Source organism: Pseudidiomarina gelatinasegens, assembly GCF_004025325.1.
Taxonomy (GTDB): domain Bacteria; phylum Pseudomonadota; class Gammaproteobacteria; order Enterobacterales; family Alteromonadaceae; genus Pseudidiomarina; species Pseudidiomarina gelatinasegens.
The window spans coordinates 1-230686 of the sequence record NZ_RSFE01000001.1 but is presented as its reverse complement, the minus strand read 5'-3'; the positions used below and the strand labels follow the sequence as shown (position 1 = coordinate 230686).

Here is a 230686-nt window from a genome sequence, read left to right as displayed (position 1 = left end):
AACCGAGCCGAAGGCTTACAGCAGTTAATTGCCATATATAAAGAACATGGGGTGTTGTTATATCAGGTATCTGGAAACTTCGGTTCACAGATATTTCGCATTGCCTATCGCCCTAACCAACCTGAGCCAAACATTATTAATGCCTTCGCGAAGATCGGGCGTGATGACAGCGTCTGCTACAGTTCACTGGACGCCAACTAAACTTTAGAGGTGCTTATGACTGCACTTGAGCAACACATTCATGAAAAAATAACCCGGCATTTTGCACCCGCGCATCTTGAAGTCATTAATGAGAGCCACTTGCATGGTACGCCAAGTGATGATTCCCACTTTAAGGTTGTGTTGGTATGCAAAGATTTTGACGGCATGCGTTTGTTACAGCGACACCGCGCGGTGAACAAAGTACTTGCGGACGAACTGGCAGGGCCGGTTCATGCGCTCGCACTGCATGTGTATAGCGTGCAGGAATGGCAGCAACTGCATGCAGTACCTGAGTCACCGCAGTGCCGTGGTGGCAGTAAACTGGAATCGTAACAGCTCAGATCACTTGAGCGCGTGTGGTCGGTTACACTAGCCGGCATTTGTATCGATACGAATTTAAAAAAAACAGGACATAACACTATGGTAATTCATCCAAAAATTCGCGGCTTCATCTGTACCAATGCTCATCCAGTAGGTTGCGCGGCTCATGTACAACAGCAAATTGACTATGTGAAGCAACAGCCGGCTCTTAATGATGTACCGAAACGCGTGTTGGTGATTGGTAGTTCAACAGGTTATGGCTTAGCCTCTCGTATTAACGCGGCCTTTGGTGCGGGCGCAAAGACTCTGGGCGTATGTTTCGAAAAAGAGCCAACTGAGAAGAAAACCGGTACTGCGGGCTGGTACAATACCGCAGCGTTTCATAAGGCAGCTGCCAAAGAAGGGCTATACGCACATACGATTAATGGCGATGCTTTTTCGAACGAAATTAAAGACCAAGTGATTGAAAAAATAAAAGAAGATTTTGGTCAGGTTGATTTAGTTATTTACAGCTTAGCGTCACCTAAACGCAAAGACCCTGTAACCGGCGACCTTTACAGCTCAACGCTGAAGCCAATTGGTCAAGCGTACACCACGAAAACCTACAATACCGACAAAGACGAAGTGTCTGAAATTACCCTAGAGCCTGCTAATGACGATGAAATTCAGCAGACCATTAAAGTTATGGGCGGCGAAGATTGGGAATTGTGGATGGCTGCATTGCATGACGCAGGTGTATTGGCAGACAACGCAAAAACCACAGCGTATACCTACATTGGTAAAAAGTTAACCTGGCCAATCTATGGGCAAGCAACCATTGGTAAAGCCAAGGAAGATCTTGATCGCGCGGCCGCAGAAATGCGTACCCGTTATGCAGGCATTAACCTGGAAGCTTATGTGTCATCACTAAAAGCTTTGGTAACACAAGCGAGCTCCGCGATTCCTGTTATGCCACTTTATATTTCTCTGATATACGGCGTGATGAAGGAAGAAGGCACCCACGAGGGCTGCATTGAGCAAACCTACCGCTTGCTAAAAGATGCGCTATATAGCGAAAACCCGAAGCTTGACGAAGCAGGGCGCTTGTTTATGAACGACTGGGAAACCAACGAAAAAACGCAAGCAAAAGTGGAAGCCTTGTGGCATCAAGTGACGCAAGATAATTTCCACCAATTAGCGGACTACGCCGGTTATCACAGTGACTTCTTGAAATTGTTCGGGTTTGGCATTGAAGGCGTTGATTATGATGCCGATGTGGATCCAGTAGTCACCTGGTAACAACAGCAAACGCGCAATTAGATATTAGCTATCTGATATTAGAAAAGGACAAAACAAAAGGCGAGAAGATATTAGATGTTAGTGAAGGTCAATGCCTACTAATATCTAATATCGAATAGCTAATATCGGTTTTGTTTTGGCATGTAAAAGTGCTAAAATGCGCGCCCTAGGTGAAAATGGACAGAATTTGGTCAGTGCAGGCAGGCTGGGTCGTACCAAACTGCGTGTGCTGGAGTGAGATTAATCTTCCCTAACGAGTAGTGCAAACGCGTATGATTACGATCAAGAAAGGGCTGGATATCCCAATTTCGGGTACCCCCCAGCAAACTATCGAGGATGGCCAAGCCATCACCACCGTTGCCGTACTGGGTGAAGAGTATGTGGGAATGCGTCCAACCATGCATGTCAAGGTTGAAGACCGCGTTAAAAAAGGCCAGGTACTTTTCGAAGACAAGAAAAACCCAGGGGTTAAATTTACCGCTCCAGCTGCCGGCGTTGTTAAAGACGTACTGCGTGGCGCAAAGCGTGTTTTGCAAGCTGTTGTCATTGAAATTGACGGCGATGAGCAAGAAACCTTTGCCAAGTACGACAGTAGCGAACTGGCAAGCCTTGATCGCGCTAAAGTGGTTGAGCAACTAAATAATTCGGGTCAATGGGTTGCCTTGCGTACCCGCCCGTTTAGTCGTTCGCCTAAGCTAGATGCCGAGCCTACTGCAATTTTCGTGAACGCAATGGATACCAATCCATTAGCGGCGAACCCATCAGTTATTATCAACGAACACAAACAAGCATTTATCGACGGTTTAAAAGTTCTTAGTAACTTGACCCAAGGCAAAGTTTTTGTTGTTAAGGCTGCTGATGCAGAAGTTGATACCGACGATGCGAAAGTTCAACTCGAGAGTTTTGCAGGGCCGCACCCTGCAGGCTTAGTTGGTACACATATCCATTTCTTACACCCTGTGTCTGCGGCGAAGCCGGTATGGCACATTGGTTACCAAGAAGTAATCGCCTACGGCAAATTGTTCACTACCGGTGAACTATTTACTGACCGCGTTGTGGCCTTGGGTGGCCCAAGCACTAAAAAGCCGCGTTTGTTGCGCACCCGCATGGGCGCAAATTTGCGTGAGCTGACCAAAGGCGAGTTGTCGCAAGGCAAGAATCGCATTATTTCTGGCTCAGTACTCAATGGTCACAAAGTTGATGATGCACACCAATGGCTTGGTCGTTTCCACGATCAAGTGAGTGTATTGGCTGAAGGCGACCAAAAAGAACTGTTTGGCTGGATTAAGCCAGGTGCAGAACAGCACTCAGTGACGCGCGCATACTTGGGGCATTTAATTCCTAAAAAGTTGTTCGCAATGACTACCACCACAAACGGTTCAGACCGTTCTATGGTTCCAATCGGCAACTATGAGCGCGTGATGCCGCTTGATATTTTGCCAACGATTTTGCTACGTGACCTGCTCTCTGGTGATACCGAGCAAGCTCAGAAACTGGGCTGTTTGGAACTGGACGAAGAGGATTTAGCACTGTGTTCTTACGTTTGCCCGGGCAAATATGAGTACGGTCCAGTGTTACGTAACATGTTGACCGAAATTGAGAAAGAGGGCTGATCATGGGCTTAAAAAATTTCCTCGAGAAGATTGAGCCAAACTTCGAAAAAGGCGGCAAGTACGAAAAGTGGTACGCCTTATACGAAGCCGCAGCTACAATTTTCTACACGCCAGGCAAAGTGACGAAGGGCATTACCCACGTAAAAGATAGCGTTGACTTGAAACGCATCATGATTTTAGTGTGGATGATGACTTTCCCAGCAATGTTCTGGGGTATGTACAACGTAGGTAACCAAGCCGCTATGGCATTGGCGAACGGCTACGAGTTAGCTGACATTTGGCAGGTGGGCTTGTTCCAGTTGCTTGGTGGTGATTTCGCTGGCGCGGGCTGGGGTACCAAAATGTTTTACGGTGCCTGTTTCTTCGTTCCTGTTTATGCAACCACATTTATTGTGGGCGGCTTTTGGGAAGTAATATTCGCCTCGGTGCGTAAGCATGAAATCAACGAAGGCTTCTTCGTTACTTCTGTACTGTTTGCCTTAACCTTGCCTGCCACCATGCCACTATGGCAAGTTGCGCTAGGTATCACCTTCGGTGTGGTGATTGGTAAAGAAGTGTTCGGCGGTACTGGACGCAACTTCTTGAACCCTGCGCTTACCGGTCGAGCTTTCTTGTACTTTGCCTTCCCAGCTGCAATTTCCGGTGAGCAAGTATGGACAGCCGTTGATGGCTTCTCAGGTGCAACCTTGCTTGGCCAGGCTGCTTCAGGTGTCGATTATTTCGCTGACATGGATCTCTGGTGGAACGCTTTCTTAGGTAACATCCAAGGTTCAATGGGTGAAGTTTCAACCCTGATGATTCTTATTGGCGGTTTAGCACTTATTTATTTCAGAATTGCATCATGGCGTATTGTGTCAGGTGTGTTCGTGGGTATGGCTGCGTTGGCGTTCTTGTTCAATGCTATCGGTAGCGATACCAATCCAATGTTTGCAATGCCATGGTACTGGCACTTGGTTGTTGGTGGTTTTGCCTTCGGTATGATGTTCATGGCAACCGACCCAGTATCTGCATCATTCACCAACAAAGGTAAGTTCGCTTACGGTTTCTTAATCGGTGCAATGACAGTTCTTATCCGTGTGGTAAACCCTGCGTACCCAGAGGGGATTATGTTAGCGATTCTGTTCGCGAACGTATTCGCGCCGCTGTTTGACCACTTTGTTGTTCAATCAAACATTAAACGGAGAATGGCACGCAATGGCTAATAAAAACGAATCACTTGGGAAAACGCTATTTGTCGTTGTCGCGCTCTGTTTAGTGTGCGCGATAATCGTGGCGGGTTCAGCAGTTGGTTTAAAACCACTGCAACAGAAAAACGCAGCGTTAGATATGCAACGTAACGTTTTGGATGCTGCAGGTTTGTTAACTCCTGAAACTGACGTCATCGGATTGTTTGAAGAACGTGTTGAAACACGTTTATTCAACTTGAATACGCTTGAAGAAGTGGAGTCGGTTGACGGTAAAAACCCAACAGAATATGACCCAATTGCTTCTGCTAAGAAAGCTGGTCTAGGTACTAAGCTGGATAAAAAAGTAGATGTGGCTGGTATTGGCTCACGTGAAGACGTTGCTAAAGTTTACTTTATCAACGATGCACAAGGTGAGTTAGAAACTGTTGTGGTTTACATTCGTGGTTACGGTTTGTGGGGTACTATGTATGGCTTTATGGCTGTAGCACCGGACATGAACACGGTGAAAGGTATCAACTACTACGAACACACTGAAACTCCGGGCCTTGGCGGCGAAATCCAGAATCCAAACTGGGCTGCAAGCTGGGAAGGCAAAGAAATTTATGAAAGCGACAGCGTGGCGTTGGAAGTTACAAAGAATGTGACTGACAAAGACCATCAAGTGGACGCGCTTTCGGGTGCGACGCTAACGAGTAATGGTGTTGAGAACACCATGCAGTTCTGGTTCAGCGATAACGCTTACGGCCCGCTGTTTGATAAAATTCGTAAAGGGGAGCTGAACTAATGGCTAGTGCAAAAGAAGTTAAAGAGGTTCTGTTTGGACCGATTTTTGCCAACAACCCAATCGCTTTGCAAATTCTAGGTATTTGTTCTGCATTGGCGGTTACCTCAAAAATGGAAAACACCTTGGTTATGTGTATCGCACTGACCTTTGTTACGGCGTTTTCAAACTTGTTTATCTCAATTATTCGTAATCACATTCCTTCGAGTGTGCGAATCATTGTGCAAATGACCATTATTGCCAGTTTGGTTATCGTGGTTGATCAGATTTTACGTGCTTATGCATACGGCATCGCAAAAGAACTCTCGGTATTTGTTGGTTTGATTATCACCAACTGTATCGTTATGGGACGCGCCGAAGCTTATGCCATGAAGAGCACGCCAGGTTTGTCGTTCTTAGACGGTATTGGTAACGGTTTAGGCTACTCAGTGGTGCTATTAACTGTTGGATTTATTCGTGAATTGTTTGGCTCGGGCAGCCTGTTTGGCTATCAGATCATGCAACTGGCTTCTGAAGGGGGTTGGTATCAGCCAATCGGCTTGTTGGTTCTACCACCAAGTGCGTTCTTCATTATCGGTGGCTTTATCTGGGTACTGCGTACCTTCCGTACCGAACAAGTAGAACCGAAGGATTAAGGGGCAGACCATGGAAGCTTATATCAGTTTATTTATTAAGGCGATTTTCGTTGAGAACTTAGCGTTATCGTTTTTCCTTGGTATGTGTACCTTCTTGGCGGTGTCTAAGAAAGTAACTACTGCCTTTGGCTTGGGCGTTGCGGTTATCGTGGTACTGGGTATCTCGGTTCCAGTAAACAACTTGGTTTATCACAACATTCTGGCGCCTGGCGCGTTGGATTGGGCTGGCTTTCCTGATGCCGACCTGAGCTTCTTGCGTTTCTTAACCTTCATCGGCGTTATCGCTGCGTTGGTTCAGATTCTAGAGATGGCATTGGATAAATACGTTCCTGCGTTATATAACGCATTGGGTATTTTCTTGCCGTTGATTACGGTTAACTGCGCAATCTTTGGTGGCGTTTCGTTCATGGTTGAGCGTGACTACACCTTCGGCGAAAGTGTGGTTTACGGTATCGGTAGCGGTATTGGCTGGGCTCTCGCGATTGTTGCATTAGCAGCAGTACGCGAAAAACTGAAATATGCAGACGTACCAGACGGCTTACGCGGTTTGGGCATTACATTTATTTCGGTTGGTCTAATTGGTTTGGGCTTTATGTCATTCTCTGGCGTATCCCTTTAAGAAGCACCGGTAACGATAGCAACGGATTAACGAGAGGTACAAGTCGATGCAAGGGCAAGATTTGACATTAATAGCGCTCGGCGTAGGCATGTTTACCTTGATTGTACTGATTTTGGTGGCGGTAATTATGATCGCTAAATCAAAATTGGTCCCTCAGGGTGATGTCGAGATTTTAATTAACGATGATGAAGACAAGAAAATTACTACCCAGCCAGGTACTAAGTTGCTTGGTGCATTAGCAAATGCGGGTATTTTCGTATCATCAGCGTGTGGTGGTGGTGGCTCATGTGGCCAGTGCCGCGTGGTTATCAAAGAAGGTGGTGGTGAGATTCTGCCAACTGAACGTGACCATATTAACCGTAAAGAAGCTCGTGAAGGCTGCCGTTTATCCTGTCAGGTGAACGTGAAGCAAGACATGAAAATCGAACTTCCTGAAGAAGTTTTCGGTATTCGTAAGTGGGATTGTACCGTTAAGTCAAACCACAACGTTGCAACCTTCATTAAAGAGTTTGTGGTGCAGTTGCCTGAGGGCGAAGATGTGCCATTCCGTGCCGGTGGTTATATTCAAATTGAATGCCCACCTCACCATGTGAAATTCAAAGATTTTGATATTGAAGAGAAATTCCGTGGCGACTGGGAACACTTTGGCTTCTTTAACTTAGAGTCAAAAGTTAACGAAGAAGTGATTCGTGCGTATTCAATGGCCAACTACCCAGACGAAAAAGGCATTATCATGCTGAACGTGCGTATTGCTACGCCACCTCCGCGTGATATGAGCTTGCCACCTGGGCAAATGTCATCGTATATCTTTAGCCTGAAACCAGGCGATAAAGTGACAATTTCTGGTCCGTTCGGTGAATTCTTTGCTAAAGAGACCAAAGCAGAAATGGTCTTCGTTGGCGGTGGTGCAGGTATGGCGCCAATGCGTTCACACATTTTCGACCAACTGCGTCGTTTGAATACTGATCGTAAGATGACGTTCTGGTATGGTGCGCGTTCGAAGAAAGAAATGTTCTATGTAGAAGATTTCGATATGTTGGCGCGTGAAAATGATAACTTTGAATGGAACGTTGCGTTGTCTGATCCACAACCAGAAGACAATTGGGAAGGCTATACCGGCTTTATCCATAACGTTTTATACGAAAACTATCTGAAAGATCACGAAGCTCCAGAAGATTGTGAGTTCTATATGTGTGGTCCGCCGATGATGAACGCAGCCGTTATCAAACTGTTGAAAGACTTAGGCGTTGAAGATGAAAACATCTTATTGGATGACTTTGGTGGCTAACCTCGGTGGCTAACCTAAACGTTTCACTTATTCTACGCGTGTGGCTAGCCCTATTTGGGCTGGCCTTTTTCGTTTCGTGCACGCATGTACCGCAGCAAATATCCGTTTCTGGCGAAACCATGGGTACCACGTACCATATTCGTTATGTGACGGCGAACCCCAATCATTCGCCAGAGCGTGTTAAAGAACGCGTTGATGGTGTGTTGCAGCAAATCAATAGTCAGATGTCGACCTATGACCCGAGTTCAGAACTTTCGGTGTTTAACAGCCGCCAAACCACTGAACCAGTCGTGGTGTCGCGGTCGTTAGAGACGGTTGTTCGCCGAGCACTGGAAATTGGTGCTGAAACCGATGGGTTGCTGGATGTTACGGTTGGGCCGTTGGTGAATTTGTGGGGTTTTGGTCCGCTCGGGCGGCCAGAAACTGTGCCGACAGAAGCTGAACTCAACGCTGTTCGTGATCAAGTTGGTTACCATTATTTATCGGTCAAAAACCACCAATTGACCAAAGCTGTACCGGATTTGTATGTTGACCTGTCAACTATCGCGAAGGGGTATGGCGTCGATCGCGTGGCTTTATTGCTTGAACAAATGGAGATTCAAAACTATTTGGTCGAGATTGGCGGCGAGATGCGCATGAAGGGCAGCAAGCCTGGTGAGCAGCCTTGGCGCATTGCCATTGAGCAACCAGTGTCACTTGAACGTGCGGTGCAACGGGTGATAGAGCCAGGCAATAACGCGGTCGCAACGTCGGGTGATTATCGCAACTATTTTGAAGAAGATGGTGTGCGTTACTCGCATATTATTGATCCGCGAAGTGGCTATCCAATTCAGCACAATCTGGTATCTGTTACTGTCATTACGGAAACCTGCATGGATGCCGATGCCTATGCTACCGCCTTAACAGTTATGGGGCCGGAGCAGGCACTGGAATTCGCCAATCGAAAAGGTTTGGCAGTATTGCTGGTTACCCGTGAAAACGAAGAATTTAAAGAGTACACTAGTACTGCATTCAAACGATTTGAGCAGTAGCTCAGGAGGTCCACATGGGCGTTTTTTTTGCTGTATTCGTCATCATGTTGGTGGTGGTATTGGCCATGTCGGTGGGCTTTATAGCCCAGCGCAAATCGATTTCAGGTAGCTGTGGTGGTATTTCATCGTTAGGTATGGAAAAAGCATGTGATTGCGATGACCCATGCGATGATAAAAAAGCGCGTATGGCTGAAGAAGCCCGCGCGGCCAAAGAAAAACAGTGGCAGGAAAATCGCATCGACCAATAACAAGGAGTTGATTCAATGGTAACGCCGGTACAAATTCGCCCGAAAGCGGCTGAAATTTATCTTGATTGTAACGCAACCACACCGGTGTTGCCGCAAATCGCTCAGGCCGTCGAACATGTCATGGAACATGTCTTCGGTAACCCCTCAAGCAGCCACATTGCTGGCTTACAAGCGCGCTATATTCTTGATAATACCCGTCGCCTTGGGCGACAGGTGATTGGCGCGCGCGCAGGGCGCCTATTTTTTACCAGTGGTGCCACCGAAGGCATTCAAACCGCGGTATTGTCGGCCTTAATTGCGGCGCGAGATAACACCAATAGCGGTGCGCGCCGTTGGTTGTTGTATGGTGCAACAGAACACAAAGCGGTGCCGCAAGCGCTTGAGCACTGGAATAAGTTACTGCAACTTAATGCGGAGTTGAAAGCCATTCCGGTTGATAAGAATGGCTTGCTTGATCACCAGTTTATTGCTGAGCATGTTGGCGCTGCCCACATGATTTGCACCATGGCGGTAAACAATGAAACCGGCGTTAAGCAAGACCTCGTTGCACTAGAGAAGGTTATCCGTACGCACAATGAATCGGTGCCGTGGATGGTTGATTGTGTGCAGGCATTAGGTAAGCAACATCTACAGATTTCTGAAACCACCATTGATTATGCGCCATTTAGTGGGCACAAGCTGTATGGACCGAAAGGCATCGGCTTTATTTATGTGCGCGACGCGGCGCCATTTACCCCATTAATCATCGGCGGCGGGCAGGAACAAGGTCAGCGGTCCGGTACCGAGAACTTGCCAGGCATTGCTGCTTTGCATGCGCTGTTTGAGTTGTTGTTAGATAAGCAGCAACGTGTATTTCAAACTGAAGAAACATTGGAAGCCTACCGCGCCCAGTTGTTAGCGGCCTTGCGTAGTGTGTTTCCTACCTTACAGTTAAATCATGACTTCAAGCATTCGGTACCTACTACGCTGAACTTTTCCGTTCGCGGTGTGCCGTCGCGCGACATTATGGACGTGTTTGATGCGGCTAATATTCGAGTCAGCTCTGGCTCTGCATGCAGTTCAGGTGTTACCCAAAGCTTTGTGCTTGATGCGATGGGGTTAGAGAAATGGCGTTCAAGCTCAGCCATTCGCTTGTCATTTGGCCCCGCCACACAAGCAGCAACGATTGATGCTGCTTGTGAACGCATTCGTGATGCGGCTAAAGCTTTGCGTCAGTCATGCTTGCTGGTTTCTGATATCAACGAAGATATAGACAGTGATTTAGATGGCGTGGTGCAATTGCGTTTTGATACCCACTGTTGCTATTTGTTGATTGATAAAGCGGCTAAGGAAATGGCGGTCATCGACCCTGTTCCGGAACTCGCTGAACGCATTGAGCGATTAGTTGCGTGTCAAAATTATAAAGTGCGGGCTGTGCTGTCGACGCAACCGCATCAACCTGATAGCCCAGCCGCGATGTTAGCGCAATTATTATGCGCAAGTGGTTGTAGCGCTGCGCGCGACGCGGTGGGTTGGCCCGAGCAGCACGTTGGTGGCTGTGATGCTCCTGCTGAGTGCGAGACACCGGTGTTTGGCTGTTTGCCGGTTGGTAAGCGCCGACTTTATCGTGTTGGCACACGGTTGCCAGTTTATCTGTTGAGTTCACCGTTGGCGGCAGAGCATCCGTCTCCGCATGTCGATTTTGCCTTTATCGGTGAGCATCAAGACGCCAAACTGCTTAAGTCTTTGGTTCATGACCAAACGTTATTACTTGCTAGCCGCGATGACTCGTTCCGCGTGGTACAGCGGCTTTGTGAAGTTGCCGATGAATGCGTGGCTTGTCAGTTGGTTGATGTGCCTTTAGAGCAGCAACAAGAATGGCTAAAACAGCCAGAGACTTTAGTTGTCGACGTGCGCGAGCAGCAAGAGCATCAAGTTCGCGAGCTGTCGGTGGATGCTGAAGTTATCAATGTACCGCTGACACGCTTGGTGCAATTTATTTACACCCACCGAGACAAGTTTGCTCAGCGGCCTATCGTTTGTGTGTGCCGCTCTGGTCACCGCAGTGCGGTAGCGGCACAAGTGTTAGCCCGCCACGGATTTTGCAAAGTGAGTCATTTAACTGGCGGAACTGCTTTACTCATCGAAGCTGATGCGCGCGACGTACCCTTCCTTGCCAACTAAATAGCAGCGATTTTGAATGCAGGCGCTGTTCCACACGTTGGCGTCGCTCAATGACTGCCAGCGTTGTTCGGACGCGTGAAAATAAGCCGCGCCAGCGGGGTTGGATACAATCATGTCTTGGTTAGCACGCACGGTTAGACTATAAAGTGCACCTTCCAGTGGCGGCTCAGCCAAGGGCGTAAAGGTATCGTCTTTGTATTCCACCAAGCGGGGGCGTGCAGCGGCGTTGCTTAAATCACCGCCAGCTAACAATACGTGGGTTTCACTGAATGGCCAAACACTAGCAATACCAGCTCCTGGACCTGCAGGAAGCGGCGTATCAATGGCCTTGAAACGAATGCCAAAATTACGTTTTACTAACAGCCGTGCGGTATGCCCGTTGGCAGTACCAATAGCCCAAACTTTATTGTTATAGCGTACACAGCCGCCGCTCGCAGCCAAACCACCTTCATCGGGTAGGGGCTGGCTGTCGACCACATTACTGGCAGAAAGCCAGTTGCGACCGTCCGCACTGCGCACCATTTCCCATCTGCTTTCTTTACTGTCACCGTAAACCCACGCTTCGTTAGAACTGGCTGTTGCAATGCAGTTTAGAAATTGATTGCTACCGGCGCGAAAACGCAGTTGCCAGTCACGGCCGCCGTTTGAGGTGTAATAAATTCGGGAGTCACCATTTTCGCCAATGCTGAGTGCATATGCATGGTTGGCATCGAGTGCTTCAATATCACGAAACTGGAGCGTTGCTGAGGCGGGTTGTGAAAAGTCCCACGTTTCGCCAGCGTCAAGGCTGCGCGCTATGGTGGCGTTGGAGCCGCTCAACCACACTACATTCGTGGTTGGCGCACTCACGCCTATCCAGTGCACATCGGTTTTTGTTTCAAGTGCCGCAACGTTTATTGTTGCGGCCATCGCCATGGTTACAGCTAGCATAGAGTTCGTTGCCTTTAGCCCGAGTTGTAGTATGTATCGTGGCGCGTTCAGCGCCGAAACACAAGCTAACTGTCGCGTTTAATCGGCAATCGCTGTAAACGTAGCGCGTTCAGTACCACCGATACAGAGCTTAAGGCCATCGCACCACCAGCCAACCAAGGTGCTAAGAGCCCCGCCGCAGCAACAGGGATGCCTAAGGTGTTATACGCAAATGCCCAAAATAAGTTCTGGCGGATGTTACGAACCGTTTTCTCGCTGACGTAAAGTGCATCAACTAAACTGCGTAAATCAGCTCGCATAAGCGCGATATCCGCAGTTTCGAGTGCAACATCAGTACCTGTACCCATAGCGATACCGACGTCGGCAGAGGCGAGTGCTGGGGCATCGTTAATACCATCACCGACCATGGCAACCAATTCGCCTTGTGCTTGTAATTTCTTCACATGCTCAGCTTTGAGTTCCGGCAGTACCTCAGCAAATATATGCTCAATGCCGACTTGTTTGGCGATGGCATCGGCGGTGCGCTGATTGTCCCCGGTGATCATGACAACTTTGAGGCCGCGTTGCTTTAATGCACTAACGGCTTCTTTAGCATGCTCGCGCACGGTGTCGGCAACAGCAACAATGCCGACAGCTTGTTGATTCCAACTGATCAACATGGCAGTTTTGCCTTGTTGTTCCAATGCTTCTTTACGTTCTTGCCATGTATCGCAGGTAATATCGTTGTCCTGCATCAGTCGGCTGTTACCCAAACGAATCGTATGCTGACTGTTATTGAGTGTGATTTTTGCGGACACACCGCGCCCTTCATGGGCATGAAAGTTGCTAATGCTTAGCTGTTTGGTTGTTTCGTCTATGCCGCTGACAATCGCTTGCGCTAACGGGTGCTCCGACTGTTGCTCAAGCGCTTTGATAGCAGCTTTTAAGTCACTTTCGCTAAGTTCTTCAGTGTCTTTTAGATCAAGCTCCAGATCAGTGAGCTTGGGTTTGCCTTCGGTAATGGTTCCGGTTTTATCAAGCACTATGGTTGTCACATTGTGCGTAATTTCGAGCACATCGCTTTGCTTAAATAGCACGCCCATTTGCGCTGCCCGTCCAGAGCCCGCCATAATCGAGGTTGGGGTGGCTAAACCGAGTGCACAGGGGCAAGCAATGACTAATACCGCCACCGTTGCTTCGAGCGCTGAACCATAATCGCCAGGCTCGAGCCAGAACGCCCAAACCAAAAATGTAACCAAAGCTATACCCAATACAACGGGCACGAAAATAGCGGATACGCGATCGGCAAGACGTTGAATAGGGGCCTTGGAGTTTTGCGCTTGCTCAACAACTTTGATGATTTGTGCTAGCGCCGAGTCTTTACCCAAGCGCGTGACTTGAGCTTTAATGAAACCGTTTTTATTTACCGTGCCACCAGTTAGGTTATCGCCTTCATGTTTATCTACCGGCACGCTTTCGCCTGTCAGCATGGATTCGTCGACTGCACTTTCGCCGGATATCACTTTACTGTCGGCAGGAACCTGCTGACCGGGCTTAATATGCACCAAGTCGTCAACTTTAAGTGATGCTACATCAACGTTCTCAGTGGTGCCGTCAACAAGCTCCCGAATGGCTTGTTTGGGTTGCAGATTTAGCAGTTGTTTAATGGCCGCAGAAGAACGGCCTTTAGCCCGCGCTTCAAACCACTTACCGAGTAGGATGAGCGTGATCAGTACCGCGCTGGTTTCAAAGTAGAGGCCTTGATGGGCAACCTCAGCGCCGCCAGTTGTGGCAAGGTACACACTGTAGAAGTAAGCCGCCGAGGTGCCCAGCGCAACCAACACATCCATATTGGCCGCACCGCCGCGCAAGGCGGTGTAGCTGCCTTTATAAAACTGCCAACCGATAATAAATTGCACGGGTGTTGCGAGGGCCATTTGCACCCACGGGTTCATGACCCACTCGGGCACATAAATGCCCTGGGTCCAGCTGAAATGGCCGACCATGCTATACAGCAAAGGTGCCGATAAAATAGCTGCGGCAATGAATTTAATAAACTGAATGCGCTGTGCTTGCTCGCGCTGGTCAGGTTCATCAGCACTGCCTTTGTCATGGTCAATAACGCTGGCGTCATACCCTGCGTCCTTCACTGCTTGAACCAACGCATCAGGTGCTAGGTTTTCACCTTCAACCGCAGCGACCTCATTGGCGAAGTTAACATTCACAGAGGTGACGCCTGTGACCGTATTCAGTGCTTTTTCAATTGATTTAGCACAGCCGGCACAACTCATGCCCGCTAGCTGTAATTGATACTGTTGCGTAGCCATAGAAATCTCCTCAGCGTTTCAATAAACGCTCAATGGTGGTGTCTAGTTCATCCAGCACACTGTCATCACCTGCATTGAGCCGATGTTTGACACAGCTGTGCATGTGTTGGGTGAGTAGCTTGCGAGAAACTCCAGTCAGAGCAGCTTGCACCGAAGCTATCTGATTTAAAATGTCGTCGCAGTACGTGTCGGTTTCGACCATCCGTTGCAGACCTCGCACCTGGCCTTCTATTCGGGCAAGTCGTTGTTTTAAATTTTGTTTTAACTTATCAGGGTGCGGCGTAACAGTGTGCTTCATCATTAAAACCTCGGTTATATGATGAATAAAGTATAGGGGGCTACCCTATAAAGATCAAGGGCGTTAATCGTTATTCGTACGTTCGCTACGCTCACTATTCGTCCGTGCTGCGCACTGTTCGAAAAGCGAAGCGCACGAGCAGCGCAGCGTACGAACAGCGAAGCGCACGAATAACGCTTTCAGGTTTTACTGTGCGTTTAGGGATTGATTATTCACGCCGATGCTATCGTCCGCCATCAAATACACATACAACGGCATTAAATCCGCTGGGGTCTTTAGTTTGTTGGGATCTTCGGCTGGGTAGGCTTTTGAACGCATGGTGGTGCGAGTGGCGCCTGGGTTAATCACATTCACGCGCAAATTGGTGCCATCGTACTCGTCGGCCATAACTTGTGCTAAACCTTCGGTTGCAAATTTGCTGACGGCGTAAGGGCCCCAAAAGGCTTTGCCTTGGCGGCCGACACCTGAAGACGTGAACACGATGCTTGCGTGCGGTGCTTTCTTCAAAGCTGGCATTAACGCTTGAGTCATCATGAATTGTGCGGTGACGTTTACTTGCATGATGTCGTTCCACGAGTCGTGGTCAATGTGCTCAAACGGTGACAACACCCCCAACAAGCTTGCATTCTGTAGCAGGCCGTCGAGGTGTCCAAACTGTTCAACAATAGTGGCAGCCATGCCTTGGTAGTGAGATTTTGTCGCACCTTTCATGTCAAGTGGAACAATTGCTGGCTCAGGGCCACCTGCGGCAACGATCTCATCGTAAACCGCTTCAAGCTTCTTCACTGTGCGACCGAGTAGAATTACAGTGGCGCCGCAATGGGCAAAGGTTTTAGCTGCTTCACGACCGATTCCGTCGCCAGCGCCGGTCACTAAAATCGTTTTACCGGCAAGTGAATCGGGTTTTATCGCGTAATCTTTTGGGGCATTTTCTTGGGTATTCTTTTGGGTATTATGCATTGCGTTCATTTTATGCTTACACTCTAGTTAACTGAACGTTTAAATTAATATGTGGATTCGGTAAGTGTACTGGTTTTTGCTATTATTCTCAGCAGGTGCAGATAAATTATTGAGAAATACTTTCAAGTTACGCTCAGACAGTGTATAAAATTTTGTTAATTAAAACGTCTTGTCGTACCAGTTTAAAAAGGCGATGATAGGCGAAACGAACAATAGCATCCTGCAGGTGCTCAATACATAACAACACGAACAAGGATTGGGGAAGCCTCATGAAAAAACTCTTGCTTGTAACAGCGATCGGTAGCGCACTCAGCTTAGTCGGCTGTGGTAGCGGCGAAGATGCGCCAGAATCGGTGAAAGCCGAATATCAAGTAGCAGCAACACGCGTTGTATTTGACCCGTCAAACGGTCAGGTACCCGTGCCGAGCAATATTTTGTTAGGTGGTACTGTAGACGGTACCCTTAATATTCCTGTGGCCGACCCAACTGACGGTGGAAACCCGCAGGTTGCGATTAACGGCTTAGACGGTTGGGGCACGCACTCAACGTTAACATTCAGCTTTTCATTGCCAACAGATGAAAACGGTGACCAGGTTACTGTAAGCGCAGCGTCGCTTGAAGCTCCCGGTTCAATCCGTGTATTTGAAACCATCATGGGTGGCAGTGACGTGAGCGCCTCTTGTGCCGCAGCGCCAAGCCCAGCAGTAACCTGTGCGGTAGCCGCTGAGCTGGTTCATGGTCAAGACTTTATCGTGAAAGCTACCGGCCCTGCAGGTGTTGCAGTGGTGCCGTTGAAGCCATTTAAAGCGAAAACGGGTTACTTGGCTGTGTTGACCGATAACATTCAAGATTCACTTGGTCGTACGGTAAAAGCATCGCAAACTTATGGTTTGATGAAACGTCCCGTTAGCACTGATCCAGTTTCTGCTGATCCATCTGCGCAAAGCTTGCAAGGCTTAATCAACAGCCACGAAGCGGCATTGGCTGCGCATGGTGTAGATACTGATACCGTAACTTACGCGTCAAGCTTCACCACGCAATCAACGGCTGATGCGTTCTACATGGTAAAAACCATGATGGCTGCACAGTTCTCTGCAACTGCGCAAGCAGGTACGCCGTCACCGTCATTGGGTGTGGCGCCGTTAGGTTACAACGCAGCGCAAGCTTTGGTTCAGGCGGGTGCATTACCAAATGACCCATCGAATCCAGCATATCAGCTGTCTAGCACCGCTCAGGTTTACGGTGGCCAGGTTACATTGCCTTATTTCTCGCCGTTGCCAACCGCTGAAAGCCCAACTGCACCTTTAGAAGGTCGTTGGATGGCGAAATGTGACAGCGGTGTATCTGTACTTGGTGCAATTCAAGCCGGTGCCATTGATCCAACCAACACACCGTCAATTGACCCAACGTGGTTAAGCGGTGGCGCAGCAACATTTATCCCAGCTTGGGTGCAAGCATGTTTACAAGCGAGCACACCAGAAGCTGTTGCAGCAATGGACTTCCCAGGCGTTGATGAAGAACGTCACGTGACTAAATTCAACCCAGTACCTGCGGTACAAGCTAACGTCACCATAGATGCTGTGGTTACAGTGCCTGATTTGGCAACTGTGAATGCAGTGCGTGGCGGTATGGGTATGGATCCAATCACCATGCCAGCTGACGGTTGGCCAATTGCGATTTTCCAACACGGTATTACCGCATATAAAGAAACGTCACTGTCGTTAGCCGGTATGATGGCATTGAATGGTGTTGCGACTGTTGCTATTGACCATCCGTTGCACGGTGACCGTGGCTTCGGTGCTATCAATGCAACCTCAGGTAAAGGCCCAGCAACCGCTTACATGAATCTAGGTAGCTTGTTGACGACCCGTGACAACTTACGTCAGTCGGTATCAGATTTGCTTGGTTTGCGCTTAAGCTTGAATGCAACTAACGCTCCAATTGATGCAGACCGCGTTTACTTTGCGGGTCACTCGCTGGGTGCGATTGCTGGTACTGCATTTAGCTCAGTAGCAAATACGCCAATGACTGGGCCATTAGAAGCCGCTTCTGCGCTGTTCTCAGTTCAGGGTAGCTCGTTCATGGCACCAGGTGGCAGCATTGCCAACTTCTTGTTGGCGTCAAATAGCTTTGGCCCGGTTATTAAGAGCCAATTGCTGTATGCACAAAGCGCTGATTTTGCAGCGGCTGTTAACGCAGCTGCAGAAGCTGAAGGTGTCGCACCAACAGACCCTGAATTCCAAGGCTTGTTGATTTCAGTTTATGACCAGTTCTGGGCAAGCCTAAGTGGCGCCGAGCAAGCTGCAATTACTTCGGTATTTGAGCAGTTCGCTTTCGCAGCTCAAACCGTGGTGGACTCAGCTGACCCAATCAACTACGCGTCAAGCTTAGTTGCGACGGAAACGCCTGTGCACTTAATTGAAGTTGTTGGCGATGGCGCTGAGAACTTACCTGATCAGGTTATTCCGAATGCTGTGGCGAATAAGCCACTGGCAGGTACAGAGCCATTGATTACGGCATTAGGGTTAGAAGCAGTAACTGAAACCTTAGTGACTGTAGATGGTACGCCGGTTTCTGGTGCAGTGCGCTTCACGGCGGGTAGCCACGGTTCAATTGTTGACCCATCGGCTTCACCTGAGGCAACGCAAGAAATGCAGACGCAAACTGCGGTTTGGTTCAGCACAGATAACACGGTTATTCCTGTTCAAAACCCAGATGTTGTGCAACCATAAACAACAGCGAAGAATGAATAAAAAGGCCGCTTCGTCGGCCTTTTTTTATGGAGAAAAACGATGTGGGAAATAGCACAAGATTTAATGGTTTTCGTACTGAAGGCAGCAGTTATTGTGTTCGCCGTGATGCTCATTGTCGGTGTTATCGCACAGGCAGCGCAGCGTCAAAAAGGCCGTAAGGGCGAACTGGTTGTTGACCGTTTATCGGATGACTTACGTGATGGTGTGCATCGCTTAAAGCTTGAGTTGTTGGATAAGAAACACCGTAAGAAAATACAAAAAGAATTAAAGCGTAAGCAAAAAGAGCAAAAGGGCGCAAGCGCACGAAAGCGTATATTCGTGATCGATTTCAAAGGCAGCATGGATGCGCACGAAGTGGATTCGTTGCGCCGCGAAGTGAATGCCGTGGTGGCTGTCGCTGAGCCGGGCGAGCAAGTTATGGTGCGCTTAGAGAGCCCAGGTGGAGTCGTGCATGGTTATGGACTTGGGGCGGCTCAATTGCAGCGTTTACGGGATGCAGACTTAGAACTGATTGTGAGTGTCGACAAAGTTGCGGCCAGTGGCGGGTACATGATGGCTGCGGTCGCCAACCACATACAGGCAGCACCCTTTGCAATTATTGGTTCTATTGGCGTGCTGGCTCAGTTACCGAATTTTCATCGTTGGCTAAAGAAGCATGATGTTGATTTCGAGCAAGTTACGGCTGGCGAGTACAAGCGCACGTTAACGATGTTTGGTGAAAATACCGAAGAAGGGCGCCACAAATTTAAACAAGACCTTGAGAATATACATGAACAATTTAAGGCGCATATTCGTAAGTTTCGTCCAGAGTTAGATTTTGACAAAGTAGCAACTGGCGAATACTGGACTGCACAAGAAGCATTAACTTACGGCTTGGTTGACTCTCTGACAACCAGCGATGCTTGGTTATTAGAGCGTCGCGAAAGCCATGATATGTTTTTGGTGCGTTATGTGGTTAAAAAGAATATCGGTGAACGTGTTGGGCGTAACGTTGCGGCGGTACTCTATGCTGTTAAGAACTTTATCAGTAAAAATTAATCCAACATATTAATCCTACATAAAGGACAGATGAAGCCGGCATTACGCAGTAGAGGTGCACCATGAGCGATGATTTTGAATTGTTTCGTAGTGAGATGACCGGTGTAACACCGTTGGCGGGGCAGGACGTTGCGGATATTCGCACTGCCTTCGCGCCCACGCTGGCGCAACAAGAGCGCCGCAAGGCTGCCGAACAGCAGCTTGAAGAAGATATAAACTTTCTTTCCACGGAGTATGTCGATCTTGTCGAGCCGAGTGAGCTGCTTGCGTTTAAGCGAGATGGCGTTCAGCACGGCGTGTACAAACGGCTACGCCTTGGCCAATACCCGTTGGATGCAAGCTTGAATTTACATAACCATAGTTTGCGCCAAGCACGTGTTGCACTGTTCGAGTTTATTCAAGACTGTCACGCGAGTGGTGTGCGTTCGGCGTTGATTATTCATGGCCAAGGTAAGCACTCAAAGCCGCATCCAGCATTGATTAAAAGCTATGTGAACAAGTGGTTGCGTGAACTGGAGCCAGTTATGGCTTTTCATAGCGCGCAACGCCATCATGGTGGCAGCGGTGCCTTGTATCTGATGCTGCGTAAGAACGCCAACCAGAAACAGTTAAATCGTGAACGGCATCAACGTCGTTAATGGAGTGTGTATGGCACGTTCAAAGCTAAGTTTTATTATCATCAGTTTGGCGTTAGCGTTAACAAGTGTGCCCGCCAGCGCTGAACAGACCTTATCTGAGCGTCTTGGCGATATTTTACAAGAACGTGCCGATAGCCATCTCGGGGCTGATTTTGCCTACCGAAAATTGGAATTGATTACGCTACTTGGTGAGCTGCGTGCCGAAGATATTCGTTTAACGACCCGCGTGGAGGCGCTTGATGAAGGCCTCAATCAAGTTCTGCGAGCTGATCAGGTGTTGGTGAAGGGGGAGTGGCTTACGCCCCAGAAAAATAGTCTGGCGGTCGACTCAGTGGTTGCTCGTGATGCCCAGTTAACCGTTGCTTACTATGGCAAGGGCCAATCGAACCTGCATGCACTTTATGAAGCTGCAATGCGTCAGCAAGTGCTGCAGCGCGCTTCAAATTCGATTATGTGGCAAATAAAGCAGTCGCGTTTAGAAAACGTGGTGCTGAACCTATTTGACCAAGGTCAGCCTATACTCAGTGTACGTTTGGCGTTACTTAAACTTCCCCCTGCCCACGCCGATGATACCGCCGATACCTATATCGCTAAGTTGCTGTGGCCGGTATTAGAGCAGGTATTGGAGCAAGCAATGGCAGGCAATTCAGATGCAGTAGTGGATTATAGCCGGTTAACGCAGTTCATTTGGCGAGAAATTCGCTAAAAGAGCCGTTATTCGTTATTCGTTATTCGTTATTCGTTCGCTTCGCTGTTCGTCCGTGCTTCGCACTCTTCGAAGAGCGAAGCGTTCGAACAGTGAGCGAAGCGAACGTACGAATAACGATTAACGCTCTTGCCGTTAAAGGTTTCTTTCTTTCAAATCGGCTTTAGCGTCATTGAACACATCTTCATCCAATGCACCTTCGCTTTTTGCGACTACAACCGACACCATTGCGTCACCGGTTACATTCACTGCAGTGCGTGTCATATCAAGCAAGCGATCAACACCGATAATTAAACCAATGCCTTCAACGGGCAAGCCAACCTGACCAAGTACCATTGCCAGCATTATCATACCAACACCAGGTACACCTGCGGTGCCGACCGAAGCTAAGGTTGCGGTGAGTACCACCATCAGATAGTCAGCAATGGATAAATCGACCAGATAGACCTGTGCGATAAACACGGTTGCGACGCCTTGCATGATTGCCGTGCCGTCCATGTTGATGGTTGCGCCAAGCGGCACGGTGAATGAACCGACGCTATTGTGCACACCTAAACGTTTGGTTACGGTTTCAAGGGTAACCGGCATGGTGGCGTTTGAACTGGCAGTACTAAAACCAAAGATTTGAACTTCGCGCATTTTGCGTAAGAAAATCCTTGGGTTCATGCCTGACAAACCTTTCAGAATTACCGGGTAAGTGATGAGTGCATGGGCAATCAGCACAAATAATACCAACAAGAAGTACTTGCCGAGACTGAAGATGGTCTCAAACGAGGTTTCCGCGAACAGTTTCGCCATTAAGGCAAACACGCCATATGGGGCGATGTTCATCAGAATGATAACTAACTTCATGATGACTTCGTTAAAGTCATCAAATAGGGTTTTCACTCGGTCGCCCGCTTTACCCACTAATGCCATCGAGATACCAAACAACAGCGCAAACACAATGATTTGCAGCATATTGCCGTTGGCAAACGCATTGAATGGGTTGGTTGGGAATAAATCAATAATTACCTGAGCCAGCGACGGTGCTTGCGTCGGCTCGTAGGTTGCGTCCGTGGCGAGCTCAAGGCCCGTGCCCGGTTGTACCAGCACAGCCATAGCTATCGCAAAGGTTATGGCAATGGCGGTGGTGATGAGATACAAACCAACGGCTTTACCACCAAGGCGGCCTAATTTGCTTGGGTCGCTGAGTGAGCAAGTGCCTACCACCAAGGATACAAATACCAATGGCACCACTAACATTTGCAGTGAGGCGATAAATATTTGTCCAACAACGTAGAAAATACCCTTGGTCAAGTAGCCTTCGACAATGGTGCTGTCTGGGAATAGCGCTTTGAGTAAAATGCCGAGAACAATACCGGCAACCATCCCGATCACAATACGGCTCGTAAGGCTGAGCTTCTTTTTATTTTCTGACATACAAATTCCTTTCAATCACAGCGTGGCAATGTTGACGTGTGCGTAAACTATTAAAAACCGCTCAAGCCTATCAGATTTCTTATTTAAACAGTAGCACTGTGCGCTTGACTGTCATTGAATTGCCATGAAACTGCCAATCAACTGTCACGTTGACTATCTAAGCTGAAACGAATGCATGTTAGAGAGAGATTGGCGATGATAGAAGTAGAGCAATTACTCAATAGAAATTTACCTGCTCTAAACAACCATCAGCTATTGCATAAATCAGCATTGTGGATGCTACGGGGCTTATTGTGCGAGCGCGAAATTAAGCGTTTTGCCGAAGCTTACCCTAACCTACAAGGCGTAGAGTTTGTTGAGCATGTGCTCGATTTCTTTAATTTTAGTTTTACTGCGCGTGATAGTGAGCTTGATAACATCCCTACTGAGGGGCGTCTAATTATCGTCGCCAACCATCCCATCGGCTCGTTAGATGGCTTAGCGTTACTAAAATTGGTGAATAGCGTTCGCAGTGATGTAAAAATTCTTGCCAATGACGTACTGCAGGCAATTGAGCCATTGCACGAGCTACTGATTCCAGTTCCAGTATTTAAATCGCGTACTGCAGGCGTGCGCAGTGAACCCTTGAAACGGCTCTACCAGCACTTAGAAGCGGAAGGTGCTTTAGTCGTGTTTCCTGCCGGTGAAGTATCGCGCTTACGGCCTCAAGGCGTTCGTGATCACCATTGGAATACAGGCTTTTTAAAAATGGCGTTACGCGCGCAGGCGCCAATACTGCCAATCCATGTGAAAGCGCACAATTCTGCTTGGTTTTATGGCGCATCGATGCTTTACAAACCTCTGGCAACATTGCTGTTGGTGCAAGAAATGTTTCGCCAGCAATGCGGACATATTGATTTCCGTATTGGCGAGTTGGTGCCGTTAAAATCATTCAATGGTGAACAGCTTACTTTGCCGCAGCGCGCAAAACTGTTTCGTCGTCATGTTTATCGTCTTGGTCAAAACAAAAAAGGCGTACTCAAAACTCAGCGGCCGGTAGCGCGTGCTGAACCGCGACAGGTATTAAAGAAAGCTGTTGAGGCATGCGAACGGCTCGGCAAAACACAAGATGCCCTCGTACAGTTTTTTGGCGACCACTTTCCTGATCCTGATAATTTAGCGCAATCACGTACGCCTTTTATGCCAAATAGCCGGCCGTTACCAGATATCAGTGACGATTACAGCGACGACTTGCTTCATTTGAAGCATTTTCTGGCACATCAGGGCGCTGCAATTCCCACGCTATTTAAACAGTATGCTGATTTATGCGAGAAAGGTGGGGTGCGGTTTTTAGGGTTCAATGTTGATGCAGACTTTGCTAATGCCGTTGATGGTTTAGTTATGGTTGATGTTCACCGATTAAAGGCGCATAAGCGTCAGCGTTATCTCGGTGATTAGGTTGTAGTGTTCAACCTGCGCCAATAAAAAACCCAGCTCGTGAGCTGGGTTTTTTTGAACATATTGCAGTTACATATACTCAGGCCCGAAACCGTTGGTCCAAATAATTGCTGAGGTTACCATCAGTACGACCATCATGATTAGCCCCGCAGTAACTACTGAAGACGAATACATGAAGCCACGCTCTTCAGGGATATGCATCAGAATAGGAACACCTGAATAGAGCAGGTAGACCGAATAAGCCACCCCAGCCAAAAAGACCATAGTGACAAACCATAATTCTGGGTACAATGCCGCGACACCAGACATGATTGCAGGTGTTGCTGTATAGGCCGCTAGTTCAAGCGATTGCGTAAAGGTTGGGTCAGCCCCAAAGGTTTTTGCCATCCAGTGAATCAGGTAAGCTAATGCGAAGGTTGCGATAATAATACCGGCGTACATAGCTATTGCCATTGTCATCGCGCTGGATTGAGTTAGGAATGTAGCTTCACGAGCGCCGATACTCCAGCCTAAGTGTGCAGACGCGTAATATGCTGCCGCACAGGGTAACAGTGCAATAATCAGGATGTGACTAAGTGCAAAAGTCATACTTTCGTGACGTTGGTCGATGGATTTCCATTCATCGACCGGGTGAGCGTAGAGCCCCCAAATATGATTTAGAATCATGACATTCCTCAACTTCGGTTATTGTTCTGATTTTTTTATAGTTTCAATGACGTTTTTTTGCACGTCTTACAGTCAATATTGGTCGGATTTTCAGCAGAGTCAAGCAATTTTGCTGAGAATAACCATAAATTATTTGTGTGATTAAATTTTAATCAAGTTTACCGGTGAGAGAGTCAACAGTGGATGCACTATTAACCCCAATTCGCAATTTTTTACAGTGTGAAACGCCTACAGCGTGGCTAGATGACGCAGTTAAACCTGAAAATTTGCCGAATTTGCTGATTGATCACCTGGTGTGTGAGTTAAAGGCGGCACAATCGGCAATGTTATTGATTCGCCGTTATGCAGTAGATGAGGCAAGTGGCGACGCGTTGCTAGCTTGGTTGCAGCCCTATGAAGATTTTGCATATCGCAAACGCGGGGATTGGCGTGAGTTGGCCGACCACGAACGCCTCACTAAAGCGATGCTCCCGAAAAGTGACACCCCGTATAGCCAAGTATTAATTGATAAAATGGTAATGCTGATAAAAGAGGAGCTGCACCATTTTTATCAAGTACTGGAGATTATGGATGCACTCGGTATTACCTATGACAATATATCTTCAAGCCGTTATGCACGAGGCATGTTGCGTCATGTTCGTACCCATGAGCCGGCGACATTAATGGATAAGTTAATTTGTGGGGCTTACATTGAAGCGCGTTCGTGTGAACGCTTCGCTGCTCTGGCGCCACATGTTGACCCTGCGTTGGGAAAATTTTATAACAGCTTGCTGCGCTCAGAAGCTCGGCATTTTGAGGACTATCTTGAATTGGCAGAGCAAATCTCAGGGCAACCGATTGCTGCGCGCGTTGCGTTCTTTGGCGACATTGAAGCACAACTTATTCAGCAACCTGATACCGAGTTACGGTTTCATAGCGGGCCTGTACCAGCACGGATATAACGCGGTGAGCTAGTAATTGTCGTTGTTTAATGGGGTGGTGATCAGTTGGCTTTCGACTGCAGTGACTTTCAAAAAGCTACCTTGTGTGTACCAGTCACCTAACACGATGCGTTCGGCCATTTCACCATTAGGTAAACGGTGGTGATGCACTTTGGGCCGATGTGTATGGCCATGAATCATACGCTGCACATCATAATTGACGAAGGCTTCGCGCACGGCGTGTTCATTGGCATCCATAATGTGTAACTGGGCCTCACTGAGAGGTTTTTGGGTTTTGCTAGAGGCACGCAATTTGGCTGCGATGCGCATACGTAGTTTCAGCGGTAATGCTAATAGAAACTTCTGTATCCAGCGGTGGCGAATTACCTTACGGAAGCGTTGGTAGCTAACATCCTCAGTGCATAAGGTATCACCATGCAAAATAAGCGTCTGCTGACCATATAAATTGATGATGCTGGGTTCTGGCAGTACCTGAACGCCAGTCGTTTCACTGAAGCGACGGCCAATTAAAAAATCACGATTGCCAGCAATAAAATACACTGGCACACCGGAATTTGTCAGCTGCCGCAGCGCCGCTTGCACTGTGGCAGCAAAATCACTGGTGTCATCATCCCCAATCCAGGCATCAAACAAGTCGCCTAAAATATACAAGGCTTCTGAGTGACTGGCTTGTTCTTGCAAAAAACGCTGGAACAGCGCGGTCATATCAGGCCGCGCTGGGCTTAAATGCAGGTCAGAGATGAACCAAGTGGTCATGGTTTACTCGCTAATGCTGGCGCTCTTAATAACCACATCGTCAACTGGCACGTCTTGATGGAATCCAGCATGCGATGTACGTACGGCTTCAATAGCTGTTACAACGTCCATACCTTCTACAACCTCGGCAAAAACACAGTAGCCCCAGCCACCCATACTTTCATTCTTGAAGTTTAGGAATTCGTTGTCAGCTACATTAATAAAAAATTGTGATGTTGCTGAATGTGGGTCTTGTGTACGGGCCATTGCAACTGTGCCCCGGGTGTTCTTCAAACCATTGTTCGCTTCGTTATCAACCGGTGCTTTTGTTGGCTTTTGGACCATTTCGGTATTAAAGCCGCCGCCTTGAACCATAAAGCCGCGAATTACACGGTGAAACAGCGTATTCTCGTAAAAGCCTTCGCGTACGTAAGAGAGGAAATTCTCAACGGTTTTCGGGGCTTTGTCAGCGAATAATTCAAGCGTGATATCGCCATGATTTGTATGTAGGGTAACCTGCATCGATTGTGCTCCACGTTTTACAGATATAAACAGATATAATTTGCGCAGTAGTTTAGCATTGTTTGTGACCTAGGCGCACCTTGCGTTATCATGTCAGTCTTAATTTTATTGTAGTCATGCAGTGAGACAGGAGCAGCCGTGCATGTTGAAAGTTTTTAATACGTTAACCCGCCAAAAAGAGGCGTTTACGCCAATCACGCCAGGTGAAGTGAAGTTGTACGTTTGCGGGGTAACCATTTATGACTACTGTCACATTGGTCATGCACGCACCTATGTCGCTTTCGATGTAGTGGTTCGTTACCTACGTGCGCGTGGATACGCGGTCAAGTATGTACGGAATATCACGGACGTTGACGATAAAATCATTCGTCGTGCTGCTGAAAACAATGAATCAATTGCGGCTGTCACAGAGCGCTTTACGCAGGCTATGCATGAAGATTTTGATGCGCTGAACTTGGTTCGTCCTGACGTTGAGCCTACAGTGACGGGTCACATGGGTGACATCATTGCCATGATTGAAACCTTGATTGCCAATGGCAATGCCTACGTAGCCAATGATGGCGATGTGTTATTCGATGTCAGCACCTTTGATGCCTATGGCAAATTAAGTCGCCAAAACCTCGAACAATTGCAGTCGGGCGCGCGGGTTGATGTTGCGGACAATAAGCAAGATCCACTCGACTTTGTATTGTGGAAACAAGCAAAAGCGGGAGAGCCGAGTTGGCCTTCGCCGTGGGGTGATGGGCGGCCGGGCTGGCATATTGAGTGTTCAGCGATGAACAAACGCCATTTAGGTGAAAATTTTGATATTCATGGTGGTGGTTCAGATTTGATTTTTCCACACCATGAAAACGAGGTGGCGCAAAGCTGTTGTGCGAACCACAGTAATTATGTGAATTACTGGATGCATAGTGGCATGGTGCAGGTTGATGAAGTGAAGATGTCGAAGTCATTGGGCAACTTCTTTACAATTCGTGATGTGCTGGCGCAATACGATGCTGAAACTGTGCGTTATTTCCTGGTTTCTAGCCATTACCGCTCACAATTGAACTATTCTAAAGAGAATCTTGATCAAGCTCGCGCGGGCTTGGAACGTTTATACACAGCTTTACGCGAAGCACCTGAAGGCGATATTGATGCGGCACTTACTGAGTCCTATCAGGCGCGTTTTAATGCTGCGATGGACGACGACTTTAATGTGCCTGAAGCGATGCCGGTGCTGTTTGATTTAGCGCGTGAGATAAATCGGACCTTGCAAGATGAGCCGGGCAAAGCAGCGGCTTATGCGGCTGAATTGCGGCATCTAGGTGGTTTGTTAGGGATTTTGCAGCAGCCCGCCGAAAGCTTCTTGCAAGGCGGTGACAACGATGATGTTGCTGCCATTGAAGCATTGATTACTGAACGCAATGATGCGCGTGCCGCCAAAGATTGGGCGCGTGCAGACGCCGCGCGTGACGCGTTAAAGGCGATGAATATTGAGTTAGAGGATAGCGCGACCGGCACCAAGTGGCGACGCGAACGGACGAGCAACGAATAACGAACAACGAGGTTCTTATGTCATTTCCAAAAGTACGTGTATTCGAAAGTTATGCCGCAACAGCCAGCGGCGAATTTGACGGCGTGATTTTACTCGGTGATTTTCAGAGTGATATTCCGGATGACTTTGCTGAATTTGTAGCCCAAGCCCAGCAACTTGACGCACGCGTGGGGCAACAGCCGTTATTGACGCCTGCGGACGTATCCGGTGGGCGTTTGATTATTGCACCAACAGGACCACTTACCCGAGATTATGACGATGTGCGCAACGTTGCCGATGCAGCGGGCGCCGCTGCCCGCATTGCGCAGCAAGCAGGTATTGTGAAGCCGTTGCTGGTGGTGTTTGGCGTACCGAATGAAGCACGCTATGGGCAAGCAGAAGCGGTTGCGTATTGGGGAATTTGCCAAGCGCTGTATGAGCCGTTGGAAGCGCGTGAGCACTTGGGTGAAGAAAGCTTAGAGACCGTGCAAGAAATTGGCATTGTTGGCACCTTAGACGAAACTTGGTTGGAAGCGGTGGAAGCTGGCAAACGAGTAGCTCGTGATCTGGCTGGTACTGAGCCGGAACGCATGGCACCGCCACGCTTTGCCGAGTACTGTCAGCAAACGTTTGCGCACTCGCCTGTGCGCGTGACTGTGATTGATGATGTGCAACAACTACAACACGAATATCCATTGCTGATGGCCGTGGCGCGCGCTTCATTAGGGGTTGAGCGTCATCAACCCTGTGTCGTAAGGCTTGAATATAAAGCGCCAGCAGCTGAACAAACGCTGATGTTTGCCGGTAAAGGCATTGTCTATGACACGGGTGGTGCGGACGTTAAAACCGGTGGGCATATGGCTGGCATGAGTCGTGACAAGGGCGGCGCCGCGGGCGTAGCTGGATTTGTTAAAACGGTTGCTGAAATGCGCCCGGAAACATTGAATGTGGTGGCCGAACTTGGCGTGGTGCGTAATAGCATTGGTGCAGATGCATTTGTTGCCGATGAAATTATTACGGCGCACAGTGGTGTGCGTGTCCGTATCGGTAATACTGATGCAGAAGGGCGTCTCGTATTGGCCGACTTGCTGTCACATTTACGTGAAGAAGCGTCGAACTATCCGCGTCCACAATTATTCAGCGTAGCAACCTTGACCGGGCACGCAGCTTTAGCAAAGGGCCCTTACACCGCATTGATCCCGAACGGTCCAGCACGCGTAAATGAATTGACTGAAAAGCTATGGGAAGCGGGTGAAGTTTATGGCGACCCGACTGAAATCTCTTGGTCACGTCGTGAAGATTATGATTTTGTGCGTCCACGGACAAAATCTGACGACACGCTTTCTAGCAATAACGGGCCTTCAGCAACAACCCGACGTGGGCATCAGTTCCCAATGGCATTTTTAGCGATTGCGGCTGGTCTTGATAAACACGGTACCGATAGTCAACACCCGTTGCCATTTGTGCACGTTGACATTGCGGGTAGTGGTATTGAAGGCGGAGACTGGCAACATGGTAAGCCGACAGCGGCGCCAGTCACTTGCTTTGCAGGTTGTTACTTGCATCAATAAGCACTTTTAAGAAAGTGCTAACGCACTGACACAGGAGAAACTCAATGCGTGGTTTGAAATTTGGTTTTATTAGCGCGCTGTATCTATTTGCAGCTTTTGCAGTACAAGCCCAGTCGAACATGGATAACGTGGAGATTAAAGCCACGCAATTGAGCGAACGGGTGTATATGTTAACCGGTATGGGCGGCAATATTGGCGTGTACGTGGGTGACGATGGTGTGGTCATGATTGATGCTCAGTATAAAGGGCTGGCGGATAAAATTAGCGCCGCTATTACGGAAATTTCTGAGCAACCCATTAAGACCTTGGTCAATACCCATTTTCATGCTGACCATACTGACGGTAATGCAGCGTTTGCGCGCAAAGGTGTCAATGTAGTGGCGCACGATAATGTGCGCGCACGGTTGGCCGCCAACAGCGACTTTGATGCTGTTGGTTTACCGAAAATGACCTTTAAGCAAATGCACAGTGTCGACACCGGTGATGCGTCAATCAAGTTAACCCATTATCCGAATGGTCACACCGACGGTGACATTATTGTTTGGTTCCCAAATAGTAACGTGATTCATGCGGGTGATTTATTCTTTGTCGATCGTTTCCCGTTTGTGGATTTAAATGCTGGCGGTAACGTTCAAGGCTATATTGATAACGTGCGTGCAGTTGTTCAACAGTTGGATGCGGACACGCAAATTATTCCAGGCCATGGCGGGCTATCGAATCGTGATGACTGGATTCGTCTGGTCGACATGATGGAAGCAACGCGTGCCGAAGTTATGGCGATGAAAGAACAAGGCATGACCGAAGATGAAGCTGTTGAAAGCGGTTTAAGTGAACAGTGGGCCGATTGGTCATGGAACTTTATTACTGAAGAGCGCTGGATTCGTACGCTTTATAAGTAATACTGAACGTAATAAAAAAGGCCGAAACAACTGTTTCGGCCTTTTTTTTGTTCTGCTTAGATGAAACCTGACTAAATCGGCGTTTCGATAGGCAGTGCATCAAGCTCTGCTTTAGTTTTACCATGCGGTTGTGGTGTGCGGGTTTCTGGGTCGATATGAACGAAAACAATGTCATCGGCGACACAGATATTTTGTTTGGTTTGTTTGTTACGTACCACGCAGGTAACCGTAACAGACGACTTACCCACTTTTTTCACACCAAGACCAAATTCAACTACATCACCTTGGTAGGCGGATGTATCGAAGCTGATTGCCCCAATGTGTTTGGTGACCAGACTTTTTGCGTCAAGCTGACATGCAGCAAAAATATATGCTTCTTCGTCAATCCACTCGAGAATACGGCCGCCGAACAAAGAACCGGCGAAGTTGAGATCGTTTGGCATAACCAAGCGGCGGGATAAAAAGCGCATCTGATTTCACTCCATGTGGGTTTTGATGCGCTCAGTATAACGTATCAAGCAAGGTTAACGTAAGTGCCGAGAGAAAAACTCGGCAATCATGCTGTAGCGATGAATACTCGCCTCTCGCCCGCGAATACCGTGGGCTTTTCCAGGGTAGGCCATCATTTCAAAAGGCAGCATCGATTGCTGCAATCGGTGCGTTAGCAACGCGGTATGGCTAAACAGCACGTTGTCATCAGCCATGCCGTGATAAATCAATAAGGGTTGCTCTAGCGCATCTGCGTAGCTCAATACATTGGCCTGTTGGTAACCTTCGGGATTATCCTGCGGAGTGCCCATGTAGCGCTCGGTGTAATGCGTATCATACAGCGCCCAATCGGTAACTGGGGCACCGGCAACAGCCGCACTAAACAATTCTGGCGCGCGCATAATCAAGTGCAGTGCCATATAGCCACCATAACTGTGCCCAAAAACCCCAATCTGATTGGCGTTTACATAGGGCTGTTGTGCTAGCCACTGCGCGCCGAGTTTTTGATCGTCAACTTCCAACATGCTTAATTGACGATAGATGCCGGTTTCAAATTGGCGACCGCGATTGCCGCTGCCTCGATTGTCTAATTTGAATACCACGTACCCTTGTTGCACCAGATACTGGGTAAAATAGTCGCCCCAACTATTGGTAACACGTTGCGCACGTGGCCCGCCATAAACTAACACCACCGCCGGATGATTTTGGTTGTCGGCAATCTGGGCGGGCTTGTTAATTTGATAGTACAAGCGCTGGCCATCTGCGGCATTAATATGACCAAACTCCGGAAAGCTCCAGGTGGCCAAATAGGGCGAAAGCGGATGCTGTTGGTCTAAACGGTTTTCATGTAGCCAGGTGATGCGTTGTCCGGTAGGACCGTGCAGGCTCACCTGCGGTGGTTGACGCGCGCTGGAAAAATAGTCGATATAGCTACGGCCATCACTGGCAAATACCACCTGGTGCATGCCTGCGCGGGTACTGAGTTGACTGGGTTGGCCAGGTGTTGTGGTATTCAAGTTCACCCGATACAAATGGCGCTCAAGGGGCGATTGTTTGCGCCCAGTGAAATAAACCACGCCGGTAATTTCATCCACGTGGCTCAAGCTGTCGACCATCCAATCACCGCTGGTGAGCTGGCGAATCAAGCTGCCGTCGGTGCGATACAAATACAGGTGTTTAAACCCACTGCGCTCAGAGGCCCAAATGAAGTAACGGCTGTCATTAAGAAAGTACAAATCATCGTTCAGATTGATCCAACTGGTGCTGGTTTCTTCAATCATCGCCTCTGGAGCTTTTTCAGTGAGCTGCTGGCGATAAAGCGTCAGACGATTCTGTGCACGATTTTGCCATTGGTAGCTGATGCTTTTACTATCCGGCAACCAGTTAACACGGGCAAGATAGCCTGCCGGGTGGTTTTTTTCTAACCCCAGCCACTTAACTTCGGGCTTCTGCACGGTTTCAGCTTCAAAATTTGGTAACTGCATTAAACCAAGGTCAATATCGACATTGGCAGTACCCGCGGCTGGGTAACGCTGCTCAACCAGTTCGCTGCGATCGGCATGCACGTCAACACGGCGCTGTACATCAACAGGAGATAAATCGATTCGTGTGACCGCCAAATGCGTTTCGTCGGGGCTCCACCAGTAGCCCGTCATGCGTTTCATTTCTTCTTGCGCAACAAATTCTGCCGTCGCGAATTGCTCGTTCGCGTGGGAGCGCTGAGTTAGCTGATGGGTTTTGTTGGTGGTTCGGTCGATAACAAATAAGTTGTAGTCATGAACAAAACTGACGAAGTTACCTTGTGGGGAAAAACGTATATCCGTAGCGAATACGTTATCGTCGGTCAGTTTTTTCGCTTGCTTGGTGGCTCGGTCAAACAGGTAGAGCTGGCCATTAACCGGAAAGAGTATGGCCGTGCTGTCAGGCGCCCAATAATAATCAACGATGCCACTTGAGCGCACGCGTAACCGCTCACGTCGGGCCTGTTCTTCAGCTGAAAGTTTCTGGTTTGGGTCAGTAAGGTCGGCGGCTTTTACGATGCGTTGATGTTGATTTTCGCGTACATCATAAAGCCATAGATCAAGTACGTTCGGGTGTTCTGCGGAGCCAGCCAGATAACTTACATGCGTGCCGGAAGGCGAGAATTTGATTTGCTGTGGTGCAGAGGTGGTTAAATTGGGCGCTGAAAAAATACGCTCGATAGATAACGCCTCAACCGCTTCGATGGTTGCTGCTGACTGTGCCGCCGCACTAGGTGAAAAGCTGGTTCCTAGTAAGGCGACACATGTAATTAGTACGACTGCAATGCGCATTGCGACCTAGTCTCGTTAATAGAATGTACGTAACTAGTTTATCAAAGCCTGCAGCAATACTTGTGACAGTGCGATAAAGCGCACACTCAGTGCGCTAGAATTCTCCACGCAGGCCAATACTGAAATTACGGCCGCGTATTGGCGCATCATCTTTGAGGAAAGATGTGTGCACAAAAGCAAGCTCGTCAGTGAGGTTTTCGCCTTTTAAATAAATACTAATATTATGATTCGCAAAGGCGCGAGGAAACCAATTCACTTGCGCATTGAGCAAGCCAAAACTGTCCGTTTGGTCCTCGAAGGGTGCTACAAACGTCTGTTTGTTGTACCAGGTGTAACCCAACTTGCTTTCCCATTGATCAGCGGCGTAGCGCAATTCAGTGCCAATGCGCTGCGAAGGAATGCGCGGCAGATTCTCATTATTATCGCGCGTTTTCGCTTTAACAAAATCACTAAAAGCATGCAATTCAAGTTGGCTGGTAAGCTCGTAATAACCACTTAGTTCAAAGCCGTACAGGGCAACATCACGTTGGGTGTACGCAATGACGGGTAAGCCGTCTTCATGATCATGGATGTCGTCGTGGGCATGCTCATCGGCATGTTCTTCCGGTTGTTCAATGTCTAAACTATTGATACCGGTAAACTCACCAAAAACGAAGTCATCAACTTGGTTGTAAAACAGGTTCCAATCCATATGGAAACGGTCGAAGTCGAGGTGCAAACCTAAATCGAGATTGTTTGACTTTTCAACTTGCGGCGACTGGTCTGCGGCTTCAAGGTGATAGGCATGCTCATCTTCAGGGTGCAGCGCGTAAGTTAAGCCAATTTCATAGGTTTGCGTAGCGAGGTGAGCACCGTTTGAGAATAGCTCATTGGCCGACGGTGCCCGCTGCGCATGACTCACGTTCGCAGAAAGCTGCATGCCGGTTGCAAAGGGGTAGGTAAACCCAACAGATGCTGATAGCGGCGAAAACGAATAGTCGTTAATTTCGACGTCTTCAATACGCGCACCCACCTGCCAGTTGAATTCAGCCACGTCGCGCTCGAGCAACCAAAATACTCCGTGCTTGGTGGTGTCCGAATTTGGTGTATAGGCTTCTTCACCAAAAGCGGTTTGTGCTTGGTCGAAATAGTGGTAACCGAAGGCACCAGTCCAGCCAGCAAGTGCAGCGTGGTTGGCTGTTATACGTAATTCGTGCTGATTGTTGGTGAAGGTGGTGCTGGGAGCATTGTCTTCAATTTCTTGATGCTGATAATCGGTAAATCCGTAGCTAAGTTCAAGCCGCTCGATGCCGGCCGTTGGACTGGTCATGGCGCCACGCACTTGCACACGGTTTTGCCACATATCGGCAAACGGTCCCGCTTCTGCAACTTCATCTTGATGCACTTCTTCGTCCGCATGCTCGTCTTCATGGGCATGGTGACCAGGAATGCCATATTGTTGCTCAAGTCGGCCATAAGAAACGCCAACAAAACCTTTGTCAAAAATATAGCTAAGCCCAAGGTTTGCGCCTTGCGCGTCAATGAAACTATTTTCAATCGAAGTGGTTGTTTCGCCTTCGTCATTCACAAACTTAGGCACATCATAATCGTCACTGCGCCGTTTAAAGCCGTCAAAGTGCCACACGGTGTTGTTGTGATCGGCACTGAAACCAACAGTTGCTTCACGTAAGTTACTGGCCGTATCAAAGGTTGTGCCATAAAAGCCTTTCGTACCGCCAATAAGCTCTTGTGCAATGCGGTTATCGACCACGTTAACTACGCCGCCAATAGCGCCTGAGCCGTACAACAAGGTGGCCGGGCCCCGGAAAATTTCGATTTGCTCGGCTACGGAGGTTTCAGTGGTCACGGCATGGTCAGGCGAGCCGCGCGATACATCACCGGTGTCGAGACCATTTTGGGTGATCTTAACCCGCGGGCCGTCTAATCCGCGAACAATGGGGCTGCTGGCAACGCCAGCAAAGTGGGTCGCATTAATGCCAGGCTCGTGGGCGAGCGTTTCACCAAGCGTATGCGCTTGCTGCTCGCGTAACTGGTCGCCAGCCAGCACCGAAATTGGCTGTGCTGAATTCAAGACCGTACGATTTAAAGGGCTTGCGGTAACAACAATAACTTCCGTATCTTCGTGCTCATGACCTTCAATGTCGACTTGCTGAGCTGACGCTGTAGTAAGCGTGGCCGCGCTGACAAAACTTGTTACTAATAATGCCAAGGGGCTTTTACGAAACTGCGATACCATAGCTAGGGATCTCCGAATTGCCGTATGTAATGTTATAATATAACAATACAATAAGTTTTTACGTGCAGCAAGCGCTAGTATGCGTTGATTAGGTTGGTTACACTGTCGGCGATACTTTTATTTTATTCATAACTGGAAGTTTATTATGCGATTTTCTTCTTATATTGGTGTTATCGCATTAACACTTGGTCTTGCTGCCTGTGTTGATGATACGCAATCTACTGCCGCACCGAGTGCGGATGCAGTCGCGCTACAAGCGCATTTGGAATTTTTGGCAAGTGACGATTTAGAAGGCCGGGACACTGGCAGTCGAGGTCATGAAATAGCCGCCAAATACATTGCCACAGAATTTAAGCGCCTTGGCCTTGAGCCAGCGGGTGATGATGGCACTTACTTTCAACGAATTAAATTTCGCCGTAGCTTCTTAGAAGAAAATAGCGCGTCTTTTACGCTAAACACAGGTGACGGTGAAGTGGCGTTGGAATACCCAAAACAGTTTCTGACAGGCCCAAGCCCATACAGCGAACAAGACGATGTTGAAGCGCCGTTGGTGTTTGTTGGTTATGGCTTAGTTTCTGATGCCTTTGGTATCGATGATTATGCTGGCCTTGATGTTGAAGGCAAAATTGTGGTCATGGTAACAGGCCGTCCAGAAAGCTTGCCAAGCGAAGAGGGTGCGCACTTAAATAGCAGCAAAACCAAATTCGCTGCTGAACGTGGCGCAGTAGGTATCATCAACTTACATACGCCAGCACGTGAAGAAGTGCGTCCGTTTGAAGTTAGCATCATGTATCAACGTGCGCCGAGTGTGCGTTGGTTGCACCCTAATGGTGAACCTAATGTAGCCTTTAAAAATATTGCGGCTTCAGCTTATGTTCATCACGAAGCTGCACAGCAGTTATTCGTGAATGCGCCAGTTAAACTTGATGATATTTTCGCACAACTGGAAGCGGGTGAATCGCCACAGGGGTTTGACCTGGGTGTAACAGCACGTTTGCAGCGTGAGTCGCGTCATGAAGAAATCACCAGCCCGAACGTTGCCGCGGTATTGCCGGGCAGTGACGAAAACTTGAAAGATGAGTATGTGCTGTATACCGCGCATTCTGATCACATTGGTGTCACGAAAGACTTAAGCCAAGACGATCACATCAACAATGGCGCTATGGATAACGCTTCTGGCGTGTCAGTAATGCTGGAAACTGCACGGATGTTTACCGAAGCAGGGCAACAACCTAAGCGTTCAATTATGTTCTTGTCGGTTACTGCAGAAGAGCGTGGTTTATTGGGTGCTGATTACTTTGCGCATCACCCAACTGTGCCGTTAGGCCAAATTGTGGCTAACGTGAACCTGGATATGCCGGTATTGTTGTATGACTTTGCTGATGTTATTGCGTTTGGTTCTACGCATTCTACGTTAGGTGACAGTGTTTCGCGTGCTGCGGGTCAATTTGGTATTGAGCTGAGTGACGACCCAATGCCAGAGCAGGCTATTTTCACACGCTCAGACCATTACCCATTCGTGAAAAAGGGTGTTCCGGCAGTATTCTTGATGACTGGCTTTACATCAAAAACTGAAGGTGAAGACGGCGGCGAAGTTTGGGGTACGTTCTTTGCTGAGCATTATCACCGCCCAAGTGACCAGCCAGATTTACCAATTAACTACGAAGCAGGGGTTACTTTTACCAATATTAACTATGCGATTGGTCAAGAAATTGGCAATCAAGTAGAACGCCCACGTTGGTTAGAAGAAAGCTTCTTTTCGCAGCTTGATTAATACATGAGTTAGCAGCGCAATTTAGGCTACTAAAAACAAAAAACCACCAACGTCTGTTGGTGGTTTTTTTATGGGTACGAAGTTATCTATGAGTTAGATTGGTGAACCCGGTGGCAGTGCTGGCGCTGGTTTCAATGGCCAAGGTTTTCCGGCCTGCCATTGCGTGAGCGCATACACCGCATAGTCACGATGTGCCGATGCGGGGGCTTGTTGCCATTGTTGTAACTGGCTCTGCAAGAAGCTAAACAAAGGTGCTTTGATTGCTGCACTAAGTTGCTCGTTCTGATAAGCACGCACTATTGCGTCTAAGCTTTCAAAGGCTAAGCGCTGGGTCAGAGTATTTGCCTTGGTTGCTTGAGCAGGCGCAATCGCAGCTTCAGCAACTTGGTTCAATACCGCGGTGACATCAGGAATCGCTGCGACACGGCTGTGCTGTTGTTGCAAACGCTCTAAGCGCTGTGGGTGAAGCAACAGGTCGAGCACAAAGCGGGCACTGCTGGCCGCCATAGTATCGGTATCAGCGACGAGCCCGGTTAGGCCGGTAAAACGTTCACGGTCGTAACCTTCGCCATAGGCCGATGGCGCCAGTAATGAAATAATGTGCTCGGGTAGGCTGAGCGTGTCAGCTGTAAGTGTCTGCGTAATCACCTGCAAGGCACGACGCTGTTGTGAGGCATTTACCGGACGAATATCTGCAGCTTCTTCGCCTTTAACAGCGTAGCTGTAATGCAAACCAGCGACCATTTTCACCGCAGCCTCAACTTGGTAGCGGTGTAATAAATACATCGGCACCAACACATTATTGAGTTCACTTAATGGGCGACCTGCAGCTAAATTGCCTAAGCCGAAGCGTTGCAGGGCAGTTTTTCGTACCGCCAAAACGCGTTCCAGCTCAGTCACAGCATCACTGCCGTTATCCCACAAGTGGGCATCAGGGTGTGCACCGCCTGCCGCACGGGCATCACGGTCTGATATAAATTGCAGCCCAAGGCGTTTATTTTGCGCTAATACGTTATCTAAATCGCCGTTTCCATAGCCATAGGCAACAACTTGCATATCCCAAATGCCTAAGCCTTCAGTGTATGCACCGGCTAACGTTAAGCCGCCAGAGGCCGTGTCGATGCTAATCAGAGGATGCGGATAATCCATCACCGAGGCGCGGTCGTTGGCACTGGCTGCGAAATTATGGGCGATACCCAAGGTATGGCCAATTTCATGTGCCGAGAGTTGCCGAATTCGGGCCAAAGCCATGGCTTCTATCTTATCGAGCAGTTCTTGTTGTTGCTCTGGTGTGTCTGCGGCAAAAGGCGCCAACAAGCCTTGCGCGATTAACATGTCTTGTCGCACACGCAGTGAACCTAAGGTGACGTGCCCTTTGATAATTTCACCGGTGCGTGGGTCGATAATCGATGAACCATACGACCAACCGCGGGTAGCGCGGTGTACCCACTGAATCACGCTGTAGCGCACATCCATTGGGTCAGCACCAGCGGGTAACTCACGCACTTGAAAACCATTCGGATAATCAATTGCTGCAAAAGCTTCAGCCCACCAGCGGCCGCCCTCAAGCAAAGCGGTGCGAACAGGTTCCGGCACGCCAGGGTCAAGGTAATAGATGATGGGCTCGTCTTTGCTCAGGCGGTGGCGCGGAATGTGTTGCACCTTGGTGGATTGACCCAGTGGTGCGGCATAATCACTGTGGGTTTCAGCCCAGAAGCCGCTTTCCGGATGAAATTCACGGGTTACATAATTATCGTCAGGAAGGCGAATAAACGAATGATGTAAATGCAAGGTAATATGATTCGCATCCGCAGCAACACTGCGCACATATTGCCCCGTGCCTTCGCCACTGAAGGTTATCTTGGCTTCTAATTCAGTATTATCCGGAAACGCTTTGCTGTGCGCCGGATAAATCACTGACTTATCAGCACTTAGTTTGAATTGGCCCTGTTTGGTGTCGCGTAAGCGGTTCACAACCCCGTGCGTGTCACTCAATAAAAATGGGGTGTAATCAATGATAACTGCGCTGGCATCTGTCGCTACAATGTCAAAGCCAGCAATCACCGAGTCGGCGAAAGCTTCATTGATGCTGGCGCGCTCTGCGGCATTGTCAGTATTGGCACGAAATTGCGTGTTGTGTTGCAGTAACAATGCTTTGTTACCTTCAATGTAGAAACTGGCTAAGCGCGTCGCGCCAAGCTGACCACGGTCAAGGCCAATATCGTTTGAGCCAAAACCCCATGGTAAACTGGTTTGGAAGATGAACTGCGGTGCTTGACGCGGAACCTGCAGATAAATTTTCCCTTTTGCTTGGTCGTGGTAGAAGGTAAAAAAACCTTCATGCTCGGTTAACTCAGCAGTAAACTGAGTGACAGCAGAAGACGATTGCGCCTTCGCTTGCGGTGTTGGTGCCGCCGTAGCCGGTGATACACTCAGGCTAACGGCAAGAGTTAGAGCAATAATGAAAACGATGCGTAGCATGCTTTTGACCCACAAATTTGATGGATTGAACAATGATAAAAAACCGTTATAGCAAACTCGCTGCCCAAAGTAACCACACGAATACGACACAAGCGGCTGACGGCCAATTATTTACGTTAGATCAGCGCTTGGGTCATGACAGCTTTTTGCTGGCGCAGTGGCAGTTATGTGAGCTAAGACGTTTCGATGACGCGCGCTATGATTGGTTGATGTTGGTGCCGAGGGTGGCTAACTGCGTGGAATTTACTGAGCTGTCGGAGTCGCAACAACAGCAGTTGGCAACAGAAATCCGGCAAGCCTCGTTATTGTTGAAACAGCACGGGCGGGGCGAGAAGTTAAATATTGGTGCTTTGGGGAACGTGGTGAGTCAGTTGCATGTTCACTTGGTACTGCGCAGTGAACAAGACCCAGCGTGGCCAGGCCCGGTTTGGGGGCATTCGCCCGCGCAACGATTCGATGATGCCTCGCGGGCTGCTGAGCTTAAACGCTGGCAAGCTCTTCTTTAAGCTGCGCACACCATTGTTGAATACGTGCTTCGCTCAATTCATATTGGCTGTCTTCATCCAGTGCTAAACCAACAAAAAACTCGTCACCGGCGGTGAGCGCTTTCGATGCAGCGAAGTCATAGCCTTGATTGGGCCAAAAACCGATGCGCACACAGCCTTGCGTGCCGGGGTTTGCTGCGAGTTCGTCGTGCAACATACCTAAGGCATCTTGAAACCAGTCGGTGTAGCCAACCTGATCGCCCATGCCGAATAACGCAACCACTTTATTGTTTAGTTCAAGTTCGGCAATATCACTCCAGTGACTTTCCCAATCTTCTTGAATTTCGCCAAAGTCCCACGTTGATAAGCCAAAAATGATGACGTCAAAGTCTTCAGCTTGCTGCAAGGGAACATCTTTTATGTTGAACAACTCAACTTCACCGTCGGCAAACTGAGCTTGAATTTTTTCCGCTGCAATTTCCGTGAAACAAGTGGTTGAGCCATAAAATAAACCAATACGTAAAGCCATAGTATCTCGTATGGATAGCGTCAATGAATGAGGTATTAGTGTATCAGAAAATCATCGGTTTATGATATGCTTCGCCGCCTAAATCATCCGACCCACATTCGCTTTTTTGAGGTATCGCAATTATGGCATCCGCAGCATTTAATCATTTCGTGCAATCGCTTGAAACCGTGTTTGATCAGGCCGTAACAGATGGTACTGATGATGAGCTATTTGCCAGTGGTTATTTGCGAGGCCATTTTGACTTAGTGGTGGCGCAACTTGAGTTGAATGATGCTGCTCGTACCGATGCGGTATTGCCTGCAGTGCAAGCATCGGTTGATAAAGCCAAGCATGAACTGGCGCCCGCTGACATGACCCACATTCAAGCTATGTTAGATCGGCTTGAAGCCGCTGCGGCGCAAGCCGACTAATCAGGTCAGCACTCAAAGGCAGGGGTTCTTGCAGCCACTGCCCAACCAGCAGCTCCGCACATAGCGGGGCACTGGTGAACCCGCGCGAACCTAAACCACCCAACACGCCCAATGAAGGTGTTAGCCAGCCACACGCGGGTAAGTGATCACGTGTGGTGTTGCGCAGCGAGGCTCTATCAGCAATCGGTTCAAGTTGCCCAGTCCAGTTGCTGTTCAAATTATCATGCAAGGTAGCCAAATTTTCGGCGGTATCTTGCGCAGTCGGTTGTGCAAATTGTTCGGAGTCAAATTTTCGCGCATAGGTGGCACCTACACAATGCGTGCCATCTTGTGCCGGGGTGAAATACCCCTTGTAACACACCACTACCGGGCACTGTTCACTGACTTCATTTGCTTTAACCTGAGTGACCTGCCCGCGGACATTTTGAAATGTCATTTGCCAAGGCTTGAGTAACTGCTCTAAACCCGCCCCAGCCGCAACTATCAGGGTGGTTGCATGAAGCTTTTGGCCTGTGGTGGTGCTAAGTTGCCAGCCATCGGCATCTGTCTGAATGTCGGTTATTGGGTCAATAGCAGTTAGCGTCACCGTCTCAGCGCATGCGCCCAGTATTTGCTCTACTAACTGATGGGGCGGCACCCAACCAGCTTTTGGATAATATAACGACGGCATCGCGGGTAAATGAGACCAAAGCTGCTGGGTTTCATCGGCGCTTAAGCCCTTAACTGTTGCTGGGCTGTATATATCGGCAGCAATAATTTTTTCATGGCGCTGCTCGCGCGCCGAATTAAAAGCCAATTGCACCACGCCTGTTTCATGCCATTGGGCAGGTGCTACCTGCTGATAGAATTGGCGGGCATGGTCAAAAGCACTAAGGAAAAAGTGTGTTAACGGACTGAGCTCAGCATGCAGCAATGGGTAAACCGCACCTTGCGCATTCCCAGACGCGCCGTCGGCGATTCCTGTGGTGAGAAATTCAACGCGATACCCGCGGCGGCTTAATGACCATGCTGTACACGCTGCAGCGATTCCGCCGCCAACGACAGTAATGGGTTTATCGGCGATTTGAGGTGCTTTATTGGATGTTTGCACGTGGCCATAGAGCATTTCACGTTTATGGCGAAACCCTTTGGCTTTGTTGACGGTAAAGCCCGCTGCCTGTAAATCACGGCGCACGGCACCGGCCGCGGTAAAGGTGGCAAATGTTGCATTGGCGCGGCAGCTTTCGGCCATTGCAGCATAAATGCTTGGTTGCCACATTTGTGGGTTTTTGTCTGGGGCAAAACCATCAAGAAACCAAGCATCAACGGTTTGTTGTGCATGTGGAAGCCATTGGGGCAACTGGTGATGTATATCACCAAGCCATAAGTCGAGTACTACGCGCCCTTGGCAAAATTGCATGCGATGACAGCCCTGATGGGGCACCGGATAAGCTTTTAGTAGCTCAGCTGCTTCGCTCGCAAGTTCCGGGAAGTGACTTAAGGCACGTTCTAAATCCGCTTTAGGTAATGGGTGTTTTTCAAATGAAATAAAGTGCAGTCGAAGTTGCGGCGGCGCATGCTTTTGAAACATGGCCCAACAGGCGAGAAAATTCAGTCCGGTGCCAAACCCAGTTTCCGCAATAGTAAAGGTTGTATAAGAATGCGTTTGCCAGCGCTTTTCTAGATCGTTATGCTGAATGAATACGTATTGGCTTTCGGCCAACCCGTTTTCGTTGGTAAAGTAGATATCGTCAAATTCAGTGGAAACAGGTAACCCAAACGCGTTATAGGTAACTTTTGCGGGTGACAGACAATCAGCTGATTGATGATTCACGAGTGAAAACTCACAACATTCGGTTAAACATGCGTATTAGTTTAACAATATTTGGGTAAAAAAGCGGAAAGCAGACCACTTTTTTACAGAAGTGGGCTAACATACACGAGCGCTCAGCAAGACAGGATATGAGAATGAGAAGAGCAGTGATTACCGGCCTTGGCATTGTGTCAAGTATCGGCGTGAACAAACAAGAGGTGTTGGAGTCGTTGCAACAAGGACGCTCGGGCATCGAATTCTCTCAAGAGTTTGCAGATATGGGTCTGCGTTGCCAGGTGTGGGGGCCAGTTCGGGCCAACCCGGCTGACCATATTGATCGTAAAGCATTTCGCTTTATGGGCAACTCAGCCGCTTATGCCTATATGGCTATGGCGCAAGCTATTGAAGATGCAGCTTTAACAGAAGAGCAAATCTCGAACCCTCGTACTGGGTTGGTGGTAGGTTCGGGTGGTGCGTCTGGTGAGCATCAAGTGGGTGCCGCAGATACCTTGCGTGAAAAAGGTGTGAAACGTGTTGGGCCTTATATGGTTCCGCGTTGTATGGCATCAACAACCTCCGCATGTTTGGCAACGCCATTCAAAATTAAAGGGGTGAACTATTCGATTAGTTCAGCTTGTGCTACGTCAGCACATTGTATCGGACATGCACTTGAACTGATCCAATTAGGCAAACAAGACCGCGTGTTCGCAGGCGGTGGTGAAGAGCTGCATTGGACGCTCGGCATGGAATTTGACGCCATGGGTGCATTGAGTACGAAGTACAACGATGACCCAACGAAAGCGTCACGTACTTACGACGCTGACCGTGATGGGTTTGTTCCTGCTGGCGGCGGCGGTATCGTTGTCGTTGAAGAGTTAGAGACCGCGCTTGCACGTGGTGCCCATATCTACGCAGAAATTGTGGGTTATGGCGCAACATCTGATGGCTATGACATGGTTGCGCCTTCTGGTGAAGGTGCAGTACGTTGCATGAAGATGGCGATGGAAACAGTTGATACACCAATTGACTACCTGAACACGCACGGAACTTCGACACCAGTTGGCGATACCAAAGAACTGGAAGCGATTCGTGAAGTGTTTGGTGATGCATCACCATTTATCAGTGCAACCAAAGCTATGACCGGTCATTCACTGGGCGCTGCAGGTGTGCATGAGGCCATTTACTCATTGTTAATGATGAAGCATGGCTTTGTAGCTCCTTCAATTAACATTGAAAACTTGGACCCTGCTGCAGGCGACATGAATATTGTTCGTGAACCTAAGCAAACTGCTCTGACGACCGTTATGTCGAACAGTTTTGGTTTCGGTGGAACTAACGCAACGTTAGTTTTGCGTAAATATCAATAAAATTAACATCTTCATCTAATAGACGATGGTAAAAAGGTGCGCATTGGCGCACCTTTTTGTTGTATGCTCTTTAACAATTCATCCATCGCTAAATTTTAGAAGGTCTGGTCAATGCATGTATTGGCGGATGCCTCGATGCCTTTGGTTAACGAACTCGCTGATGCATTAACGGCTCAGGGAGTAGGGTTAACGCTGACCACATTTCAAGGGCGACAACCGCAACCAGAACTGTTAGCGCAAGCTGATGCACTGATGATTCGGTCGATCACTAAGGTTGATTCGCAATTATTGGCGCAAGCTCCTAAGCTGCGCTGGCTGGGTACGGCTACCATCGGTACCGAGCATGTTGATACTGCTGCTTGCAAAGCTGCTGGGGTTGCCTTCGTGTCGACGCCCGGTGTGAATGCAAATGCAGTTGGCGATTATGTGGCAAGTGCAGTCAGCAATTTTGCCTTACAGTGCCAGCAACTGCCGTCGGGTGAGGTTGCTATTATTGGCGCTGGCCATACCGGACGGGCTGCTGGGCAACGTCTCAGTGGGCTTGGTTTTACCGTGCACTATTATGATCCACCGCTGGCAGAGCAAGGTGTTAAAGGCGTGCATGCCGATTGGCAGCGCGTTCTGAACAGTGGCGTCATTAGTTGCCATGTACCCTTAACGCAAGCTGGTACGCACGCTACCTACCATTTATTCGACAGTGCCGCGATAGCCGCTTTACCCGCAGATTGTTTGCTAATTAATGCAAGCCGTGGGGCGGTGGTCGAGGAACAAGGTTTACGGCAAGCAATGCAAGCGCAGCAGCCCTTGCACGTGGTGCTGGATGTGTGGGAGCACGAACCAACCATAGCTGCTGACTTAATGCCTTGGTTACTCTATGCAACTCCGCATATTGCAGGCCACAGCGTAGCGGGTAAAGTAGCAGGTACATTACGACTGTTTGAGCATGTTTGCGAAACCTTGCTGATACCGCAGCAGCGGGTTCGTTTGCCGCAGCTTTCGCAGCTACTGGAACATTGGCCTGAAGCAACGCGCAAACGGCAGTGGCAGACTTTACAGGCGCCGACATGGCAAATGCTAGCATCTTGGGTGCGTGACATTTATGATATACGAAATGACGACCAGTTATTACGTCAGAACGCGTTTACCGAGGCGGACTTTGATCGCCTGCGCCGCAATTATGCAGCGCGCGCAGAGTTATCCTGTGGTGAAGTTCATGGTAACGACTGGTTGGCGCAGAGTGAGTGGCAAGAACGACTTGCTCAGCTCACCTTTTCATTCAAATTTATACAGGAGCAGTAATGTCACGCGCTTATAATGTTGCGGTACTTGGAGCGACTGGCCTTGTCGGTCAGCACATGATTGAAATTTTAGAAGTTCGCGACTTTCCTGTCGCTCAGTTATTTCCGCTGGCGAGTAGCCGTTCAGCGGGTTCGACAGTTACCTTTCGTGGTGAAGAAGTTACCGTGCTCGACGCCGACACCTTTGATTGGAGTCAGGTTGAACTTGGCTTTTTCTCAGCGGGCGGAGCAATTTCGCGCATGTATGCGCCGCGAGCCGCGGATGCTGGCTGCATTGTTATTGATAATACCTCTGAGTTTCGCTACGAGCCGGATATCCCTCTGGTGGTGCCGGAAGTTAATGCGCACGCGTTAGCTGATTTTCGCAATCGCAACATTGTTGCTAACCCGAATTGCTCGACCATTCAAATGTTGGTGGCACTTAAGCCTATCCACGATGCTGTGGGTATTGACCGTATTAACGTGGCAACGTACCAGTCCACTTCGGGCGCAGGTAAAGAGGCGATGGATGAATTAGCGCAACAAACGGCAGCTTTATTGAATGGCCGCCCAGTTGAGGTCGACTGCTTTAGCCGTCAAATTGCGTTCAATTGCATTCCACAAATTGATGTATTTATGGATAACGATTACACCAAAGAAGAAATGAAAATGGTGTGGGAAACGCAGAAGATTTTTGGTGATGAAAGCATTCGGGTTAATGCGACAGCCGTGCGTGTGCCAGTATTTTTCGGACATGCGGAAGCGATTCATATAGAAACCTTGCAGCCGCTTGATGCAGTGCAGGCGAAGGAATTATTACGCAATGCACCGGGTGTGCATTTGTTCGATAACAATGATGATTTTCCGACACAAGTAGGTAACGCAGCAGGACACGATGAAGTTTTTGTAGGCCGCGTGCGAAACGACATTTCACATCCACAGGGTTTAAATTTGTGGGTTGTAGCAGATAATGTGCGTAAAGGCGCCGCGACAAACAGTATTCAGATTGCAGAACACTTAATTCGCGACTATATGTAAAACTATCCATCTTTCAATGCGGTACCGATAATTACAACGATTACAAAAGAGGGAACCAGCTCAATGAAACGGAATACCTTGGCAGTTGCAGCCGGTATAGCACTGGCACTCGGCTCGTCGACGGTGGTAACCGCAGACGCTAGCTTTGTGAATACAAGTGCAGTTGTGATGCTGCAGGGGCAGGCGACCTCACGGTGGCAAGCTGATCGGTTTGGTCCAATAGTTTCATCTGACACACTTTGGTCTATTGCCATGTATTACGGCGATAAAACCGATTTGTCAGTGTATGAAATGATGGATTTATTCATTGAGCTGAATCCCGAAGCGTTCATTAACGGTCGTGCTGACCGCATGATGGATGGTTACTATTTGAAAGTTCCACCAGCAGCGCAAGTTCAACGTGCGCAATCAGCGCCGGTAGTTACCGACGAACCAGCTGATACTGCGCGCACCGAAGAAGTGGTTGAACCGGCGTCGCCAGGTGCGGTGACAGAAACACCTAGCGCAGATGCCGAAAATGTTGAACCGGCAACCGAATCGATTCAATTTGATGCACAAGAGCTGACTCAATTGCGCGGCCAGTTGGCGGAGTCTATTACGTTAATTGAGCGGTTAAATAGCGAAAATAATGCGCTGCAAGAGCGACTGGACAGTGTGACAGCGCAGCTTGAGCAAATGCAGTTGAAAATGAATGCCGAGCAGCGGGCTGAGTCGGATTTACAGCAACAAATTGAAGCTGAATTGGCTGCAACGCAGCAGGAGCAAGTTGATGTAGCCGACACAACCGACGCAACGACGGCAGAGACCACCGCCGAGATTGCTGACGAGCAACCTACAACTGCGGCTGCAGCTCTAACGGAAGAACCGGACGCGGAAGTTACAACTCAAACGGAAGTGAAACCTGAGCCAGAAGTTGAACAGAAACCTGCTGCGACACCAAAACCAACATCCCGCAAGAAACCATCGGACTATGAAGCCTTCGTCGAGTGGTTATTGCAACCGTTCCAGTTAACCTTGGCGATTTTGATTCCATTATTATTGGCGGCGATTATTTGGTACATGCTGTATGTGCGTCGGCTTAATCGTGAACATTTAGGCCCATACAACGGCGCTATGCAGGCTGCTGCGAAAGAGAAAGAGCAAGGCAAAGAAGAATCGGCCGAGAAACTCAGTGCCTTTGAAGAGGCCGAGCAGGCCGCTGCCGCTGAAGAAGCTGCTGAGATGCCGGAATTTGAGCGTTTGGATGATGACGATGACTACGCTCAGTTGGAAGACGATGTCGACGATGAGGCGACACAGCTTGAAGATGAGCTTGCTGCGCTGGACGAAGAAACAGAAGCGTCTGAAACCGAGCAGCCAGCTGATAACGATGAAGATACCGATTTAGACAGTTTGTTGGCATCAAGCTTTGACCAGGAAGAGAGCACTGACGAAGCTGAAGTAGCGTCTGAGTCGCAATCTGAGTCTGAGCCTGAGTTTGAAACGTTGTCAGAAGTTGAACCTGAGCCAGAGCCAGAACCAGAGCAAGACGATACGGAAGAAACTAAAGCTGAGGTTAGCAACGACGATGATATGACTTTGGATTTTCATATCGACGACGAGCCAGCGAGCAAAAAACCGGAGCCAACCGACGTTGATGTTGAACTGGAACAATTTGAAGATATCAGCCTTGATGACATTGACTTAGAAGGCCTAAGTGCTGAAGAACCGAGCGATGACAGTGACAGTAAAGCAGAGACTGAGTTGACGCTTGATGAAGACGCCAGCGACGAGTTCCTCGAAATTGATGCGTTATTGGAAGAGGCTGAATCTGAGGATTCTGATTTTGACAGTCCACGTTTTGAACGCGAAGCGGGTCAAGTTGATGACAGTGAAGAAACGCCATCAGGTATCTTAGATCTTGCTCGTGCTTACATGGATATGGATGAGTACGAGTTAGCGCGTGAAGAGCTGGAAAAAGTTGCTGCTTCTGATGATGAAGATGCTAAACGTGAAGCCGCAATGTTGTTACAAAAAATTGAAGAACAGGGTCATTAATGAGTAGTACGCGCATCGCGCTTGGAATTGAATACGATGGCAGTCAATATTTTGGATGGCAACGGCAACGTGAAGTTGTTTGCGTGCAGGAAGTATTGGAACGGGCGTTAACTAAAGTAGCGAATCACCCGGTTGAAGTAACCTGTGCGGGGCGTACTGATGCCGGTGTGCATGCAACCGGTCAAGTCGTGCACTTTGACACGGTCAGTGAGCGTGCAATGCCCGCTTGGACGATGGGCGTGAACAGTAACCTGCCGGACTCGGTCGCGGTGCGCTGGGCTAGCGAAGTGCCCAGTTACTTTAGTGCGCGCTTCAGCGCAACTGGGCGTCGCTATCGTTATATTATTGCCAATCAAAAAATGCGCCCAGGTATACTGGGACGCGGTTTGAGCCATTATCATCAACCTTTGGATGCGCAACGTATGCATAACGCTGCGCAGCATTTACTTGGCGAGCATGACTTCAGTGCTTTTCGGGCAGCGCAGTGCCAATCGCACTCCCCGAATCGCTGTGTTACCCGCATCGATGTGAGCCGCCAAGGCGACTTTGTGGTGGTGGATATCGCCGCCAATGCCTTTTTGCACCACATGGTTCGAAATATTGTCGGTAGCCTGCTGGAAGTAGGCAAAGGCGAGCAACCGCAGGACTGGTTAGCAACGCTACTAAACGGTCGCGACCGTAAGCTGGCAGCTGCAACCGCGAAGGCCGAAGGTCTGTATTTGGTTCAAGTGGACTATCCAAGTGAATTTAAATTACCCATATTGCCGCCAGGGCCTTTGTGGTTACCTGACTGTTAAGACCACTTTTTGCTAAACTGATTACCTTGAATATGCTTTAATAGAGGCATATTTATGGCGTGCTGGTCATACTAACGAACGAGTTAATAACGGAATCTTATGAGCTGGATTGAGCGAATTCTTGCAAAACCGAAGAGCAACAAACGCCGCAACATTCCTGAAGGGGTGTGGGCGAAGTGTACAAGTTGTGATGCTATTCTTTATAGCGCCGACCTTGAGCGCAGCTTAAATGTGTGTCCGAAGTGCGATCACCACATGCGTGTTTCGGCGCGGGTGCGCCTCGCACACTTTTTAGATGACGGCAAAGGCGATGAAATTGGTGCTGAATTAGAGCCTAAAGACATTCTTAAATTCCGTGATTCAAAAAAATACAAAGACCGTATTGCCGCAGCGCAAAAGGCCACCGGCGAAAAAGACGCATTGATTGCCCAAAAAGGTCGACTCAAAGGCATGCCAGTAGTGGCCGTTGCATTTGAATTCGAATTTATGGGCGGTTCAATGGCATCGGTTGTTGGTGCGCGCTTTGTTAAAGCTGCAGAAGTTTGTTTAAGAGAACGTATTCCACTTATTTGCTTTTCAGCCTCAGGTGGCGCCCGGATGCAAGAAGCCTTGCTGTCCTTGATGCAGATGGCAAAAACATCAGCTGCTTTGGCGCGTATGAGCGAAGAAGGCATTCCGTACATATCCGTGCTAACCGACCCAACCATGGGTGGTGTTTCAGCAAGCTTAGCAATGCTGGGCGACATTAATATTGCTGAACCGAAAGCGCTAATTGGTTTTGCGGGGCCGCGTGTTATTGAACAAACGGTGCGTGAAACCTTGCCGGAAGGCTTCCAACGGGCAGAGTTTTTGTTGGATCACGGCGCGGTGGATATGATCATCGATCGTCGCCAAATGCGAAATCGCATTGCAGCGTTGTTGGCGAAGTTCCAACATTTACCGGCCGTTGCTGACGAATATTAATTTATGAGTAACGTCGCCAAACCTTCTTCTTCAGCCGGGCTAAATGCCTGGCTGAATTATTTAGAGCACCTGCATCATAGTGCCATCGATATGGGGCTAGACCGCATCAAGCAGGTTGCCAACCGCCTGGAGCTTACCACCACGTCAGCGCAAGTTTTTACCGTTGCGGGCACCAATGGTAAAGGTTCGACCGTGCGCTATCTAGAAACCATTTTGCAAGAAGATGGGTACTCGACCGGTGTATATATTTCACCGCACTTGCACCATTATGCTGAACGCGTTCGAATCAACACCAAGCAACTTAGTGAAGCCGAGCATGTGCAGGCATTTGCGGCTATAGAGGCCGCTCGTGGTGATGTTTCACTGACCTATTTCGAGTTTGGCACCCTGGCCGCTTTGTGGTTGATGAAGCAGCAGCCATTAGATGCATGGATATTAGAAGTGGGTCTTGGCGGACGCTTGGATGCTGTCAATATTGTGGATGCTGATGTTGCGTTACTAACAAGTATTGGTATTGATCACATTGGCTTCTTAGGTGATGACCGAACTGGTATTGCGCGCGAAAAGGCGGGGATATTTCGAGCCGAGCGTCCAGCTATTTGTGGTGAACCTGAATTCCCGCAGGAAGTTGCTGACGCAGCATTAGAAAACGGGGTGTTATTGCAACAGGTGGGCATTGATTTCCATTACCGTATGGCGGGTGCCGGCGTGTGGCACTTTCATAATCAAGATACCGTTTTAAACAATCTGCCTTTACCTCAATTACCCTTACCAAATGCAGCAACAGCGATAGCCGCGCTTGCCGCGAGTAACTTGCCTATATCTGATAAAGCTATTCGAGCCGGGCTGGAAAAAGCGCGCGAGCCGGGTCGGCTGCAGTTGCTTGAAGCATCAGCAAATCGCCCGGTAGATACGCTGTTGGACGTGGCCCACAACCCGCATGCAGCGAATTATTTAGTGCAAGCCTTGTTGAATCTCTTCCCCCAACGGCCTATTTACGCCGTGGTGGGCATGCTGCAGGACAAGGACATCCGTGGTACCTTGTCTGCGTTGGCTCCAGCTGTAAAGCAATGGTACTTTGCCAGCTTGAGGGAAGCGCGCGGGGCAGCCGCAGAACAACTGGCAGAACAGGCGCCCGTTCAAGCAACTGTGGCGGGTTGTTTTGCCAGTGTTGAGCAAGCCTATCAGCACGCTTTACAGGACGCCTTAACCATGCAAGATACACAACCGCTGGTATTGGTGTGCGGGTCGTTTTACACTGTAGGAAAAATACCAACCACGGAGTAGTGCATGGCGTCGAAGCTGCAGAATCGAATTGTCGGAAGCGTTATTTTAATTGCTCTTGCAGTGATTATTTTACCTGAGTTGTTTGACGGCAAGCCGCAGAAACAAGAGGAATCGTTTGAAACAATTCCACTTCAACCCGACGTTGAAGTCGCTGAAGTTCCGGCTCAATCTGTACCTGAACGCGAACTGCCGCAATCGCTTGATCGTGTTGAAACACTTGAACTTGATGCCGATGATGCACCACAAATCAAGAAACCTACCCAAAAAGCAAATGAAGCCCCAAGCACGGCGGAAATCGAGCAACCCGGCTGGATTATTCAGTTGGGCGTGTTTCGCAATCAAGAGTCGGTTGAGCGCTTGGTAAAAGAATTGCGCGCCGCCGGCTACCCTGCTTACCGTGAAGTTGTGCAAACTGCTCAAGGCCCTCGCAACAAGCTGCTAGTGGGGCCGGGCCTCGTCAAGGCTGAGCTTGAAGCTGACCTGCCTAAACTGAAAGAACTGACCGAGCTAAACGGTCGAGTCATGCGTTATGAACCATAAGTTTTTTGACGCAAATTGAAAGGCTTTCTGTTACAATTCGCGCGAATTTTAAACCGGCTACGGAATGCTAACTATGGTCTGGATTGATATAGCGATTATTGTCGTGATTGGCTTGTCAACGCTAATCAGTTTAACCCGCGGGTTTGTCAAAGAGGCGTTATCCCTTGCTATCTGGATAGCCGCTTTTTTTATCGCTAAATTCTTTTATCTCGACTTAGCCGTGTACTTTACCGGCATCAGCGACGAAATGTTGCGCAATGCCGCTGCTGTAGCAGCGCTGTTTGTGGCAACGCTTATTGTTGGCGCGCTGATCAATTATTTAATTGGGCGATTGGTCGAAACAACTGGGTTAACCGGTACCGATCGTCTGTTAGGTGGCATTTTTGGCGCACTACGTGGTGTTCTGATTGTTGCTGCTTTACTGTTTTTTATGGACTCTTTTACCGGGCTACCAAGCGAACCTTGGTGGCTAGAGTCGCAGTTGATTCCGCACTTTGGTGTGGTAATTCAATGGTTCTTTGAATACTTGCAGAATACGTCAAGTTTCTTACCAAAAAATGTTTAATGAGGTTGTAGTTGCATGTGTGGCATTGTTGGAATTGTAGGTAAAGACCCAGTCAATCAAGCGTTATATGACGGTTTAACGATGCTCCAGCATCGCGGCCAAGATGCAGCAGGCATCATGACAGTCGATAACGGTACGCTACGTTTACGCAAAGCCAACGGATTGGTGCGCGATGTGTTTCAAACGCGCCATATGCACCGCTTACAGGGGCGTGTAGGCATCGGTCATGTGCGTTATCCTACCGCCGGTAGTTCAAGCTCAGCCGAAGCGCAGCCGTTTTATGTGAATTCGCCGTTTGGTATTGCGATGGCACACAATGGTAACTTGACCAACGCCAGCGAACTGCAGGAGCAATTATTTGCGAAAGCGCGCCGGCATATCAATACCACCTCAGATTCTGAAATCCTGCTTAATATTTTTGCCCACGAGCTGTATCAGCAAGAAAGCCTGCACTTAACACCGGATGACGTATTTGCGACAGTTTCGCGTGTGCATCGCCAAATTCGTGGTGCTTACGCCGTGGTAGCAATGATAATCGGCCATGGCGTTGTCGCATTCCGTGACCCGTGGGGCATTCGTCCTCTGGTTCTCGGTATGCGTGAAACTCCGAAAGGCAATGAATATATTGTTGCTTCTGAAAGCGTGGCAGTCGACGGCACCGGTTTTAAATATGTGCGCGATGTTGAGCCCGGCGAGGCCATTTACATCTCCGAAGACGGCGAGCTGTATTCACGTCAGTGCGCGGACAATCCGCAACATTGCCCATGCATTTTTGAGTATGTTTACTTTGCGCGTCCAGATTCGTTTATTGACAAAATTTCGGTGTACGCATCACGCGTTAATATGGGCCGTAAGCTCGGCGAAAAAGTAAAACGTGACTACGCTGATTTAGACATTGATGTGGTGATACCGATTCCTGAAACGAGCTGCGACATCGCGCTCGAAATGGCGAATGTGCTTGAGTTGCCGTATCGCCAAGGGTTTGTAAAAAATCGTTATATTGGTCGCACCTTTATTATGCCGGGGCAGACCCAACGCCGGAAATCAGTACGCCGTAAGCTGAACGCAATCAGTGCCGAATTCCGTGGTAAAAACGTACTGTTAGTGGATGACTCTATTGTTCGTGGTACCACTTCGGAGCAAATTATCGAGATGGCACGCGAAGCTGGTGCGAAGAAAGTGTATTTTGCTTCTGCAGCGCCAGAGATTCGTTTTCCGAATGTGTATGGCATCGACATGCCAAGTGCTAATGAATTGATAGGTCATGGCCGTGAAGCCGCTGAAATTAACGATTTAATCAAAGCTGATGGACTTATCTATCAAGAACTTGATGATTTGATTGCAGCTGTACAACAAGAAAACAAAGAGATTAAACGCTTTGAAACGTCGGTATTTAACGGCGAGTACATTACCGGCGATATCAATCAAAGTTATTTAGACCGTTTAGACGCTGCCCGAAATGATGTGGCTCGTCATGGCGGCGATAGCAGCGAAGACGCGAATCTGGAAGTTCACAACGAAGATGAATAACCCGGCAGTGTATGCCGGGTCATACGTGTTCGTTTGACTAGAGCTGGAACGGGTAAACTGACCCAAGTTTTAGAATTTGGGTCAATTCATCAAGTGCAGTGCGAGATTCATTCAATAGCAGTGGATCGCGCAAATCAGCAACACTCAGTTCATCACGATAATGTTTATCAACCCAACGATTAAGACGGGCAAATAGCTTATCGTTCATAATCACGGCTGGGTTTACTGCTTCCAACTCAGTGTCATTTAGTGCAACGCGCAAACGCAAGCAAGCAGGGCCGCCACCATTGCGCATGCTTTGTTTTACATCGAAATAATGCACCTGACGAATCGGCGTGTCACGGGTAACTAATTCAGCCAGGTAAGCAGCGACACGCGGATTTTCCTGACACTCAGTTGGTGCAATAATTGCCATGCTGCCGTCTTTTAAGGTTAACAGCTGGGTATTAAATAAGTACGTTTGTACGGCATCGGCCACTGATACTTCATCTGTTTTTACTTCGATAAAATGCAATTTTTCGTCACCAAACTTTTTCTGCATTTCAGCAAGTTTGGCTGGCGTGTCTAAAAACGCTTGCTCGTGATAGAACAGCACGTTTTGGTTGCCAACAGCGATAACGTCGTTGTGGAAAACACCTTGATCAATCACGTCAGGGTTTTGCTGGATAAATACCGTGTTGTCATCGGTTAAGCCGTGCGACCGAGCAATCGTCTGTGAAGCTTCAAACGTTTGTCGGGCTGGATATTTTGATGGTGCGGGCTTGGTGCTGTCGAATGCGTAGCGGCCAAAGGTAAACACTTCAATACCTGCATGCCCATAATTGCTGCACAAGCGCGTGTGGTTCGCAGCGCCTTCGTCACCAAAATGTTCGTTGTCTGGTAAGTGCAGGTGATGTTCAAAATAGCGGCTATTATTGAACATAGCTTGCAAAATGCGTCCGCTGGTAAGCGGCTCTAACGAGCGGTGAAACTTGTTGGTCAAGTTGGCCGGGGTAAAGTGTACTTTGCCGTCGGCTGTGTCAGCACCAGGCGACACCGTTGCCGCGTTGGCTGTCCACATGCTTGATGCAGAGCAGACCGCTTGAAAAATTTCTGGCGCCTGCTGTGCAGCTTTACTCAGTACTTCGCCGTCTGATCCGTTGAAGCCGAGGCGACGTAACGTTGCAATGTCAGGGCGTTCGTGCGGCGCTAAAACGCCTTGCACCATGCCCATGTCATGCAATGCTTTCATTTTGGCTAAACCTTGCTTGGCAGCAGATTTGGGGCTTGAGCTTGACTTAGCATTGCTTAATGAAGCAACGTTTCCGAACGACAGCCCGGCATAATTGTGGGTTGGGCCAACAAGGCCATCGAAATTGACTTCATAGTGATGGGTGCTCAAACAAACCTCCATTGCAGTTGCAAGCGTTTAATTGTTGGCTATTATACCCACAACTTGGCCTCGGCGTAAGGCCTGAACGCCTTGATTTTATTGGTCTGATAAGTCGACATATGAAACTATGCATGGATATGAGGCGAAATCGTATTTTTATAATTTTTGCGTTCGGTGGTTGTTTCGCAGCCGCATAACAGATATATCTAAAAAAAGAATCCCACACCTTACGGATAAAAAGAGAGTCGCATGGCAAAAGCGTTAGTTATTGTCGAGTCGCCCGCCAAGGCGAAGACAATTAATAAATATTTAGGGAATGATTTCGTGGTGAAGTCTAGCGTGGGGCACGTTCGTGACTTGCCAACACGGTCGACAGCCACCGTCAAAACCAAGCCGCCCGCGGAAGTTCGTAAGATGTCGCCAGAAGCAAAGGAAGCTTACCGCCAAGAGCGTGAGTTCCAGAAGCTGGTCGCACGCATGGGCATTGACCCTCAACATGGCTGGGAAGCGCACTACGAAGTGCTGCCCGGCAAAGAAAAGGTTGTCGCTGAGCTACAAAAGTTAGCAGCGAAGGCCGACGCTATTTACCTCGCGACGGATTTGGACCGCGAAGGGGAAGCCATCGCGTGGCATTTACGCGAACTCATAGGTGGTGACGACAGTCGCTTTCAGCGCGTGGTGTTTAACGAAATCACCAAAAAAGCCATTCAGGAAGCGTTTTCGCGCCCAGCCGAACTCAATATCGATCGGGTGAACGCGCAGCAAACCCGACGCTTCCTTGATCGCGTTGTTGGCTTCATGGTGTCGCCACTGCTGTGGAAGAAAATTGCTCGCGGCTTGTCCGCGGGTCGGGTGCAGTCAGTAGCGGTACGCCTGGTGGTTGAACGTGAGCGCGAAATTAAAGCGTTTGTACCGGAAGAATATTGGGATATTTTCGCTGATTTGAACACCCAAGCCAAAGCTGAATTGCGCATGCAAGTGCAAAAGCATCTCGGCAAGGCATTCAAAGCGGGCGATAAGGGCGCTGCTGAGGCCGCTGTGGCCGCATTGCAGTCAGCCCAGTACAAAGTCATTGATCGGGAAGATAAGCCCACCAGCAGCCGCCCATCGGCTCCGTTTATTACATCAACGCTGCAACAAGCAGCTAGCACCCGTTTAGGTTTTGGCGTTAAGAAAACCATGATGTTGGCACAACGGTTGTATGAAGCCGGGCATATTACCTATATGCGTACCGACTCAACCAACTTAAGCCAAGAAGCAGTTGCCACCTGCCGTGACTATATTGGTAAGAATTTTGGCAATGATTATTTGCCGCCGAAGCCGAATGTTTATGGGTCGAAGCAAAATGCACAAGAAGCGCACGAAGCGATTCGTCCTTCCAGTGTCGGCGTAAAGTCCGAACAGTTGCGCGAAATGGAACGTGACGCACAGCGGTTGTATGAGCTTATTTGGCGTCAATTTGTCGCATGCCAGATGACACCAGCCCAATACGATGCCAGCACCATTTCAGTGCAGGCTGGCGATTATGAGCTGCGTGCACGCGGCCGTGTGATGCGCTTTGCCGGTTGGACGAAAGTGCAGCCACCCGCGGGCTCAAAAAATGAAGATGCAACGCTGCCTGATGTGAAAAAAGGCGAAGTGCTGAGCCTGCAGCAGTTAGATCCGCAACAACACTTTACCAAGCCGCCAGCGCGCTTCAGCGAAGCGTCATTGGTAAAAGAGCTAGAAAAGCGCGGCATTGGCCGCCCATCAACCTACGCATCCATTATTTCAACCATTCAAGACCGTGGTTATGTGCGGGTTGAGAACCGTCGTTTTTACGCAGAAAAAATGGGCGAAATTGTCAACGACCGTTTGGTTGACAACTTCCCACGGTTATTGAACTACAGCTTCACTGCAGAAATGGAACAAGCACTGGATGACGTTGCAGAAGGTAAACGCAATTGGAAAGCCATGCTGGATCAATTCTACGAAGAGTTCAGCAAGAAGTTAGCGCAGGCTGAAATGACGCCGGAAGAAGGCGGTATGCGCCCGAATCAAATGGTGCTCACCGATATTAAATGCCCGAAATGTGGGCGTCCGATGGGTATTCGTACCGCATCTACCGGTGTGTTCCTTGGTTGTTCAGGCTATGAGTTACCGCCGAAAGAACGCTGCACACAAACCATGAACCTGTTGCCAGGCGAAGAAGCGGTGCGTGTGAAGGACGATGACGATGAAGCTGAAACGCTTGCGTTGCGCGCGAAAAAGCGTTGTCCGAAGTGTGGCACTGCCATGGACAGCTATCTGATTGACGAAAAACGCAAACTGCATGTGTGTGGTAATAACCCGGCCTGTGATGGCTTTTTGGTTGAGCAGGGCGAATTCCGCATTAAAGGCTACGATGGGCCAGTACTTGAATGTGACCGTTGTGGCAGTGACATGCAGCTAAAAACAGGGCGTTTTGGTAAGTATTTTGACTGCACCAACAGCGAATGTAAGAACACCCGTAAACTGTTGAAAAGTGGTCAGCCGGCACCGCCAAAAGAAGACCCCGTGCCGTTCCCAGAGTTACCCTGTGAAGATTCCAATGCGCACTACGTGTTGCGTGACGGAGCTTCAGGTGTGTTCTTGTCGGCTAACACCTTCCCGCGTTCACGTGAAACCCGTGCGGTGAAAGTAAGCGAGCTGAAACGCTTTAAAGATCGGATTCCAGCGAAGTTCCATTACTTAACGGAAGCGCCGGAAAAAGACGATGATGGCAACGAAGCCATTGTGCGTTACAGCCGCAAAAACAAAGAACAGTACGTAATTACCGAAGTGAACGGCAAAGCCACCGGTTGGCAAGCGCTGTATCGCGACGGTAAATGGGAAGTACAAGAAGGCAAAAAACGTAAGTAAAAAACCGCCGTTTTATGCTCGATTACCGCCTTGTTAGCAGCCCGTGGCTGGGCTAGATTAAATAGCTACTGCAACGGAATGCAGTGCCATGCTAACAAGGAGGTTTTATGGTTTATCAACCATGCCGGACCATGGTCCAACAGTGCGTCATCGCAAGCAGCTTAGCGCTGAGCTGCTTGTGGTCGACGTCAATTCTTGCTCGGACATGTCCGGTTTATAACTTCTCCGAATCCGTCATGCAAGGCGCCACTTTAAGCGCGCCAAATCGCCGAGTCGGCACGGTGACTCTGGAACTCGAGAAAGGGCTTTTACAGCCTCAGCTAGAAGCATTCATAACCACACAATTTCCAGTCGACACGATCGATTGGCGCGTATCACCGCACTACCAGTGGCCAGCTACTTTCACCTTGCAGGCACCAAATGCGCAAGAAGTGCTTGAGCGCCTTATTACCCCTTATCAATTCGCTGTAACCTTCTATGCAAATCGTTCCGCTGTTATAAGCTACCGCTACAGTTCGTCGGAGGCGTTATGAAACGCTATTGGACGCTGCTCATGTTGGTCTGGATAAGCGGTTGTTCTAGCTCGATTCAGGAGCCTTTAGGGCAACAGTATGCTCAGGCCAATGAACGTTTGGCCGTTCTTCAGGACGCGCACAAACCCAGTGGTTCGGTATTGTATGACGATGCATTTTATATTCCTCCGCTGGCTGAATTACGAAAGAAATTACCTGCATGGAGTGCGCAAGCCGTAAAGGTTTCTGCACAAGGATTAGCGGCTGGAACATTGCTTACGCGTGTATTAGAGCCGCACCATGTAACGCCTTACTTCAATACCGAAAAACTATCCAATATATCGGTCCATATGCAGTTTGACGGCAGTCTGGCGGACTTTTTACAGCAGATAGCTAGCCGTTATCGTTGGCATCTTGAATGGGAAGATAATTTGGTGGCTATTCATGAGTTTGAGGTGGCTGAATTTGACGTGGCGTTCATTGCTGGCGATACCAGTTATTTTTTAGGTAACCGCGATCAGCAGCAACAAAGTCAAAGCTTTGGTGGCGATGCCCTGCAGGCAACCAGCATGACGACGAGTAGCGAACAGTACTTAAATTTCAGTAGTGAGTCACTCTCGGTTTGGCAAGATCTAGAACATGCCTTGAGCATGCTGCTATCAGCGGAAGGTAAGTTAACTGTTAACCAAAGTTCTACTTCGGTATTGGTTCGTGATTACCCCCAACATGTGGCACAAGTGAAAGCATATCTGGCGCAGCAGAATGAACGTTTCACACGTCAGGTTGCGATTGATGTCCAAATTTTGGAAGTTACTTTTACCGACGATGAACAGTTCTCAATCGACTGGGATGCGATTGTCAAAACAGCAGGCGGTGAGGGCGTACTGGGATTTGCCTCTGCGCAGTTAAACCGTATAAGCGGTGGCGAGTTATTTTGGCAGCAACAACAAGGTAAAGCGCAAGGGTCGCAAGTTTTAATCGAAGCACTGGCGCAGCAGGGGCTGGTACAAACCAGTAATCATCCACGTGTGGTGAGCCTCAATAATCAAATCGCAAAAATAGTCCTGGAAGATAATGCTACCTACTTAGCTGCTGCCGGGTCTGCTGCAACCGCGAATGTCGGCAGAGCAGATGTGTTGCAACCAGGCGTTGTAACCACCGGTTTTGAACTGTACTTGCTACCCAGTATCCGCAAAGGGGAAGTTATCTTGCAGCTGTCAACCGAGGTTTCCGATCTTGAGCGGATTGATGAAGTGCGCTCGGGGGAGCAAATGATTCAGACGCCCCATACCAACCGGAAGAAGTTCTTTATGAAAGCGATGGTTGCGAACGGTCAAACCTTACTGATGAGTGGACTGAAAAATGAACGTAGTTTCACGCAACGTCAACAAAGTTGGTTTAGTAAGGCGCTTGGTGGTGGCGATATGTCACAACAACGACGCAGTGAAACCATTGTTCTGTTGACGCCACATATTATTACTCGGGAGTTAAATTTATGACAGCCTGGTGTTTTGAAGGCTGGCGCCACCAATCTCATGACCGCGACCAGATATTGACATGGTTAACAGAAGCAAAACAGCTTGGTTTTCAGCGCTATAGCTTGTGGAAATGTGGAGCCCAGTATTGGCTTTGTTGCAGCGAAACGGCTGATCACGATGGCGCTATAGAGCTACGGCAATGCATTGATGATAACGCAGTGGTGGTGGTGCAAGTATGGCAGCAACGGCTGGTATGTGTGGCATGGCGTGATGATGTTCTGCTCGGTGCGTGTGGCTTCAGTGCTGACCACACAGGCGTACTAAATTTATTATTTGTTGCGCAAGACTGGTTGGCGCCAGAAAAAATGGGTTGCTCACTTTTTATTTCAGGCAATCAAGCGAAGGAATTACTGGCATGTCATGTCACGGCATATACGCACGTTCGTTACGTGAATATAGAGCTTCCAGATATGCCGAACAAACAGGCTAGATTCAGATCGTTGCGGCAGCATCCAGCCTGGCTACGTCGTCGTGTTTTAGTGTTGAGTACCATCACCGCGCTGACAATTTCTCTCGGGTTTACATGGTGGTTTTGGCCCGAGCCCGAGGCTCAACCATTAGCCAAACCGGAGCAAGCGTTATCCGTACTGAAGCAGCCGCAAGTTGGTTGGGATGCAAATCAAATTGCTCATCTAAGCCAGCTCTTGTCGCAGGTCAGCTATTTGGCTGGGTGGCAGGTGCTGCGCTGGGAATTGACGGCCCGAGGGGAGCAACTCATCGTGCAACCAAGTTATGGGCGGGTGAGTGAGTTGCTGAGTCAATTAACTGGTAGTAATTGGGATTACCAGAAAGATAAAGGTGAACATCGGCTTGTACGGCCGCTGAAAGACTTAACGCAAATGGATGGCTCGACTGAAAGTCCAGCAAGTGCCGTAGGTGACCAACTTGAGCAGCTTGGTTTTTCAGTAACATCACGAGGGAAAGCCTTGTCAATTAAACATGATCTATTTGATCCTCATGACGGGGATGGGTGGCAGCAGTTTCTGACCTGGCTTTCGGTAAACCATCCTAATGCGCGACTAATCGCTGCGAACGCGGTTTTGAGCGATCTAATTTGGCAACTGCAGATATCAATTGAAGATAATTCTCAAGGAACCCTACCATGATGATTTGGACCCTACAGATTATTCTAGGTGGCGCGATCATGCTCGATGCGCCGGATACGACGATTCAACGGCTCCGCGCGAGCGAGCTCTCGGAAAGGCTCGCACAAACTGAAGCCAAGCGATTGCAGTTAGAGTTACAGATTGCCAAGGCACGCCATGCGATTGACGCTTTGCAAGGGCAGCCATCAGGTTCTTCCGAGGTTGCCTCAGAGCTATTGCGATATAAGTTGGTTGGTATTGTCGCTACAGCAGACAAAACGCATGTGGTATTGCGTTATGGCGATGAACTAATTCGATTGTTAAGCGGCATTGCGGGGCCGATGGAGTTGACCGCCGAAGTTGGACCGGGGCGCGTGCGCTTAAAACGCTTTGGACATTTCCGTGATTTACCCCTAACAGAGCGGTGGTAACGATGCTGGTTATGACCGATGAAAATGTTGCGCGTGTTGAGGTGAATCGTAATCTAGTCGATACCTGCCTGTGTTTATCTGAGCAATATTCGCAAGACAACGTTGCTGTGTTGATTGGCGAAGATGGCGCATTGATTGCAAGTGAACAAACATGGCGACAACATCTGTTGGAGTTGTTAACGATATGTGCACAATCGCAACTGTTTGGTCAGCAATCACGCGCGTGGTTCGTGGCCGATGCTCGAGCCATTCGCAGTCAACTTCATGATGCCGCGGCGCGACGAGAGCACGTTCATCAGCGTGTGCCAATAGAACTCGACCACACTCGCGCACAGCAGGCGCTAGAAGACTTGGTACTTCAAGCATTAGTATTGGAAGCATCCGACATTCATTTATTATTTTTACCATCACATGCTTCGCTCGCGTTTCGGGTGCATGGGCGCTTGGTCGGGCAGGTTGAACGTAATCGCGAAACCATGGCGGCGGCTATAGCAGCAGCACTTAATACGCGCTCGGAAGACTTCCATGAGTTGTTTGATGAGCAGCGGTTATCGAGCGCAAGTATTTCGCTTTCTGTTATGCACAATAACGAAATAAAGCGCATGCGACTAAGGGTTCAAAAGTCGCCAACGCGAAACGGCTTTGCAGTCACCATGCGGATGCAATCAGAGCAACAGAAAGCGTTAGAGTTAAGTGGTATTGGGTTGCTCCCTGAGCACTTAAGCAGCCTGTTGGCTATGTTAGGCCAACCGGCGGGAATCATTATTGTTGCGGGACCTACCGGCCAAGGTAAAACAACCACGCTTGCGGCTATAAACTGGCATATACCGCGCACAGCTAAAGTGATTTCACTTGAAGATCCCATTGAGATCATTCAACCATATATCGAACAAAAGCCAGTTATTGCCGACCATCAAGAATTGAATTTTGCCAACATGGTACGTGTTGCGTTACGTGAAGATCCAGATGTCATTTCCATCAGTGAAATTCGTGATGCAGCTACTGCACGTGCAGCATATACGGCTGGTTTGACTGGGCATCTGGTAACCGCAACCGTGCATGCACATGACACCTTTGGGGTCATCCAACGATTGTTGGACCTTGGGCTCAGTGCAGAGTCTTTATCACAGGTTGGGGTGCTTCGCGGGATTCTAGCTCAGCGCTTAGTGAGTCGGATTTGCGAGGACTGCGAAGGAACCGATAGGGGCTGTCCGAATTGCAAAGGTTCGGGCGTGATTGGTCGTCGCTTAGTGGCGGAGCTGTTAGAAATTGACGAACGGGTTCGCAAAGCTATTCGGGCGGGAAGCTTGGAAGCTTGTCGAGAGCGACTCATTGCTGCCGGCTGGCAGGCACTTGAGTCACAATTACAAAGCCATTCGTCATGCGCTTAACACGAGCCCGTCAATTAGCTTTTCTGGAAGATTTAGCGCTGGGTCTTGCGGATGGCTTAAGCCCTTTAACCTGCTGCCATGAACTGCTGGAAAACGCACGGCACCTTCACTTGAAGCAAGAGCAAGAAGTTGCTGCGCAATTGATTAAGCAATTAAATCATGGCCGAGCTTTGGGGCCATCATTGCATCATTGGTTTTCTGAAGATTTAGTGATGCTGGTTGCGGTTGGCGAAAATAGTGGAATTCTTGAGCAGATTTTGTCGCAACATCAACTGTTCGAGCAGCAGCGTCGCGAAGCCTGGCGTCAGTTTTGGAAGCCATTGATTTACCCTGTGGCTATGTTAGCGCTGGCTTTTGCGGCAACATTTTTTATCGGACGCGGTGTGATGCCAAAGCTCGCGCAGTCGTTGCCTGAGTGGCAGTGGCCGCAATTAAGTCACTGGCTGATGGTGCTCACGCACAGCGCCATGTTGCCAGCCTTGTTAATGGTAGTTGTGGCAGTATTCATATGGAGTTGGGGTCCGCCCGGTTTGGTCAACTTTAAATGGTATTGGTGTCAATTACTCGCAAACAAGGGCGCTTTTCTAATTCATCGTTATTTTAGTGCGGTACTGTTGCTGCAAACGTCTACAGTTTTGCTGCAAGCTGGCATTAATCTCGATCGTTCACTGGCAACCATGCAACGGTTTGGAGGTAACTCCTTGAACGCGCATATTACTACGATGCGCGCAAAGCTAGCTAATGGCGAGCGGCGTTTGGAGCGTATATTTGATAGTGGATTATTGTCTCCTCGCATGCTATTTCGACTCGGTAATGGAAGTAGAAAGGCAACTGAACACGGTACATTGAAACGTGTGGCAAGTTATGCCGCGCATGATGCTGTGCAGGCGTTGGCGCGGCTTAGAGCAGCCCTGCAAGGGTTCTGCTATGGAATGATTTTTGCGTTGTTGATCGTCATGCTTGGCGGTATGGGAAGTATGTTAATGGCGATAACGCAGCAGAGTATCGTTTAGGCACGTCAATTAGGGCTGCTGTTCGACATCTATCAATTTTTTCAACAATGGAGTGTTAATTATGCAATCTCAAAAAGGATTTACGTTTATTGAAGTGTTGACGGTGTTATCAATTATCGCGCTGGCAACCATCGGGTCGCTCGCCTTAAGAGACTGGGCGGTCGGCAATTCGCGCGTGAGCGAAGCAAAAAGCCAAATCATCACAATTCAGTCAGGAGCGCAGCTATGGCGACCACGAACAGGTGACCTAACTGGAATAAGTATGTCAGCCATGTCAAGTATCGCTGCGGTTCCTGAAGTATGGGGGGCAGGCACCAGCATTAACCCTTGGGGGGGTGACATTAGTATCGCGGTTGATGGGACCGACACTTCGCTGTACGTGATTACGGTCAACGGCATAGAGCAAACCGCGGAGGGGGCTCGATTGGCTTATGATTTCACGGACTATGCCATTGAGAGTAGCTTTTCTGGAGACACCTTGACGCTCAAATTTCAGGGCTAACCGATTCGGGGCGAACCCATGAAAGCTGACTTAGAGAAGCAAAGAATTGCAAGTAACCGTGGCTTTTTGGTGCTGGAGTGGGTTATCGGTTTGGCAGTTCTAGCGAGTGCCGCCGTTGCAGTGTCGTCATTGATAGTGGCTGCTGCGAATCTCAGTGAGCAGCAGCGCGAGAAGGCTTTTGATCGAGACCTGCAGCGACAAAATATTCGTCTTGAACGGCAGTTGCAGCAGCATCAACGTTTTCTGCAGTTGCATTAAGACTAAACAAGGAAGTTAATCATGCGACCCCGAGGTTTTGTGTTGCTCGAAATTATCACTGCAGTGGTCATTATGAGTGGGTTATTGATGATAGCGACTCAAGCGTGGCAAATGCATCAACAGCACCAGAAACAGCGAATTTGGGTTGAGGATACGGAGGTGATACGTGACGCAGCAACAACCTATTGGACACAGAATCGTGTCGCACCAAAGGCGGTAGACGACTTATTCGCACCTGAAGATATCATTTATCTCAATTACCCTTGGCAACAGTCATGGTCGTTTATGGAACGTGACAACTGGCTTGAGTTGACGCTCCAGGCGCCAAGTAGTGAAAAAGCCGATTGGCTATCCGGTCAGGTCGCGGGCTCGGTTTCACGCGGCACTGAATTTGTTCTTATCATTTGGCCGCCAACAGTGGCATCGGCAGGCGAGCAATATTTACATCGCCTGCCGATGTTAGATCAAGAGCACCTCAATAGTATGGCAACCGATCTAGATATGGCTGACTTTGATATAACCGCTGTCAGCGCGTTGGAAGCACAAACGGTAGAGGCGCAAACGCTAATTGCTCAGGAACTTGAAGTCGTTGCGCTGAAAGCCAGTGAGCTAACAGTGCAAACGGTCTATGCTCTGGATGTAGTTACTCCGGCTACAAGTATGACTGAGCTGCGCACACGTATTGATGAATATGCCCAGCTATGGCGCAACTGTCAGTTGCAGGGATTATGCAAATAATATATCGCAGTCTAGGGAACCATCAACGAGGCGTAGCAACTATTGAAGCGATGCTACTTACGCCACTTATCTTTTGGATGCTGCTGGCGGCACTGCAATTAATTTGGTTATTCTGGGCGCAACATTTGTTGCACAACACCAGTCACTACGTGTTACGAGCCGGTCAACTGCAACATGGTGATTTGTCTGCAATGCGCAATGTGTTAGCAACAGGGATGGCTAGTACTCAGTTACAGTGGCATGCGCATCAACAGGACGAACCTGAAGCCGCTAATTTACGTGATGGCGCATGGCGAGCAACTGTAGCCGCATTGCTGCATGCGCGGCTAGCTTCAACCATACAATTACACAGTCCGACTGTTAGAGCGCAAGAACTGTTTAGTGAACGGCGTTATGATTTGCGTAAGCAGCAGTGGGTGACCGAAATAGCTGTTGATCATGCGCTTGCGAGAACTGCGAATATGGATGCTACGGATGACTGGCTGGACGCGCGGCAGTTAGACATTGAAATCTGGTGGTGTATGCCGCTGCAAGTGCCGTTAGTCGCTCCGGCATTGCAAACTTGGCGACAATTTTTTGAGAGTCCGGCACAGCGCTTTTGTCGCCTACGAGAAGGGTTCGTCGGTAGGCCGATGTGGCCACTTATTTCGCGGCGCGAAGGGCCTATGTTATCAGGTTTTCGCGCCGACCAGTAACCTCATAAGCACAAGCAAAGCAAACGCTTACTTGAGCGGCGCATGCCACGTATCACATGCCTGCAAGGTATTTTGCATTAATGTGGCTACGGTCATAGGGCCTACGCCGCCTGGTACTGGGGTAATGTAGGACGCCCGTTGCTCGGCGGCGGCAAATTCAATGTCGCCCACCAGTTGGCCCGATGGTAAGCGGTTAATGCCCACATCAATGACCACAGCGCCTGGTTTTACCCAGTCGCCAGGAATAAAGTTCGGTTTGCCAACAGCAACCACCAGCACATCGGCACGTTGTACGTGTTCTTTAAGGTCACTGGTAAAGCGATGGCATACGGTAGTCGTAGCGCCGGCCAACAACAGCTCAAGGCTCATGGGGCGGCCGACAATGTTTGAAGCACCAACAACCACGGCATTTTTGCCGTGCAAGTCTAAGCCGATGGAATCAAATAAGGTAATTACGCCGCGCGGGGTGCAAGGGCGCAGGGCTGGGTTACGTTGGGCAAGTCGGCCCATGTTAAACGGGTGGAAGCCGTCAACGTCTTTAAACGGGTGAATGCGTTCAAGTATGGCTTGCGCGTCAAGCCCCTCAGGCAACGGCAGTTGTACCAAGATGCCGTCAATGCTGGTGTCTGCGTTAAGTGTATCGATAAGTGCTTCAAGCTCGGCTTGCGTTGTGCTTGCGGGTAAGTCGAACGCTTGAGAGGTAATGCCTACCTCTTCACAAGCACGGCGTTTGCTACCTACGTATACCTGCGAAGCTGGGTCGCTGCCGACCAATACAACCGCTAACCCCGGTGCACGGCCACCAGCGGCAAGGCGCTTGGCAACGGCCTGTTTTACTTGATCACGAACTTGTTGAGCTACTTGTTTACCATCGATACGTTGCGCAGTCATTGCTGGGAGCACCCTTTAGATTGATCGCTAGAATAGTGATTTCAAGAAGTGCTATTTTCGCATGTTTTTTGCTAAGGTTGTAGCATCTAATGTTGATGCCCTGAATAAGCGTAATGAACAAATTTCCGGCACGCTGTTGGTATTTTCAGCAGTCAGACAATTCGGGCAAAAAAGTGTTTGACGGCATACGGCCCAACAGGTAATATTCGCCCCCGTTGTCAGGCCGCGTCCTGCACCGGTTTTTAGAATTTGTCGGCGAGTAGCGCAGCTTGGTAGCGCACTTGTTTTGGGTACAAGGGGTCGCTGGTTCGAATCCAGTCTCGCCGACCATTTTAAAGCAGGTAAGATATGCGCCCGTAGCTCAGCTGGATAGAGCAACGGCCTTCTAAGCCGTCGGTCGCAGGTTCGAATCCTGCCGGGTGCGCCAATTTAGCCCTGGCAAAACAATGTTGTAAAGTGGTGGCTGTAGCTCAGTTGGTAGAGCCCCGGATTGTGATTCCGGTTGTCGTGGGTTCAAGTCCCATCAGCCACCCCATTTTCTTCGCTGTTCAGCACTATCTCAAAAATAATAATGTCGGCGAGTAGCGCAGCTTGGTAGCGCACTTGTTTTGGGTACAAGGGGTCGCTGGTTCGAATCCAGTCTCGCCGACCATTCTTCTTGCAATTTTCCTTTCTGGTCTTTTTCCGTAGATTTCTGGTTCTATATGCGTATACTTTGAGCATCTATTTCATTTATGCTACATGCTATAACAATTATAAGAGCGTGATTTATGTTAGAGACAACGCCAAACCAGTATGATGCTGTGCACTCTACTTCAACGGATGAAGGGTTTGGGTTGGTGATCTCGGTAATTAGCATGCAGCTGATAAATTCCACACCCGACCAAAGTCAAACGCACATTGAGCATGCATTAGCTCTGTTAGGGCGGGGTGGTAGCAAAGACCGTTGTTATGTTTTTGAGTTTTCAAATGATTATTCAGAAATGTCAAACACCTATGAATGGACCAACGACGGTATTACGCCCCATAAAGACGAACTACAAAATATTCCTTCAGAAACCATGCCGTATTTTTTCGAGCGTATGCTTGAAGACGGTCAAGTATTAGTGGATGACGCCTGTAAACTGAGTGACTCAACGGGCGGCTTTCGCGACGAATTATTGCGTGAAAACATTCGCTCCATGATGGCTGTTGGTATGTTTTTGGAAGGAAAACTGGTTGGCTTTGTCGGCTGTGATTTGGTGAACCGCCAAACCGACTGGGTTGAACGCGATATTCGACAAATGCGCCTTGTTGCCGACATGATTGCCAACACTATTTCGCGCCACCAAACCGAAGCACGTTTGCGTGCTACAGAAGAAGAATTATTGCAAGCCAATGCGAAGCTGGCGCAACTTGCGCGGCAAGACAGTTTAACCGACTTAATTAACCGCCGTGGTTTAGATGAATGCCTGGAGCATGAGTTACGAAGAGCGGTACGCGCCAAACATTCGCTAACTTTAATGATGGTTGATGTTGATTATTTTAAGCGATTGAATGACGAGTATGGTCATTTGCATGGCGACGAAGTATTAAAGTCGGTGGCAGATATTTTACAGAGAAACTTTAAACGCACGGGCGAATATGTGGCCCGTTTCGGTGGCGATGAATTTATGATTGTCTGCCCGCAAACGGAGCTCTCTGAATTAGCTGCACAAGCAAAGAAAGTATTAACTGAAGTTCAGAAATTAAAAGGAAAGCTCGGTACACCAGTAACTGTAAGCATAGGTGTTACGTCGAGTATTCCAGAAACAACGACGAACACCGATGATTTAATGCGTGAAGTGGATGAAGCTGTTTATTTAGCGAAGCAATCCGGACGCAATCGTATGGAATTAAATCCACAATTTTCAACTGACTAATAGAGCGACATCTAAGCAGTCTGTAGCTTAATCGGTGCAAAAGTACCCGTTGACACTCGACGTGAGCCCGTGGCTTCGCTATAATGCGGCGTCATTTTGAAGGGCCCCGTTGGTAGTGGGCTCAGGCCAATAGTGAAGCCGAGGTAACAAAGCAATGCAGGTTTCTGTAGAGACAACCCAAGGATTAGAGCGTCGCGCCACGATCACCGTGCCAGCTGACGTTATCGAAAACGAAGTCAAGCGTCTGTTAAAGGACGAGTACCGTAACCGCCGTATCAACGGTTTCCGTAAAGGCAAAGTTCCACCTAATGTTTTGCAGAAATTGTATGGTAAAGAAGCGCGTGCGCGTGCCGCGTCGAACCTGATGCAAAGCAAATACTTCGAAGCCATGATGCAGGAAAAAATCAACCCAGTGGGTATGCCTGCGATTGAGCCGAAAGTTAACGAAGAAGGTAAAGACCTTGAATTCGTTGCTACGTTCGAAGTGTATCCAGAAGTTAAAGTTGCAGCATTAGACAAGCTGAATGTTGAGAAGCCAGACGTTGAAGTTACTGACAAAGACGTTGACAACATGCTTGATACATTGCGCAAGCAACACGCAACTTGGAAAGAAATTAAGCGTAAGTCGAAAAAAGGCGAGCGTATCACTATCGATTTCACCGGTTCAATTGACGGTGAAGAGTTCGAAGGTGGTAAAGCGACTGATTTCGCACTTGAGCTTGGCGAAGGCCGCATGATTCCAGGTTTCGAAGACGAAATTATTGGCATGAAAGCTGGTGAAGAAAAAATCATTAAGGTAACTTTCCCAGACGACTATCATGCTGAAAACCTGAAAGGCAAAGAAGCACAATTCGTTGTGGTTGCGAAGAAGGTTGAAGAACGTGAATTGCCAGAGCTAAGTGACGAGTTCGTGACTCAGTTTGGTATTCAGGAAGGCGGCGTTGAAGCGCTTAAAGCTGAAGTTCGTAAGAACATGCAACGCGAATTGAAAAACGCAGTGCAAAGCAAAGTGAAAGAACAAGTACTGAAAGGTCTTGTTGAAAACAACGACGTGAACTTGCCGAAAGCAATGATTGACCAGGAAGTAGACGTTCTGCGTCGTCAAGCCATGCAGCGTTTCGGTGGTAACCAAGCACAAATGCCGCAATTACCAGCTGATTTGTTTGAAGAACAAGCAAAAGAGCGCGTAAAAGTTGGTTTGTTACTGGGTGAAGTTATCCGTGGCAACGAGCTGAAAGTTGACGAGAAGAAAGTTGACGAGATCATCGAGAACAACGCATCTGCGTACGAAGATCCAGCTGAAGTTATCGCGTATTACAAAGGTAACGAAGAAATGATGCAGCAGATTCGTAACGTTGCATTAGAAGAACAAGCAATTGAGTTCATCCTTGAGAACGCAAAAGTTAAAGCTAAGAAAACCAGCTTTGACGAGTTGATGAACCCTAAAAAGTAAAACAGTTGGTGGAACTGTCACAACATCGTTGACGGCGTCCATAACAACTTGGTTTAATGGCTCGTATAACCTTATACGGGCCATTTTTATTTCAGGAGTCGTAAATTATGTCGGATATGGCGCTAGACCCAATGGCACAATTGGTGCCTATGGTAGTGGAACAAACTGCAAAAGGAGAGCGCTCGTACGATATCTACTCGCGCCTACTTAAAGAGCGCGTGATTTTTTGCTGCGGTCAAGTTGAAGACCACATGGCTAACCTGATTGTCGCGCAACTGCTATTTTTAGAATCAGACAATCCGGATAAAGACATTTATTTGTACATCAACTCACCAGGTGGTGCAGTGACTGCCGGTATGGCGATTTATGACACCATGCGCTTTATCAAGCCCGATGTTAGTACTGTATGTATGGGCCAAGCGGCCAGTATGGGTGCGTTCTTATTAGCCGGCGGTGCGCAAGGTAAGCGTTTTTGTTTGCCAAATTCGCGCGTAATGATTCACCAGCCATTAGGCGGATTCCAGGGGCAGGCGTCTGATTTTGAAATTCATGCACGCCAAATTCTTGATATTAAAGATAAGCTTAACCGTATGTTGGCCGAAAATACCGGCAAGGACATCGAGCAAGTGGCAAAAGATACCGACCGTGACTACTTTATGTCTGCGCAAGAAGCTGTAGACTACGGTGTAGTTGATAAGGTGTTGACGCAAAGAGGCGGAGAATAGAATGACTGATAAAACTGAAGGTAACGGCGAAAAGCCGTTGTTTTGTACCTTCTGCGGAAAAAGTCAGCATGAGGTTCGCAAGTTAATTGCCGGGCCGTCGGTGTTTATTTGTGATGAATGCGTTGACTTGTGTAACGATATTTTAGAAGAAGAAATTCAAAATATTGCGCCACAAGAAGAGCAGAAGAAGCTACCGAACCCCCATGAAATTCGAGCGCATTTAGACGAGTACGTTATTGGTCAAGATATGGCTAAAAAGGTCCTCGCGGTTGCAGTTTATAATCACTACAAGCGTTTATATAACAACGAAACCACCAATAAAGACGAAGAGCAGATTGAACTTGGTAAAAGTAATATCTTGCTGATTGGTCCAACGGGTAGTGGTAAAACGTATTTAGCTGAAACGCTTGCGCGCTATTTAGATGTGCCTTTTACCATGGCCGATGCGACCACGTTAACTGAAGCGGGTTATGTTGGTGAGGATGTCGAGAATATCATTCAGAAATTACTGCAAAAGTGCGACTACGATGTTGAAAAAGCACAGCGCGGTATTGTCTACATTGATGAAATCGACAAAATCTCGCGCAAGTCGGACAACCCATCAATTACTCGAGATGTGTCGGGTGAAGGCGTACAGCAAGCTTTATTGAAGCTTATTGAAGGTACGGTAGCTGCGGTGCCACCGCAAGGTGGACGTAAACACCCACAACAAGAATTTTTGCAGGTTGATACCTCGAAGATTCTGTTTATTGCCGGCGGAGCATTTGCTGGGCTTGATAAAGTTATTGAGCAACGCATTAGCGTTGGCAGCGGTATCGGTTTTGGCGCTCAGGTGAAAAGTAAAGAACCTAAAGCCGAAGGACTGACGCTTGCCAGTGTTGAGCCTGAAGATTTAGTAAAATATGGTTTGATTCCTGAGTTTATTGGGCGACTCCCTGTATTAGCAACGTTGACTGAGCTTGATGAAGACGCGTTGGTACAAATTCTACGTCAACCAAAGAATGCATTGACCAAACAATACGGTAAATTATTCTTGATGGAAGATGTTGAGCTTGAGTTCCGCGATGATGCATTGCGCGCAATTGCTCGTAAGGCAATGACCCGTAAAACAGGTGCGCGTGGCTTGCGGTCAATCGTTGAAGCTGTGCTACTCGATACCATGTACGACTTACCGACTATTGAGAATGTGGTCAAAGTTGTTATCGACGAGTCAGTGATTAAAGGCGAATCTGCACCCATTTTGATTTATGCCAATCAACAAGAAGAAAAGCACGCATCAGGTGAGTAAGTCTGTTGTTTAGCATGAAATTTATGCAAAAAGGGCCTTTGTGGCCCTTTTTTTGTGCAAAACATTGAACTTTCGCTGGAGAGCCTCATATTAAGAGGTAAGATAGAGTGATTCGAATCACGAACCCGTTACCTGGAGAAGTTTATGAGTGAAGAACGGATTGAACGCTTGAGTATACCGGTGTTGCCGCTACGTGATGTTGTGGTTTACCCCCACATGGTTATTCCGTTATTTGTCGGGCGTGAAAAGTCTATTCGTTGCTTAGAAGCAGCGATGGATAAAAACAAACAAATATTTTTGTCAGCGCAACAAGACGCATCGGTGGATGAACCCGAGCAAGATGACATTCATCGCATAGGTACTGTTGCAACCATTTTGCAGTTATTAAAACTACCTGACGGCACGGTGAAAGTGCTAGTTGAGGGCAGTCAACGCGCCGAGATTGAACAGTTTGAACCGGAAGAGGGCTTCTTTCGGGCGCAGGTGCATTACCTTGATTCAGAGGCGATGGACGAGAAAGAAGAAGAGGTGATGATTCGCTCGGCCATCAACCAGTTTGAAGGCTATGTAAAACTGAACAAGAAGATTCCACCGGAAGTGTTGACCAGCTTGTCAGGTATTGAAGAGGCCGATCGTTTGGCGGATACCATGGCGGCCCACATGCCGTTAAAGCTTAATGATAAGCAAAAGGTATTGGAAATAACCGATGTACGTGAGCGCCTTGAGTATTTGATGGCACTTATGGAAGGTGAGATTGACCTGCTTCAGGTAGAGAAGCGTATTCGCTCGCGCGTTAAAAAGCAGATGGAAAAAAGTCAGCGTGAATACTATCTGAATGAGCAAATGAAGGCGATTCAAAAAGAACTGGGTGAAATGGAAGATGGCCCAGATGAGTTTGAAGCGCTTGAAAACAAAATCGACGAAGCGAAAATGCCTGCAGAGGCTGAAAAGAAAACGCGTGCTGAATTGCAGAAGTTAAAAATGATGTCGCCGATGTCTGCGGAAGCGACCGTAGTTCGTGGTTACATCGATTGGATGGTTTCAGTGCCGTGGAAGAAGCGTTCACGCATTAAGAAAGACCTCGCCAATGCAGAGAAAATACTTGATGCTGACCATTATGGTTTGGAAAAAGTTAAAGAACGTATTCTTGAGTACCTTGCCGTGCAACAGCGTACCAGCAAGGTGCGTGGCGCCATTTTATGCTTAGTAGGCCCGCCAGGGGTTGGTAAAACCTCGCTTGGCCAATCGATTGCGAAAGCAACCGGCCGTAAGTATGTGCGTATGGCGCTTGGTGGCGTGCGCGACGAAGCTGAAATTCGTGGTCACCGTCGTACCTACATTGGTTCAATGCCGGGCAAACTCATTCAGAAGATGGCAAAGGTTGGTGTGCGTAACCCACTGTTCTTGTTAGATGAAATCGACAAGATGGCGTCAGATATGCGCGGCGATCCAGCTTCCGCGCTGCTTGAAGTATTGGATCCTGAACAGAACGTTAATTTCAACGACCACTATCTTGAAGTTGATTATGATTTGTCAGACGTGATGTTTGTCGCAACGTCAAACAGCATGAATATTCCAGGGCCGCTGCTTGACCGTATGGAAGTGATTCGCTTGTCGGGCTACACCGAAGAAGAGAAACTTAATATCGCTAAGCGTCACTTGCTGAATAAGCAAATTGAACGCAATGGTTTGAAGGCCAAAGAAATTAACGTAACCGACGATGCCATTATAGGGATTATTCGGTACTACACCCGTGAAGCCGGTGTGCGTAATCTCGAGCGTGAGATTTCTCGCTTATGCCGTAAAGCAGTGAAGAAGATTGTGCTGGATAAACGTATCAAGCATGTTGAAATCACAGGTGAGAACTTATCTGACTTCTTGGGTGTGCAGCGCTTTGACTACGGTAAAGCGGAAGAAAACAACCAAGTAGGCCAAGTAACTGGTCTGGCTTGGACCGAAGTAGGCGGTGACTTACTTACCATTGAGGCAACGAATGTTGCGGGTAAAGGCAAGATTACTTCAACGGGCTCTCTTGGCGACGTCATGCAGGAGTCAATTCAGACCGCTCTCACCGTTGTGCGCAGCCGTGCAAACATGCTGGGTATTCCGGAAGACTTTCATGAGAAGCGTGATATTCATGTGCACGTACCTGAAGGTGCTACGCCAAAAGATGGCCCGAGCGCAGGTATCGCTATGGTGACCTCATTAGTGAGCTCGTTAACGGGCATTCCAGTGCGCGCCGATGTTGCGATGACTGGAGAGATAACCTTACGCGGTGAGGTGTTAGCAATTGGTGGGTTGAAAGAAAAACTTTTGGCGGCGCATCGTGGTGGCATCAAACATGTGTTGATTCCAAAAGAAAACGAGCGTGATTTGAAAGAAATCAGTGACGAAGTAAAGGGCGATCTTAAGATTCAACCGGTTAAATGGATTGATGAAGTACTCGCCGTTGCGCTTGAATCCGCACCGAAAAGCTTGGAAAAAACCGCTTAAAAACGCAAAAATGCGGGCTGCGAGGCCATAACTGGCCTGCAGGCCGCATTCTTTCGTCAAAAAAATTGTTAAAAAGGGTTCTCAATCCGAAATCTTGTGGTAGCCTAGAGTCAAAGTGATTAGTCAGACTCAAACAAAAAAGAATCTGGCGTGCCACTTGCGTGATGGATTAATAAGGAAGATGTCTGCTAATCTATCACTACTGCTTGAACAGTAAGTTTAAGCTTGTTATAACCTTCGCTGGCCCATTGAAACAAACAGAACGCAATGGAACCATGCAAATCTGATAATAACAATCTAAGGGGATGATACTGTGAATAAGTCTCAGTTAGTTGATAAAATTGCAGACGGAGCAGAAATTTCTAAAGCTGCGGCTGGACGTGCTCTTGATTCTTTCATTGAAGCAGTAACAGAAGCTTTGAAAAAAGGTGATCAAGTAGCGTTAGTTGGTTTTGGTACTTTCAGTGTTCGTGAGCGTTCAGCTCGTACTGGTCGTAACCCACAAACTGGCCAAACTATCCAAATCGCAGCTGCTAAAGTACCTTCTTTCAAAGCCGGTAAAGCACTGAAAGATTCAGTAAACTAATAAAAGCGGAGCGGTAGTTCAGCTGGTTAGAATACCGGCCTGTCACGCCGGGGGTCGCGGGTTCGAATCCCGTCCGTTCCGCCAGCATTTGCTGAAAATAACCCGAAGCTTGTCTTCGGGTTATTTTTTTTCTGCAGAAGCAGATATAATACCCGCCCAACGAATGGGAACAATTGAGGTTTAGTGGATTATGTTGGACAGGATTCGAGAAGGGTCACAAAGCTTAGTTGTGAAAGTGATTCTAGTATTGATAGCGCTGACCTTTGCGTTGGCGGGGATTGGTGGATACATCACGAACCAGCCAGAACCATCGGTGGCTGTAGTAAATGGTGAAGAAATTAGCCGGGTTGAATTTGACCGCGCCGTCGAAAACGAGCGTTCGCGTCAAAAAGAGCAATTCGGTGATTTTTATGACACCTTAGCGGCCGACCCAGCGTTTAACCAACGTTTGCGTAGCCAAGTATTAGATGATTTGGTCAACCAGAAGCTTGTTGAGTTATTTGCTCGCGACGCAGGATTACGCGTTTCTGATGATCAAGTTAAAGCCGCCATTCGCGAAATTGGTGCATTTCAAGTAGCAGGTCAATTCGATAACACGAGCTATCAAATGACTCTAAGCGGGTTGGGTTATACCCCTGACGGCTTTGCGGAACTTATGCGCCGCGATTTAGCGCGCACACAACTGTTACAAGCCATGGTTAACTCTGAGTTTGCATTGCCAAGCGAAACCGCAGCGGTGCAGCGTTTAGTGAATCAGAAGCGCAGTGGTTCCTACGCTAGCATGCCACTTGAACAGTACCTGGATACCGTTGAAGTTACCGATGCAGAAGTTGAGCAGTGGTACCAGAACAATCAACAAGCTTTTGCGGTACCCGAGCAAGTTAAGGTTGAGTTTGTCGCACTCGACGCCGATGCGGTTGCTGAATCGGTTGAAGTTGATGAAAGTGTCGTTCGCGAATGGTACGACAACAACCAAGCAAATTACGAAACGCCAGACCGCTATCGTTTTGCGCACATCTTAATTGAAGGCGAAGACGAAGCAGCCCAGCAAGAAGCACAAGAAGTTCTGGAAAAGCTCACTGAAGGCGCGGATTTCGCCGAAATGGCAGCCGAGTATTCGGATGATATTTTTACCGCTGAAACGGGTGGTGATTTAGATTTTATTGAGCAGGGCACTATGGATCCTGCTTTTGATGAAGCAGCTTTTGCATTAAAAGACGTTGGTGAAATGACCGGTGTGGTAAGCACTTCGTTTGGTTATCACATTATTAAACTAACTGACTTTGAAGCAGGTTCGTCTACGTCATTTGAAGAAGTGCGTGACGAAATCGTTGCTGATATGCGTGAAGACCGTGTCAAGCAAGCTTATTACGAGCTGCAGCAACAGGTATCTGAGTTAGCCTTTGATATTCCTGATACGTTGAAGCCGGTCGCTGAAGAAACCGGTTTGGCTGCGCGCGAAAGCGACTGGTTTAGCCGCAACAATGCGCCATCTGCATTGAATCATCCAGCTGCCTTACAACTGGTATTCAACCGTGACTTCATTGATGAACGTTTGAATAGCGACTTGATTGAAGTGAATGATAAGCAGGCTGTTGTGGTGCGCGTGGTTGACTTTAAAGCAGCTTCGACAAAGCCACTTGAAGACGTTCGTGCACAAGTTCTGGATAATCTACGTACTGAAAAAGCCCAAGCTGCTGCGCGTGACGATGCCGAAGCCATTGCTGCCAAACTGCGTGCCGGTGAGCCTGTGCAGGTAGAGTTGACAGCCATTGATGCGGCTGACCGTCGTGCGAGCGATATACCGCGTGCAGTATTGCAAAGCTTATTTGAGCAAGCAGTACCAGCTGCGGATGCTGTGCAAGTTGCCGTTACCGAGTTAACTAATGGTGATTTAGCCATTGTGCAGTTAACAGACGTTGTGGATGGCGAAGTTGACGAGGCGATGCAAGCGCAGATGGCTGATCAACTGATTAATAGCTATACCCAGCAAAGCTACGGTGCGTTCATTGAGGCGCTGCGTGAGCAAGCGGATATTGAAGTACGCCTTGATTCAAGCGGTAACATTCGCGATCAAGAGTAACCTTTAATAACTGTTTAAGACTGGTTAGAACAAAAATCCCGGAGCTTGCTCCGGGATTTTTTTATGGGTCACAAATCGACTGGCTAGTTAGGATAAAGCGGCGATAGACTGGGTTTGGCTTTGGGTTGTTGTTTTAAATGCTTCTGTGCCGCCTTTAGCGCACGTAGCAGTGCTTTTCCTTCTAACCATGACTTGTCCGCACTGGCATAGCGACAACGCTGTAAATGGTCGATTTGGCTGTGCAATGGTTGATGTTTAAAGTGCTCAGCAATCTCGCGTAGATCGTGCATCGGTAAACTAAGCTGTTGGTGCGCCCAATCACGTAATGCTTGTTCGGTTGCAACAGCATCATTTGCCAACGCTGCTTGCTGCAACTGTTGCCATGCATGATTGGGTTTATGAACTTGCTCAGCGTGTGCGCTGACAGATTTACTACGTTGCTGGCGTAACCACCACCAAGCCCAGACGATTAATGTTAATAACCAAAGCCCTGCGAAAACTACAGCCAAAATGAAGTAGTGAGACTGCAGTGGCGCCAAGGCGGTTGGTGCATCGTGTTCAGCAGAAGGTTTGCTGTCAGCACTGATAGCGGAGTCCGGCTCCGCTGTTTGTTGCTCGGCCTCTGATGGCGCATTCGGTGCCGGCTGCACGTTGACGACTATCGGCTGCGAACTCGCTAATTGCTTTTGTTGCAGACGCGTATTAAACCAGGCAACATCGAGAGCGGGCAGTGTTAGTTCGCCGCTGCTGCGTGGGATAATCGCTACCGTTTGGCTGCGCTGGGCAATCACACGGCCATTTCGGGTTGTACTGGCGAATTCCGCTGCTTCGGGATACACCGATACATCTGTCAACCCGTCGAAGTTAAGTTCAGGTAGCTGCTCTGGGCTTACGCCAATAGCAGTCAACCGATACGTTAGCGTTATTGGCTGACCCACTTCAACAGTCGCTTCAGGGTTTGCCCGCTCAACACTCAAACTGACTAATTCCGAAGGCAACCAATGACCAGTCCAGTCACCTGGACGCGCGAGTACGTTAATTGATTTTGGCGCCGCGGCGGCGCTGACCGGTTGGGTGGTGGCGATTGATGAAAATACCGAGCGTCCAGATTCGCGGCTTATTTGCCCTTCAAAAATAGGGCCGCGAATCGTTAATTCCCCGGAACGCAGCGGAGTGACTAAATAGGTGCGCTGAAAGACTTGATAGCGCTTGCCGTTGATAATTTCATAGGACTCTTCGTCTTGGCCAAACTGGCTTACTTCGGCGTCATCAAGCTCGGGCGCAACAAGATTGCCACTGTGTAAATTAGCACTCAGGTAAAGTCGTGCGACCAATTTAAACTGCTGTTGCACATACACTTGGTTTGATTCTAATGACGTACGAATAAACGCCGGGCGTTGCTCAAGTTCATTGGCCGATGTGGCAGCGTCTAAGATAGTGAGTTCAATCGCGTTGCTACTGGCGTTGCCTATTTGCAATGGCGGAATACGCACAATACCAGCCATGTCAGGAGCCTGCAGGTTTACGATGAACGAAGTGGTGCGTGAGGTTTCGCCATTGATTACACTGGTACGCCGCGATGAGCGAACATTAAGCACGCGGAAATCGCGCAACTGCTCTTCGGGCTGCCAAGCCGCTTGGCTGACATCGTCATTGATGGTGACTGTGAGTGTAAAGGGTTCGCCTTGAATTACCGGGTTTTTATCGACACTAGCAATCACTTCCGCAGTTTGTGCGGCGGCTAGCGGGCTTACAAGAATTAATAAGACCGAAAATAAAATTGTTCTAACCATACAATTTACCACTGTTTTTCAACTCCTGGCGGCGGACTTTGACGTCTGCGCTGTTGCGCTTCATAACGCATTTTATTGCGCAATAATACGGCTGGATCATCCTCAATCCTATTCAACCATTGCTGCATTTGCTGCTGCAATTCTTCTTCCGAGGCATCGCCGAACTCACTTTGCAGAGGCTTTTCTTGCTCGCCTTCAGGTGCAACTTGCTGCTGCTCTGACTCAGTGCTTCGCTCGGTCGATTCTTGTTGTTGTTCTTGTTGTTGCTGTTCTTGTTGGCCAGCCTGCTGGTCGTTTTGTTCAGATTCGGATTGCTGCTGTTCACCAGATTGCTGCTCACCTTGCTCGCCTTGTTGATCTTGCGAATTATTATTCTGCGAATCACCTTGCTGGTTATCTTCGGATTGTTGCTGTTGTTGTTCAGCGAGTTGCTCGGCAAGGTCCATGTTGTCTTGCGCTTGCGGCCAATTGGGGCGTCGTTCTAGCGCTGCAGCATAGGCATTTTTTGCTTCGTCATAGCGTTCCATTTGCATCAAGGTATTGCCTTGATTATAGAAGCCTTCTGCACTGTCGAGCTGGGAAAAGTCAACCAAGGCCTGATCATAATTACCAGCACGATAATTTGCTGTGCCACGTTGCCATGCGTCTTCCGCTATCTGTGCTGCGCGTTCATTATCACCAGCGCGTAATGCCTGATCGGTTTGCTGATAAGGTGTTTGCCACAGTTTGTCCTGCCATGATAACGGCTCACGCTCATTGGCGTGAGCCGGTAACCAAAGACTACTGCTGAGCACGAAACAAACGAATACAGGTAACGCACCGCGCCGCGCCAACGGCAGCAACAGCAGCATAATAATAGGTATCAACCACGGGCCCTGATCCTGCCACTGGTCGCCTGCTTGCATGGCGCTGGCTTCGCCTTCACGTTGCAAGGGCGGTTGATTTGATAAATATTCGAGATCTTGCTGATCAGAGCGGATTTCACTATATCGGCCACCACTGCGCGCCGCCAGCGTTTGCAGTGCGCCCGGTTGCAGTTGTGGGATTACCACATTATTGCTTGCGTCACGCAACAAACGGCCATCTGGCAGCGTTATTGGTGCGCCTTCTTCGGTACCTACGGCAAGTACATTAAGCCGGTGCTGCGTGCGATTTAGGAAGTCATTGATATCTTGCTGGTCACGGCTATCAATGCCGTCAGTGAACCAATAAATATCGCCTTGCGGGTACCCGGCATCTTGCAACAGTTGATCGGCAAGGTTTAATGCGCGAATCGGGTAGCTGCCAGGGGTTGGCATAATATCTGGGCTCAGTGCTCGGATTAGGTTGGTTAGGTTCCCGCCATCGCCAGTTAGTGGGCTAATGGTAAAGGCATCACCAGCATAAGCGATTAAACCGATCTCGCCGTCGAGTTTATCGCGTACAAGGTCAGTCGCTTTGTACCGCATTTGGGTAAGCCGGTTGGGGGCAAGGTCGGTACTGTAAACCGACAATGACATGTCCATAATAACCACTGAACCAGCTTGCAACTGAAACACTGGTTGCGGCAATCGTTGCCACGTAGGCCCAGCTAGTGCTAAAGCGGTTACCGCTAGGGCTGCATTGACAAACAACAGTGGCCAGCGTGCTGCACGGCCCGTGCTTTCAGGCAGTAACAACGGTTTCAAATGGGTGGGCAGCAATCGCGACCAACCGGTTTGCTGACCGCCATTACGCCAAGCGATGACCGCTAATACAACAATCGGAATCAGTGTTAATAACCACCACGGACGCAATAGATGGAAATCAGCCATGTTGCCTCCGAATGGTTTTCGTTTTGGCGAGCAAAGCAAGCATCAGAAGCAGCCAGCTAGCTCCAAGTGGCCAATGATAAAGTGCAGTTTGCGGGCGGCGTAACTGATTTTCACCTTGCACCGGTTCGTAGCTGTCCAGTTGAGTATAGATGCGCTCGAGTTCTTCAGTGCTGCGTGCGCGGAAATATTCACCACCGGTTTCAGTGGCCAGCTGACGCAACATGCCTTCGTCCAGATCGCGACTAGGGTTAACTCGGCGTTGGCCAAAAAAGCCATCGACAATGATTTCTTCGGCACCAACACCAATGGTGTAGATTTTGACGTCGTAATATTTAGCAAGCTGCAAAGCCTGCTCAGGTGACACGTTACCCGCGGTGTTCTGACCGTCAGTGACCAGTACCAGAATCTTGTTACTTTGCTCGCGTTCGGCAAAACGTTTAACACTCAAAGCAATCGCGTCACCGATAGCTGTGCGTTCACCAATTAGCCGTAACACGGTTTCATCGAGCATATTTTTCACGGTTTCACGATCAAAGGTCATCGGCGCCTGCACATACGCAGTATCCGCAAATAATACCAAGCCTAATCTATCGCCAACGCGGCGCTCAATAAAATCACGCATCACGTGCTTTAACATGGTTAATCGGTCAACTTGTTCGCCCGCAATGGTCATATCAGCAATTTCCATGCTACCGGAAAGGTCGACCGCGATCATCATTTCGCGTGCTTCGTTTTTAGCCGAGACAGGTTCACCAAGCCATTGGGGGCGCATTAGTGCTACCACCAACAGCGTCCAAATCAACACCCCCAAGTAGCGCGACAAGCGGCCACTGGTTGGTTGTCGCTGCGCCGAAGCCATGGTCGGCAGATAGGTTACCTGCAGTGGCTGCAGGGGCTGTTTATAGGCTTTGCGAAGGCGCCAGTAAATGAGCGGTAGCGGCCATGCAAGAATGGCCCAAAACCATGCGAAATCAATCATTGGTTGACTCCTGCAGGGCCTGTATATTTTTTCGCGACGACGGTAAAGCTTGCCGCAACCAATAGTCCGCAAATTCAGTGTAGGGGCTCAACCACGGCTGTTGCTGCGGGGCTGGTTGGTAACTGGCCTGGCTAACAGATTCCGCGAGGGCAGCGAAGCGTTGGCGTTGTTTTGTCGACAACTGTTGCAATAAGAAATGCCACCATTGTTGTTGGCTTTGGCTACTCACATGTTCCGCCGGGAAGTAAGCGAGCGCAGCTTGCTTAAGCAATAGCGATACCGCAGCCAATGACTGCGGTGGGTGTTGATGCAATTGTGTGAGAGCCAAGCGGCGTGCATGGCGTGCACGGTATGCACGTCGTATTGCGAATAGGCTGGTTACTAAAAGCACTGCGCCACTAATGATAACGACGTACCAACCGATGGCTAACGGCCACCAGCTCGCCGCTGGTGCTGCAACAATATCGTGCAGTTGAACGGCATTATCGAGCATGATCATAACACCACTCCCGGCCATTGGCTTTCAAGTGCATCGGCCGCACTGAATTGGCGCAGCTCGCCCCCCAGTTGCTGCCATTGTTGCACCAGGTGAGCTTGTCGCTGTTGCTGCGCATGCGCATAGGCGTGGCGCTGATGTTGGTCGGCAGGGTCAACGAGCAGGTGTTGCTCGCCATCGGTCATTGCCAGGTGTTGATGGCCGGCATGCTCAGGTAGTTTTAGCTCCAATGGGTCGATAATTTGAAATGGTAGCAGTTGGCAGTGACGCTGCAATGCTAAGCAATGTTGCCAGATGGCAGGATCATCGCTGAGCCAATCACTAATCAGGTAGATCAAGCTGCCCGGCCGAGCCACGTGCTGAATACGTTCAAGTGCAGTCGCGAACACGTTACTCTTACCACGCTGCTGTTGCCATTGGGTAACTGCGAGTTGCTGTTGATCAATTAAGTGATGGATAACATTCAAGACCCCGTGATGTCGGCCTTGAGGTCTAATTTCCGCGTGCCCTTGGCCACTGGTGATGACTGCACCAATGCGATCGTTGCGGGCCGCAGCCAGCCAAGCCAAAGCGCTTGCCAGATGGCAGGCTTGCACAGATTTAAACAATAATTGGCTGCCAAACTGCATGCTGTCGCTTAAATCAACCACCACAAATACCGGACGCTCACGCTCTTCGCGAAACAGCTTGGTATGCGGCGTACCGGTGCGAGCGGTCACGCGCCAGTCAATGGCACGAATGTCGTCGCCGGCTTGGTAATGACGAAACTCGTCAAACTCCATACCGCGGCCTTTGAATTTGCTCAATAGCGCACCGGTGCGGCCGGGTGGTGGATTCAGTCGACGAAACCGCGCGAAGGCATTGACCTTGCTGCGGTAATACATCAGCTCGTGACTGGTAACATGCACACCATCACTGCGCCAGGTGTTGAGCCATTGGGACACGTTAGCAGGGGCAAGCATTGTCATTTACGGCGCTGGAACAAGTTGAATAATCTGATCCAGCACGTGATCTGCGTTTATCCCGTCAGCTTCAGCTTGATAGCTGAGAATGATGCGGTGACGTAGTACCTTGGCATACACCGCATGAATGTCATCAGGTGTCACGAAATCACGCTGTTGCAGCCATGCACGCGCCCGTGCACAGCGATCAAGCGCAATGGTCGCACGTGGACTGGCGCCATAACTAATCCAGCGGGCTAAATCACTGCTATAAAAACTTGGTTCGCGCGAGGCTATCACTAACTGCACCAGATAGTTTTCCACCGCTTCGTCCATATAAATACTCAACACCTCTTTGCGGGCATTGAAAATATCCTGCTGTTGCAGCGGCTTCGGCATTTCTGCCTGACCCTGCAGCTCTTCACCACGGGTTAAGCGCAAAATGTCACGCTCGGTTTCTGCATTCGGATACCCAAGGCTTAAATGCATGACAAAACGGTCAAGCTGAGCTTCCGGCAGTGGATATGTGCCTTCTTGCTCAAGCGGGTTCTGGGTTGCTAGCACCATAAACAGTGGCGGCAAGGGGTAGGTTTTTTGTCCGACAGTAATTTGTCGCTCAGCCATGGCCTCAAGTAACGCAGATTGCACTTTAGCAGGGGCACGGTTGATTTCGTCGGCCAACACAATGTTATGGAACAGCGGACCCTGCTGGAATACGAACTCGCCAGTTTCAGGGCGGTAAATATCGGTGCCGGTTAAATCAGCGGGCAATAAGTCAGGAGTAAACTGCACCCGATGAAAGCTGCCTTCAACGCCTTTAGCCAGCGCATTTACGGCACGCGTTTTGGCTAATCCCGGGGGGCCTTCCACCAGCAAATGGCCATCGGCAAGCAGCGCGATAAGCAGGCTTTCAGTGAAATCAGGTTGCCCCAATACTTGACTGTCAAGGTAGTTGCGTAATGCTTGAAACTGTTCAGCTGCCATCAGTATCCTCTGCTGTTTGTATAATACCGCTATACTATCGTTATACTCTAAGTTCGCACTTTACCGAAAACAACGGTTTAATTCTCGCCAAAGACCCGTTAAAATTTGTAACTATCTATGAGGTCAGACCAGATTAAGGAATGACCATAACAAAACAACAGAGGAAAAATCTATGGCCGCACGTCAGAATCTGACCACTGCTTCAGGCGATCGCATTGCGATTGTGGCAGGCTTACGTACACCGTTTGCCAAGCAGGCGACCTATTTTCATGGCGTTCCTGCCTTGGACATGGGCAAAATGGTTGTACAAGAGCTGCTCAATCGTTACAGCTTAGACCCTCGTGAGGTTGAGCAACTGGTGTACGGCCAAGTGGTTCAAATGCCAAAAGCACCAAACATTGCTCGCGAAATTGTTTTGGGTACAAGTTTACCGGTTACAACGGATGCATACAGTGTATCACGCGCTTGTGCCACCAGCTTCCAAACTACGGTAAACGTGTTAGAAAGCATGATGGTTGGCAATATCTCAGTGGGTATTGCGGGCGGGGCTGATTCTTCTTCGGTATTGCCGATAGGTGTTTCGCGCTCGTTGGCACATGCCTTGGTTGATTTGAACAAGGCCCGCACGTTAGGTCAACGCTGGTCAATTCTGAAGCAGTTGCGATTTAAAGATTTATTGCCGGTGCCACCAGCTATTGCCGAGTACAGCACTGGCTTAACCATGGGCGATACTGCGGAGCAAATGGCGAAAACCCATAATATCAGTCGTGCCGATCAAGATGCGCTGGCACATCGCTCGCATAGCTTGGCACATGAGTCGTGGGAAGCGGGCAAGTTAGATGGCGAAGTGATGACGGCTTATGCTGAACCCTACAAAGATTTTCTTAAGCGCGATAACACGGTACGTAGCGACTCGAAATTGGATGGCTATGCCAAGTTACGCCCTGTATTCGATAAGAAACATGGCACTGTAACCGCCGCCAACAGCACTGCATTAACCGATGGTGCGAGCGCTATCTTGTTGATGACCGAAAGCAAAGCCAAGGCTTTAGGTTATGAGGTGTTGGGTTACATTCGTAGCTATGCGTTTAGCGCAATTGACGTGTGGGAAGACATGTTGATGGGCCCATCGTATGCAACCCCAATTGCACTTGACCGCGCCGGCATGAAGTTAAGTGACTTAACGGTGATTGAAATGCATGAAGCTTTTGCTGCACAAACACTGGCGAACATGAAGATGTTCGCCAGTAAGAAATTTGCGCAAGACAAGCTGGGGCGCAATGAAGCCATTGGTGAAATTGATATGGATAAGTTTAACGTGATGGGCGGTTCACTGGCCTATGGTCATCCGTTTGCGGCGACAGGTGCACGTTTGATTACGCAAACTTTAAATGAACTGAAGCGCCGCGGCGGTGGGGTAGGTTTAACGACTGCCTGTGCTGCCGGTGGTTTAGGTGCAGCAATGATTGTGGAGACTGAATAATGAGCGAACAAAAAGCCTTTACGCTAGAGTTACGCGACGATCACGTGGCGGTCATTCACATTGATGTGCCGGGCGAATCAATGAACACGTTAAAAGCATCTTTTGCTGAAGAAGTGGCACAGGTGCTTAACCAGCTCGAACAGCAAAACGACCTTAAAGGCGTGGTTGTGATAAGCGACAAGCCAGGGTCATTTGTTGCAGGTGCCGATATCAGCATGATTGATGCTTGTGAAAATGCGGCGGATACTGAAAGTTTGGCACGCCAAGGGCAAGCCATGTTTGATCGCATTGAAGCGCTGAAAGTGCCGGTTGTGGCGGCAATTGATGGGGCGTGTTTAGGCGGCGGTTTAGAGCTTGCGTTAGCCTGCCACCATCGTATTGCAACCGACAGTAACAAGACGATTATTGGCTTGCCGGAAGTTCAGCTTGGTTTGTTACCAGGCTCTGGCGGTACCCAGCGTTTGCCGCGCTTAATTGGTGTACAAAAGGCGTTGCCGTTAATTCTTACGGGTAAGCAATTGCGTGCGAAGCAGGCGAAGAAACTAGGCATTGTTGATGATGTTGTGCCGGCGAGCATTCTGCTGGAAGCTGCCATTAAACTAACGCTAGCGAGTAAGGCGCGGGTAAAAAAGGTGAAGCACTCGTGGTTGAATAAGGCTCTTGAAGGTACCGGTGTGGGCCGCGGAATTATCTTTAGCAAGGCGCGCGAGCAAGCTCAAGCGAAGGCTAAAGGCAACTATCCAGCTTTGGATAAGATAATCGATACGATTGCTTATGGTGCTGATAAAGGCTTCCAAGCTGGGCTGGAGTTTGAAGCTCGTGCGTTCGGTGAGTTGGCGATGACGCCTGAGTCGAAACAGCTACGAAACATTTTCTTTGCCACGACGGCGATGAAAAAAGAAACCGGTGCCGGTGATACTAAACCACGCAAAGTTGAGCGCGTAGGGGTGCTCGGTGGTGGCTTAATGGGCGGCGGTATTGCCTATGTAACAGCAGCCAAAGCAGGCCTTACGGCGCGTATTAAGGACATCGCTGAAACAGGCATAGTGCATGCGCTGAAATACAGCTATGACTTAATGAATAAAAAAGTTAAGCGTAAACACATGACGCGTACTGAGCTTGAAGCAACCATGTTGCGTTTGAGTGGCAGTTTAGATTACAGCGGTTTTGATCGCGTAGACGTAGTCATTGAAGCGGTATTTGAAGATCTCAAGTTGAAGCAACAAATGGTGGCAGATATCGAGTCTGTGGCAAGTGAGCACACTATTTTTGCGACCAACACGTCGAGTTTGCCGATCACCAAAATAGCTGCGACCGCAAAACGTCCGGAAAATGTCATCGGATTACATTATTTCTCGCCGGTTGATAAAATGCCTTTGGCTGAAATCATTACCCACAAGGGTACCTCGGGTGAAACCATCGCCACCACGGTAGCGCTTGCCAAGAAGCAAGGTAAAACGCCAATTGTGGTCACCGACGGTGCAGGCTTTTATGTAAACCGTATTCTAGCGCCCTACATGAACGAAGCGGCACGATTGGTGTTGGCTGGCGAACCTATAGAAGCGGTTGATAATGCTTTGGTGAAATTTGGTTTCCCAGTTGGCCCGATGAAACTAATGGACGAAGTGGGTATCGATGTGGCTGCGAAAGTTGCGCCAATAATGGCCGATGAGCTTGGCGACCGATTCCGTGCCCCAGATGCATTTGATAAATTGTTAGGCGATGATCGCAAGGGCAAAAAGAACAAGAAAGGCTTTTACAGTTACTCAGGTAAAAAACCAGGTAAGCAAGTGGATGACTCAGTTTATGGTTTGCTTGGTATTACACCTGCAGCGAAGCTCGGCGCAGAAGAAATTGCCCAGCGCGCCGTATTGCTGATGCTGAATGAAGCCGTATATTGTTTGGACGAAGGAATTATACGTAGCCCACGCGATGGTGATATCGGTGCAATCTTTGGTATTGGTTTCCCGCCATTCCGTGGTGGCCCATTCCGTTACATGGATGCCTTGGGCATTCACGAAGTTGTAAGTCGTTTACAGGACTACCAACAACAACATGGCGATCGTTACACGCCAGCACCGTTGTTGTTGAAAATGGTTGAGAATAACGAGCGCTTTTATTAAGCGCTCGTAAGTTAAAACATATCTGGAGTTACAATGTTTATTGCGCTGTGTTGTTTGCTGTCTGCGCTGATGTTATACATTCAAGCTTTAACCCATGCGATGGGTGCAAAACGGTGGGGTGTTCTAGGGTTGCTCTTTGGGCCCTTTATTCTGCCGATGTTTTTTACCCACAAGCGCATGCGTATGCTGAAAGCTCAGGGCCAAACTAGTGTATCGATGCTGGTACGCTAATGTGAGCTAAAAACGCATCACTACTGAGTGGCTCGGCAAACAGGTAACCTTGTGCAAATTCACAGCTCAAGCGGCTTAATGTAGCTGCTTGAGCTGTATTAACAACCCCCTCAGCAACTACATCCAGACCCATGTTATGGGCCATTGCCACAATCGAGGCAACCATATTGCGGTCACGATCTGCACCGTTGATGTCATCAACAAAGGCTTTATCGATTTTGAGTGTTTGAATGGGGAAGCGTTTTAAGTACGCAAGAGACGAATACCCTGTACCAAAATCGTCCAGTGCTAAATGGATGCCGCAATTATTTAACTCAGTCATGATTTCGATGGCGCGCTCAGGGTCTTCCATCACCACACCTTCAGTAATCTCAAGCTCAAGGTATTCGGGCGACAGATTTTCTTCACGCAGTATGGTCATAATCCGTTGAGTTAAATCAGGCTGAATAAATTGTTTGGCTGATAAATTGACCGCCACGCGACCCTGCACCATGCCTTGTTTGACCCATTGGCACATATCACGACAGGTTTGGCGCAATACTTGTTCACCCATTTCAATAATGAGCCCAGTTTCTTCTGCCAGCGGAATGAATTCGCTCGGATTGATAACGCCAGTGCCAGGTATGTTTAAGCGTACTAAAGCCTCCAAGCCGACGAACTCATACGTGCGCAACGAAACTTTGGGTTGATACATCACTTGAATATGTTTATTGCGTAATGCCTGGCGCAATTGATTTTCTACCTGTAGCCTTCGCACCGCATTTTTGTTCATGGAGTCATTGAAAAACTGATAGCTGTGACCACCGCGATTTTTCGCATGGTACATGGCTGTGTCAGCATTTTGCAGCAATTCTTGAGATGATGCGCCGTCACTCGGATAAACCACGATACCGATTGAACTGCCAACCACAATATCGTTGTCATTGATATGGAATGACTCGCCAATATGGGCGAGTATTTGGGTGGCCACATCGGTAATAACGCTCAAATCACTGGTATCTTCGAGCATCAGTACAAACTCATCACCACCTAAGCGGAAGAATGTATCTTGCGGTCGGCCCACTTCGGCAATGCGTTCAGCAACCTGCAACAACAACTGATCGCCGATATCATGACCGAGTGAGTCGTTAATTTTCTTAAAGTCGTCTAAATCGAATAACAGCAGGGCATGTTGGATACGCTTACGCACTAGATTGGCATGACTAACCTGAAAATAAGAACGATTGGGCAAGCCGGTCAGGGTGTCTGTATTTGATAACCTGCGCAGTTCTCTTTCTGCAGCTTTACGTTCGGTAATATCGGCAAAGGTTGCAACATAATGTGACACGCGGTCGCTGTCGTCACGAATAGCATCTAAGGTCAATTCAACCTGATACAAGCTGCCGTCTTTGCGTAAATCTTCTACTTCGCCACGCCAACTGCCATGTTGATTCAATAAACGTTTTATTTGTTCAATATATTCAGGGCTATACAGTTGCAGCGCGAGCGGCCTACCGAGCATATCTTCACGCGAATAACCGGTTATCTTCGCCACTGACGCATTGGTTTCAATAACGTTGAAACTGGCATCATAAATACATACACCGTCCGAAATGTTAGTGATGGACGTTGCTAACATTTTCAGTCGCTCTTCTGCGGCTACCAATGGGGTGATGTCTTTTAGGGTTCCGGTCATACGAATCGGTTGATGGTGTTCATCGCGCTCGACCACTTTGCCGCGATCTAAAATCGACATCCAACCTTGGTCTGTTTTTACACGATAGGTCATCTCAAAGTAGTTGGTGCTCCCATCTAAATGTTTGCGTAAGTTTTGCTGCACTTTACGCAGATCAAGAGGATGGATATTAGTTGCGGTGCCGCGCTTGCCGGAGCGAATATGATCAATGGGGAACTCATTCAGATTGCGCCAACTGTTGTGTCGATGAATGGTGCCGTGCGGAATATCCCAGTCCCATAGCTGATCACCACTTCCCCAAAGGCTAAGCTTGAGGCGCTCTTCACTGTTACGTAATTCAACTATGGCAAGATGGCGCGCCCGTATTACAAAGAATACAGCGACCATGGCAGCTAAAAAAATAAGCGCGTAGAGCGCAATCGCCCATGGCGACAGCCAGCCTGGCGCCGCAACATCCAACATAATTTGGCGTGTACCGGTCCATGTTTTGCCGTCATATGACGCTTCAACCTTAAATACATAGTTACCATAACTTAGGTTGGTGTATGTGGCCCGGCGGTATTCGGTATCGGTGTATACCCAGCCGCGGTCAAAACCTTCCAGCTGGTAGCGGTAGTACAGCATGCGCGCATTGGGCGCATACGGCGCACCAAACTCAATGCTAAAGGGGTCTTGAATGGCTGGAACGTAAAGAACTTCAGTATTATATAATTGTGGTCGGTTTCTGGGGTCGAGCTGTTGAGCGCTTACGGGTTGATTAGCGAGTCTTAAGTTGATTAATTCGACTTGCCAGTCTTGCGCCTGAGCTGTTGGGACGAGAATAGCAAGCACGCAGACAATAACAATTGTCATGATTACGTTGCGTAAACTGTAATAATGCTGTTGCAGAAGCGACACGGTCGTCCCCAAATGAGGCTGTTTTTTGTACAGCTCTTCTATTTGTTATGTTATTCATCAAATTAAACAATTTAGCGGGATCTGTCAAAGTTCATGGGGCTTGCGGAGAGAAACATTTGGCTTGAGTTATTGTTGAATAATTGTTTTACGCTGATTGAGAAGTGCTCAAAGGTCATCTGTTCAATGTCAGCAGAGATACGATTTAAACGCGAAAAATCAAAATCTTGTTGTGTGATAGCGCTCCATAAACGCTGGCTTCGCGAGCGTAAACTTGAGTCTTTTTCGGTCAGTTGTTGCGTTAAGCTCTGCTGCGCTTTGTGGAACTCTTCCTCAGATATTTCAGCCATTGTCCTATTTATGGCGCCGAAAAACTCGCGAATTGCAGATTCAATCGTGTCGCCATCGACTCGCGACGATTGCACGTAAAATAGCAGGTGAGGGTGCTCTTGCATCGGCAAATACGTGGTACCGACTAAGTAGCCCAACTGCTGTTCTGTGCGTAACTGGGCGAAAAACCGCGGCTGCAGAACATAGTTCATCAGCATAAATATGCCCTGATTTGAGGTGCTGGTATCCAGAGATTGCACCACAGCAATCACTGCATGATCCGGGTGCTGTGTTTGAACTTTTAACGGCTGCTGGAGCTTAGACAGTGGTGCGGGCGTTAAATCAGCGACAGGCCGTTGCTCGGTAAGCCCCAACCAGTCAGTAAGTGCGCTGTGCACTGGCTCCAGTTGTGAATCATGCAAATCACCATGGGCGAACATCTTGGCAGTTGCCTGTTGGAAGAGTGCGCCGCTGGTTTTGTTGAATACAGCAAAGTCCATCTGCTCGAGCTCTTCAGCAAGTTGCAGTACCGAAAAAGTATGTGGCTGCAGTTGCACATTCAAGTATGAAAACAAGAAGTTTAATGGTTTATGCAAGAGAGCTTGGCGCCAATTTGTTAACAGGCGTTGGCGTAAATCCATCCAACGCTGCTGGCAAAATTGCGGCGCTGCCATACTATGAATTAGCGTTTCAGCTAACTGCGGGACATAATATGCTGGCCCCGAAACGTGCAGCGTAATACCTTGTTGCTGTGGATAGAGATTGAAATGCAACCCAGCAATTTCTGCGTCGTAGCATTGCTCATTGAGTTTATCGAGCATCAGTTCGCACCATAATCGCGCTTGCGCAAAGCTCGCTGGTGTAGCGATAACTTTAGGCAATTGCAGGCCTAAATAAAGATGCGCTTTCGGCTGGCGGAAATCTAAATCATGTAAATGCCAGCTTTCTAATCCCGGTGTAATCAGACTTTTTTCTGGATATTCAGTGGCCTCGTTTGGTGCAATGGTTTGTAACTGCCACGGAACTTTTAAATAAATATTGGCTTCAGGCAAGCTTGCCGGAATGGGGTCGTGCTTCAAGTACGCTGTTTGACGTTCTGCGCTAATAGGCTGTATGGCGTAATGGGTACCATAAATCGGCTCGACCTGGTCGGTTTCCAAAGCCTTATGAATAACAGTTACGCGCATGTTATCCGGTTGCATGCAGTCTAAGAACTGGCGGAGCTTCGGTTCAAACAAGCCATCCATTCGATAATCGCCAAAAATAATATCTTCAGCCAAATAATGGTGCAGATTAATCGCTAGCTGCGGTGCAAGGTCGCTGGCGCGCGGTTGCTCCTGAAAGTGAAATGCGTTCATAACGCTAACGCGCCGCTCGTCGTAACGCCAGGGAGTTACACCGGATTCGCGTATGGTTTGAATATAACTAAAGATTGCTGCAATTATTGCATCCCGATTGGCCATGCCTTGGTCGGTTAGCTGCATGTTGATATTGAAGTCTTTAAAGTTACTGCCACTTATGCCGCCCCCGGCAGCTAACGAGTTGATCCAATGTTGGTCACGCAGGTAGCCGTACAAACTGCCAGGGCCTTCGTAGCCGAGCAGGTGAGCAATGTAGCTGGTGGTTTTATTGGCATAATCATCATCAATACCGGGCAATGCGAAGGTGATGATAAGTCGCCGCGCATCTTTAAGTGGTTTCACATGCAGCTCAACCCCAAGTTGCTCAGGTAAATACAATGGGTCATTGAGATACAGCATATCGGCACAACCACTTTGTATCGACTGGGCATGGCGCTGTGCAATTTCAGCGAGCTGTTCAAGTGATTGCGGGCCAACTAACACCAGGGTCATGCGACGTGCGCAATACCAGCGCTGGAAAAATTGCTGCAATTGCTGTTGCAAGGTTGCTTGAGCCGAGTCTTTCAGTGTTGAGAGATTGCCAACTGAGAACTTGCTAAACGGATGCTTTGGGTTCGAAGTGGCCTTGTGCACTTGGTAAAGCCGACGCAGTTCATCTTGGCGTTTCAGTTGAAATTCGGATTCAATCGATTGCAGCTCTTTTTTAACCCATTTTGCGTCAAACAGGGGCTGGTAAAAGAAACGCATGAAGCGGTCGAGTGCTTGGTCAAAATAAGCCGCGTCTACGGTGAAGTAATAATTGCTAAATTCAGTGCCAGTCCATGCGTTGTGGTTGCCGCCATGGCCACTAATAAAGGCTTGATAACTGTTTGCGTCGGGGTATTTTTCTGTGCCCAAAAACAACATGTGCTCTAGGAAGTGCGCCAGGCCATGGGCGTTGTTTGGATCATGGAAATGACCAGCAGCGACAGCGAGAGCTGCGCTTGACTGTCGCGCTTCAGGTTCATGCACAAGCACGCAACGCAGCGCATTATCCAATTCGATAATACGGTAACTGCGTTGGTCTGTTGGGCTTTTCGTGATTGCGTGATCGTCTAAAATCACGCGTGCCGAAGATTCGACTCCTGAGCTGTCAGTCGCCATCGTGCTCCCTAAATCAAGCTTCCAGCGCGGTAACCAAGCAGAGGCCACTGCGCGTTTCGGAAGAACGCCGGCTCAGTTTGGTTATTACTGCTCCAGCGGTGTGTCGAAGTTTTCTGGTCGATCGAAGTTACCTTCATAGGCAACTAACTTATCTTGCTCAAAAGTTAGGATGACTTTGTGCTGATAATCTTCGCTCTTGCTTCGACCAGAGTTTAAGTTAAATACGTAATACCACACATCTTGATCAAAAACATTTTCAGCAACGGGCTTGCCAACGACGTAAGCAACCTGCTCTTTGGTCATGCCAATGCGAAGCTGATCGATGTCACGCTGCTCAAGGTAGTTACCCTGCGGAACGTCAATCCGATACACCCAACTGTCAAAAACGGAGCATCCGCTAAGAACTAATAAACTACCTGCAATAACTAAAGCTTTCATAACACCTGCTGTTGATTAATGATTCTGTGCTCGATGATAAACAATGGACCTAACCGACCGCAAGTAATTCAGCAGCATTAGCCTTGGTTGTTTCAGTAATTTCATCACCACCGAGCAGTCTAGCCAGTTCAATAACACGCGCATTTTGGTCAAGGCTGACCATGTGCGTCTCAGTACTGGCACCGTCTGTGACTTTATCCACGCGTAGTTGCTGATGCGCTTTCGCTGCAACTTGCGGTAAGTGTGTGACACAGATAACTTGATTTGATTCCCCAAGCTGGCGTAATAATTTTCCAACGGTTGCCGCAGTTGCGCCGCTAACACCCACATCAACCTCATCGAACATTAACGTTGGCGTGGTTAATTGGCTGGATGTAATCACCTGAATGGCGAGGCTGATGCGCGACAGTTCGCCACCGGAAGCGATTTTGGCCAAAGGCTGTAACGGCTGCCCCGGGTTCGCTGTAACCGTGAAACAAACTTCATCGGTGCCCAAGCGTGTTGCGGGTGCTTGGGCTTGATGGTCAACATCAATCACAAATCGGCCGTGTGGCATATTCAGTTGCTGCATGCTTTTGGCAATGCGTTCACTCAATTCATGAGCCGCCTTTTTACGACTTTCAGAGAGTTTGGTTGCAACCTGACGGTACTTGGCTGCGGCACTTTCAACACGCGCGTCAATATCGACGGACTCGGCTTGGTTGGATTCCAGCTGATTGAGCTCAGTGAGCAATTGCTGGTGATGTTGCGGCAACTGGCTCGGTTCCAACTGATGTTTGCGCGCAAGATGAACCGCTTGACTTACGCGGCGTTCAGCTGTGATCAACTGCTCATCATCTAATTCGATGTTGTCTTGATACTGGCGCAATTCGCGCGCTGCTTCTTCAACTTGTACGCTTGCGTCTTTTAGCATGCGCACCGCCTCAGTGAGTGCAGGATCGGTGTCTAATTGCTGCTCTAAACGGCTTACGGCGTTTTGCAATAAGCTGAAGGCGTTATTGTGCTCGCCTTCATAGATGGCGTTCAAAGCAAAACCCGAATCTTCGAGCAATGCAGCGCTGTTAGTTAGCCGTTTATGCTGTTGCTCAAGTTCAACATATTCGCCTTCTGCCAGCGCAAATTCGTTTAACTCTGTTACTTGATAGCGCAACAACTGCATGCGCGATTCAACATCGCTTTGTTGCTGCAGTAACTGCTTTTGTTGTTTGCGCAGGCTGTACCAAGTTTGGTATGCGTTCTGAACATCATCGAGCAACCCTTGATGGCGCGCGTAAGCATCGAGCAAATTGAGTTGGTGTTCTGGGCGTGTCAGCAGTTGGTGTTCATGTTGCCCGTGAATATTAACCAATAACGGTGCGAGTTGTTTGAGTTGCGATACAGTGACTGGGTAGCCATTTATCCATGCTTTGGAGCGGCCTTCACGAGTAATTAAACGGCGTAAGACACAGGCACTTGGTTCATCATCTTGTAATTCTTGTTCAGCCAGCCACTGCCGGCCCGGAGAAGTCGCTTCGTTCAAATGAAAGGTTGCAGTAACTTCTGCTTTTTCAGCGTCAGCTCGGATTAAATCAACATCGGCACGATTACCCAAGCATAAGCCGAGGGCATCAAGCGCAATTGATTTACCGGCACCGGTTTCTCCGGTAATGGCTGTCATTCCAGAAATAAAGTCGACATCAAGTTGACGAACAACCGCAAGGTTGCGGATTTGCATATGAAGCAGCATAGGATACCTCAAGCACTGTTTAAGTATACAGTAGTTATACAGTATTTATACAGTAATGCAAGTGGGCGCAATAAAATTTAAAAAACGCGGCTACCCCAGCCCAGCTTGTTGCGTAATACGCGGTAATAGCTATGGTCTTTTGGATGTACTAAACGCAGCCGTTGTGGGTGTTGTTGAATAACAATATCGTCTTCAGGTTGCACCGACATACGCACATGCCCGTCACAGCTCAGTTGCAGGGTGTCGTTCTCGGTAGCTGCCCGTAACCTAATAATACTGTGTCCATCGACAACAATAGGGCGGCTGCTTAAGGTGTGAGGGAACATGGGAACCATGCTGATAGCGTCGAGCCCTGGCGTTAAGATTGGACCACCGCCAGAAAGTGAATAGGCAGTAGAGCCGGTCGGTGTACTGATGATTAAGCCGTCGGAACGCTGGCTGTAAACAAATTCGTCGTTTACGTACACTTCGAATTCGATCATGTGGGCAACTTTGTCCGAATGCAGAACAACCTCGTTGATGGCGCGGCCCACACTTTTTGATTTGCCATTATGAAATACTTCGGCTTGCAGTAAAAAACGCTGTTCAGTTTGGTATTCGCCGGCTAACACGGCTTTTAATTGTTCAATAACATGGTCGGGGTCGATATCCGTTAAGAAGCCGAGGTTGCCACGATTCACACCAATAACCGCGATATCGGCTTCGCACAAGATGCGTGCTGCACCGAGCATGTTGCCATCACCGCCTACTACTACGGCAAGGTCGGCTGCCTCGCCTAAACGATGCAACGGCAATATCTGGGCGCGGGTAGAGTTAAGTTGCTCTGCCGTACGCGATTCAATGATCACGTCAAACCCTAAGTCGAGCAGGCTGTGTTCTAGTTTTAATAAGGTGTTGCGCGTTGCTTCATGGTGAACCTTACCAATTAAGGCAATACGCTGAAATTGTGGTTGTGCCTTGGTAGACATATTTTTTCCTTTTTTCGCCTGCTTTGACTTGAATCGCCAGCAGCTGACCCCATAACTGGCTGCAAGGTAAGTTATATCACAACAAATTATTGTTCATTTGTGAATTTCAACAAGAGTACGCAGTTATGACCAAAAATGATTCAAGCACGTCAGCTCAAGCTGAACAGGAAACGCAAGCGGTAGACACGCAAGCGGAAACGCAAGAGCAGCAAGTCGATGCGCAAGAAAATAAGCAGGACGCTGCAAAAGATACCGTGCAAGACGAAACACAACAACGTTTAGCCGATTTAGAGCTTGCTTTGAGCCAAGCTGAACAGCGTTCAGAAGATGCCAATGACCGTGCAGTGCGAGCTGTTGCCGAAATGGAAAATGTTCGCCGCCGGGCTGCCTTGGATGTGGATAAAGCCCACAAATTCGCCTTGGAAAAATTTGCCGGTGAGCTGTTGGACTCGGTAGATAATCTAGAACGCGCGCTGGAAATAGCCGCCGCCGCTGATGACGTTAACCAAAGCTTTTTAGAAGGCATTGAGTTAACGCACAAGAACTTGTTATCAACGCTTACAAAATTTGGTGTTGAAGCGGTTGGTCAGGTGGGCGATGCATTTAATCCTGAATTGCATCAAGCGATGGCCATGCAGCCGTCAGAAGAGCATGAGAACAATACGATTTTGGCAGTGATGCAAAAAGGCTACACCTTGAGTGGGCGGTTGTTGCGTCCAGCCATGGTGATGGTTGTGAAAAATTCTTAATAACCCTACTTGGGGTGTTGAAAAGCGAAAAAGCTGCCCCATATCTGAGTTATGAAACCTATTTTGGATTATGAAGTTGGAGATGAATCATGGGTAAAATTATTGGAATCGATTTAGGTACTACAAACTCTTGTGTTGCAGTACTCGATGGTGGAAAACCACGTGTTATTGAAAATGCTGAAGGCGATCGTACAACGCCTTCGGTTGTCGCATTCACTGACGATGGCGAAGTGTTAGTCGGGTCACCGGCAAAACGCCAGGCAGTAACCAATGCGAACAAAACCTTATTTGCGATAAAGCGTCTGATTGGTCGTCGTTTTAAAGACGAAGAAGTTCAGCGCGATATCGGCATCATGCCATTTAAAATTGTCGAAGCCGACAATGGCGATGCATGGGTACAAATTAACGACGAGAAAAAAGCGCCACCACAAATCTCTGCAGAAGTTCTGAAGAAAATGAAGAAAACTGCGGAAGACTATTTGGGTGAAAAAGTGACGGAAGCTGTTATCACGGTTCCGGCTTACTTTAACGATGCGCAGCGTCAAGCAACAAAAGATGCAGGTCGCATTGCTGGCCTTGATGTGAAGCGTATTATCAATGAGCCGACAGCAGCAGCTTTGGCGTATGGCCTGGATAAAAACAAAGGCGACAACACCATTGCAGTATACGACTTAGGTGGCGGTACCTTCGATATCTCAATTATTGAAATTGATGAAGTTGACGGCGAGCACACCTTTGAAGTGTTAGCGACAAATGGTGACACGCACCTTGGTGGTGAAGACTTCGACAACCGTTTAATCAACTATTTGGTTGAACAGTTTAACAAAGACCAAGGCATTGACTTGCGTAAAGATCCTTTAGCGATGCAGCGTCTGAAAGAAGCCGCTGAAAAAGCTAAGATTGAATTGTCATCAGCACAACAAACCGAAGTCAACCTGCCGTATATCACTGCAGATGCGACTGGGCCGAAGCACTTGGCGATTAAAGTAACACGCGCCAAACTGGAGTCTTTGGTTGAAGACATGATTGCAAAAACGCTTGAGCCATTAAAGCAAGCGCTTAAAGATGCAGACCTGTCAGTTGGTGATATTAACGACATTATTTTGGTCGGCGGACAAACCCGCATGCCGAAAGTACAGCAAGTTGTTACTGACTTCTTTGGTAAGGAGCCACGTCGTGACGTGAACCCTGATGAAGCAGTGGCTGTAGGTGCTGCGGTACAAGCGGGTGTCTTGCAAGGTGACGTGAAAGACGTGCTATTGCTTGACGTAAGCCCACTGTCGCTGGGTATTGAAACCATGGGCGGCGTGATGACCAAGTTGATTGAGAAGAACACCACGATTCCTACCAAGCAATCGCAAACCTTCTCAACAGCGGAAGACAATCAGTCAGCGGTAACCGTGCATGTTATTCAAGGTGAGCGGAAGCGTGCTGCGGATAACAAATCTTTGGGGCAATTTAACCTTGAAGGCATCCGCCCGGCACAGCGCGGCGCACCACAGATTGAAGTGACGTTCGATATCGATGCTGATGGTATCTTGCATGTATCTGCAAAAGACAAGGATACCGGCAAAGAACAGAAAATCACGATTAAAGCGTCATCAGGTTTAAGCGATGACGAAGTCGAGAAAATGGTTCGTGACGCCGAAGCGCACGCTGAAGAAGACCGCAAGTTTGAAGAAATGGTGCAGGTACGTAACCAAGCTGATGCGCTTGTGCATGGTACCCGTAAGCAACTTGAAGAAGTTGGTGATAGCCTTGAAGCTAGTGACAAGGAAGCCATTGAAACTGCGCTTAGCGACTTAGAAACAGCGATTAAGGGCACGGGCAACGACAAAGCCGAAATCGAAGCGAAGCAGCAAGCGCTTATCGAAGCTTCTGGCAAGCTGATGGAAGCGGCGCAAGCAAAAGCGCAGCAAGAAAGCGGTGACGCTGGCGAAAGCGCGAAGAAAGACGCTGATGATGTTGTCGATGCTGAGTTTGAAGAAGTCAAAGACGACAAAAAGTAAAGGCACGCCCACCGGGTGTCTGTAATTCAACACACGGGGGTTGCCGCAAGGTAGCCTCCGTGTGCTTGTATCAGGCAGGATATAAAGGAACGTGGAAATCACATAATTATGTCGAAACCAGATTTATACGAAGTGCTGGGTGTCAGCAAAGATGCTAGCGAACGCGACATCAAAAAAGCCTACAAAAAAATGGCGATGAAGTATCACCCTGACCGCACCAAAGGCGACAAAGACCTTGAAACAAAGTTTAAAGAGGTCAAAACCGCTTATGAAGTGCTGATGGATCCACAAAAACGTGCGGCTTATGATCAATATGGGCATGCTGCGTTTGAACAAGGCCAAGGTGGCTTTGGTGGAGGCGGTGGTGCCGCTGACTTTGCGGACATTTTTGGTGATGTGTTCGGTGACATTTTTGGTGGCGGCGGCGGTCGGCGCGGGCGTCCGCAAGCGCAGCGCGGTGCGGATTTACGCTACAACCTTGAACTGAATTTAGAAGATGCAGTACGCGGTAAAGAAGTTGAACTGAAAATTCCTAAGCTGAGCACCTGTGAAGACTGTGACGGCAGTGGGGCAAAAGCTGGCAGCTCGGCAGAAACCTGTGGTCACTGTCATGGCTCAGGCCAAATCCAAATGCGCCAAGGTTTCTTTGCGGTGCAGCAACCTTGTCCACATTGCCGTGGTCGAGGCAAAGTTATCAAAGACCCGTGCCGCACTTGTCATGGTGATGGTCGCGTAGAGCGTACCAAAACCTTGTCGGTGAAGATTCCTGCCGGTGTCGATACAGGTGACCGTATTCGCTTGAATGGCGAGGGCGAAGCGGGTGAAATGGGCGCGCCATCAGGTGATTTGTATGTGCAAGTGCATGTGCGTGAACATCCAATCTTCGCGCGTGACGGAAATAACCTATACTGTGAAGTACCTTTAAGTTTTACGCGAGCAGCGCTTGGCGGTGAAATTGAAGTGCCAACGCTTGAAGGTAAAGTGAAATTGAAGGTGCCAGCCGAAACCCAAACTGGCAAGTTGTTCCGCCTGCGCGGTAAAGGTGTGAAGTCTGTTCGTTCAGGCGCGGTTGGTGATTTGATTTGCAAGGTAGTGATTGAAACGCCAGTGAACCTCTCAGAAAGCCAGCGTAATTTGCTCAACGAGCTGGAAGAGTCAATGGGAACTGGCGAAGAAGCTGGTAAGTATCGGCCGAAAGAAAAAGGTTTTTTTGACGGAGTTCGCCAGTTCTTTGACGATCTCCGCTCGTAAGACAAACGGGTACACGGAGGGGTTATGCTGAAATGGACTAAAATTGGATTGATCGCATTAGGCTGCAGCGCAGTCTTAGTTGCTTGTACACAATCGCCGACTGGGCGTAATCAGTTAATGCTGTACTCAAGCGGGCAACTGGCATCACTTGGCGACGATAGCTATGCGCAATTGAAATCCAAGGAAAAAATTAGTACCGATGCGGCAACTAACGCCTACGTGCGCTGTATTACCGATGATTTAATTTCAGTCTTACCTACCCCGTGGCGTGATAAACAGTGGGAAGTCACGGTTTTCGACAGTGAGCAGGTGAACGCTTTTGCTCTTCCGGGAGAAAACATTGGCGTGTATACAGGCTTGTTGAAAGTTACGGAAAACCGTGACCAACTTGCCGCTGTTATTGGGCATGAGATTGCTCACGTGATTGCTGATCATGGTAACGAGCGGATGTCCAATCAAATGGCTGTAGGCCTTGGTTTACAAGTCGGCTCAGTGATTGCAGCGACACAACTGGAAGACGATACGGCAGCGATTGTTATGGCTGCTTTAGGTATCGGCGCCCAAGTCGGTGTGCTGCTGCCGTACTCGCGTGTTCATGAAAGTGAATCGGATCAATTGGGCATGGATTATATGGCTGCGGCGGGTTACAACCCAGCTCAAGCAGCTGACTTGTGGCGTAATATGGCGCAAGTTGGTGGTGCCAGTGGCCCCGAATTCTTATCCACGCATCCATCGCCACAGTCGCGTATTCAAGCGATAGAGGCCTACGCACCAAAGTTACAAACCATTTATCAAGAAGCGCGCGCTAATCGTCGTAAGCCCTTGTGTTCTATGTAACTCACTTTTTTATCCGCAGTTGTAGCCCAGCGTTTCGCGCTGGGTTACTTATGTGCGATCGGCAATAAAACTTCTCGGTTATAAGTCAGACCAAATTGAACTAAATCATAAGCCTCTGCGTTAGTACAATACAAAGCAAAAGCGTTGTTCGTTATTCGTCCGCTGCGCTGTTCGTCCGCTTCGCTATTCCAACAGTGCGAAGCACGCACGAATAACTAATAACGAATAACGAAGAACGAATAACGTACTTACAGAGGTGTTATGTTTAAAGCTTGGTTTGCAATTCCATTTTGGCAGCGTGTGCTCGGTGCCTTCGCTGTTGGTGTGATTATTGGTGTCGTTCAACCTGAAATCGCGCAGTCATTGCGGCCCTTAGGCACGTTATTTATTAACGCGTTAAAAATGTTGGTTGCGCCGTTAATTTTCACGGCTATCGTCAGTGCAATCCTGCAACTGGGCGGGGGCGAACGTGCTGGCAAAATTGGTATAAAAACCATAGGTTTGTTTTTATTGACGGCCGTAATTGCGAGCTTGATAGGGCTTGCAGTTGGGCAGTTACTCAATGTCACCCCATCGCCAGATCTTGTTGCTGACAGTGGCTATGTTCCCAAAGTTGTTCCGGGGCCAATTGAGGTATTGCTGAGCTTCGTGCCAACCAATCCTTTCGCTGCGCTAGCCGAGGGCAATGTTATACAAATCGTGGTGTTTGCCGCGCTAGTTGGCGTTGCGATCAATCAGCTAGGTGATGTGGCGAAGCCGCTGGGTGATGCGATAAAAGCTGGCGCGCAAGTCATGTATCGAATTACCAAAATGGTATTGGAGCTAACGCCATTTGGTGTTTTAGGTTTGATGGCCTGGGTGGTTGGGCATTATGGTTTGTCGAGCTTGACACCGCTGGCTGCGTTTATTGGTGCAATCTATTTAGCCTGCTTACTTCATATTGTGTTTGTGTACGGCACGATGGTGCGCTTGGCGGGCATGTCGCCCTGGTTTTTCTTCAAATCGATATTCTCAGCCCAACTGGTAGCGTTCACAACCTGCAGCAGCTTCGGCACAATTCCGGCAGCGCATCAGGCGATAACAGAAAAACTTGGTGTTAAAAAGGAGTATGCGAGTTTTGTACTCCCGCTAGGCGCTACGATCAACATGGACGGTTGTGGCGGTATTTATCCTGCAATTGCGGCTATTTTTATTGCTCAAATCTATGGGATTCCTCTTGATTGGGCCGATTACTTGCTTATTACGCTAACTGCAACCTTAGCATCTGTGGGCACCGCAGGCGTGCCGGGCACAGCAATGGTTATGTTGACGGTAACCTTGAATGCTATTGGCTTGCCACTTGAAGGAATAGCGTTTATTGCGGCAATCGATCGAATTATTGATATGGCACGAACGGCCACCAATGTGACAGGGGATATGGCTGTGTCAGTGGTGTTGGGGAAGGAGCGTGAGTCGTTAAAGGGTTATAGCTAATCCCAGTGAGCTTCGCTAAACTCTCACTAACGATTAACGATTAACGATTAACGATTAACTAATAACGACGAGGTTTTATGAACGTAGGAATTCTCGGGGCCAGCGGGCGTATGGGACAGGCCGTTATTGCAGCTGCTAAGCAGGCAGGATTGAATGTTACTGCTGCAATAGTTAGTGATCAGTCCGAACACCGTGGGCAACCAGTATTCGCGTCACTGCGTTATCAAACACTCAGTGAGCTTGCGCCCCATCAAGCTGATGTGCTGATTGACTTTTCGCTACCGCAGGCACTGACAGATAATTTGCAGCATGCACAGCGGTTAAAGCTGCCAATCGTTATTTGCACCACCGGACTAAACGCGCAGCAACACCAAGCTATTGATGCTGCGGCGCAGCAGATACCTGTTTTATATGCCGCGAATACCAGCGTTGGCATCACCTTGTTGCAACAGCTGGTGAAACTAACTAGCGCGGCACTACCGAACTGCGATATTGAAATTATTGAAGCGCACCATAGCGCCAAACGCGACGCGCCGTCAGGAACCGCACTAGTTCTTGGTGAAAGTGCAGCCGCAGGCCGTGGTCAGTTGTTGGATAATGTGTCCGCAGGAATTCGTGGTGACGGCGTTCGTGAAGCAGGTAGTATCGGTTTTTCGGTAATTCGTGCCGGCGACATCATTGGCGAGCACAGTGTATTATTTGCGCAGCCGGGTGAACGTATTGAGTTGATGCACAAAGTGGGTAATCGCACTATTTTTGCACAAGGTGCGGTGCAAGCCGCTCAGTGGTTAACTCAGCAGGCGAAAGGGCGTTATGCTATGGCTGACATGTTGGCGTTGAATACACTTTTGAAACAATTGGCTTAGCTTAAAGCCGCGTGATTTTTCAGTTTACCCAAGGCCGTATTTTCTGTAGAATACGATCAATTTGCCGGTAACTTTCAGGCAAGCTGAAACGCGCACTCCACTGGTATTCATTGAATGAATATCCGACGCTGGTGCAAGGTAATCAACGGGGAAGTCATTATTTGATTCACCCGTTTTTTTATGTACGGAGGTTAACCTTGAGTATTCTAGCGAGCCACTCAGCAAGTAAAGCCATTTTGGTACTTGCCGATGGGACTGTTTTTCACGGCACGGCGATTGGCGCCGGCGGTACCGCAGTTGGTGAAGTTGTCTTTAACACCGCCATGACCGGTTACCAAGAAATTCTCACCGACCCCTCCTACGCAGAACAGATCGTCACTCTTACTTATCCCCACATCGGCAATTACGGCACCAATCACGAAGATGAAGAATCGAATCGTGTTTGGGCGAAAGGCCTGATTATTCGTGACCTGTCGTTAAAGGCAAGTAACTTCCGCGGCGAGCAGTCGCTAGGGGATTACTTACGTCAACGCAATGTGGTTGGTATAGCGGATATCGATACCCGTAAATTAACCCGCATTTTGCGCGAAAAAGGTGCGCAGAATGGCTGCATTATTGCAGGCAATATCGCGGGTGAAATTGATGCGGACAAAGCGCTTGAGCTGGCACAGCAATTTCCGGGTTTGAAAGGCTTGGATTTAGCCAAAGAGGTAAGCATCCGCACACCTGTTGAGTGGACCAGTAAAAGCTGGAAGCTCGGGCAGGGCTTTAACGAATTAAGTGACGCGAAGTTCCATGTTGTTGCTTATGATTACGGGTGTAAACGCAACATTCTGAGAATGCTTGCGGACCGTGGTTGTAAGGTGACATTGGTTCCGGCGCAAACGTCAGCCAAAGACGTGCTGGCGATGAAACCAGATGGTGTGTTCTTATCGAATGGCCCCGGTGACCCAGAGCCATGTGACTACGCAATAACTGCAATTCAAGAATTGATTGAGGCGAAAATGCCAATATTTGGTATTTGCCTTGGTCATCAACTGTTGGCGTTAGCCAGTGGCGCAAAAACCATAAAGATGAAGCTTGGCCACCATGGTGCTAACCACCCGGTGCAAGACTTAGCCACGCGACGCGTCATGATTACCAGCCAAAACCATGGCTTTGCCGTTGATGAAGCAAGTTTACCGGAAAACATTAAAGCGACGCATAAGTCTCTCTTTGACGGTACGCTGCAAGGTATTGAACGCACTGATGTGAAAGCATTTAGTTTTCAAGGCCATCCGGAAGCGAGTCCGGGGCCGAACGATGCCGCACCGTTATTTGACCACTTTATTGAATTGATGAGCCAGTAACTATGCCAAAACGTACCGATATCAAAAGCATTCTGATTATTGGCGCTGGCCCGATTGTTATCGGCCAGGCCTGTGAATTCGACTACTCTGGCGCACAAGCATGTAAAGCGCTGCGCGAAGAGGGTTACCGGGTCATTTTGGTGAATTCAAACCCGGCAACCATCATGACTGACCCGGAAATGGCCGATGTGACCTACATTGAGCCAATTCATTGGGAAGTCGTCGCTAAAATTATTGAAGTTGAGCGCCCCGACGCAGTATTGCCGACTATGGGTGGGCAAACTGCTCTTAACTGTGCTCTTGAGCTGGATAAGCATGGCGTACTTGAAAAGTACAACGTAGAAATGATTGGTGCCAACGCTGATGCTATCGACAAAGCGGAAGACCGCGATCGTTTCGATAAAGCAATGAAAGCCATTGGGCTGGAAACACCAAATGCTAAAGTGGCGCGCAGCTTACAGCAAGCCTTCGAAATTCAGGAAGAGTTTGGCTTCCCGCTAATTATTCGCCCAAGCTTCACCATGGGTGGTAGCGGTGGTGGTATTGCCTATAACCGCGAAGAATTTGAAGAAATTTGTCGCCGTGGTTTAGATTTATCGCCAACCAAAGAGCTGCTGATTGACCAGTCGTTAATTGGCTGGAAAGAATACGAGATGGAAGTAGTTCGCGACAAAGCAGATAACTGCATTATCGTGTGCGCGATTGAAAACTTTGATGCCATGGGCATCCATACCGGTGATTCAATCACTGTAGCCCCGTCACAAACGCTTTCTGATAAAGAATATCAGCTGATGCGTGACGCGGCGATGGCCGTATTGCGCGAAATTGGTGTTGAAACCGGCGGCTCAAACGTGCAGTTTGGTGTCGATCCGGATACCGGGCGCATGGTTATTATTGAAATGAATCCACGGGTTTCTCGTTCATCGGCATTAGCCTCAAAAGCAACAGGTTTTCCAATCGCCAAAGTGGCGGCGAAACTTGCTGTTGGCTATACCCTTGATGAACTCGAAAATGAAATTACTGGCGGTGTAACGCCTGCGTCGTTCGAGCCTGCGCTTGATTACGTGGTTACTAAGATACCGCGCTTTAATTTTGAAAAATTTGCCGGATGTAACGACCGCCTTACCACCCAGATGAAGTCAGTGGGTGAGGTGATGGCCATTGGTCGTAACCAGCAAGAATCAATGCAAAAAGCTTTGCGTGGTCTGGAAATTGGCGTGTCAGGCTTTGACCCGATGGTTGATCCGAATGACGCAGAATCGCGCGGCAAGGTGATTCGTGAACTGAAAGAGCCAGGCGCCGAGCGTATCTTCTATATTGCTGATGCATTTCGCTTGGGTATGACCGTGCGTGAAGTATTTGAACTGACGCGCATTGATGAGTGGTACTTAATTCAGATAGAAGAAATTGTGCTGCTTGAAGACGAAATTCAGAAGCTTGGTATGGTAGGCCTTGATGAATACGTATTGCGTTTATTAAAGCGTAAAGGCTTTGCCGACAAGCGCATTGCCGATCTACTTGATGTGGCTGAAACTGAAGTGCGTCGTCGTCGTAACGAGCTGAATATTCACCCGGTATACAAGCGTGTTGATACCTGTGCAGCGGAATTCCGTTCTGACACGGCATACATGTATTCAACCTACGATGAAGAGTGTGAAGCAGCGCCGAGCGACCGCGACAAGATCATGGTTATTGGTGGCGGGCCTAACCGCATTGGTCAAGGTATTGAATTTGACTATTGTTGTGTTCATGCGGCGCTGGCGCTGCGTGAAGATGGCTATGAAACTATCATGGTGAACTGTAACCCTGAGACGGTTTCTACGGACTATGACACCTCAGATCGCTTGTACTTTGAGCCGATTACTCTGGAAGATGTACTGGAAATTGTTCGTGTTGAAAAACCGAAAGGCGTTATTGTGCAGTATGGCGGTCAAACGCCACTGAAACTGGCCCGTGAGCTTGAAGCGAACGGCGTGCCGATTATTGGTACATCGCCTGACGCGATTGACCGTGCGGAAGACCGCGAACGCTTCCAAAGTGCCGTAACGCGGTTGGGTTTAAAGCAGCCTGAAAATGCAACAGTAACTAAGGTTGAACAGGCATTGCGCGAAGCGGAGCGTATTGGTTATCCGTTGGTGGTGCGTCCTTCATACGTGTTGGGCGGTCGCGCCATGGAAATCGTGTACGATGAAGTTGACTTACTGCGTTACTTAACCGACGCCGTGAAGGTTTCAAATTCAGCACCGGTTCTGTTAGACCGTTTCCTTGATAACGCCATTGAAGTGGACGTTGATGCCATCTGCGACGGCACCGATGTACTGATTGGCGGCATCATGCAGCATATTGAGCAAGCCGGTGTGCATTCTGGCGATTCCGCCTGTTCATTACCCCCTTATTCGTTAAGCGATAAGATTCAGGACGAGTTGCGTGATCAGATGCGTAAACTGGCGTTTGAGCTGGGTGTTAATGGCTTGATGAACGCGCAGTTTGCGGTAAAAGATGATGAAATTTATCTGATTGAAGTGAATCCGCGTGCAGCGCGCACTGTGCCGTTTGTTTCGAAAGCTACGGGCTTGCCACTGGCGAAAATTGCCGCGCGAGTTATGGTGGGACAGTCACTTGCACAGCAGGGCTATACTGAAGAAGTTATTCCGCCATACTACTCAGTGAAAGAAGTGGTTATTCCGTTCGCGAAGTTCCAAGGCGTGGATCCAATCCGTGGTCCTGAAATGCGCTCTACTGGCGAAGTGATGGGCGTAGGTGAAAGCTTTGAAGAAGCGTATGCGAAAGCAAATTTGGGTGCAGGTGAAGCACTGGCGAAAGCTGGTAAAGCCTTGCTATCAGTGCGTGATGGCGACAAAGCTCGTTTGTTTGACTTGGCGCGAGGTCTTATTGGGCTTGGCTTTAGTCTGGAAGCGACACGCGGCACCGCAAAATTACTTAAAGACGATGGTATAGCGTGCTCTGTAGTGAACAAGCTGCAGGAAGGCCGGCCGAATATTGTTGATGCAATTAAGAACGGCGAGTACAGTTACATTATCAATACAGTTGAAGGGCGTCAGGCGATTGAAGACTCAGTTTACATTCGTCGTGAAGCGCTGTTGAATAAAGTAATCTATACCACAACATTAAACGCAGCGTTTGCGACAGTGAAAGCGAATACGGCAGATGACCGTGCGCGCGTAAATTCGTTGCAGGCACTGCATAAAAGGGTTTTAGAACGATGAATCAAATTCCAATGACTACCCACGGCGCAGAAATGTTGCGGGTAGAATTGAAACGTTTAAAAACAGAAGATCGACCGCGTATTATTCAGGCTATCTCTGATGCGCGCGAACATGGCGATCTTAAAGAAAATGCCGAGTACCACGCGGCACGTGAACAACAAGGGTTTTGTGAAGGACGGATTCAAGAAATTGAAGCTAAATTGTCCAATGCGCAAATCATTGATGTCACCAAAGTACCAAACCAAGGCAAAGTCATTTTTGGGGCGACTGTGACGCTTTATAACACAGTGACCGAAAAGGAAGTTACCTATCGTATTGTGGGTGATGACGAGGCTGACATTAAGCAAAATCTCATTTCAATCAATTCGCCCATTGCGCGCGCATTGATTGGTAAAGGTATTGACGATGTTGCACGGGTCAACACACCAAACGGTGAGGTTGAATACGAAGTGGTGAACGTTGCTTACGTTTAGCCCTTTGAATATAAAAGGTTAGAAAGTATTAACCCTTCAACAGCGCGACCAGTTCGCGCTGTTTTTGTTTGCGTTGTTCGCTCGTTAGAGGCTGTTGATGATACGCCTCAACGTCAGGAAACACGACTTCAATATCCTCGCCCAATGCTTTCGCAATTGCCAGCGCCACCGGTTGTGAGCGCGCTTTGCGGGACGCAACCTTCGACACCAGAGAAGGGCTCTTCCCGAGTGCTTCGGCAATCATCGAAAAATCGAATCCGCGCCGCATTAATTCCTTTTTGATTTGTTTACTGTCCATCAGGTATAGTGCTTCTTGTTCAATGGTAGTGAATAATTAATTCACAGAGAGTTCCAAAGTTAACTCATATGAAGGCTTTTTATGTCAAATGACGTAAAAAATAACAGAATAGTGTCAAATGACATAACCGCACAAAATAGACCACAGACAACGTTCAAAAGCAACCTTGATTTACCGGATGTGGATACCTGTATGGCGCGGTTAGCATTGGTGTCACAGCAAAAGTCAGCGAGTGCGATCATGCGTTGGTTGGGGCTTCCACCAAGTACACATAGCAACTGGAAACGCCGAAACTCGGTGAATTATGATCGTGTTGTAGAAGGATTGCTGCGACACAACGTGTCGTTAGATTGGTTCTTCGCGCCGAGCACCGATTTGTTTTATCCGAATGTGAGTTCCGTTGTGAGTGAAACGGGAACCGAGTATCAGTCTAATGAAGCCGTGACTTTAACGCTCAAGGCACTCGAGCACGTAGAGCCGATAATGCAGCATTATAAGGTCGAAATGACCGAGCAGAACCGTCAGATAATGGCTGAAACATTTTTGAAACGGCGCGGTGACGGTATGTTACTGGACACTGCGCTGCGCCAAGTAGCAATTGCATTGGCGACAGCACAGGGTAATGCAGAAGGGTAGTTTAACGCGTTAGCTACGTGGCAGTTGAATTTTTCCCGCTGAGCTTGGCTTATACAGCGTTAAAATCTTACCCACAACTTGAACTCTGGTGCCGCCGGTATGCGCAACGATAGTTGCGTAGACTTGCTCACGTAATTCCCGATCTTCATCAGGTACTTTTATTTTAATCAGCTCATGATGTTCAAGAGCCAGTTCGATTTCCGCCATGACGCCTTCAGTCAGACCATTAGCGCCCAATAAGACGACCGGTTTTAACGAATGAGCCAACGATTTTAGGTGTTGTTTCTGTTTATTGCTTAAGGTTACGGCCGTTGCCATGTAATATATCCCATCAATTGACTTGAATTTTCGCTATTCTACCGCCATCTGGGTAGAAGAAGCCAGTTTGGTAAGAGAAACATGACAAAAAAACGCTCCGCCAGCAGTACGCGCTGGTTACAAGAACACTTTAGCGATCATTATGTACAGAAAGCGCAAAAAAAGGGCTATCGCTCCCGTGCAGTGTTTAAAATAGAAGAGATTCAGCAACGTGACCGAATTTTAAAACAGGGTCAGACGGTAGTGGATCTTGGTGCAGCGCCGGGTGGTTGGTCACAGTTTGTGGTGGACAGCCTGCATGGCAATTGTGAAGTTATCGCCTGCGACATTTTACCGATGGACCCAATCGCCGGCGTCGACTTTCTTGAAGGCGATTTTTGTGACGAAGAAGTTTTAGCGGCGCTGTTGAGCCGAATCGGTGGCAAAAACGTAGATGTTGTATTATCCGATATGGCACCCAATATGAGCGGTAACGACAATGTTGACCAGCCGCGATCAATGTATCTTGTTGAATTGGCTTTAGATATGTGTCATCAGGTATTGAAACCAAACGGCAGTTTCGTCGTCAAAGTATTTCAGGGGCAAGGGTTTGAAGAGTTTTTGAAAGATTTACGTGCGGCATTCACCACGGTGAAAACCCGCAAACCTGATTCATCACGGGCGCGTTCTCGTGAGGTGTATCTGGTAGCGACCGGTTACAAACTGTAGTACTCTGTAAGGCGTGCTACAAATGCAAACAAGAGGTAGTCAGCTTTGAGCGATATGGCAAAGAATCTCATACTATGGCTCGTAATAGCCGTAGTTTTAATGACTGTGTTTAACAACTTCAGTCAAAGCGGCAGCACTAGCCAGCAAGTGCCCTACAGCCAGTTTATTAGCCAAGTGCATAACGGTGGCGTAAGCAAGGTTGATATTGATGGGCGGGTGATTACTGCGCAAGCGCGCAGTGGTGAGCCGTTTACCACGGTAGTGCCGACTCAATATGATCCGAAACTTTTGGATGACTTGTTAGAAAACAACGTTGAAGTAAACGGCAAGCTTCCGGAAGAGCCGAGCATGTTAGCTCAAATCTTCATTTCGTGGTTCCCCATGATTTTGCTGATTGGCGTGTGGATATTTTTCATGCGACAAATGCAAGGTGGCGGCGGTGGTCGTGGCGCGATGTCGTTCGGTAAAAGCAAAGCGCGCTTGATGAGCGAAGACCAAATTAAGACAACGTTCGCTGATGTGGCTGGTTGTGATGAAGCCAAAGAAGAAGTCAGCGAATTGGTTGATTACTTGAAAGACCCAAGCCGTTTCCAACATCTTGGCGGTAAAATTCCGACTGGGGTGCTGATGGTAGGGCCTCCAGGTACAGGTAAAACATTGTTGGCGAAAGCCATTGCCGGTGAAGCACGGGTACCTTTCTTCTCGATTTCAGGTTCTGATTTCGTAGAAATGTTTGTTGGTGTGGGTGCTTCACGTGTACGTGACATGTTTGAACAAGCCAAGAAAGCTGCACCATGCATCATCTTCATTGATGAGATTGATGCGGTAGGGCGCCAACGTGGTGCCGGTTTGGGCGGCGGTCACGACGAGCGCGAGCAAACGTTGAACCAAATGTTAGTGGAAATGGATGGCTTTGAGGGCAATGAGGGCATAATCGTTATTGCTGCAACAAACCGTCCGGATGTTTTAGACCCTGCGTTACTGCGCCCTGGTCGCTTTGACCGTCAAGTTATGGTCGGTTTGCCGGATGTGCGCGGACGTGAACAAATTCTGAAAGTGCATATGCGCAAAGTTCCGCTGGGCAAAGACGTTGAAGCTTCGGTGATTGCGCGTGGTACGCCAGGGTTCTCGGGTGCTGATTTGGCCAACTTGGTTAACGAAGCAGCCTTGTTCGCGGCACGTGGCAACAAAAAAGTTGTTGCTATGGAAGAGTTTGAAAAAGCCAAAGACAAAATCATGATGGGCGCGGAGCGTCGGTCAATGGTGATGACTGAAGAAGAAAAAGCCATGACCGCCTACCATGAAGCTGGTCACGCTATTGTTGGGCGACTGGTGCCCGAGCATGACCCAGTTTATAAAGTATCCATCATACCGCGTGGGCGTGCTTTAGGGGTTACCATGTACTTGCCTGAGCAAGACCGTGTCAGTCATTCTAAGCAGCATCTGGAAAGTATGATCTCGAGTCTGTTCGGGGGCCGTTTGGCCGAGCAAATTATCTATGGTGACGAAAAAGTTACCACCGGCGCGTCAAACGATATCGAGCGGGCAACGCAAATTGCTCGCAAGATGGTGACGCAATGGGGCTTGTCTGAGAAGATGGGGCCATTGCTCTATGCAGAAGATGAAAACGAAGTGTTCTTAGGGCGCTCGGTAACGCAACATAAGCACATGTCCGATGATACTGCACGTGCCATCGACCAGGAAGTGAAGCTGTTTATTGACCGCAACTACGATCGTGCAAAACGCATCTTGGAAGAGAACGTCGACATCTTGCATACCATGAAAGATGCGTTGATGAAGTATGAAACCATTGACGCGGACCAGATTGATGACCTGATGAATCGTCGTGACGTACGTGAGCCACGAGACTGGCAACAGCGTGACAATAATAAGCCCGGTGGTGATGACGGTGAGTCTGAAGTTAGCAAACCGGTGCCAACGAGCAAACCAGCTGGAGATTCTCCAGCCAGTTAAACAATAATAAGAAGCCCCGTAATTCGGGGCTTTTTTTTGAGTGAATACGGGTACGAAGTCATGTCGGATACACGCACAAACATTGAAGTCATGGGAATATTGAACGCAACGCCTGATTCGTTTTCAGACGGCGGCAAGTTCAATCAGCTCGACCGAGCGCTTTATCAAGCCGAACAAATGGTTGCTGATGGCGCCGCATGGCTTGATATTGGCGGCGAATCAACGCGCCCAGGAAGCCAAGGTGTGGGCGTGCAAGAAGAGCTCGAGCGGGTCATTCCGATTGTGGAGAAGCTGCGTCAGAACTTTGATGTGTCGCTGTCGGTCGATACCTGTAAAACAGCGGTAATGGCCGAAGCACTCAAGTACGGCGTGCGCATGATTAATGATATTAATGCGCTGCGCGATGAAGGGGCTGAGCTGCTGTTAGCCAGTAGGCCGGACGTTAAAGTGTGTCTGATGCACATGCAAGGCGAACCACGTAGCATGCAGCACGAGCCGCGCTATGACGACGTGGTGGTGGAGGTAAAACAGTTTCTCGACGCGCGTGTACGCGCTTGTGTGAACGCGGGCATACAAAAAAATAATATATATCTCGATCCGGGCTTTGGATTTGGTAAGTCTGTCAGGCATAATTACCAGCTGCTACAACGCTTGCAAGCGTTCCATGAGCTGCAACTGCCATTGCTAATTGGTATGTCGCGCAAATCTATGGTCGGTCAAGTTACCAACCGTGAGGTAAGTGAGCGCTTAGCAGGTAGCATTGCAGCGGCAACGATTGCCGCGATGAAAGGGGCACAGATTATTCGTGTGCATGATGTCAAGGAAACGGTTGATGCAATGAAAGTCGTTGCAGCAACCTTGGCTGGAGAATTCGCTTGAGTGAGCGTAAATATTTTGGCACTGACGGGGTTCGTGGCCGCGTTGGTGATTTTCCGATTACCCCAGATTTTGCTGTAAAACTGGGATGGGCTGCGGGTACCGTATTGTCAGCTAATGGCAACCATCGTGTATTGGTGGGCAAAGACACCCGTTTGTCTGGATATATGCTGGAGTCAGCGCTAGAAGCCGGTTTGTTATCTGCTGGTGTCAGCGTGGAATTTTTGGGCCCAATGCCAACACCTGCGGTTGCCTATTTGACGCGTAATTTTCGCGCAGCAGCCGGGATTGTAATTAGTGCTTCGCATAATCCTTATTACGATAATGGCATTAAGTTCTTCTCAGACTCAGGCAGTAAATTGCCTGACAGTGTCGAAGCAGAAATAGAACGCTTATTGGATGAACCGATTCGCTGTGTGCCTTCTGAAAATATGGGGCGCGCCAGTCGTATTGATGATGCACCTGGGCGCTATATTGAATTTTGTAAAAGTGTATTCCCGTCTGACTTATCACTCAAAGGCTTAAAAATAGTGGTCGATTGCGCTCATGGCGCAACTTACCATATTGCCCCAGATGTGCTCAGCGAATTGGGTGCAGATATTTGGGAAATTGGTACTGAGCCAAATGGCGTCAATATCAATGAAAAATGTGGTGCCACCCACCTTGATGCGCTACGCGCCAAAGTGCTTGAAGTGAACGCTGATCTCGGCTTTGCGCTTGATGGTGATGGCGACCGGATTATGATGGTAACCGCATCAGGCCGCGTGGTTGATGGTGACGATATTATTTATATTCTGGCGCGTGCAGCACAGCAAGACGGCTTGCTGCAAGGTGGTATTGTTGGCACCTTGATGAGTAATTTTGCGTTAGAAAAGTTTTTTACTGATCGCCGCATTCCTTTTGTTCGGGCTAAAGTTGGTGACCGTTATGTGATGGAAGAGTTGGTGAAACGTGATTGGCGTATCGGTGGCGAAAATTCAGGCCACATTATTAATCGTCAATTCCATAGCACCGGCGATGGCATCATTGCAGGTTTGCAAGTACTTACCGCAATGCAACGCGAAGGCCGAAGCCTTGACGACTTATTGCAAAACTTTACCAAGTTTCCGCAAGCTTTAGTGAATGTCCGTTTCGAAGCTGGAACCGACCCTTTGGCAGCTGACAATGTGCAGGCGGTGGTTACCGAAGTTGAACAAGCTTTGGGTAACAATGGTCGGGTACTGTTGCGAAAGTCGGGAACTGAGCCGTTAATACGTGTCATGGTAGAAGGTAAAGACGCAAAAACGGTACGCAAGTTTGCTGAAGAAATTGCCAGTGAAGTGGAAGCGGCTAGTAATTAATCAGTGAACAACTATTTAAGCATTCACTGCTTGTAACTTGGGGCGAGGTTATGTAATATCTCGCCGCTCTCAATGAAGTCAGAGGTTTAGATGCAACGCCAACCGTTAGTTATTGCTAACTGGAAAATGAACGGCGACCGCGCCTTGGTCGTAACCATGGCTGATGCACTCCGAGACAGTGCTGCACAGCACGCTGGAGTAAGCGTGGTGGTATGTCCACCCGCAGTGTTAATGCCCGCTTGGCAGCAAGCAGCATTCTACGACAACGTGCAGTTAGGCGCGCAAGACGCAAACGAGAACTCGAGCGGTGCCCATACTGGTGAACATAGCCTTGCACTTGTGCAAGAAGCTGGTGCCAGCATGGTTCTTATCGGGCACTCGGAGCGCCGCCAGTTTTATGGTGATAATGCGAAGCGTATTGCTGCGAAAGTTAGCCATGTGCTGGAAAGCTCACCGATGACTGCAGTGCTGTGTGTTGGCGAAAGTGCGCAAGAGCGTGAGCAACAACGCACGTTTGATGTTATTGCGCAGCAGTTGAACGAAGCCTTGCAGAACATTGACAGCGCCGAACGTTTAGTGATTGCCTATGAACCAGTTTGGGCAATTGGAACTGGCTTGACCGCTTCGCCGGAACAAGCGCAGGAAGTTCACGCGTTTATACGTAACTGGTTAAATGAAAAATTCGGGCCTTCAGGCGCCAACTTACAGATTTTGTATGGTGGTAGCGTGAAAGCTGATAATGCTGAGCAACTTTTTGCACAAGCTGATATAGATGGTGGTTTGATAGGCGGCGCAAGTTTAGTGCCAGAGCAATTCGTAGCCATCTGCGATGCTGCACAAACCCGGAGTAAGTAAGCTATGTACGAAATATTATTGATTGCCTACTTGATTGTTGCGTTAATCCTGGTTGGTTTCATTATGATCCAACAAGGTAAAGGCGCAGACATGGGCGCTTCATTCGGCGCTGGTTCGTCGAATACTGTATTCGGTTCAGGCGGTTCAGGTAACTTCCTAACCCGTACAACCGCTGTTTTGGCTGTTGTGTTTTTTGTACTGAGTTTAATTCTAGGTAACTTATCCTCAGGCAATGGCGACACCAAAGGTAACTTCGATGAAATTGAAGTACCAGTGGAAGAAGTTCCTGCAGTGCCTACGAACGACAGTGACGTTCCAGGTAGTAACTAAGCATTTAATTGCTAAAAGATTTTTTGCGGATGTGGTGGAATTGGTAGACACGCTATCTTGAGGGGGTAGTGCTTTAGGGCGTGCGGGTTCAAGTCCCGCCATCCGCACCAAATTAGCGACCGGCCACGGTTGCGTTTCCGTTGGAAACCCTTATAATATGGACACGTTTTCGGACGCGGGGTGGAGCAGTCTGGTAGCTCGTCGGGCTCATAACCCGAAGGTCGTAGGTTCAAATCCTGCCCCCGCAACCAATTACAAAAGGGTCCAGTGTTTTAAAAGCCCCGCAGCAGTTCGGGGCTTTTTACTATGTGACCTTTGCTGCGGCAGTTCTACGTATGAGCGTACAACTGAGTGGGCAGTCAACAACACTGGGCGTTTACGCCCTTTTTTTGTTTTTAGGAGTTAGCAAACTTGGCTCGTATTGAAGACCGTTTATTCGACATGATAGAACCTGCTGTTTCAGCACTTGACTATGCCTTGTGGGGCGTAGAATTTGTGCGTGCAGGTAAACATTCTACGCTGCGCGTTTATATTGACCATGAAGATGGCGTAAGTGTAGATGACTGTGCAAAAGTCAGTCATCAGGTTAGCGCTATTTTAGACGTTGAAGATCCAATTCAAAGTGAATATTTCCTTGAAGTTTCTTCGCCTGGTATGGAACGGCCTTTCTTCAAAGCGGCTCAGTACGCTGACTACCTGGGTGAAACGGCAGCCGTAGAGCTGACCATGGCCCAACAAGGTAAACGTAAATTTAAAGGTGTAATTGCCGCAGTTGATGGCGATTACGTTGAATTCAATATTGATGGCGAAGCGTTTAAAGTAGCGCAGTCATCAATCAAGAAAGCTCATTTAGTTCCTCAGTTTAACTAAGGATTGCGTAGGCGAGGCAAAACAATGGCAAAAGAAATATTATTGGTTGCAGAAGCAGTTTCAAATGAAAAAGATGTTTCAAAAGAAAAGATTTTTGAAGCGCTTGAATCTGCGCTCGCGCACGCAACCAAAAAGAAATATGACGGTGACATCGATGTACGCGTAAGTATTGATCGCCATACCGGTGAATTTGATACCTACCGTCGTTGGTTAGTGGTTGACGACAGTGAGCAACCGCTTGAGCACCCGTATCGCGAAATCAGCTTAGCAGCTGCTCAGTATGAAGACGAAAGTGTTCAAGCTGGCGACTATGTTGAAGAGCAAATTGATTCAATTGAGTTCGACCGAATCACCACGCAAACCGCTAAGCAAGTTATCGTACAAAAAGTTCGTGAAGCCGAGCGGGCGAAAGTGGTTGATGAATACCAAGATCAAGTTGGCGAATTAGTCAGCGGTATCGTAAAACGCGCAACGCGCGAGCACGTTATTTTAGATTTAGGTAACAATGCTGAAGCAATTATCTATCGTGAAGACTTGTTGCCGCGTGAATCATTCCGCGCTGGCGACCGGTTGCGTGGTTTATTGTTTGAAGTTCGCCCAGAAGCTCGTGGTGCACAGCTATTTATGAGCCGTACCCATCCTGACTTCTTGATTGAACTGTTCCGCATTGAAGTGCCGGAAATCGGCGAAGAAATGATTGAAATCCGTGGTGCTGCGCGTGACCCAGGTTCGCGTGCAAAAATTGCGGTGAAGAGTAATGACCGTCGCATTGACCCTGTTGGGGCTTGTGTTGGTATGCGTGGTGCACGTGTACAAGCAGTGTCGGGCGAATTAGGTGGCGAACGTGTTGACATCGTACTGTGGGACGATAACCCAGCGCAGTTCGTAATCAATGCCATGGCACCGGCTGAAGTTGCGTCTATTGTGGTTGACGAAGAAGCGCACACAATGGATATCGCAGTTGAAGAAGGCAACCTTGCACAAGCTATCGGTAAAGCCGGCCAAAACGTTCGCCTTGCGAGCCAGTTAACAGGTTGGCAGCTGAATGTCATGTCAGTTGACGAATTTAATGAGAAGAACCAAGCCGAAGCGCAGAAAGTGCTCGACTTGTTTACGTCGAAGTTAGGTATCGATGAAGATTTCGCTGGTGTATTGGTGGATGAAGGCTTCTCAACCTTAGAAGAAATCGCGTATGTACCAGTTGACGAGCTGTTAGATATTGAAGGTATGGACGAGGACATCGTTGAAGAATTACGTAGCCGTGCGAAAGGCGTGTTAACAACACAAGCCTTGGCCAACGAAGAGTCGTTAGAAAGTGCTGAGCCAGATGAAACACTACTGAACCTTGAAGGTTTAGATCGTCATTTGGCTTTCGTATTTGCAAGTCACGGTATTGTCACCTTAGAAGACCTTGCTGAGCAAGGTATTGATGATTTGGCCGATATTGACGAACTAACCGCAGAGCGAGCAGGCGAGCTGATTATGCAAGCGCGTAACATCTGCTGGTTCGGTAATGAAGAATAAGATCAACGGGGGTACTACAGACTATGGAAGAAGTAACGCTGGATAAACTAGCTAACGATGTCGGTACGACAGTTGATCGTTTGGTGCAACAGTTTGCGGAAGCAGGCATGAAAAAGCAGCCAGGCGACGGTGTGACGGAAGACGAAAAACAGGCCCTGTTAGCCCATTTAAACAAAGCGCATGGTGGCAGCGGCCCAAGTGAGCCGGCCAAAATGACGTTAAAGCGCAAAGAAAAGAGCACCTTGAGTATTGGTGGCGGCCCCGGCCGTAACAAATCCGTACAGGTTGAAGTACGCAAGAAACGCACTTATGTGAAGCGCTCAGCGCTGGAAGATCAGCAACGTGAAGAACAAGAAAAAGCTGATCAGAAAGCAGAACAAGAACGTTTAGCTGCAGAAGCCAAGCGCAAAGAAGAAGAAGCGAAAGCAGCGGCAGAAGCCAAAGCAAAAGCAGACGCTAAAGCGGCGGAAGAAAAAGCGAAGCAAGAAGCAGCACGCAAAGAAAAAGAAAAAGCGAAGGCCAAAGCTGAAGCGGAAAAACGCGCAGCAATGACACCTGAAGAACGTCAGAAAGCTGATGAAATCAAAGCTGAAGCTGATCGTTTGCGTAAAGCGCAAGAAGAAGAAGCACGTAAAAAAGCTGAAGCTGAAGCGCTAAAACAAGCGGAAGAAGCACGCCGTTTGGCAGAAGAAAACGAAGCGCGCTGGCAAGAAGAAGAAGCCAAGCGTAAAAAAGCTGAGCAAGAAGAAGTTCACTTCACCACATCACAAACCGCGCAAGCGGCTGAAGATGAGCAAGACGAAGGTGAAGAACGTCGTGCCCGTCGCAACAAGAGTAAGCGTCGTGGTAAAGATGACGAGCGTGATGAATCACCACGTCGTGAAAAACGTCGGAAAGGCTCAAAGCGTTCGACCTTGCAGCACGGCTTTAATAAGCCAGCCGCACCGGTAGAGCGTGAAGTGAAGCTTGGTGAAACCATCACCGTTGGTGAACTTGCAAACCGCATGGCTGTTAAAACCGGCGAAGTGATCAAAACCATGATGAAAATGGGTGAGATGGTCACGATTAACCAGGTTTTAGACCAAGAAACAGCGTCATTAGTCGTTGAAGAAATGGGTCATAAAGTGTTGTTGGTTAGTGAGAACGCGCTTGAGCAAGAAATTTTGGCAGACCGTAATGAGTCTGAAAACCAGCAGCAAGTGTCGCGTGCACCGGTTGTAACCGTTATGGGTCACGTTGACCACGGTAAAACCTCGTTGTTGGATTATATTCGTAAAGCGAAAGTGGCAAGCGGCGAAGCGGGTGGTATTACCCAGCACATTGGTGCTTACCACGTTGAAACCGATCAAGGCATGATTACCTTCCTTGATACTCCGGGGCACGCTGCATTTACCTCAATGCGTGCACGTGGTGCTGGTGCAACGGACATCGTTATCTTGGTTGTTGCAGCCGACGACGGCGTGATGCCGCAAACCTTGGAAGCGATTCAGCACGCGAAAGCTGCTGGCGTTCCATTGGTTGTTGCAATCAACAAAATGGATAAAGAAGAAGCTGATCCAGATCGTGTTAAAAACGAACTCGCGCAGCGTGACGTTATCCCTGAAGAATGGGGCGGTGACGTGATGTTTGTGCCGGTATCAGCTCATTCTGGCGAAGGTATCGAGCAATTACTTGAGTCAATTCTATTGCAAGCTGAAGTACTCGACCTAAAAGCTAATGCCAGTGGCATGGCCAAAGGTATCGTGATTGAGTCACGCTTGGACAAAGGCCGTGGCCCAGTGGCTTCGGTATTGGTTCAAGAAGGTACATTGCGTCAAGGCGATATCGTACTCTGTGGTCTGGAATATGGCCGTATTCGTGCGATGCGTGATGAGACTGGTCAAGAGATCAAAGAAGCAGGCCCATCAATTCCAGTAGAAATACTTGGTTTGTCGGGTGTGCCACAAGCGGGCGATGAAGCAACTGCTGTTAAAGACGAGCGTAAAGCCCGTGAAGTTGCAAATTACCGTCAAGGCAAGTACCGCGAAATCAAATTGGCGAAACAGCAGAAAGCGAAGCTGGAAAACATGTTTGCGAACATGCAAGAAGGCGACGTGCAAGAGCTTAACATTGTACTGAAATCTGACGTACAAGGCTCGCTCGAGGCTATTTCTGACTCATTGATGAAGCTGTCTACCGATGAAGTGAAAGTGAACATTATTGGTAGTGGTGTTGGTGGTATTACTGAAACTGACGCATCATTGGCAAGTGCCTCAAATGCTATCGTGGTTGGTTTTAACGTACGTGCTGACGCATCAGCGAAACGCTTGATTGAGCAAGACGCTGTTGATTTACGCTACTACAGCGTGATTTATGACCTCATTGACGAAGTTAAAGCGGCAATGGGTGGCATGTTAGCACCAGAATTCAAGCAACAGATTATTGGTTTGGCTGAAGTACGTGATGTATTTAAATCACCGAAAATTGGCGCCATTGCTGGTTGTATGGTTACCGAAGGTGTCGTGAAACGCTCTGCGCCAATTCGTGTACTGCGTGACAACGTGGTTATCTTTGAAGGTGAGTTGGATTCATTGCGCCGCTTTAAAGACGACGTTCAAGAAGTTCGCAACGGTATGGAATGTGGTATCGGCGTGAAGAACTACAACGACGTGAAAGTGGGTGACCAAATCGAAGTATTTGAAACAGTTCAAGTAGAACGGAGCTTATAAACCGAAATGGGCAAAGATTTTAGCCGTACTGACCGCGTGGGTCAGCAGTACCAGCGCGAAATAGCGATGATATTGCAGCGTGAAATTAAAGATCCACGCGTGTCGATGGTCACTGTGTCGGACATTGAAGTGTCGCGTGATTTGGCGTACGCCAAAGTATTCGTGACCTTTTTCAATGACGATGAAGCCTATGTAACCACCGCATTGAAAGTATTAAATGATGCGTCGGGTTTCATTCGGTCATTACTCGGTAAACGTGTACGCGCTCGGGTCATGCCCGAGTTGCGTTTCGTGCATGATCCTTCGTTGAATGAAGGTATTCGAATGTCACGGTTGGTTGATGAAGCGATTCGTCGCGATACTCACCGTGATGATGCCGGTGACAAGGATTCGAACGGAGACGATTAAATGGGACGTCGTAAGTCGGGCCGCAATGTAAGTGGCGTGATTTTGTTAAACAAGCCCCGTGATATCACATCAAACGCCGCACTCCAGCAAGTGCGGCGTTTTTTTAATGCCAATAAGGCAGGGCACACGGGCGCATTAGACCCGCTCGCAACGGGCTTATTACCATTGTGTTTTGGTGAGGCCACCAAAGTATCGCATTTTGCTCTTGAAGCGGACAAAACCTACCGTGTTGTTGCGCAACTTGGCGCTCGAACCACCACCAGTGACGCGGAAGGTGAAGTGGTTGAACGTTGCCAACCGGAAGCGCTTGAACGGCTAACACGCGACTTGATCGATAAAGCAATTATTCAGTTCACCGGCAGCCAAGAACAATCGCCATCAATGTACTCCGCGTTGAAGTATGAAGGGCGCCCGCTATATTGGTACGCTCGGCAGGGCATTGAGGTGCCACGCAAAACACGCACCATTACCATCCGTGCGATTACTTTCATTGATTGGTCGATTGAAAGTAATCAGCTGACGCTGGAAGTTACCTGCTCTAAAGGCACTTATATTCGTACGTTAATCGATGACATGGGGCAATGGTTGGGCTGCGGTGCGTATGTGCAGGAGTTGCATCGTACTTGGATTGAAGGGGTCGAGGGCCCGGTTCTCAGTATGGACGAGATAGCCGCAATAGCAGCCACTACGAACCCTGAAGAAGGCGATTATACTGCGGTTGATGCATTGCTACAACCGAATGACTGCGTGATTCGGCAAGTGCCGGCGGTGGAAATTGATGCTATTAATGCAATACGTTTCACCAGTGGTAATCCGGCAAACCTGCCCGAAGAGCCGCTGAATCCAGACCAGCCTATGCGCGTTTTTCGGGCCTCAGACGGGGTGTTCTTGGGGATTGGCATTTGGCGCGATGGTGCTTTGGCACCGAAGCGCGTGGTCAATTTAGCAGACTGAGATTAGCTGCTGTTAGCGTTGCGTTTTAGCGCGTTCATGCGTATAATCCACAGCGATTTCGTCGGTGCTGAATTAGTGATTGGCACTGACATCTTTTAACAATCAGGAGTAATATATGTCACTAACTGCGGCACAAAAAGCGGAAATCGTTAAAGAATTTGGTCAAGGCGAAAACGACACTGGTTCTCCAGAAGTTCAAGTAGCGTTGTTAACTGCGAACCTTAACGAGCTGCAAAGCCACTTTAAAGAACACGCCAAAGATCACCACTCACGTCGTGGTCTGTTGCGCATGGTAAGCCAACGCCGTAAATTGTTGGACTACTTGAAGCGTAAAGACAATCAGCGCTATGCAAGCCTGATTGAGCGACTCGGTTTACGTCGCTAAGCACTGTTCGAGCAAAGGGGCCCAACTGCGGCCCCTTTTTTGTTTAATGAAAAACTAAAGCGATATTGGATATTAGATATTAGATATTAGAAAATCGAGCCGGCATTTCGCTAGTATCTAATATCTAATATCTAGTAGCTAATAGCGCTTTAGAATTTAAGAGAAAGACAAAGGAAAATAACACGTGAATCCGATTACAAAGAAATTTCAGTATGGTCAACATACAGTAACATTAGAAACCGGCGCGATGGCGCGTCAAGCAACGGGTGCAGTTCTTGCAAGCATGGACGACACAACAGTATTAGTTACGGTCGTTGCCAAGAAAGAAGCTAAAGAAGGCCAAGATTTTTTCCCGTTAACAGTTAACTATCAAGAGCGTACTTACGCTGCAGGTAAAATCCCAGGTGGTTTCTTCAAACGTGAAGGCCGTCCATCTGAGAATGAAACCTTAACTTGCCGTCTTATCGACCGTCCAATTCGTCCACTCTTTCCTGAAGGCTTCAAAAATGAAGTGCAGGTTGTGGCTACGGTTATCTCGGTAAACCCGCAAATTAACCCTGATATTGTTGCCTTGATTGGTACCTCTGCAGCGCTTGCTATTTCTGGCGCGCCGTTTGCTGGCCCAATTGGTGCAGCGCGCGTTGGTGTTATCAACGACGAATACGTGCTTAACCCGACAGCTGATGAATTAGCAACTTCGAAGTTGGATTTGGTTGTTGCTGGTACTGCAGGCGCAGTATTGATGGTTGAATCAGAAGCACAAATGCTGTCTGAAGATGCGATGTTAGGCGCGGTTGTTTATGGTCACGAGCAAATGCAAAGCGTGATCACTGCAATCAGCGAATTCGCAGCAGAAGCAGGCAAAGAGAAGTGGGATTGGCAAGCTCCAGCAACCAACGACGCGTTGCTTGGTAAGATTAAAGATTTAGCAGAAGCGGGTATCGGCGATGCATACCGCATCACTGAAAAAGCAGAGCGTTACGAGAAAATCTCAGCACTGAAAGCTGAAGTGACTGAAAAGTTACTTGCTGAAGATGAAACGTTAAACACCAAAGAAATTGGCGATTTGTTCCATTCGTTGGAAAGTAAAGTTGTACGTGGCCGCATTATTGCTGGCGAGAAGCGTATCGACGGTCGTGAACCTGATATGGTTCGTGCGTTGCACATTGCGACTGGCGTATTGCCACGTACTCACGGCTCAGCTGTATTTACGCGCGGTGAAACCCAAGCTTTAGTGACCGCTACCTTGGGTACGGAACGCGATGCACAGATGATTGACGACCTGTCAGGCATGATCAGTAATCGCTTCATGTTGCATTATAACTTCCCTCCATACTGTGTGGGTGAGACCGGCATGGTTGGCTCGCCGAAGCGTCGCGAAATTGGTCATGGCCGTTTAGCGAAGCGCGGTGTGCAAGCAGTTATGCCGTCGCAGGAAGAATTCCCGTACACCATTCGTGTGGTTTCAGAAATCACTGAATCAAACGGCTCAAGTTCAATGGCGTCAGTATGTGGTACGTCACTGGCATTGATGGATGCTGGTGTACCGATTAAGGCATCGGTTGCAGGTATTGCTATGGGTCTGGTGAAAGAAGGCGATAACTTCGTTGTTCTTTCTGACATTCTTGGTGACGAAGATCACTTAGGTGACATGGACTTTAAAGTGGCGGGTAGCACTGAAGGTGTCACTGCACTGCAAATGGATATCAAAATTGACGGTATCACCCGTGAAATCATGGAAAAAGCCTTGGCTCAAGCTAAAGCTGCACGTTTGCACATTTTGCAGGTCATGGACGAAGCGATTTCTGGCGCTCGTACTGAGCTTTCAAGCTATGCGCCACGTTATACCACTATCAAAATTAATCCGGATAAAATCCGTGACGTGATTGGTAAAGGTGGTGCGGTGATTCGTGAATTAACTGAAAGCACAAATACCAACATCGAAATTAATGATGACGGTACCGTGCGCATCGCAGCAACTGATCAAGAATCAGCTGACGCAGCAATTGCCCGCATCGAAGAGCTAACAGCTGAAGTAGAAGTAGGCCGTATTTATCAAGGTAAAGTAGCGCGTATCGTCGATTTCGGCGCGTTCGTGACAATTCTGCCAGGTAAAGATGGTTTGGTTCATATTTCACAAATCGCTGAAGAGCGCGTGAATGACGTAAACGAATACTTGAAAGTTGGTGATGTAGTACCAGTTAAGGTACTCGAAATTGACCGTCAAGGCCGTGTGCGTTTGAGCATGAAAGATGCGTCTGACAAGCCAGCTGCTGCACCTGCTGCAGAAGCAACGGATGCAACTGAAGATAACTCAAGCGATAACGCTGAGAGTTAATCAAAGGCAAAGCTGATATTAGATATTAGATATTAGATATTGGATATCGGATAAGGGCCGCGCTTTGGCGACAAAGCGCGGCCCTTTTATTTATATTTCTTAACATTCCGTTTTCGTCTTTTTTGTCAATCTAAGTTATTATGCTTACATCATGTTATAGACAAGGTCGTGCTTCATGAAAATCCGTTTTGGGGCGTTAGCTTTGGTTGCCCTGATGCTCAGCGCTTGTGCGCAAACAGGGCCATCACAAAGCGCTGCGTTAACCAATTTGTTTGTGGTTACGCCACAAGCACCTGATATGCGTTACCAGCTAGAAATCGCTAAACTCAATGAGATTGTCGCGCGCGACATGGAATTGCCGGAAGAAAGCCAAGCAGAGCTTCTGTATCGCCGCGGCTCGCTTTACGATGCCTTGGGTCTGGTTACCCTTGCTCGTATCGATTTTAATCATGCCTTAGAGTACAACCCGCGTTTAGCTGACGCCTATAATTATTTAGGTATTCATTACACCCAACTGGAAGAGTTTAATTACGCGTACGAAATGTTCGATGGGGTATTAGAGCTTGAACCTGACCACCCATACGCAACGCTGAACCGCGGGGTGAATGCTTATTATGACAATCGTATTGATCTCGCAATTGATGATTTCACGACCTTTTACGAAGCCCAACCGGATGATCCTTATCGGGTTATCTGGCTGTTTTTAGCAGAAGTTGAAGAAAGCCATGAAGCGGCAAGGCTTGCTTTGGCGCAACGTCGTGTTGAACACGGCAATACCGATTGGGGCTGGAGCTTGGTTGATTTAATGCTCGGAGCAATTGATGAGCAAACATTTTTAAAAGGGTTTGCGGTGCGCGATCTAAAGCCGGATGAAACGCTGGCAGAGCGGATGTGCGAGACCTACTTCTACTTAGGTAAACTGAAGCAAATGGAAGGTGATTTTCAGGCTGCTTCGGTGTACTTCAGACTCGCCATGAGTACCAATGTATTTATGTTCCTTGAGTACCGCTATGCGAATTTGGAACTCGAACGCAGTAAACAAGCGATTGAAGCTGCGTCAGCCAAGTAGTCGCGTCGCCAGGCAATGGGCGTTAATCATAGCGTGCTGCGCGAGTTTGTTGTCGCCCCATGCCGGTGCCACAACAATTCCGGAAGCCTTTGAGCAAGCAGCGCGAGCGGCACAACCACAATTAGCCGGACAACAGTGCGGTGTGCTTGCTGCCGTAACATTGTGGCTACCAGAACAGCAACAAGATCAACCGTTAGCAATGTTATCAAGATGGCAGCATCACCCGTTGGCTGCCTTTATAAATTGTTTTTCCGTAGCAACGTACACCCCAGAACAATTAAACTGCACCACGGTTGGTATGCGGGGTCGGGCTCAGTGCGCCTTACGCGAAGCACACCACAAGAACAATCGCCGGATTTTGTTTGTGGCCGATGAGCTTGGTATTGCGAGCAGTCAAAATCATTCTATTGTGTTGCCCACCAATGCATCATTAAGCCTGTTTGCCCATGAAGTCGCACACTGGCTAGGGTTTGTCGATGAATACGCGATGAGCGAAGAGCTGGCTGACAACTATTGTGCTGGGCGTTACGCGCATCCAAGCCTTAATGTTGTGACCACTGCAAGCACAACACTTGATCGCGATGCGTTGATTGATTTGTGGATGCAACTGCCGTGGCGTTTTGCAGTACCTGATTGGCGAGCACTAGGGCAGCCATTAGATACCAATGAGCAGCGCTGGCGGTTGGGGTCGACGGACGAAGATGTTGGTTTGTATTCGATTGCGACGTGTCAGCAAACTGAGAGGTATGCATGGCGCCCAGTAAATACTATGACGCCAATGCAATATTACGATATTGGCCAGTGGCCTGATTTGTATCTAGAGCTTATTGCCCGACCACGGTAATTGCCGTTTGTGCAATCATTAATACCGGGCACAGCAGCGCAAATAACCATACCAAACTGCGTAGTTTATCCCAATTGGTTAAATAGAATACGTGGTAGGCAATGCGTAAGCCGATAAAGCTCACCGCTAAGGTGGTGTTTAACGCAGTAAGTTGCTCAGTAACAATGACCAACAATACGGCCGCAGCGAACAGAGGAAATGCCTCGTATGCGTTGTAGTGGCCTGCAACTGCACGAGCGCCAGCACCGGTTAAACGTTGCTGCTGCGCGCGCGGATGGCGATTGTCGTAGCCTTTGTCACGGTTTTGAAAGTAAACCACGGGTGCCTTGGCGGCAATCGGCAACAAACCAGCAATAAGTAAACACCAAATGAGCGTACTCATTTCACTTCCTTCCCAGCAGCTTGCATATCAGCATGGTATGACGAGCGGACCAGTGGGCCAGAAGCTATATGGGTAAAGCCCATTTTCTCACCTTCTTCACGGAACATTTCAAACTCTGCTGGTGTTACATAGCGAGTCACTGGCAAGTGGTGGCGGCTTGGCTGCAAATATTGGCCAATTGTCAGCATTTCAACATCGTGTGCACGCAAGTCACGCATGACATCGAGAATCTCTTCATTGGTTTCACCCAAGCCGACCATTAGCCCAGATTTGCTGCGCACATCTGGACGTGCTTTCTTATAACGCTGCAATAAATCCAATGACCACTGATAGTTAGCTCCTGGGCGCGCTGCTTTATACATGCGCGGCACGGTTTCGAGGTTGTGATTGAACACATCAGGTGCTTCGTCAGATAAAATATCGAGTGCAACGTCCATACGACCGCGGAAGTCAGGTACCAAAACTTCGACTTGAATACCCGGGCTGTGTGCGCGAATTTCGCGAATACAATCCGCAAAATGCTGAGCACCGCCGTCACGCAAATCATCGCGGTCGACCGAGGTGACCACGACATATTTTACTTTCATGTCACGTACAGTCGCGCCAAGTTTAACAGCTTCTTCGGGGTCAACTGGCAATGGACGACCATGCGCAACATCACAGAATGGACAACGTCGTGTGCAAATCGCACCTAAGATCATGAAGGTTGCGGTGCCGTGATTAAAGCACTCGGCTAAGTTAGGGCAAGAAGCTTCTTCACACACTGAGTGCAAACCGTGCTTACGCATGGCTTGCTTAATTTCGTCAATGCGTTGGGTTGATGCTGGTAGCTTCACCTTCAGCCATTCTGGCTTACGCAACATTTGATCGCGTTCAGTTGGGACAATCTTGACTGGAATCAACGCCATTTTATCGGCGTCACGTAATTTTACTCCAGGTTCAACTCTAACTGGCTTTGACATAATTTCTCGCGAATCCTGTTTCTTCAGTCGTGTGTTCATAACCCAGCAATTTAGCAAATATCTGGGTGACGTGTTGCGCCGCTTCGCTTACGCTTTGCGGCCCATTCAAATCAATACTTTGTACCATTTCCATGCCGGCGTAACCACAGGGATTAATGCGTAGAAACGGAGTTAAGTCCATGTCGACGTTTAACGCAAGCCCATGAAACGAACAGCCTTTACGTATACGCAAACCTAAAGAACATAGTTTAGCACCGTTAACATAGACACCTGGCGCGTCTGGACGTGCTGCCGCCTCAACGCCGTATTCGGCCATCATTGCAACGATTGCATCTTCAATCGCATTGACCAGTTGGCGCACACCCATTTTACGGCGACGAATGTCCAACAAGAAATAGACCACCAATTGGCCTGGGCCGTGATAGGTGACTTGGCCACCGCGGTCAACTTTCACAATTGGAATGTCGCCGGGTGCCAAAATGTGTTCTTCTTTGCCTGCCTGGCCTTGCGTAAACACCGGGTCGTGCTCAAGTACCCAAAGTTCATCGGTGGTGTGCTCGTCACGTTCATCGGTGAACGTTTGCATAGCTGTCCATACCGGTTCATAGGGTTGCCGACCAAGATGGCGAATAATCAGTTTAGAGGACATAACGAACTTCTTCGATATCGGCAAGAGCGCGATATAAAGTCTCAATGTGTTGCTGACTGGTTACTTGAACCTGAATGGATATCGAATGGTAGTTGCCTTTACTACTCGGCTTTACCGAAGGCGAATAATCACCCGGTGCATGCTTCTGAGCAACGGCAACGACAGTATCCGGAAGTTCTGGCGTGGCGAGTCCCATTACTTTAAAGGTAAAATGGCATGGAAACTCAACCAATTCGTCAAAGCTAGTTTTTTGCATGCTTTTACTCCTGAATTAGGTGTCGTTTGCTGGCGTGAAACGCTTCAGCTAAACGCGCGGTAACTTCACCGCACTGACCATTGCCAACAATTATATCATCAATTTGACCAACCGGCTGCACTTCGCGGCTTGAGCTGGTTAGGAATAACTCATCGAAGTGGTGCAGTTGGTTGACATAAATAGGTTCTTCAACCGTGTCAATTTGCAGCTGTTGCGCAAGGTGCAGTACCCATGTGCGGGTGATACCTGCCAAAATCAAGTGATCAGCTGGCGGGGTCAGTAATTTACCTTGGTGCACAGCGAAGTAGTTACACGATGCGCCCTCTGTAATACGCCCGTCACGATGAAGGAGAGGCTCTATTGCGCCACGCGCAGCGGCCTTGCGCTTTAACATGATATTGCCTAGCAAACTAATGCTTTTAATGTCACAACGTTGCCAACGGATGTCGTCAAGAACCGCCACTTTGGCCGGTTGGGGTACCTGCCAATGCACGTGTAATGGTGAACTACAGGCGAATATAGTGGGTTGCAAATCGCCTGTTGGTAAGTGCGAACGCTGTGCCTCTGCACCCATGGTCACTTGAATATATACCAGGCAGTCACTGTCTGCATTGCGTTGTATCAATTCAGCAACCAAGTTGTTCCAAAAGTCTTCGGTGGGTGTTTGAATGCCAATTTCTGTAAGTGACCGATGCAATCGTTGCAGGTGCAATTCAAGTAAGAAAGGGTGGCCTTGATAGACGGGAACAACTTCATAAATGCCGTCTGAAAACAAAAAGCCTCGGTCGAAGACCGAGACTTTTGCTTGTTCACTGGCGAGCCATTCGCCGTTCAGATAAACCGTTGTGGTCATACAAGTGGTGACCTACGATTCGTCGCTAAATTGTTGTTTTGCCCAATCCATGAAGCGCTTAAAAATGCCGCCTTGTTCAACACTGTTGAGTGTGACCAGCGGGTAACTGGCAATGTCTTCGCCTTCCAGTTGCAGATAAACAGTACCTACTTGGGTACCTTTCGCAATAGGTGCCTCAAGGGTTTGATTAAGCTCGAAGTTTGCTTTCAAATTATTACGTTGGCCTTTAGGCAGCGTAATAACAACAGCTTCAGTCACACCTAACTGCACGGTGTCTTGCTCGCCGCCCCATACGCGATGGTCAACAAAGCTTTCGCCGGCTTGATACGCAGTAACGGTTTCATAGTAACGAAAGCCGTAGTTAAGCAATTTTTTGCTTTCAACTTTACGGGCTTGTTCGCTTGATGTGCCCATGACGACTGCGATAAGACGTGTATCGCCCTCAGTTGCAGATGAAACAAGGCTATAACCTGCTTCGTTGGTGTGGCCGGTTTTTATGCCGTCCACGTTCATGCTGCGGTCCCACAGTAATGAGTTGCGGTTGTATTGCTTAATATTGTTGTAGGTAAACGATTTTTCCGCGTACAACGAATATTCTTCAGGCACATCACGAATTAATGCGCGAGCCAAGGTGGCCATGTCACGTGGTGAGCTATATTGATTTGGATCAGGAAGGCCATGACTGTTGGCAAAACTGGAATTAGACATGCCCAATTCAGCCGAGTAAGTATTCATTAAATCAGCGAAGGCATCTTCGCTACCGGCAATGTGCTCGGCCATAGCCACGCAAGCATCGTTGCCTGATGAAATAACAATACCGCGATTCAAGTCGGCGACAGAAACCTGTTTACCAACTTCGATGAACATTTTCGATGATTCAGGGAAGTTTTTGGCCCAAGCATTGTTGCTAATAGTCACCAAGTCATCGTTATTGATGCGCCCGGCTTGCAACTCGCGACCAATAATGTAGCTGGTCATCATTTTGGTCAAACTTGCCGGAGCTAATGATTCGTCTTCATTACCTGCGGTAATGACATGACCGGTGGTGTAATCAATCAGAATGTAACCTTTGGCATTGATTGATGGTGCCGGGGGAACAATTGCGGCTTGTGCGACTGCTGTAAAAGCGGCTGCAGTGAAGACAACTGTGCGAACAAAATGACGGAGTACACGACGCATAGTATTCATTCTCTGGTTTGTTTAGCTCTAGATGAAAAAAAGGGTGCTGAATATAGCACAAACAACGGTAAAACGCAGTGATTAGGGCACTGCAACCCGAAACGCATCTGGATAGCCGGCATTTCGTAACTGTTCCAGCAATTCATTCGTTTGTGGTTCAGCGAACGGCCCCAAAACTACACGATATAGACCATTGTTTGGCTGAGTAGTTGCAGGAACTTGGTATAAATCTTGTAATTGTTGCGCTTCGGCCTTTAAGCGCTCGGCGTCGCTACCGGCATGAACTTGAATATAAAACTGTTCAATGTCGTCCAGCTTCAATGGTGGCGTAACGGCTAACATCTCATTGTTGGAACTCGGTTGCAGGGCTTCAACACGCACACGGGCGGTACCAGAGTTCAGCATATCGAGCTTGTAGGCCGCAACGTATGAAAGGTCGATAATACGGTTGCCATGAAAGGGGCCGCGGTCGTTTACACGAACCACTACGGATTTTTTGTTATCAAGGTTGGTGACCCGAACGTAGGTTGGCAGCGGCAGTGTTTTGTGTGCAGCACTCATGGCGAACATGTCATAAATTTCGCCATTGGAGGTTAAATGGCCATGAAACTTTTCACCATACCAAGATGCTGTGCCTTCTTGACTGAATGCAGACACGTCATCAAGGATGTGCCAGGTATTACCGAACAGTGAGTAGGTACGGTTGCCTTGGCGACTTGGTGCTTCGAAGGTGGGTTCTGGCTCAATTAATTCATTCGCGGTAGGTAAGCGGGTTGGAATCGAGTCATGTTTCTGGCTATAACGCGAATTCGAAGCCGTTGAGCATGCACCAAGCACACTCACCAGCAAAATAATGAAAACAAAACGAAGTCCAACCATAAGTAATTAGCGCGCTTGTTGTAGTTGTTGACTAAATTGGTAAACCGCCATGGCATATAACGGACTGTGATTATATCGCGTGATCACATAAAAATTATGCAAGCCCAGCCAGTATTCATTATTTTCCACCTGCTCAAATTCGAATACTTTGCCAAGCATATCATCGCTTAACGCATGACCTTCTGGTAATTTTAGACCGTCTTGTAAAAGGTTAGCAAGCGTCGCTTCAGGCTTTAAACCTTTGCTGACCAATTCTGCATGGGTGTCTGTGGTTGCCAGCTTGAGCGCTACAGGGGCGTTTTGCTTCCAGCCGTGACGTGAAAAGTAGTTGGCGACACTACCTATCGCATCGACGGGGTTGCCCAATAGGTCACGCACTTCATCGCCGTCAAAGTCGACAGCATAGTGCCGGTATGATGACGAAATGAATTGGCCATACCCCATAGCGCCGGCGTAAGAGCCCATTAACTCGGTTGCAGGTAGCGATTCTTCACGCGTTAACAACATAAACTGTTCAAGTTCAGAGCGAAAAAACTTGGACCGCGGCGGGTAATGAAAGCCGAGTGTGTAGAGCGCATCGAGCACACTGTATTTGCCGCGGTATTCGCCGTAAAAAGTTTCGACGCCAATAATGGCAACAATGATTTCTGCAGGAACGCCATAGGTTTGTTCTGCGCGTGCTAGCGTATCTGCATGTTCTTGCCAAAATTTGAGGCCAGCACTGAGGCGTTTTTCCGTCAAGAAAATAGGATAATACTGGTGCCACGGTTTGGCTTCCCAAGGTCGGGCAATCGCTTCAAGAATAGTTTCGTTCCGTTCTGCCTGGGCGAGTAGTTGTTCAACTTCAGCGCGTTTGAAATCGTGCTTCGTGACCATTTGCTCAATAAATTGTTCGGTTTCTTTGGCCGTTTCATCCTGGGCCACAGCCGCTTGCGAGAATAGCCCCAATCCGCATAGTGCGAAGATTATCTTGGCGATGCTTAGTCGTGAAGGTACGAAGCCACTCATTGCATTACTCCTGTGATGTTTTAATCATGCATAACCAAGCGTTGGTTTGTCGCTATAGCCATCAGTAAACCAAACCCGGCTAGCAATGTCACCATTGACGTGCCGCCATAGCTGATTAACGGTAAGGGTACACCAACCACCGGCAATAAGCCGGAAACCATGCCGATATTTACAAGAACATAAACAAAAAAGGTCAATGTTAAGCTACCGGCCAATAATTTCTGGTACACACGTTGCGCACGCATCGAAATAATCATGCCGCGGAAAATTATAAATCCATAAACCAAAAATAGGCCGATAACACCAACCAAACCGAATTCTTCGCTAAACACAGAGAAAATGAAATCCGTATGGCGCTCAGGTAAAAACTCGAGTTGCGACTGCGTGCCTTGCATCCAGCCTTTGCCCTCAATACCACCTGAGCCGATGGCAATTTTTGACTGGATAATTTGATAGCCAGCGCCGAGTGGATCCCGTTCAGGATCTAAAAAAGTGAGTACGCGCTGACGTTGATAGCCATGCATCAAAAAGGTCCAAAGAATTGGAATGAACGCTCCAATAGCAACTGCAAAAAATGTAATTAACCGCCAGCTAATGCCCGCTAAGAACAACACAAAAATACCTGAACAAGCGATAAGCAATGAGGTGCCCAAGTCAGGTTGTTTGGCAATCATTAACGTTGGCACCATCAATAAAATGAAAGCGGCTGCCATACGGCGCTTGGTTGGGGGAATACCGTGTTCTGCAATAAACCATGCGATGGCCATAGGTACAGCCAGTTTCATGATTTCGGAAGGCTGAATGGTAGCGACACCCAGATTTAGCCAGCGCTGTGCGCCTTTGCTGGACTCACCAAACAACAGCACGCCCAATAGCAGCACCACACCAATGGCAAATAACGGCAATGAGAAGCGCTCAATGGCGCCCAGAGGTATTTGTGCGATGACCAACATGCCAATGAAGGCAATACCGATACGTACAATTTGACGCTGTGTCATCGCCCATTCTTGGCCGCTGGCTGAATAAACAGTAGCCGCGCTAATAACCGCCAATAGTAACAGGCCAACAAACAGGGGACCGTCAATGTGAAAGCGGGTAAACCACTTACTTTTTTGATCAGCGCTTTGCATCATCCCGCTCCTGTTGGAAATAGAAGTCCAGTAGTTTTCTGGCCATTGGTGCGGCAACGCTGCCGCCACCGCCAATGGTATTTTCCGCTGCAATCACCACCACCACCTCCGGATCTTCAGCCGGGGCGTAACCGACATACATGGCATTATCACGATAACGTTCATCAATTTCTTCGGCATTGTATTCTTCTTCTTGGCCGATGCTGCGCACTTGCGCGGTACCAGTTTTACCACCACTGGTGTAGGTAGCATCAGCGAAGGCTCGGTGCGCAGTTCCCTTAATAGAACTGACTGTCAGATTAAGCGCATTGAGCACGACGTCCCAGTTTTCAGGTTTTTTCAGTGTGACCGGTTCGCGTGTTTCAACTACGGCAGGTAAGACAACTTCACCCTCTTGCAAGGCGTGCAACAGCCTAGGCACGGGGCGTTCGCCTCTATTTGCTACCACTGCGGTACCCACTGCCAATTGAATTGGGGTAGTGGTCCAATAGCTTTGACCAATACCTATAGAAACGGTTTCACCGGCATACCAAGGTTGATTAAAACGCGCACGTTTCCAGCCGCGGGATGGCATCACGGCCGTTGATTCTTCCGCGATGTCGATACCGGTACGCTCGCCAAAACCATAACGAATCATGTCATCATGAATTGCATCAATACCGAGCTTTAGGGCAAGGTCGTAATAAAAAGTATCACAGCTCTCAACAATGGCTGATGTGACATCGGTCCAACCGTGCCCCCATGCTAACCAGTCACGATAGCGGTGATCGACACCTTCAATTTGAAACCAACCTGGATCCCAGATGCGTGTTTCCGGGGTAATAGTGCCTTGTTCCAGCCCTAATATTGCAAGCTGCGGCTTAATTGTTGATGCAGGTGGGTAGCCACCTTGTGTTGAGCGATTCAATAATGGTGAATGCTTCGAGTTTAGTAGGCTTTGATATTGCGCGTAAGAAATGCCTTGAGCAAACCAATTGGGGTCGTAACTAGGTTTACTTACCATCGCACGAATAGCCCCATCGCGCGGGTCCATCAGGATAATTGACCCACGGTCGTCAGCCAGTAAATCATAGGCAAATTGCTGCAGTTCAACATCGAGTTCTAAATAGATGTCTTGGCCCGGTACTGGCGGTTCAATCGATAGCGTGCGAATGGCGCGGCCATGAATGTCTACTTCTACCTGTTGGTACCCGATGCTGCCGTGTAGCAATTCTTCGTAATAACGTTCGACACCTAATTTCCCAATGACACGTGTAGCGGCATAGTTGGCGTGTCGACCTTGCTCACTTAAGTCAATTAAGTCATTGCGATTGATTTTCGCCACATAGCCTAAGGCGTGGGTTATTGCATCACCGTACGGATAGTGGCGTACTAAGCGAGCTTCAATACTGACCCCTGGGAATTCGTGTTGGCGAACGGCAAAACGTGCCGCCTGCTCTTCAGTGAGTCGGTCGAGCAAAATCACTTGATTAAAACGACGTTCACGGCGGCGGTTATCGTGAAAAGCCTGTAACGTCTGCGCATCAATGTTGAGTAAGGCTTGCAAATCAGCGAGGGTTTGTTCGAGATTACTGACTTTCTCAGGGGTTACTTCAAGACTTAAAACAGGCCTGTTTTCAGCCAAAATGCGGCCATGTCGATCATAAATGATGCCACGATTAGGTGCCAATGGAACAACCTTAATACGATTGTCATTGGAACGCGTCTGGAAACTTTGATGATCGACCACCTGCAGATGATACATGTTGGTCAGCAGCACCCCGAAGGCAATCACAACAAGAATCAGGCTTACGAAAACACGTCGCCCGAAGAGCGCGGATTCAGCGTGATGATCTCGGATGGTTACGCGGCGATGCTTCATATTATTCGCGATGATATGGGTGGTTAGCGGTTACGCTCCAGGCACGGTATAAACTTTCAGCAATGACCACTCGTACCAACGGGTGAGGCAAAGTGAGTGCTGATAATGACCAACGTTCGTCGGCAGCGGCGACACATTCTGGCGCAAGCCCTTCAGGGCCGCCCACCAGTAAACTGATATCACGCCCGTCCATCAGCCAGTGCTCAAGTCGCGATGCCAATTGCGGCGTGGTCCAACTTTTACCGGTTACTTCCAGCGTTACAATTCTATCGCCTTTTCCCACGGCGGCGAGCATAGCTTCACCTTCTTGCCGGAGAATACGCGCAATATCTGCGTTTTTGCCGCGCTTGCCCGCTGCGATTTCAACCAGTTCAAGTTGGCAATCGGCGGGGAAACGTTTGGCATAGGTTTGATAACCGGTGCTGATCCAATCGGGCATTTTCTGCCCAACCGCTATCAGCTGGATCCGCATTACTTGCGTCCCCAAAGCTTTTCGAGCTCGTAAAAGTCGCGAATTGATTCTTGCATGATGTGAACGACCACGTCAGCCAAATCAACCAAAACCCACTCTGAGTGTTCGTGACCTTCGACGCCAATTGGCGGCACACCATGATGCTTCGCTTCAGCTGCAACATAGTTCGCTAAGCTGCGAACATGTGTTTTTGAGCTGCCTGAACAGATGATCATGTATTCAGCTACATCGGTTTGTTCACGCACGTCCATCACTTTGATGTCACGGCCTTTAAGATCTTCTAACTTTTCTACAACGAAATCGCGTAATTGTTCTGCTTGCAAGAGTTCAACGCTCCAATTTATACGGCAAAAATCTAATTTAATGAAAACCGCGGTAGTTTACCACGAAGGCGATGCAAAAAGCAGCTAGCGATATAGCTCTTCTGTTTGGATATAGTCGGCCACACTCGGTGGTACCCAATGTTGCCAGGGTTGATTGGCTTGTATGGCTTGACGTATCGCTGTCGCCGAAATATTCACTGCCGGTGTTTCGGCAAGGTAAACATGGCCATGCGTGTTTTGATGCAGGGCGCTCACACTATCAACCTGAACCTGTGTCAACCATTGCTGCAACGCAGGTGAAAACTTATTCTGCGCATGCGGACGGCGCATCACTACAAAATGCGCATGGTCGAGTAACTGCTGCCAATTGAACCAACTTTGCAGTCCGGCAAAGGCATCTTCGCCAAGTAGAAAAACTAAGGTGTCGTTTGGCCAGCGTTGATGCAGTTGTTGCAAGGTAAGTTGGGTGTAAGATTTACGCTGCTGTTGCAGCTCCCAGCCGTCAGCGCTGCAATTAACTAATTCACTGGCCGCCAGTTCGGCCATCGCCAAGCGCTGTTCCGCCGTGGCGCCAGGATAACTGCGGTGCGGTGGTTGTGCGCTGGGCATTAAATGCAAATGTTGCGCTTCAATATGAGCAGATACAGCAAGTGCCGGGCGTAAATGACCCCAGTGAATCGGATCAAAGGTGCCACCAAGTATTGCCCGCATCATTGGGGCAGTTCACCAACCGCCTCAGGGCGGCAGTAAAGGGTAACAAGGTGAGTTGCCAAGGTAGTGTAGTGCTCACCAGAGTCACGTTTAAAGGCGTATTCCATTCGTGCCAAAAGCTGGGCAGCTTTGCTTATAGCCGCCGGTGACATGCGCTGGCAGAAGTTCCGATAGGCAGCTTCTTGATTTCGCCATACGCCATTTTTGCGGCAGGCATCGGCATAATTATCAGCATTCTTTAGAGTGCTGACGAGTTGCCACTCGCGTTGTAACATCCAACTCAGAATAGCTTCTTCAACACCGTCTTCAAATAGCCGAGCAAGTCGATGTAAGGCAGTGTCAAGATCGGCCTGTACAATAGCCTCTTGCAGTGCGAACACATTAAATCGACTTTGGTCCTCAGCTGCGCGCTGAATATCAGCCATGCTAAGTGGTTGTGGTAAGTCGGAAAGCGCAAGCTTTTGCAGTTCTTGATCGAGTGCTAATAAATTGCCTTCAAACCAGTCTGCCAACAGCTGCGTTGCATCAGGTTGAAGTTGTACCTGATGCAGTTGCGCGCGTTGTTGAATAAATCGGGGTAGGGCGCTGCGCTCTGGGCTATTCGCAGTTACAACGGGGCCAGCTGCAGTCAATTCTTTGTACCACTTAGCTTTGAGTTGTTCTTGCTTCAGCTTTGGGCCGATGATGATCAGTATCTGGTCCGCTGTGGGAGCCTGCGCGTAGTTCCGTAATGCTTCACCGCCTTCGCGGCCGGGCTTCCCTTCGGGCAGTTCTAACTCTACCAGTTTAAGGGTTGAAAACAGACTCAGACTGGCGCTTTGGTCGTTTAATTGTTGCCAATCAAATTGGTTATCCTGTAACCAGCGTTGGCGCTCATCAATGCCTTGCTCACGTGCAAAACGTCGAATTTGTTGTAGTGCGTCATCAATCAACAAGGGGGTATCGCCAAACACACTCATAATGGCCGGCAAACCGTGGTCGGTTAAGTGGGCGCTAAGCTGTGCTGGCGTAAGTTGCATAGGTTACTTGCTACTCGCTAAGTTGGGCGATGGTTTGGCGCAACAGTTGTCGTGCGGCGTCGTCACGCATTTCACGGATTAAGACTTCCCGTTCGCGGGTTTTAGCTAATGCGAAATTCGGGTCGTCCTGGTAATCCCGATACACTTCCACTTGCATTTTTTTTGGCTCAGAACCCTGCTGAATGATCTGATAATTAACGGTATAAATCATCTCATATTCGGCAACTTGGCCTGATTGTGAAAGTGATAGCGTGCGTCGGTCAAGTTGATCACTGAGAACTTCGATGGTTACACCAGCTTGCGCACTATCAACCAGTTCAGCGCCGGCCAAACTAAGGCGCCGTTGTAGCACCTGGCTAAATTCGCTAAAGGCAGGCGCTTGCACTGAAACATCTTGCATTGCAGCGGGTAACTGGTAGTTGTCACGCAACTGAAAACCACAGCCGCTCAGGGCTGTGGTTAAAATGACAAGGCCGATATAGTGCACTAGTTTGGTCATCAGTTAGTTCGCTACGATATTAAACAGTTTGCCGGGCACGTATATTTGCTTACGTACTGTTTTATCTTCTATAAAGCGCAGTACATTTTCATCTGCCATGGCAACTTGGGTAACCAGCTCTTGTGTGGCATCGGCTGGCACGGTGATTTTACTGCGCACTTTGCCGTTTACCTGAACCACAACCAATACCGAAGTTTCAACCATAGCTGCTTCATCAAACTCTGGCCAGGCCGCGAAGTTAATATCACTGTCGTGCCCTAAGGCTTGCCATAAGGCTTCGCTTAAGTGCGGTGTGACTGGGGCTAACATCAACACAACGGCATCAAGCGCTTCGGCCATAATGCCACGGTCAAGTTCGGTTGCCAGCGGCGCTTTTTGCAAGCGGTTTAGCAGTTCCATGATGGCCGCAATAGCCGTGTTGAAGTGCTGACGGCGGCCCATATCATCGGATACTTTCTGAATGGTGCGATGCACTTCACGGCGCAGCTCTTGCTGTGCGTCGTTGACATCTGCCCATGCCGAGCTTTGCGGTTGATCGGCAACTTCAGCGTAGTCAGCGACTAAACGCCAGACCCGACGCAAGAAGCGTTGTGCGCCTTCAACACCTGAATCAGCCCATTCCAGAGTTGCTTCTGGTGGGGCTGCGAACATCATAAATAAACGCACGGTGTCGGCGCCATATTTATCAATCATTACCTGTGGGTCAATGCCGTTATTCTTTGATTTCGACATTTTGGTCATGCCGCCGTGTTGGACCGGTTGACCATCTGTTCGCAATATTGCTTTGTTGATTCGGCCTTTTTCGTCGCGCGTGATGTCGACATCTAACGGCGAATACCATGTTATTTTTCCAGACGCGTCTTCGCGGAAGTAACTATCAGCTAAGACCATGCCTTGCGTGAGTAGACGCTTGAATGGTTCATCTGAGTTAACTAAGCCGGTGTCGCGCAAAAGCTTATGGAAGAAACGCGCGTATAACAGGTGCAAAATCGCATGTTCAATACCGCCGATATACTGATCAACAGGCAACCAATAGTTGGCTTGCTCTGGATTGAGCATACCGTCGTGATGGTTCGCGCTGCAGTAGCGTGCGTAATACCAGGAAGATTCCATAAAGGTATCAAAAGTATCCGTCTCATGCTCTGCAGGCATGCCATTATAGGTGGTTTTGCGCCACTCTAAATCAGCTTTGATTGGTGAGTTGGTGCCATCCATGACGACGTCTTCTGGCAGAAGCACCGGCAACTGGTCTTCCGGTACAGGTACCGATTCGCCATTGGGCAAGTTTAACATTGGAATTGGGGCACCCCAGTAACGCTGACGAGAAACGCCCCAATCACGTAGGCGATAATTCACCTGACGACGTCCAATATTGCGCTGTTCCAGATGCGCGGCTATTGCATCAAACGCAGCGTCGCTGCTTAACCCGTTGTATTCACCTGAGTTTATCGTGGTTCCTTTGGCAACAATGGCACCGTTGTTGATGTCTTCATCGCCTGACTCGGCTTCAATCACAACTTGAATTGGCAACTTATAGGTTGTTGCAAACTCCCAGTCGCGCTGGTCGTGCGCAGGAACGGCCATAACTGCACCTGAGCCGTAATCCATGAGTACAAAATTTGCCACCCAGACCGGAATTTCTTCGCCGGTCATTGGGTGAATGGCGCGAACGCCGGTGTCCATACCTTTTTTCTCGATGGTTGCTAAATCAGCTTCAGCCATCTTGGTAGTTTTAATGGACTCAATAAATGCTGCTAAATCAGGATTTGATGCGGCAGCTTTTTGCGCCAGTGGATGCTGCGCAGCCACGGCCATATAGGTTACGCCATAGAGCGTGTCTGGGCGCGTGGTGTACACGGTTAGCTGTGCATCACTTTGCGCTATAGAAAAGTCAATTTCGACACCTTCAGAGCGGCCAATCCAATTGCGTTGCATGGTTTTGACTTGTTCTGGCCAGCCGTCAAGCTGGTCTAAATCGGTCAATAACTCATCGGCGTAGTCGGTAATTTTGATAAACCACTGTGGAATTTCTTTTTGTTCAACCAGTGCGCCAGAACGCCAGCCGCGGCCATCAATAACTTGCTCATTGGCAAGTACGGTTTGATCGATAGGGTCCCAGTTAACTGTAGCGTTTTTCTTATAAACCAAGCCTTTTTCGAACAGCTTGGTGAAAAACCATTGCTCCCAACGGTAATATTCGGGAGTACAGGTTGCCAATTCACGTGACCAGTCGTAACCAAACCCTAAAGATTTTAGCTGATTACGCATGTAGTCAATGTTTTGATAGGTCCACTTTGCCGGTGCGGTTTTATTCTGAATGGCAGCATTTTCCGCAGGCAACCCGAAAGCATCCCAACCCATGGGCTGCAATACGTTTTTACCTTGCATGCGGTGATAGCGGGCAACCACATCACCAAGGGTGTAATTGCGCACGTGACCCATGTGCAATTTCCCACTTGGGTAGGGGAACATCGACAAACAATAGAACTTTTCTTTGTTTGGGTCTTCGGTAACTGTGAATACCTGATCGCGTTCCCAGCGCTGTTGAACGGCTGGTTCAACTACGGATGGATCGTATTGTTCCGCTATTTTTTTTGACATCTGGCTTTCCGTTTAACTGCTCGGTTAAAAAATTAAAGTGCGTACCACATCATTAGCATCACAACGACGCCAAAAAGACCAAAGAAAGCGTATTCAAGACGCTCGCGTTGTTGGGTGTCACGGTTTTCATGACGGTGAAACGCAAACATACCTAAGCTAGTAACACCTAAGGTGCCCGCAGCGACTAAAACAGCAAATAATAACGCGGCAATGATGTTTTCCATGGCGACTCTCCATGCAGTGGTTAATTAATATGAGATGAATGCTGCTAGTTTACTGATTTTGAACGCGCTTGACCATGCCGAAATGCAGCCAAAATACTGCTTAATGCAATTAGAAGCGCAATCAGCCAAGCGCCGATAGAACCGTAGCGGTGGTAAGCTGTTTGCCCAGTTACTACCGGTACTTGGGCGCTTAACGATGTTGCTGAAAACTGAGGAGCGCGCGCAATTTCGTGGCCATTGGCATCAACAACAGCACTGATGCCATTATTGGTAGCGCGCAGCAAAGGGCGGCCAAGCTCCAGCGCCCGCATGCGTGCAATTTGCATGTGCTGCGCTGGGCCGTGCGATGCACCGAACCAAGTATCATTGCTGACTGTTAAAATATAGTCGGTGGTTGGTAACACGTTGGCTCGTACTTGGTCGGGAAAAGCAATTTCGTAGCAAATCGCACCGGCTAAGTGGAACCCTTTCGCACGCAAGTTCTGCTGTTGGTAATCGCCCCGTGAAAACGAGCTCATTGGTAAATCAAATAACGGCGCAAGCGGGCGCAATAAATCTTCAAATGGCACAAATTCACCAATCGGTAATAATTGATGCTTTTGGTAGCGGTTAGTATGGCCGTGCGTGTAGGGCTCAACTGGTTGGTATGGCGCGTCCAGCCCCAGCACAATCATGGTGTTGAAGTATTCATTCTGCTGATAATCGATGATGCCCGTTATGAGGGTGGTGTCGGTTTCAACCAAGGCATTGTGAATATTGCTCAGCACGTCATCGGTGTATGGCTCGGGCATGGTTACTGCTGATTCAGGCCAGATAATAATATCGTGGCTGAGGTAATGCGGCCGACTTAAATCCAGGTAGGTCATTAGCGATTGCCAATGCTGATCAGGATTCCATTTAATGGACTGCTCAATATTACCTTGCACCAACAAAACACGGGCTTGTTCACCGGTTTTCTCAATGGTACTTACCCAAGGTAGGGTGAATGGGATGATCAATAACCCAAAGGCGATTAAACCGAACTCTTTGCGTTTGCGGTCAAACCACACGAACAAGGCAATGGCGATTGCCCAGAGCATTACGGTAACGCCCACACCACTTAACCATGGTGCGTAGTTGCCTATCCAACTGTCAGTTTGCGTGTAGCCCAGTTCTAGCCATGGAAAACCGGTAAGAAACCATCCACGAATGGATTCACTGATTAACCAAGTTAGCGGCAAAAGGGCTATCGCGAAGTAACCGAACCAGCGCTCGCTGTACTTCCACAAAAACAATGCTAATGCGGGGAATAAGCTCAAATAAAGGAACAACACCATGAGCACAGCAAGCGATGCGATTACGGGTAAACCGCCAAATTGGTCGATGCTAACGTAAATCCAGCTTAGGCCCGCGCTAAACCAGCCCAGGCCAAAGTAAAAGCCAATACGCCAAGCCATGCCTGCAGAGGCTTTGCGGGTAAGCAGCAACAGCCCAAATAACACCGGCAACACCAGCCATGCTTGTTGAAAAGGTGCGTAGCTGAATACCAAGCTACCGCCGAGTAGTAGCGAGGCGACCCGATAGTTCCTCATTTAGTCGGCATCTGCAGCATTATTGGTATCCGTAATGGTTACCTGAAGTTGTTGAATGCGGCGCTTATCGGCACCGGTTATTTTGAACAAAATACTGCCCAAAGTGAGTTCTTCACCCACTTCAGGTAAATGTCCGAAACCATGTGCAACCATGCCGCCAATAGTGTCATATTCCTCATCACCAAACGTTGTGTTGAAGTAGTCGTTAAAGTCTTCAATGGTGGTCAAGGCTTTTACCGAGTATCGCGACTTGTTGATGCGGCGAATATCGGCTTTGTTGTCTTCGTTGTAATCGGTTTCGTCTTCAATCTCGCCGACAATTTCTTCCAAGATATCTTCAATAGTCACCAGGCCAGAAACACCGCCATACTCATCGACAACTATTGCCATATGGTAACGCTGGGAGCGAAACTCTTTGAGTAACACGTCAACGCGTTTACTCTCTGGAACGATAACCGCTGGGCGGATAACATCGGCGAGGGCAAATTCTTGGTCGGTCATACCGAAACCGTACGCGAGCAAGTCTTTTGCCAGTAGGATGCCTTCAATGTGGTCTTTATTCTCACTGACGACAGGATAGCGGCTATGTTGTGAGTCAATCACGATAGGTAAAAACGATTCAACGCTTTGATTGATATCGATAGTGACCATCTGTGAACGTGGCACCATAATATCGCGGACCTTGAGTTCGGCAACATCGAGTACACCTTCAATCATCTCTTTGGTGTCGTTGTCGATCAGATCGCGTTCTTCAGCGTCTTGGATTAAATCAACTAACTCTGCGCGGCTATTCGGTTCTCCGGTAAAAAGTTGCAACAGTTTGGTTGCCCACGTTTTACGCGCAGAACCGTTGGTAGAGTGTGGATTGTCATCGCTCATTTGCTGTTATTGCTCCAGTTAATGCTGATCATCAGCGTGGTCATCAGCGTAAGGGTCAGCATACCCTAAGGCTGCAAGAATATCTTTTTCGAGCTGTTCCATGTGCTCGGCTTCGTCGTTGTTAATATGGTCATAACCTAGCAAATGCAAGGTTCCGTGTACAACCATATGCGCCCAGTGTGCGACCAATGGCTTATTTTGAGCCTTGGCTTCATCGGCAACAACAGCTGCACAAATGACAAGATCGCCGAGTAAATTGACCGGCAAGGGAACGGGGGCTTCAAATGGGAAGGACAATACATTCGTGGCGTAGGCTTTACCGCGATACTGATGATTCAAGGCTAAACCTTCTTCGGCATCGACAATGCGTACCGTAAGCTCGGTTTCAGTACTGCAGCTTAAATGTTGCAGTACTGCCTCAATCCAGGCTTCAAACGAAGCGTCTGAGGGCAAATTGTCTGCTTCACAGGCAATTTGCAGGTCAACAGTTAAGTTTGTCATGATTTTTCGTCAAACGCCTCGTAGGCTTGTACAATGCGTTGCACCACAGGATGACGCACAACATCAGATGCCTGAAAGAAGGTGAAGCTAATTGCATCGATGTCTTTGAGCACTTCAATAACATGGCGTAAACCCGACTTCTGCCCACGCGGTAAGTCAACTTGCGTGATGTCGCCAGTAATCACGGCGCGCGAATTAAAGCCGATACGGGTAAGGAACATTTTCATTTGTTCACAGGTAGTATTTTGGCTCTCATCCAAGATAATAAATGCATCGTTAAGTGTGCGGCCACGCATGTAAGCGAGCGGTGCCACTTCAATGACATTGCGTTCAATAAGCTTTTCAACCTTTTCAAAGCCCAACATCTCAAACAGTGCGTCATACAAAGGGCGCAGGTATGGGTCGACCTTTTGCGCTAAATCACCCGGTAAGAAGCCCAGCTTTTCACCAGCTTCTACCGCGGGACGCGTCAGTAATATCCGGCGAATTTCTTGCCGTTCAAGCGCATCAACCGCGCAAGCAACAGCAAGATAAGTTTTACCCGTACCGGCAGGGCCCACACCAAAATTAACATCGTGCGTCAAAATGGCACGAACATACTCAGCTTGATTATGATTACGCGGCTTAATTAAGCCACGTTTCGTTTTAATGTGAGTCATTTTTTCAGCGGCGGGGTCGTCGGCTGGTGTCTGTTCAAGCACTTTTGCTTGTTGTACCGCCAGATGCACCATTTGCGGGGTAACTTTACCCTCGTCGCCTTTCACTGTCGCAGTTTCGACATAGAGATCGCGTAAAATTTTAGCACCAGCCTGAACGGTATGGCTGGGGCCGATAATACGAAACTCGTTATGGCGATGGCTTATTTCAATGCCTAAGCGCCGTTCGATGTGCTTTAGATTTTCATCTAAAGCGCCACATAAATCCGCAATTCGGCGGTTATCTGCAGGTTCTAAATCGATGTCTATGGTGCTAACAGATGGACTCAAATTTACCTCACTTTAATTGGTTGCTGGTGGAACAAATGTTGTCACACCAAGCTCATCGGGCTGTGTACGTGATTGACGCGCCAAAATAGTTTGCGGTGCGGTATCAACACGCAAGCCCATGTCTGACTCAACGCGCAGCACATCACCGCGTAATGAGTTCACAAACACGTCGGTGACTTTTACATCAACAAATTTACCGATCATGTCCGGTGTTCCGACAAAGTTCACCACACGATTGTTTTCAGTACGGCCGCTTAACTCCATCGGGTCTTTTTTCGACGGGCCGGTAACTAAAATACGTTGCTCAGTACCGAGCATACGACGGGCATGTATATGTGATTGTTGATTTAAGCGCTGTTGCAGCAGCTGTAGACGCTGCTTTTTGGTTTCTTCACTCACGTCATCAGGCAGGTCAGCCGCAGGGGTGCCTGGGCGCGCACTGTAAATGAAGCTAAAGCTCATATCAAAATCAACCGCCTGGATTAAATCCATAGTCGCTTCGAAGTCAGCATCGCTCTCGCCTGGGAAGCCGATGATAAAGTCTGAACTCATGGCGATATCTGGACGAATCTTTCTCAGCTTACGAATTTGTGACTTGTATTCCAGTGCAGTGTGGCCACGTTTCATCATTGCTAGAATACGATCTGAACCGCTTTGTACCGGCAAATGTAAGTGGCTGACCAATTCAGGAATGGTTGCGTAGGCTTCAATGATATCGTCGGTAAATTCAACCGGATGCGAAGTGGTGTAGCGAATACGGTCGATGCCGTCAATCGCGGCAATCATATGCAACAGTTCAGAGAAGCGGCAAACGCTGCCGTCGTGGTAATCACCGCGGAAGGCATTCACGTTTTGACCCAACAAATTCACTTCGCGCACGCCTTGTTCGGCCAATTGCGCAATTTCAAACAATACGTCGTCGACCGGGCGACTAACTTCCTCGCCACGGGTATAGGGCACCACACAGAACGTACAGTATTTGCTGCACCCTTCCATGATGGAGACAAAGGCGGTTGGGCCGTCGGCTTTGGGTTCAGGCAAACGATCGAATTTTTCAATTTCTGGAAATGAAATATCAATCATTGGGGTGTGATTCGTTTGCACTTGCTTCACCATTTCAGGTAAACGATGCAAAGTTTGTGGACCAAATACGATATCAACGTATGGTGCACGTTCACGAATATGATCGCCTTCTTGTGAGGCAACGCAACCACCCACACCAATAACTAAGTCTGGATTCTTATCTTTCAGATTTTTCCAGCGTCCCAGTTGGTGAAAGACTTTTTCCTGCGCTTTTTCGCGAATGGAACAGGTGTTGAGCAGGATCAAGTCAGCCTCTTCAGGCTCAGCTGCGACGTCATAGCCATGAGTTGCCTTAAGTAGATCAGCCATTTTTGCTGAGTCATACTCGTTCATCTGACAACCCCAAGTTTTAATGTATAACTTCTTACTCATAAATCTTCGCGCTCACTTGCTCAATTACGTTAAATACACCACACATAAAAAGGGCTGCTATTTTAGCCTGAACAGCCCCTAACTGCCAACTTTGCCGCCAGTTTCTGCTTTGCGGCGGGTGCGAATGGCTAAATAGCCTGCGACAGTGATAATGGTGGCACCTAAAATCATACTCACGGTAATGGGTTCATCCCAAAACCAATAACCCATCAAAGCGGCGAATATCACCGAGCTGTAGGTGAAAACTCCAACCCGTGCTGCTGGGGCTAAGGCAAACGCCTTGGTCATGCCGAGCTGACCCGCCACGGCGAGTGCCCCCATCACCATGATCCCAAACCAGTGTTCACTGGCAATGGACTCGCCGCGCCAAATGAGTGGTAGCGCCGAAATCACGGTGGCGAGGGTCGCAAAATAGAACACAATTTTACTGGACGACTCGGTGGCAGACATCTGCCGGATCAATGTTTTGGTGAATGCGGCTAAACATGCCGCAATAAAGGCAATACCAACAATGGGCGACAATGTGGTTTGCGCGGGATTTAAAAAAACAAACACCCCGATAAAGCCGATGGCGATTGCCAGCCAGGTTTGGGCAAGCACACGTTCTTTAAGCCATACCCGCCCAATTATTGGAATCAGGAAGGGCGATAGCAACAGGACTAAGGTTGCTTGCGCCAGCGGCAAATTGGCAATCGCGTAGAAAAATAAATACATCGCCGCAAGGCCTGCTAAACCGCGGGTTATATGAAATCCCCAAGCCTTGGTTTTAAAAGCACTTGGCCCTTTACGCCATATCCACGGTAACAGCACCACAAACGCCATTAAATTTCTGAAAAATACCAGCTGTTCAGATGGTAAGTCAGTGCTCAGATACTTCACCAATGCGCTTACGCCAGCAAAGCAAAGCTCAGCGCCAAGCACTAGCGCGGAGGCAATAAACACCGTTCGTTGTGGGGTGTCCATAGAATCCTTACACGGCTTGCGGTGCCGCTGAAAAGATGAGAGCTAAATAAGGTACTATCTTATCACGTTCACAATGCAGGCGTTTAGCAATGTTTTTTGGCGTTGTTGGTGTATTTGTGGCGCAGTATTTTCTATGATGCGCAGTACGTTAAACGATTCAGTGGATTATAGAGATGCAAATTGTCGTAATCGGTGGTGGCATGGTGGGAGCTTCAGCGGCATTGGCTTTCGCGCAAAGCGGCCATGACGTAACCGTGATTGAGGCGGGTAAACCAGCTACCAGTACAGGTGACTGGGATTTGCGAATTTCTTCAATTCATCAACGTAATGTCGCCTGGCTAAATGAACTTGGCGTGTGGGTTGATGTGCGCCCTGAGCGGCGGTTTTGTTACACCGATTTAGCGGTTGAATGCCGTGATGGTATACGCGTTAATTTTGCGGCCAGCGAAGTTAACGCCGAAGCACTCGGGGCAATGGTTGAAAACAATGCATTGCAACAGAGCTTATGGCAGCTTCTGAACCAACATGGCGTGCGCTGTTTAAGCTCAACGCGCGTGGTCAATATGCAGCTGCCAGCGCAACGGGTTGAGCTAGACACCGGTGAGCAACTCCCTTACGACTTACTGGTTGGCGCTGATGGTTCAAATTCGCAAGTTGCGAAAGCCGCAGGTATTGCCATGCGCGGCTGGGATTATGACATGCGCTGCTTGTTGGCAATTGCTGATGTCAGTGAGCCGATCCAGCCTGCAACATGGGAAGTGTTTCGTGAAGCTGGACCATTTGCGTTATTGCCGTTGGGTACTCACCAGGCGTGCCTGATTGATTACCGCAGTGAGCAGGAGTGGCAGCAACTTAGTGGCGATGCGCAGCAGGTTCATCGCGCACTGTACGAAACCTTTGCCCCACATATTGGTGACCACAAGGTATCGCGATTCGCGAGCTTTCCGCTTAGGCGTCAGCGCGCTTTAAGATATCACGCACACAACTCAGTCGTACTGATTGGTGATGCAGCACATAGTATTCACCCATTAGCTGGGCAGGGCGTTAATATTGGGTTTGCGGACGTTCAAGAATTGCTTAGCCAGTTGAATGATCAACAACCGGTAGCTGCAGCATTGCGTGCTTATGAACGTGCACGCGAGCGCGAAAATCAACAAATGATGCGCGCGATGGATGCGATTCACTTCGGCTTTCGTTCACAGCACTTGATTCCACGGGCATTAATTGCCAGCGGTTTAGTGTTAGTTGATCGGGTGAAGCCACTGAAGCGAGCGTTAATCAAGCAAGCGATAGGAATTAAGTGAGGAAAAGCGAAAAGCGTTATTCGTTATTGGTTATTCGTGTTTAACGAATAACGACAAGCGAAGCGATCGAATAACGAATAACGGTTTTAAATGTTTGTTGCGGTTTTCACCACCGAAGTGGTGCGGAGGGGGGGACTTGAACCCCCACGAGCGTTAGCTCACTAGCACCTGAAGCTAGCGCGTCTACCAATTCCGCCACCCCCGCAACAAACAGGGGAAAAAATGGCTGGGGTACCAGGATTTGAACCTGGGAATGGCGGGATCAAAACCCGCTGCCTTACCGCTTGGCTATACCCCAACACTGGGTGCATCAAGAAGAGAAGGGCGATTGGCTGGGGTACCAGGATTTGAACCTGGGAATGGCGGGATCAAAACCCGCTGCCTTACCGCTTGGCTATACCCCAACTTGTGTATACCGCCTGACAGTTTGAGTTGGTGCGGACGGAGAGACTTGAACTCTCACGCCGTGAGGCACTGGAACCTAAATCCAGCGTGTCTACCAATTCCACCACGTCCGCCCAAAAGGGATTTGATTGGTGGCTACGGCGAGATTCGAACTTGCGACCCCAGCATTATGAGTGCTGTGCTCTAACCAGCTGAGCTACGTAGCCAATATCAAATTTTCTATCAAACTGCACTCGTTGAGTGCGGCGCGTATTATGCAAATCAGGGGGGAAACCGTCAACCTCTTTTTCCTAAAAAATCCATGATTTCGGTGCGATTGCTTAAAAAACGGATAGTTTGCCTATTTAATCGACGACTAATCGACCAGTTGATACGCAACAGTGGACACTACACGCACAATTTTTAGGTGCGGTGTATTCGAGTCGCGATCATAAATAGTAAATTGACCTTGATTGGCACTGCGAATCTTCCCTAATTCACTGTCTGAATGCTCAGCGAACCTTAATGCGACCTCACGGGCATTACGCGCAGACTCTTCAATCATGCTCGGCTTAATCGCGTTGAGGCCATTAAAATGGTATTCAACCTGCGTATCATAGCCATTACTACTCAAGCTTACGCCTTTTTTGCCTAGTTCGGACAGTTGTTGGCGCAGTTCACGCACTTGGTTCACTTTTTCAGTGTATACGGTGATGGTTTGGTCGCCGGTAAAGCGCAGGCCAACATCTTCGGTTGCCCAGCGCTCGGCTAGCTTATCTAACACATTAGGTGCAGAAACAGACAATTCACTCTCATCAAAGCCATTAACCAGCAAAAAGGCACGAATCGCTTGTATGTCTTGGTCGAGTTCCTGATAAATGGTGTTTTGTGTGTTGCCCGCGCGGGTCACTTTTAAGGGCCAAATTGCGGTATCCGCGGCCACCTCTCGCTCGGCTAAGCCTTTTACTTCGACGACCCGATCAAAACTACGAAAGTTATTTATGCTGCTAGTCAGCCCTGAACTTAATAGCGCTGCACTAGCGATGGCTGCAACAGCAAAAATAATGGCATTAACGCTCGAGCGAGAAGTTGACATGATTATATCCTCAAAGTTACCACGGCAACGAATCGCCGTTGCTATGCCTAAATTGACCCGTGGACTCGATGTTAAGTTCATCCATGCGGGCAATTAGGCGTTCAGCTGCTGTATCCGCGCTGATATCACCGGCGTTATTGACCATTTCCGTTTGCACAAAACCTGGATGCAACATAGCGACAGCAATGCCTGCATCTTTTAAGTCGTTGGCGAGTGACACACCGGCCGCGTTGAGTGCAGCTTTACTCATACGATATCCATAATAGGCGCCAGAACCGTTATCCGCCATTGAACCCATGCGGCTGGTAATTAAAATGACTTTACTGCCTTGCTTAAGATTATCGCGTAGCGCATCGGTAACCAATAACGGACCCATGGCATTCACTCGAAATTGTGCTTCGATAGTTTGTGGGGTTAGGTTACCTAAAGATTCGCGTTCCAGCAGGCCTGCATTATTAATCAGCATATCAATGGGCTGGTCATGCAACTGCTTGGCTAACTCGGTAATGCTGTCGGTGTCAGTCACATCAATATTTTCAACAATGTTCACACCTAACTTCTTTAAGGCATCTGAAGCGGTTCGGCATACCGCAGTAACTTTCTCACCGCGTTGGTGCAATTGGGTTGCCAAAGCAAGACCAATACCGCGATTAGCGCCTGTAATAACAATATGCTGTGACATGTTTACTCCTTTTTTCTAAATTAAATTTTTCGGATTCAACAACTGCGCCAATTCTTCTTGTGACAGGTCTGTCATCTCTGTTGCCACGTCGAGAATTGGACGTTGTTGTTGATAAGCTTGTTTGGCGATTTGGGCGGCTTTGTTGTAACCAATTTTACGGTTCAATGCAGTCACTAAAATCGGATTGCGCGCCAGCGCTTCATCAATTCGCTCGTGATTTACAGTGAAATCAGCGATGGCTTGGTCAGCCAAAGCCCGCGCTGCATTGCTGAGTAATTCGATGCTCTGTAATTGGTTGTACGCAATAACGGGCAGCATCACATTTAACTGAAAGTTGCCTTGCTGCGCACTGACTGAAATGGTTTGATGATTTCCTGCTACTTGTGCGGCGATCATTGCGACTGCTTCAGGAATCACAGGGTTAACTTTGCCGGGCATAATACTGCTGCCTGGCTGCAAAGCTTTAAGGCTTATTTCGCCAAGGCCTGCCAAGGGGCCGCTATTCATCCAACGTAAATCGTTGCTGATTTTCAGCAACACTGTCGCCAAAGCATTGAGTTGACCACTGAGTAATAAATTCACCTCTTGCCCCGAAATGCCTGCAAACGGATTCGCGGCGGCTGTAAATTGTTGTGCGGTGCGTTGACTCAAAAAATGACAGAAGCGTTCGCCGAAGTTATCGGGTGCATTAATGCCGGAGCCAATTGCGGTGCCACCTTGCGGTAATTCGGCTATCTGCGCCAAACCATCGGTTAGGGCGCGTTCAACATTGGCAACCTGGCTGGCCCACGCCGATAACTCCTGAGCCATACTCAATGGCATTGCATCCATGAGGTGGGTACGCCCAGTTTTGATGGTGTCGGTTAAGGTATCGGCTTTGGTCGCTATGGTTTGGCGTAAATGTGCTAACGCGGGCATTAAATCCGTTTTGAGCGCGATGGCACTGCTAACTAAGATAGCTGTTGGAATCACGTCGTTACTGCTTTGACTTGCGTTGACATGGTCATTCGGGTGAACCTCAACAGCATGCTCGCGCAAGGCTAAACTGGCCAGCACTTCATTCATATTCATATTGGTGCTGGTGCCAGAGCCGGTTTGAAATATATCCAGCGGAAAGGCATCGTCGGCTTTACCGTCTAATATTAATTCAACGGCTTTAGTGATCGCTTGCGCCTGTTCATTACTGATTATATCCGCTTCGGCATTTGCCGCTGCCGCTGCAGCCTTAATGTGGGCTAGAGCATGAATAAATTGGGGTGGGAAACGTAACGCGCTGAGTTGAAAGTTTTGTCGGGCGCGCTCCGTTTGTGCGCGCCACAGCGCCTGTTCGGGTACTTCAATATCACCCATGCTATCGGTTTCTATTCGTGTTGCCATGGTCTGACTCCTTTTTTGTCAGTATGGATATCGGCAATTAATACGTGCAATATGTTGATAAATATCAGTACACTCTGATCCAGCCTAAATGAGCGTCGTACTTATAATCAGGCACGTCATTTTGACATAACCTGTTGGACCGATCGCAAGCATCGATCGTCTGCCGACTCAAAGATAGCATGGGGTCAGTATGACCAAGTTTCAAATTCCTGCGGTGTTTTTTACTGCATTCATTGCAGCTTTTGCTGTTCTATGCAGCCCAACGAGTGCCGCTCAGGCGCAAGTTTCGCTAACGGTAACTGTACTGGATGCCAATGGTAAGCCGCTGCCGCACGCCATTGTGAGCGTTGCTGATGCGACAAATGAAAATTCAATAGTGACTGATGCCGTGATGGATCAAGTCGACAAACTGTTTTCGCCCTTTGTGCTTAACGTGTCGCAAGGTAGTTCAGTGAGCTTCCCTAATAGCGACAACATTCGCCATCAAGTTTACTCATTCTCACCGACCAAACCCTTCGAGCTGCCGCTGTATAGCAATCAACAAGCACCTGAACTACGCTTTGATGAGCCGGGTATTGTGGTGCTGGGGTGCAACATACACGACCACATGAAAGCCTATATTTATGTCAGTCCGCACGGTTATAGTGTGCAAACGAATGCAGCTGGGCAGGCTGAGTTACCGAACGGGGTGTCTCAGTTCCATGTTTGGTACCCAGGCTTAACCGACACCATTACTGACGAATTGGTGGTTGAGGTAGTGAACGCTGAAACGAACCTGACGGTCAATTTACCGGTACTGCCACAAGCACAAAACCCACCGCCACCATCGGCGTTACAGCAACGATTTAATCGTCGAAAAAATAATAACTAAAATGATGATAAAAAGTTTTCGGTCACGATTATTGGTAAGTTTTATGACGCTGGCAGGCGCGGTGTTAATTATCTCGCTGGTAGCAGTGTGGTTAGCCACGTCACAACAATCCGAACGTACACTGGAACGTGAACTGGAAGTAAGTGAGCGGGTGTTTGCCGAGTTGATGGACGTGCGCGCTCAACAGCTGCAACAGGCTGCGGAAGTATTAACCACCGATTTTGGTTTTCGTGAGGCGGTTGCCAGTGGCGACGAAAATACAATTATTTCTGCCTTGATTAACCATGGCGAGCGCATTGGTACCGACCTTATTGTGCTGCAGTCACCCAACGGCGAAGAAATAGCAGCAACGCACACCAGCCAACTTTTACCCAGTATCGAGAACCTTACCGCAGGCAAATCGGCCGCGCAGTTGGTGTTGGTTGACGATGAAATTTTCCAAATTGTTACGGTGCCAGTTCGCGCCCCCGATTTAATAGCTTGGGCAACGTTGGGTTTCGGTGTGGACGATGATTTCGCGGTGTTAATGCGCCAGTTAACACATGCTGATATCACTTTTATGAACCGCCAGCAGCGCAACGTATTTGCGAGTAGCCTTGATGAGGAAATACTTGCGCAGATCGAAGATCCCGCAATAGCGCTAAATACGGCATTGGATAATCTAAATTTAGCGGCCAATGTTTCGGGTTTTAATGATATTCAATATGCTCTGAGTAACGACCCAAATTTGGTCATTCTGTTCAGTACCGACGAATTTGCAGCAACCAGTGAATTTGTCACGTTGCAACAACAATACTTGGTCATTGCGTTGGCAACGCTGATATTTGCCGTCCTGTTAGCAATGATCACCGCTCGAAAAATCAACCAGCCTGTGGCAAGTTTGACCCGCGCAGCCGAGCAGCTTGGGGCCGGTGATTATAATCAACCGATTACATTGCAACGCAATGATGAATTTGGCGCTTTAGGCGCAGCGTTTGAAACCATGCGACAAGGCATTTCGCAGCGTGAGCAGCAAATTATGTATCAACTGCAGCATGACTTGTTAACCGGACTGCCCAACCGCGTTTCTTTGCGGGACTATTTATCACGAGCCATTCAGTCCAAGCAAAACGGTTACGTGGTGTTGTTAAATGTTGCGCGCTTTGGTGAAGTGAATGACCGTTTTGGTCAACAAGTTGGCGACCGATTATTGCAAATGATTTCGCAGCGCTTACGCGACAGTGCTCCCGAACAGTGGTGGATTGGTCGCTTGGCGGGCGATGAATTTGTATTAATTGGTGAAGGCCAATCGGAACCGCAAACCAAGGCGTTGCTTCGCGACGTTGAACAAACACTTTCGCAGCCTTGGTGGCTTGATGAAACCAGTTACTTACTTGAATTTCGTGCCGGCTATTTAACCTTTCCGAACATTGGCGACGACGCCGATAGTATTTTGCGCCGTGCTCAAATTTGCGCGCGCCAAGCAAAGCAACGCAATGCTTTTGCGGTGGCCTACGAACATGGCATGGACGAACAGCACTTACGTCGTTTGCAAATTGTGCAGGCACTGCCAAGCGCGGTACGCGAACAACGTTTGCAGTTGCACTACCAACCCAAGGTTAACTGCAATGACGGCCGTATATTGGGTGTGGAGGCGCTGCTGCGCTGGCGTGATGAACACCTCGGCGTGGTGCGGCCGGACGAATTCATCCCATTGGCGGAACAAACCGGTGAAATTAATCGGTTGACTCGCTGGGTTTGCACGGCGGCGTTCGATCAATTGCAGTTGTGGCATGAACAGGGACTGCAACTGGCGCTGGCCATTAACTTATCAGCATTGGATTTACAGTGGCCGGATTTGGTTAAATTTTTGCGTGAAGCTGCACAGAAGCGCGGATTATCGCCACAATCCATTACCTTAGAAGTAACGGAAAGTGCGGTGATGGTGGAGCCGGAACAAGCGATTAAACGGCTGACCCAACTGCGCGAGGCCGGTTTTAAAATTGCTATCGATGATTACGGTACGGGCTATGCTTCGTTGGCTCAGCTGAAACGTTTACCGGTTGATGAACTGAAACTGGACCGTTCTTTCATACAAGATATTGCCAACAGTCATGCCGACTTAACCATTGTGCGCTCAACCTTGGCGCTGGCGCATGAATTGCAATTAACCACGGTTGCCGAGGGCATCGAAGAGGAATCCGCATGGCAGATTCTGCAGCAGTTGGGGTGTGATACGGTACAAGGCTATTATTTTAGTCGACCATTAGCAGCGACCCAGTTCGAACAGTGGCTGCGCGATTATCAAGGAGTTTCACCATGAGCCTTAGCAGAATGCTGGTCAAGTCGTTTACGCTAACCATAGCGGTAATTGCATCTGGCCCCGCAGCTGCAGACTTTGGCAAGCTATTGGCAACTGGCGGGTTAACCAGTGTGGAGGGCAGTGGGGGTGGCGGTTTAGTGCCTTGGGCGACGCTTTCTAGTTATGCCGAAGAGGGGCAGTGGGGCGGAACTGTTGCTTACAATTATGCCAACGTTGAAGACTATGAACTCGGTGTCAGTGCACTCACGTTAAACTACGACAATCGCTGGGAATTCAGTTATGCCCGGCAACAGTTTGATTTGGTGAGTTTGGGCGGTGAACTTAAACAAGATATCTACGGGGTTAAATATCATCTTTATGGCGACTTGGTTTATGGCCAAGAACCGCAACTGAGTATTGGCTTGCAGCACAAACGCAATAAAACTTTCGCGTTACCAGAAGCTGTTGGTGCGCGCGATGACAGCGGCACTGATGTGTACTTCAGCGCAGCCAAAGCTTGGTTGGATGGGCCGTGGCATAGAACCTGGCTGGTTAATTTGACGTTGCGGGCTACCAAAGCCAATGAAATGGGGCTGCTAGGCTTTGGTGGTGATCGCAACGACAGTTATAAACTACAAGCGGAAGCTTCCGTGGGTATGTTTGTGAATCGCCATTGGATTGTGGGCGTGGAGTACCGCCAAAAACCGAGTAACCTTAGCTTCGCCGAAGAGCATGATTGGCATGATGTGTTTATCGGGTGGTTTCCGAATAAGCGGGTTGCGGTAGCCTTGGCTTACACCAATTTGAAGTCGATTGCCGGTGCTGATAACCAGACCGGTATGTACGGCAGTATTCAAGTCACATTCTAAGGGGCGCATCATGATGTTACGAACAGCAATACTGGCTCTTGGATTGTTAATGACGCCGCTGGCACAGGCGGACAAGGGCTCGCTGTATCAAGAATTGGGTGAATATGAAGGCATCAGCAAATTAATGGAGACCTTCATACTCGAAATTGCTGAAGACGACCGTATTATTCATCACTTCGAAAATGTCGATATTGATCGCTTCCATAAAATGCTGACCGAGCACATCTGTGAATTAAGTGCAGGGCCTTGCGAATACACCGGTAAGCCGATGCCAGAAGTACACCTTGGAATGAATATTACCCGCGCGGAATTTAATGCGCTGGTGGAAGATTTGATACAGGCCATGGAATCCGAACAGATACCTGTTAGCGCACAAAACAGATTACTTGCTATACTCGCTGCAATGCATAAGGAAGTGATTCATTTATAACAATTAAAGAGAGTAGGTTAGTTCTCCCATGATAAAAATAAAAATACCGCACACCTTAGTTCTCATGATGTACATGATGGTTGCCGCACTGGTGCTGACTTGGGTTATTCCAGCTGGAGAATTTGAACGCAGCGTAAATGACATTGGGCAAACGGTAGTGCAGCCTGGCACCTATAGCGTGCTAGCAGAGCAACCCATACTGTCGCCCCTGACACTGTTTACTGTTATTCCACAAGCACTGGGTGATGCGCAAGGCGTGATTTTCTTTGTCTTGTTGATAGGCGGTGTTATGGGCATCTTGCGCGCGACAGGAATGCTTGATGCGGTGATTGGCTTGCTCCTGAAAAAGTTTGCAGATAAAACCGGTTGGCTCATTTTGGGCGGTATGCTGACCTTCGGTATTTTTTCGGCCTTGATTGGGGTAGCCGAAGAATATCTCATATTTGTAGCCATGCTGGTGGCATTGTGCCGCGCATTAAAGCTCGATGGCATCACCGCTATGGGAATTTTAATTGTTGGCTATGGCATTGGTTACGGCTTGTCATTGTTCAACCCGTTTACGCTGTTAATCGCACAAGCCATTGCTGAAGTACCGCCAGCTTCTGGCTTATGGTATCGCCTTGCACTGTGGCCGGTGTTATTCGCCATTGGTTTTCACCATGTGTACCGCTATGCGAAGCGTGTGGCTGCAGACCCAAATAATTCGCTACTGGCTGATATAACTCCTGCTAAAAGCACTGATGCCGAGGACTACCCAGCACTTACAGGACGCCATAAAATTATTTTGATGGGCTTCGTCGTGGTGCTTGGGCTATTGGTGTGGGGCATCAAAGAACACGGTTGGTACCTTGTTGAACTCAGTGCACTGTTTCTTGGGTTTGGTTTATTTGCGGCTTTGGTCGCACACATGGGTGCCAACGATGCGGCCAATAAGTTTATTGAAGGGGCCGCGGAGCTAACTGCAACTGCGCTACTGATTGGTTTCGCGCGCTCAATTGCAATGATTATGGAGCATGGGCAAGTACTCGACACCGTTATTTACTATCTGGCAATGCCAGTTGAGGCTTTTGGTGCGCATTTTGGTGCGGTTAGCATGTTAATTATCCAGAGCTTGTTGAACCTGTTTATTCCGTCGGGCAGTGGTCAGGCGTTTGTGACCATGCCGATTATGGTTCCGATTGCAGACACCGCCGGTATTGGTCGCCAAATAGCTGTGTTAGCGTTTCAAATGGGCGACGGCTTGATGAATATGATTGTACCCACCAACCCAGTGTTGATGGGCATATTAGGCTTAGCAGGTGTGCCTTACGAACGTTGGTTTAAGTTTGTAGCGCCGCTGATGCTGAAGCTTATTTTTGCTTGTGCGATAGCGATGTTGATTGCGGTTTCTATTGGTTATCAATGATTGATAGCTGTAGATTCCCGCACGGCAATTAAGCTCTAAGTAAACAACCTTTAGCAAATGGAATGATAAGGTATGAGTACGTCAGATAAATCGTGTCTAGTAACAACCAAGTGGTTGGCTGAACATAAATCGCAACCTAATTTGCATGTGCTTGATGCAAGCATGAAAAAAGTTGCGGGGCGTACTCCCCTTGAATACAACGAACTCACTGTCATACCAAATTCGCTGGACATGGCTTTAGAGAAAAATTTTACAGATACCAGCACGAGTTTGCCGAATACATTTCCGACGGCTGAGCAGGTTACTTTAGCAACACAAACTTTAGGCATTAATAAAGACGACACCTTGGTGCTTTACGATAATCAGGGTATTTACTCGTCGCCGCGCGCTTGGGTTGATCTTCAAATCGATGGGCTTTAAACAGGTTTATATTTTGGACGGTGGATTACCGCAATGGCTTGCGGACAGCTATCCTGCGGATACCGAACATGCACGGCCGAAATCGGCCCGTGGAAACTTTGTCGCAAAGTTTGAGAAAGAATGGTTGGTTACGGCCAAACAAGTTTTAGCAGCAACGCAAAGCGGGGCTAGCAGCATTATCGATGCACGTTCACGCGAGCGTTATTTGGGCCAAAAAGAAGAGCCGCACAAAGGAATGCGCAGTGGTCATATTCGTGGGTCGTTTAATCTACCATTTCTTGATGTGCTGGATGACAACAGATTTAAAAAGTCGGCGGAGCTCGAAGATATGTTTGTGTCGCTCGTTGGCCCAAAATCCCCACATTTGGTTTTAACCTGTGGTTCAGGTATTACTGCGTGTATTTTGTTGGTTGCGGCGCGCATTGCGGGCTTCAGTGAAGTGCAGCTTTATGATGGATCATGGTCCGAATGGGGCGCTAATCCGCAGCTCCCCATCGACCCAATATCTAATATCTAATATCTAATATCTAATATCTAATATCTAATATCGCTCTTGCTCTTTAAACGTTAAACCGGAACAAGATTACATCACCGTCTTTCACAATGTATTCTTTGCCTTCTTCACGACGCTTACCAGCTTCTTTCGCACCTTGTTCGCCTTTGTGCGTAATGTAGTCGTCATAACCAACAACCACAGCACGAATAAAGCCTTTTTCAAAGTCGGTGTGAATCTTGCCAGCTGCCTGTGGTGCGGTAGCGCCAACAGGAATGGTCCATGCGCGCACTTCCTTCACCCCAGCGGTAAAGTAAGTTTGCAAGTTAAGCAACTGATAGCCGCCGCGAATAACGCGATTTAAACCTGGCTCTGTTAGCCCTAAGTCAGCCATAAATTCAGCTTTCTCTTCGTCATCAAGTTCAGCGATTTCAGATTCGATTTCGGCACAAACTGGAACCACAATAGCGTTTTCGGTGGCTGCAATGGCGCGTACTTTGTCGAGGTAAGGGTTGTTTTCAAAGCCGTCGTCATTCACGTTAGCGATGTACATGGTCGGTTTCATCGTTAACAGGTTGTAGCTGCGAATAGTGGCTTTTTCATCATCACTAAGGGCAACTGAACGGGCCATTTCGCCGTTCTCGAGTGCGGGCAATAGTTTTTGTAGTACCGCAATTTCAGCAGCAGCTTGTTTGTCGCCGCCTTTCGCCTTTTTACCTTGACGATGGATCGCTTTTTCGACGCTATCCAAGTCAGCCAACGCCAACTCTGTGTTGATAACTTCAATGTCTTCAGCGGGGTCAACTTTACCGGCAACGTGCACAATGTTGTCATTTTCAAAACAACGCACAACGTGACCAATCGCATCCGTTTCACGAATGTTGGCAAGAAATTGGTTACCGAGGCCTTCACCTTTAGACGCGCCTTTAACCAAGCCAGCAATGTCGACAAACTCCATGGTGGTTGGTACTACACGTTGCGGGTTAACAATGGCGGCCAGTTCATCTAAACGCGGATCAGGCACTGCAACCACGCCAGTATTTGGCTCAATGGTACAGAAAGGAAAGTTAGCTGCTTCAATACCAGCTTTGGTCAGCGCGTTAAACAGCGTTGATTTACCTACGTTCGGCAAGCCGACGATACCACACTTGAATCCCATGCTTATTTCTCTCTCTGTGCTTTAAAACTGTGTAAATGCTGTTGTGCCGCGCGCATATCTTGTTGCAACAAGATATCAATGCTGCGGCAGGCTTCCGTAATGGTATCGTCCATCAATAGTTGGTCAGCTTGTGATGCTTTTCCCAACACCCATCCGGTTACTTTACTTTTATCACCAGGATGACCGATACCAATACGTAAGCGATGAAAATCATGGCTACCTAAGCGAGCCACAATGTCTTTAATGCCGTTATGTCCGCCTGTACCGCCGCCCGTTTTGAATTTAGCAACGCCAGGAGGCAAGTCTAACTCGTCATAAGCGACCAAGATTTCTTCGGGTGCAATTTTATAAAAATTTGCAAGGCTGGCTACTGCGTTACCACTGCGATTCATAAATTGCATTGGCTGTAAAACGCGCAAGTCCATGCCGCCTTTTTGAATACGGGTGCTATTGCCAAAGAATTTGGTGTCAGGCTGGAGTGTATGGCCGTGCATACGAGCGTACTGCTCGACTAGCCAGAAGCCTGCATTGTGACGTGTTTGGGAGTATTCGGGGCCTGGATTACCCAGGCCCACGAGTAAGCGAATTGTCGACATAAGACCTTATTCAGCGTCTTTGTCTTCTTCTTTCGCTTCTTTAGCAGTAGGAACTTCAGCTGATACTTCTTCAGTTTCTTCCGCTTCTTTTTCTACACGTGGCGCAGTGATTGAAACAACTGCTTGGTCGTGATCTTCGCCTTTAGTTAACTCAACCAGCTCAACACCTTTTGGCATGTTCAGGTCGGTTAAGTGCAAGGTTTCGCCTAATTTCAAGTTCGCGATATCAACTTCAACGAACTCAGGCAGATCTTTTGGCAAGCAAGAGATTTCTAAATCTGCAACGTGGTGAACAACAACACCACCTTCTTCTTTCACGCCAACAGCTGTCGCTTCGTTGGTGAAGTGAACAGGTACGTGAGTGTGCAGTTTCTGACCTTTAACAACACGTTGGAAATCCAAGTGAGTCAATTTAGGCTTGTACGGGTGACGTTGAACGTCTTTCAAGATAGTTTCGTGCTTCTTGCCGTCGATAACCAAAGTCAGAATGTGTGAGTAGAATGCTTCGTAGTCAGCCATGTTGTTCACTTTGTTGTGATCCAACGTGATTGAAATCGCTTCTTTATCAGCACCGTATAAAATTGCAGGCAGTTTTTCCGCACGACGCAGGCGGCGGCTCGCACCTTTCCCTGTATCCGTACGCAATTCTGCTTGGATAGTAAAATCGATAGTTGACATATGGAGTGTCTCCGTTAAATAAAAATAAGCCGGATATTCGCGACCAAATACCCGACAAGTTCCTCAAAAATATGTCTTGCTTATTCGAGGGCGCGGAATATTACCACTGAAGCCCTCGAAATTCAATCAATACTCGAACATCGCTGAGATAGATTCTTCGTTACTGACGCGGCGCAGCGCTTCAGACAACATGCCGCTTAAGGTCAATTGATGAACCTTATCCAGGCTCTTCATTTCTTCACTAAGCGGGATACTGTCAGTGACAATGACACGGTCAATTTGCGAGTCGCGAATGTTCTCAAACGCGTTGCCCGAAAAAACTGGGTGCGTGGCGTAAGCAAATACGCGGCGTGCACCGTTCTTTTTCAGTGCATCTGCGGCTTTGCACAAGGTGCCGCCGGTATCAATCATGTCATCAACAATGATGCAGTCGCGGTCTTGAATGTCACCAATGATATGCATTACTTGCGACTCGTTAGCGCGTGGACGGCGTTTATCGATGATTGCTAAGTCGATGTCATTCAGTAATTTTGCGATGGCGCGTGCGCGTACAACACCGCCAATATCCGGTGAAACCACCACAGGATTATGGAATTCTTGCTGGCGTAGATGTTCCATTAACACCGGGCTACCAAACACGTTGTCTACTGGCACATCGAAAAAGCCTTGAATTTGTTCGGCATGCAGGTCGACAGTTAATACCCGATCAACGCCAACGCTAGATAAAAAGTCAGCAACTACCTTTGAAGTAATTGGCACTCGCGCAGAACGTACGCGGCGATCCTGGCGTGCATAACCGAAATATGGAATGACAGCCGTGATGCGGCCAGCAGAAGCGCGGCGTAGCGCATCGACCATAACTACCAACTCCATGAGGTTGTCGTTGGTTGGTGCACAGGTAGATTGAATAATAAAGACGTCCGAACCACGAACATTTTCGTTGATCATAACGCTGATTTCACCGTCACTAAAACGGCCAACATCGGCGTCACCGAGTTTAATAAATAGGCGGTCGGCAATTTTTTTGGCGAGTTCTGGCGTCGCATTGCCAGCAAAGAGCTTCATGTCAGGCACACTAAACCTCAATCTTGGTTGGTTAGGTTCACAGTTGAAGCCTGCCGCAATTGCTGGCAGACCGGGTTTTCATTGAGGCCTCGCGCGACAAATCCTGTCCACTGTGCAGGCATCCTTTGCAACGCAGCACGGGCATCTAATTCGTTTTCGAAGTGACCGAAAAGGCATGCACCGGTGCCGGTCAATCGAGAAGGCGCGTATTCTACCAACCAGTCGAGGGCCTTGGCAACTTCTGGGTAAAGTTTACGAACCAGAACTTCGCAGTCATTGCTGGTGTTTGCCCAACTCCAGTTCGGCCATTGCAGTGGTGCGTGGTTACGAATTAAGTCTGGGTGCTTAAAAATACTTGGCGTACTAATTTGCACACCCGGATGAATAATCAGGTACCACGGGCAGGGTGGGGTGGCCGGTGTTAATTGTTCGCCAACGCCTTCGGCAAAAGCTGCATGGCCGCGCAAAAATACTGGAACATCGGCACCAAGTTGTAGGCCGATCTGCTCGAGCTGGCGATCAGGAATTGGTAATTGCCAGAGATGTCGCAGCGCCAATAATGTGGTGGCAGCGTCGGAAGACCCGCCGCCTAAGCCACCGCCAAAGGGCAGCTTCTTATCGATATGAATGTGAATACCGGATAACTGACCGTGCGCTTGCTCGTGAAGCAACTGAGCAGCCTGTACCACTAAATTGGCAGGGCTCTCCAATGCAGGTTCGGAACAACTGAGCGTGATTTGACCGCTTGAATTTAATTGAAAAGTCAGTTCATCGCCGTAGTCGACAAACTGAAACAGGGTTTGCAAATTATGGTAACCGTCGGTGCGTTGCCCAACAATGTGCAGAAATAAATTGAGTTTAGCGACCGCGGGTAAGGTTAAAAGCTCCATGCAGACACCTTGAGTTTGAGGCGCCACGCGTCGGTTGTTAAATCAATACTATGTGGCATAAAGGTGCCATCAACCATCGTGTATTCCCGCAGTTGCGCGCGCCACAGTTGGTCGGCGGCAATCATGACAAAATCTGATAGCAACGCCAGTTGCTGTTGGTCCTGTCGGCGCAACTGATAGTGGGTGTCAATCATGCCCGGCAACTGTTTGCCCATAACAATGGAGTTAATCACCGTTATGGGTAGATCCATTTGAAAATACTCTAACAGCAACTGTTCAGCTGATTCGGCCTGGTATTCTTTGCCGTCTTCGTCGGTAAGTACCGCTAAACCATCTTGTTGGTGCAAGCGAGCTAAGGTGCCACGCAACGGATGAGAAAACCGCATAGTAAGGGTTGATGCACTTGAAAACCAATCAACATAAACCCCATGACGGTTGTCCTCACGCAAGTCGAATAAAGCCATTTGTCCTTTTAGTCGCCACTGGTCCCGTTGTTCCAACTGCTGTTGTTGTGCCGCAACTGCGCGGTCATCAACGTCGCTGTGGGTGACCGGTTCAGGCACTGTGCTACAGGCAGCTAACCAACCGCTTGTGAGTACTACTAATAGAAGACGTTTCATTCGCTAAGCTATCCCTGTTCGTGTGCTTTTCATCATGCGGGCTTTCACGTACAATTGCCAGCGTTTAGCAGTAGCCAGAGGCTCGCAATTTTTTGCTATTATGACCATTTTCGCACTCGGTGTTAACCATAAAACAGCTTCCGTAGCATTACGGGAGCAAGTCGCCTTTTCGCCTGAGCAGTTGCACCAGGCGTTGCCAGCGTTGCGTGAGCAAACGGGCGTGGCCGAAGCAGTCATTCTGTCAACCTGTAACCGCACTGAGCTGTATTGCCAAGGCGCAACCTCAATCGACATGTTGGTTGGTTGGCTGGCGGGCTACCATCGCTTACCGCTGGAGCAATTACGCGAGCACTGCTACATCTACGAAGACAATGCAGCCATTGAGCATTTAATGGCCGTGGCCAGCGGCTTGGATTCGTTGGTGTTGGGTGAGCCGCAAATTTTAGGGCAAGTGAAGCAGGCGTATCAATTCGCACGCAATCAAGCCAGTGTCGGCACCGTGCTCGAACGTTTGTTTCAAAGCACCTTTCGCGTGGCAAAAACCGTGCGCAATGAAACCAAAGTGGGTGAAAATGCGGTTTCTGTGGCTTACGCGGCAGTGAATCTTGCGCGTCAAATCTTTTCGGAACTACCGCAATCCAGTGTGCTATTAGTTGGTGCGGGCGACACTGCCGAATTGGTGGCGCAGCATTTAACTGAACATGGCGTGAAGCAACTGATGGTTGCCAACAGAACACTGGCGCGAGCGAGTGCTGTGGCAGATAAATTTGACGGGCAAGCCCACACCTTGGGGGAATTGCCTGAACTGTTACCGCAAGCTGATATTGTGATTAGTTCTACCGCCAGCCCATTGCCAATTATCGGTAAGGGTTTGATTGAATCCGCGTTAAAAGCACGTCGGCGACAGCCTATGTTGTTAATTGATTTAGCGGTGCCGCGTGATATCGAAGAACAAGTTAACGAACTCAATGATGCGTACTTGTACACGGTTGATGACTTGCAAGGCATTATCACTGAGAACCTTCGCAACCGCGAAGAAGCCGCAGCAGAAGCCAAAGTTATCATCAGTGAGCACAGCCAAGCGTTTACCGCGTGGCTGCGACAGTTAGACCATGTTGATGTAATTCGTGACTTTCGCCAACGCACTCAGCACATGAGTAATGAGCAGGTACAACGTGCTCGCAATCAACTTGCTGCGGGGAAAGCTCCGGAAGACGTCATTAATGAATTGGCGCAACGACTGACCAAACAATTTTTACATCAGCCAACGCAAATGATGCGTGAAGCTGGGGCTGCCGGTGATTACGAAACCTTGGCGGTATTCCAACGATTAATAGCAGATGACGAGTAAGGTCCTCACCGCATGATGAATCCTTCGATTATTCGAAAATTAGAAGCTTTATTAGAACGTTATGAAGAAGTTCAGCACTTATTGAGTGACCCTGGTGTAATTGGCGATCAAGATAAGTTTCGTGGGTTGTCGCGCGAGTATTCGCAACTCGAAGAACTGGTGAAGTGTTTTACCAGCTATCAGCAGGCGCAGGCTGACGAAGCGGCTGCTAACGAAATGATGCAAGAAGACGACGCTGAAATGCGCGAAATGGCTAAAGCAGAATTAGACGAAGCGCAAGCGAAGCAAGAACAACTTGAGCAAGAACTGCAGATTCTATTGCTGCCGAAAGATCCAAACGATGACCGCCCGTGTTATCTGGAAATACGCGCCGGTGCGGGTGGCGATGAAGCCGCCATTTTTGCTGGCGATTTATTCCGCATGTATAGCCGCTACGGCGAACAACATGGCTGGAAGGTTAGCATTGTCAGCGCAAGTGAAGGTGAGCATGGTGGCTACAAAGAAGTCATTGCCCACGTGTCTGGTGATGGCGCTTACGGACGATTAAAATTTGAATCGGGTGGCCACCGTGTACAACGGGTACCAGAAACCGAGTCGCAAGGGCGTGTGCATACATCAGCCTGCACCGTGGCCGTATTGCCTGAGATACCCGAAGCAGAAGCAATTGAAATAAACCCGGCTGATTTGCGAGTTGATACCTATCGCGCATCCGGAGCCGGTGGTCAGCACGTTAACCGAACTGATTCCGCAATTCGAATTACTCACATTCCGACCGGTTTTGTGGTGGAGTGCCAAGACGAACGCTCTCAGCATAAGAACCGCGCCAAGGCGATGTCTGTATTGCAGGCCCGTATTCAACAAGCGGAAGACGAAAAGCGTCGGTTAGAAGAACAAACAACGCGCCGCAGTTTAGTCGGTAGTGGTGATCGTTCGGAGCGAATTCGCACGTATAATTACCCACAGGGCCGCGTCAGCGATCATCGCATCAATTTAACGTTATATCGCTTGGACGAAGTGCTTGCCGGTTCGCTTGATTTAATTCTGGATGCGATTGTGCAAGAGCATCAGGCCGACTTATTGGCAGCGCTGTCAGAGAATCAATGATCACCTTGCAACAGCCGGTTAGCATAGCTGATGCACTCGCGACCGCTACCCGAGCACTCAGCCACAGCGAGTCTGCTAAGCTAGATGCCGAAGTGTTGCTTGCGTTTTGCCTGCAGCGTGAACGTATTTATTTATATACATGGCCGGAACGTCAGTTAAATGCTGAACAAACACAGCAGTTTGAACAGCTGTTGGCTAAGCGCCAACAGGGAACGCCGGTGGCCCATTTGGTGGGCGAGCGCGAGTTCTGGTCGCTGCCATTGCGCGTGAACGATAGCACCTTAATTCCTAGACCAGACACTGAAATTTTAGTGGAACAGACCTTAGCACTGGGCCTTGCGGATGACGCACAAGTACTCGATCTCGGAACCGGTACGGGCGCAATAGCGCTGGCCTTGAAATCGAGCAAGCCACAGTGGCGCATCACAGCGGTGGACAAATCACCTGCCGCGGTTGAACTTGCGCGAAGCAATGCGAGTGCCTTGCAGTTGTCAATAAACTGCCAAATAAGCGATTGGTTCAGTGGCTTGCCGGCAAATGATAAATTTGATGCGATTGTTTCTAATCCGCCCTATATCGATGCTGGCGACCCGCATTTACAACAAGGCGACGTGCGTTTTGAGCCACGCAGTGCACTGGTGGCTGACAACCAAGGCCTCGCAGACATTGAACACATTATTAGTCAGGCGGGAAGATTTTTACGTGCCGATGGCTGGTTGTTGGTAGAACATGGATGGAATCAAGCGGCAGCAGTTCGCGGCTTAATGGCATCGTACAAGTTCGAAGCCGTTAACAGTATGCGCGATTATGCTAATCTTGAACGCATAACGGTGGGGCAATGGAGAGCAACTGATGGATAACAATTTTATCTTTGCCGACGAACATGACAGCGATGATGAAACGCGGGATCAAACTACCGAAGCAGGTTGGAAGATCTTAATCGTTGATGATGAACGCGAAGTGCACGCGGTTACTCGATTGGCGTTAATGGATTTGGTGTTTGAAGGCCGTGGGTTGAATTTTCTCAGCGCCTATTCGCGTCAAGAAGCACAGCAAATGGTTGATGAAAATCCAGACATCGCCATAGTTTTGCTCGACGTGGTGATGGACACCGATGATGCCGGCTTACAGGTGGCGCGCTATATTCGCGAAACCGCTGGCAACCGCACCAGCCGTATTGTGTTGCGTACTGGCCAACCCGGTCAAGCACCGGAGCGCTCAGTGGTCATCAATTATGATATTAATGATTACAAAGCGAAGACTGAGCTTACCGCGCAGAAATTATTTACTTGTGTGATGTCGTCGTTGCGGTCATATCGCGATATTATCCGGGTTGCTGATCAGCGTGATGCGCTGGAACATGAATTAAGCTTTTACCAGAATTGGTTGTTAGAACACCAACCTCAGTTGCGTCAGCAAATTGCTGCCGCGTATCAACGTTTAACCGATAATAACGATTAAAAAGGACGTTTTTGATGTCATTTGTAGCCTTAAAACACCTCCATGTCACTTTTGTAGCCATAAGTGTGGTATTATTCATGCTTCGATTTTTTTGGGTGAGCATTGGTGCCAACATTAGTCGCCAAAAGTGGGTGAAAATAGTCCCACACATCATTGATACCGGCTTGTTGCTGACTATTGTGGGTATGCTCATTCATTGGCAAATGTGGCCTTGGGAAACTCCATGGTTGATCAATAAAGTTATCGGCTTAGTCGGCTATATTTTGTTTGGTCTTGTGGCAATGAAAGCCAGTGTGAGTTGGTTACGTTATGTCGGCTTTATTGGCGCGTTAAGCTGGATTATGTTCCTGCTGCACATCGCGTTCAGTAAGCAAGCACTTATTTAAAGCAAAAGCGTTATTAGAGCAAAAGCGTTATTCGTTAATCGTCCGCTGCGCTGTTCGTCCGCTTCGCTGTTCGAACAGTGAGCGCAGCGAACGCACGAATAACGAATAACGAATAACGAATTTAGGGGTTTATGCGTTTTTCATACTTAGAACATATCGCTCACGAAATGTTACCTACCATTGAAATTGTGTGGGAAATTAGTCGCACCTTTCATTCGGACAGTGACCAGTACGTTAGTGATTATTATCAGCTTATTCGTGAAATGGCTGAGCGTCATGAGAGTCTTGACGGTATGGATAAACTGCAAGCCGTGATTCAAGATTTCTATTTTGAATTAGGTTTTAGTGATGCGCCCGAGCCTGTGGTTGGGGCGCAGCGCATTCTGCTTGACCGTGTGATTAGTTATCGCACTGGGTTGCCCATTAGTTTGGCCCTATTACTGCAAGAAACCGCCGCTTATGCCGGTATTCAGTTGGAGTTGGTTGATTTCCCAGGTTATCCATTGTTGCGCTTTGATCATGAACAAGAAAGCTACTTTGTTGATCCGCTGCACGGTGAATTGCTTGAAGACCAGCAAGTACAAGAACGTTTTGAAGATGTAACCGATGATGCCCTCGAGTTTTCATGGGATATGTTTGAAGCGGCCGATCAAAAAACTGTTCTGGTACGCTACTTAACCGAACTAAAGCACGCCATGATTCATGATCAGGAATTTGCGAATGCATTGACCGTGGTGCATATGCTGTTGGCTATCATGCCCGACGACCCGTATGAAATTCGTGACCGTGGTTACGTGCTTGAAGAACTTGACTGCAAACAAGCAGCAGTTGACGACTACCAGTATTTTGTCGAACAATGCCCAGATGATCCAAGTGCACAGATGTTGCGCTTGCAATTAGAAACGTGGGCGGCCCCCCAGCACGTCCTTCACTAAAAAAATTAATAATAAGGGGTTCCTGTGGAAAACACTGCATTGATCACCAATGACGGTATTATTTTTGGCTTGCTTGCCGCCATTCTTGGTTTGATCTTCTATACCCAATCCAGTTCTAACTCGTTTTGGCAAAAATTTTATAAATGGGTGCCAGCTCTGCTGCTGTGTTACTTCATTCCGTCGTTATTGAATACCTTCGGTATCGTCGATGGCGCCAATACCGCAATTTATCCGCTGGTTATGGATTACTTGCTGCCAGCTTGTCTGGTCTTGCTCACGTTAAGCTTAGATCTAAAAGCTATTTTTCGTCTTGGTCCAAAACTCCTGATTTTATTTTTAACGGGTACTGTCGGTATCGTTATTGGCGGGCCTATTGCGCTGCTATTGGTGAGTGTAATCTTCCCGGAAATGTTAGGTGGTGCTGGCCCAGATGCAGTGTGGCGCGGTATGACAACCATTGCTGGCAGTTGGATAGGCGGTGGCGCAAACCAAGCAGCAATGAAAGAAGTGTACGAAGTTGGCGGTGAAATTTTCTCGGCCATGGTTACCGTAGACATTATTGTTGCGAACTTATGGATGGCGGTGTTGTTGTACATGGCGGCAAACCATAAAGCGATTGATAAGCGTATTGGTGCCGACACCAGCGCAATTGAAGCGATCAAAGAGCGCATGGAACATTATGAAGCCGAGCATCGCCGTGAATCAAAACTGCCTGACCTGATGTTTATTGTGGCGGTAGCCTTTGGTGTCACCGGTTTAGCGCATTGGGGTGCTGATGTTATCGCACCATTTATTGGCGATAATGTACCGGCACTAAAAGATTTTAGTTTGGACAAGAAGTTCTTCTGGCTAATAGTTATTGCAACAACCGTTGGCGTGGCGTTGTCATTCACGCGTGTACGTCAATTAGAGGGCGTCGGCGCGTCAAAATATGGCTCAATGTTTGTCTATATTCTGGTTGCAACAATTGGTTTGCATATGGACGTTACCGCTATTGTGGATGTGCCTAAATACTTTTTAATTGGTGCGATTTGGATGATTATTCACGCCAGTTTAATGTTGATTGTGGCCCGTTTACTGAAGGCTCCTGTGTTCTACATGGCTATTGGTAGCCAAGCCAATGTTGGTGGTGCAGCTTCAGCCCCTGTGGTTGCTTCGGCATTTCACCCGTCGCTGGCGCCAGTCGGCGTATTGTTGGCGGTATTTGGTTATGCACTCGGTACTTATATGGCCTATATTTGTGGTCAAATCTTGCGCGTGATCGCCGCAGGATAATTGAAAGGACAACAACGTGATTAATACGCAAGTGATTAAAGTAGGCGACGTGCAGGTGGGTAACCACTTGCCGTTTGTTTTGTTTGGCGGTATGAATGTGCTGGAGTCGCGTGACTTAGCCATGCGTATTGCCGAGCACTATGTTGAAGTTACCACGCGTTTGGGTATTCCATATGTGTTCAAAGCAAGCTTTGATAAGGCAAATCGCTCGTCGATTCATTCATATCGCGGACCCGGCCTCGACAAAGGCTTGGAGATTTTCTCTGAGATAAAGCGCACCTTCAATGTGCCGATAATCACAGATGTACACGAGCCGCATCAGGCAAAAGCCGTTGCAGAAGTTGCGGATATTATTCAGTTACCTGCATTTTTGGCGCGTCAAACGGATTTGGTTGTAGCAATGGCAGAAACCGGTGCCGTGATTAACGTTAAAAAACCACAGTTTTTAGCACCCCATGAAATGCGTCATATCATTAAGAAATTTGGTGAAGCAGGGAACCACAACGTTATTTTATGTGAGCGCGGCAGTTGCTTCGGTTATAACAATTTAGTGGTTGATATGCTCGGTATGGATGAGATGAAACAAATGGCGCCTGTTATGTTTGATGCAACGCATGCGCTACAGCGGCCGGGTGGCCGAGAAGACTCAGCCGATGGTCGTCGTGCTCAAGCTGCTGTTCTTGCTCGTTCAGGCATGGCGTTGGGCTTAGCTGGTTTGTTTATTGAAGCGCACCCAGATCCTGATCAAGCGAAATGCGATGGTCCATGCGCGCTCCCGTTGGCGAAGCTTGAGCCTTATTTACAGCAAATGAAGGCTGTTGACGAGTTAGTCAAAAGTTTTGCAGCGCTCGACACAAATAACTAAGTAAAATTTTATTTGTAACAAGCAAGGGCGCTCAATGAGCGCCTTTTCTATTTAAGTCGCACGATATAAACCGCGTGCATAGCTTTTGTCATTGTTATATTCCCATCCTTTGGCTTGCGCTCATAAACAAACTGATTTAAATTAAAACGCATGTTTAAAATGTGCGTTCTAAACGTGCAAAATTAAAAAGTGAGACACGTTTTTATGTCAAAGCGAGTATCAACGAAAGATAAAATACTGAATGCGGCGGAGGCGTTGTTTGCTGAACATGGATTTGAGCAAACATCATTGCGCCAAATTACCGCAGATGCAGAGGTGAACCTCGCTTCGGTCAACTATCACTTTGGCTCAAAAAAAGCGCTGATTCAAGCCGTTATGGCGCGTTACCTTGAAGTTTTGATGCCAGCCCTTGACCGAGAGCTTGCGAAGCTCTCGGAGCAGCCACAAGTAACCACACGAGCGGTGTTCGATTGTTTTCGTTCGCCGTTAAATGAGCTGCGGCAAGTACGTAAACACGGGCCAACGATATTTTTAAGCTTGTTGGGTTATGCTTACGCTGACATTCAAGGGCACTTGCGTCGCTACACCATGGATCATTTTGGTGATGTGATGCAGAACTTACTGGCAGCCTTGCACGTTGCGAATCCTAACCTTAGCCCAGTGGATATGTTCTGGCGGTTGCACTTTGTGTTGGGAGCGACCGTTTTTGCCCAGGTTTCAGGGCCCGCTTTACGTGAAATAGCCGCAGCAGACTTCGGTGAAGCCATTGCCGCGGACCAGATGATTGATAGATTAATCCCATTCTTAGCGGGTGGCGTGGATGCGCCATCGCGATAATCGACTATGCTTGTAGCAGTGTCATTTTTTGCACGTTGTACCCAGTAACAAAGGTGTTGTGAAATGGAAATTATTATTCTTTTAGTGGTTGTGGTCGTGCTGTTGTTTGCAGTGCCGGATATTCGCCGCAGCTTGATTACACGTCCTGCGTTTGCGTTTTTTAAACGCGTGTTACCGCCGTTATCACCAACCGAGCGTGAAGCCATGCAAGCCGGCGATACCTGGTGGGATGCTGACTTATTTAGTGGTCGCCCCAATTGGCACGAGTTTCATCAAACCAAAGCACCGCAGTTCACGGACGATGAGCAAAAGTTTATTGATAACCAGCTAGAAACCTTGCTGGGTATGTTGGATGACTTCAAAATTGTTCAACAAGATACCGACTTACCGAAAAAGGTCTGGGACTACATTCGCAAAGAGAAGTTTTTTGCGATGATTATTGGCAAAGAATTTGGCGGATTAGATTTTTCACCAGCGGCAAATTCCCATATTGTTTCACGCATCGCAACACGCTCAATTAGCGTAGCGGTGTCCGTCATGGTTCCCAACTCGTTGGGTCCGGGCGAGTTACTCACGCACTACGGCACCAAAGAACAAAAAGACTATTGGTTGCCGCGCTTGGCTGATGGTACAGACATTCCATGTTTCGCATTAACCGGGCCTGAAGCAGGTTCAGATGCAGGCGCAATCCCTGACACGGGCGTGGTGTGTAAAGGCGAGTTTGAAGGCAAAGAGGTATTAGGCCTTCGATTAAACTGGAGCAAGCGTTATATCACTTTAGCTCCGGTAGCGACCGTATTAGGTTTGGCGTTTAAAATGTACGACCCAGACGGGTTATTGGGTGATCAGAAAGATATCGGCATTACCTGTGCATTGATTCCGACCAGCCACGAAGGTGTTGAAACCGGTGAACGCCATTTACCGTTAGGGCAAGCGTTCATGAACGGTACAACTTACGGTAAAGACGTATTTATTCCGCTTGACTGGATTATTGGTGGACAAGACTACGCCGGTAAAGGCTGGCGGATGTTGATGGAATGTCTATCAGCAGGTCGTGGTATTAGCTTACCTGCGTTAGCCACTGCGACCGGCCACGTTACCGAGCGTATGACAGGTGCTTATGCGTATGTACGCCAACAGTTTGGTTTGCCAATCGGTAAGTTCGAAGGCGTGCAAGCGGCAATGGGTAAGATTGGTGGTACGAACTATATTTTAGAATCCATGCGTCGTCTTACGGTAACTGCTTTGTGCGAAGGCAAAAGCCCATCGGTAATCACCGCCATGACCAAGTATCACATGACAGAAATGGGGCGCCAGGTTATGGAAGCCGCCATGGACGTTCATGCAGGTAAAGGCATTCAATTGGGGCCACGCAATTACCTTGGGCATGGCTACATGGCCACCCCAGTATCGATTACGGTGGAAGGCGCCAATATATTAACCCGTAATCTAATGATTTTCGGACAAGGCGCAACGCGCTGTCACCCTTATGTTTTGGCGGAAATGGAAGCAGCATCGAACCCGGACGAAGAGCGTGGCTTACATGACTTTGACGGACTGCTGTTGAAGCACATTGGCTTCGCGACCAGTAACTTCTTTGGCAGCTTATTTATGGGGCTTACCGGCGCGCGCTTTAACTCTAGCCCAATGAGCGGGCCAACTGCCCGTTATTATCAACAACTAACCCGCATGAGCCGTGCGTTAGCCATGACCGCCGATATGGCGATGTTGGTGATGGGCGGTGACTTGAAGCGCCGCGAAATGCTGTCAGCGCGTTTGGGTGATGTGCTGAGTCATTTATATATGGCGTCTGCGGTATTGAAGCGTTATGAAGATGACGGCCGTCAAACCGGTGACTTGCCATTTGTTCAGTACGCGTTGGAACATCATTTGTACGAAATTGGCGAAGCGTTCAAAGGATTCTTTGCGAACTTCTCCAATCGCTTTGTTGCGTGGACATTGCGCCTTGCGATTTTCCCATTAGGCATTCATTTCCACAAACCAAGTGACGAGAACCTGCAAGCGATTGCGGAAAGCATGATGGAGCCAGGTTTAACGCGCGATCGCCATACGTTCTTGTGCTTCTGGAAAGATGATCCAAAAGATATGACTGGGCACATGGAGCTGGCGTTTTTGGCAATGAAGGAACACGCGGATATCTACAAGCGTATTCGCAAAGCTGTGAAACGCGGTGATATTGCCGAAGACTTAAGCGGCGATGAGTTAGTCAAAGCAGCCCGTAAAGCTGAAGTGATTAACGCTGAAGAAGCCAAAGCCTTTAAGAAAACCGAACAGCTGCGCATTGCTGCAATCGGGGTTGACCAGTTTGCTCCTGGCGTAATTGAAAAGCGGAAGTTTTTCAAAGCATAGGCAGCATTTGAAACACATAAAAAAGGGGCTGATTCAGCCCCTTTTTTTTATGTGAACAGATACAACCAATTAAACACCAATCGGCTTGTAACGTGTGCGATGCGGCTCCATGGCTTGTTCGCCATGAGTTTTCTTCATGTACTCTTCGTAGTCGGTGTAGTTACCTTCGTAGAAGTTTATTTGGCCTTCATCGCGGTAATCGAGAATGTGTGTTGCTACACGGTCGAGGAACCAACGGTCGTGCGAGATAACCATGGCAGAGCCAGGGAATTCCAGTAGGGCTTCTTCAAGCGCGCGCAGGGTTTCAACGTCCAAGTCGTTGGTTGGTTCATCGAGCAGCAATAAGTTACCGCCGGCTTTCACCAGCTTGGCGAGGTGCACGCGGTTACGCTCACCACCTGAAAGTTCGCCAATGTACTTTTGTTGATCGTTGCCGCGGAAATTAAAACGGCCTACATAAGCTCGGCTGTTAATTTCAAAGTTACCAATGCGCAAGATATCTTGACCGTCGGATATTTCTTGCCACACGGTTTTTTTGTCGTCCATGTCATCGCGGAACTGATCAACGCTGGCAAGCTGCACAGTGTCACCGAGCTCAACAGTGCCTGAATCCGGTTGTTCTTTACCGGTAATCATGCGGAACAGTGTTGATTTACCGGCGCCGTTCGGGCCGATAATACCGACAATCGCACCCTTGGGCACACTGAAGGTTAAGTCATCAATTAACACACGGCCATCGTATGCCTTCTTCAAGTGGTTTACTTCCAGCACCTTGTCGCCGAGGCGTGGGCCTGGTGGAATAAATAGCTCGTTGGTTTCATTACGTTTTTGGTAATCACCACTTTGTAATTCTTCAAACCGAGCCATACGCGCTTTGCTTTTCGCTTGGCGGCCTTTAGGGTTTTGACGCACCCACTCAAGCTCTTGCTTGATACTGCGCTGACGCGCATTTTCTTGCTTCTCTTCTTGCTCGAGACGCTTCTCTTTTTGTTCCAGCCAAGACGAGTAGTTGCCTTCCCATGGAATACCATATCCGCGGTCAAGCTCAAGAATCCAGCCGGCGACATTATCGAGGAAGTAACGATCGTGGGTAATGGCCACAACAGTGCCTTCGTAGTCGTGCAAGAAGCGCTCTAACCATGCAACCGATTCGGCATCCAAATGGTTGGTTGGCTCATCGAGTAACAACATGTCGGGCTTGCTCAACAGCAAACGACAGATGGCCACACGGCGCCGCTCACCACCGGAAAGAACCTTAATTTTGGCGTCCCAAGGTGGCAAACGCAGTGAGTCGGCGGCACGTTCGAGCATATTCTCGATGTTATGACCGTCTTTTGCTTGGATAATAGCTTCAAGCTGGCCTTGTTTTTTGGCTAAAGCATCAAAGTCGGCATCTTCTTCGGCATAGGCAGCATAAACTTGATCAAGTTGGGCCAACGCGTCTTTCACGTCAGCAACTGCTTCTTCAACGGTTTCCCGTACAGTTTTGTCTTCGTCCAACTGCGGCTCTTGTGGCAGATAGCCAATCTCAATACCCGCTAGTGGGCGAGCTTCACCTTCGTATTCTTTATCCACACCAGCCATGATGCGCAATAGCGTTGATTTACCTGCACCGTTTAAACCCAACACACCAATTTTGGCGCCGGGGAAAAACGACAACGAGATGTCTTTTAAAATAGTCTTCTTGGGCGGGACAACTTTGCTGACCCGCGACATAGAATAAATATATTGTGCCATAGCAGCATGCGTTCCTTTTTGAGGCGATATTTCTTAGCGATAATCTTCAGCGGCTATTTTAACCCTTAAGTTGGCGCTAACCCAAGTATATTGGTAAACTAGGCGCCATAAATTTCTCGTTCTTATACTGTCGCTCAGACAGCCCGTGAAGTTAGGAGCCCCGATGTTGAAACATGAGATGAATATTGCCGAATACGACGCAGAGTTATGGCAGGCAATGACTGGCGAAGTTCAGCGCCAAGAAGAGCACATTGAATTGATCGCTTCAGAGAACTACACCAGCCCACGCGTGCTTGAAGCACAAGGGTCTCAGCTTACCAATAAATATGCCGAAGGGTATCCACATAAACGCTATTACGGCGGTTGTGAGTACGTTGATGTGGTTGAAGACTTAGCCATTGAGCGTGCCAAGCAATTGTTTGGCGCTAAATATGCCAACGTACAGCCGCATGCCGGTTCACAGGCCAACTCAGCAGTATTTTTGGCGTTATTAAACGCGGGCGATACGGTATTGGGTATGAGTCTGGCGCATGGTGGCCACTTAACACACGGTTCGCACGTGAATTTCTCGGGCAAATTGTACAATGCTGTGCAATATGGTCTGGACGAATCAACGGGTGAGATTGATTATGCTGAAGTTCGCAAATTGGCGCTGGAGCATAAACCAAAACTGATCGTTGCTGGTTTTTCTGCGTATTCAGGTGTGATTGACTGGTCGAAGTTCCGCGAAATTGCTGACGAAGTGGGTGCCTATTTATTAGTGGATATGGCCCACGTTGCTGGTTTAGTTGCTGCAGGTTTGTACCCAAATCCAGTTCCATTTGCGGATGTAGTAACCACCACAACGCATAAAACTTTGGCCGGCCCACGCAGTGGTCTGATTTTGTCAGGCAAAGACGATCCAGATTTACATAAAAAATTAAATGGCGGTGTATTCCCAGGTAGCCAGGGTGGTCCGTTATGTCATGTGATTGCGGCCAAAGCGGTTGCCTTCAAAGAAGCCATGGAGCCAGAATTTAAGGCGTACCAACAACAAGTGTTGGACAATGCCAATACCATGGTAAAAGTGATGCAGGAACGTGGTTACAAGATCGTTTCCGGCGGCACCAAAAACCATTTGTTCCTGGTTGATTTAATCGACAAAGATATCACCGGTAAAGATGCGGATGCAGCGTTGGGGCAGGCGTACATTACGGTGAACAAAAACTCAGTACCCAATGATCCACGTTCACCATTCGTAACCTCTGGCTTGCGCTTAGGTACACCGGCGATTACCCGTCGTGGCTTTAAGCAAGCAGAAGCAGAGCAAGTTGCGAATTGGATTTGTGATGTATTGGATAACATCACTGACGAAAGCGTTATTGCACGTGTTCGCGAGCAAGTTAAAGCGCTTTGTAAGCAGTTCCCTGTTTACAAGTAATTCAATCAAGGAAGCAGCGTATGCATTGTCCATTTTGTGGCACACAAGATACCAAAGTCATCGATTCGAGGCTTGTTGCTGACGGCGCCTCAGTGCGTCGTCGACGCGAGTGCGCTGAGTGCAAAGAACGTTTTACCACGTTCGAAACAGCTGAGTTGGTGATGCCGCGGGTGATCAAGTCTGACGGTACCCGTGAGCCATTTAATGAAGACAAGCTGCGCAATGGTTTGTTGCGCGCTTTAGAAAAACGCCCGGTCAGTTTAGAGGCGATGGAGCAGGCCATTCAAAACGTAAAATCGGCGCTTCGAGCAACCGGTGAGCGTGAAATAACCAGCCAGGTTATCGGTGGTCTGGTTATGGAAAACTTGAAAGCAATCGACAAGGTTGCCTATATTCGGTTTGCTTCTGTGTACCGTGCGTTTGATGATATTCGTGAGTTTGGCGAGGAGATTGCGCGGCTCAATGACTAGTACCACAGAATGCCACCAACGCTATATGTCACGCGCCCTTGAGCTTGCTGCTCAGGGGCGTTTTTCAACCGCACCAAACCCAATGGTTGGGTGTGTGCTGGTGAATAACGATACAATTATCGGTGAAGGTTGGCATCAACGCGCTGGTGAAGCGCACGCTGAGGTTCACGCGCTGCGTCAGGCTGGCACCAAAGCTAAAGGTGCCACGGCGTATGTAACCCTAGAACCCTGTAGTCATTTTGGTCGTACGCCGCCTTGTGCTGATGCCTTGATTGAAGCGGGTATCGCACGTGTGGTGATTGCGCTGAAAGATCCAAACCCGCTGGTAAGTGGTGATGGTATTGAACGGCTCAAAACGCATGGTATTGAGGTGATTGTTGGGGTTTTAGAGCAACAAGCACGTGCGCTAAATTGCGGGTTCGTGGCACGTATGCAGCGTAAACGCCCGTGGTTACGGGTGAAAATGGCAGCGTCGTTAGACGGCCGCACGGCATTAGCCAATGGTGAAAGCCAGTGGATAACCAGCCCAGAAGCGCGCCGGGATGTTCACCGTTGGCGCGCGCAAAGTGGTGCTGTGTTGAGCAGCGCACAAACCGTATTGGCTGATCAGGCAACACTAACCGCTCGGCACCCCGACGCACAGCTACAACCTGTACGCGTGATTATCGACTCGCAGGGGTTGTTAACTGGCAATGAGCCATTATTTAAAGAATTATCGCCAATTGTTTTGGTGCATGGGCCTGATACGGTATCACCACAAACATGGCCTGATCATGTGAGTGTGCTTGAAGTACCGCGTGCAGCCAATGGATTTTTAGACCTTGTTCAGCTGCTGCACGAACTTGCAGCGCGCGACATCAACTCAGTGTGGACAGAGTGCGGTTCGGGTCTTGCCGGTGGGTTACTCGAAGCAGAGCTCGTTGATGAACTTGTGGTGTATTTAGCACCTAAACTTTTGGGACATACTGGTCATGGGTTGCTGCAGTTACCCGCGTTTACGCACATGAGCCAAGTACCCGAATTAAATTTTTCAGATGTACGTCAGGTAGCGGATGATCTACGCATTATTGCGGTTCCGCGCCGGGTGAGAGGAGACTTAACGTCGTGACCCCATTAAACAGTGCTGCAGAAATTATCGAAGACATTCGTCAAGGCAAAATGGTTATATTGATGGATGATGAAGACCGCGAAAATGAAGGCGATCTCATTTTGGCTGCAGAGTGTGTTACGCCCGCCGCGATCAATTTTATGGCACGTTATGGGCGTGGTTTGATTTGTTTGACGCTAACCGAAGACCGTTGTAAACAACTGCGACTGCCGCTGATGGTTGATCAGAATAACGCCCCGTACGCGACTAATTTTACCGTTTCAATTGAGGCCGCAGAGGGCGTTACAACTGGGATTTCGGCGGCTGACCGTGCGCGTACTGTGCAAGCCGCGGTAGCCCGTGATGCCAAGCCTGCAGACTTGGTGATGCCAGGCCATATTTTCCCGCTAAAAGCGAAGCCGGGTGGGGTGCTGAACCGTGCTGGGCACACTGAAGCTGGTTGCGACCTTGCGCGTTTAGCAGGTTTTGAGCCGGCCGCCGTAATTGTCGAGATTCTTAATGAAGACGGCACCATGGCACGTCGCCCTGATTTAGAAGTGTTTGCGGCCGAGCATCATCTTAAAATTGGTACCATCGCCGACTTAATTGAATATCGCTCGATGAAAGAAAAAACTGTTGAGCGTAAGGCGCACTGCAAATTGCCGACAGCTTATGGTGAATTTGAACTGATTACCTATCAAGACACCATTGATGCCCAAGTGCATTACGCGTTGGTGCGTGGTGAAGTTGACCCAGCCAAGCCGGTTAACGTGCGCGTACATCTGCAAGATACATTCAATGATTTATTTGCAACCGAGCGCGCAGCAAAACGCAGTTGGCCGCTTGGCCATGCCATGCAATATATTGGTGAAAACGACGGGGTGCTGGTGGTTATTGGTCGTCAACAAAATTCTGATGACATACTTGAACAGGTGATGAGTTTTGCGGCTGAAGATAGAGGCGAACGTAAGCCTACGGCTGCAGCATCTAATGCGTCACGTAACGTGGGTATTGGCTCGCAAATTCTCGCTGATTTGGGTGTGCATCACATGCATTTGATGAGCTCACCGAAGCGTTATTCAGCGTTATCTGGCTTCGGCCTTGAAGTGGTCGATTTTATTGAAGACGAGCAGGCCAGCGATTAAAACGCGCTGATCGCTTGAACCTGGCGCCAGAGCTTTTCGTTGGCTGGCGCCGCACGACCTGCCACAGCGCTTTGACGCGCAACAAACCCATTGAGGTAATCAATCTCAGTTTGGCGTCGTTGGCGTACATCCATCAGCATGGACGAAAAGTTATTCGCGGTGTTTTTGACCACCTGATGAGCTTGCTGCACCAGTTTCTCGGGTACAAGTTGAACACCCCGGTGCTGTGCTAACCAACAAATTTCTTCTGCAACAACCAATTGGTCGTGATGCAGGTGGTGCTGCAGCAGCTCACCGTTACGGCAATTGTGGATGACAGTAAATGCATTTATCAGGCAATTAACCGCCAGCTTTTGCCAACGGCGTTGGTTAATCGCAGGACTCCAGTTTAATAACGGTAATGCATTATTCAGCGCACTAAAAACTTCTGCAGGGCGACTACTTGATGCGCGCTCTACCTGCGCCCAGCCTAACCAACTCTCACCCATACCTGCATGCACCACTTCGTTTTCATGGCGATAAGCTCCGTGGGTAGTCACCCAGTGTAATGCCCTTTCCGGCATGATCATGGATTCATTGTCGAGCATGCCGTTGTAGCTAATAATCAAGGATGACCCCTCAGGGAGAGGCGCTTGGCTGAGTTCCTGCAGCAACGCTTCAACCTGGTAAGCCTTCACCGCGGCAAAAATTTGTGTGGGCTGCGTTAATGGTAAGGTTGTGGTGCTAAATTCATAACTGTGTGCGTTATGAATAATTGAAATTGATGAATGGTTCGCATGGCGCGGTTTAATTGAAACATGTTCGCCGATACGGCGTAAATTCACGGCCATTAAACTGCCAATAGCACCTGTACCGATAACAGCCCAATGCATGCTAATCTATCTCCCGGTGGTAATTTTGTTCAAGCCGCAGTAGAGGTTTACGCATTAGAATAAGAATGATTAAACTCGGTGTAACCATCAATGCAGTTAAAATAAAGAACAACTGCCAATCACCATCCAACCAGTTCACGACATAACCACTGTATGACCCAACCAGCGTACGGCCAAGGTTACCGAGCGAGGCGAACAGGGCATATTGTGTTGCAGTAAAAGCGCGATTGCACAGTAAGCTAATAAATGCGACAAAAGCGACCGTTGACCAAGCTGCGGTGAAGCCATCGATAATCACTGCTGCAAGCAATAAGTCAGTGTCAGGGCCAACACCGGCTATCCAGGCGAACATAAGATTGGATGAGGCCATGGCAATACCGCCAATCAACAGACCACGCACGATGCCCAAACGCAGGTTCACAAAGCTACCGATAATGGCAAAGATAATCGTAATCCACCAGGTGACCATTTTCGAATAAACGGCAATGTCATCGTTGGTGAAGCCCACCTCTTTATAGAACACAATTGACATGCGGCCTAGAAAGGCTTCACCAAGCTTAAACAGGAAAATAAAAGCCAGCATACCGAGTGCAAGTTTCCAGCCACTGCGGCGGAAGAATTCGGCTATTGGCTCTACTAAAGTGCTGCGTAACCAGTCTAACCAATGGTCGAACTTCGGCATCTCTGGCCGGTAACGTATTGATTTGCTGGCGGCAAGCACAAACAGCATTTGTGCAGCGATAATAAAACACAAGACAAAGTAGGCGTCTTGCCACATTAAGGTGGTGCCGTCGACTAAAAAGAACGGGATGGCGCCGAAGCCGCTATACCCTGTCCACCAACCCGCGGTAGCCATGGCTGCTCCCGCTGATTGCAGCCGTGCTTCATGGGGACCGAAGGTTTCAATACGATAAGCATCAATGGCGATGTCTTGTGTTGCAGAAAAGATTGCAATCACCAATGCGGCACAGGCTACCCACCAGAGATTTTCGATAATATCGAGTTGGGCTAATGCTGCGGTGGCAATTAGAATGCCAGCGAGGCAAAACATCATCCATGCGCGGCGCTGACCAAGCCAGCGGTTAAGCAGCGGAAGTTGCACACGATCAATGAGCGGTGACCACAAGGCATTGATGGAGTAGGTGACAAAAACCACGCCGAATAGCCCAATCGCAGAGCGGTCCACGCCCATTTCTTGCAGCCAGGCTGACAGCATGGAACCAATCAGCACCCACGGGAATCCACTGATTATTCCAAAACCAAATATCACCCAGATACGCGGTTCGCGGTAAATCGCAAAGTCTTTATACCAAGGTTCGCGCGCTGCCGAATGACTCACTGTTGTGGCACAACTTCAATTTTTTTAAGTACCGGCGGTTGTTTCGGCACGTTTGGCCAACCGGTTTGCTCGTGATAAAACTCAGTTTCCACACTTGCCAGTTTTTCCATCACATCCTCACCGGAAACAACCCAACCAAACACCGCGTAGCCCCAACCCTTGCTGGATGGATTCAGTGATTCATTGTCATTGAGATTAAAATAGAATTGCCGTGTTGCCGAATGTGGGTCAGAAACGCGGGCCATGGCGATGGTGCCGTAATTGTTCAACATGCCGTTACCCGACTCATTAAAAATAGGGTCAAACATGGTTTTAGCTTCAAACTCTTCGGTGTAGCCGCCACCTTGCACCACAAAGCCCGGAATAATGCGATGAAATATCGTGTTGTTGTAGCTACCCGCTTGCACGTAAGTGAGAAAGTTTTCGACGGTTATTGGCGCCTTCGCACGGTTTAACTCAACCACAATATCGCCCTCGGTAGTTATAAACTTCACTTTAGGGAATAGATTGTCCGGTTGAATTTGTTGCGCAGCGCTGACGCCGCTTAGTAGTAAAGCAAGAGCAAAAACTAAATAACGCATAATTAACCCCGAGCCTTAAAAATCACGAATTTACTGTTTTGTGCCACTTGGTGCACAGACTTAAACAAGCGCTTTAGCGGTTGATAATACGGTAGATGACGGTTTGCCACTACCCAAAGTTCCCCACCTTTACGCAAAACTCGCTTACTGTCGCGAAACATTTGGCGTGCAATGTGTTCAGTCACAGCGTGTTCTTGGTGGAAGGGCGGGTTACATACTATCAGGTCAGCACTTTGATCGGCGCTGTGCGCCAAGCAATCGTCAACCTCCGCTTGATATTGATTGGCAGCCGCGCTGGGCAGATTTGTTTTAATGTTGCGTAACGTGGAAGCAATGGCCAGGAAAGATTCATCAACCCATGTCACCTTACTGCTTGGTGAAAGGCGCGCGTAATGTAAGCCAAGCACACCATTGCCACAGCCAAGATCAATTGCGTGTTCTACACCCGCTGCGGGCATGTGCTCAAGTAAAAAGCGTGCGCCAATATCCAATTGATTGCGGGCAAATACACCGGCATGGTGGTGTAGGGTTAACTGAAACTCAGGTAACTCCCAACTACTCATAAAGCGCTCTGGGTCAAGCGCTACGGAGCGCATTTTAGCACTGACAGTGCGGCATTTTTTTTGGATTAACGATACGTCAACATCACTACAATATTGCTCAAACAAGCTGCGCACCGCTGGTGTCAGTAATTTGCTTTTGGCTGCTGCAAATAGCTGAGTACTTTCAGGCAGTTCTGCGGCTAGCTTTGCCAGCTGAAACTCAAGCAAGCTTAAGCTTTTTGGAATCTTAAGGTACACCACATCAGTAGTATCGGGCAGGGTATCCAGTGGTGAGATTGCCGTGAGCGTTTCAGGTAAATTATTATGTCGCAGGTTGTGGTGCCATGCGCAATGGCTCACGTATGAGTCGCTCAGGCTGGTAACATCGAGCCCCGCAAAAGGCACTAGAAGCGCGCCCCATTGATCGTTAATGAGCAGTGGGCGTTGGTCATCGCGCTGCGCAATAATCTGATGTAACAATTCATCAGCTGCATCCCAGGCTTGCAGGGTATCTGCAGTGCGTGGGGGAAAACGATTTAGTTGCCAAGTGCCGGCAGGGCTATGTAGTGTTGTCATTTGCTCGTTGGTCGTTAATCGTTATTGGTTATTGGTTATTGGTTATTGGTTATTAGTGTCTATGTTTTTGCGAACAACGACAAGCGCAGCGATCGAATAACGAACAACGGTTTTACTCTTTTGAATTGGTCGGACATTTCAGACGGAAACATTCGTGCTATGATAGCGAAAAACGACCCGTGACTATAGGTTTTAACACGTGAAAAAATATGCAGAAATAACCGGCTGGGGTAAGTGTTTACCGCCTGCTGTGATGACCAACGATGATTTAGCAACCTTTTTAGAAACTTCTGATGAGTGGATTCGTAGCCGTACCGGCATCGAAGAACGCCGTGTCAGTGAAGTCGGCACCTCCAAATTAGCCACAGTTGCAGCACGCAATGCGCTGGCCGCTGCTGGCCTTGATGCAAACGACATCGATCTTATTATTGTTGGCACCTGCACACCGGATGAAATTATTCCAAATGTTGCGTCAGCGGTACAACGCGATTTAGGCAACAAACATGCTGCCGCGTTTGACTTGAATGCTGCATGTAGCAGCTTTTTATACGGAATGCATTTTGCTACACAAGCTATTCGTACAGGCGCGCACAAAAAAGTACTGATTATTGGTGCCGAACGTCTGACTCGAATTTTAGACTGGACCAAGCGCGAAAGTGCAGTGCTGTTTGGCGATGGCGCTGGTGCTATGGTGCTTGAAGCCAGTGATCAAGAATCTGGCTTGCTGGCATCACACGTTACTTGTGACGCCGATGCGCGCGACGTTTTAGCACTCGAATTTGGCATGAGTTTCGACCGTTTTGGCTTTGATGGAATTATGCCGTTTAACTTTATTGGTCAGGAAATCTTCAAGCGTGCTGTAAAAGGTATGAACACAGCCGTTGAAAAGGTTTTTGAAGAAACGGGCTTAACCACAGACGACATTGATTCACTGATTCCACATCAAGCAAATAAACGGCTAATCGATTATCTTGCGAAGATGTGTAACGTACCTGAAGAAAAAACCGTTATTAATATTCAAAAATACGGAAACACCTCGTCTGCAACCTTACCAATAGCGTTTTGTGAAGCGGTTGAACAAGGCATTGTTAAGCCGGGTGACACCATTGTATCTGCGGTATTTGGCGGCGGCTTAACCTGTGGTGCTGGTATTATCAAATGGGGCCAACGGGTAACACCATTGCGTGACAATACCGAAACCTTGCCGAGTAATGGTAAATCTGCATTGGATTTGATTGTACCTTTATATGAAGGCACCAAAGCAGCATGGGAAAAACGTGGCGATGAGTAACTTGGTCAAAGAAGAAGTTCGTAATAATGTGCTTTGGCTGACTTTAGCGCGCCCGGAAAAGAAGAACGCGTTAACCTCAGACATGTACACCGCGTTGAATGCAGCATTGCAGGCCGCTGATCGTGACGGCAAAATTGCGGCAGTGGTATTGACGGGGGAAGGAGACAGTTTTACCGCTGGTAACGATCTTCATGACTTTCTAGCGATTGAAGACCTTGATGATAGTGCACCGCCGTTTGAGTTTCTTTATACCTTAAGCCGCCTAAGTGTACCTTTGGTAGCTGGTGTGAATGGGTTAGCCATAGGCATTGGCACGACCATTTTACTGCATTGTGATTTGGTTTATGCCAGCACAGATGCGGTATTCGCCTTGCCTTTTATAAATCTTGGCTTAGTTCCTGAAGCCGCTTCGAGTTTGCTGTTACCGCAACAATGTGGTCATCTGCGGGCTTCGGAGTTGCTGCTACTTGGTGAGAATTTTGATGCCAGTGCGGCACTAGCTTATGGTTTGGTCAATAAAGTTGTTGCGCCAGAAGAGCTAAACAATACCCTTGAACAAGTAGCGCAAGCTTTGGCTAGCAAACCGCATGGCGGATTACGTGCAGCCAAAAAATTAATTAAGCAGCCGGCAGAGCCGGTTGCCGACAGAATAGAGCGCGAAGCGAAGATTTTTGCTCGCGCACTGAGTTCAGATGCGGCTCGCAAAGCAATATCTGAGCGCTTAAATCGCAAAAAATAACCATATCCGCTTAAATTCTCAGCAGTCAGTTGCACTTACCTTGCGAGTGCGCTGCCTTTAAGGGATAATGCCGCCGTTATGGTGACCTCATTGGTCCCCCCGCAACACTAACTGGTGAACTCGGTCAGGCCCGGAAGGGAGCAGCCGTAGTCAGGGATGTGGGTGCCGGGGTGCTGGCTGGTGAGGTCGCCACCCATCTTTTAAGAGCGTTATTCGTGCGCTTCGCTTTTCGTCCGTTCACTTCGTTCTCTGTTCGTCTGCTTCGCTTTTCGTTAAAAGCGTTATTCGTTATTCGTTATTCGATCGCTTCGCTTGTCGTTATTCGAAAAAACCGACACACTAAAGCAAAGGCGTTATTCGAATAACCAATAACGATTAACGATTAACGAATAACCAACAGCGCAGCGCACGAACAGCGAAGCGTACGAACAACGAGAATCTCCCCATGCCTAAGAATGTGAAGCCGGTATATTACGGTGACTACCTAAAGCTCGATAAGTTATTAGACGCGCAACAGCCACATAGCAAAATGTATGGGCCAGAAGCCCATGACGAAATGCTCTTCATCATTGTGCATCAAGTGTATGAACTCTGGTTCAAGCAGGTGTTGCACGAATTACGCGCAATTCATAAAGAATTTAGCCAAGAACAACTCGATGACCGTGCATTACAACTTGTTGCGCATCGACTTCGTCGCATTTTAACGATTCAAGATTTAATGAATGATCAGGTGGGCGTGATTGAAACCATGACCCCGCAGGAGTTCCTTGAATTCCGCGATTATTTGGTGCCAGCATCAGGCTTTCAAAGCATTCAATTTAAGGAGCTTGAGATTATCCTCGGGCTCACCCGCAATACGCGCATCGCATTCGACCAGCAGTCCTTCTATAACCGCCTTAATGACGAGCATCGCGCCTATTTGGAAGAATTAGAGCAGCATCCGAATTTGTTTGATCGCGTGGATGAATGGCTCTCTCGCATGCCGTTTTTGCAGTTTGAAGACTTCAGCTTTTGGGAAGTTTATCAGGCAGCAGTGAAGCGTTCGCTGGATCACGATGAAGAAATCATTCGACAAAATGCTGCGGATGAAAAGCAGTTGGAGACCGAATTAGCTGGTCTGCAAGCGAATCGGGAGAATTTTTCAGCACTGTTTGATAACGAAAGTTATAAAGCGCTACAAGAAGATAACCGGGTACGTCTTTCGCAAAAAGCCATGTTAAGTGCGCTATTTATTACGCAATATCGCGAAGAACCAGCGTTTCATCTTGCCCATCAAGTTATTACGTCGCTGGCCGAGATGGATGAGAAGCTCACAATTTGGCGTTATAAACATGCAATGATGGTGCAGCGTATGCTAGGTACAAAAATAGGTACGGGTGGGTCGTCAGGGCATGATTATCTGCGCCGCACAACAGAACAAAATAGGGTGTTTAAAGACTTCTTCGCCATGGCTACTTACTTGTTACCGAAAAGCGCGTTACCGCAACTGCCTGAATCTGTGCGCAAAGCATTAGGTTTTTATTTTCGACATGAATCATGATTATAAGCGTTGTTCATGCCAGCGTACTGCCTGATGTAAGGCGCTGAGCTGGTGCGCTACCCGTTCCGACAACCACTGGCTACGCGCCGTGGTTGTTGGGTTGGTTAAACTACGAAGGTGTTGACGCAATTCGCTAATATAGTCAGCTGGCGTGGTTGCATCTTGGCTGAATAACTGTGAGTCAAACCAATCCGAAAACTGTTCCTCATTGATATTCAAACGTTTTATGCGCTGTTCAAGCGCATTTATTTCGGCTTCGATGCGCTCTTTTAATGTAGGGTTTAATGTCATTGGTGCGCGGCTTCGGTTTTGGCGTATAATTGCGTTGAGTCTACCGCATTCTTCTGGGCACGCCCAACTGAACTTTTCGGGAATAAGTTAGCTCTAATAGTTATGCATAAATAAAGTGCTTTTATGCACTACTGTTAATATACTGTAAACGAGATTTTAACTGCATTTAGTGTAATTTTATACCGCTTTCGGTAGTTGACATTGTCGCGCCGATCGTGGGAGTATTAATTCATTATTACCGCAGAATTACACGCGGTAATAGCTGCAAGTGTTGATTAAACTCTTTTCGTCACTCAAATAACTGGGAGGCTGGCGACTTAGTGTCGTTGAGCTTAAAGTTAAGTCAAATTGGTTGGGAACTATGGCCAAAGTAATCAATAAAAGCAAAATTGCTGCAGCCCTAGTCGGGATGTACGTAATTGCAGGTAGCACGACAGTAGCTGCCCAAGACGTTTCTTCGCTACAAAACGAAGAAGCTAAAATTCACACCGCTGATAAGCGGTCTCAGCAAAAAATCGATTCTTTGTTCGAACAGAGCCAAGAGTTGTTATATGAGTACCGTGCAGTTGTAGACGAATACGAAAACTTAAAAGTTTACAATGATCACGTTCAGCGTTTAGTTGATGATCAAAATGCATCACTGGCTTCTCTACAGCGCCAGATCGACGGCATCGAAGCAACCAAGCAAGGCGTGGTTCCTTTAATGTACAACATGATCGACGCTTTGGAGCAGTTTGTGGAGCTGGATCTTCCAATTCACAAAGAGCGCCGTTTGGCTCGTGTTGAGCGTTTACGCGACATCATGAGTGACTCAAACGTAACGACTTCTGAGCAGTTCCGTCAGATCACTGAAGCTTATCAAGCTGAAATGGACTACGGCGCAGGTCTTATCGCATATGAAGGCAAGCTGCAATTCGAAGGTGAAGAAATCTCTGTAGACTTCTTCCACTTAGGTCGTGCAGCGCTTATGGCTCAATCTTTGGACCTGAAAAACGGTTGGATTTACAACAAAGAAAACAACACTTGGGAAGCTTTAGATGATGCTTACCTTGGTGCTTTGACCAAAGCGATTCGTATGGCGCGGAAACAAACCGCACCAGATCTGATTAAACTGCCTATCTATGCAGCGGAGCGTGCAGAATGAACAAACTAGTGAAATCTTTGCTGGTCGCAGCAGCATTCTCATTATCAGCTGGCGCGAGCTCTGCTTACGCGCAGGATAACGCGAAATCACTAGACCAATTACTTGACCTAGTGAAGCAAAATCGTGCGGCATCTCAGCGCATTAATGCTGAGCGTGAAGCCGAGTTCACTTCAGAGCGTGCTGACAAGCAAGCTTTGTTGAACCAAGCTCAACGTCAATTAGCAAACGAGCAAGCGCGCGGTGAACGCCTGCAAGCTGAGTTTGCTGAAAATGAAATCTCACTCGCGAACAAAGAACAAGAGCTGCAAAATGCACTTGGTACTTTGGGTGAAATCGTGGGTGTTGCACGTGGTGCAGCCAGTGACACAATCGGCCGTATCGCGACTTCAATCGTAAGCTCTCAGTATCCAGGTCGTGAAGACGTGTTGGAAACGATTGCTGAAGCGAAAGAAGTACCAACTATCGCAGAACTTGAAGAACTGTGGTTAGCTTGGTTAACAGAAATGAAAGAGTCAGGCCGAGTTGTTACTTTCAACAGTGACGTAACTCTGCTAGACGGTTCAAGCGAAAACCGTGACGTAACGCGTATTGGTGTATTTAACCTGATTTCACAGGGCGAATACTTCAACTACAACGACCAAGCTGAAGAAATTCAGCCGTTAGGTCGTCAGCCTGAAGGCTACGTGTTATCAACTGTTGAAGCGTTTGAAAGCACTGAATCTGGTTACGAAGGTTTATATATTGACCCAGCACGTGGTCAAATCCTGAACCTGGCAACTCAGAAAGCAACTCTCGAAGAGCGTTATCACCAAGGTGGTACAGTTGGTTACGTAATCACTGTTGCGCTTATCGTTGGTTTCTTGATTGCAATCTACAAGTTCATCACCTTAGGTTTGGAAGGTGCGAAGATGCGTTCACAGTTGCGTAATACTGAGAATCCATCTGACAAAAACGCACTTGGCCGTATCCTGAAGGTGTATCAAGAGAACAAAAATGCGGATACTGAAAACCTTGAACTGAAGCTTGACGAAGCTATCTTGCGTGAAACACCACGTATCGATGCCGGCGTTAACATCATCAAGATTTTGGCAGCTATCGCTCCGCTATTAGGTCTCTTGGGTACAGTTGTTGGTATGATCGGTACCTTCCAGTCCATCACATTGTTTGGTACTGGTGATCCGAAAATCATGGCGGGTGACATCTCAATGGCGTTGGTTACAACTGCATTGGGTCTGATTGCTGCACTGCCATTGATTCTTGTCCACGCGATTGTGGCAGGACGTGCTAAGTCTATCGTACACGTACTAGACGAGCAGGCTGCAGGTATCGTCGCCGCGCATGCGGAGAAGAAGGAGTAATCCTATGGTATACCTGATGGAGCTTTGGGAATCTATCAGGGATTTTCTGGGTACCGGTGGCGACGTATTATTCGTCGTCATGGGGGCGCTCTTCCTCATGTGGGTTCTCATGATCGAGCGCTTTTGGTTCCTTACCGGGGTGTTCCCGAAGATGAAGCAAGATATCATCGATCGTTGGAACGCCCGGGAAGATACCACCTCTTGGTACGCTCATAAAATCCGTGATGCATGGATTTCTGAAGCCAACGAAAAGCTAAATGCGCGTATATTGTTGATCAAAACCTGCGTTGCGATTTGTCCGTTAATCGGACTACTCGGTACTGTAACCGGTATGATTGCTGTATTTGAAATCATGGCGGTACAAGGTACTGGTAACCCACGCTTAATGGCGTCGGGTATTTCGATGGCGACTATCCCGACAATGGCGGGTATGGTTGCAGCATTGTCAGGAATGTTCTTTGCTTCTCGCCTTGAAACACGGGTGCGTCGAGCTAAAGAAAAATTGGTCGACAGTTTGCCACATCATTAAGAGAGAAGAATTATGGCACGTAAACGTTTTCGTGAAGAGGAAGATGCAGCGATCGATATGACGCCGATGCTCGACATCGTATTCATCATGTTGATCTTCTTCATCGTAACCACCTCTTTCGTAAAAGAAGCTGGTATTGACGTGAACAAGCCAGAAGCAAGTCAGGCAGAAAAGAAACCTTCTGCAAACATCTTCATCGCGATTCGTGCGAATGGCGAAGTGTGGATGGACAAGCGTATGGTTGATGTTGAACGCGTAGGCGCCAACATTGAACGTCTATTGGCAGAACAGCCAACTGATATCGTAGTGATTCAGGCGGACAAAGAAGCCAAGCATGGTGTTGTCGTTAAAGTCATGGATCAAATTAAGGAAGCGGGTATTGACAAGATATCCATAGCCGCAGAGGACGATTAATATGGTGCGCTTTATAGTATCAATACTATTAGGTGCTGCAGCTACGTTCCTTCTGTTCGCTTTCATGGCTTTTTTGATTAGCGGCGGTGAGGGACGTAACGAAGGTCCACCACCGACTGCACCGATTGAACTCGTAACAACGCCACCGGATTCGGATGTGGATCAGCGTCGTCGTACGCCACCACCACCTCCGCCTCCGCCTCAGCAACCGCCTGAGACTCCGCCAAACGAGCCTGATACGTCAGACTCTGATGGTATGAATCTTGACCTCGGTTTTGATGTCGATGTCGGTGGTACTGATACCGGCCTTAACGCTGGTGGTTTAGCGGTTCGAGATGGCGAAGCAACACCAATAGTTCGTATCAACCCGCGCTATCCACCTGCAGCTGCACGTGATGGTATTCAGGGTTGGGTGCAATTGCGCTTCACGATTGACGAAGCCGGCGGTGTAACTGATGTCGAAGTTATTGACTCAGAACCACGTCGTGTATTCGACCAGGAAGCTCGTCGCGCGCTGTTGCGTTGGAAATATAAGCCGAAAGTAGTTGATGGCAAGCCTGTACGTCAGACTGGCCAGACTGTTCAGCTTGATTTCACGTTGGATCAGGAGTAATCGATGATGCACAAAAAACTCACAACATTACTTAGTGCGAGTGTATTGTGTACTGTGATGGCAGTCGCATCTGCGCCTGCTGCTTCACAAGAAATCAATTACAACTTGCCTTCTGCGGAAGCTGTGGAAGCAGCCAAGCAGAGCCGACGTAATCAAACGGTAAGCGAACGAGTTGGTCGTCGCCTGATGACTGCACTTGATCTGTATACCGAGGAAGAAGATACAAAAGGCGCTATTGCTATCTTGGAAGAAATTAACCCAAGTAGTGAATTTGATACCGCCTATTTGAATCGTTTTCTTGGTAACTTGTATGCCGCAGACAACCAAGTTGAGAAAGCTTTTGACCTGGTCAAAAAAGCTGCTGATGCAGACGTTCTCGGCTTTGGTGACCAATCTCTGGTACTAAAGTTAACCGCCGACCTTGCGCTTCAGTCTGAAGAGTATCGTACAGCGTTAACCTACTACGGGCGTTGGTTGCAGTTTACTGGTGAAGCTGATCCGGATGTGTTTTTGCGTATTGCTAATGCTTATTATGAGCTGAAGCAATTTGAAAAGATTGTTCGCCCTGCTGATTTAGCTATTGCAGCTTATGAAGCCGAAGGCGAATTCAACAAAAACCCATACGTATTGAAAGTTGCCGCGTATTACGAAACTGAAAACTACCGCGAAGCGATTAAGGTACTTGAAGTCGGTTTGAACAAACTACCAACTGAAAAAGTTTGGTGGAGTCAGCTAGGTATGTTGTACATGCTGACTGAGCAAATTGACAAGGCCTTGCAAACGTTAGAAATCTCGTACTTGGCAGGTTACATGGACAAAGAAAGCCAGATAAAGGCGCTTATCCAACTTTATGCCAACTCACGGATTCCTTACAAAGCAGCGACGCTTATGGTGAAACACTTAAATGCGGGCGATATTGAAAAAACCGCACGTAATTATCAAAGTGCCGCCAGTAGTTTTGAGCAAGCTCGTGAGTATTCGCAAGCAGCCGCAATGTACGGTCTCTCTGCTGAATTGCAGGAAACTCAAGAAGACAAAGCTGAGTTCTATCGTCGCCAAGGTACTGCGTACCTGCGTGCCGAAGAGTACTCGAAAGCAGCTGATTCGTTCTTGAGAGCGCTAGATTTAGGCATCGAGGAAGAAGGTCGTGTCTATATGTCACTGACCGAAGCTTACTTCTATGACAACAACTTCCGCGAAGCGCTGAAGTCGGTTCAAGAAGCTAAGAAATCGAGTGGCCAGCGTCGCAACGCAGTTAGCTGGGAACAGTATATTCGCCAAAAAGCGTCTAATCGTGGCGTATCGCTTTAATTAGCGTCGAACACACCACAAATAAAGAAATTGTAAAACCCCGCTTTTTTGCGGGGTTTTTTGTTTTTGGTGAACTATTCTTATTGAAGACACGTTTCTATAGAAAGTGTTAGTCTAGTTAGACATAACAAACCAAGAGGAAAAAATCATGAAAGCCATGAAAAAATCAGTATCAGTTGCAGTAGGTGCATTATTGGTAAGCGCAGCGGGCGCAACAGCGTCTGCGTCAGCGAATCCATTTGGTTATGCTGAACTCGCTGGTGGCTATCAACAAGAACAGCAGCAACAACAAGAAATGCGTTGTGGCGCCGATAAAGATAAAGCCAAAATGCAAGAAGAAGGCAAGTGTGGCGAAAAAGCCAAAGAAAAAGCCAAAATGAAAGAAGAAGGTAAGTGCGGCGAAGGCAAATGCGGTGAAGGCAAATGCGGCGGCGACAAAGCCAAAGAAAAGGCTGCTGAAAAAGCCAAAATGAAAGAAGAAGGTAAGTGTGGCGAAGGCAAATGCGGTGAAGGGAAGTGCGGCGCATAGTAGGTCTTGGCTTACGGCGGGAGTTTTTGCAGGACGTATTGCAACAAACGCCCGCCGTTGATTTTTGGGAACTTGCTCCAGAGAACTGGCTCGATCGCGGTTATGAAGCCACGTATCAGCTCGATCGTATACGTGAACAGTACCCAATTAGTTGTCACGGCTTGTCACTCTCAATTGGCAGCCCTGATCCGCTGGACGAAAAATTTGTTCTTCGGGTTAAGGAGTTTCTTGATCGCTTCAAAATTGAGCGTTATAGCGAGCACCTGAGCTACTGTTCGGCACAGGGGCATCTGTATGACCTGCTACCCATTCCATTCAGTGAAGACGCGGCTGATTATGTGGCGGGACGCGTTCGTCGTGTACAAGAGCTTATTGAGCGGCCTTTAGTGCTTGAAAACGTTTCCTACTACACGCCAGCAGCGACAGATATCTCCGAGTTGGAGTTTATTAACCGCGTGTTGGATAAGTCGGATTGCGAGCTATTACTGGACGTGAACAACGTGTTCGTGAATAGCGTAAACCATAATTATGACCCGCACGAATTCATCCGCGGTTTACCAACCGAAAGAATCACCTATGGGCATATAGCCGGCCACTTTGAAGAGGCGCCGGACTTATTAATTGATACCCATGGCGCCGATATCCGACAGGAAGTGTTCGACTTAATGAACTATGCATATCAACAGCACGGTGAATTTCCGATGTTGCTTGAGCGTGATTTTAATGTGCCGCCGCTCGCTACCTTGTTGCAAGAAGTGAACGCTGTAAAGGCGGTAGCTGCGAAGGCTTAAACCCAGTTATGTCTGACTTTAAACGTATTCAACTTCAGTGGGCTGCGTGGCTTCGAGAGCCCAATTCAGCTGCGCCGCCTGCGGCCGAGCAAAGGCGCCTAGCTGTTTATCAGCGCTTGGTTCGCAATAATATAGATGGATTTATTGCGCGGGGCTTTCCGGTGTTAAAATCAGTATTAAGCGCGCAACACTGGCAGCTTTTGGTCGACGATTTTATTGCAAAACACCAAGCGACATCGCCGCTGTTTGCTGAAATTGGTACCGAGTTTGTGACCTTTATTTCCAACTACGAAGCCTCGTGGCTACCGCCATTCTGCTATCAATTGGCGGTTTACGAGAGAATGGAGCTTGATGCTTACCATTTTTCGGAAACGTGTCGTGCAGCGCCCACCTCGCGCGCTATTGAGGAACTTACTTGGCGCGTGAACCCATCGTTAACGTGGCACGCATTTGATTATCCGGTGCACACTATCGCGGCTGACGCTATTCCGGACGAACCTCTTGCAACGCCTATTTTTTTAGCCGTTTATCGGGTTGATGAAGGCGCGGAACTGTACTTCACTTCACGTGTCAAATTCATGCAACTTAATCCAGTTACAATGTTGCTAGTGGACTATTTACAGCAGCACCCCAGCCAGAGCTTGGCAGAAATAGCTGAAGCATTGGCACAGCAATTACCACAATTTGACCAGTCGCAGCTATATCAAGGTCTGGTAAATACGGTTCCGGATTTATACCAAAGAGCCATGTTGTTCCCATCGGCCAATTAAAGTATGATCCGCACCGCAAAATATTAGTCAGTGAGGATGTATTTTATGGCACATGATCAAAACTTCCGTGATGAATCGGGCGTAAAAATGGGCTGGCTTGCAGTAGTTGTATTCGTTGCAGTTCCAGTGTTACCTGCGGTACTCGCATGGTACAAATTCTTTTCAGCGTAAGCTGTTACGTTAAAAAGGCACGTTATGTCACTTCAATTATTGCTGGTTGAGGATAAGCCAGCGACGCGGGATCAACTTGTTCAAATTATCGAACAAAGCCCGTTTACGATAAGTTGCGCCAATGATGGCCTTGACGGCTTAAATCGTAGTAAAAATCATCATTTTGATGTGGTATTGGTTGATCATAAAATGCCCTTAATGGATGGCTTGTCTTTAATAAAGAGCCTGCGCCAAATAGAGCAATATCAACAAACCCCTATTATATTGATGACCACACAAGATGCATCGCAAGTGCAGCCGCTAGCTGACAAAGCGGGCGCGAACTTGTGCCTTCCAAAACCTGTTGATGCAAAACGCTTGCTTGGTTTGTTAACTGACTTAGCGGCAGCTACAGGTGAACCACAACAGACAACTGCCTGAGACATTTAATGCAGATAGCTGACTATATTCGAGCCATTCCAGACTACCCGAAGCCGGGTATTATTTTTCGCGATATTACGCCATTATTGGCTGATGGTGCGGCGTTTCGCCAAACCATTAATACGCTTGCGGAGCGGTATCGCGACCAAGGCGTTACTAAAATTGTCGGAATTGAAGCGCGCGGCTTTATATTTGCAACTGCACTGGCGTACGCAATGGGTGTAGGCTTTGTTCCGTTACGCAAACCGGGTAAGTTGCCACGCAAGATAGTGTCGCAAGCCTATGCGTTAGAATACGGCGAAGACACCCTTGAGTTGCACGCAGAAGATATTACCGCAGACGATCGTATTGTTGTTATCGATGATTTGTTAGCAACTGGGGGTACAATTTTGGCCGCTGTCGAGATGCTAACCAAGCAGCAAGCAACCATTATCGAATGCGCTTTTGTGATTACCTTATCCGACTTACCAGGTGCTCAGCGATTAGAACAAGCAGCGATTCCATACTATACCCTGTGCTCTTTTTAAGGTAAGTTAATTGCTTATCTGAAGCGACCGATTAAGAAGATATTGGCAATGAGCTATCAAGTTCTCGCACGCAAGTGGCGACCACGAAATTTTAGTGAGGTAGTGGGGCAGCAGCATGTGCTAAAACCCCTCTTTAACGCGCTGCAAACAGGCCGTTTGCATCATGCGTGGCTACTCACCGGTACCCGTGGTGTTGGTAAAACGACAATTGCGCGTATTCTTGCCAAAAGCCTTAACTGCGAGAAAGGCGTAACTGCTGAACCGTGTGGTCAATGTTCAGCGTGTACAGCCATTGATCAGGGCCGATTTGTCGACTTGCTAGAAATTGATGCGGCGTCACGTACCAAAGTTGAAGACACACGTGAGTTGCTTGATAACGTGCAATATGCGCCAACACAAGGCCGCTATAAAGTCTATCTTATCGATGAAGTTCATATGTTATCTCGGCACAGCTTTAATGCGTTACTTAAAACGCTGGAAGAACCGCCAGAGCATGTGAAGTTTTTGCTTGCGACAACCGATCCTCAAAAATTACCCATTACTGTTTTATCGCGATGCTTGCAGTTTAATCTGAAGGCATTGTCACGGGATGAAATTGCTGGGCATCTGCAGAAAGTTTTAGCGGCCGAATCAATAGAGTTCGATGAAGCGGCAGTTCAAGCCCTTTCACGAGCAGCGCAGGGCAGCTTGCGCGATGCATTAAGTTTAACGGATCAAGCGATAGCGCAGGGCGATCATGCTGTAACCATGGCCGGTGTTCAGCAAATGCTTGGCAGTGTGCCAAGTTATCAATTGGTTCAGTTGATGCAGCAATTGTTGGCCGGTGATGCTGAAGTGATGCTGCAAACTTTGGATGCTGTTGCGGGTCAGGTACCTGACTTAAGTGGTCTGTTACCTGAAATGCAAAATTTAGTGCATGAGTTGGCGTTATTTAAAGCAGTACCAGCGACAGCACAAGCAACGGGCCTTGAGCCTGCAGCGCAGCACTTAGCACAGCAATTGCCGGCCGAGCTGCTACAAGTTTTCTACGATATTTTGGTGCAGGGGCGCCGTGATCTTAATTACGCCAGTGATGTACGCAGCGGTGTGGAAATGACACTGTTACGCCTAATGGCATTTCGACCAGAGTATCTTGAAGTGGTAGAAGCACCGGCAGAAATGGTCACCAAAACGAAGACGGTTACTGCCACCGCGCCACCACCTTCGAACCTGACAGCGCCACAGCCAGAGCCTGAACCTGAAGCAGAGACTGAACCTGAACCAGAACCTGAGCCTAAACCTAAACCTGAACAACAGCAACAGCCTGAACCTGACACGCAACCTGAGAGCACGCGACCGAACGACTTGCAAGCATTGCTAGCAACGCGCGATGCGCTGTCGCAAAAAAAAAATCCTGAAGTAGCCGAACAAGCTGCCCGAATTCAAACTGCGCCAGAGGAACCTTCCGAACCTGAAGTGCCAGCGCATGAGCCGGTTGAAGATACCGGGCATGAACCGACACCGGGGCAAGTTGAAGAACCTGCTGCTCAGCATCAGGAGCATACGCAGCCACCTACGCAACAACTTCCTGAGCTGGAAAGCGAAATCACTGCCACCACCAAACGTGCCGCAGAAATCGACCGATGGGCTGCGATGATCGATGAGCTCGACTTGCATGGACTTACACGTCAACTTGCCCGCAACAGCGTACTGCAGAAAAATAACGACGCGTATGTTTTGATGGTGCGAAAAAATTGGGCTTACCTGTTGAATGATGGCGCTGTAGGCACCATTAAAGAAGTGATGGCGGCCCAGTTTGATATGACTTTGCAGGATATTTTGGTGGGCGACGCCGCTGCCGCAACGCCGGTTGAGATTCAACAGCGCATCAATGCGCATCGATTGGACATTGCCAAGCAATCATTAGCAGATGATGAAATTGCTCAGCAACTTGAACGTACATTTGGAGCACAGCTTAACGCTGACTCTGTAAAACCTGAATAATTAAAGCGAATAGAGGTAGTTATGTTTAAAGGCGGAATGGGTAACATGATGAAGCAAGCGCAGCAGATGCAAGATCGCATGCAAAAAGCGCAGGCCGAAATCGCAAATTTAGAAGTGACTGGCGAAGCCGGTGCCGGCATGGTGAAAGTAACCATGCTAGGTAATCATAACGTACGTCGTGTCAGCATTGATCCGAGCCTATTCGAAGACGACGACAACGAAATGATTGAAGACTTGGTTGCTGCGGCAATCAATGACGCAGTTCGCCGCGTTGAACAAACCAGCAAAGAAAAAATGGCTGAAGTAACTGGCGGCATGAACTTGCCACCAGGTTTCAAGATGCCGTTTTAACAAAAGGCTCCAGCATGCGTCTTAGTCCTGCGATACAAGAATTGGTGAACGCACTGCGCTTATTGCCTGGTGTAGGACCAAAGAGCGCTCAGCGTATGACGTTTCAACTGTTGGAACGTCAACGTGAAGGTGCTTTGCGCTTGGCGCAGGCGCTTACCGAAGCGGTGGAGCGGGTGGGGCATTGCAGTCAATGCCGCACCCTAACAGAAGAAGATGTATGTGCCATTTGTAGCGATGAGAAGCGCCGCACCAGCGGTTTGCTGTGCATTGTTGAAACACCGGCGGATGTGCTAGCGATTGAACAAACAGGCCAGTATCAAGGCAGCTACTTTGTGCTTATGGGCCACCTTTCGCCACTCGATGGCATTGGCCCTGAAGATATTGGCTTAGACATACTGGCGAAGCGCTTACAGCAAGAACCGATTGAAGAGATTATTTTAGCAACCAACCCGACGGTTGAAGGCGAAGCCACCGCACACTTTATTGCCGACCTAGCGCGGGCCCGTCAAATACGCACCTCGCGTATTGCCCATGGGGTGCCAGTTGGTGGCGAACTGGAGTATGTCGACCAAGCAACGTTGGGGCATGCATTCAGCGGCCGTAAAACCATGGAGAACAATTAATTAGGCATTAATTGGTTAAATTACACCAATGGCGCTTGAAAACATCGGTGCCACCCCCATCTTTCTTCTATACCTCATTTAATCACATTCGATTAACCCAGAAATAGTGTAGGAGAGATCACTATGGCGGAGACCCGTCAAGCAGAAACCCATGGTTTTCAAACCGAAGTGAAGCAATTGCTTCATCTAATGATTCATTCACTTTATTCAAATAAAGAAATCTTTCTGCGCGAGCTTGTATCAAACGCATCGGATGCCGCTGACAAGTTACGTTTTAAAGCGTTAAGCGATAGCAGCTTGTTAGCTGATGATGCGGAACTGGCGGTTCGCGTGAGTGTTGATAAAGACGCTAACACCATTACCATCAGTGATAACGGTATTGGTATGACCCGCGAAGAAGTAATGACCAATCTTGGTACCATCGCAAAGTCAGGCACCGCCGACTTCTTTAGCCAGCTTTCTGGCGACCAAGCAAAAGACAGCCGTTTAATCGGTCAGTTTGGTGTTGGTTTTTATTCGTCATTTATTGTTGCGGACAGCGTCACTGTGCGTACCCGCGCGGCAGGCGCTGACAAAGGCGTAGAATGGTCTTCACGCGGTGAGGGTGAGTACGACTTGCGCGAAATCGATAAGGCCAAACGCGGTACCGATATTATTTTACATGTGCGCGAAGACGCCAACGAGTACCTCGACGAATTTCGTTTGAAGAGCATTATTACCAAATACTCTGATCATTTGAGTATTCCGGTACAAATGCCGAAACGCGATGATGACGGCAAGCAAGATGGCTGGGAAGCAGTTAACTCAGGCCAGGCTTTGTGGACGCGTGAGAAAGCGGATATTTCAGACGAAGACTACAAAGAATTCTACAAAACCATCGCCCATGACTTTGATGACCCACTGCTGTGGAGCCATAACAAGGTGGAAGGCACCTCGGAATACACCAGCTTGTTGTATATTCCAAAGCGTGCACCGTGGGATCTTTGGAACCGCGACACACAGCACGGTATTAAGCTTTATGTGAAACGCGTGTTCATTATGGATGACGCCAAGCAGCTGATGCCAACCTACCTGCGTTTTGTGCGTGGTTTGATGGACTCTGCAGACTTGCCACTGAACGTGTCGCGCGAAATTTTGCAAGACAACAAGATTACCCGTTCAATGCGCAACAGTAGCACGAAGAAAATCTTGAGCATGTTGAGCAAGCTGGCGAAAGACGATGCCGAAAAATACCAAGAGTTTTGGAATACCTTTGGTGCGGTATTGAAAGAAGGCCCGGCCGAAGACCATGCGAACCAAGAACTTATCGCTGGTTTATTACGATTTGCGTCAACACATGAAGATACCAGCGAGGCGAAAGTGAGCCTTGATGCGTACCTTGAACGGATGTCGGATAAGCAGGACAAAATCTACTACATTGTTGCTGACAGCTATGAAGCTGCACGTGACAACCCAGCATTAGAGATATTCCGTAAGAAAGGCATTGAAGTTCTGCTGTTGTCAGAGCGTATTGACGAATGGCTCATGAGTCACTTGACCGACTATAAAGAGAAACCATTCCAGTCTGTGACACGCGGCGATCTTGATCTTGGTGACCTTGAAGACGAAGACACCAAGAAGCAGCATGAAGAGGCTGAAAAAGCTTTTGAAACGCAATTGGAACGCTTTGAAAAAGCACTTGGCGATAAAGTTAAATCAGTGCGCGTAACGCATCGTTTAACCGATTCACCAGCGTGTATTGTCACTGATGACAACGACATGAGCACCCAAATGGCCAAGCTAATGGAAGCGGCCGGCCAAAAAGTGCCGGAAACCAAGTATATTTTTGAGATTAATCCAGAACATACTTTGGTGCAGCGCATAGCAGGGCTTGATGACGACGCACGTTTCGGCGAATGGGCGCACGTGCTATTTGATCAGGCTACCTTAGCTGAGCGTGGCAGTTTGAAAGACCCAGCGCAGTTTGTGGCGCGGTTGAACAAGCTGATGTTGGAGCTTACCCAGAGCTAAATGCTGCTGAAACTTCCAAATTGCGGAAAATTGCAGCAAATACGCTAATTTCGGGCATTGTCAGACCAAAGTCGGCAATGCTCGGACTTGTAAAGCCTGTTACTGCAAGGTAAAGTTCGACCTTAACTTTTCCGCATTAAACACATTAAGTAAGAAGAGGTTGTTCATGCGCATTATCCTGTTGGGCGCTCCGGGCGCAGGGAAAGGTACGCAAGCGCAGTTTTTGATGAAAACCTTTGGGATTCCGCAAATCTCAACGGGTGACATGCTGCGCGCTGCAATTAAAGAAGGTACCGACTTAGGTAAACAAGCCAAAGCCGTAATGGATGCCGGTAAACTGGTGTCGGATGACATCATGATTGGCTTGGTGAAAGAGCGTGTGGCACAGCCGGACTGCCAAAATGGCTTTTTGCTTGATGGTTTCCCACGTACTATTCCACAGGCTGACGGCATGCATGCTGCCGGCATTGATGTAGACGTGGTATTGGAATTTGATGTGCCAGACGAAGTTATCGTTGAGCGCATGGCAGGCCGTCGGGTACACCCAGGTTCAGGCCGTGTGTACCATGTAACCTACAACCCACCTAAGGTTGAAGGGAAAGACGATGAAACTGGCGATGATTTGGTAATTCGTGATGATGACAAAGAAACAACCGTGCGTAAGCGCCTGTCAATTTATCATGAACAAACCGAGCCTTTGGTGGCATATTATCGTAAACTAGCTGAACAAGGTCAGGTTAAGTTCCACAAAGTTGATGGAACCGGTGACGTTGAAGATATCAGTAACGAACTTGGTCGTTTATTGAAGTAACCTTCAGCGCACGAACGTAGAATTCGAAAGCCCACCTTGTGTGGGCTTTTTTGTAGCTAACTTCATGTCATCATATAAGAACAAGGAAATCAGCCATGGATATCAATCTGCCAATTAGCATGTTGTATGCAGGATTACTTACCCTGTTATATTTTGCCTTATCAGTGAATATTATTCGCTTACGCTGGCGTGACCGTGTTGGTCTGGGAACCGGCGACTCACAAGACTTAAAAGTTGCAGTGCGCATTCACGGTAATTTTGCAGAATACGTGCCGTTATCGCTATTGTTGTTGGTAGTAATGGAACTGCAAGGTGCTGCGGTAGATTTATTGTATGGCTTGGGTGCAGCACTATTTGTAGCGCGTATTTGTCATGCTTTGGGTTTAACCATGTCGGTTGGGCCATCGTGGGCACGCACCGTTGGCGTACTGGGTACCTTTAGTGTGCTGTTATTGCAAGCCGGATATCTGATCGGTGCCTTCATTGGTGGTGCTTTATGACTTTGCCAGCCGGCGTACATCGCTTTGGCGCCGTAGGTAAACCACCATTACTGTTATTGCATAGTTCGCAAAGTAACAGCGGCCAATGGCGCGGGCTCATTCAAGAGCTTGGTGCGCATTTCGACATCTTGGCGATTGATTTATTGGGCTATGGTAAAGCACCGGCGACTGATGACATTGAAGCAGAAGCGTTTCGCTTTGACGATGAATTACCCCGTGTACTGGAAGCGATTGCGGCAATGCAGTGGCAACAACAACCTATTACCTTAGTTGGCCATTCGTATGGTGGTGCTTTGGCGTTAAAGCTCGCGCTTGAGCAGCCGGTGCCAGTACGCGAACTGGTGGTGTTTGAGCCAGTGGCATTTCATGTACTGGAAGCCAATGAACCCGCCCGCGCTGAAATTGAACGAATCGCCGCACAGATGTATCAAGAAGATGCGGAAGCCGCGACACGTGGGTTTGTTGATTATTGGAATCAACCGGGCTTTTTCGATGCATTACCGGAGCGGATTCGCGCCGGTATGACGGCTCAGGCAGCTAAAGTCACGCGTGATTTCGCCGCACTTATGGGCGAGCCGCACAAGCTATCCGATTATCGCAACGTGACTGTCCCAGTATTATTACTGCAAGGCAAGTATACGCAAGAAAGTGCCCGCTGTGTTGCGCACCACCTCCTGCAGGTGCTGCCGGATGCGCAGTCAGAAACGCTGGACTGCGGACATATGGGGCCGGTCACACATCCGCAGTTGGTGAACCCTGCGATTGTTGATTTTGTCACCCGTCATCGTGACGCTGAGTGTCTGGTTTAACTCCAAACGTGTAGGTTATACGAGCATGAAAGAGTTCGCGTTGCTTCGCCAGAATCCTGATTTTATCTATTTCGATAGCGCGGCGACCTGTCAGGTACCGGATGCGGTGTTGCAAGCCTACACAGCTTATTACCAACAGCATCATGCCAATGTGCATCGTGCCAGTCATCAGCTTGGGCGGGCAGCGACGACAGCACTTGAGCAAGCACGCACCGCACTTGCGGATTTTATTGGTGCTAATGCCGAAAATGTTACCTTGCAGGCATCAACCACTGCTGCCTTAAATGGTCTTGCGCAGCAACTTCCGATTGATTGGCAAGCCGGCGATGAAATCCTATTAAGTGCCGCTGAACATCATGCGAACATTTTGCCGTGGCAACGCCTCGCGCAACTTCATGATTTAAAACTGAGATACATTCCAATTGATCGGCAAACCGGTGAACTTGGGGCATGGCAACATCTGTTAAATGCCCGCACGCGGGTTGTTAGTGTTACGGCAGCCAGCAATGTGACGGGCGCAATATTTGATATTCAACCGCTGTTGCAAGCAGCCCGTGAACAGGGTGCTATAACCATTGTTGACGCAGCCCAAATCGCTGCGCACAGTGATATAAACATAGCTAGCTGGCATTGCGATGCACTAATTTTTAGTGCGCATAAAGTGTATGGGCTGAACGGCTGCGCGGTTACTTATCTAGCGCCTCAGCTATGGTCGGTCATGGCGCCGTTTCAGGTAGGCGGCGGTATTGTGCAGCAGGTTACCGAAACCACTGCAACCTGGATTGACAGCATTCATAAATTTGAGGCAGGCAGCCCCAACACTGGCGCAGCGGTGGCCGCAGCAGCAGGGGTGAATTGGCTGCAACAACAGCAACCGCATGCGCGTCTCACACAATTGCGGGCCCTGTTGGTGCAACACTTGCACGCGCGTGAGTGGCTAAGCGTATTGCCAAGCGGTACTGCCCACACGCCAACCGTGGCGTTTTATAGCGATAACTTTCAAGCCTACGACATTGCAGCATGGCTTGATCAACATAATATTGCGGTGCGGGCCGGTCATCATTGTGCGCAAGTTTTATTGCAACATTGGCAGCTGCCAGCGGTCGTCAGAGTGTCATTAGGGGCGTATAATACCGCCGACCAAATTAACCGTTTCATAGAAACCCTGGATGCTGGTTGGGCCTTATTCGGCTCAGACTAGGAGTAGCAAACGTGCAACAACCAAATCATTGGTGGGTTGAGTCGATTAAGTTAGGCCGCCTTACCGGGCCTATTTTGATTGCGCAATTAACGCAAATGCTGATGAGCGTGGTCGATACGCTCATGGCCGGGCGTGTCAGTGCCACTGATCTTGCCGCAGTGTCGGTTGGGGGCAGCATTTGGGTACCTTCAACACTCTTAATTTTAGGCCTGGCGCTCGCACTGGCACCCATTATTTCGCATTTTGACGGCGCCGGTAAGCAACACAAAGTGGGCAATATGGTGCAGCAGGGCATCTACGCGGCGTTGGCCGGCGGAGTGCTGTGCTTAGCCGTGATCATGTGTGCGCCACTCATACTCAATGCCATGACCGTCGAAGAAGAATTCCGTCGGGTTACATTAGACTACTTGTACTTCGTCAGTTTCGGGATACCGGCACTAGTGATGTACATGGTGCTGCGTAATTTCTGCGAGGGTTTATCGCACACCGTACCGTCGCTGGTTATTGGCGTGCTGGGTTTAATCGTGAATATTCCGGTTAACTACATCTTTATTTATGGTGAGTTTGGCATGCCTGCGCTCGGCGGTGCTGGGTGTGGATTGGCGACAGCCATTGTGCTGTGGGTGATGGCTCTGGGCATGTTGGTGTACGTGTCGGTGGTGGAACGGTTTAAAAAACTGCAGGTGTTCAAGCAGTTTCATGCACCGAACTGGGACGATATTTGGTACATTTTGCGGTTGGGTTTCCCGATTGCCACGTCGATGTTCTTCGAGGTGAGCCTGTTTGCGGCTGCTGCCTTGGTGATTGCACCGCTTGGCGCTACGGTGGTGGCCAGCCATCAAATTGCCCTCAATATCTCCTCATTGGTCTACATGGTACCACTGAGTTTATCCATGGCGGTTACCCTGCGCGTGGGCTTTGCGCTGGGGGCAGGGAACCCGGCGAACGCCATGTTGAGTCATAAATTAGCAACACTGTACGGTATGAGCTTTGCGGCGGTGAACGGGCTGATCATGTACCTTGCTGGCGCATGGCTGGCGGGGCTTTATACGGACGATCAGGCGGTCATTCAGCTATCTGCCACGCTAATGGGGCTGGCGGCAATATTCACGCTATCAGATACCTTCCAGGCCATTGCTATCGGTACATTGCGTGGCTACAAAGACACCAAGGTTGTCATGTTTATTACCTTTGTGTCGTATTGGCCATTTGGGTTAAGTTTGGGGATTATCTTGTCGTTAACCGATTGGATAGTACCGGCTATGGGCGCTGCCGGTATGTGGATTGGCTTTATTGTTGGCTTAAGCGTGGCCGCGGTGTTGTTAAGTTGGCGACTGCTGATTGTCAGCCGCCGTTACAAGCGCGATCACAGTGCACGCTTTGAGCAGGCAGCGGCTCAGGACTGATGCCGCTGTTGCAGTACCGCAAGCACATCGTTAACAGACAAATCTCGCGCGGCGAGCACCACCAGTAAATGGTAGAGCAGGTCGGCACTTTCATTGAGTAACTCGTCGTTGTCGCCCGCGGTTGCGGCGAGTGCTACTTCAACACCTTCTTCCCCAACTTTTTGCGCGGCGCGTTTTATGCCTTGAGCAAATAGCGATGCGGTATAACTGCTATCGGGCGTCGCACCTTTGCGTGACTCAATGGTATCCATAAGCTTTTGCAACATTGGCAATGCGGCCGCGTCGCTAAAACAGCTGCGTGTACCTAAATGACAGGTAGGGCCTTGCGGCAATGCCAGTAGCAATAAGCTGTCTTGGTCACAGTCGGTATGTGCACTTAGAAGCTGCAAGGTGTGGCCGGAGCTTTCCCCTTTGGTCCACAAGCGTTGTTTACTGCGGCTGAAAAACGTCACGTTCTGGGTTTCCAGTGTTTTCGTTAATGCGGCGGCATCCATGTAGCCTTGCATGAGTACTTCGCCACTTAAGCCGTGCTGCACAATAGCAGGCAGCAACCCTTCGCCTTTGGCAAAGTCGACTTGATTGGTATTGGCTTGAGTAATTAGCATAACTCTATCCCTTGCTTACGCCGGTCGCACTGCGATGCCCGCGTCGATTAATGACTGTTTGAGGGTGCTGATTTGAATCAACCCTTTATGAAATACGGAAGCGGCTAACGCACCGTCTACGTTGGCTTGATTAAACACATCGTGAAAGTGCTCGATGCTACCCGCGCCGCCGGAAGCGATTAACGGCACCGGACAATCAGCGCGCAAGCTGAACAGTTGCGGAATATCATAACCTTTGCGCACGCCGTCTTGGTTCATGCAGTTCAGTACAATCTCGCCAGCGCCCCGCGCTACAACTTCACGCAACCATGCACGGGTTTGCCAGTTGGTTTTTTGTGTGCGGGTTTCGTCGCCTGTAAATTGGTACACGTCATAGGTATCGGTTTGCTCGTTGTAGAAGCTATCGATACCAATCACAATACACTGCTGACCGAATTCGTCGACCAAGGTGTTGATCAATTCAGGATCACGCAGCGCCGGTGAATTGATGGAAATTTTATCGGCACCCATGGCCAGTATTTCCTGGGCATGTGCAATGGAGCTAATACCACCAGCAACGGTGAATGGAATATCAATCACGCGCGCAATACGCTCAACCCAAGACTTATCAACCACCCGTGCATCCGACGAGGCGGTGATATCATAGAACACTAATTCGTCGGCACCCGCTTGGGCATATTGCTCGGCTAAGGGCTCAATGGCACCAATCACTTCATGGTTGCGAAATTGAACGCCTTTTACTACCTCACCGTTACGAACATCCAAGCAGGGGATTATGCGTTTGGCCAACATGCAAGCGCCTCCTCAAGGGTAAACTGTCCGGTCAGCAAGGCCTTGCCTAAAATAGCGGCGTCGCAATGAATGGCCTGTAATGCGGTTAAGTCAGCCAGGCCAGCAACACCGCCCGATGCCTGAATAACCAGCTGCGGGTATTGCTGCTTAAGGTGGCGGTATAAATCCACATTGGTGCCGCTGAGCATACCGTCGCGGCTAATATCGGTACACAACACATGCCGTAACCCATAAGGCAGAAAATCTTCAATCATTTGATTCAGAGTCAAATCAGAGGTTTGTTGCCAGCCGTGGGTTGCCACATAGGCAGTGCCGCCCGCATCAATATTCACATCAAGTGCTAATACGATGGCATCGGAGCCGAACTCTTGCAGCCACTGTTGTACCAAATGTGGGCTGCGTACAGCGATGGAGCCAATCACTGCGCGTTGTACGCCCGCTGCAAATAACCGGTCAAGATCGTCGCGGGTTCGAATTCCGCCACCAATCTGTACGTTCATGGTGGTTGCGGCGGTGATTTCTTCAATGAGACCAAGCTGCCGTTTAGCTGGATCTCGTGCGCCGTCAAGATCAACCAAGTGCAGCCATTGTGCACCTGCTTGCTGATAGGCTGCGACCAATGCCAATGGGTTGCGAGCAAAGGTCGTTTGGCGCGCGAAATCGCCTTGTTGTAAGCGAACTACCTCACCATTAATTAAATCAAGCGCGGGTATTAGCATCAGTTAACTCCAGGAAATTCTTTAATAATTTGCTGCCAGCGCTACCTGAGCGCTCCGGATGAAATTGTGCCCCAAAATAATTACGGTGGCGGATCATCGCAGCAAAAGGTTGACCATAATCACAGGTGGCGATAGTTGCCGCATCGGGTGCTACTGCATAACTATGGACAAAATAAAACCACTCAGGTTGCGCAAGGCCATGCAATAACGGGTTATCGCCAACTGCAGTGACAGTGTTCCAGCCCATGTGCGGCAGCGGTTGCTGCTGGGCTTGCATACGCAGCGTCTGGGCAGGAATTACGCCTAAACAATCCACGTTACCTTCAGCGGACCAGGTGGTGAGCAGTTGCATACCTAAGCAGATACCCAGCACCGGCTGTTGCAGCTGCTGCAAGGTGTCTACAAGCTCTAAGCGCTGCAAATTGCGCATGGCTGCTTGCGCGGTACCCACACCGGGTAAAATAACCCGGTCGGCGGCTTGAATGCGCGCGATATCAGCCGTTACTTCAGGTTTTATACCCAAGCGCTCGCAGGCAAAGCGCACTGAACTTAAATTGGCGCAGGCTGTGTCAACAATAACCAACTGCTTGCTACTCATGCCAACATACCTTTGCTTGACGGTAATTCGTCACTACCGCTGCGGGCAATGGCTTGGCGTAATGCGCGGCCAAACACTTTAAACAAGCTTTCTACTTGGTGATGGGCATTGCCTTCAGTGGTACTTACGTGCAACGAAATAGCCATGGCATCACTGATAGAGCGGAAAAAGTGGCCAACCATTTCGGTGGAAAGTTCACCGACGGTATCGCGGCTAAAGTCCGCTGCAAATTGCAGGTACGGGCGACCCGATAAATCAATCAGGCATTCGGCACGGCATTCATCCATCGGCAGGGCAAAGCCAAAACGGCCAATGCCACGTTTGTCACCCAATGCTTGGCGCAGCGCCTGTCCAAAGGCTAAGGCGGTGTCTTCAACCGTGTGGTGTTCATCTATGTGCAAATCGCCTTGCACATTAAGCTGCAATGAAAAGCCGCCGTGAGTGGCTATCTGTTCGAGCATGTGGTCAAAAAAGCCAATGCCGGTGCTAATTTCTATCGGTTGGGCTGCATCTAAATCAACCGCAACGCGAATATCGGTTTCACGGGTGGTGCGCTGCACAGTCGCTTGTCTTGGCTGTTTTAACAGTTGGTGACCAATCGCTTGCCAGCCATTGCTGGTGCGGTCATAGCGGATGCCCTGAATGCCCATGTTTTCGGCGAGTTGTAGATCAGTATCGCGGTCGCCAATAACGTATGAATCGGTAAAGTCGACTTTGCCTTGCACCAGGTAGTCGCGCACCAGGCCCAGTTTTGGCTTACGGCAGCTGCAGTTGTCTTGGTCGAAGTGTGGGCAAATGAGCACGTCGTCAAAGCGGATGCCTTGCGAGCTGAATATCGCCATCATTAAGTTATGGGGCGCTTCAAAATCTGCTTGCGGAAAGCTGTCCGTGCCCAAACCATCTTGGTTGGACACCATCACCAAGCGGTAGCCTTTGCTTTGCAACGCCAACAGGGTAGGAATAACGTCTGGCTCAAATACCAGCTTGTCGACACTGTCGAGTTGCTTATCAATCGCCGGTTCTTCTACTAGGGTACCGTCACGGTCGATAAACAAAATTTTCTGAGCATTTGCTGAGCTCATGGTAATACCTCCAATAACTGGTTCATCTCGTCGGCACTGCCGATACTCATGCGTACTGTATTGTCCAGGCCGCGTTGGGCGGATTGATTTCGGATCAGTACACCGGCGGCACTGCATTGGCTCACCAGCTCGCTTGCATCAGGCACGCTCACCAGCACAAAGTTGGTGCAAGTAGGCCAAACCTTTAATGCCCACGGCTTAGCCATAATCTGTTTGATAAAGGCATCGCGCAGCGCCACGGTGTCAGCCACCAACTGTTGCATCGCGGAAATGCCAGCGCCACTTAGCGCACGCTCAGCAATGTCTAAACAAGGCTGTGGCATGGGATAGGGCGCAATAACTTTGCGTAACACGTCAATCACATCGGTATTAGCTAACGCGAAGCCACAGCGAATAGCTGCCAGACCGAATGCCTTGGATAACGTTCGCAATACCACCAGTTGTGGGTATTTGCTCAACCAACTGGCAATGGTGTTCAGTTGCTGCACGCCACTGGCCGCGGCAAACTCAATGTAAGCTTCGTCCAATACGACTAACGCTTGCTCACCTACTAGCTCCAGCAGTTGTTCAACGTCGGCTAAATTAAGGCTATTACCCACTGGGTTCGAAGGATTGCACACGAACACCAGTTTGACACGCTTACCGGCGGCCGTCAGCTGTTTAGCCATACCTTCAAGATCAAATTGCAGTGACGCGTCTTGCGCTTTACGCAATGGCACATCAATCACGCCAGCACCGTGTGTTTGTGCGCTAATCGCGTACATGCCGTAAGTAGGCGTGGTTATCATAATGCTATCTTGCCCAGGCTCACAAAAGCTGCGAATCAACAGGTCAATGGCTTCATCACTGCCGCGGCAACTGAGCACTTGCTGGGTTTGCACGCCAGCGTAATCAGCATAGGCGCCGTTGAGCCGTTCGCTTTGAAAGCTTGGGTAACGGTTCAATTGTTGCTGGTCGGCAGTCAAGCTGGGTGTTGTTGGAGCTTCGTTGGCGTTAAGCCATACCGCACCGCCACTCATGCTGCGTCGCGCTGAGGCGTAAGGGGTTAATTGCGCCAAGCGCGCGCGCTGCAACTGGGTTGCTAAGCTCATGGCTTGTCCTCCAAGCGGATGCTAACGGCGCGCGCGTGAGCCCGTAAACCTTCGGTTTCGGCAAGGGTAATAATCGCCGAGCTCAAGCCGCTTAAGCCCTCTTTTGACACGTTCTGCGTGGTATAACGCCGATAGAAGTCGAGCAAGCCCAAACTGCTGTAATTGCGCGCGAAGCCGTACGTTGGCAACACGTGATTGGTGCCAGTTGCATAGTCACCGCCAGATTCTGGCGTGTAGTGCCCTATAAAGATAGAACCCGCTTGCGTCACTTGCGCCAAATAGTCGTCAGCGTTATCAAGTTGCAACGACAAATGCTCTGGCGCGTAGAGTTCGCTAATAGTGCAGGCTTGCTCTAACGAATCGGTTTGAATCAGTGCGCTTTCAGTGAGCGCCTTGCGTGCTGTAGCAGCGCGAGGCAGTACCTCTAACTGACGGGCAATAGCAGCCTGAGTGGCGTCAATTAGCGCCGCACTTGGGCTGAGCAAGAGCACTTGCGAATCGGCACCGTGTTCAGCTTGTGAGAGCAAGTCTGCAGCAACAAACTCAGGGTTGGCCGAATCATCGGCAATCACCAAGAGTTCAGAAGGGCCAGCCGGCATATCAATTGCTGGGCCGCCGTTGCGCTGTGCCACTTGTTGTTTTGCTGCAGTAACGTAGCTGTTGCCCGGACCAAAAATCTTGGCAACGGGTGCGATGGATTCTGTACCTACCGCCAGCGCTGCAATAGCTTGCGCGCCACCGCAGCGATACACTTCAGTGATGCCACATTTTTGTGCAACGTACATCAGTGCAGGGCTAAGTTCACCGTCTTTATCCGGAGGGCTAACCAACACCCGGCGTGGGTTATTCGCGATTTGCGCCGGTACGCCAAGCATCAATGCGGTGGAAGGCAATACTGCGCTGCCACCCGGAATGTACAAGCCAACTGACTGCAAGGCCTGAAAGCGCTGGCTGCAGACCACACCCGGATAGGTTTCTACGCTGATATCACTGGGCTTCTGTTGTTGGTGAAAGGTGTTGATGGTTTGGTATGCAGTATCAATGGCTTGTTTTACTGCAGGCTCAAGCAGTTCAGCACGACGCATAATGTCGGCCTCGCTGTAACGAAGCTGCGTGAGCGTGTCGCAGTCAAATTGACGGGTATAACGCAACACCGCCGCATCGCCATCGGTGGCGACAGCATCAATAATATCTGCCACTTGTTGCTGCAGTTCGCGCGATTGTGACTGCGTTGGCCGCGCTAAAACCTGCGCTTGTTCGGCGGCCGATAATTGTGACCATTGTAAGATCTGCATGACTTACCCCATCATTTTTTCAATTGGTAGCACCAGAATTGAGCTGCAACCGATTTCTTTGAGTTGTTCCATGGTTTCCCAAAATAACTTTTCGGTACTTACCACGTGCACGGCGACCAGTTCGTCGGTGTGGCTAAGCGGAAGTATGGTCGGGCGCTCGGCGCCCGGCAGCAACTCAACCACTTGCTCAAGAGCAGCAACAGGGGCATGCAGCATAATGTATTTGCTCTCACGCGCCATTTGCACACCATCAATACGTGGCAGTAGCTGATCAACGATCGCTTGCTTTGCTGCAGACAATGGCTCAGGGCGTTGAATCAACTGCGCTTGTGAGCGGAATATCACTTCTTTTTCAACCAAACCATTGGCTTCTAGCGTGGCACCCGTCGAGACCAAGTCGCAGACTGCATCGGCCAAGCCGGCACGCGGCGCAACTTCGACACTGCCGGTTAAAATAGCGTTGCTAGCCGATACGCCTTGCTGTTGCAGGTAGTTTTGCAATAAGTACGGATAGGTGGTGGCAATGCGTTTGCCTTCTAAATCTTTTACGCCGGTGTAGTTTTCTTCTTTTGGTATGGCAAGCGATAAGCGGCACTGGCCAAAATCGAGCGCGCGCAAACGTTGTACAGTACTGGCCAACTTAGTTGCCTGACGTTCAAGGCGAACTTCTTCTAAAACGTTCTCACCCACCAAACCAAGATCAACCACGCCGTCCATAACTAAGCCTGGAATGTCATCGTCACGTACCCGCAGCAAGTCAACCGGTTGGTTGCTGCTGTGTGCTAACAAACGCGCTTCGTGCAGGCTAAATTTAAAGCCACAGGCTTGCAGCAGGGCAATCGACTCTTTACTTAAACGACCAGATTTTTGAATGGCGATGGTTAATCGCTGTGAACTTTTATCTACAACCATAATTTGCTCCTAATAAAAAACCCCGCGAAGGAGTGCCTTGCGGGGTTTTTTAATTGATTCGGTGAAGGCAGCCCCAAAATAATGAGTTAGCCTTCAGCTCTAAGGCTGGGCTAACGAGAGTTCATATGATGATGGTGGTGCCAGTTGTTTAGCATGAATCTGTACTCGTTGTTCGTGCGCTGAGCTGTTCGTGTTTCGCACGCTTCGCTGTTCGATTAATGATGCAATTGTATAGAATTTAAATCTGTGAATAAAGCCTGTTTTTAAGGTTTGCGCTGATTTGTTGTATCAAGTTGTATAGGTAGGGCGTTATTCGTTATTCGTGCGCTGCGCTGTTGGTGCACTTCGCTATTCGAATAGTGCGAAGCACGGACGAAACACGAATAGCGAAGCGTACGAATCACGGGTTTCTATGATAAAGTTACTGCATCACTTATTCTAAAAACAATTCATGTCCAAAGTTACCTCACAATTTCAAGCGGATGGCGTGCTGGCGCGTACTTTGCACGGGTTTCGACCGCGCGCATCTCAAAGCGAAATGGCGGCTGCGGTAGAGCGCACGCTCACGAAGAAATCGCAACTTGTGGTTGAAGCGGAAACGGGTACCGGCAAAACCTTTGCCTACCTGGTTCCGGTGCTGTTGAGTGATGGTAAAGCCATTATTTCAACCGGTACCAAAGCACTGCAAGAACAGTTGTATCATCGTGACTTGCCAGCCCTGCGCGATGCCCTGGCGCCGCGCAAAATGGTGGCTTTACTCAAAGGCCGCGCCAATTATTTGTGCCTGCACCGAATGAATCAAGCGGTAGCGCACAGCGGTGAACTCAACAAAGAACAGCAAAGCCAGTTGGTCGAAGTAAGAAAATGGGCGCAGCGAACGGAAGACGGTGATGTCGGCGCAATCAATATTTTACAAGAAGACGCGGCCATTCTGCCCTCGGTAACCAGTACTGTGGACAATTGCCTGGGACGCGACTGCCCGGATTACGACGACTGCTACTTGGTTAAAGCGCGTAAGCGCGCAATGGATGCTGACTTGGTGGTGGTAAATCATCACCTATTTTTTGCCGATATGGCCCTTAAAGATGTCGGTTTCGGTGAGTTGGTACCGCAGTCTGATGCGGTGGTGTTTGACGAAGCGCATCAGCTACCGGACATTGCCAGTCAATATTTTGGCGAAGCCGTATCAAGCCGTCAGCTGCAAGAGCTGGCGCACGAACTCAAAGTTTTGTATTTAACTGAACTAAAAGACCTGAAACAGTTGGATAAGGCCGCCGACAAACTACTGGGTAGCCTGAAAGATTGGCGCTTGGTGTTTCCGCATGATGCCATGCGCGGCAATTGGCGGCAGTTTTCACAGCAAGAGTCAGTGCGTATGGCTGCGCACATGGTTGCCGAGCATTTAGGCTTTTTGCGCGACGTGTGCAAAAACGCGCTAGGGCGCAGCCAGGATTTGGATAATGCCTACGAGCGCTGCGTACAATTCCTGCATAAATGGGATCAATTGCAAGAGGTTGATCGCACCGGCTTCAGTTTCTGGTTTGAAACTACAGTACGGCAAGTGACGCTGCATCAAACGCCGTTAAGTGTGGCGGACAAGTTTGGCGGCTACCTTGAACGGAGCGAGATGGCTTGGATATTCACTTCTGCAACCTTGGCAGTGGGCGAAGATTTTAGCCATTTCACCAATCAACTCGGTATCGACCAGGCAGAAACACTGTGTTTATCGAGCCCATTCAATTTCGCTGAGCAAGCGTTATTGTGCTTGCCGCGCTATTTACCACAGCCCCATGAGCGAGAAATGCCCAAGGCGCTGCTTGAGGTGGTTGAGCAGGTGCTTGATCACAATCATACCGGCGGTACTTTTGTGCTGTTTACCAGCCACCGCATGCTGCAAATTATCGCCAAACAGCTCGAAGAGCGCACCGACCGGCCATTGCTGGTGCAAGGCAGCACCAGCAAACGCGAGCTGCTGCAGCAGTTTATCGCAGCGGGCAACGGTATTTTGCTAGGCACATCATCGTTTTGGGAAGGCGTTGATGTACGTGGTGACGCGTTACGTTGCGTGATTATCGACAAGTTACCGTTCGCGAGTCCAGATGATCCACTGTTGCAAGCGCGCGTTGAAGATTGCCGATTACGTGGAGTTGACCCTTTTGCTCAGGTACAATTGCCGCAAGCCATTATTGCACTCAAGCAAGGCGCTGGGCGATTAATACGTGATGCCGATGACCGTGGGGTGTTGATTGTTTGCGATCAACGCTTAGTGACCAAGCCTTACGGTGGTGTGTTTCTGCAAAGCTTACCCGCCATGCGCCGTACACGCGATTTAGCCGTTGCGCTTGAGTTTTTAGATACCTTGGAGAAATCAGAGTGAGTTTGAATGCGGTATTAGCGTTAGATACGTCAACCGAACAGTGTTCAGTCGCGTTAAAAGTAGGGGAGCGCGTTGTTACGCGAGCCGCCATTACGCCACGGGAACATTCGCAACGCATTTTAGCTTTTGTGCAAGAGGTTCTTGCCGAGCAACAGATTGAATTAAGCGCGGTTGATGCCCTTGTAGTCGGCCATGGGCCGGGCAGTTTTACTGGGGTGCGCATTGGTGTGTCAGTGGCACAAGGGCTGGCATTTAGCCAAAACTTGCCGGTTATTCCAGTGAGCACGCTGATAGCACTGGCGCAGCAAGCGATTCGTTTGCATGGCTCTGAACAGATTATCAGTGCAATTGATGCACGTATGCAGGAAATTTATGTTGCGCCGTTTATTAATAAAAATGGCTATGCACAACAGCTAGCCACCGAACAGATGGCACCGCTTGATGACGTTACAGTGCAACCGTGGTGGGCCGAGCTCAACGCCGAAAGTACCATTCACGGTGCCGGAACGGGGTGGACAACTTATGCAGCAGAGCTAAATCCCAGTGCTGCTGTAACTGTGTTAGACGATGTAACCTTGCCACTAGCCGAAGATATGTTGCAGTGGGCGTTACAGCACGGTACAACGGTGCAAGCAGCAGATCTTGAGCCACTATATGTACGTAATGAAGTGGCCTGGAAAAAGTTACCGGGCCGATAAATTGTTGGTTAATTTTCTTGAACTTAATACGCAAACCTCAGCTCCAAGTACTACTATATAAGACGAACATAACGGTCGGTTGTGGTTTAGCAGTGAGGTACTCAGTATGAAATTGTGGATAGCACTAATAGCGTCACTTGTATTGACAGCATGTTCTGCGGTTCCTGATGCATTGCAAGTGTCTAACGAAGATGAACTTGTCAGTTACAGTGCAGCGCTAGAACAACCTGAAAGCGTGGTGGGTAAACCAGCGCGGTGGGGTGGAGTTATTGCGGATGTGCAGAACTCCGATAATGGCACCGTCATTGAAGTGGTGAATTTCGAGCTGCAGCGCTGGGGACGGCCACAGGTGAGCGATCAAAGTAACGGCCGCTTCCGTGCAAAAATAGATGGTTTTGTAGACCCTATGGTGTACAAGCAAGGCAGCCATGTTACCTTCGCTGGAACCATTGCCGAGCCTGAAACCGGTACCATTGGTGAATACACCTATTTATTCCCAGTGTTAGAAGCAACAGGCAAGTACTTATGGCCGGCGCGTAAAGAAAACACACGCATAGAAGTGAATTATGATTCGCTGTGGTATCGTCATTATTACTACACACGGCCTGCGTATCCGCGTCCGGTGTACATACCAAGCCCAGTAATGGAAAAAGGTTCACCGAAAACCGATAACAACTAGTCAGTAAGCAGCATTATTCATGACTCAAAATAACTCGTTTTATGCACAGGCTCAGCACGCTGCTGAGCCTGTTTCGTTTGCGCTACCCTGGGGTACCGTTCGTGGCCTTGCTTGGGGCGCCCAAGAAGGCAAGCCATTACTGGCGTTGCATGGTTGGCTCGACAACGCTTATAGCTTTATTCCAATTGCAGATGCGTTCATGCGCAGTGACTTGGCCGACAGCTATCGACTGATCGCGCTCGACTGGGCAGGCCATGGTCATAGTGATCATCGGCCGCCGGGCAATTACTACCCGTTTATGGATTATGTCTACGACTTGTGGTTCATCTGCGAACAACAGCAATGGCCACAAGTAACGTTTCTAGCGCATTCTATGGGCGCCTATATTGCCAATATGTTTGCCGGAATCGAACCCCAACGGGTGGAACAATTACTTGCGGTTGAGGCGTTTGGCCTGCTGGCGTCTTCCGCCGATGAAACCACCGAAGACTTGCGCAAAGGCTTTCGGAGTCGTTGGCAGCAGCAGTTTAAACACCGACCGCATTATCGGGACTTAGAAACAGCTATTTCAGCCCGCGTGCAAGCGGGGGATTTTAGCCGTGAGTTAGCGGCATTGTTGGTTGAACGCGGCATTGAGCAACTTGGCGAAAAAGACTACAGGTTTCGTGCCGACGGGCAATTGCGTTTGAAATCGCCGGTGCGCCTTACCGCTGCGCAAATTGCTGACGTGTTAAAGCATATTGAGTGTCCATTCAGCGTGGTGCTTGGCAGTACCGGCCATGCGCGCTTGAAGCAAGCGATTGAACATTGGGGAGCGTACGTACCTCAGTTAAAGGTGCATGAAGTGGCAGGCGGGCATCATGTGCATATGGAACAACCAACTGCGATTATTGGGCTATTATCACAGATGATTGGCGCGCACAATGGCTAGGAAACACTGGTCGGATATGCGATGATTGCGCGTTATAACAATTCCAATATTTAATTTATTTGTTCAGGAGCACGAAGCGCGTGGATAAAATTTGGCTGAAACGTTATCCAGCTGGCGTACCGGAAACCATCGATCCGGACCACTTTAATTCGCTGGTCGACATTTTCGAGCAGAGTATCCAGAGTTATGGCGACAAAGTTGCCTACGTCAACATGGATCAAGAGATGACTTTCAATGAACTTGACGCGTTATCGCGCGAGTTCGCTGCATATTTACAACAACAAGGCATGAAGAAAGGCGATGCGTTGGCGATTATGATGCCCAACTTATTGCAGTACCCAATTGCCTTGTTTGGTGCTTTGCGCGCCGGTTTAGTGGTGGTGAATGTCAACCCACTGTATACGCCACGTGAGTTAAAGCATCAGTTGTCTGACGCTAACGCCAAAGCCATTGTCATTTTAGATAATTTCGCCCATACCCTGGAAAAAGTTGAAGCCGACGTACCGGTAGAAAAAGTTTTTCTTACCAGTATTGGCGACATGCTACCAGCACCGAAGCGCTGGATAGTTAACGCGGTAGTGAAGTACGTGAAGAAAATGGTGCCAAGCTACAAGCTTAAAAACACCGTCGATTTTCGCAGTGCTCTGAAGCAAGGCGCCAAAGCAAATTATGAACGCCCAGAAATGACCGGCGACGATTTAGCCTTCTTGCAATACACTGGCGGAACCACAGGGCTAGCGAAAGGTGCAATGTTATCGCATCGTAATATGGTCGCGAACCTCGAAATGGTATCAGCGATTGTTGCGCCGCTAGTGAACGATGGTGAAGAAACAATTGTTACTGCATTGCCGCTTTACCATATCTTCGCGCTAACCGCGAACTGCCTGACCTTCATGAAGCACGGTGGTCGCAATATCCTAATTACCAACCCGCGCGACATGAAAGCCTTTGTCAAAGAGTTGGAAAAATATCCGTTCTCGATGATCTCTGGCGTGAACACGTTATTTAACGGCTTGCTGCACGCTGAAGGGTTTAAAGACTTAAACTTCTCGCATCTTAAAATCGCATTGGGCGGTGGTATGGCCGTGCAGCGCTCAGTTGCAGAACACTGGGAACGCGTAACCAAATCGCGTTTGCTGGAAGGTTATGGCCTGACCGAATGTTCGCCTGTTGTGACCGTGAACCCGACCGACATTGAGCACTACAATGGCACCATCGGAATTCCATTGCCGTCAACCGACGTGCGTGTGGTTGATGAGGATGGCAAAGAAGTCGCGCAGGGCGAGCCAGGCGAAATACAAGTTCGTGGGCCACAAGTTATGGTTGGTTATTTAAACCGTCCAGAAGAAACCGCAAAAGTAATGAAAGACGGCGACTGGTTTGCCACCGGTGATATCGGTGTGATGGACGAGCAGGGCTTCTTCAAAATTGTGGACCGCAAAAAAGACATGATCTTGGTTTCTGGATTCAATGTGTATCCAAATGAAATTGAAGATGTAATTGCTGATCATCCAAAAGTTTTGGAAGTTGCCGCTGTAGGTGTTCCGCATGATTCATCGGGCGAACAGGTAAAAATATTTGTGGTGCGTAAAGATAAATCACTCACCGAAAAAGAGCTGATTAGCTACGCCCGTGAAAACATGACCGGCTATAAAATACCAAAACTGGTTGAGTTCCGTGAAGAACTGCCAAAAACCAATGTCGGTAAAATACTGCGTCGTGAACTACGCGATGAAGAAGAGGCTAAGTCGAAATAACGCATGCTTCCATTTCAGGTTATTACCTCTAACGCCGACTTGCTCGCATTTTGTGAGCAAGCTCGGCAAGCGCCATACCTTGCTCTAGATACTGAATTTGTTCGTACCCGAACCTATTATGCCCGGTTGGGCCTGGTGCAGGTTCGTGCAGGTGAACAGATGGTGCTAATCGACCCCGTTGCGGGCATTGATCTCGAACCATTTTGGCAGCTATTGAAAGATCCGAACGTGCACGTGGTGATTCACGCAGGCGGCGAGGACTATGAAATTCTGGCGCAAAACATGGGCCAAATTCCAACACACATTTTTGACACGCAAATTGCGGCTGCGTTTGCCGGTATCGGTGACGCAATGGGTTATGCGGCCATGGTTAAACATTATTACGATGTTGAATTGGATAAATCCCAGTCGCGTACCGATTGGCTGCAACGACCGCTCGCGGCAGAGCAGCTGGATTACGCGGCAGCGGATGTGTTCTATTTACACGACATCTATCCGCGTTTGCGGGCCGAGTTGAACGCTGAAAAGCTCGCTCTGGTGGAAGCTGAAAGTGCACTGCAGGTCGCAAAACGTGCGCAGACAACACCACCTATGTGGCTGTATTTGTTTTTCGGAAACGCATGGCAATGTGATCCACAACAACTGGCAGTATTACGTGAGTTGATGGTGTGGCGTTTAGACCGGGCGCAAAAATCAGACATTCCGCTAGGCTTTGTTGCGAAAGACCATACGTTATTAGAGCTAGCGCGCCGCATGCCACAGAATATGGGTCACTTACGTGGCATTACTGATTTATCGCCGGTAACCATTCGTTATGCGGGAGATTCATTGCTGGCGGCGGTGCGAACTGGCCAAGCGAGCACCGACCTACCCAAGCAAATGGAACGCTTAACCGATATGCGTGGCTATAAGCCGGTATTTAACGCGATTAAACAACAGGTTGCTGCGTTGGCGAAAACCTTGCAAGTGGAACCTGGCATGATTGCTTCGCGTCGCCAAATTAATGATGTTATTCATTGGGAATGGCAAATTCCTGAACAGGCCAAGTCTGACCTGTCACCACCTGACTTGTACACTGACTGGCGTGGGGCTAAGCTGAAGACATCTTTGGAAGCTATTTTTAAGCGAGATCGTTAAGCATGTTGTGTGCGATTTATCGCAGTCCGCGAAGGGCTGACACGTATTTGTATATGCCGCACCCGGCGGACTTTACAAAAATCCCTGAACCTTTACAGCAAAGTTTTGGTCAACCTATACATGTAATGACGGTTGCGCTGAAACCTGAGCGCAAGTTTGCTCGTTTAAGCATGGAAGAACTTACCAAGCACCTGAACGAATCGGGATTTTACCTACAAATGCCTCCGAAAGAAGCTAATTTATTGGATGCGCATAAGAAACAACAACAGGAGTCTGCGTCATGAATCAAGTAGTCCGTACGTTATTATCTGCGGTTGTGTTGTTGGCGTCGCCAATCTTGCTCGCTCAGGAAACCACTGAGGAAAGAGGTCCAGAAGGATTTGCGGCCTACGTTGAGGCCATTAAGAAAGAAGCCTTAGCCGACGGTTACAGCGAAAGCACCTTGGAAACAGCCTTTGCCAACGCCGAGTTCTATCAGCGCTCAGTAAAAGCTGACCGCAACCAACCTGAATTTAAACTCACTTTAGACACCTATCTGCCGCGTGCGGTGCCGGAATGGAAAGCCAAGAAAGCCGTTGAGATGTTTGAAAAGCATCAAGATTTGCTTGAAGAAATTGGCGCCGAATACGGTGTGCAGCCACGCTTCATTGTGGCGTTGTGGGGCATTGAAACCAATTTTGGTTCATTCACCGGTGGTATGGATGTAATTTCAGCACTAACCACTATGGCCTACGAAGGCCGCCGTGAAGAGTTTTTCAAGAAAGAACTCTGGCATGCGCTGACCATTGTGGAAGAAGGTCACATTGAGATTGATCAAATGAAAGGGTCGTGGGCCGGTGCCATGGGGCAAGCGCAGTTTATGCCAAGCTCGTTCATGGCTTATGCCGTGGATTATGACGGCGATGGTCGCAAAGACATTTGGGGCTCAATGGGCGATGTATTTGCCTCAGCCGCAAACTATTTGAAGTCAGTGGGCTGGCGTGATGACGTAACCTGGGGCCGTCAGGTTCTGATTCCGGAAAATTTTGATGGTGACTTAGCTTCGCTGAAGGTGAAGAAGTCGCTGGCTGAATGGCAAGAACTTGGTGTGCGCCGCTATGACGGTTCTGATTTGCCAGTGCGTGACGACATTGAAGCGTCTGTTGTTATCCCAGACGATAAGCAAGGCCGGGTATTTTTGGCTTACAATAACTACGATGCCTTAATGCGTTGGAACCGCTCACATTACTTTGTAGCGGCCGTTGGTTATTTGTCTGATCGTATTCGCTTTCCGCGTTCGTAACTTATGACGCCGCAACGCCCTTCTAAAATCGTGTGCGTGGGCCGCAATTATGTTGCCCACGCCGCCGAACTCAATAATCCGTTGCCGACACGGCCGCTGCTATTTATTAAACCGCCATCCGCAATAACCTACCTTCCGGAAGTAACCATTCCCATGGGGCAGGGGGAATGCCAGCACGAAATTGAGTTGGCGCTTTATATTGGTAAAACCTTACGCAAAGCAGATTCAGCAGATGCGATGCAGGCGGTGGTTGGGTATGGCGTGGCGTTGGATTTAACCCTGCGCCAAGTGCAAAGTGAACTTAAGGCACAAGGCCAACCGTGGGAGCGGGCAAAAGCTTTTGATGGCTCCTGTGTGTTGAGCGAGATGATTCCTGCGTCAGAATTTGACGCAGAAAATGAATCGCCGTTTGAAATCAGCTTGTCAGTGAATGGCGAGCTACGTCAGCAGGGCAATAGCAGCCAAATGATCTTCGCTATGGCGGATTTATTGGCCGATATCAGTCAGCAATTTACGCTAGAACCCGGTGACATTGTGCTAACGGGTACGCCAGCAGGTGTCGCAGCTCTCGCATTAGGTGATCAATTGCAATTGCAATTGCGCCAAGGTGAACGGCACTGGCAATGGTCGGGCGTTGTTAGCAGCCAATGACCACCAAATTCTGGGAACAAAAATCACTGCAAGAAATGACTCACGCCGAGTGGGAATCTCTCTGTGATGGGTGCGGAAAATGCTGCTTGCACAAGTTGATCGACGAAGACGACGCGCAGGAAGTTATTCAATATACTGATGTGAGCTGCCGCTTGCTGGATACAAAAACCGGTTTATGTTCCGATTATGCCAACCGCAAAGAGCATGTGCCCGACTGCGTGGTGATAACCCCAGATAACGTAAACGAATTGGATTACATGCCCACCAGTTGTGCGTATCGGCGCTTGGCTGAAGGGCGCGGCATTCCCAGTTGGCACCCGCTGAACCACAATGGCTCACGCGGGCCCATGTTAGCAGCGGGTATGAGTGCTGCTGGCCTGGTCGAATCTGAAGACTATGTTGAAGAAGAGCTTGAGTTACGAATTGTCACCTGGCCACTCAACGATATCGACTAATTACAGCTTTCGCAGTTTAATCACGCGGGCCGCGATAACGACAACTGCGACTACCGCGTAACTTGCGAAGATGATTTGCATCCAACCCGGCATGCTCAGCCCTGCGAATTGCCAGTCAATTTCGCCGCACTGTCCTGGTGCTGCAAAAAAGCTTGGGAACCACTCGTGCAAGGGCATCCAGCTTGGAAAGTTTGGGAACGTATCACATACAATAAACCATGAGTTTTCTGAATTCTGTACTTCAAGATGCTCGGTGGCAATCAGCCAGCCCCACACTGACGCTGTGAACCAGCCTAAATAGCCCACTAAGCGCGCAATGAGCGCCTGTGGTGCGACCGTAGGCACTAACGCAAGTAAGCCAATGGCGAGCACCGCAGTGCGTTGATAGATGCATTTTACGCACGGCTCCAGACCTAATTGGTACTGAAAAAATAACGCGCCACCTAACAATGCAAAGCAAGAGGCTGCAAGCAATGCCCAAGCACCGCGCTGAGAAGGGAGTTTGGCAAGAAAAGTGAACATAGAATCACCAAGTTAGAGTAAATTGTTCAGAACCTTACCTGAGCAGTATTTAATTGTCGATAAGATTAGGTTAAGAAGCTTTACAAAACTTGTCCGACCATTGAAAAGCCTGCTAGAATCGGTTTTCGGTATATGACAAATAGCAACCCTATCTGCTTCAATATAGGGCTTTCTAAGTAGGTAACGTTATTCAAAACACAGGCCACTTCATGATAATCAAGGCACAAAGTCCAGCAGGTTTTGCCGAAGAATACATTGTAAAATCAATCTGGAATGGACACTTTGCTCCTGGCACCATCTTGCCGGCGGAACGCGAACTGTCTGAGCTTATTGGGGTAACACGTACAACACTGCGCGAAGTATTGCAGCGTTTAGCGCGTGATGGCTGGTTGACCATTCAACACGGCAAACCAACGCGAGTGAATAACTTCTGGGAAACTTCAGGGCTTAATATTCTTGAAACCCTTGCGCGCCTCGATGAAGACGGCATGCCAGAATTGGTCGATCAGCTGTTATCGGCGCGCACCAATATCAGCGCCATCTACATTCGTCAGGCCGTTCGTAATGCTTCTGAAAAAGTGGTTGAGCTGCTCAAAGAAGCCGAAACACTTGACGATACGGCAGAAGCATTTAGTCAGTATGACTACCGTCTGAATCACGATTTAGCTTTTGCTTCGGGTAACCCGATATACGTATTGGTTCTGAATGGCTTCAAAGGGCTGTATTCGCGGATTGGTAACTTCTACTTTTCGAATGCTGATGCGCGTAAATTGGCACGTAAATACTACGCTGACTTAGGTGAAATGGCGGCAGATTCGCGCCGTGATGATGCAGTTATGTTAGTACGAGAATACGGTTACCAGTCTGGCCGCATCTGGCACAGTATGCGTGGAGACATTCCGGATAACCTGGTCGAATAACCTGGTCGAGTAACCAAAGTTATCCGCGCCAAGCTATCCGGCCTACAGTATTATTCGACGCCTTGTTCAGCCCGCCATTTCCACTCGTTCTCTAACGTGGCTTTTGGCAGCAACATTTGAAAGTCTAAATCGGCCAAGGTGTCGCCTGCTTTAAAGCGCTCTGGAAAATCAGGGTTCGCCAATGCTTTCTTACCTAACGCCAGTAACGCATTCGGAAATTGCGCGGCATAGTCCGCGTAATTGGCCTCATCAATGCCACCATTAATGATGAGGCCGACGTTCGTTTCGGTGGCAACTACTTCAGCCAGCGTTTTCTCACTGCCGTTCGCAAATGGTTTGCGGTCAACTGTGGTGTCTGTGGTATGAATAAAGTCCACACCGGCTTCTGCGAGAACGCGCACCAGTTTCACTGCGGCAGTTTCGCCTTCAGGCCATTGATAGTCGTTGTCGGTTACGGTGATTTGACCAATACGTATGCCAACCACAAAATCATCGCTTACGGCTGCACGAACTGCGCGAACTACTTGCTCAACGTAATCAATGCGTTTGTCTAGCGAGCCACCAAACTCATCGTTGCGCTGGTTAAAGTGGGTGCTAAGAAATTCATTCAGCAAGTAACCATTGGCGGCATGTAACTCAACGCCGTCAAAACCTATTTCTTGCGCTTTTTTAGCTGAGGCAACAAACCCGTTCAGTGCATGTTCAAGATCGCTTTGTGTGGCCTCTGTGGGCTCTAACCACCCGGGTACGTCGCCGTATAGGCTTAATGGCTCACCTTTGGGTTGCACGGCGCTGGGTGCAATGGGTTGGTCAACATAGTTGTTGTGCTGCATTTGTGCACCAGCGTGCATTAACTGCATAATTGCCTTACTGCCGGCCGCATGAATGCGTTCGACAATGCCGCGCCACGCGTCGGCTTGAACGGCGTTCATGATACCGGGTTGATTCGCATAGCCTTGCGAGGCGCGGTCATCGGTGTAAACACCCTCAGTAATCACCAAACCGAAGCCACCTTTGGCGAAACGCTCGTAGTAGTCGCCCATCAGCTCGGTTGGCACGCCATGCTCATCAGCGCTGGTGCGCGTCATTGGCGCTACGGTAAAACGATTGGGTACATCAATAAACATAAGCCCTCACTTGGTATTAAGTTGTACAACATAAGTGGGGATGATTACGGCGTTTACAAGGATATTGATCAGAAAGGGAGAATAAAAAACGGCCAATACCTAATCGGTATTGGCCGTTTTAGAGGATTAAGACTTAAGCGAAGTTTTTCGCAACAAAGTCCCAGTTCACCAAGTTCCAGAACGCGTTCAAGTAATTAGGACGCGCGTTACGGTAATCGATGTAGTAGGCGTGTTCCCACACATCAACGGTTAAAATTGGTGTTACTGATGAATCAGTAAGTGGGGTTTCAGCGTTGCTCGTGTTTACGATAGCTACTGAGCCGTCAGCTTTTTTCACTAACCAAGTCCAGCCTGAACCGAAGTTGCCAGCAGCTTGTGCACTGAACTCTTCTTTGAACTTATCAAATGAACCGAAAGCAGCGTTGATTGCATCAGCAACCGCACCTGTTGGCTCGCTGCCGCCATTTGGGCTTAAGCAGTTCCAATAGAAGGTGTGGTTCCAAACCTGAGCTGCGTTGTTGAATACGCCGCCTTTGGTTGTTTTGATGATGTCTTCGAGCGACTTGCCTTCCATGTCGGTGCCTTTCACCGCATCGTTCAGCTTGGTCACGTAGGTTTGATGATGCTTACCATAGTGATACTCGATGGTTTCAGCTGAGATATGTGGTTCAAGTGCGTTTTTCTCATAAGGCAATGCTGGTAATTCAAATGCCATGTCGACTCTCCGTTGTTGTTGAGAATGGTATTTTTAGAAACTGTTCTAAATAGACGAAACGTTTCGAAATCAATGGCATTTTACCATTGAATTAGAAACATGCCGTCACTATATAGTTAAATTGAGGCACAAAAGTTTATTTCAAGGGTGAATTTCACCCTTTTTGCCGACTGTTAAGTATAGACGATTATGGTAAAATACGTGCCGTTTCGAACGCTCAATACCTGAGGTAGTCATGGAAACTGTTGAAAAGATTAAGCAACAAATCGAAGAAAACCCAATTTTGTTGTACATGAAAGGTTCACCGAAGTTGCCAAGTTGCGGCTTCTCTTCGCAAGCGTCACAAGCCTTAATGAGCTGTGGCCAAGCGTTTGCGTTCGTGGATATTCTGCAAAATCCAGAAATTCGCGCTGAATTACCGAAATATGCCGATTGGCCAACGTTCCCGCAGTTGTGGGTTGAAGGCGAGTTGGTAGGCGGTTGTGATATCATTTTGGAAATGTTCCAAAAAGGCGAATTACAAGAATTAATTAACGAAGTGGCTGCGCGTCATCCGGCGCCAGAAGCTGACTAAATTTTAACAACTAGATGGAGATAAACCATGGGTGTATTAGTAGGCCGTAAGGCTCCTAACTTCACTGCAGCAGCAGTTTTGGGAACAGGCGAAATCGTAGAAAACTTTAACTTGCACGAGCAAATTAAAGGCAAAAAAGCGGTAGTATTCTTCTATCCATTAGATTTTACCTTTGTTTGCCCATCTGAGCTGATCGCATTTGATCACCGTTTAGCAGAATTCAAGAAGCGTGGCGTTGAAGTAATCGGCGTAAGTATCGACTCTCAGTTCACGCACAACGCATGGCGTAACACTGCGGAAGCAGACGGCGGCATCGGCGAAGTTAAGTATCCATTGGTAGCTGACGTTAAGCACTCAATCTGCCGTGCATACGACGTTGAGCACCCAGAAGCTGGCGTTGCATTCCGTGCGTCATTCTTGATTGACGAAGACGGCGTAGTTCGTCATCAAATCGTAAACGACCTACCATTAGGCCGTAACATCGACGAAATGATTCGTTTAGTTGACGCGTTGAACTTCCACCAGAAACACGGCGAAGTATGCCCAGCTGGTTGGAAAGAAGGCGACGAAGGCATGAAGGCTGACACGAAAGGTGTAGCTGACTACTTGTCTAAGAACGCTAGCAAGCTTTAAAGGCAGAAAGCGTTAGTCGTTATTCGTTATTCGAAAAAGCGAAAAAAATAAAGGTCGCCTTTGGGCTAATGCCGATCAGTTAAGAAATGTTTTAGCGATCGGTTGACCGATCCTCCCAATGGATCAGAATCCGTAGTTAGTTAATTCTAGCTACGGATTTTTTTATGCAACTCACAACAGCACTGGCTATCG

At 48.7% G+C, this 230686-nt stretch carries 216 protein-coding genes, 12 tRNA genes and 1 other RNA gene (1 of these 229 cut by a window edge); 146 read left to right on the top strand and 83 right to left on the bottom strand.

Annotated elements, in window-relative coordinates; all coding sequences use genetic code 11:
• From EGC76_RS01140 to EGC76_RS01085, 12 genes are all read left to right on the top strand, one after another.
• Window positions 1-201: the 3' end of a hypothetical protein gene (locus EGC76_RS01140; protein WP_128351184.1), read on the top strand. Its footprint begins 270 nt before the window's first position; the window shows 201 of its 471 coding nt (coding positions 271-471); its start codon lies off the left edge, out of view; its stop codon occupies window positions 199-201.
• Window positions 202-216: 15 nt separating this feature from the next.
• Window positions 217-534, top strand: a complete 318-nt coding sequence (locus EGC76_RS01135) for a BolA/IbaG family iron-sulfur metabolism protein (protein ID WP_128351183.1) — start codon at window positions 217-219, stop codon at window positions 532-534.
• Window positions 535-621: 87 nt separating this feature from the next.
• The gene (fabV, locus tag EGC76_RS01130) at window positions 622-1800 is read left to right on the top strand and encodes an enoyl-ACP reductase FabV (protein WP_128351182.1); all 1179 of its coding nucleotides are present in this window, start codon (window positions 622-624) and stop codon (window positions 1798-1800) included.
• A 272-nt stretch (window positions 1801-2072) separates the two neighbouring features.
• A complete protein-coding gene (locus tag EGC76_RS01125) occupies window positions 2073-3413 on the top strand; it encodes a Na(+)-translocating NADH-quinone reductase subunit A (protein ID WP_128351181.1) in 1341 nt (446 codons plus the stop codon).
• A 2-nt stretch (window positions 3414-3415) separates the two neighbouring features.
• A complete protein-coding gene (locus EGC76_RS01120; RefSeq protein WP_128351180.1) occupies window positions 3416-4615 on the top strand; it encodes an NADH:ubiquinone reductase (Na(+)-transporting) subunit B in 1200 nt (399 codons plus the stop codon).
• Window positions 4608-5384, top strand: a complete 777-nt coding sequence (locus EGC76_RS01115) for a Na(+)-translocating NADH-quinone reductase subunit C (RefSeq protein WP_128351179.1) — start codon at window positions 4608-4610, stop codon at window positions 5382-5384. The genes EGC76_RS01120 and EGC76_RS01115 overlap by 8 nt, the downstream gene beginning before the upstream one ends.
• Window positions 5384-6016 carry an NADH:ubiquinone reductase (Na(+)-transporting) subunit D gene (locus EGC76_RS01110; protein WP_128351178.1) on the top strand — a complete coding sequence of 211 codons (633 nt, stop codon included), beginning with the start codon at window positions 5384-5386 and terminating at the stop codon, window positions 6014-6016. Before EGC76_RS01115 ends, EGC76_RS01110 begins: the two co-directional genes overlap by 1 nt.
• A 10-nt stretch (window positions 6017-6026) precedes the next feature.
• A complete protein-coding gene (gene nqrE, locus EGC76_RS01105) occupies window positions 6027-6635 on the top strand; it encodes an NADH:ubiquinone reductase (Na(+)-transporting) subunit E (RefSeq protein WP_128351177.1) in 609 nt (202 codons plus the stop codon).
• 61 nt (window positions 6636-6696) lie between these two features.
• Window positions 6697-7923: an NADH:ubiquinone reductase (Na(+)-transporting) subunit F gene (gene nqrF, locus EGC76_RS01100; protein WP_128351388.1), complete on the top strand. Its 1227-nt coding sequence runs from the start codon at window positions 6697-6699 to the stop codon at window positions 7921-7923.
• 5 nt (window positions 7924-7928) lie between these two features.
• Window positions 7929-8954, top strand: coding sequence for an FAD:protein FMN transferase (locus tag EGC76_RS01095; RefSeq protein ID WP_246013860.1), 1026 nt, complete (start codon window positions 7929-7931; stop codon window positions 8952-8954).
• A 14-nt stretch (window positions 8955-8968) separates the two neighbouring features.
• The gene (gene nqrM, locus EGC76_RS01090; protein ID WP_128351176.1) at window positions 8969-9202 is read left to right on the top strand and encodes a (Na+)-NQR maturation NqrM; all 234 of its coding nucleotides are present in this window, start codon (window positions 8969-8971) and stop codon (window positions 9200-9202) included.
• 15 nt (window positions 9203-9217) lie between these two features.
• Window positions 9218-11365, top strand: coding sequence for an aminotransferase class V-fold PLP-dependent enzyme (locus tag EGC76_RS01085; RefSeq protein ID WP_128351175.1), 2148 nt, complete (start codon window positions 9218-9220; stop codon window positions 11363-11365).
• Here EGC76_RS01085 and EGC76_RS01080 read toward each other — a convergent pair.
• The 4 genes from EGC76_RS01080 to EGC76_RS01065 form a co-directional block, all read right to left on the bottom strand.
• Entirely contained in the window at window positions 11318-12295 is a 978-nt protein-coding gene (locus EGC76_RS01080) for a WD40/YVTN/BNR-like repeat-containing protein (RefSeq protein ID WP_128351174.1), read from the bottom strand. The two genes, EGC76_RS01085 and EGC76_RS01080, sit on opposite strands and share 48 nt — an antisense overlap.
• Before the next feature lie 65 nt (window positions 12296-12360).
• Complete coding sequence (locus EGC76_RS01075; protein WP_128351173.1) at window positions 12361-14601, bottom strand: heavy metal translocating P-type ATPase; 2241 nt, start codon at window positions 14599-14601, stop codon at window positions 12361-12363.
• Between the two features lie 10 nt (window positions 14602-14611).
• The gene (locus tag EGC76_RS01070) at window positions 14612-14902 is read right to left on the bottom strand and encodes a metal-sensitive transcriptional regulator (RefSeq protein WP_128351172.1); all 291 of its coding nucleotides are present in this window, start codon (window positions 14900-14902) and stop codon (window positions 14612-14614) included.
• A gap of 183 nt (window positions 14903-15085) precedes the next feature.
• Entirely contained in the window at window positions 15086-15859 is a 774-nt protein-coding gene (locus EGC76_RS01065; RefSeq protein ID WP_128351171.1) for a YciK family oxidoreductase, read from the bottom strand.
• A gap of 269 nt (window positions 15860-16128) precedes the next feature.
• Between EGC76_RS01065 and EGC76_RS01060 the strand changes: the two genes are divergently transcribed.
• The 4 genes from EGC76_RS01060 (at window position 16129) to EGC76_RS01045 (ending at window position 20994) form a co-directional block, all read left to right on the top strand.
• Window positions 16129-18591 carry a VolA/Pla-1 family phospholipase gene (locus EGC76_RS01060; RefSeq protein ID WP_128351170.1) on the top strand — a complete coding sequence of 821 codons (2463 nt, stop codon included), beginning with the start codon at window positions 16129-16131 and terminating at the stop codon, window positions 18589-18591.
• Between the two features lie 60 nt (window positions 18592-18651).
• Window positions 18652-19650 carry a protease SohB gene (gene sohB / locus EGC76_RS01055; protein WP_128351169.1) on the top strand — a complete coding sequence of 333 codons (999 nt, stop codon included), beginning with the start codon at window positions 18652-18654 and terminating at the stop codon, window positions 19648-19650.
• A 62-nt stretch (window positions 19651-19712) separates the two neighbouring features.
• Entirely contained in the window at window positions 19713-20288 is a 576-nt protein-coding gene (gene smrA, locus EGC76_RS01050; RefSeq protein ID WP_128351168.1) for a DNA endonuclease SmrA, read from the top strand.
• Between the two features lie 10 nt (window positions 20289-20298).
• Complete coding sequence (locus EGC76_RS01045; RefSeq protein ID WP_128351167.1) at window positions 20299-20994, top strand: hypothetical protein; 696 nt, start codon at window positions 20299-20301, stop codon at window positions 20992-20994.
• A 135-nt stretch (window positions 20995-21129) separates the two neighbouring features.
• On the opposite strand, the gene EGC76_RS01040 is transcribed toward EGC76_RS01045, so the two are convergent.
• Window positions 21130-22416, bottom strand: a complete 1287-nt coding sequence (locus tag EGC76_RS01040; protein ID WP_128351166.1) for a dicarboxylate/amino acid:cation symporter — start codon at window positions 22414-22416, stop codon at window positions 21130-21132.
• 195 nt (window positions 22417-22611) lie between these two features.
• Here EGC76_RS01040 and EGC76_RS01035 point away from each other — a divergent pair, with 195 nt between their 5' ends.
• Window positions 22612-23853 carry a GNAT family N-acetyltransferase gene (locus tag EGC76_RS01035; protein ID WP_128351165.1) on the top strand — a complete coding sequence of 414 codons (1242 nt, stop codon included), beginning with the start codon at window positions 22612-22614 and terminating at the stop codon, window positions 23851-23853.
• 69 nt (window positions 23854-23922) lie between these two features.
• Here EGC76_RS01035 and EGC76_RS01030 read toward each other — a convergent pair whose 3' ends face one another.
• Window positions 23923-24519 carry a Yip1 family protein gene (locus tag EGC76_RS01030; RefSeq protein WP_128351164.1) on the bottom strand — a complete coding sequence of 199 codons (597 nt, stop codon included), beginning with the start codon at window positions 24517-24519 and terminating at the stop codon, window positions 23923-23925.
• Window positions 24520-24698: 179 nt separating this feature from the next.
• Between EGC76_RS01030 and miaE the strand changes: the two genes are divergently transcribed.
• Window positions 24699-25460 carry a tRNA isopentenyl-2-thiomethyl-A-37 hydroxylase MiaE gene (miaE, locus tag EGC76_RS01025; protein ID WP_128351163.1) on the top strand — a complete coding sequence of 254 codons (762 nt, stop codon included), beginning with the start codon at window positions 24699-24701 and terminating at the stop codon, window positions 25458-25460.
• 9 nt (window positions 25461-25469) lie between these two features.
• Here the strand turns inward: miaE and lpxH are convergent, their stop codons facing one another.
• Both lpxH and EGC76_RS01015 read right to left on the bottom strand, forming a co-directional pair.
• Window positions 25470-26216, bottom strand: a complete 747-nt coding sequence (lpxH, locus tag EGC76_RS01020; RefSeq protein WP_128351162.1) for a UDP-2,3-diacylglucosamine diphosphatase — start codon at window positions 26214-26216, stop codon at window positions 25470-25472.
• Window positions 26217-26219: 3 nt separating this feature from the next.
• Window positions 26220-26717 (bottom strand): peptidylprolyl isomerase, encoded by a 498-nt coding sequence (locus tag EGC76_RS01015; protein WP_128351161.1) that lies wholly within the window; start codon window positions 26715-26717, stop codon window positions 26220-26222.
• A 142-nt stretch (window positions 26718-26859) separates the two neighbouring features.
• Between EGC76_RS01015 and cysS the strand changes: the two genes are divergently transcribed.
• Genes cysS through EGC76_RS01000 form a run of 3 tightly spaced genes read left to right on the top strand, consistent with a single transcriptional unit; the run spans window position 26860 to window position 30703 of the window.
• Window positions 26860-28254, top strand: coding sequence for a cysteine--tRNA ligase (cysS, locus tag EGC76_RS01010; RefSeq protein ID WP_128351160.1), 1395 nt, complete (start codon window positions 26860-26862; stop codon window positions 28252-28254).
• Window positions 28255-28271: 17 nt separating this feature from the next.
• Window positions 28272-29804: a M17 family metallopeptidase gene (locus EGC76_RS01005; protein WP_128351159.1), complete on the top strand. Its 1533-nt coding sequence runs from the start codon at window positions 28272-28274 to the stop codon at window positions 29802-29804.
• A 44-nt stretch (window positions 29805-29848) separates the two neighbouring features.
• Window positions 29849-30703 (top strand): MBL fold metallo-hydrolase, encoded by an 855-nt coding sequence (locus EGC76_RS01000; protein ID WP_220445648.1) that lies wholly within the window; start codon window positions 29849-29851, stop codon window positions 30701-30703.
• A gap of 71 nt (window positions 30704-30774) precedes the next feature.
• Here the strand turns inward: EGC76_RS01000 and EGC76_RS00995 are convergent, their stop codons facing one another.
• From EGC76_RS00995 to EGC76_RS00985, 3 genes are all read right to left on the bottom strand, one after another.
• A complete protein-coding gene (locus EGC76_RS00995; protein WP_128351158.1) occupies window positions 30775-31173 on the bottom strand; it encodes an acyl-CoA thioesterase in 399 nt (132 codons plus the stop codon).
• 54 nt (window positions 31174-31227) lie between these two features.
• The gene (locus EGC76_RS00990; protein ID WP_128351157.1) at window positions 31228-33504 is read right to left on the bottom strand and encodes a S9 family peptidase; all 2277 of its coding nucleotides are present in this window, start codon (window positions 33502-33504) and stop codon (window positions 31228-31230) included.
• Between the two features lie 94 nt (window positions 33505-33598).
• On the bottom strand, window positions 33599-35740 hold the full coding sequence (locus EGC76_RS00985; RefSeq protein ID WP_128351156.1) for a TonB-dependent receptor: 2142 nt from the start codon (window positions 35738-35740) through the stop codon (window positions 33599-33601).
• Window positions 35741-35885: 145 nt separating this feature from the next.
• Between EGC76_RS00985 and EGC76_RS00980 the strand changes: the two genes are divergently transcribed.
• Window positions 35886-37514, top strand: a complete 1629-nt coding sequence (locus EGC76_RS00980) for a M28 family metallopeptidase (protein ID WP_128351155.1) — start codon at window positions 35886-35888, stop codon at window positions 37512-37514.
• A 93-nt stretch (window positions 37515-37607) separates the two neighbouring features.
• On the opposite strand, the gene EGC76_RS00975 is transcribed toward EGC76_RS00980, so the two are convergent.
• Window positions 37608-39995: a zinc-dependent metalloprotease gene (locus EGC76_RS00975; RefSeq protein ID WP_128351154.1), complete on the bottom strand. Its 2388-nt coding sequence runs from the start codon at window positions 39993-39995 to the stop codon at window positions 37608-37610.
• A 32-nt stretch (window positions 39996-40027) separates the two neighbouring features.
• Between EGC76_RS00975 and EGC76_RS00970 the strand changes: the two genes are divergently transcribed.
• Entirely contained in the window at window positions 40028-40501 is a 474-nt protein-coding gene (locus EGC76_RS00970; RefSeq protein WP_128351153.1) for an HIT domain-containing protein, read from the top strand.
• On the opposite strand, the gene fldB is transcribed toward EGC76_RS00970, so the two are convergent.
• On the bottom strand, window positions 40476-41009 hold the full coding sequence (fldB, locus tag EGC76_RS00965) for a flavodoxin FldB (RefSeq protein WP_128351152.1): 534 nt from the start codon (window positions 41007-41009) through the stop codon (window positions 40476-40478). The genes EGC76_RS00970 and fldB overlap by 26 nt on opposite strands.
• A 122-nt stretch (window positions 41010-41131) precedes the next feature.
• Between fldB and EGC76_RS00960 the strand changes: the two genes are divergently transcribed.
• A complete protein-coding gene (locus EGC76_RS00960; RefSeq protein ID WP_128351151.1) occupies window positions 41132-41419 on the top strand; it encodes a YfcL family protein in 288 nt (95 codons plus the stop codon).
• Here the strand turns inward: EGC76_RS00960 and mnmC are convergent.
• Entirely contained in the window at window positions 41376-43232 is a 1857-nt protein-coding gene (gene mnmC, locus EGC76_RS00955) for a bifunctional tRNA (5-methylaminomethyl-2-thiouridine)(34)-methyltransferase MnmC2/FAD-dependent 5-carboxymethylaminomethyl-2-thiouridine(34) oxidoreductase MnmC1 (RefSeq protein WP_128351150.1), read from the bottom strand. The two genes, EGC76_RS00960 and mnmC, sit on opposite strands and share 44 nt — an antisense overlap.
• A 134-nt stretch (window positions 43233-43366) precedes the next feature.
• Here mnmC and fabB point away from each other — a divergent pair, with 134 nt between their 5' ends.
• The 10 genes from fabB to purF all read left to right on the top strand — a co-directional run bounded on the left by fabB (window position 43367) and on the right by purF (window position 54612).
• Window positions 43367-44578, top strand: a complete 1212-nt coding sequence (fabB, locus tag EGC76_RS00950) for a beta-ketoacyl-ACP synthase I (RefSeq protein ID WP_128351149.1) — start codon at window positions 43367-43369, stop codon at window positions 44576-44578.
• Between the two features lie 111 nt (window positions 44579-44689).
• Window positions 44690-45877, top strand: coding sequence for a 4-phosphoerythronate dehydrogenase (locus EGC76_RS00945; RefSeq protein ID WP_128351148.1), 1188 nt, complete (start codon window positions 44690-44692; stop codon window positions 45875-45877).
• On the top strand, window positions 45877-46893 hold the full coding sequence (locus EGC76_RS00940) for an aspartate-semialdehyde dehydrogenase (RefSeq protein ID WP_128351147.1): 1017 nt from the start codon (window positions 45877-45879) through the stop codon (window positions 46891-46893). The genes EGC76_RS00945 and EGC76_RS00940 overlap by 1 nt, the downstream gene beginning before the upstream one ends.
• Window positions 46894-46956: 63 nt before the next feature.
• On the top strand, window positions 46957-48930 hold the full coding sequence (locus tag EGC76_RS12025) for a FimV/HubP family polar landmark protein (RefSeq protein ID WP_128351146.1): 1974 nt from the start codon (window positions 46957-46959) through the stop codon (window positions 48928-48930).
• On the top strand, window positions 48930-49727 hold the full coding sequence (gene truA, locus EGC76_RS00930; protein WP_128351145.1) for a tRNA pseudouridine(38-40) synthase TruA: 798 nt from the start codon (window positions 48930-48932) through the stop codon (window positions 49725-49727). Before EGC76_RS12025 ends, truA begins: the two co-directional genes overlap by 1 nt.
• 99 nt (window positions 49728-49826) lie before the next feature.
• Window positions 49827-50690, top strand: coding sequence for an acetyl-CoA carboxylase, carboxyltransferase subunit beta (gene accD / locus EGC76_RS00925; RefSeq protein ID WP_128351144.1), 864 nt, complete (start codon window positions 49827-49829; stop codon window positions 50688-50690).
• 3 nt (window positions 50691-50693) lie between these two features.
• Window positions 50694-51977 (top strand): bifunctional tetrahydrofolate synthase/dihydrofolate synthase, encoded by a 1284-nt coding sequence (folC, locus tag EGC76_RS00920; RefSeq protein ID WP_128351143.1) that lies wholly within the window; start codon window positions 50694-50696, stop codon window positions 51975-51977.
• A 3-nt stretch (window positions 51978-51980) separates the two neighbouring features.
• Window positions 51981-52517 (top strand): SPOR domain-containing protein, encoded by a 537-nt coding sequence (locus EGC76_RS00915; RefSeq protein WP_128351142.1) that lies wholly within the window; start codon window positions 51981-51983, stop codon window positions 52515-52517.
• 73 nt (window positions 52518-52590) lie between these two features.
• On the top strand, window positions 52591-53082 hold the full coding sequence (locus EGC76_RS00910; protein ID WP_128351141.1) for a CvpA family protein: 492 nt from the start codon (window positions 52591-52593) through the stop codon (window positions 53080-53082).
• A gap of 15 nt (window positions 53083-53097) precedes the next feature.
• Window positions 53098-54612, top strand: coding sequence for an amidophosphoribosyltransferase (gene purF, locus EGC76_RS00905; protein WP_128351140.1), 1515 nt, complete (start codon window positions 53098-53100; stop codon window positions 54610-54612).
• A 37-nt stretch (window positions 54613-54649) separates the two neighbouring features.
• Here purF and astB read toward each other — a convergent pair whose 3' ends face one another.
• Window positions 54650-55993, bottom strand: coding sequence for an N-succinylarginine dihydrolase (gene astB, locus EGC76_RS00900; RefSeq protein ID WP_246013859.1), 1344 nt, complete (start codon window positions 55991-55993; stop codon window positions 54650-54652).
• Window positions 55994-56233: 240 nt separating this feature from the next.
• On the opposite strand from astB, the gene topA reads away from it, so the two are divergent.
• From topA to EGC76_RS00845, 11 genes are all read left to right on the top strand, one after another.
• The gene (topA, locus tag EGC76_RS00895) at window positions 56234-58864 is read left to right on the top strand and encodes a type I DNA topoisomerase (RefSeq protein ID WP_128351138.1); all 2631 of its coding nucleotides are present in this window, start codon (window positions 56234-56236) and stop codon (window positions 58862-58864) included.
• A gap of 107 nt (window positions 58865-58971) precedes the next feature.
• Entirely contained in the window at window positions 58972-59397 is a 426-nt protein-coding gene (locus EGC76_RS00890; protein WP_128351137.1) for a hypothetical protein, read from the top strand.
• On the top strand, window positions 59394-60875 hold the full coding sequence (locus EGC76_RS00885; protein WP_128351136.1) for a hypothetical protein: 1482 nt from the start codon (window positions 59394-59396) through the stop codon (window positions 60873-60875). The genes EGC76_RS00890 and EGC76_RS00885 overlap by 4 nt, the downstream gene beginning before the upstream one ends.
• Window positions 60872-62020 (top strand): hypothetical protein, encoded by a 1149-nt coding sequence (locus tag EGC76_RS00880; protein ID WP_128351135.1) that lies wholly within the window; start codon window positions 60872-60874, stop codon window positions 62018-62020. Before EGC76_RS00885 ends, EGC76_RS00880 begins: the two co-directional genes overlap by 4 nt.
• Window positions 62017-62430 carry a hypothetical protein gene (locus EGC76_RS00875; protein ID WP_128351134.1) on the top strand — a complete coding sequence of 138 codons (414 nt, stop codon included), beginning with the start codon at window positions 62017-62019 and terminating at the stop codon, window positions 62428-62430. The genes EGC76_RS00880 and EGC76_RS00875 overlap by 4 nt, the downstream gene beginning before the upstream one ends.
• Window positions 62431-62441: 11 nt before the next feature.
• Window positions 62442-63821, top strand: a complete 1380-nt coding sequence (locus tag EGC76_RS00870; protein WP_164876768.1) for a GspE/PulE family protein — start codon at window positions 62442-62444, stop codon at window positions 63819-63821.
• Entirely contained in the window at window positions 63812-64834 is a 1023-nt protein-coding gene (locus EGC76_RS00865; RefSeq protein ID WP_128351132.1) for a type II secretion system F family protein, read from the top strand. The genes EGC76_RS00870 and EGC76_RS00865 overlap by 10 nt, the downstream gene beginning before the upstream one ends.
• 61 nt (window positions 64835-64895) lie before the next feature.
• Entirely contained in the window at window positions 64896-65336 is a 441-nt protein-coding gene (locus tag EGC76_RS00860; protein WP_246013858.1) for a type II secretion system protein, read from the top strand.
• Window positions 65337-65354: 18 nt separating this feature from the next.
• On the top strand, window positions 65355-65594 hold the full coding sequence (locus EGC76_RS00855) for a hypothetical protein (protein WP_128351131.1): 240 nt from the start codon (window positions 65355-65357) through the stop codon (window positions 65592-65594).
• Window positions 65595-65615: 21 nt separating this feature from the next.
• The gene (locus EGC76_RS00850) at window positions 65616-66332 is read left to right on the top strand and encodes a type II secretion system protein (protein WP_128351130.1); all 717 of its coding nucleotides are present in this window, start codon (window positions 65616-65618) and stop codon (window positions 66330-66332) included.
• Window positions 66296-67027, top strand: coding sequence for a TadE/TadG family type IV pilus assembly protein (locus tag EGC76_RS00845; RefSeq protein ID WP_128351129.1), 732 nt, complete (start codon window positions 66296-66298; stop codon window positions 67025-67027). Before EGC76_RS00850 ends, EGC76_RS00845 begins: the two co-directional genes overlap by 37 nt.
• A gap of 27 nt (window positions 67028-67054) precedes the next feature.
• Here the strand turns inward: EGC76_RS00845 and folD are convergent, their stop codons facing one another.
• Window positions 67055-67918 carry a bifunctional methylenetetrahydrofolate dehydrogenase/methenyltetrahydrofolate cyclohydrolase FolD gene (gene folD, locus EGC76_RS00840; protein WP_128351128.1) on the bottom strand — a complete coding sequence of 288 codons (864 nt, stop codon included), beginning with the start codon at window positions 67916-67918 and terminating at the stop codon, window positions 67055-67057.
• Window positions 67919-68171: 253 nt separating this feature from the next.
• Between folD and EGC76_RS00835 the strand changes: the two genes are divergently transcribed.
• The 12 genes from EGC76_RS00835 (at window position 68172) to ppiD (ending at window position 78447) form a co-directional block, all read left to right on the top strand.
• Window positions 68172-68248 (top strand) — tRNA-Pro (locus EGC76_RS00835).
• Between the two features lie 20 nt (window positions 68249-68268).
• Window positions 68269-68345: transfer RNA gene (locus EGC76_RS00830), tRNA-Arg, on the top strand.
• A gap of 32 nt (window positions 68346-68377) precedes the next feature.
• Window positions 68378-68453, top strand: a tRNA-His gene (locus tag EGC76_RS00825).
• 40 nt (window positions 68454-68493) lie between these two features.
• Window positions 68494-68570, top strand: a tRNA-Pro gene (locus EGC76_RS00820).
• Between the two features lie 118 nt (window positions 68571-68688).
• Window positions 68689-69819: a GGDEF domain-containing protein gene (locus EGC76_RS00815; RefSeq protein ID WP_128351127.1), complete on the top strand. Its 1131-nt coding sequence runs from the start codon at window positions 68689-68691 to the stop codon at window positions 69817-69819.
• Window positions 69820-69973: 154 nt separating this feature from the next.
• Window positions 69974-71272, top strand: coding sequence for a trigger factor (gene tig / locus EGC76_RS00810; protein WP_128351126.1), 1299 nt, complete (start codon window positions 69974-69976; stop codon window positions 71270-71272).
• A gap of 107 nt (window positions 71273-71379) precedes the next feature.
• On the top strand, window positions 71380-71997 hold the full coding sequence (gene clpP / locus EGC76_RS00805; protein ID WP_128351125.1) for an ATP-dependent Clp endopeptidase proteolytic subunit ClpP: 618 nt from the start codon (window positions 71380-71382) through the stop codon (window positions 71995-71997).
• Between the two features lies 1 nt (window position 71998).
• A complete protein-coding gene (gene clpX / locus EGC76_RS00800; RefSeq protein WP_128351124.1) occupies window positions 71999-73285 on the top strand; it encodes an ATP-dependent protease ATP-binding subunit ClpX in 1287 nt (428 codons plus the stop codon).
• Window positions 73286-73429: 144 nt separating this feature from the next.
• Window positions 73430-75778, top strand: a complete 2349-nt coding sequence (gene lon, locus EGC76_RS00795) for an endopeptidase La (RefSeq protein WP_128351123.1) — start codon at window positions 73430-73432, stop codon at window positions 75776-75778.
• Window positions 75779-76091: 313 nt separating this feature from the next.
• Complete coding sequence (gene hupB, locus EGC76_RS00790; RefSeq protein ID WP_128351122.1) at window positions 76092-76364, top strand: nucleoid-associated protein HU-beta; 273 nt, start codon at window positions 76092-76094, stop codon at window positions 76362-76364.
• A gap of 7 nt (window positions 76365-76371) precedes the next feature.
• A tRNA-Asp gene (locus tag EGC76_RS00785) sits at window positions 76372-76448 on the top strand.
• A gap of 106 nt (window positions 76449-76554) precedes the next feature.
• Window positions 76555-78447: a peptidylprolyl isomerase gene (gene ppiD / locus EGC76_RS00780; protein ID WP_128351121.1), complete on the top strand. Its 1893-nt coding sequence runs from the start codon at window positions 76555-76557 to the stop codon at window positions 78445-78447.
• An 83-nt stretch (window positions 78448-78530) separates the two neighbouring features.
• Here ppiD and EGC76_RS00775 read toward each other — a convergent pair whose 3' ends face one another.
• The 6 genes from EGC76_RS00775 to EGC76_RS00750 are packed head-to-tail and all read right to left on the bottom strand — an operon-like array spanning window position 78531 to window position 85433.
• Window positions 78531-80240 (bottom strand): BatD family protein, encoded by a 1710-nt coding sequence (locus tag EGC76_RS00775; protein ID WP_128351120.1) that lies wholly within the window; start codon window positions 80238-80240, stop codon window positions 78531-78533.
• Between the two features lie 5 nt (window positions 80241-80245).
• Window positions 80246-82033, bottom strand: coding sequence for a VWA domain-containing protein (locus tag EGC76_RS00770; protein ID WP_128351119.1), 1788 nt, complete (start codon window positions 82031-82033; stop codon window positions 80246-80248).
• Window positions 82026-83012: a vWA domain-containing protein gene (locus tag EGC76_RS00765; protein WP_128351118.1), complete on the bottom strand. Its 987-nt coding sequence runs from the start codon at window positions 83010-83012 to the stop codon at window positions 82026-82028. The genes EGC76_RS00770 and EGC76_RS00765 overlap by 8 nt, the downstream gene beginning before the upstream one ends.
• Window positions 83005-83511 carry a DUF4381 domain-containing protein gene (locus tag EGC76_RS00760; RefSeq protein WP_164876767.1) on the bottom strand — a complete coding sequence of 169 codons (507 nt, stop codon included), beginning with the start codon at window positions 83509-83511 and terminating at the stop codon, window positions 83005-83007. Before EGC76_RS00760 ends, EGC76_RS00765 begins: the two co-directional genes overlap by 8 nt.
• Window positions 83508-84476 (bottom strand): DUF58 domain-containing protein, encoded by a 969-nt coding sequence (locus tag EGC76_RS00755; RefSeq protein ID WP_128351116.1) that lies wholly within the window; start codon window positions 84474-84476, stop codon window positions 83508-83510. Before EGC76_RS00755 ends, EGC76_RS00760 begins: the two co-directional genes overlap by 4 nt.
• Window positions 84477-85433 carry an AAA family ATPase gene (locus tag EGC76_RS00750; protein ID WP_128351115.1) on the bottom strand — a complete coding sequence of 319 codons (957 nt, stop codon included), beginning with the start codon at window positions 85431-85433 and terminating at the stop codon, window positions 84477-84479.
• Window positions 85434-85605: 172 nt separating this feature from the next.
• Here EGC76_RS00750 and fadI point away from each other — a divergent pair, with 172 nt between their 5' ends.
• Together fadI and fadJ are read left to right on the top strand one after the other, a co-directional pair.
• On the top strand, window positions 85606-86916 hold the full coding sequence (fadI, locus tag EGC76_RS00745) for an acetyl-CoA C-acyltransferase FadI (RefSeq protein WP_128351114.1): 1311 nt from the start codon (window positions 85606-85608) through the stop codon (window positions 86914-86916).
• On the top strand, window positions 86916-89039 hold the full coding sequence (gene fadJ, locus EGC76_RS00740; RefSeq protein WP_128351113.1) for a fatty acid oxidation complex subunit alpha FadJ: 2124 nt from the start codon (window positions 86916-86918) through the stop codon (window positions 89037-89039). The genes fadI and fadJ overlap by 1 nt, the downstream gene beginning before the upstream one ends.
• A 205-nt stretch (window positions 89040-89244) precedes the next feature.
• Here the strand turns inward: fadJ and EGC76_RS00735 are convergent, their stop codons facing one another.
• From EGC76_RS00735 to nadK, 5 genes are all read right to left on the bottom strand, one after another.
• Complete coding sequence (locus EGC76_RS00735; RefSeq protein WP_128351112.1) at window positions 89245-91842, bottom strand: EAL domain-containing protein; 2598 nt, start codon at window positions 91840-91842, stop codon at window positions 89245-89247.
• Between the two features lie 71 nt (window positions 91843-91913).
• A complete protein-coding gene (locus EGC76_RS00730; RefSeq protein ID WP_128351111.1) occupies window positions 91914-94673 on the bottom strand; it encodes an insulinase family protein in 2760 nt (919 codons plus the stop codon).
• An 84-nt stretch (window positions 94674-94757) separates the two neighbouring features.
• Complete coding sequence (locus EGC76_RS00725; protein WP_128351110.1) at window positions 94758-95111, bottom strand: outer membrane protein assembly factor BamE; 354 nt, start codon at window positions 95109-95111, stop codon at window positions 94758-94760.
• Window positions 95112-95160: 49 nt separating this feature from the next.
• Complete coding sequence (gene recN / locus EGC76_RS00720; RefSeq protein ID WP_128351109.1) at window positions 95161-96837, bottom strand: DNA repair protein RecN; 1677 nt, start codon at window positions 96835-96837, stop codon at window positions 95161-95163.
• 77 nt (window positions 96838-96914) lie between these two features.
• Window positions 96915-97805 carry an NAD(+) kinase gene (gene nadK, locus EGC76_RS00715; protein ID WP_128351108.1) on the bottom strand — a complete coding sequence of 297 codons (891 nt, stop codon included), beginning with the start codon at window positions 97803-97805 and terminating at the stop codon, window positions 96915-96917.
• Between the two features lie 125 nt (window positions 97806-97930).
• Between nadK and grpE the strand changes: the two genes are divergently transcribed.
• The 9 genes from grpE (at window position 97931) to greA (ending at window position 110039) form a co-directional block, all read left to right on the top strand.
• Window positions 97931-98554, top strand: a complete 624-nt coding sequence (gene grpE / locus EGC76_RS00710) for a nucleotide exchange factor GrpE (protein ID WP_128351107.1) — start codon at window positions 97931-97933, stop codon at window positions 98552-98554.
• Between the two features lie 89 nt (window positions 98555-98643).
• A complete protein-coding gene (gene dnaK / locus EGC76_RS00705) occupies window positions 98644-100563 on the top strand; it encodes a molecular chaperone DnaK (protein ID WP_128351106.1) in 1920 nt (639 codons plus the stop codon).
• 108 nt (window positions 100564-100671) lie between these two features.
• The gene (dnaJ, locus tag EGC76_RS00700; protein WP_128351105.1) at window positions 100672-101814 is read left to right on the top strand and encodes a molecular chaperone DnaJ; all 1143 of its coding nucleotides are present in this window, start codon (window positions 100672-100674) and stop codon (window positions 101812-101814) included.
• Between the two features lie 24 nt (window positions 101815-101838).
• Window positions 101839-102651 (top strand): M48 family metallopeptidase, encoded by an 813-nt coding sequence (locus tag EGC76_RS00695; RefSeq protein WP_128351104.1) that lies wholly within the window; start codon window positions 101839-101841, stop codon window positions 102649-102651.
• Between the two features lie 261 nt (window positions 102652-102912).
• Window positions 102913-104124 carry a dicarboxylate/amino acid:cation symporter gene (locus EGC76_RS00690; RefSeq protein WP_128351103.1) on the top strand — a complete coding sequence of 404 codons (1212 nt, stop codon included), beginning with the start codon at window positions 102913-102915 and terminating at the stop codon, window positions 104122-104124.
• 77 nt (window positions 104125-104201) lie between these two features.
• Window positions 104202-104990, top strand: a complete 789-nt coding sequence (gene dapB, locus EGC76_RS00685) for a 4-hydroxy-tetrahydrodipicolinate reductase (RefSeq protein ID WP_128351102.1) — start codon at window positions 104202-104204, stop codon at window positions 104988-104990.
• 197 nt (window positions 104991-105187) lie between these two features.
• Window positions 105188-106339, top strand: coding sequence for a glutamine-hydrolyzing carbamoyl-phosphate synthase small subunit (gene carA / locus EGC76_RS00680; protein ID WP_128351101.1), 1152 nt, complete (start codon window positions 105188-105190; stop codon window positions 106337-106339).
• Between the two features lie 2 nt (window positions 106340-106341).
• Window positions 106342-109566, top strand: a complete 3225-nt coding sequence (gene carB, locus EGC76_RS00675) for a carbamoyl-phosphate synthase large subunit (protein ID WP_128351100.1) — start codon at window positions 106342-106344, stop codon at window positions 109564-109566.
• Window positions 109563-110039 (top strand): transcription elongation factor GreA, encoded by a 477-nt coding sequence (greA, locus tag EGC76_RS00670; protein WP_128351099.1) that lies wholly within the window; start codon window positions 109563-109565, stop codon window positions 110037-110039. The genes carB and greA overlap by 4 nt, the downstream gene beginning before the upstream one ends.
• 28 nt (window positions 110040-110067) lie before the next feature.
• Here the strand turns inward: greA and EGC76_RS00665 are convergent, their stop codons facing one another.
• Complete coding sequence (locus tag EGC76_RS00665; protein ID WP_128351098.1) at window positions 110068-110337, bottom strand: helix-turn-helix domain-containing protein; 270 nt, start codon at window positions 110335-110337, stop codon at window positions 110068-110070.
• Window positions 110338-110529: 192 nt separating this feature from the next.
• Here EGC76_RS00665 and EGC76_RS00660 point away from each other — a divergent pair, with 192 nt between their 5' ends.
• A complete protein-coding gene (locus tag EGC76_RS00660) occupies window positions 110530-110973 on the top strand; it encodes a helix-turn-helix domain-containing protein (RefSeq protein ID WP_164876766.1) in 444 nt (147 codons plus the stop codon).
• A gap of 9 nt (window positions 110974-110982) precedes the next feature.
• Here the strand turns inward: EGC76_RS00660 and yhbY are convergent, their stop codons facing one another.
• Entirely contained in the window at window positions 110983-111291 is a 309-nt protein-coding gene (gene yhbY / locus EGC76_RS00655; RefSeq protein WP_128351096.1) for a ribosome assembly RNA-binding protein YhbY, read from the bottom strand.
• Between the two features lie 81 nt (window positions 111292-111372).
• Between yhbY and rlmE the strand changes: the two genes are divergently transcribed.
• From rlmE to EGC76_RS00570, 17 genes are all read left to right on the top strand, one after another.
• Window positions 111373-111999, top strand: coding sequence for a 23S rRNA (uridine(2552)-2'-O)-methyltransferase RlmE (rlmE, locus tag EGC76_RS00650; RefSeq protein ID WP_128351095.1), 627 nt, complete (start codon window positions 111373-111375; stop codon window positions 111997-111999).
• 45 nt (window positions 112000-112044) lie between these two features.
• Complete coding sequence (gene ftsH, locus EGC76_RS00645; protein WP_128351094.1) at window positions 112045-113973, top strand: ATP-dependent zinc metalloprotease FtsH; 1929 nt, start codon at window positions 112045-112047, stop codon at window positions 113971-113973.
• 60 nt (window positions 113974-114033) lie between these two features.
• Complete coding sequence (gene folP, locus EGC76_RS00640; protein WP_128351093.1) at window positions 114034-114852, top strand: dihydropteroate synthase; 819 nt, start codon at window positions 114034-114036, stop codon at window positions 114850-114852.
• The gene (gene glmM / locus EGC76_RS00635) at window positions 114849-116189 is read left to right on the top strand and encodes a phosphoglucosamine mutase (protein ID WP_128351092.1); all 1341 of its coding nucleotides are present in this window, start codon (window positions 114849-114851) and stop codon (window positions 116187-116189) included. Before folP ends, glmM begins: the two co-directional genes overlap by 4 nt.
• Before the next feature lie 90 nt (window positions 116190-116279).
• The gene (gene tpiA, locus EGC76_RS00630) at window positions 116280-117044 is read left to right on the top strand and encodes a triose-phosphate isomerase (protein ID WP_128351091.1); all 765 of its coding nucleotides are present in this window, start codon (window positions 116280-116282) and stop codon (window positions 117042-117044) included.
• A 3-nt stretch (window positions 117045-117047) separates the two neighbouring features.
• Window positions 117048-117374 carry a preprotein translocase subunit SecG gene (gene secG, locus EGC76_RS00625; RefSeq protein ID WP_128351090.1) on the top strand — a complete coding sequence of 109 codons (327 nt, stop codon included), beginning with the start codon at window positions 117048-117050 and terminating at the stop codon, window positions 117372-117374.
• 25 nt (window positions 117375-117399) lie between these two features.
• Window positions 117400-117484 (top strand) — tRNA-Leu (locus EGC76_RS00620).
• Window positions 117485-117548: 64 nt separating this feature from the next.
• Window positions 117549-117625: transfer RNA gene (locus EGC76_RS00615), tRNA-Met, on the top strand.
• 190 nt (window positions 117626-117815) lie between these two features.
• Window positions 117816-118244, top strand: coding sequence for a ribosome maturation factor RimP (gene rimP / locus EGC76_RS00610; RefSeq protein ID WP_417659700.1), 429 nt, complete (start codon window positions 117816-117818; stop codon window positions 118242-118244).
• A 24-nt stretch (window positions 118245-118268) separates the two neighbouring features.
• Window positions 118269-119768 carry a transcription termination factor NusA gene (nusA, locus tag EGC76_RS00605; protein WP_128351088.1) on the top strand — a complete coding sequence of 500 codons (1500 nt, stop codon included), beginning with the start codon at window positions 118269-118271 and terminating at the stop codon, window positions 119766-119768.
• Window positions 119769-119791: 23 nt separating this feature from the next.
• Window positions 119792-122476, top strand: a complete 2685-nt coding sequence (gene infB, locus EGC76_RS00600) for a translation initiation factor IF-2 (RefSeq protein ID WP_128351087.1) — start codon at window positions 119792-119794, stop codon at window positions 122474-122476.
• Between the two features lie 6 nt (window positions 122477-122482).
• Window positions 122483-122884, top strand: a complete 402-nt coding sequence (rbfA, locus tag EGC76_RS00595) for a 30S ribosome-binding factor RbfA (RefSeq protein WP_128351086.1) — start codon at window positions 122483-122485, stop codon at window positions 122882-122884.
• Complete coding sequence (truB, locus tag EGC76_RS00590) at window positions 122885-123838, top strand: tRNA pseudouridine(55) synthase TruB (RefSeq protein WP_128351085.1); 954 nt, start codon at window positions 122885-122887, stop codon at window positions 123836-123838. It begins immediately after the preceding gene.
• A 115-nt stretch (window positions 123839-123953) separates the two neighbouring features.
• Window positions 123954-124223, top strand: a complete 270-nt coding sequence (gene rpsO, locus EGC76_RS00585; RefSeq protein WP_128351084.1) for a 30S ribosomal protein S15 — start codon at window positions 123954-123956, stop codon at window positions 124221-124223.
• A 184-nt stretch (window positions 124224-124407) separates the two neighbouring features.
• Complete coding sequence (gene pnp / locus EGC76_RS00580; RefSeq protein WP_128351083.1) at window positions 124408-126561, top strand: polyribonucleotide nucleotidyltransferase; 2154 nt, start codon at window positions 124408-124410, stop codon at window positions 126559-126561.
• A 175-nt stretch (window positions 126562-126736) separates the two neighbouring features.
• The gene (gene nlpI, locus EGC76_RS00575; RefSeq protein WP_128351082.1) at window positions 126737-127630 is read left to right on the top strand and encodes a lipoprotein NlpI; all 894 of its coding nucleotides are present in this window, start codon (window positions 126737-126739) and stop codon (window positions 127628-127630) included.
• Window positions 127572-128474, top strand: coding sequence for a hypothetical protein (locus tag EGC76_RS00570; RefSeq protein WP_164876765.1), 903 nt, complete (start codon window positions 127572-127574; stop codon window positions 128472-128474). The genes nlpI and EGC76_RS00570 overlap by 59 nt, the downstream gene beginning before the upstream one ends.
• On the opposite strand, the gene EGC76_RS00565 is transcribed toward EGC76_RS00570, so the two are convergent.
• The 23 genes from EGC76_RS00565 to EGC76_RS00455 form a co-directional block, all read right to left on the bottom strand.
• Window positions 128455-128856, bottom strand: coding sequence for an MAPEG family protein (locus EGC76_RS00565; RefSeq protein ID WP_128351080.1), 402 nt, complete (start codon window positions 128854-128856; stop codon window positions 128455-128457). The two genes, EGC76_RS00570 and EGC76_RS00565, sit on opposite strands and share 20 nt — an antisense overlap.
• Window positions 128853-129818, bottom strand: coding sequence for a lipoyl synthase (gene lipA / locus EGC76_RS00560; RefSeq protein ID WP_128351079.1), 966 nt, complete (start codon window positions 129816-129818; stop codon window positions 128853-128855). Before lipA ends, EGC76_RS00565 begins: the two co-directional genes overlap by 4 nt.
• A complete protein-coding gene (lipB, locus tag EGC76_RS00555) occupies window positions 129802-130467 on the bottom strand; it encodes a lipoyl(octanoyl) transferase LipB (protein ID WP_128351078.1) in 666 nt (221 codons plus the stop codon). The genes lipA and lipB overlap by 17 nt, the downstream gene beginning before the upstream one ends.
• Window positions 130457-130723 carry a DUF493 family protein YbeD gene (gene ybeD / locus EGC76_RS00550; protein WP_128351077.1) on the bottom strand — a complete coding sequence of 89 codons (267 nt, stop codon included), beginning with the start codon at window positions 130721-130723 and terminating at the stop codon, window positions 130457-130459. The genes lipB and ybeD overlap by 11 nt, the downstream gene beginning before the upstream one ends.
• 4 nt (window positions 130724-130727) lie before the next feature.
• A complete protein-coding gene (locus EGC76_RS00545) occupies window positions 130728-131576 on the bottom strand; it encodes an aminotransferase class IV (protein WP_128351076.1) in 849 nt (282 codons plus the stop codon).
• A 12-nt stretch (window positions 131577-131588) separates the two neighbouring features.
• Window positions 131589-132764: a serine hydrolase gene (locus EGC76_RS00540; protein ID WP_128351075.1), complete on the bottom strand. Its 1176-nt coding sequence runs from the start codon at window positions 132762-132764 to the stop codon at window positions 131589-131591.
• 72 nt (window positions 132765-132836) lie between these two features.
• Complete coding sequence (locus tag EGC76_RS00535) at window positions 132837-133634, bottom strand: septal ring lytic transglycosylase RlpA family protein (RefSeq protein WP_128351074.1); 798 nt, start codon at window positions 133632-133634, stop codon at window positions 132837-132839.
• 6 nt (window positions 133635-133640) lie between these two features.
• Entirely contained in the window at window positions 133641-134642 is a 1002-nt protein-coding gene (mltB, locus tag EGC76_RS00530) for a lytic murein transglycosylase B (protein WP_128351073.1), read from the bottom strand.
• A gap of 20 nt (window positions 134643-134662) precedes the next feature.
• Window positions 134663-135775, bottom strand: coding sequence for a rod shape-determining protein RodA (gene rodA / locus EGC76_RS00525; RefSeq protein WP_128351072.1), 1113 nt, complete (start codon window positions 135773-135775; stop codon window positions 134663-134665).
• Complete coding sequence (gene mrdA / locus EGC76_RS00520; protein ID WP_128351071.1) at window positions 135759-137633, bottom strand: penicillin-binding protein 2; 1875 nt, start codon at window positions 137631-137633, stop codon at window positions 135759-135761. The genes rodA and mrdA overlap by 17 nt, the downstream gene beginning before the upstream one ends.
• A 1-nt stretch (window position 137634) precedes the next feature.
• Entirely contained in the window at window positions 137635-138105 is a 471-nt protein-coding gene (gene rlmH, locus EGC76_RS00515) for a 23S rRNA (pseudouridine(1915)-N(3))-methyltransferase RlmH (protein ID WP_128351070.1), read from the bottom strand.
• Window positions 138105-138428: a ribosome silencing factor gene (gene rsfS, locus EGC76_RS00510; protein WP_128351069.1), complete on the bottom strand. Its 324-nt coding sequence runs from the start codon at window positions 138426-138428 to the stop codon at window positions 138105-138107. Before rsfS ends, rlmH begins: the two co-directional genes overlap by 1 nt.
• 84 nt (window positions 138429-138512) lie before the next feature.
• Window positions 138513-139142, bottom strand: a complete 630-nt coding sequence (gene nadD / locus EGC76_RS00505) for a nicotinate-nucleotide adenylyltransferase (RefSeq protein WP_128351068.1) — start codon at window positions 139140-139142, stop codon at window positions 138513-138515.
• Complete coding sequence (gene holA / locus EGC76_RS00500) at window positions 139139-140158, bottom strand: DNA polymerase III subunit delta (RefSeq protein WP_128351067.1); 1020 nt, start codon at window positions 140156-140158, stop codon at window positions 139139-139141. Before holA ends, nadD begins: the two co-directional genes overlap by 4 nt.
• A gap of 10 nt (window positions 140159-140168) precedes the next feature.
• Window positions 140169-140657, bottom strand: coding sequence for an LPS-assembly lipoprotein LptE (locus tag EGC76_RS00495; RefSeq protein ID WP_128351066.1), 489 nt, complete (start codon window positions 140655-140657; stop codon window positions 140169-140171).
• A gap of 3 nt (window positions 140658-140660) precedes the next feature.
• Entirely contained in the window at window positions 140661-143246 is a 2586-nt protein-coding gene (gene leuS / locus EGC76_RS00490) for a leucine--tRNA ligase (RefSeq protein ID WP_181950942.1), read from the bottom strand.
• A 44-nt stretch (window positions 143247-143290) separates the two neighbouring features.
• Window positions 143291-143482: a hypothetical protein gene (locus EGC76_RS00485; RefSeq protein WP_128351064.1), complete on the bottom strand. Its 192-nt coding sequence runs from the start codon at window positions 143480-143482 to the stop codon at window positions 143291-143293.
• Between the two features lie 44 nt (window positions 143483-143526).
• Complete coding sequence (gene lnt, locus EGC76_RS00480; RefSeq protein WP_128351063.1) at window positions 143527-145053, bottom strand: apolipoprotein N-acyltransferase; 1527 nt, start codon at window positions 145051-145053, stop codon at window positions 143527-143529.
• Entirely contained in the window at window positions 145054-145932 is an 879-nt protein-coding gene (corC, locus tag EGC76_RS00475) for a CNNM family magnesium/cobalt transport protein CorC (protein WP_128351062.1), read from the bottom strand.
• Between the two features lie 18 nt (window positions 145933-145950).
• Complete coding sequence (gene ybeY, locus EGC76_RS00470; protein ID WP_128351061.1) at window positions 145951-146433, bottom strand: rRNA maturation RNase YbeY; 483 nt, start codon at window positions 146431-146433, stop codon at window positions 145951-145953.
• A complete protein-coding gene (locus tag EGC76_RS00465; RefSeq protein WP_128351060.1) occupies window positions 146430-147419 on the bottom strand; it encodes a PhoH family protein in 990 nt (329 codons plus the stop codon). The genes ybeY and EGC76_RS00465 overlap by 4 nt, the downstream gene beginning before the upstream one ends.
• 12 nt (window positions 147420-147431) lie before the next feature.
• On the bottom strand, window positions 147432-148874 hold the full coding sequence (gene miaB / locus EGC76_RS00460) for a tRNA (N6-isopentenyl adenosine(37)-C2)-methylthiotransferase MiaB (RefSeq protein ID WP_128351059.1): 1443 nt from the start codon (window positions 148872-148874) through the stop codon (window positions 147432-147434).
• Window positions 148875-148952: 78 nt separating this feature from the next.
• Window positions 148953-149837 (bottom strand): DMT family transporter, encoded by an 885-nt coding sequence (locus EGC76_RS00455; RefSeq protein ID WP_128351058.1) that lies wholly within the window; start codon window positions 149835-149837, stop codon window positions 148953-148955.
• A 173-nt stretch (window positions 149838-150010) separates the two neighbouring features.
• Here EGC76_RS00455 and EGC76_RS00450 point away from each other — a divergent pair, with 173 nt between their 5' ends.
• Entirely contained in the window at window positions 150011-151141 is a 1131-nt protein-coding gene (locus EGC76_RS00450) for an FAD-dependent oxidoreductase (protein WP_128351057.1), read from the top strand.
• Between the two features lie 118 nt (window positions 151142-151259).
• Here EGC76_RS00450 and EGC76_RS00445 read toward each other — a convergent pair.
• The 8 genes from EGC76_RS00445 to EGC76_RS00410 form a co-directional block, all read right to left on the bottom strand.
• Window positions 151260-151346 (bottom strand) — tRNA-Leu (locus tag EGC76_RS00445).
• Window positions 151347-151364: 18 nt separating this feature from the next.
• A tRNA-Gln gene (locus tag EGC76_RS00440) sits at window positions 151365-151439 on the bottom strand.
• A gap of 31 nt (window positions 151440-151470) precedes the next feature.
• Window positions 151471-151545 (bottom strand) — tRNA-Gln (locus EGC76_RS00435).
• 29 nt (window positions 151546-151574) lie between these two features.
• Window positions 151575-151659, bottom strand: a tRNA-Leu gene (locus tag EGC76_RS00430).
• A 16-nt stretch (window positions 151660-151675) separates the two neighbouring features.
• Window positions 151676-151752: transfer RNA gene (locus tag EGC76_RS00425), tRNA-Met, on the bottom strand.
• 149 nt (window positions 151753-151901) lie between these two features.
• Window positions 151902-152621 carry an SIMPL domain-containing protein gene (locus tag EGC76_RS00420; RefSeq protein ID WP_128351056.1) on the bottom strand — a complete coding sequence of 240 codons (720 nt, stop codon included), beginning with the start codon at window positions 152619-152621 and terminating at the stop codon, window positions 151902-151904.
• 16 nt (window positions 152622-152637) lie between these two features.
• On the bottom strand, window positions 152638-153303 hold the full coding sequence (locus tag EGC76_RS00415) for an SDR family oxidoreductase (protein WP_128351055.1): 666 nt from the start codon (window positions 153301-153303) through the stop codon (window positions 152638-152640).
• A gap of 15 nt (window positions 153304-153318) precedes the next feature.
• On the bottom strand, window positions 153319-154680 hold the full coding sequence (locus tag EGC76_RS00410; RefSeq protein WP_128351054.1) for a class II fumarate hydratase: 1362 nt from the start codon (window positions 154678-154680) through the stop codon (window positions 153319-153321).
• 190 nt (window positions 154681-154870) lie between these two features.
• Here EGC76_RS00410 and EGC76_RS00405 point away from each other — a divergent pair, with 190 nt between their 5' ends.
• The 7 genes from EGC76_RS00405 (at window position 154871) to EGC76_RS00375 (ending at window position 161473) form a co-directional block, all read left to right on the top strand.
• Window positions 154871-155551 carry a methylamine utilization protein gene (locus EGC76_RS00405; protein WP_128351053.1) on the top strand — a complete coding sequence of 227 codons (681 nt, stop codon included), beginning with the start codon at window positions 154871-154873 and terminating at the stop codon, window positions 155549-155551.
• Between the two features lie 43 nt (window positions 155552-155594).
• Window positions 155595-157853 (top strand): bifunctional diguanylate cyclase/phosphodiesterase, encoded by a 2259-nt coding sequence (locus tag EGC76_RS00400; RefSeq protein WP_164876764.1) that lies wholly within the window; start codon window positions 155595-155597, stop codon window positions 157851-157853.
• Window positions 157850-158701, top strand: a complete 852-nt coding sequence (locus EGC76_RS00395; protein WP_128351051.1) for a DUF3034 family protein — start codon at window positions 157850-157852, stop codon at window positions 158699-158701. Before EGC76_RS00400 ends, EGC76_RS00395 begins: the two co-directional genes overlap by 4 nt.
• Before the next feature lie 10 nt (window positions 158702-158711).
• Window positions 158712-159131, top strand: coding sequence for a group I truncated hemoglobin (locus tag EGC76_RS00390; protein ID WP_128351050.1), 420 nt, complete (start codon window positions 158712-158714; stop codon window positions 159129-159131).
• A gap of 28 nt (window positions 159132-159159) precedes the next feature.
• Window positions 159160-160536 (top strand): YfcC family protein, encoded by a 1377-nt coding sequence (locus EGC76_RS00385; RefSeq protein WP_128351049.1) that lies wholly within the window; start codon window positions 159160-159162, stop codon window positions 160534-160536.
• Between the two features lie 72 nt (window positions 160537-160608).
• Complete coding sequence (locus EGC76_RS00380) at window positions 160609-160956, top strand: rhodanese-like domain-containing protein (protein WP_128351048.1); 348 nt, start codon at window positions 160609-160611, stop codon at window positions 160954-160956.
• On the top strand, window positions 160946-161473 hold the full coding sequence (locus tag EGC76_RS00375) for a sulfurtransferase (protein WP_128351047.1): 528 nt from the start codon (window positions 160946-160948) through the stop codon (window positions 161471-161473). Before EGC76_RS00380 ends, EGC76_RS00375 begins: the two co-directional genes overlap by 11 nt.
• Before the next feature lie 43 nt (window positions 161474-161516).
• On the opposite strand, the gene ychF is transcribed toward EGC76_RS00375, so the two are convergent.
• From ychF to lolB, 6 genes are all read right to left on the bottom strand, one after another.
• A complete protein-coding gene (gene ychF / locus EGC76_RS00370) occupies window positions 161517-162608 on the bottom strand; it encodes a redox-regulated ATPase YchF (protein ID WP_128351046.1) in 1092 nt (363 codons plus the stop codon).
• A gap of 2 nt (window positions 162609-162610) precedes the next feature.
• A complete protein-coding gene (gene pth / locus EGC76_RS00365; protein ID WP_128351045.1) occupies window positions 162611-163204 on the bottom strand; it encodes an aminoacyl-tRNA hydrolase in 594 nt (197 codons plus the stop codon).
• 6 nt (window positions 163205-163210) lie between these two features.
• Entirely contained in the window at window positions 163211-163882 is a 672-nt protein-coding gene (locus tag EGC76_RS00360) for a 50S ribosomal protein L25/general stress protein Ctc (RefSeq protein WP_128351044.1), read from the bottom strand.
• 126 nt (window positions 163883-164008) lie between these two features.
• Complete coding sequence (locus EGC76_RS00355; protein ID WP_128351043.1) at window positions 164009-164956, bottom strand: ribose-phosphate pyrophosphokinase; 948 nt, start codon at window positions 164954-164956, stop codon at window positions 164009-164011.
• An 8-nt stretch (window positions 164957-164964) separates the two neighbouring features.
• Window positions 164965-165837 carry a 4-(cytidine 5'-diphospho)-2-C-methyl-D-erythritol kinase gene (ispE, locus tag EGC76_RS00350; RefSeq protein ID WP_128351042.1) on the bottom strand — a complete coding sequence of 291 codons (873 nt, stop codon included), beginning with the start codon at window positions 165835-165837 and terminating at the stop codon, window positions 164965-164967.
• A complete protein-coding gene (gene lolB / locus EGC76_RS00345) occupies window positions 165825-166457 on the bottom strand; it encodes a lipoprotein insertase outer membrane protein LolB (protein ID WP_128351041.1) in 633 nt (210 codons plus the stop codon). Before lolB ends, ispE begins: the two co-directional genes overlap by 13 nt.
• A 100-nt stretch (window positions 166458-166557) precedes the next feature.
• Here lolB and hemA point away from each other — a divergent pair, with 100 nt between their 5' ends.
• The 10 genes from hemA to EGC76_RS00295 all read left to right on the top strand — a co-directional run bounded on the left by hemA (window position 166558) and on the right by EGC76_RS00295 (window position 177041).
• Window positions 166558-167808 carry a glutamyl-tRNA reductase gene (gene hemA / locus EGC76_RS00340; protein ID WP_128351040.1) on the top strand — a complete coding sequence of 417 codons (1251 nt, stop codon included), beginning with the start codon at window positions 166558-166560 and terminating at the stop codon, window positions 167806-167808.
• Between the two features lie 15 nt (window positions 167809-167823).
• A complete protein-coding gene (gene prfA / locus EGC76_RS00335; RefSeq protein ID WP_128351384.1) occupies window positions 167824-168912 on the top strand; it encodes a peptide chain release factor 1 in 1089 nt (362 codons plus the stop codon).
• Complete coding sequence (gene prmC, locus EGC76_RS00330) at window positions 168909-169772, top strand: peptide chain release factor N(5)-glutamine methyltransferase (protein WP_128351039.1); 864 nt, start codon at window positions 168909-168911, stop codon at window positions 169770-169772. The genes prfA and prmC overlap by 4 nt, the downstream gene beginning before the upstream one ends.
• Window positions 169765-170373 (top strand): response regulator, encoded by a 609-nt coding sequence (locus EGC76_RS00325; RefSeq protein ID WP_128351038.1) that lies wholly within the window; start codon window positions 169765-169767, stop codon window positions 170371-170373. The genes prmC and EGC76_RS00325 overlap by 8 nt, the downstream gene beginning before the upstream one ends.
• Window positions 170374-170387: 14 nt before the next feature.
• Complete coding sequence (locus EGC76_RS00320) at window positions 170388-170759, top strand: SirB2 family protein (RefSeq protein WP_128351037.1); 372 nt, start codon at window positions 170388-170390, stop codon at window positions 170757-170759.
• Between the two features lie 131 nt (window positions 170760-170890).
• Complete coding sequence (locus tag EGC76_RS00315) at window positions 170891-171694, top strand: SirB1 family protein (RefSeq protein ID WP_128351036.1); 804 nt, start codon at window positions 170891-170893, stop codon at window positions 171692-171694.
• A gap of 24 nt (window positions 171695-171718) precedes the next feature.
• The gene (locus tag EGC76_RS00310; RefSeq protein WP_128351035.1) at window positions 171719-172969 is read left to right on the top strand and encodes a DUF819 family protein; all 1251 of its coding nucleotides are present in this window, start codon (window positions 171719-171721) and stop codon (window positions 172967-172969) included.
• A gap of 19 nt (window positions 172970-172988) precedes the next feature.
• Window positions 172989-173834 carry a 3-deoxy-8-phosphooctulonate synthase gene (kdsA, locus tag EGC76_RS00305; RefSeq protein ID WP_128351383.1) on the top strand — a complete coding sequence of 282 codons (846 nt, stop codon included), beginning with the start codon at window positions 172989-172991 and terminating at the stop codon, window positions 173832-173834.
• Window positions 173835-174038: 204 nt separating this feature from the next.
• Entirely contained in the window at window positions 174039-174671 is a 633-nt protein-coding gene (psrA, locus tag EGC76_RS00300) for a TetR family transcriptional repressor PsrA (protein WP_128351034.1), read from the top strand.
• 63 nt (window positions 174672-174734) lie between these two features.
• A complete protein-coding gene (locus EGC76_RS00295; RefSeq protein ID WP_128351033.1) occupies window positions 174735-177041 on the top strand; it encodes an acyl-CoA dehydrogenase in 2307 nt (768 codons plus the stop codon).
• 69 nt (window positions 177042-177110) lie between these two features.
• Here EGC76_RS00295 and ettA read toward each other — a convergent pair whose 3' ends face one another.
• Window positions 177111-178778, bottom strand: coding sequence for an energy-dependent translational throttle protein EttA (ettA, locus tag EGC76_RS00290; protein ID WP_128351032.1), 1668 nt, complete (start codon window positions 178776-178778; stop codon window positions 177111-177113).
• Window positions 178779-178941: 163 nt separating this feature from the next.
• Here ettA and glyA point away from each other — a divergent pair, with 163 nt between their 5' ends.
• The 4 genes from glyA to ribBA are packed head-to-tail and all read left to right on the top strand — an operon-like array spanning window position 178942 to window position 182900.
• Window positions 178942-180198, top strand: a complete 1257-nt coding sequence (gene glyA / locus EGC76_RS00285) for a serine hydroxymethyltransferase (protein WP_128351031.1) — start codon at window positions 178942-178944, stop codon at window positions 180196-180198.
• 20 nt (window positions 180199-180218) lie between these two features.
• Complete coding sequence (gene nrdR / locus EGC76_RS00280) at window positions 180219-180668, top strand: transcriptional regulator NrdR (RefSeq protein WP_128351030.1); 450 nt, start codon at window positions 180219-180221, stop codon at window positions 180666-180668.
• Window positions 180661-181776, top strand: a complete 1116-nt coding sequence (ribD, locus tag EGC76_RS00275; protein WP_128351029.1) for a bifunctional diaminohydroxyphosphoribosylaminopyrimidine deaminase/5-amino-6-(5-phosphoribosylamino)uracil reductase RibD — start codon at window positions 180661-180663, stop codon at window positions 181774-181776. Before nrdR ends, ribD begins: the two co-directional genes overlap by 8 nt.
• Window positions 181773-182900 carry a bifunctional 3,4-dihydroxy-2-butanone-4-phosphate synthase/GTP cyclohydrolase II gene (gene ribBA, locus EGC76_RS00270; protein WP_128351028.1) on the top strand — a complete coding sequence of 376 codons (1128 nt, stop codon included), beginning with the start codon at window positions 181773-181775 and terminating at the stop codon, window positions 182898-182900. The genes ribD and ribBA overlap by 4 nt, the downstream gene beginning before the upstream one ends.
• Here the strand turns inward: ribBA and EGC76_RS00265 are convergent.
• The 4 genes from EGC76_RS00265 to EGC76_RS00250 are packed head-to-tail and all read right to left on the bottom strand — an operon-like array spanning window position 182897 to window position 186810.
• Window positions 182897-183772 (bottom strand): ketopantoate reductase family protein, encoded by an 876-nt coding sequence (locus tag EGC76_RS00265; protein WP_128351027.1) that lies wholly within the window; start codon window positions 183770-183772, stop codon window positions 182897-182899. The two genes, ribBA and EGC76_RS00265, sit on opposite strands and share 4 nt — an antisense overlap.
• 1 nt (window position 183773) lies before the next feature.
• Window positions 183774-185111, bottom strand: coding sequence for an AmpG family muropeptide MFS transporter (locus EGC76_RS00260; RefSeq protein WP_128351026.1), 1338 nt, complete (start codon window positions 185109-185111; stop codon window positions 183774-183776).
• Window positions 185108-185692: a peptidylprolyl isomerase gene (locus EGC76_RS00255; protein ID WP_128351025.1), complete on the bottom strand. Its 585-nt coding sequence runs from the start codon at window positions 185690-185692 to the stop codon at window positions 185108-185110. The genes EGC76_RS00260 and EGC76_RS00255 overlap by 4 nt, the downstream gene beginning before the upstream one ends.
• Before the next feature lie 2 nt (window positions 185693-185694).
• The gene (locus tag EGC76_RS00250; protein ID WP_128351024.1) at window positions 185695-186810 is read right to left on the bottom strand and encodes a methyltransferase; all 1116 of its coding nucleotides are present in this window, start codon (window positions 186808-186810) and stop codon (window positions 185695-185697) included.
• Window positions 186811-187009: 199 nt separating this feature from the next.
• Here EGC76_RS00250 and EGC76_RS00245 point away from each other — a divergent pair, with 199 nt between their 5' ends.
• The 4 genes from EGC76_RS00245 (at window position 187010) to EGC76_RS00230 (ending at window position 190380) form a co-directional block, all read left to right on the top strand.
• The gene (locus EGC76_RS00245) at window positions 187010-188101 is read left to right on the top strand and encodes a ketoacyl-ACP synthase III (RefSeq protein ID WP_128351023.1); all 1092 of its coding nucleotides are present in this window, start codon (window positions 187010-187012) and stop codon (window positions 188099-188101) included.
• Complete coding sequence (locus tag EGC76_RS00240; protein ID WP_128351022.1) at window positions 188094-188840, top strand: enoyl-CoA hydratase/isomerase family protein; 747 nt, start codon at window positions 188094-188096, stop codon at window positions 188838-188840. Before EGC76_RS00245 ends, EGC76_RS00240 begins: the two co-directional genes overlap by 8 nt.
• Window positions 188841-188928: 88 nt before the next feature.
• Window positions 188929-189026: signal recognition particle sRNA small type (ffs, locus tag EGC76_RS00235), an RNA gene on the top strand.
• A 259-nt stretch (window positions 189027-189285) separates the two neighbouring features.
• A complete protein-coding gene (locus EGC76_RS00230) occupies window positions 189286-190380 on the top strand; it encodes a tryptophan 2,3-dioxygenase family protein (protein ID WP_128351021.1) in 1095 nt (364 codons plus the stop codon).
• Here the strand turns inward: EGC76_RS00230 and priC are convergent, their stop codons facing one another.
• Window positions 190381-190671 (bottom strand): primosomal replication protein PriC, encoded by a 291-nt coding sequence (gene priC / locus EGC76_RS00225; RefSeq protein WP_128351020.1) that lies wholly within the window; start codon window positions 190669-190671, stop codon window positions 190381-190383.
• A 361-nt stretch (window positions 190672-191032) separates the two neighbouring features.
• On the opposite strand from priC, the gene EGC76_RS00220 reads away from it, so the two are divergent.
• From EGC76_RS00220 to EGC76_RS00125, 21 genes are all read left to right on the top strand, one after another.
• Window positions 191033-191815, top strand: coding sequence for a DUF3450 domain-containing protein (locus EGC76_RS00220; protein ID WP_128351019.1), 783 nt, complete (start codon window positions 191033-191035; stop codon window positions 191813-191815).
• A complete protein-coding gene (locus EGC76_RS00215; RefSeq protein WP_128351018.1) occupies window positions 191812-193173 on the top strand; it encodes a MotA/TolQ/ExbB proton channel family protein in 1362 nt (453 codons plus the stop codon). Before EGC76_RS00220 ends, EGC76_RS00215 begins: the two co-directional genes overlap by 4 nt.
• Window positions 193174-193177: 4 nt before the next feature.
• Window positions 193178-193702 (top strand): MotA/TolQ/ExbB proton channel family protein, encoded by a 525-nt coding sequence (locus tag EGC76_RS00210; RefSeq protein ID WP_128351017.1) that lies wholly within the window; start codon window positions 193178-193180, stop codon window positions 193700-193702.
• A 12-nt stretch (window positions 193703-193714) separates the two neighbouring features.
• The gene (locus tag EGC76_RS00205; RefSeq protein ID WP_092855554.1) at window positions 193715-194116 is read left to right on the top strand and encodes an ExbD/TolR family protein; all 402 of its coding nucleotides are present in this window, start codon (window positions 193715-193717) and stop codon (window positions 194114-194116) included.
• A 1-nt stretch (window position 194117) separates the two neighbouring features.
• Window positions 194118-194729: an energy transducer TonB gene (locus EGC76_RS00200; protein ID WP_128351016.1), complete on the top strand. Its 612-nt coding sequence runs from the start codon at window positions 194118-194120 to the stop codon at window positions 194727-194729.
• A 3-nt stretch (window positions 194730-194732) separates the two neighbouring features.
• The gene (locus tag EGC76_RS00195) at window positions 194733-196040 is read left to right on the top strand and encodes a tetratricopeptide repeat protein (protein WP_246013856.1); all 1308 of its coding nucleotides are present in this window, start codon (window positions 194733-194735) and stop codon (window positions 196038-196040) included.
• Window positions 196041-196188: 148 nt separating this feature from the next.
• Window positions 196189-196569: an HvfA family oxazolone/thioamide-modified RiPP metallophore gene (locus tag EGC76_RS00190; protein WP_128351015.1), complete on the top strand. Its 381-nt coding sequence runs from the start codon at window positions 196189-196191 to the stop codon at window positions 196567-196569.
• On the top strand, window positions 196557-197360 hold the full coding sequence (locus EGC76_RS00185) for an HvfB family MNIO-type RiPP peptide maturase (protein WP_128351014.1): 804 nt from the start codon (window positions 196557-196559) through the stop codon (window positions 197358-197360). Before EGC76_RS00190 ends, EGC76_RS00185 begins: the two co-directional genes overlap by 13 nt.
• Before the next feature lie 8 nt (window positions 197361-197368).
• Window positions 197369-198130, top strand: a complete 762-nt coding sequence (locus EGC76_RS00180) for an HvfC family RiPP maturation protein (RefSeq protein WP_128351013.1) — start codon at window positions 197369-197371, stop codon at window positions 198128-198130.
• Between the two features lie 45 nt (window positions 198131-198175).
• Entirely contained in the window at window positions 198176-198301 is a 126-nt protein-coding gene (locus EGC76_RS12020; protein ID WP_281277708.1) for a hypothetical protein, read from the top strand.
• Window positions 198302-198325: 24 nt separating this feature from the next.
• Window positions 198326-198721: a response regulator gene (locus EGC76_RS00175; protein WP_128351012.1), complete on the top strand. Its 396-nt coding sequence runs from the start codon at window positions 198326-198328 to the stop codon at window positions 198719-198721.
• Window positions 198722-198729: 8 nt separating this feature from the next.
• Entirely contained in the window at window positions 198730-199248 is a 519-nt protein-coding gene (locus EGC76_RS00170) for an adenine phosphoribosyltransferase (protein WP_128351011.1), read from the top strand.
• Window positions 199249-199296: 48 nt separating this feature from the next.
• Complete coding sequence (gene dnaX / locus EGC76_RS00165) at window positions 199297-201231, top strand: DNA polymerase III subunit gamma/tau (RefSeq protein WP_128351010.1); 1935 nt, start codon at window positions 199297-199299, stop codon at window positions 201229-201231.
• A 21-nt stretch (window positions 201232-201252) separates the two neighbouring features.
• Window positions 201253-201582, top strand: a complete 330-nt coding sequence (locus EGC76_RS00160; RefSeq protein WP_128351009.1) for a YbaB/EbfC family nucleoid-associated protein — start codon at window positions 201253-201255, stop codon at window positions 201580-201582.
• 14 nt (window positions 201583-201596) lie between these two features.
• Complete coding sequence (gene recR / locus EGC76_RS00155; RefSeq protein ID WP_128351008.1) at window positions 201597-202205, top strand: recombination mediator RecR; 609 nt, start codon at window positions 201597-201599, stop codon at window positions 202203-202205.
• Between the two features lie 123 nt (window positions 202206-202328).
• Window positions 202329-204215, top strand: coding sequence for a molecular chaperone HtpG (gene htpG, locus EGC76_RS00150; RefSeq protein ID WP_128351007.1), 1887 nt, complete (start codon window positions 202329-202331; stop codon window positions 204213-204215).
• Between the two features lie 166 nt (window positions 204216-204381).
• Complete coding sequence (gene adk / locus EGC76_RS00145) at window positions 204382-205026, top strand: adenylate kinase (protein ID WP_128351006.1); 645 nt, start codon at window positions 204382-204384, stop codon at window positions 205024-205026.
• A 95-nt stretch (window positions 205027-205121) separates the two neighbouring features.
• Window positions 205122-205526, top strand: a complete 405-nt coding sequence (locus tag EGC76_RS00140) for an MAPEG family protein (RefSeq protein WP_128351005.1) — start codon at window positions 205122-205124, stop codon at window positions 205524-205526.
• Entirely contained in the window at window positions 205523-206335 is an 813-nt protein-coding gene (locus EGC76_RS00135; protein WP_128351004.1) for an alpha/beta fold hydrolase, read from the top strand. Before EGC76_RS00140 ends, EGC76_RS00135 begins: the two co-directional genes overlap by 4 nt.
• A 25-nt stretch (window positions 206336-206360) precedes the next feature.
• Complete coding sequence (locus EGC76_RS00130) at window positions 206361-207536, top strand: aminotransferase class V-fold PLP-dependent enzyme (protein WP_128351003.1); 1176 nt, start codon at window positions 206361-206363, stop codon at window positions 207534-207536.
• An 11-nt stretch (window positions 207537-207547) separates the two neighbouring features.
• Window positions 207548-208942: an MATE family efflux transporter gene (locus tag EGC76_RS00125; protein WP_246013855.1), complete on the top strand. Its 1395-nt coding sequence runs from the start codon at window positions 207548-207550 to the stop codon at window positions 208940-208942.
• Here the strand turns inward: EGC76_RS00125 and hisIE are convergent.
• Genes hisIE through hisG form a run of 8 tightly spaced genes read right to left on the bottom strand, consistent with a single transcriptional unit; the run spans window position 208933 to window position 216036 of the window.
• The gene (gene hisIE, locus EGC76_RS00120; protein ID WP_128351002.1) at window positions 208933-209547 is read right to left on the bottom strand and encodes a bifunctional phosphoribosyl-AMP cyclohydrolase/phosphoribosyl-ATP diphosphatase HisIE; all 615 of its coding nucleotides are present in this window, start codon (window positions 209545-209547) and stop codon (window positions 208933-208935) included. The genes EGC76_RS00125 and hisIE overlap by 10 nt on opposite strands.
• A 15-nt stretch (window positions 209548-209562) precedes the next feature.
• Window positions 209563-210339, bottom strand: coding sequence for an imidazole glycerol phosphate synthase subunit HisF (gene hisF / locus EGC76_RS00115; protein ID WP_128351001.1), 777 nt, complete (start codon window positions 210337-210339; stop codon window positions 209563-209565).
• Window positions 210321-211058 carry a 1-(5-phosphoribosyl)-5-[(5-phosphoribosylamino)methylideneamino]imidazole-4-carboxamide isomerase gene (hisA, locus tag EGC76_RS00110; protein WP_128351000.1) on the bottom strand — a complete coding sequence of 246 codons (738 nt, stop codon included), beginning with the start codon at window positions 211056-211058 and terminating at the stop codon, window positions 210321-210323. The genes hisF and hisA overlap by 19 nt, the downstream gene beginning before the upstream one ends.
• Window positions 211039-211656, bottom strand: a complete 618-nt coding sequence (gene hisH, locus EGC76_RS00105) for an imidazole glycerol phosphate synthase subunit HisH (RefSeq protein WP_128350999.1) — start codon at window positions 211654-211656, stop codon at window positions 211039-211041. The genes hisA and hisH overlap by 20 nt, the downstream gene beginning before the upstream one ends.
• A complete protein-coding gene (hisB, locus tag EGC76_RS00100; RefSeq protein ID WP_128350998.1) occupies window positions 211653-212738 on the bottom strand; it encodes a bifunctional histidinol-phosphatase/imidazoleglycerol-phosphate dehydratase HisB in 1086 nt (361 codons plus the stop codon). Before hisB ends, hisH begins: the two co-directional genes overlap by 4 nt.
• Window positions 212735-213829, bottom strand: coding sequence for a histidinol-phosphate transaminase (gene hisC / locus EGC76_RS00095; protein ID WP_128350997.1), 1095 nt, complete (start codon window positions 213827-213829; stop codon window positions 212735-212737). Before hisC ends, hisB begins: the two co-directional genes overlap by 4 nt.
• A complete protein-coding gene (gene hisD / locus EGC76_RS00090; RefSeq protein ID WP_128350996.1) occupies window positions 213826-215124 on the bottom strand; it encodes a histidinol dehydrogenase in 1299 nt (432 codons plus the stop codon). The genes hisC and hisD overlap by 4 nt, the downstream gene beginning before the upstream one ends.
• Window positions 215125-215127: 3 nt before the next feature.
• The gene (gene hisG, locus EGC76_RS00085; protein ID WP_128350995.1) at window positions 215128-216036 is read right to left on the bottom strand and encodes an ATP phosphoribosyltransferase; all 909 of its coding nucleotides are present in this window, start codon (window positions 216034-216036) and stop codon (window positions 215128-215130) included.
• A gap of 451 nt (window positions 216037-216487) precedes the next feature.
• Between hisG and yoaA the strand changes: the two genes are divergently transcribed.
• The 10 genes from yoaA to EGC76_RS00035 all read left to right on the top strand — a co-directional run bounded on the left by yoaA (window position 216488) and on the right by EGC76_RS00035 (window position 226003).
• Window positions 216488-218413, top strand: a complete 1926-nt coding sequence (yoaA, locus tag EGC76_RS00080) for a DNA repair helicase YoaA (RefSeq protein ID WP_128350994.1) — start codon at window positions 216488-216490, stop codon at window positions 218411-218413.
• Complete coding sequence (gene tsaB, locus EGC76_RS00075) at window positions 218410-219111, top strand: tRNA (adenosine(37)-N6)-threonylcarbamoyltransferase complex dimerization subunit type 1 TsaB (protein WP_246013854.1); 702 nt, start codon at window positions 218410-218412, stop codon at window positions 219109-219111. Before yoaA ends, tsaB begins: the two co-directional genes overlap by 4 nt.
• 106 nt (window positions 219112-219217) lie before the next feature.
• Window positions 219218-219790 (top strand): Slp family lipoprotein, encoded by a 573-nt coding sequence (locus tag EGC76_RS00070; RefSeq protein WP_128350993.1) that lies wholly within the window; start codon window positions 219218-219220, stop codon window positions 219788-219790.
• A gap of 19 nt (window positions 219791-219809) precedes the next feature.
• Window positions 219810-220721, top strand: a complete 912-nt coding sequence (locus EGC76_RS00065; protein ID WP_128350992.1) for an alpha/beta fold hydrolase — start codon at window positions 219810-219812, stop codon at window positions 220719-220721.
• Between the two features lie 80 nt (window positions 220722-220801).
• Entirely contained in the window at window positions 220802-222478 is a 1677-nt protein-coding gene (gene fadD, locus EGC76_RS00060) for a long-chain-fatty-acid--CoA ligase FadD (RefSeq protein WP_128350991.1), read from the top strand.
• A 3-nt stretch (window positions 222479-222481) separates the two neighbouring features.
• Window positions 222482-223615 (top strand): ribonuclease D, encoded by a 1134-nt coding sequence (gene rnd / locus EGC76_RS00055; RefSeq protein ID WP_128350990.1) that lies wholly within the window; start codon window positions 222482-222484, stop codon window positions 223613-223615.
• Window positions 223616-223617: 2 nt separating this feature from the next.
• Complete coding sequence (locus EGC76_RS00050; protein WP_128350989.1) at window positions 223618-223899, top strand: YcgL domain-containing protein; 282 nt, start codon at window positions 223618-223620, stop codon at window positions 223897-223899.
• Complete coding sequence (locus tag EGC76_RS00045) at window positions 223896-224897, top strand: lytic murein transglycosylase (RefSeq protein ID WP_128350988.1); 1002 nt, start codon at window positions 223896-223898, stop codon at window positions 224895-224897. The genes EGC76_RS00050 and EGC76_RS00045 overlap by 4 nt, the downstream gene beginning before the upstream one ends.
• A gap of 3 nt (window positions 224898-224900) precedes the next feature.
• Window positions 224901-225548, top strand: a complete 648-nt coding sequence (locus EGC76_RS00040; protein ID WP_128350987.1) for a fumarylacetoacetate hydrolase family protein — start codon at window positions 224901-224903, stop codon at window positions 225546-225548.
• Complete coding sequence (locus EGC76_RS00035) at window positions 225545-226003, top strand: YcgN family cysteine cluster protein (RefSeq protein WP_128350986.1); 459 nt, start codon at window positions 225545-225547, stop codon at window positions 226001-226003. The genes EGC76_RS00040 and EGC76_RS00035 overlap by 4 nt, the downstream gene beginning before the upstream one ends.
• On the opposite strand, the gene dsbB is transcribed toward EGC76_RS00035, so the two are convergent.
• Complete coding sequence (gene dsbB, locus EGC76_RS00030) at window positions 226004-226525, bottom strand: disulfide bond formation protein DsbB (RefSeq protein WP_128350985.1); 522 nt, start codon at window positions 226523-226525, stop codon at window positions 226004-226006.
• A gap of 209 nt (window positions 226526-226734) precedes the next feature.
• Between dsbB and fadR the strand changes: the two genes are divergently transcribed.
• On the top strand, window positions 226735-227445 hold the full coding sequence (gene fadR / locus EGC76_RS00025) for a fatty acid metabolism transcriptional regulator FadR (RefSeq protein ID WP_128350984.1): 711 nt from the start codon (window positions 226735-226737) through the stop codon (window positions 227443-227445).
• A 50-nt stretch (window positions 227446-227495) separates the two neighbouring features.
• Here fadR and EGC76_RS00020 read toward each other — a convergent pair whose 3' ends face one another.
• Both EGC76_RS00020 and sodB read right to left on the bottom strand, forming a co-directional pair.
• On the bottom strand, window positions 227496-228572 hold the full coding sequence (locus tag EGC76_RS00020; protein WP_128350983.1) for an oxidoreductase: 1077 nt from the start codon (window positions 228570-228572) through the stop codon (window positions 227496-227498).
• Between the two features lie 133 nt (window positions 228573-228705).
• A complete protein-coding gene (gene sodB, locus EGC76_RS00015; RefSeq protein ID WP_128350982.1) occupies window positions 228706-229287 on the bottom strand; it encodes a superoxide dismutase [Fe] in 582 nt (193 codons plus the stop codon).
• A gap of 235 nt (window positions 229288-229522) precedes the next feature.
• Here sodB and EGC76_RS00010 point away from each other — a divergent pair, with 235 nt between their 5' ends.
• Together EGC76_RS00010 and EGC76_RS00005 are read left to right on the top strand one after the other, a co-directional pair.
• Window positions 229523-229861, top strand: a complete 339-nt coding sequence (locus tag EGC76_RS00010; RefSeq protein WP_128350981.1) for a Grx4 family monothiol glutaredoxin — start codon at window positions 229523-229525, stop codon at window positions 229859-229861.
• A 27-nt stretch (window positions 229862-229888) separates the two neighbouring features.
• Complete coding sequence (locus EGC76_RS00005; RefSeq protein ID WP_128350980.1) at window positions 229889-230494, top strand: peroxiredoxin; 606 nt, start codon at window positions 229889-229891, stop codon at window positions 230492-230494.
• Window positions 230495-230686 lie beyond the last annotated feature (192 nt).

Coding starts and splice junctions, on each gene's coding strand:
- EGC76_RS00695 (WP_128351104.1), top strand. CDS start 101,839: ATGCTGAAATGGACTAAAATTGGATTGATCGCATTAGGCTGCAGCGCA.
- hemA (WP_128351040.1), top strand. CDS start 166,558: ATGACCATTTTCGCACTCGGTGTTAACCATAAAACAGCTTCCGTAGCA.
- EGC76_RS00970 (WP_128351153.1), top strand. CDS start 40,028: ATGATAAAAAACCGTTATAGCAAACTCGCTGCCCAAAGTAACCACACG.
- EGC76_RS01045 (WP_128351167.1), top strand. CDS start 20,299: ATGGCACGTTCAAAGCTAAGTTTTATTATCATCAGTTTGGCGTTAGCG.
- ybeY (WP_128351061.1), bottom strand. CDS start 146,433: ATGACAAACTTAACTGTTGACCTGCAAATTGCCTGTGAAGCAGACAAT.
- EGC76_RS00140 (WP_128351005.1), top strand. CDS start 205,122: ATGGATATCAATCTGCCAATTAGCATGTTGTATGCAGGATTACTTACC.
- EGC76_RS00230 (WP_128351021.1), top strand. CDS start 189,286: ATGCCTAAGAATGTGAAGCCGGTATATTACGGTGACTACCTAAAGCTC.
- dnaJ (WP_128351105.1), top strand. CDS start 100,672: ATGTCGAAACCAGATTTATACGAAGTGCTGGGTGTCAGCAAAGATGCT.
- EGC76_RS01060 (WP_128351170.1), top strand. CDS start 16,129: ATGAAAAAACTCTTGCTTGTAACAGCGATCGGTAGCGCACTCAGCTTA.
- prmC (WP_128351039.1), top strand. CDS start 168,909: ATGATCACCTTGCAACAGCCGGTTAGCATAGCTGATGCACTCGCGACC.
- EGC76_RS00215 (WP_128351018.1), top strand. CDS start 191,812: ATGAACAAACTAGTGAAATCTTTGCTGGTCGCAGCAGCATTCTCATTA.
- hisD (WP_128350996.1), bottom strand. CDS start 215,124: ATGCAGATCTTACAATGGTCACAATTATCGGCCGCCGAACAAGCGCAG.
- EGC76_RS00325 (WP_128351038.1), top strand. CDS start 169,765: ATGGATAACAATTTTATCTTTGCCGACGAACATGACAGCGATGATGAA.
- EGC76_RS00990 (WP_128351157.1), bottom strand. CDS start 33,504: ATGCGCATTGCAGTCGTACTAATTACATGTGTCGCCTTACTAGGAACC.
- carB (WP_128351100.1), top strand. CDS start 106,342: ATGCCAAAACGTACCGATATCAAAAGCATTCTGATTATTGGCGCTGGC.
- lon (WP_128351123.1), top strand. CDS start 73,430: ATGAGTGAAGAACGGATTGAACGCTTGAGTATACCGGTGTTGCCGCTA.
- EGC76_RS00320 (WP_128351037.1), top strand. CDS start 170,388: ATGTCATTTGTAGCCTTAAAACACCTCCATGTCACTTTTGTAGCCATA.
- rlmE (WP_128351095.1), top strand. CDS start 111,373: ATGACAAAAAAACGCTCCGCCAGCAGTACGCGCTGGTTACAAGAACAC.
- EGC76_RS00865 (WP_128351132.1), top strand. CDS start 63,812: ATGCGCTTAACACGAGCCCGTCAATTAGCTTTTCTGGAAGATTTAGCG.
- EGC76_RS00845 (WP_128351129.1), top strand. CDS start 66,296: ATGGCGCAACTGTCAGTTGCAGGGATTATGCAAATAATATATCGCAGT.
- psrA (WP_128351034.1), top strand. CDS start 174,039: ATGTCAAAGCGAGTATCAACGAAAGATAAAATACTGAATGCGGCGGAG.
- hisF (WP_128351001.1), bottom strand. CDS start 210,339: ATGTTGGCCAAACGCATAATCCCCTGCTTGGATGTTCGTAACGGTGAG.
- EGC76_RS00395 (WP_128351051.1), top strand. CDS start 157,850: ATGAGCCTTAGCAGAATGCTGGTCAAGTCGTTTACGCTAACCATAGCG.
- EGC76_RS00450 (WP_128351057.1), top strand. CDS start 150,011: ATGCAAATTGTCGTAATCGGTGGTGGCATGGTGGGAGCTTCAGCGGCA.
- hisG (WP_128350995.1), bottom strand. CDS start 216,036: ATGGTTGTAGATAAAAGTTCACAGCGATTAACCATCGCCATTCAAAAA.
- EGC76_RS00850 (WP_128351130.1), top strand. CDS start 65,616: ATGCGACCCCGAGGTTTTGTGTTGCTCGAAATTATCACTGCAGTGGTC.
- hisC (WP_128350997.1), bottom strand. CDS start 213,829: ATGAGCTTAGCAACCCAGTTGCAGCGCGCGCGCTTGGCGCAATTAACC.
- nadD (WP_128351068.1), bottom strand. CDS start 139,142: ATGATGCGGGCAATACTTGGTGGCACCTTTGATCCGATTCACTGGGGT.
- EGC76_RS01070 (WP_128351172.1), bottom strand. CDS start 14,902: ATGATGAAGCACACTGTTACGCCGCACCCTGATAAGTTAAAACAAAAT.
- nqrE (WP_128351177.1), top strand. CDS start 6,027: ATGGAAGCTTATATCAGTTTATTTATTAAGGCGATTTTCGTTGAGAAC.
- priC (WP_128351020.1), bottom strand. CDS start 190,671: ATGACATTAAACCCTACATTAAAAGAGCGCATCGAAGCCGAAATAAAT.
- clpP (WP_128351125.1), top strand. CDS start 71,380: ATGTCGGATATGGCGCTAGACCCAATGGCACAATTGGTGCCTATGGTA.
- EGC76_RS00135 (WP_128351004.1), top strand. CDS start 205,523: ATGACTTTGCCAGCCGGCGTACATCGCTTTGGCGCCGTAGGTAAACCA.
- nlpI (WP_128351082.1), top strand. CDS start 126,737: ATGAAAATCCGTTTTGGGGCGTTAGCTTTGGTTGCCCTGATGCTCAGC.
- hisB (WP_128350998.1), bottom strand. CDS start 212,738: ATGAGCTCAGCAAATGCTCAGAAAATTTTGTTTATCGACCGTGACGGT.
- EGC76_RS00815 (WP_128351127.1), top strand. CDS start 68,689: ATGTTAGAGACAACGCCAAACCAGTATGATGCTGTGCACTCTACTTCA.
- EGC76_RS00545 (WP_128351076.1), bottom strand. CDS start 131,576: ATGACCACAACGGTTTATCTGAACGGCGAATGGCTCGCCAGTGAACAA.
- EGC76_RS00980 (WP_128351155.1), top strand. CDS start 35,886: ATGCGATTTTCTTCTTATATTGGTGTTATCGCATTAACACTTGGTCTT.
- purF (WP_128351140.1), top strand. CDS start 53,098: ATGTGTGGCATTGTTGGAATTGTAGGTAAAGACCCAGTCAATCAAGCG.
- EGC76_RS01015 (WP_128351161.1), bottom strand. CDS start 26,717: ATGCAGGTTACCCTACATACAAATCATGGCGATATCACGCTTGAATTA.
- rpsO (WP_128351084.1), top strand. CDS start 123,954: ATGTCACTAACTGCGGCACAAAAAGCGGAAATCGTTAAAGAATTTGGT.
- EGC76_RS01040 (WP_128351166.1), bottom strand. CDS start 22,416: ATGTCAGAAAATAAAAAGAAGCTCAGCCTTACGAGCCGTATTGTGATC.
- EGC76_RS00210 (WP_128351017.1), top strand. CDS start 193,178: ATGGTATACCTGATGGAGCTTTGGGAATCTATCAGGGATTTTCTGGGT.
- ispE (WP_128351042.1), bottom strand. CDS start 165,837: ATGGAGCTTTTAACCTTACCCGCGGTCGCTAAACTCAATTTATTTCTG.
- dsbB (WP_128350985.1), bottom strand. CDS start 226,525: ATGTTCACTTTTCTTGCCAAACTCCCTTCTCAGCGCGGTGCTTGGGCA.
- EGC76_RS00975 (WP_128351154.1), bottom strand. CDS start 39,995: ATGCTACGCATCGTTTTCATTATTGCTCTAACTCTTGCCGTTAGCCTG.
- EGC76_RS00690 (WP_128351103.1), top strand. CDS start 102,913: ATGTTTAAAGCTTGGTTTGCAATTCCATTTTGGCAGCGTGTGCTCGGT.
- EGC76_RS01000 (WP_220445648.1), top strand. CDS start 29,849: ATGCGTGGTTTGAAATTTGGTTTTATTAGCGCGCTGTATCTATTTGCA.
- EGC76_RS00660 (WP_164876766.1), top strand. CDS start 110,530: ATGGCGCGGTTAGCATTGGTGTCACAGCAAAAGTCAGCGAGTGCGATC.
- EGC76_RS00945 (WP_128351148.1), top strand. CDS start 44,690: ATGCATGTATTGGCGGATGCCTCGATGCCTTTGGTTAACGAACTCGCT.
- EGC76_RS00885 (WP_128351136.1), top strand. CDS start 59,394: ATGAAACGCTATTGGACGCTGCTCATGTTGGTCTGGATAAGCGGTTGT.
- EGC76_RS00195 (WP_246013856.1), top strand. CDS start 194,733: ATGATGCACAAAAAACTCACAACATTACTTAGTGCGAGTGTATTGTGT.
- grpE (WP_128351107.1), top strand. CDS start 97,931: ATGACCAAAAATGATTCAAGCACGTCAGCTCAAGCTGAACAGGAAACG.
- dnaK (WP_128351106.1), top strand. CDS start 98,644: ATGGGTAAAATTATTGGAATCGATTTAGGTACTACAAACTCTTGTGTT.
- EGC76_RS01135 (WP_128351183.1), top strand. CDS start 217: ATGACTGCACTTGAGCAACACATTCATGAAAAAATAACCCGGCATTTT.
- folC (WP_128351143.1), top strand. CDS start 50,694: ATGAGTAACGTCGCCAAACCTTCTTCTTCAGCCGGGCTAAATGCCTGG.
- EGC76_RS00200 (WP_128351016.1), top strand. CDS start 194,118: ATGGTGCGCTTTATAGTATCAATACTATTAGGTGCTGCAGCTACGTTC.
- rimP (WP_417659700.1), top strand. CDS start 117,816: ATGATAGAACCTGCTGTTTCAGCACTTGACTATGCCTTGTGGGGCGTA.
- EGC76_RS00765 (WP_128351118.1), bottom strand. CDS start 83,012: ATGATTGATTTCGCATGGTTTTGGGCCATTCTTGCATGGCCGCTACCG.
- EGC76_RS00295 (WP_128351033.1), top strand. CDS start 174,735: ATGGAAATTATTATTCTTTTAGTGGTTGTGGTCGTGCTGTTGTTTGCA.
- nrdR (WP_128351030.1), top strand. CDS start 180,219: ATGCATTGTCCATTTTGTGGCACACAAGATACCAAAGTCATCGATTCG.
- EGC76_RS00420 (WP_128351056.1), bottom strand. CDS start 152,621: ATGTCAACTTCTCGCTCGAGCGTTAATGCCATTATTTTTGCTGTTGCA.
- EGC76_RS00890 (WP_128351137.1), top strand. CDS start 58,972: ATGGTTTATCAACCATGCCGGACCATGGTCCAACAGTGCGTCATCGCA.
- ribD (WP_128351029.1), top strand. CDS start 180,661: ATGACTAGTACCACAGAATGCCACCAACGCTATATGTCACGCGCCCTT.
- topA (WP_128351138.1), top strand. CDS start 56,234: ATGGCAAAAGCGTTAGTTATTGTCGAGTCGCCCGCCAAGGCGAAGACA.
- ettA (WP_128351032.1), bottom strand. CDS start 178,778: ATGGCACAATATATTTATTCTATGTCGCGGGTCAGCAAAGTTGTCCCG.
- adk (WP_128351006.1), top strand. CDS start 204,382: ATGCGCATTATCCTGTTGGGCGCTCCGGGCGCAGGGAAAGGTACGCAA.
- EGC76_RS01065 (WP_128351171.1), bottom strand. CDS start 15,859: ATGCATAATACCCAAAAGAATACCCAAGAAAATGCCCCAAAAGATTAC.
- recR (WP_128351008.1), top strand. CDS start 201,597: ATGCGTCTTAGTCCTGCGATACAAGAATTGGTGAACGCACTGCGCTTA.
- EGC76_RS00255 (WP_128351025.1), bottom strand. CDS start 185,692: ATGCGTTATTTAGTTTTTGCTCTTGCTTTACTACTAAGCGGCGTCAGC.
- holA (WP_128351067.1), bottom strand. CDS start 140,158: ATGCAACTTACGCCAGCACAGCTTAGCGCCCACTTAACCGACCACGGT.
- htpG (WP_128351007.1), top strand. CDS start 202,329: ATGGCGGAGACCCGTCAAGCAGAAACCCATGGTTTTCAAACCGAAGTG.
- EGC76_RS00240 (WP_128351022.1), top strand. CDS start 188,094: ATGAGTAACTTGGTCAAAGAAGAAGTTCGTAATAATGTGCTTTGGCTG.
- EGC76_RS00180 (WP_128351013.1), top strand. CDS start 197,369: ATGTCTGACTTTAAACGTATTCAACTTCAGTGGGCTGCGTGGCTTCGA.
- EGC76_RS00190 (WP_128351015.1), top strand. CDS start 196,189: ATGAAAGCCATGAAAAAATCAGTATCAGTTGCAGTAGGTGCATTATTG.
- EGC76_RS00760 (WP_164876767.1), bottom strand. CDS start 83,511: ATGATCATGCTCGATAATGCCGTTCAACTGCACGATATTGTTGCAGCA.
- glyA (WP_128351031.1), top strand. CDS start 178,942: ATGTTGAAACATGAGATGAATATTGCCGAATACGACGCAGAGTTATGG.
- EGC76_RS00770 (WP_128351119.1), bottom strand. CDS start 82,033: ATGGCTGATTTCCATCTATTGCGTCCGTGGTGGTTATTAACACTGATT.
- miaB (WP_128351059.1), bottom strand. CDS start 148,874: ATGAGTAAGAAGTTATACATTAAAACTTGGGGTTGTCAGATGAACGAG.
- corC (WP_128351062.1), bottom strand. CDS start 145,932: ATGAGCGATGACAATCCACACTCTACCAACGGTTCTGCGCGTAAAACG.
- EGC76_RS00940 (WP_128351147.1), top strand. CDS start 45,877: ATGTCACGCGCTTATAATGTTGCGGTACTTGGAGCGACTGGCCTTGTC.
- EGC76_RS00485 (WP_128351064.1), bottom strand. CDS start 143,482: ATGGAAAACATCATTGCCGCGTTATTATTTGCTGTTTTAGTCGCTGCG.
- EGC76_RS00205 (WP_092855554.1), top strand. CDS start 193,715: ATGGCACGTAAACGTTTTCGTGAAGAGGAAGATGCAGCGATCGATATG.
- mrdA (WP_128351071.1), bottom strand. CDS start 137,633: ATGAAGCATCGCCGCGTAACCATCCGAGATCATCACGCTGAATCCGCG.
- lolB (WP_128351041.1), bottom strand. CDS start 166,457: ATGAAACGTCTTCTATTAGTAGTACTCACAAGCGGTTGGTTAGCTGCC.
- nadK (WP_128351108.1), bottom strand. CDS start 97,805: ATGTCTACCAAGGCACAACCACAATTTCAGCGTATTGCCTTAATTGGT.
- EGC76_RS00665 (WP_128351098.1), bottom strand. CDS start 110,337: ATGGACAGTAAACAAATCAAAAAGGAATTAATGCGGCGCGGATTCGAT.
- fadI (WP_128351114.1), top strand. CDS start 85,606: ATGGCCGCACGTCAGAATCTGACCACTGCTTCAGGCGATCGCATTGCG.
- EGC76_RS00010 (WP_128350981.1), top strand. CDS start 229,523: ATGGAAACTGTTGAAAAGATTAAGCAACAAATCGAAGAAAACCCAATT.
- EGC76_RS00870 (WP_164876768.1), top strand. CDS start 62,442: ATGACCGATGAAAATGTTGCGCGTGTTGAGGTGAATCGTAATCTAGTC.
- nusA (WP_128351088.1), top strand. CDS start 118,269: ATGGCAAAAGAAATATTATTGGTTGCAGAAGCAGTTTCAAATGAAAAA.
- rodA (WP_128351072.1), bottom strand. CDS start 135,775: ATGATGCAAAGCGCTGATCAAAAAAGTAAGTGGTTTACCCGCTTTCAC.
- rbfA (WP_128351086.1), top strand. CDS start 122,483: ATGGGCAAAGATTTTAGCCGTACTGACCGCGTGGGTCAGCAGTACCAG.
- EGC76_RS00570 (WP_164876765.1), top strand. CDS start 127,572: ATGCGAATTTGGAACTCGAACGCAGTAAACAAGCGATTGAAGCTGCGT.
- EGC76_RS00410 (WP_128351054.1), bottom strand. CDS start 154,680: ATGGCAACACGAATAGAAACCGATAGCATGGGTGATATTGAAGTACCC.
- lipA (WP_128351079.1), bottom strand. CDS start 129,818: ATGTCAAAGCCAGTTAGAGTTGAACCTGGAGTAAAATTACGTGACGCC.
- EGC76_RS00070 (WP_128350993.1), top strand. CDS start 219,218: ATGAAATTGTGGATAGCACTAATAGCGTCACTTGTATTGACAGCATGT.
- lnt (WP_128351063.1), bottom strand. CDS start 145,053: ATGAGGAACTATCGGGTCGCCTCGCTACTACTCGGCGGTAGCTTGGTA.
- EGC76_RS12020 (WP_281277708.1), top strand. CDS start 198,176: ATGGCACATGATCAAAACTTCCGTGATGAATCGGGCGTAAAAATGGGC.
- EGC76_RS00050 (WP_128350989.1), top strand. CDS start 223,618: ATGTTGTGTGCGATTTATCGCAGTCCGCGAAGGGCTGACACGTATTTG.
- EGC76_RS00170 (WP_128351011.1), top strand. CDS start 198,730: ATGCAGATAGCTGACTATATTCGAGCCATTCCAGACTACCCGAAGCCG.
- secG (WP_128351090.1), top strand. CDS start 117,048: ATGTACGAAATATTATTGATTGCCTACTTGATTGTTGCGTTAATCCTG.
- nqrM (WP_128351176.1), top strand. CDS start 8,969: ATGGGCGTTTTTTTTGCTGTATTCGTCATCATGTTGGTGGTGGTATTG.
- EGC76_RS00375 (WP_128351047.1), top strand. CDS start 160,946: ATGGGCTTTAAACAGGTTTATATTTTGGACGGTGGATTACCGCAATGG.
- EGC76_RS00960 (WP_128351151.1), top strand. CDS start 41,132: ATGGCATCCGCAGCATTTAATCATTTCGTGCAATCGCTTGAAACCGTG.
- tig (WP_128351126.1), top strand. CDS start 69,974: ATGCAGGTTTCTGTAGAGACAACCCAAGGATTAGAGCGTCGCGCCACG.
- folP (WP_128351093.1), top strand. CDS start 114,034: ATGTCGGATACACGCACAAACATTGAAGTCATGGGAATATTGAACGCA.
- EGC76_RS00495 (WP_128351066.1), bottom strand. CDS start 140,657: ATGACCAAACTAGTGCACTATATCGGCCTTGTCATTTTAACCACAGCC.
- dapB (WP_128351102.1), top strand. CDS start 104,202: ATGAACGTAGGAATTCTCGGGGCCAGCGGGCGTATGGGACAGGCCGTT.
- EGC76_RS00415 (WP_128351055.1), bottom strand. CDS start 153,303: ATGTCACAGCATATTGTTATTACAGGCGCTAATCGCGGTATTGGTCTT.
- EGC76_RS01080 (WP_128351174.1), bottom strand. CDS start 12,295: ATGCTAGCTGTAACCATGGCGATGGCCGCAACAATAAACGTTGCGGCA.
- EGC76_RS00860 (WP_246013858.1), top strand. CDS start 64,896: ATGCAATCTCAAAAAGGATTTACGTTTATTGAAGTGTTGACGGTGTTA.
- dnaX (WP_128351010.1), top strand. CDS start 199,297: ATGAGCTATCAAGTTCTCGCACGCAAGTGGCGACCACGAAATTTTAGT.
- EGC76_RS00455 (WP_128351058.1), bottom strand. CDS start 149,837: ATGGACACCCCACAACGAACGGTGTTTATTGCCTCCGCGCTAGTGCTT.
- EGC76_RS00005 (WP_128350980.1), top strand. CDS start 229,889: ATGGGTGTATTAGTAGGCCGTAAGGCTCCTAACTTCACTGCAGCAGCA.
- EGC76_RS00750 (WP_128351115.1), bottom strand. CDS start 85,433: ATGGCAGCTGAACAGTTTCAAGCATTACGCAACTACCTTGACAGTCAA.
- EGC76_RS00065 (WP_128350992.1), top strand. CDS start 219,810: ATGACTCAAAATAACTCGTTTTATGCACAGGCTCAGCACGCTGCTGAG.
- infB (WP_128351087.1), top strand. CDS start 119,792: ATGGAAGAAGTAACGCTGGATAAACTAGCTAACGATGTCGGTACGACA.
- fadJ (WP_128351113.1), top strand. CDS start 86,916: ATGAGCGAACAAAAAGCCTTTACGCTAGAGTTACGCGACGATCACGTG.
- EGC76_RS01125 (WP_128351181.1), top strand. CDS start 2,073: ATGATTACGATCAAGAAAGGGCTGGATATCCCAATTTCGGGTACCCCC.
- EGC76_RS01035 (WP_128351165.1), top strand. CDS start 22,612: ATGATAGAAGTAGAGCAATTACTCAATAGAAATTTACCTGCTCTAAAC.
- accD (WP_128351144.1), top strand. CDS start 49,827: ATGAGCTGGATTGAGCGAATTCTTGCAAAACCGAAGAGCAACAAACGC.
- EGC76_RS00535 (WP_128351074.1), bottom strand. CDS start 133,634: ATGGTTGGACTTCGTTTTGTTTTCATTATTTTGCTGGTGAGTGTGCTT.
- EGC76_RS00040 (WP_128350987.1), top strand. CDS start 224,901: ATGACGCCGCAACGCCCTTCTAAAATCGTGTGCGTGGGCCGCAATTAT.
- EGC76_RS00250 (WP_128351024.1), bottom strand. CDS start 186,810: ATGACAACACTACATAGCCCTGCCGGCACTTGGCAACTAAATCGTTTT.
- clpX (WP_128351124.1), top strand. CDS start 71,999: ATGACTGATAAAACTGAAGGTAACGGCGAAAAGCCGTTGTTTTGTACC.
- EGC76_RS00390 (WP_128351050.1), top strand. CDS start 158,712: ATGATGTTACGAACAGCAATACTGGCTCTTGGATTGTTAATGACGCCG.
- fadR (WP_128350984.1), top strand. CDS start 226,735: ATGATAATCAAGGCACAAAGTCCAGCAGGTTTTGCCGAAGAATACATT.
- hisIE (WP_128351002.1), bottom strand. CDS start 209,547: ATGCTAATTACTCAAGCCAATACCAATCAAGTCGACTTTGCCAAAGGC.
- pth (WP_128351045.1), bottom strand. CDS start 163,204: ATGTCGACAATTCGCTTACTCGTGGGCCTGGGTAATCCAGGCCCCGAA.
- cysS (WP_128351160.1), top strand. CDS start 26,860: ATGTTGAAAGTTTTTAATACGTTAACCCGCCAAAAAGAGGCGTTTACG.
- EGC76_RS00855 (WP_128351131.1), top strand. CDS start 65,355: ATGAAAGCTGACTTAGAGAAGCAAAGAATTGCAAGTAACCGTGGCTTT.
- EGC76_RS00360 (WP_128351044.1), bottom strand. CDS start 163,882: ATGTCAACTATCGATTTTACTATCCAAGCAGAATTGCGTACGGATACA.
- sodB (WP_128350982.1), bottom strand. CDS start 229,287: ATGGCATTTGAATTACCAGCATTGCCTTATGAGAAAAACGCACTTGAA.
- prfA (WP_128351384.1), top strand. CDS start 167,824: ATGAATCCTTCGATTATTCGAAAATTAGAAGCTTTATTAGAACGTTAT.
- folD (WP_128351128.1), bottom strand. CDS start 67,918: ATGACTGCGCAACGTATCGATGGTAAACAAGTAGCTCAACAAGTTCGT.
- EGC76_RS12025 (WP_128351146.1), top strand. CDS start 46,957: ATGAAACGGAATACCTTGGCAGTTGCAGCCGGTATAGCACTGGCACTC.
- ychF (WP_128351046.1), bottom strand. CDS start 162,608: ATGGGATTCAAGTGTGGTATCGTCGGCTTGCCGAACGTAGGTAAATCA.
- lipB (WP_128351078.1), bottom strand. CDS start 130,467: ATGTCCTCTAAACTGATTATTCGCCATCTTGGTCGGCAACCCTATGAA.
- EGC76_RS01030 (WP_128351164.1), bottom strand. CDS start 24,519: ATGATTCTAAATCATATTTGGGGGCTCTACGCTCACCCGGTCGATGAA.
- EGC76_RS00400 (WP_164876764.1), top strand. CDS start 155,595: ATGACGCTGGCAGGCGCGGTGTTAATTATCTCGCTGGTAGCAGTGTGG.
- EGC76_RS00035 (WP_128350986.1), top strand. CDS start 225,545: ATGACCACCAAATTCTGGGAACAAAAATCACTGCAAGAAATGACTCAC.
- truA (WP_128351145.1), top strand. CDS start 48,930: ATGAGTAGTACGCGCATCGCGCTTGGAATTGAATACGATGGCAGTCAA.
- EGC76_RS00995 (WP_128351158.1), bottom strand. CDS start 31,173: ATGCGCTTTTTATCCCGCCGCTTGGTTATGCCAAACGATCTCAACTTC.
- EGC76_RS00985 (WP_128351156.1), bottom strand. CDS start 35,740: ATGGTATCGCAGTTTCGTAAAAGCCCCTTGGCATTATTAGTAACAAGT.
- EGC76_RS00875 (WP_128351134.1), top strand. CDS start 62,017: ATGATGATTTGGACCCTACAGATTATTCTAGGTGGCGCGATCATGCTC.
- EGC76_RS00380 (WP_128351048.1), top strand. CDS start 160,609: ATGAGTACGTCAGATAAATCGTGTCTAGTAACAACCAAGTGGTTGGCT.
- EGC76_RS00020 (WP_128350983.1), bottom strand. CDS start 228,572: ATGTTTATTGATGTACCCAATCGTTTTACCGTAGCGCCAATGACGCGC.
- fabB (WP_128351149.1), top strand. CDS start 43,367: ATGAGAAGAGCAGTGATTACCGGCCTTGGCATTGTGTCAAGTATCGGC.
- fabV (WP_128351182.1), top strand. CDS start 622: ATGGTAATTCATCCAAAAATTCGCGGCTTCATCTGTACCAATGCTCAT.
- EGC76_RS00315 (WP_128351036.1), top strand. CDS start 170,891: ATGCGTTTTTCATACTTAGAACATATCGCTCACGAAATGTTACCTACC.
- tpiA (WP_128351091.1), top strand. CDS start 116,280: ATGCAACGCCAACCGTTAGTTATTGCTAACTGGAAAATGAACGGCGAC.
- mltB (WP_128351073.1), bottom strand. CDS start 134,642: ATGAGTGGCTTCGTACCTTCACGACTAAGCATCGCCAAGATAATCTTC.
- EGC76_RS00880 (WP_128351135.1), top strand. CDS start 60,872: ATGACAGCCTGGTGTTTTGAAGGCTGGCGCCACCAATCTCATGACCGC.
- yhbY (WP_128351096.1), bottom strand. CDS start 111,291: ATGGCAACGGCCGTAACCTTAAGCAATAAACAGAAACAACACCTAAAA.
- EGC76_RS00045 (WP_128350988.1), top strand. CDS start 223,896: ATGAATCAAGTAGTCCGTACGTTATTATCTGCGGTTGTGTTGTTGGCG.
- EGC76_RS01110 (WP_128351178.1), top strand. CDS start 5,384: ATGGCTAGTGCAAAAGAAGTTAAAGAGGTTCTGTTTGGACCGATTTTT.
- lpxH (WP_128351162.1), bottom strand. CDS start 26,216: ATGACCACTTGGTTCATCTCTGACCTGCATTTAAGCCCAGCGCGGCCT.
- fldB (WP_128351152.1), bottom strand. CDS start 41,009: ATGGCTTTACGTATTGGTTTATTTTATGGCTCAACCACTTGTTTCACG.
- EGC76_RS00540 (WP_128351075.1), bottom strand. CDS start 132,764: ATGAATACTATGCGTCGTGTACTCCGTCATTTTGTTCGCACAGTTGTC.
- ybeD (WP_128351077.1), bottom strand. CDS start 130,723: ATGCAAAAAACTAGCTTTGACGAATTGGTTGAGTTTCCATGCCATTTT.
- ppiD (WP_128351121.1), top strand. CDS start 76,555: ATGTTGGACAGGATTCGAGAAGGGTCACAAAGCTTAGTTGTGAAAGTG.
- rnd (WP_128350990.1), top strand. CDS start 222,482: ATGCTTCCATTTCAGGTTATTACCTCTAACGCCGACTTGCTCGCATTT.
- EGC76_RS01085 (WP_128351175.1), top strand. CDS start 9,218: ATGGTAACGCCGGTACAAATTCGCCCGAAAGCGGCTGAAATTTATCTT.
- smrA (WP_128351168.1), top strand. CDS start 19,713: ATGAGCGATGATTTTGAATTGTTTCGTAGTGAGATGACCGGTGTAACA.
- greA (WP_128351099.1), top strand. CDS start 109,563: ATGAATCAAATTCCAATGACTACCCACGGCGCAGAAATGTTGCGGGTA.
- recN (WP_128351109.1), bottom strand. CDS start 96,837: ATGCTGCTTCATATGCAAATCCGCAACCTTGCGGTTGTTCGTCAACTT.
- EGC76_RS00915 (WP_128351142.1), top strand. CDS start 51,981: ATGGCGTCGAAGCTGCAGAATCGAATTGTCGGAAGCGTTATTTTAATT.
- hisH (WP_128350999.1), bottom strand. CDS start 211,656: ATGAGTAGCAAGCAGTTGGTTATTGTTGACACAGCCTGCGCCAATTTA.
- hisA (WP_128351000.1), bottom strand. CDS start 211,058: ATGCTAATACCCGCGCTTGATTTAATTAATGGTGAGGTAGTTCGCTTA.
- EGC76_RS00910 (WP_128351141.1), top strand. CDS start 52,591: ATGGTCTGGATTGATATAGCGATTATTGTCGTGATTGGCTTGTCAACG.
- EGC76_RS00130 (WP_128351003.1), top strand. CDS start 206,361: ATGAAAGAGTTCGCGTTGCTTCGCCAGAATCCTGATTTTATCTATTTC.
- sohB (WP_128351169.1), top strand. CDS start 18,652: ATGTGGGAAATAGCACAAGATTTAATGGTTTTCGTACTGAAGGCAGCA.
- EGC76_RS01075 (WP_128351173.1), bottom strand. CDS start 14,601: ATGGCTACGCAACAGTATCAATTACAGCTAGCGGGCATGAGTTGTGCC.
- EGC76_RS00725 (WP_128351110.1), bottom strand. CDS start 95,111: ATGAAAGCTTTAGTTATTGCAGGTAGTTTATTAGTTCTTAGCGGATGC.
- truB (WP_128351085.1), top strand. CDS start 122,885: ATGGGACGTCGTAAGTCGGGCCGCAATGTAAGTGGCGTGATTTTGTTA.
- EGC76_RS01005 (WP_128351159.1), top strand. CDS start 28,272: ATGTCATTTCCAAAAGTACGTGTATTCGAAAGTTATGCCGCAACAGCC.
- EGC76_RS00175 (WP_128351012.1), top strand. CDS start 198,326: ATGTCACTTCAATTATTGCTGGTTGAGGATAAGCCAGCGACGCGGGAT.
- EGC76_RS00385 (WP_128351049.1), top strand. CDS start 159,160: ATGATAAAAATAAAAATACCGCACACCTTAGTTCTCATGATGTACATG.
- EGC76_RS00565 (WP_128351080.1), bottom strand. CDS start 128,856: ATGAGTACGCTCATTTGGTGTTTACTTATTGCTGGTTTGTTGCCGATT.
- EGC76_RS00730 (WP_128351111.1), bottom strand. CDS start 94,673: ATGGCGACTGACAGCTCAGGAGTCGAATCTTCGGCACGCGTGATTTTA.
- EGC76_RS00405 (WP_128351053.1), top strand. CDS start 154,871: ATGACCAAGTTTCAAATTCCTGCGGTGTTTTTTACTGCATTCATTGCA.
- EGC76_RS00160 (WP_128351009.1), top strand. CDS start 201,253: ATGTTTAAAGGCGGAATGGGTAACATGATGAAGCAAGCGCAGCAGATG.
- EGC76_RS01115 (WP_128351179.1), top strand. CDS start 4,608: ATGGCTAATAAAAACGAATCACTTGGGAAAACGCTATTTGTCGTTGTC.
- EGC76_RS01120 (WP_128351180.1), top strand. CDS start 3,416: ATGGGCTTAAAAAATTTCCTCGAGAAGATTGAGCCAAACTTCGAAAAA.
- yoaA (WP_128350994.1), top strand. CDS start 216,488: ATGTCCAAAGTTACCTCACAATTTCAAGCGGATGGCGTGCTGGCGCGT.
- rlmH (WP_128351070.1), bottom strand. CDS start 138,105: ATGCGGATCCAGCTGATAGCGGTTGGGCAGAAAATGCCCGATTGGATC.
- EGC76_RS00775 (WP_128351120.1), bottom strand. CDS start 80,240: ATGGTTAGAACAATTTTATTTTCGGTCTTATTAATTCTTGTAAGCCCG.
- EGC76_RS00755 (WP_128351116.1), bottom strand. CDS start 84,476: ATGACAATGCTTGCCCCTGCTAACGTGTCCCAATGGCTCAACACCTGG.
- EGC76_RS00265 (WP_128351027.1), bottom strand. CDS start 183,772: ATGCATTGGGCTGTTATCGGTACAGGTGCTATTGGCAGTTTAATGGCC.
- EGC76_RS00220 (WP_128351019.1), top strand. CDS start 191,033: ATGGCCAAAGTAATCAATAAAAGCAAAATTGCTGCAGCCCTAGTCGGG.